This window comes from Curtobacterium pusillum (assembly GCF_007680845.1).
GTDB classification, from domain to species: Bacteria; Actinomycetota; Actinomycetes; order Actinomycetales; family Microbacteriaceae; genus Curtobacterium; species Curtobacterium pusillum_B.
In genome coordinates, this window is record NZ_VEIY01000003.1 from 169,010 (window position 1) to 399,695 (window position 230,686).

The 230,686-nt window shown below is 71.9% G+C and carries 202 protein-coding genes and 2 tRNA genes (1 of these 204 only partly in view); 60 read left to right on the forward strand and 144 right to left on the reverse strand.

What is annotated here, in order from left to right; genetic code table 11:
- The first annotated feature begins 142 nt into the window (after positions 1-142).
- Positions 143-1,117, forward strand: a complete 975-nt coding sequence (locus tag FS825_RS08475) for a COX15/CtaA family protein (RefSeq protein WP_144712103.1) — start codon at positions 143-145, stop codon at positions 1,115-1,117.
- Positions 1,118-1,641: 524 nt separating this feature from the next.
- On the opposite strand, the gene FS825_RS08480 is transcribed toward FS825_RS08475, so the two are convergent.
- Positions 1,642-2,568: a heme o synthase gene (locus tag FS825_RS08480; RefSeq protein WP_144712519.1), complete on the reverse strand. Its 927-nt coding sequence runs from the start codon at positions 2,566-2,568 to the stop codon at positions 1,642-1,644.
- A gap of 451 nt (positions 2,569-3,019) precedes the next feature.
- Here FS825_RS08480 and tkt point away from each other — a divergent pair, with 451 nt between their 5' ends.
- From tkt to pgl, 6 genes are all read left to right on the forward strand, one after another.
- Positions 3,020-5,113, forward strand: coding sequence for a transketolase (gene tkt / locus FS825_RS08485; protein WP_144712104.1), 2,094 nt, complete (start codon positions 3,020-3,022; stop codon positions 5,111-5,113).
- Positions 5,114-5,241: 128 nt separating this feature from the next.
- Entirely contained in the window at positions 5,242-6,354 is a 1,113-nt protein-coding gene (tal, locus tag FS825_RS08490) for a transaldolase (protein WP_144712105.1), read from the forward strand.
- Between the two features lies 1 nt (position 6,355).
- Positions 6,356-7,960 carry a glucose-6-phosphate isomerase gene (locus FS825_RS08495; protein ID WP_144712106.1) on the forward strand — a complete coding sequence of 535 codons (1,605 nt, stop codon included), beginning with the start codon at positions 6,356-6,358 and terminating at the stop codon, positions 7,958-7,960.
- 15 nt (positions 7,961-7,975) lie between these two features.
- Positions 7,976-9,514: a glucose-6-phosphate dehydrogenase gene (gene zwf / locus FS825_RS08500; protein WP_144712107.1), complete on the forward strand. Its 1,539-nt coding sequence runs from the start codon at positions 7,976-7,978 to the stop codon at positions 9,512-9,514.
- On the forward strand, positions 9,511-10,455 hold the full coding sequence (locus FS825_RS08505) for a glucose-6-phosphate dehydrogenase assembly protein OpcA (protein WP_144712108.1): 945 nt from the start codon (positions 9,511-9,513) through the stop codon (positions 10,453-10,455). Before zwf ends, FS825_RS08505 begins: the two co-directional genes overlap by 4 nt.
- A 96-nt stretch (positions 10,456-10,551) precedes the next feature.
- Positions 10,552-11,322: a 6-phosphogluconolactonase gene (pgl, locus tag FS825_RS08510; RefSeq protein ID WP_144712109.1), complete on the forward strand. Its 771-nt coding sequence runs from the start codon at positions 10,552-10,554 to the stop codon at positions 11,320-11,322.
- Between the two features lie 592 nt (positions 11,323-11,914).
- Here pgl and FS825_RS08515 read toward each other — a convergent pair.
- From FS825_RS08515 to uvrB, 11 genes are all read right to left on the reverse strand, one after another.
- Positions 11,915-12,274, reverse strand: coding sequence for an RNA polymerase-binding protein RbpA (locus FS825_RS08515; RefSeq protein WP_144712110.1), 360 nt, complete (start codon positions 12,272-12,274; stop codon positions 11,915-11,917).
- A gap of 3 nt (positions 12,275-12,277) precedes the next feature.
- Entirely contained in the window at positions 12,278-12,529 is a 252-nt protein-coding gene (gene secG / locus FS825_RS08520) for a preprotein translocase subunit SecG (protein WP_056124375.1), read from the reverse strand.
- A gap of 119 nt (positions 12,530-12,648) precedes the next feature.
- On the reverse strand, positions 12,649-13,428 hold the full coding sequence (gene tpiA / locus FS825_RS08525) for a triose-phosphate isomerase (RefSeq protein WP_144712111.1): 780 nt from the start codon (positions 13,426-13,428) through the stop codon (positions 12,649-12,651).
- Positions 13,425-14,642 carry a phosphoglycerate kinase gene (locus FS825_RS08530; RefSeq protein WP_144712112.1) on the reverse strand — a complete coding sequence of 406 codons (1,218 nt, stop codon included), beginning with the start codon at positions 14,640-14,642 and terminating at the stop codon, positions 13,425-13,427. Before FS825_RS08530 ends, tpiA begins: the two co-directional genes overlap by 4 nt.
- 4 nt (positions 14,643-14,646) lie before the next feature.
- Complete coding sequence (gene gap / locus FS825_RS08535) at positions 14,647-15,651, reverse strand: type I glyceraldehyde-3-phosphate dehydrogenase (protein ID WP_144712113.1); 1,005 nt, start codon at positions 15,649-15,651, stop codon at positions 14,647-14,649.
- A 257-nt stretch (positions 15,652-15,908) separates the two neighbouring features.
- Positions 15,909-16,889, reverse strand: a complete 981-nt coding sequence (whiA, locus tag FS825_RS08540; protein WP_144712114.1) for a DNA-binding protein WhiA — start codon at positions 16,887-16,889, stop codon at positions 15,909-15,911.
- 75 nt (positions 16,890-16,964) lie between these two features.
- Positions 16,965-17,867, reverse strand: coding sequence for an RNase adapter RapZ (gene rapZ, locus FS825_RS08545; RefSeq protein WP_144712115.1), 903 nt, complete (start codon positions 17,865-17,867; stop codon positions 16,965-16,967).
- 103 nt (positions 17,868-17,970) lie between these two features.
- Positions 17,971-19,995 (reverse strand): excinuclease ABC subunit UvrC, encoded by a 2,025-nt coding sequence (gene uvrC / locus FS825_RS08550; protein WP_144712116.1) that lies wholly within the window; start codon positions 19,993-19,995, stop codon positions 17,971-17,973.
- Positions 19,996-23,016, reverse strand: coding sequence for an excinuclease ABC subunit UvrA (gene uvrA, locus FS825_RS08555; RefSeq protein WP_144712117.1), 3,021 nt, complete (start codon positions 23,014-23,016; stop codon positions 19,996-19,998). It abuts the gene before it with no gap.
- A gap of 48 nt (positions 23,017-23,064) precedes the next feature.
- Complete coding sequence (locus FS825_RS08560) at positions 23,065-23,994, reverse strand: SDR family NAD(P)-dependent oxidoreductase (RefSeq protein WP_144712118.1); 930 nt, start codon at positions 23,992-23,994, stop codon at positions 23,065-23,067.
- Positions 23,984-26,056 carry an excinuclease ABC subunit UvrB gene (gene uvrB, locus FS825_RS08565; protein ID WP_144712521.1) on the reverse strand — a complete coding sequence of 691 codons (2,073 nt, stop codon included), beginning with the start codon at positions 26,054-26,056 and terminating at the stop codon, positions 23,984-23,986. The genes FS825_RS08560 and uvrB overlap by 11 nt, the downstream gene beginning before the upstream one ends.
- A gap of 170 nt (positions 26,057-26,226) precedes the next feature.
- Between uvrB and FS825_RS08570 the strand changes: the two genes are divergently transcribed.
- Entirely contained in the window at positions 26,227-27,555 is a 1,329-nt protein-coding gene (locus FS825_RS08570; protein WP_144712119.1) for an MFS transporter, read from the forward strand.
- A gap of 578 nt (positions 27,556-28,133) precedes the next feature.
- Here the strand turns inward: FS825_RS08570 and FS825_RS08575 are convergent.
- From FS825_RS08575 to FS825_RS08595, 6 genes are all read right to left on the reverse strand, one after another.
- A complete protein-coding gene (locus FS825_RS08575; protein ID WP_144712120.1) occupies positions 28,134-29,465 on the reverse strand; it encodes an acyltransferase in 1,332 nt (443 codons plus the stop codon).
- Entirely contained in the window at positions 29,462-30,967 is a 1,506-nt protein-coding gene (locus FS825_RS08580) for a class I adenylate-forming enzyme family protein (RefSeq protein WP_186377141.1), read from the reverse strand. The genes FS825_RS08575 and FS825_RS08580 overlap by 4 nt, the downstream gene beginning before the upstream one ends.
- Positions 30,968-30,989: 22 nt before the next feature.
- On the reverse strand, positions 30,990-32,021 hold the full coding sequence (locus FS825_RS18605) for a BPSS1187 family protein (protein ID WP_186377142.1): 1,032 nt from the start codon (positions 32,019-32,021) through the stop codon (positions 30,990-30,992).
- Positions 32,018-32,620 (reverse strand): dephospho-CoA kinase, encoded by a 603-nt coding sequence (coaE, locus tag FS825_RS08585; RefSeq protein WP_144712122.1) that lies wholly within the window; start codon positions 32,618-32,620, stop codon positions 32,018-32,020. Before coaE ends, FS825_RS18605 begins: the two co-directional genes overlap by 4 nt.
- A 94-nt stretch (positions 32,621-32,714) precedes the next feature.
- Positions 32,715-34,193, reverse strand: a complete 1,479-nt coding sequence (rpsA, locus tag FS825_RS08590; RefSeq protein ID WP_144712123.1) for a 30S ribosomal protein S1 — start codon at positions 34,191-34,193, stop codon at positions 32,715-32,717.
- 200 nt (positions 34,194-34,393) lie between these two features.
- Positions 34,394-36,073, reverse strand: a complete 1,680-nt coding sequence (locus tag FS825_RS08595; protein ID WP_144712124.1) for a DUF885 domain-containing protein — start codon at positions 36,071-36,073, stop codon at positions 34,394-34,396.
- Positions 36,074-36,106: 33 nt separating this feature from the next.
- Between FS825_RS08595 and FS825_RS08600 the strand changes: the two genes are divergently transcribed.
- Complete coding sequence (locus tag FS825_RS08600; RefSeq protein ID WP_144712125.1) at positions 36,107-36,898, forward strand: VOC family protein; 792 nt, start codon at positions 36,107-36,109, stop codon at positions 36,896-36,898.
- A 57-nt stretch (positions 36,899-36,955) separates the two neighbouring features.
- Here the strand turns inward: FS825_RS08600 and polA are convergent, their stop codons facing one another.
- A complete protein-coding gene (gene polA / locus FS825_RS08605) occupies positions 36,956-39,628 on the reverse strand; it encodes a DNA polymerase I (RefSeq protein WP_144712126.1) in 2,673 nt (890 codons plus the stop codon).
- A gap of 100 nt (positions 39,629-39,728) precedes the next feature.
- Between polA and FS825_RS08610 the strand changes: the two genes are divergently transcribed.
- The gene (locus FS825_RS08610) at positions 39,729-40,097 is read left to right on the forward strand and encodes a PaaI family thioesterase (RefSeq protein ID WP_144712523.1); all 369 of its coding nucleotides are present in this window, start codon (positions 39,729-39,731) and stop codon (positions 40,095-40,097) included.
- Positions 40,098-40,124: 27 nt separating this feature from the next.
- On the forward strand, positions 40,125-40,499 hold the full coding sequence (locus FS825_RS08615) for a VOC family protein (RefSeq protein WP_144712127.1): 375 nt from the start codon (positions 40,125-40,127) through the stop codon (positions 40,497-40,499).
- A gap of 28 nt (positions 40,500-40,527) precedes the next feature.
- Here FS825_RS08615 and FS825_RS08620 read toward each other — a convergent pair whose 3' ends face one another.
- The 6 genes from FS825_RS08620 to exaC form a co-directional block, all read right to left on the reverse strand.
- A complete protein-coding gene (locus tag FS825_RS08620; RefSeq protein ID WP_186377143.1) occupies positions 40,528-40,998 on the reverse strand; it encodes a GNAT family N-acetyltransferase in 471 nt (156 codons plus the stop codon).
- A 294-nt stretch (positions 40,999-41,292) separates the two neighbouring features.
- On the reverse strand, positions 41,293-41,898 hold the full coding sequence (locus tag FS825_RS08625; protein ID WP_022905562.1) for an ANTAR domain-containing response regulator: 606 nt from the start codon (positions 41,896-41,898) through the stop codon (positions 41,293-41,295).
- 61 nt (positions 41,899-41,959) lie between these two features.
- Positions 41,960-42,040 (reverse strand) — tRNA-Leu (locus FS825_RS08630).
- Between the two features lie 54 nt (positions 42,041-42,094).
- On the reverse strand, positions 42,095-43,261 hold the full coding sequence (locus tag FS825_RS08635; RefSeq protein ID WP_186377144.1) for a GAF domain-containing protein: 1,167 nt from the start codon (positions 43,259-43,261) through the stop codon (positions 42,095-42,097).
- 71 nt (positions 43,262-43,332) lie between these two features.
- A complete protein-coding gene (locus tag FS825_RS08640; RefSeq protein ID WP_144712130.1) occupies positions 43,333-43,749 on the reverse strand; it encodes a DUF779 domain-containing protein in 417 nt (138 codons plus the stop codon).
- Positions 43,749-45,290, reverse strand: a complete 1,542-nt coding sequence (gene exaC, locus FS825_RS08645; protein WP_144712131.1) for an acetaldehyde dehydrogenase ExaC — start codon at positions 45,288-45,290, stop codon at positions 43,749-43,751. Before exaC ends, FS825_RS08640 begins: the two co-directional genes overlap by 1 nt.
- A gap of 446 nt (positions 45,291-45,736) precedes the next feature.
- Between exaC and FS825_RS08650 the strand changes: the two genes are divergently transcribed.
- Positions 45,737-46,276 (forward strand): HdeD family acid-resistance protein, encoded by a 540-nt coding sequence (locus FS825_RS08650; protein WP_186377145.1) that lies wholly within the window; start codon positions 45,737-45,739, stop codon positions 46,274-46,276.
- A 15-nt stretch (positions 46,277-46,291) separates the two neighbouring features.
- Here the strand turns inward: FS825_RS08650 and FS825_RS08655 are convergent, their stop codons facing one another.
- The 25 genes from FS825_RS08655 to FS825_RS08775 form a co-directional block, all read right to left on the reverse strand.
- The gene (locus FS825_RS08655) at positions 46,292-47,371 is read right to left on the reverse strand and encodes a VIT1/CCC1 transporter family protein (protein ID WP_144712133.1); all 1,080 of its coding nucleotides are present in this window, start codon (positions 47,369-47,371) and stop codon (positions 46,292-46,294) included.
- Positions 47,372-47,540: 169 nt separating this feature from the next.
- Positions 47,541-48,986 (reverse strand): pyruvate kinase, encoded by a 1,446-nt coding sequence (gene pyk, locus FS825_RS08660; protein ID WP_144712134.1) that lies wholly within the window; start codon positions 48,984-48,986, stop codon positions 47,541-47,543.
- A gap of 106 nt (positions 48,987-49,092) precedes the next feature.
- A complete protein-coding gene (locus FS825_RS08665; RefSeq protein WP_144712135.1) occupies positions 49,093-50,550 on the reverse strand; it encodes a glutamate synthase subunit beta in 1,458 nt (485 codons plus the stop codon).
- 50 nt (positions 50,551-50,600) lie between these two features.
- The gene (gene gltB, locus FS825_RS08670) at positions 50,601-55,199 is read right to left on the reverse strand and encodes a glutamate synthase large subunit (protein ID WP_144712136.1); all 4,599 of its coding nucleotides are present in this window, start codon (positions 55,197-55,199) and stop codon (positions 50,601-50,603) included.
- A 206-nt stretch (positions 55,200-55,405) separates the two neighbouring features.
- The gene (gene lgt, locus FS825_RS08675; RefSeq protein ID WP_144712137.1) at positions 55,406-56,401 is read right to left on the reverse strand and encodes a prolipoprotein diacylglyceryl transferase; all 996 of its coding nucleotides are present in this window, start codon (positions 56,399-56,401) and stop codon (positions 55,406-55,408) included.
- A gap of 122 nt (positions 56,402-56,523) precedes the next feature.
- Complete coding sequence (gene trpA, locus FS825_RS08680; RefSeq protein WP_144712138.1) at positions 56,524-57,333, reverse strand: tryptophan synthase subunit alpha; 810 nt, start codon at positions 57,331-57,333, stop codon at positions 56,524-56,526.
- Positions 57,330-58,544 carry a tryptophan synthase subunit beta gene (gene trpB, locus FS825_RS08685; RefSeq protein ID WP_144712139.1) on the reverse strand — a complete coding sequence of 405 codons (1,215 nt, stop codon included), beginning with the start codon at positions 58,542-58,544 and terminating at the stop codon, positions 57,330-57,332. The genes trpA and trpB overlap by 4 nt, the downstream gene beginning before the upstream one ends.
- A 170-nt stretch (positions 58,545-58,714) precedes the next feature.
- Entirely contained in the window at positions 58,715-59,500 is a 786-nt protein-coding gene (gene trpC, locus FS825_RS08690) for an indole-3-glycerol phosphate synthase TrpC (RefSeq protein WP_144712525.1), read from the reverse strand.
- Positions 59,501-59,516: 16 nt separating this feature from the next.
- A complete protein-coding gene (locus FS825_RS18610; protein ID WP_186377146.1) occupies positions 59,517-59,756 on the reverse strand; it encodes a DUF6704 family protein in 240 nt (79 codons plus the stop codon).
- Positions 59,753-60,637, reverse strand: coding sequence for a Trp biosynthesis-associated membrane protein (locus tag FS825_RS08700; RefSeq protein WP_144712140.1), 885 nt, complete (start codon positions 60,635-60,637; stop codon positions 59,753-59,755). Before FS825_RS08700 ends, FS825_RS18610 begins: the two co-directional genes overlap by 4 nt.
- A complete protein-coding gene (locus tag FS825_RS08705; RefSeq protein WP_144712141.1) occupies positions 60,634-62,178 on the reverse strand; it encodes an anthranilate synthase component I in 1,545 nt (514 codons plus the stop codon). Before FS825_RS08705 ends, FS825_RS08700 begins: the two co-directional genes overlap by 4 nt.
- Positions 62,175-62,573: a phosphoribosyl-AMP cyclohydrolase gene (hisI, locus tag FS825_RS08710; RefSeq protein ID WP_144712142.1), complete on the reverse strand. Its 399-nt coding sequence runs from the start codon at positions 62,571-62,573 to the stop codon at positions 62,175-62,177. The genes FS825_RS08705 and hisI overlap by 4 nt, the downstream gene beginning before the upstream one ends.
- Before the next feature lie 61 nt (positions 62,574-62,634).
- On the reverse strand, positions 62,635-63,399 hold the full coding sequence (hisF, locus tag FS825_RS08715; RefSeq protein ID WP_186377147.1) for an imidazole glycerol phosphate synthase subunit HisF: 765 nt from the start codon (positions 63,397-63,399) through the stop codon (positions 62,635-62,637).
- Positions 63,396-64,235, reverse strand: coding sequence for an ATP phosphoribosyltransferase (gene hisG, locus FS825_RS08720; RefSeq protein WP_144712143.1), 840 nt, complete (start codon positions 64,233-64,235; stop codon positions 63,396-63,398). The genes hisF and hisG overlap by 4 nt, the downstream gene beginning before the upstream one ends.
- Before the next feature lie 46 nt (positions 64,236-64,281).
- The gene (locus tag FS825_RS08725) at positions 64,282-64,545 is read right to left on the reverse strand and encodes a phosphoribosyl-ATP diphosphatase (RefSeq protein ID WP_079238914.1); all 264 of its coding nucleotides are present in this window, start codon (positions 64,543-64,545) and stop codon (positions 64,282-64,284) included.
- A 101-nt stretch (positions 64,546-64,646) separates the two neighbouring features.
- Positions 64,647-65,309 (reverse strand): ribulose-phosphate 3-epimerase, encoded by a 663-nt coding sequence (rpe, locus tag FS825_RS08730; protein ID WP_144712144.1) that lies wholly within the window; start codon positions 65,307-65,309, stop codon positions 64,647-64,649.
- A gap of 124 nt (positions 65,310-65,433) precedes the next feature.
- Positions 65,434-67,005, reverse strand: coding sequence for an RsmB/NOP family class I SAM-dependent RNA methyltransferase (locus tag FS825_RS08735; RefSeq protein WP_144712145.1), 1,572 nt, complete (start codon positions 67,003-67,005; stop codon positions 65,434-65,436).
- Complete coding sequence (locus tag FS825_RS08740; protein WP_144712146.1) at positions 67,002-67,937, reverse strand: methionyl-tRNA formyltransferase; 936 nt, start codon at positions 67,935-67,937, stop codon at positions 67,002-67,004. Before FS825_RS08740 ends, FS825_RS08735 begins: the two co-directional genes overlap by 4 nt.
- Positions 67,938-67,995: 58 nt before the next feature.
- Positions 67,996-70,050 carry an immunoglobulin domain-containing family protein gene (locus FS825_RS08745; RefSeq protein ID WP_144712147.1) on the reverse strand — a complete coding sequence of 685 codons (2,055 nt, stop codon included), beginning with the start codon at positions 70,048-70,050 and terminating at the stop codon, positions 67,996-67,998.
- A gap of 100 nt (positions 70,051-70,150) precedes the next feature.
- A complete protein-coding gene (locus FS825_RS08750) occupies positions 70,151-71,206 on the reverse strand; it encodes a glycoside hydrolase family 130 protein (RefSeq protein WP_144712148.1) in 1,056 nt (351 codons plus the stop codon).
- The gene (locus FS825_RS08755) at positions 71,203-72,315 is read right to left on the reverse strand and encodes a glycoside hydrolase family protein (RefSeq protein WP_144712149.1); all 1,113 of its coding nucleotides are present in this window, start codon (positions 72,313-72,315) and stop codon (positions 71,203-71,205) included. Before FS825_RS08755 ends, FS825_RS08750 begins: the two co-directional genes overlap by 4 nt.
- On the reverse strand, positions 72,315-73,283 hold the full coding sequence (locus FS825_RS08760) for a carbohydrate ABC transporter permease (RefSeq protein WP_395885857.1): 969 nt from the start codon (positions 73,281-73,283) through the stop codon (positions 72,315-72,317). The genes FS825_RS08755 and FS825_RS08760 overlap by 1 nt, the downstream gene beginning before the upstream one ends.
- Positions 73,280-74,233, reverse strand: a complete 954-nt coding sequence (locus tag FS825_RS08765; RefSeq protein WP_144712150.1) for a carbohydrate ABC transporter permease — start codon at positions 74,231-74,233, stop codon at positions 73,280-73,282. Before FS825_RS08765 ends, FS825_RS08760 begins: the two co-directional genes overlap by 4 nt.
- A gap of 4 nt (positions 74,234-74,237) precedes the next feature.
- Complete coding sequence (locus tag FS825_RS08770; RefSeq protein WP_144712151.1) at positions 74,238-75,536, reverse strand: ABC transporter substrate-binding protein; 1,299 nt, start codon at positions 75,534-75,536, stop codon at positions 74,238-74,240.
- A gap of 54 nt (positions 75,537-75,590) precedes the next feature.
- Positions 75,591-76,619, reverse strand: coding sequence for a LacI family DNA-binding transcriptional regulator (locus FS825_RS08775; RefSeq protein WP_144712152.1), 1,029 nt, complete (start codon positions 76,617-76,619; stop codon positions 75,591-75,593).
- 172 nt (positions 76,620-76,791) lie between these two features.
- Here FS825_RS08775 and FS825_RS08780 point away from each other — a divergent pair, with 172 nt between their 5' ends.
- Positions 76,792-77,250, forward strand: coding sequence for a DUF4383 domain-containing protein (locus FS825_RS08780; protein ID WP_186377148.1), 459 nt, complete (start codon positions 76,792-76,794; stop codon positions 77,248-77,250).
- Here the strand turns inward: FS825_RS08780 and FS825_RS08785 are convergent.
- The 16 genes from FS825_RS08785 to FS825_RS08860 all read right to left on the reverse strand — a co-directional run bounded on the left by FS825_RS08785 (position 77,237) and on the right by FS825_RS08860 (position 96,024).
- Entirely contained in the window at positions 77,237-78,430 is a 1,194-nt protein-coding gene (locus FS825_RS08785; protein WP_144712153.1) for a glycine C-acetyltransferase, read from the reverse strand. The two genes, FS825_RS08780 and FS825_RS08785, sit on opposite strands and share 14 nt — an antisense overlap.
- Positions 78,430-79,485, reverse strand: a complete 1,056-nt coding sequence (gene tdh, locus FS825_RS08790; RefSeq protein WP_144712533.1) for an L-threonine 3-dehydrogenase — start codon at positions 79,483-79,485, stop codon at positions 78,430-78,432. Before tdh ends, FS825_RS08785 begins: the two co-directional genes overlap by 1 nt.
- A 371-nt stretch (positions 79,486-79,856) precedes the next feature.
- A complete protein-coding gene (locus FS825_RS08795) occupies positions 79,857-81,839 on the reverse strand; it encodes a primosomal protein N' family DNA-binding protein (RefSeq protein WP_144712154.1) in 1,983 nt (660 codons plus the stop codon).
- A gap of 8 nt (positions 81,840-81,847) precedes the next feature.
- Positions 81,848-83,062 (reverse strand): methionine adenosyltransferase, encoded by a 1,215-nt coding sequence (gene metK / locus FS825_RS08800; protein WP_144712155.1) that lies wholly within the window; start codon positions 83,060-83,062, stop codon positions 81,848-81,850.
- 5 nt (positions 83,063-83,067) lie between these two features.
- Positions 83,068-83,331, reverse strand: a complete 264-nt coding sequence (gene rpoZ / locus FS825_RS08805; RefSeq protein ID WP_022906709.1) for a DNA-directed RNA polymerase subunit omega — start codon at positions 83,329-83,331, stop codon at positions 83,068-83,070.
- 69 nt (positions 83,332-83,400) lie between these two features.
- Positions 83,401-84,315 (reverse strand): guanylate kinase, encoded by a 915-nt coding sequence (gmk, locus tag FS825_RS08810; RefSeq protein WP_395885862.1) that lies wholly within the window; start codon positions 84,313-84,315, stop codon positions 83,401-83,403.
- The gene (gene pyrF, locus FS825_RS08815) at positions 84,312-85,196 is read right to left on the reverse strand and encodes an orotidine-5'-phosphate decarboxylase (RefSeq protein WP_144712156.1); all 885 of its coding nucleotides are present in this window, start codon (positions 85,194-85,196) and stop codon (positions 84,312-84,314) included. Before pyrF ends, gmk begins: the two co-directional genes overlap by 4 nt.
- Complete coding sequence (carB, locus tag FS825_RS08820; RefSeq protein ID WP_144712157.1) at positions 85,193-88,471, reverse strand: carbamoyl-phosphate synthase large subunit; 3,279 nt, start codon at positions 88,469-88,471, stop codon at positions 85,193-85,195. The genes pyrF and carB overlap by 4 nt, the downstream gene beginning before the upstream one ends.
- Positions 88,471-89,670 (reverse strand): glutamine-hydrolyzing carbamoyl-phosphate synthase small subunit, encoded by a 1,200-nt coding sequence (carA, locus tag FS825_RS08825; RefSeq protein ID WP_144712158.1) that lies wholly within the window; start codon positions 89,668-89,670, stop codon positions 88,471-88,473. Before carA ends, carB begins: the two co-directional genes overlap by 1 nt.
- Positions 89,670-90,212, reverse strand: a complete 543-nt coding sequence (locus FS825_RS08830; RefSeq protein ID WP_144712159.1) for a PH-like domain-containing protein — start codon at positions 90,210-90,212, stop codon at positions 89,670-89,672. The genes carA and FS825_RS08830 overlap by 1 nt, the downstream gene beginning before the upstream one ends.
- A complete protein-coding gene (locus FS825_RS08835; protein ID WP_144712160.1) occupies positions 90,209-91,567 on the reverse strand; it encodes a dihydroorotase in 1,359 nt (452 codons plus the stop codon). Before FS825_RS08835 ends, FS825_RS08830 begins: the two co-directional genes overlap by 4 nt.
- On the reverse strand, positions 91,564-92,523 hold the full coding sequence (locus FS825_RS08840) for an aspartate carbamoyltransferase catalytic subunit (RefSeq protein WP_144712161.1): 960 nt from the start codon (positions 92,521-92,523) through the stop codon (positions 91,564-91,566). The genes FS825_RS08835 and FS825_RS08840 overlap by 4 nt, the downstream gene beginning before the upstream one ends.
- On the reverse strand, positions 92,520-93,116 hold the full coding sequence (gene pyrR, locus FS825_RS08845) for a bifunctional pyr operon transcriptional regulator/uracil phosphoribosyltransferase PyrR (protein WP_144712162.1): 597 nt from the start codon (positions 93,114-93,116) through the stop codon (positions 92,520-92,522). The genes FS825_RS08840 and pyrR overlap by 4 nt, the downstream gene beginning before the upstream one ends.
- A gap of 57 nt (positions 93,117-93,173) precedes the next feature.
- Positions 93,174-93,626 carry a transcription antitermination factor NusB gene (gene nusB, locus FS825_RS08850; protein ID WP_144712163.1) on the reverse strand — a complete coding sequence of 151 codons (453 nt, stop codon included), beginning with the start codon at positions 93,624-93,626 and terminating at the stop codon, positions 93,174-93,176.
- A gap of 11 nt (positions 93,627-93,637) precedes the next feature.
- Positions 93,638-94,201 carry an elongation factor P gene (gene efp, locus FS825_RS08855; protein ID WP_144712164.1) on the reverse strand — a complete coding sequence of 188 codons (564 nt, stop codon included), beginning with the start codon at positions 94,199-94,201 and terminating at the stop codon, positions 93,638-93,640.
- Between the two features lie 131 nt (positions 94,202-94,332).
- Complete coding sequence (locus tag FS825_RS08860) at positions 94,333-96,024, reverse strand: ABC1 kinase family protein (RefSeq protein ID WP_186377149.1); 1,692 nt, start codon at positions 96,022-96,024, stop codon at positions 94,333-94,335.
- Between the two features lie 122 nt (positions 96,025-96,146).
- On the opposite strand from FS825_RS08860, the gene FS825_RS08865 reads away from it, so the two are divergent.
- Complete coding sequence (locus FS825_RS08865) at positions 96,147-96,437, forward strand: hypothetical protein (RefSeq protein ID WP_144712166.1); 291 nt, start codon at positions 96,147-96,149, stop codon at positions 96,435-96,437.
- A complete protein-coding gene (locus tag FS825_RS08870) occupies positions 96,437-96,631 on the forward strand; it encodes a hypothetical protein (protein WP_144712167.1) in 195 nt (64 codons plus the stop codon). Before FS825_RS08865 ends, FS825_RS08870 begins: the two co-directional genes overlap by 1 nt.
- A 12-nt stretch (positions 96,632-96,643) precedes the next feature.
- Here FS825_RS08870 and aroB read toward each other — a convergent pair whose 3' ends face one another.
- The 9 genes from aroB to FS825_RS08915 form a co-directional block, all read right to left on the reverse strand.
- On the reverse strand, positions 96,644-97,741 hold the full coding sequence (gene aroB / locus FS825_RS08875; protein ID WP_395885868.1) for a 3-dehydroquinate synthase: 1,098 nt from the start codon (positions 97,739-97,741) through the stop codon (positions 96,644-96,646).
- A complete protein-coding gene (locus FS825_RS08880) occupies positions 97,738-98,289 on the reverse strand; it encodes a shikimate kinase (RefSeq protein ID WP_395885870.1) in 552 nt (183 codons plus the stop codon). Before FS825_RS08880 ends, aroB begins: the two co-directional genes overlap by 4 nt.
- Entirely contained in the window at positions 98,286-99,506 is a 1,221-nt protein-coding gene (gene aroC, locus FS825_RS08885) for a chorismate synthase (RefSeq protein WP_144712168.1), read from the reverse strand. Before aroC ends, FS825_RS08880 begins: the two co-directional genes overlap by 4 nt.
- 45 nt (positions 99,507-99,551) lie before the next feature.
- The gene (gene mltG / locus FS825_RS08890) at positions 99,552-101,180 is read right to left on the reverse strand and encodes an endolytic transglycosylase MltG (protein ID WP_260981097.1); all 1,629 of its coding nucleotides are present in this window, start codon (positions 101,178-101,180) and stop codon (positions 99,552-99,554) included.
- A gap of 114 nt (positions 101,181-101,294) precedes the next feature.
- On the reverse strand, positions 101,295-101,744 hold the full coding sequence (ruvX, locus tag FS825_RS08895; RefSeq protein ID WP_144712169.1) for a Holliday junction resolvase RuvX: 450 nt from the start codon (positions 101,742-101,744) through the stop codon (positions 101,295-101,297).
- A gap of 2 nt (positions 101,745-101,746) precedes the next feature.
- On the reverse strand, positions 101,747-104,404 hold the full coding sequence (alaS, locus tag FS825_RS08900) for an alanine--tRNA ligase (protein WP_144712170.1): 2,658 nt from the start codon (positions 104,402-104,404) through the stop codon (positions 101,747-101,749).
- 64 nt (positions 104,405-104,468) lie between these two features.
- A complete protein-coding gene (locus FS825_RS08905) occupies positions 104,469-104,651 on the reverse strand; it encodes a hypothetical protein (protein ID WP_144712171.1) in 183 nt (60 codons plus the stop codon).
- A 130-nt stretch (positions 104,652-104,781) separates the two neighbouring features.
- Entirely contained in the window at positions 104,782-105,411 is a 630-nt protein-coding gene (gene rpsD, locus FS825_RS08910; protein ID WP_022905490.1) for a 30S ribosomal protein S4, read from the reverse strand.
- 247 nt (positions 105,412-105,658) lie between these two features.
- Positions 105,659-107,032 (reverse strand): replication-associated recombination protein A, encoded by a 1,374-nt coding sequence (locus tag FS825_RS08915; RefSeq protein ID WP_144712543.1) that lies wholly within the window; start codon positions 107,030-107,032, stop codon positions 105,659-105,661.
- Between the two features lie 129 nt (positions 107,033-107,161).
- Between FS825_RS08915 and FS825_RS08920 the strand changes: the two genes are divergently transcribed.
- Both FS825_RS08920 and FS825_RS08925 read left to right on the forward strand, forming a co-directional pair.
- On the forward strand, positions 107,162-107,983 hold the full coding sequence (locus FS825_RS08920; RefSeq protein ID WP_144712172.1) for a peptidylprolyl isomerase: 822 nt from the start codon (positions 107,162-107,164) through the stop codon (positions 107,981-107,983).
- Positions 107,984-108,095: 112 nt separating this feature from the next.
- Complete coding sequence (locus FS825_RS08925; RefSeq protein WP_186377150.1) at positions 108,096-109,328, forward strand: DUF349 domain-containing protein; 1,233 nt, start codon at positions 108,096-108,098, stop codon at positions 109,326-109,328.
- A gap of 164 nt (positions 109,329-109,492) precedes the next feature.
- Here the strand turns inward: FS825_RS08925 and FS825_RS08930 are convergent, their stop codons facing one another.
- Genes FS825_RS08930 through FS825_RS08950 form a run of 5 tightly spaced genes read right to left on the reverse strand, consistent with a single transcriptional unit; the run spans position 109,493 to position 112,728 of the window.
- Positions 109,493-110,455: a bifunctional riboflavin kinase/FAD synthetase gene (locus FS825_RS08930; protein WP_144712173.1), complete on the reverse strand. Its 963-nt coding sequence runs from the start codon at positions 110,453-110,455 to the stop codon at positions 109,493-109,495.
- Positions 110,456-110,463: 8 nt separating this feature from the next.
- Complete coding sequence (locus tag FS825_RS08935) at positions 110,464-110,907, reverse strand: hypothetical protein (protein ID WP_144712174.1); 444 nt, start codon at positions 110,905-110,907, stop codon at positions 110,464-110,466.
- A gap of 45 nt (positions 110,908-110,952) precedes the next feature.
- Complete coding sequence (locus FS825_RS08940) at positions 110,953-111,318, reverse strand: hypothetical protein (protein ID WP_144712175.1); 366 nt, start codon at positions 111,316-111,318, stop codon at positions 110,953-110,955.
- Positions 111,315-112,253 carry a tRNA pseudouridine(55) synthase TruB gene (gene truB / locus FS825_RS08945; protein ID WP_144712176.1) on the reverse strand — a complete coding sequence of 313 codons (939 nt, stop codon included), beginning with the start codon at positions 112,251-112,253 and terminating at the stop codon, positions 111,315-111,317. Before truB ends, FS825_RS08940 begins: the two co-directional genes overlap by 4 nt.
- 28 nt (positions 112,254-112,281) lie before the next feature.
- A complete protein-coding gene (locus FS825_RS08950) occupies positions 112,282-112,728 on the reverse strand; it encodes a hypothetical protein (RefSeq protein WP_144712177.1) in 447 nt (148 codons plus the stop codon).
- A 79-nt stretch (positions 112,729-112,807) separates the two neighbouring features.
- Between FS825_RS08950 and FS825_RS08955 the strand changes: the two genes are divergently transcribed.
- Positions 112,808-113,698: an HhH-GPD family protein gene (locus FS825_RS08955; RefSeq protein ID WP_144712178.1), complete on the forward strand. Its 891-nt coding sequence runs from the start codon at positions 112,808-112,810 to the stop codon at positions 113,696-113,698.
- Here the strand turns inward: FS825_RS08955 and rbfA are convergent.
- The 12 genes from rbfA to FS825_RS09015 all read right to left on the reverse strand — a co-directional run bounded on the left by rbfA (position 113,695) and on the right by FS825_RS09015 (position 127,704).
- A complete protein-coding gene (gene rbfA, locus FS825_RS08960) occupies positions 113,695-114,150 on the reverse strand; it encodes a 30S ribosome-binding factor RbfA (protein WP_144712179.1) in 456 nt (151 codons plus the stop codon). The two genes, FS825_RS08955 and rbfA, sit on opposite strands and share 4 nt — an antisense overlap.
- 89 nt (positions 114,151-114,239) lie before the next feature.
- Positions 114,240-117,101 carry a translation initiation factor IF-2 gene (gene infB, locus FS825_RS08965; protein WP_144712180.1) on the reverse strand — a complete coding sequence of 954 codons (2,862 nt, stop codon included), beginning with the start codon at positions 117,099-117,101 and terminating at the stop codon, positions 114,240-114,242.
- A gap of 74 nt (positions 117,102-117,175) precedes the next feature.
- Positions 117,176-117,490 (reverse strand): YlxR family protein, encoded by a 315-nt coding sequence (locus FS825_RS08970; RefSeq protein WP_079236184.1) that lies wholly within the window; start codon positions 117,488-117,490, stop codon positions 117,176-117,178.
- Between the two features lie 66 nt (positions 117,491-117,556).
- Positions 117,557-118,552, reverse strand: coding sequence for a transcription termination factor NusA (gene nusA, locus FS825_RS08975; protein WP_144712181.1), 996 nt, complete (start codon positions 118,550-118,552; stop codon positions 117,557-117,559).
- A gap of 156 nt (positions 118,553-118,708) precedes the next feature.
- On the reverse strand, positions 118,709-120,460 hold the full coding sequence (locus tag FS825_RS08980) for a proline--tRNA ligase (protein ID WP_144712182.1): 1,752 nt from the start codon (positions 120,458-120,460) through the stop codon (positions 118,709-118,711).
- A 56-nt stretch (positions 120,461-120,516) separates the two neighbouring features.
- Positions 120,517-121,650 carry a flavodoxin-dependent (E)-4-hydroxy-3-methylbut-2-enyl-diphosphate synthase gene (ispG, locus tag FS825_RS08985; RefSeq protein WP_144712547.1) on the reverse strand — a complete coding sequence of 378 codons (1,134 nt, stop codon included), beginning with the start codon at positions 121,648-121,650 and terminating at the stop codon, positions 120,517-120,519.
- Positions 121,651-121,681: 31 nt separating this feature from the next.
- Positions 121,682-122,281: a cysteine hydrolase family protein gene (locus FS825_RS08990; protein WP_260981098.1), complete on the reverse strand. Its 600-nt coding sequence runs from the start codon at positions 122,279-122,281 to the stop codon at positions 121,682-121,684.
- Positions 122,278-123,717: a purine-cytosine permease family protein gene (locus FS825_RS08995; RefSeq protein ID WP_144712183.1), complete on the reverse strand. Its 1,440-nt coding sequence runs from the start codon at positions 123,715-123,717 to the stop codon at positions 122,278-122,280. Before FS825_RS08995 ends, FS825_RS08990 begins: the two co-directional genes overlap by 4 nt.
- Before the next feature lie 35 nt (positions 123,718-123,752).
- Positions 123,753-125,087, reverse strand: a complete 1,335-nt coding sequence (locus FS825_RS09000; RefSeq protein ID WP_186377151.1) for a M50 family metallopeptidase — start codon at positions 125,085-125,087, stop codon at positions 123,753-123,755.
- Positions 125,088-125,160: 73 nt separating this feature from the next.
- On the reverse strand, positions 125,161-126,246 hold the full coding sequence (gene dxr, locus FS825_RS09005; protein ID WP_144712185.1) for a 1-deoxy-D-xylulose-5-phosphate reductoisomerase: 1,086 nt from the start codon (positions 126,244-126,246) through the stop codon (positions 125,161-125,163).
- Between the two features lie 3 nt (positions 126,247-126,249).
- On the reverse strand, positions 126,250-127,221 hold the full coding sequence (locus FS825_RS09010; protein WP_144712186.1) for an FKBP-type peptidyl-prolyl cis-trans isomerase: 972 nt from the start codon (positions 127,219-127,221) through the stop codon (positions 126,250-126,252).
- Between the two features lie 6 nt (positions 127,222-127,227).
- Entirely contained in the window at positions 127,228-127,704 is a 477-nt protein-coding gene (locus FS825_RS09015) for an OsmC family protein (protein ID WP_144712187.1), read from the reverse strand.
- A gap of 41 nt (positions 127,705-127,745) precedes the next feature.
- Here FS825_RS09015 and FS825_RS09020 point away from each other — a divergent pair, with 41 nt between their 5' ends.
- A complete protein-coding gene (locus FS825_RS09020) occupies positions 127,746-128,738 on the forward strand; it encodes an asparaginase (protein ID WP_144712188.1) in 993 nt (330 codons plus the stop codon).
- Between the two features lie 2 nt (positions 128,739-128,740).
- On the opposite strand, the gene FS825_RS09025 is transcribed toward FS825_RS09020, so the two are convergent.
- The 22 genes from FS825_RS09025 to FS825_RS09130 all read right to left on the reverse strand — a co-directional run bounded on the left by FS825_RS09025 (position 128,741) and on the right by FS825_RS09130 (position 156,332).
- Positions 128,741-129,583 carry a hypothetical protein gene (locus FS825_RS09025; RefSeq protein WP_144712189.1) on the reverse strand — a complete coding sequence of 281 codons (843 nt, stop codon included), beginning with the start codon at positions 129,581-129,583 and terminating at the stop codon, positions 128,741-128,743.
- 101 nt (positions 129,584-129,684) lie between these two features.
- The gene (locus FS825_RS09030) at positions 129,685-131,628 is read right to left on the reverse strand and encodes a zinc-ribbon domain-containing protein (RefSeq protein WP_144712190.1); all 1,944 of its coding nucleotides are present in this window, start codon (positions 131,626-131,628) and stop codon (positions 129,685-129,687) included.
- Positions 131,625-134,099 carry a transglutaminase TgpA family protein gene (locus FS825_RS09035; RefSeq protein WP_144712191.1) on the reverse strand — a complete coding sequence of 825 codons (2,475 nt, stop codon included), beginning with the start codon at positions 134,097-134,099 and terminating at the stop codon, positions 131,625-131,627. The genes FS825_RS09030 and FS825_RS09035 overlap by 4 nt, the downstream gene beginning before the upstream one ends.
- Positions 134,096-135,511, reverse strand: coding sequence for a DUF58 domain-containing protein (locus tag FS825_RS09040; protein ID WP_144712192.1), 1,416 nt, complete (start codon positions 135,509-135,511; stop codon positions 134,096-134,098). The genes FS825_RS09035 and FS825_RS09040 overlap by 4 nt, the downstream gene beginning before the upstream one ends.
- Positions 135,508-136,479: an AAA family ATPase gene (locus tag FS825_RS09045; RefSeq protein ID WP_144712193.1), complete on the reverse strand. Its 972-nt coding sequence runs from the start codon at positions 136,477-136,479 to the stop codon at positions 135,508-135,510. Before FS825_RS09045 ends, FS825_RS09040 begins: the two co-directional genes overlap by 4 nt.
- A 78-nt stretch (positions 136,480-136,557) precedes the next feature.
- Positions 136,558-142,440 carry an Ig-like domain-containing protein gene (locus tag FS825_RS09050; protein ID WP_144712194.1) on the reverse strand — a complete coding sequence of 1,961 codons (5,883 nt, stop codon included), beginning with the start codon at positions 142,438-142,440 and terminating at the stop codon, positions 136,558-136,560.
- A complete protein-coding gene (locus tag FS825_RS09055) occupies positions 142,413-143,825 on the reverse strand; it encodes a serine/threonine-protein kinase (RefSeq protein ID WP_144712195.1) in 1,413 nt (470 codons plus the stop codon). Before FS825_RS09055 ends, FS825_RS09050 begins: the two co-directional genes overlap by 28 nt.
- Before the next feature lie 129 nt (positions 143,826-143,954).
- Positions 143,955-144,776, reverse strand: coding sequence for a PP2C family protein-serine/threonine phosphatase (locus FS825_RS09060; RefSeq protein WP_260981099.1), 822 nt, complete (start codon positions 144,774-144,776; stop codon positions 143,955-143,957).
- A 3-nt stretch (positions 144,777-144,779) separates the two neighbouring features.
- On the reverse strand, positions 144,780-145,430 hold the full coding sequence (locus FS825_RS09065; RefSeq protein ID WP_186377153.1) for an FHA domain-containing protein: 651 nt from the start codon (positions 145,428-145,430) through the stop codon (positions 144,780-144,782).
- Between the two features lie 54 nt (positions 145,431-145,484).
- Entirely contained in the window at positions 145,485-146,042 is a 558-nt protein-coding gene (locus FS825_RS09070) for a hypothetical protein (RefSeq protein ID WP_144712197.1), read from the reverse strand.
- A 101-nt stretch (positions 146,043-146,143) separates the two neighbouring features.
- The gene (locus tag FS825_RS09075) at positions 146,144-146,917 is read right to left on the reverse strand and encodes a YaaA family protein (RefSeq protein WP_313960538.1); all 774 of its coding nucleotides are present in this window, start codon (positions 146,915-146,917) and stop codon (positions 146,144-146,146) included.
- Positions 146,914-147,177 (reverse strand): F0F1 ATP synthase subunit epsilon, encoded by a 264-nt coding sequence (locus tag FS825_RS09080; protein ID WP_022905458.1) that lies wholly within the window; start codon positions 147,175-147,177, stop codon positions 146,914-146,916. Before FS825_RS09080 ends, FS825_RS09075 begins: the two co-directional genes overlap by 4 nt.
- 1 nt (position 147,178) lies before the next feature.
- Entirely contained in the window at positions 147,179-148,633 is a 1,455-nt protein-coding gene (atpD, locus tag FS825_RS09085) for a F0F1 ATP synthase subunit beta (RefSeq protein WP_065959250.1), read from the reverse strand.
- A gap of 46 nt (positions 148,634-148,679) precedes the next feature.
- On the reverse strand, positions 148,680-149,582 hold the full coding sequence (locus FS825_RS09090; protein ID WP_144712199.1) for a F0F1 ATP synthase subunit gamma: 903 nt from the start codon (positions 149,580-149,582) through the stop codon (positions 148,680-148,682).
- Positions 149,583-151,211, reverse strand: coding sequence for a F0F1 ATP synthase subunit alpha (atpA, locus tag FS825_RS09095; RefSeq protein ID WP_144712200.1), 1,629 nt, complete (start codon positions 151,209-151,211; stop codon positions 149,583-149,585).
- A gap of 107 nt (positions 151,212-151,318) precedes the next feature.
- Positions 151,319-152,113 (reverse strand): F0F1 ATP synthase subunit delta, encoded by a 795-nt coding sequence (locus tag FS825_RS09100; protein ID WP_144712201.1) that lies wholly within the window; start codon positions 152,111-152,113, stop codon positions 151,319-151,321.
- Positions 152,114-152,115: 2 nt separating this feature from the next.
- Positions 152,116-152,679, reverse strand: a complete 564-nt coding sequence (locus FS825_RS09105; protein ID WP_144712202.1) for a F0F1 ATP synthase subunit B — start codon at positions 152,677-152,679, stop codon at positions 152,116-152,118.
- A gap of 9 nt (positions 152,680-152,688) precedes the next feature.
- Positions 152,689-152,925 (reverse strand): ATP synthase F0 subunit C, encoded by a 237-nt coding sequence (gene atpE / locus FS825_RS09110; protein WP_070416292.1) that lies wholly within the window; start codon positions 152,923-152,925, stop codon positions 152,689-152,691.
- Between the two features lie 68 nt (positions 152,926-152,993).
- Positions 152,994-153,854, reverse strand: a complete 861-nt coding sequence (gene atpB / locus FS825_RS09115) for a F0F1 ATP synthase subunit A (RefSeq protein ID WP_144712203.1) — start codon at positions 153,852-153,854, stop codon at positions 152,994-152,996.
- 104 nt (positions 153,855-153,958) lie between these two features.
- Positions 153,959-154,438: a hypothetical protein gene (locus FS825_RS09120; RefSeq protein WP_144712204.1), complete on the reverse strand. Its 480-nt coding sequence runs from the start codon at positions 154,436-154,438 to the stop codon at positions 153,959-153,961.
- The gene (locus FS825_RS09125) at positions 154,435-155,661 is read right to left on the reverse strand and encodes an MraY family glycosyltransferase (protein ID WP_144712205.1); all 1,227 of its coding nucleotides are present in this window, start codon (positions 155,659-155,661) and stop codon (positions 154,435-154,437) included. Before FS825_RS09125 ends, FS825_RS09120 begins: the two co-directional genes overlap by 4 nt.
- Positions 155,658-156,332, reverse strand: a complete 675-nt coding sequence (locus FS825_RS09130) for an L-threonylcarbamoyladenylate synthase (RefSeq protein ID WP_144712206.1) — start codon at positions 156,330-156,332, stop codon at positions 155,658-155,660. The genes FS825_RS09125 and FS825_RS09130 overlap by 4 nt, the downstream gene beginning before the upstream one ends.
- Positions 156,333-156,369: 37 nt before the next feature.
- Here FS825_RS09130 and FS825_RS09135 point away from each other — a divergent pair, with 37 nt between their 5' ends.
- Positions 156,370-157,023: an HAD family hydrolase gene (locus FS825_RS09135; protein WP_186377154.1), complete on the forward strand. Its 654-nt coding sequence runs from the start codon at positions 156,370-156,372 to the stop codon at positions 157,021-157,023.
- 242 nt (positions 157,024-157,265) lie between these two features.
- Here the strand turns inward: FS825_RS09135 and prmC are convergent, their stop codons facing one another.
- The 9 genes from prmC to argS all read right to left on the reverse strand — a co-directional run bounded on the left by prmC (position 157,266) and on the right by argS (position 169,246).
- On the reverse strand, positions 157,266-158,135 hold the full coding sequence (prmC, locus tag FS825_RS09140; protein WP_144712208.1) for a peptide chain release factor N(5)-glutamine methyltransferase: 870 nt from the start codon (positions 158,133-158,135) through the stop codon (positions 157,266-157,268).
- Between the two features lie 20 nt (positions 158,136-158,155).
- Positions 158,156-159,238 (reverse strand): peptide chain release factor 1, encoded by a 1,083-nt coding sequence (prfA, locus tag FS825_RS09145; protein ID WP_144712209.1) that lies wholly within the window; start codon positions 159,236-159,238, stop codon positions 158,156-158,158.
- A gap of 3 nt (positions 159,239-159,241) precedes the next feature.
- The gene (gene rho, locus FS825_RS09150) at positions 159,242-161,485 is read right to left on the reverse strand and encodes a transcription termination factor Rho (RefSeq protein ID WP_144712210.1); all 2,244 of its coding nucleotides are present in this window, start codon (positions 161,483-161,485) and stop codon (positions 159,242-159,244) included.
- A gap of 162 nt (positions 161,486-161,647) precedes the next feature.
- Positions 161,648-162,562, reverse strand: coding sequence for a homoserine kinase (gene thrB / locus FS825_RS09155; protein WP_260981100.1), 915 nt, complete (start codon positions 162,560-162,562; stop codon positions 161,648-161,650).
- Positions 162,563-162,636: 74 nt separating this feature from the next.
- Complete coding sequence (gene thrC, locus FS825_RS09160; RefSeq protein ID WP_144712212.1) at positions 162,637-163,716, reverse strand: threonine synthase; 1,080 nt, start codon at positions 163,714-163,716, stop codon at positions 162,637-162,639.
- Between the two features lie 127 nt (positions 163,717-163,843).
- Positions 163,844-165,151, reverse strand: a complete 1,308-nt coding sequence (locus FS825_RS09165) for a homoserine dehydrogenase (RefSeq protein ID WP_144712213.1) — start codon at positions 165,149-165,151, stop codon at positions 163,844-163,846.
- Positions 165,152-165,217: 66 nt separating this feature from the next.
- A complete protein-coding gene (gene lysA / locus FS825_RS09170) occupies positions 165,218-166,621 on the reverse strand; it encodes a diaminopimelate decarboxylase (RefSeq protein ID WP_144712214.1) in 1,404 nt (467 codons plus the stop codon).
- Positions 166,622-166,679: 58 nt separating this feature from the next.
- Positions 166,680-167,435 carry an LmeA family phospholipid-binding protein gene (locus FS825_RS09175; RefSeq protein ID WP_144712215.1) on the reverse strand — a complete coding sequence of 252 codons (756 nt, stop codon included), beginning with the start codon at positions 167,433-167,435 and terminating at the stop codon, positions 166,680-166,682.
- A 140-nt stretch (positions 167,436-167,575) separates the two neighbouring features.
- On the reverse strand, positions 167,576-169,246 hold the full coding sequence (argS, locus tag FS825_RS09180) for an arginine--tRNA ligase (RefSeq protein WP_144712216.1): 1,671 nt from the start codon (positions 169,244-169,246) through the stop codon (positions 167,576-167,578).
- Between the two features lie 59 nt (positions 169,247-169,305).
- Here argS and FS825_RS09185 point away from each other — a divergent pair, with 59 nt between their 5' ends.
- The 5 genes from FS825_RS09185 to FS825_RS09205 all read left to right on the forward strand — a co-directional run bounded on the left by FS825_RS09185 (position 169,306) and on the right by FS825_RS09205 (position 176,578).
- The gene (locus FS825_RS09185) at positions 169,306-169,884 is read left to right on the forward strand and encodes a hypothetical protein (protein WP_144712217.1); all 579 of its coding nucleotides are present in this window, start codon (positions 169,306-169,308) and stop codon (positions 169,882-169,884) included.
- 251 nt (positions 169,885-170,135) lie between these two features.
- Positions 170,136-170,207 (forward strand) — tRNA-Arg (locus FS825_RS09190).
- 36 nt (positions 170,208-170,243) lie between these two features.
- Positions 170,244-171,311: a Gfo/Idh/MocA family protein gene (locus FS825_RS09195; RefSeq protein ID WP_144712218.1), complete on the forward strand. Its 1,068-nt coding sequence runs from the start codon at positions 170,244-170,246 to the stop codon at positions 171,309-171,311.
- A gap of 45 nt (positions 171,312-171,356) precedes the next feature.
- Positions 171,357-175,250, forward strand: a complete 3,894-nt coding sequence (locus tag FS825_RS09200; protein ID WP_144712219.1) for a Pls/PosA family non-ribosomal peptide synthetase — start codon at positions 171,357-171,359, stop codon at positions 175,248-175,250.
- A complete protein-coding gene (locus FS825_RS09205; RefSeq protein WP_144712220.1) occupies positions 175,247-176,578 on the forward strand; it encodes a M1 family metallopeptidase in 1,332 nt (443 codons plus the stop codon). Before FS825_RS09200 ends, FS825_RS09205 begins: the two co-directional genes overlap by 4 nt.
- 39 nt (positions 176,579-176,617) lie before the next feature.
- Here FS825_RS09205 and FS825_RS09210 read toward each other — a convergent pair whose 3' ends face one another.
- The gene (locus tag FS825_RS09210; protein ID WP_144712221.1) at positions 176,618-176,890 is read right to left on the reverse strand and encodes a helix-turn-helix transcriptional regulator; all 273 of its coding nucleotides are present in this window, start codon (positions 176,888-176,890) and stop codon (positions 176,618-176,620) included.
- A gap of 45 nt (positions 176,891-176,935) precedes the next feature.
- On the opposite strand from FS825_RS09210, the gene map reads away from it, so the two are divergent.
- Entirely contained in the window at positions 176,936-177,703 is a 768-nt protein-coding gene (gene map, locus FS825_RS09215; RefSeq protein WP_144712222.1) for a type I methionyl aminopeptidase, read from the forward strand.
- Here map and FS825_RS09220 read toward each other — a convergent pair.
- Together FS825_RS09220 and FS825_RS09225 are read right to left on the reverse strand one after the other, a co-directional pair.
- Positions 177,687-178,253 (reverse strand): 4'-phosphopantetheinyl transferase superfamily protein, encoded by a 567-nt coding sequence (locus tag FS825_RS09220; RefSeq protein WP_144712223.1) that lies wholly within the window; start codon positions 178,251-178,253, stop codon positions 177,687-177,689. The two genes, map and FS825_RS09220, sit on opposite strands and share 17 nt — an antisense overlap.
- 39 nt (positions 178,254-178,292) lie before the next feature.
- Positions 178,293-178,496, reverse strand: a complete 204-nt coding sequence (locus FS825_RS09225; RefSeq protein WP_144712224.1) for a hypothetical protein — start codon at positions 178,494-178,496, stop codon at positions 178,293-178,295.
- 215 nt (positions 178,497-178,711) lie between these two features.
- Between FS825_RS09225 and FS825_RS18615 the strand changes: the two genes are divergently transcribed.
- The 5 genes from FS825_RS18615 (at position 178,712) to FS825_RS09255 (ending at position 184,239) form a co-directional block, all read left to right on the forward strand.
- Positions 178,712-180,715: a TPM domain-containing protein gene (locus FS825_RS18615; protein WP_186377155.1), complete on the forward strand. Its 2,004-nt coding sequence runs from the start codon at positions 178,712-178,714 to the stop codon at positions 180,713-180,715.
- A gap of 54 nt (positions 180,716-180,769) precedes the next feature.
- Complete coding sequence (locus tag FS825_RS09240) at positions 180,770-181,495, forward strand: PspA/IM30 family protein (RefSeq protein WP_144712225.1); 726 nt, start codon at positions 180,770-180,772, stop codon at positions 181,493-181,495.
- Between the two features lie 59 nt (positions 181,496-181,554).
- Positions 181,555-182,376, forward strand: coding sequence for an arginase family protein (locus FS825_RS09245; RefSeq protein ID WP_144712226.1), 822 nt, complete (start codon positions 181,555-181,557; stop codon positions 182,374-182,376).
- Between the two features lie 100 nt (positions 182,377-182,476).
- The gene (locus FS825_RS09250) at positions 182,477-183,880 is read left to right on the forward strand and encodes a dihydrolipoyl dehydrogenase family protein (RefSeq protein WP_144712227.1); all 1,404 of its coding nucleotides are present in this window, start codon (positions 182,477-182,479) and stop codon (positions 183,878-183,880) included.
- Between the two features lie 2 nt (positions 183,881-183,882).
- Positions 183,883-184,239, forward strand: coding sequence for a Fe-S oxidoreductase (locus tag FS825_RS09255; RefSeq protein ID WP_186377156.1), 357 nt, complete (start codon positions 183,883-183,885; stop codon positions 184,237-184,239).
- A gap of 655 nt (positions 184,240-184,894) precedes the next feature.
- On the opposite strand, the gene FS825_RS09260 is transcribed toward FS825_RS09255, so the two are convergent.
- Positions 184,895-185,701, reverse strand: a complete 807-nt coding sequence (locus FS825_RS09260) for an ABC transporter ATP-binding protein (protein ID WP_144712228.1) — start codon at positions 185,699-185,701, stop codon at positions 184,895-184,897.
- Entirely contained in the window at positions 185,698-186,603 is a 906-nt protein-coding gene (locus tag FS825_RS09265; RefSeq protein WP_144712229.1) for a siderophore-interacting protein, read from the reverse strand. Before FS825_RS09265 ends, FS825_RS09260 begins: the two co-directional genes overlap by 4 nt.
- An 83-nt stretch (positions 186,604-186,686) precedes the next feature.
- On the opposite strand from FS825_RS09265, the gene FS825_RS09270 reads away from it, so the two are divergent.
- The 6 genes from FS825_RS09270 to FS825_RS09295 are packed head-to-tail and all read left to right on the forward strand — an operon-like array spanning position 186,687 to position 192,772.
- Positions 186,687-187,634, forward strand: a complete 948-nt coding sequence (locus FS825_RS09270; RefSeq protein WP_186377157.1) for an alpha/beta fold hydrolase — start codon at positions 186,687-186,689, stop codon at positions 187,632-187,634.
- A 58-nt stretch (positions 187,635-187,692) separates the two neighbouring features.
- Positions 187,693-189,243, forward strand: a complete 1,551-nt coding sequence (locus FS825_RS09275; RefSeq protein ID WP_144712231.1) for an ABC transporter substrate-binding protein — start codon at positions 187,693-187,695, stop codon at positions 189,241-189,243.
- A gap of 55 nt (positions 189,244-189,298) precedes the next feature.
- Entirely contained in the window at positions 189,299-190,252 is a 954-nt protein-coding gene (locus FS825_RS09280) for an ABC transporter permease (protein WP_144712232.1), read from the forward strand.
- Positions 190,249-191,124: an ABC transporter permease gene (locus FS825_RS09285; protein WP_144712233.1), complete on the forward strand. Its 876-nt coding sequence runs from the start codon at positions 190,249-190,251 to the stop codon at positions 191,122-191,124. Before FS825_RS09280 ends, FS825_RS09285 begins: the two co-directional genes overlap by 4 nt.
- Positions 191,121-191,993 (forward strand): ABC transporter ATP-binding protein, encoded by an 873-nt coding sequence (locus FS825_RS09290; RefSeq protein ID WP_260981101.1) that lies wholly within the window; start codon positions 191,121-191,123, stop codon positions 191,991-191,993. Before FS825_RS09285 ends, FS825_RS09290 begins: the two co-directional genes overlap by 4 nt.
- Positions 191,990-192,772 (forward strand): ABC transporter ATP-binding protein, encoded by a 783-nt coding sequence (locus tag FS825_RS09295; RefSeq protein ID WP_144712234.1) that lies wholly within the window; start codon positions 191,990-191,992, stop codon positions 192,770-192,772. The genes FS825_RS09290 and FS825_RS09295 overlap by 4 nt, the downstream gene beginning before the upstream one ends.
- A gap of 330 nt (positions 192,773-193,102) precedes the next feature.
- On the opposite strand, the gene FS825_RS09300 is transcribed toward FS825_RS09295, so the two are convergent.
- On the reverse strand, positions 193,103-194,542 hold the full coding sequence (locus tag FS825_RS09300; RefSeq protein ID WP_144712235.1) for an amidase: 1,440 nt from the start codon (positions 194,540-194,542) through the stop codon (positions 193,103-193,105).
- Between the two features lie 105 nt (positions 194,543-194,647).
- Between FS825_RS09300 and FS825_RS09305 the strand changes: the two genes are divergently transcribed.
- The 3 genes from FS825_RS09305 to FS825_RS09315 all read left to right on the forward strand — a co-directional run bounded on the left by FS825_RS09305 (position 194,648) and on the right by FS825_RS09315 (position 197,782).
- Positions 194,648-195,619, forward strand: a complete 972-nt coding sequence (locus FS825_RS09305; protein ID WP_144712236.1) for a CPBP family intramembrane glutamic endopeptidase — start codon at positions 194,648-194,650, stop codon at positions 195,617-195,619.
- Between the two features lie 112 nt (positions 195,620-195,731).
- A complete protein-coding gene (locus FS825_RS09310; protein ID WP_144712237.1) occupies positions 195,732-197,093 on the forward strand; it encodes a sensor histidine kinase in 1,362 nt (453 codons plus the stop codon).
- Positions 197,090-197,782, forward strand: coding sequence for a response regulator (locus FS825_RS09315; RefSeq protein ID WP_144712238.1), 693 nt, complete (start codon positions 197,090-197,092; stop codon positions 197,780-197,782). Before FS825_RS09310 ends, FS825_RS09315 begins: the two co-directional genes overlap by 4 nt.
- A 6-nt stretch (positions 197,783-197,788) precedes the next feature.
- Here the strand turns inward: FS825_RS09315 and FS825_RS09320 are convergent, their stop codons facing one another.
- The 3 genes from FS825_RS09320 to FS825_RS09330 are packed head-to-tail and all read right to left on the reverse strand — an operon-like array spanning position 197,789 to position 199,615.
- A complete protein-coding gene (locus tag FS825_RS09320; protein ID WP_144712239.1) occupies positions 197,789-198,397 on the reverse strand; it encodes a dihydrofolate reductase family protein in 609 nt (202 codons plus the stop codon).
- A 13-nt stretch (positions 198,398-198,410) separates the two neighbouring features.
- The gene (locus FS825_RS09325) at positions 198,411-199,313 is read right to left on the reverse strand and encodes an NmrA family NAD(P)-binding protein (RefSeq protein WP_144712241.1); all 903 of its coding nucleotides are present in this window, start codon (positions 199,311-199,313) and stop codon (positions 198,411-198,413) included.
- A complete protein-coding gene (locus FS825_RS09330) occupies positions 199,310-199,615 on the reverse strand; it encodes an EthD family reductase (protein ID WP_144712243.1) in 306 nt (101 codons plus the stop codon). Before FS825_RS09330 ends, FS825_RS09325 begins: the two co-directional genes overlap by 4 nt.
- An 84-nt stretch (positions 199,616-199,699) precedes the next feature.
- On the opposite strand from FS825_RS09330, the gene FS825_RS09335 reads away from it, so the two are divergent.
- The gene (locus tag FS825_RS09335; RefSeq protein ID WP_144712245.1) at positions 199,700-200,287 is read left to right on the forward strand and encodes a GNAT family N-acetyltransferase; all 588 of its coding nucleotides are present in this window, start codon (positions 199,700-199,702) and stop codon (positions 200,285-200,287) included.
- 112 nt (positions 200,288-200,399) lie between these two features.
- Here the strand turns inward: FS825_RS09335 and FS825_RS09340 are convergent, their stop codons facing one another.
- Together FS825_RS09340 and FS825_RS09345 are read right to left on the reverse strand one after the other, a co-directional pair.
- On the reverse strand, positions 200,400-200,711 hold the full coding sequence (locus tag FS825_RS09340; RefSeq protein WP_144712247.1) for a hypothetical protein: 312 nt from the start codon (positions 200,709-200,711) through the stop codon (positions 200,400-200,402).
- Positions 200,712-200,737: 26 nt separating this feature from the next.
- Positions 200,738-201,352 carry a DUF308 domain-containing protein gene (locus tag FS825_RS09345; protein ID WP_144712249.1) on the reverse strand — a complete coding sequence of 205 codons (615 nt, stop codon included), beginning with the start codon at positions 201,350-201,352 and terminating at the stop codon, positions 200,738-200,740.
- A gap of 168 nt (positions 201,353-201,520) precedes the next feature.
- On the opposite strand from FS825_RS09345, the gene FS825_RS09350 reads away from it, so the two are divergent.
- From FS825_RS09350 to FS825_RS09395, 11 genes are read left to right on the forward strand one after another with little or no spacing between them, the layout of a single operon-like run.
- The gene (locus FS825_RS09350; protein WP_144712251.1) at positions 201,521-202,120 is read left to right on the forward strand and encodes a DUF308 domain-containing protein; all 600 of its coding nucleotides are present in this window, start codon (positions 201,521-201,523) and stop codon (positions 202,118-202,120) included.
- Between the two features lie 53 nt (positions 202,121-202,173).
- The gene (locus FS825_RS09355; protein ID WP_144712253.1) at positions 202,174-203,625 is read left to right on the forward strand and encodes a basic amino acid/polyamine antiporter; all 1,452 of its coding nucleotides are present in this window, start codon (positions 202,174-202,176) and stop codon (positions 203,623-203,625) included.
- Positions 203,626-203,633: 8 nt separating this feature from the next.
- Positions 203,634-204,896 carry an arginine deiminase gene (locus FS825_RS09360; protein ID WP_144712255.1) on the forward strand — a complete coding sequence of 421 codons (1,263 nt, stop codon included), beginning with the start codon at positions 203,634-203,636 and terminating at the stop codon, positions 204,894-204,896.
- Complete coding sequence (locus FS825_RS09365) at positions 204,893-206,044, forward strand: S1C family serine protease (protein ID WP_144712257.1); 1,152 nt, start codon at positions 204,893-204,895, stop codon at positions 206,042-206,044. The genes FS825_RS09360 and FS825_RS09365 overlap by 4 nt, the downstream gene beginning before the upstream one ends.
- A gap of 47 nt (positions 206,045-206,091) precedes the next feature.
- Positions 206,092-206,955: a universal stress protein gene (locus FS825_RS09370; protein WP_144712259.1), complete on the forward strand. Its 864-nt coding sequence runs from the start codon at positions 206,092-206,094 to the stop codon at positions 206,953-206,955.
- A 25-nt stretch (positions 206,956-206,980) separates the two neighbouring features.
- Positions 206,981-207,739 carry a LamB/YcsF family protein gene (locus FS825_RS09375; RefSeq protein ID WP_144712261.1) on the forward strand — a complete coding sequence of 253 codons (759 nt, stop codon included), beginning with the start codon at positions 206,981-206,983 and terminating at the stop codon, positions 207,737-207,739.
- Positions 207,736-208,053 carry a carboxyltransferase domain-containing protein gene (locus FS825_RS18925; protein WP_260981102.1) on the forward strand — a complete coding sequence of 106 codons (318 nt, stop codon included), beginning with the start codon at positions 207,736-207,738 and terminating at the stop codon, positions 208,051-208,053. The genes FS825_RS09375 and FS825_RS18925 overlap by 4 nt, the downstream gene beginning before the upstream one ends.
- Positions 207,996-208,370 (forward strand): 5-oxoprolinase subunit B family protein, encoded by a 375-nt coding sequence (locus FS825_RS18930; protein WP_260981115.1) that lies wholly within the window; start codon positions 207,996-207,998, stop codon positions 208,368-208,370. The genes FS825_RS18925 and FS825_RS18930 overlap by 58 nt, the downstream gene beginning before the upstream one ends.
- 2 nt (positions 208,371-208,372) lie before the next feature.
- The gene (locus FS825_RS09385) at positions 208,373-209,245 is read left to right on the forward strand and encodes a 5-oxoprolinase subunit C family protein (protein WP_186377177.1); all 873 of its coding nucleotides are present in this window, start codon (positions 208,373-208,375) and stop codon (positions 209,243-209,245) included.
- Between the two features lie 52 nt (positions 209,246-209,297).
- A complete protein-coding gene (locus FS825_RS09390; RefSeq protein ID WP_144712265.1) occupies positions 209,298-210,962 on the forward strand; it encodes an ABC-F family ATP-binding cassette domain-containing protein in 1,665 nt (554 codons plus the stop codon).
- A gap of 21 nt (positions 210,963-210,983) precedes the next feature.
- Positions 210,984-211,925, forward strand: coding sequence for a L,D-transpeptidase (locus tag FS825_RS09395; RefSeq protein WP_144712267.1), 942 nt, complete (start codon positions 210,984-210,986; stop codon positions 211,923-211,925).
- A gap of 53 nt (positions 211,926-211,978) precedes the next feature.
- On the opposite strand, the gene FS825_RS09400 is transcribed toward FS825_RS09395, so the two are convergent.
- Genes FS825_RS09400 through FS825_RS09410 form a run of 3 tightly spaced genes read right to left on the reverse strand, consistent with a single transcriptional unit; the run spans position 211,979 to position 215,440 of the window.
- Positions 211,979-213,268 (reverse strand): cytochrome P450, encoded by a 1,290-nt coding sequence (locus FS825_RS09400; protein ID WP_144712558.1) that lies wholly within the window; start codon positions 213,266-213,268, stop codon positions 211,979-211,981.
- Between the two features lie 19 nt (positions 213,269-213,287).
- Positions 213,288-213,779: a gluconokinase gene (locus FS825_RS09405; RefSeq protein WP_144712556.1), complete on the reverse strand. Its 492-nt coding sequence runs from the start codon at positions 213,777-213,779 to the stop codon at positions 213,288-213,290.
- A gap of 50 nt (positions 213,780-213,829) precedes the next feature.
- Complete coding sequence (locus tag FS825_RS09410; RefSeq protein WP_260981104.1) at positions 213,830-215,440, reverse strand: GntP family permease; 1,611 nt, start codon at positions 215,438-215,440, stop codon at positions 213,830-213,832.
- Between the two features lie 205 nt (positions 215,441-215,645).
- Here FS825_RS09410 and FS825_RS09415 point away from each other — a divergent pair, with 205 nt between their 5' ends.
- Entirely contained in the window at positions 215,646-216,344 is a 699-nt protein-coding gene (locus tag FS825_RS09415) for a FadR/GntR family transcriptional regulator (RefSeq protein ID WP_144712269.1), read from the forward strand.
- Positions 216,345-216,678: 334 nt separating this feature from the next.
- On the opposite strand, the gene FS825_RS09420 is transcribed toward FS825_RS09415, so the two are convergent.
- The 5 genes from FS825_RS09420 to FS825_RS09440 all read right to left on the reverse strand — a co-directional run bounded on the left by FS825_RS09420 (position 216,679) and on the right by FS825_RS09440 (position 220,162).
- Entirely contained in the window at positions 216,679-217,305 is a 627-nt protein-coding gene (locus FS825_RS09420) for a GNAT family N-acetyltransferase (RefSeq protein ID WP_144712271.1), read from the reverse strand.
- 10 nt (positions 217,306-217,315) lie between these two features.
- Positions 217,316-217,999 (reverse strand): uracil-DNA glycosylase, encoded by a 684-nt coding sequence (locus FS825_RS09425; protein ID WP_144712273.1) that lies wholly within the window; start codon positions 217,997-217,999, stop codon positions 217,316-217,318.
- Between the two features lie 4 nt (positions 218,000-218,003).
- Complete coding sequence (locus FS825_RS09430; protein WP_144712275.1) at positions 218,004-218,726, reverse strand: Type 1 glutamine amidotransferase-like domain-containing protein; 723 nt, start codon at positions 218,724-218,726, stop codon at positions 218,004-218,006.
- A complete protein-coding gene (locus FS825_RS09435; protein ID WP_186377158.1) occupies positions 218,723-219,256 on the reverse strand; it encodes a phosphoribosyltransferase in 534 nt (177 codons plus the stop codon). The genes FS825_RS09430 and FS825_RS09435 overlap by 4 nt, the downstream gene beginning before the upstream one ends.
- Positions 219,257-219,349: 93 nt before the next feature.
- Entirely contained in the window at positions 219,350-220,162 is an 813-nt protein-coding gene (locus FS825_RS09440) for an SDR family oxidoreductase (protein WP_144712277.1), read from the reverse strand.
- Positions 220,163-220,243: 81 nt separating this feature from the next.
- Here FS825_RS09440 and FS825_RS09445 point away from each other — a divergent pair, with 81 nt between their 5' ends.
- The 6 genes from FS825_RS09445 (at position 220,244) to FS825_RS09470 (ending at position 227,857) form a co-directional block, all read left to right on the forward strand.
- Positions 220,244-221,335, forward strand: coding sequence for an acyltransferase family protein (locus FS825_RS09445; RefSeq protein ID WP_144712279.1), 1,092 nt, complete (start codon positions 220,244-220,246; stop codon positions 221,333-221,335).
- Positions 221,336-221,516: 181 nt separating this feature from the next.
- The gene (locus FS825_RS09450; protein ID WP_144712281.1) at positions 221,517-222,848 is read left to right on the forward strand and encodes a bifunctional o-acetylhomoserine/o-acetylserine sulfhydrylase; all 1,332 of its coding nucleotides are present in this window, start codon (positions 221,517-221,519) and stop codon (positions 222,846-222,848) included.
- Positions 222,849-223,105: 257 nt separating this feature from the next.
- The gene (gene metX, locus FS825_RS09455; protein WP_144712283.1) at positions 223,106-224,323 is read left to right on the forward strand and encodes a homoserine O-acetyltransferase MetX; all 1,218 of its coding nucleotides are present in this window, start codon (positions 223,106-223,108) and stop codon (positions 224,321-224,323) included.
- A 250-nt stretch (positions 224,324-224,573) separates the two neighbouring features.
- Complete coding sequence (locus FS825_RS09460) at positions 224,574-225,731, forward strand: sensor histidine kinase (protein ID WP_144712285.1); 1,158 nt, start codon at positions 224,574-224,576, stop codon at positions 225,729-225,731.
- A gap of 16 nt (positions 225,732-225,747) precedes the next feature.
- Positions 225,748-227,070 (forward strand): MHYT domain-containing protein, encoded by a 1,323-nt coding sequence (locus FS825_RS09465; RefSeq protein WP_144712286.1) that lies wholly within the window; start codon positions 225,748-225,750, stop codon positions 227,068-227,070.
- 115 nt (positions 227,071-227,185) lie between these two features.
- Positions 227,186-227,857 carry a response regulator transcription factor gene (locus tag FS825_RS09470; protein ID WP_144712288.1) on the forward strand — a complete coding sequence of 224 codons (672 nt, stop codon included), beginning with the start codon at positions 227,186-227,188 and terminating at the stop codon, positions 227,855-227,857.
- A 143-nt stretch (positions 227,858-228,000) separates the two neighbouring features.
- Here the strand turns inward: FS825_RS09470 and FS825_RS09475 are convergent, their stop codons facing one another.
- Both FS825_RS09475 and FS825_RS09480 read right to left on the reverse strand, forming a co-directional pair.
- A complete protein-coding gene (locus FS825_RS09475; RefSeq protein ID WP_144712290.1) occupies positions 228,001-229,266 on the reverse strand; it encodes an MFS transporter in 1,266 nt (421 codons plus the stop codon).
- A gap of 302 nt (positions 229,267-229,568) precedes the next feature.
- Positions 229,569-229,748, reverse strand: coding sequence for a hypothetical protein (locus FS825_RS09480; protein WP_144712292.1), 180 nt, complete (start codon positions 229,746-229,748; stop codon positions 229,569-229,571).
- Between the two features lie 275 nt (positions 229,749-230,023).
- On the opposite strand from FS825_RS09480, the gene FS825_RS09485 reads away from it, so the two are divergent.
- Positions 230,024-230,686: the 5' portion of a response regulator transcription factor gene (locus FS825_RS09485; protein ID WP_144712294.1), read on the forward strand. The gene runs 342 nt beyond the window's last position; the window shows 663 of its 1,005 coding nt (coding positions 1-663); its start codon is at positions 230,024-230,026; the stop codon falls past the right edge of the window.

Genomic DNA, 230,686 nt, shown 5'->3' on the forward strand with positions numbered 1-230,686 from the left:
CCACACAGCCCTGAGTGTCATCGTCCTGATCGGATCGGCGAACTCGGCCCGTTCGGAGCCGGCACCTGCCTAGACTTGACTGCTGCTGAACCCTCGAATCCTACAGGTTCACTGCACGGAACAACAGGAAGGCACCACCCTCGTGACTCGCGTCGGATCCCCCGTCGACCAGGACGTCCGGACCCCGCGGTGGTGGTCACTCCCCCGCGTCGTCGACCAGCGCGTCGTCGTCGTCGCCTGGGCGTCCTTCATCGTCGAGGTCGTGCTCATCGGCACCGGCGGCCTCGTCCGTCTCACGGCCTCCGGGCTCGGATGCCCGACGTGGCCCACGTGCACGGCGGACTCGCTCGTGTCGACACCCGAGATGGGCGTCCACGGGATCATCGAGTTCGGCAACCGACTGCTCACCTTCGTGCTCGTCGTCGTGGCGATCGCGATGTTCCTCCTGGTCGTCCGGATGCGCCGGACGCGCCCCGAACTGTTCTGGCTCGCGTTCGCCCAGGGCGCAGCGATCCCCGTCCAGGCCGTCATCGGCGGCGTGAGCGTGTGGACGAACCTCAACCCGTTCGTCGTCGGCCTCCACTTCGTCGTCTCGGCCGCGCTCACCTCGGTGACCGCCGCGCTCGTCTACCGCGCGATGCGGGGCCCCCGCACGGCGGAGCGACTCGTCCCCGGGTGGTACACGGGCGTCGTCCGCGGCACGATCGCAGCGGTCGTCGTCACCGTGCTCGTCGGCATCCTCACCACCGGCAGTGGTCCGCACGCCGGGGCTGATGAAGCCGTCGACGGCGGCCGACTCCACCGCACGGGCTTCGACCCCGCGGTCATGGAGCACCTGCACGCCGTCCCCGCCTATGTCCTCTTCGCGCTGACCCTCGTGCTCGTGGTCGGTGCCGTCCGCCTGCGCCTGTCGAGCAAGTGGGCGCTGCTGCTGCTCGTGGTCGAGTTCGTGCAGATCGCCGTCGGTCTCACCCAGGCGCGGACGGGTCTGCCGGTCGGGTTGGTCGGCACGCACATGGTCCTCGCCGGGCTCCTCGTGGGCGCGACGACGGTGCTGACGCTGTCCACGCGGGGCACGGCCGGCCGTCAGGCGATCCGGGAGCGCGTCCGCGCCTGACGCGCGGCGGCGGGGCGACGCGCCGGCTGCGGTGCGCGCTGGGCACGCCCGTTCCGACACCGCACCGGTCGATCGACGCGTGCCGTGTCGCTCCGTGCACACGCATCCGTTGCGTCCGCATGCGCCGACACCGCACCGGTGGATCGACGCGTGCGGTGTCGTCCAGCCCCTGACGGGAGGCGCGGCACACCCCCGCAACGCCGCCGCGCGCCCGATGGCGGGCCGGGTCCAGCGCGTCGGTCGCGTCGTCCGCGGGCCGGCTCCTCGCCGTGGTGGAAGCGTCGGTGGGCACGGCCCTGCGCTGGTCACGCCGAGGTCCGGGACGCGACGCCTGCCCGCGCACGCAACAGCACGCGCACGCAACCAACGACATCGCCGTTGTCGTACGACGTCGATGATGTCGCCACCCCGCGGACGCAATAGCCCGCCCGCGCAACGAACGACTTCCCCGCTGTCGTACGACGTCGACGATGTCGTACCGAGTCGGCCGCGCGCCTGTGCCCGAGAAGCCGCGCCCGCGCGCCCTAGAAGCTGAACACCTGCGGCAGCAGCGGGTCGATCCCCACGGCGATGAACAGCAGCGTCAGGTACGTGATCGAGCTGTGGAACACCCGCATCGGCTGGACGTGCTCCACGTGCTGGATCGCCCGCGAGTACAGCCGGTGCGACTCCACGACGAACCAGATGCCCCCGGCCAACGCCACGACCGTGTAGAGCGGCCCCATGTGTGCGACCGGGATGAGCAGGAGGGAGCAGACGAGCGTCGCCCACGCGTACAGGACGACCTGCAGCCCCACGACCGTCCGGCCACGGACGACCGCGAGCATCGGGACGCTCGCGGCGTCGTAGTCGTCGCGGTACTTCATCGACAGCGGCCAGTAGTGCGGCGGCGTCCAGAGGAAGATCACCATGAACAGGATCACCGGCGCCCAGCTGAGCGACCCGGTGACGCCGGCCCAGCCGATGAGGACGGGCATGCACCCGGCCGACCCGCCCCAGACGATGTTCTGCGGGGTGCGGCGCTTGAGCCAGAGCGTGTAGACGAACACGTAGATGAGGATCGCGACGACGCTGAGCGCCGCGGCGAGCCAGTTCACGAGGAAGCCGAGCACCGCGGTGGAGAGCACGCCGAGGACCCACGAGAAGACCAGGGCCTCACGGTCGGAGAGCTCGCCGGTGACGAGCGGGCGCGCGCTCGTCCGCTTCATCAGGCGGTCGATGTCACGGTCGATGTAGCAGTTGAACGCCGAAGCCGAGCCGGCGGACATCGCGCCGCCGAGCATCGTCCAGAAGACGAGCCAGAGGTCGGGGACCCCGCGCTCGGCGAGGAACATCGTCGGTGCCGTCGTGACGAGCAGCAGCTCCATGACCCGCGGCTTCGTCAGCGAGACGTACGCGCGGACCTTGCGGGACAGCGGCGATCGGGGTCGATCGGTGTCGGGCCGGGTCACGGTGGCAGTCGGCAAGGGAACCTCAGTCTGTTCGCGTCAGCTCGCACACTCGGTGAACGGCTCCGTCGTCGTCGGGGCGTGCGTCGACCCGGAATGTCCACGGGTCCCGATCAGTTTAGGCCATCGAGGCGCCGCGACGATGCCCGCCCCGCCATCCGGACCGAAGTGCCCCGACACCGCGACGAGCGGCGGACGGGCACCGACACGCCCGGCCGGTGTCCGGTCCCCCCGACGTCGAGTGAACAACCGACGTCACCTGAACCCCTTCTGAGTGCATGGTCACTATGCTGGAGTCGCCCTCCCGCAGTGCGCGCCCCGATGACGTCGGCCGCTTTGAGCCGGTCGGCCGCCGCGAGACGGCGACACGACGAACGGCCCCGGGACGGCGATCATGTCCGTGCGATGGCACGAGCCCTCGCACATGTCGCATCAATGAAGGGTCAACATCCAAGTGGCTGAATTCACCTGGGACGCCATCGACCGGAAGGCCGTCGACACGGCCCGCGTACTCGCCGCCGACTCGGTCGAGGCCGCCGGCAACGGTCACCCCGGCACCGCGATGAGCCTCGCTCCGCTCGCCCACCTCCTCTTCCAGAAGGTCATGCGTCGCGACCCGAGCGACTCCACCTGGATCGGCCGCGACCGCTTCATCCTCTCCGCCGGTCACGCCTCGATCCTGCAGTACGTGCAGTTCTACCTGCACGGCTACGGCCTCGAGATCGACGACCTCCAGCACCTCCGCAAGTGGGGCTCGAAGACCCCGGGTCACCCGGAGTACGGCCACACCGACGGCGTCGAGATCACCACCGGCCCGCTCGGCCAGGGCCTCGCCTCCGGCGTCGGCTTCGGCTACGCGCAGCGCTTCGAGCGCGGCCTGTTCGACCCGGAGACCGCCGACGGCGAGTCGCCCTTCGACCACTTCACCTACGTGATCGCCGGTGACGGCGACATGCAGGAAGGCGTGACGAACGAGGCCGCGAGCCTCGCCGGCCGCCAGCAGCTCGGTCGTCTGGTCGTCTTCTACGACTCGAACCAGATCTCGATCGAGGACGACACCGACATCGCCTTCTCCGAGGACGTCGCGGCTCGCTACGAGGCGCTCGGCTGGCACGTCCAGCACGTCGACTGGAAGAAGACCGGCGAGTACTCCGAGGACGTCGAGTCCCTGTACGCCGCCGTCGAAGCCGCCAAGGCCGAGACGACCAAGCCGTCCCTCATCGTCCTCAAGACGATCATCGGCTGGCCGTCGCCGACCAAGCAGAACTCCGGCAAGATCCACGGTTCGGCGCTCGGCGCCGACGAGCTGAAGGGCCTCAAGGAGGTCCTCGGCTTCGACCCCGAGAAGACCTTCGACGTCGACCCCGAGGTGCTCGAGTACACCCGCGGCGCGGTCGCCAAGGGCCAGGAGCAGCACGCCGAGTGGACCAAGACCTTCGACGCGTGGGCCGCGGCCAACCCGGAGAAGAAGACGCTCCTCGACCGGATCAACGCCGGCGAGCTGCCCGAGGGCCTCGAAGAAGCCCTCCCGGTCTTCCCGACCGAGAAGGCCGTCTCGACCCGTGCCGCCTCCGGCAAGGTCATCAACGCCATCGCGCCGCTCATGCCCGAGTTCTGGGGCGGCTCGGCCGACCTCGCCGAGTCGAACCTCACGACGATCGAGGGCGCGAAGTCCTTCGGTCCGGCCGAGGCCTCGACCAAGACGTGGAGCACCGACCCGTACGGCCGCGTGCTGCACTTCGGCATCCGCGAGCACGCGATGGGCTCGATCCTCAACGGCATCGTCCTGCACGGGAACACCCGCCCCTTCGGCGGCACCTTCCTCATCTTCAGCGACTACATGCGCCCGGCGGTCCGTCTCGCCGCGCTCATGAAGGCGCCGGCGATCTACGTGTGGACGCACGACTCCATCGCCCTCGGCGAGGACGGCCCGACGCACCAGCCGATCGAGCAGCTCACCGCCCTCCGCGCGATCCCGGGTCTGGACGTCGTCCGCCCCGCCGACGCCAACGAGGTCGCGTACGCCTGGCTCGAGATGCTCCGTCACAAGGACCGTCCGGCCGGCATCGCGCTGAGCCGCCAGAACCTGCCCGTCTTCGAGCGCGGTGAGGGTGACGCCTCCGGCGAGACGCTCGCCTCGGCGAAGAACGTCGCCAAGGGTGCGTACATCCTGGCCGAGGCGCCGAACGGCACCCCGGACGTGATCCTCATCGGCACCGGTTCCGAGGTCCAGATCGCGGTCGAGGCGCGCGAGCAGCTCAAGGCGGAGGGCATCAACGCCCGCGTCGTGAGCGCCCCGTCGCTCGAGTGGTTCTTCGAGCAGCCCGAGAGCTACCGCGAGCAGGTCCTCCCGAAGGCGGTCACGGCGCGCGTGTCGGTCGAGGCCGGCATCGCCATGAGCTGGCGCGACATCGTCGGCGACAAGGGCCGCAGCGTCTCGATCGAGCACTTCGGTGCCTCGGCCGACTACCAGACGCTGTTCAAGGAGTTCGGCTTCACGACGGAGCACGTCGTGGCCGCCGCCAAGGAATCGATCGCGGCTTCCTGACCCACCGGGGCCGGGTCCGGTTCGCCGGACCCGGCCCTTCTTCCGGGAGGCGCGGCTCGGCCCCGCCACGCGCCTCCCGGTCCCCCACACCACGGCCAGACGGCCGATGAAGGAAAGAAGAGAAACACATGGCTGAGAACACCCCCACCGCCGCCCTCTCCGCGGTCGGCGTGAGCATCTGGCTCGACGACCTCTCGCGCGAACTGCTCGAGACCGGCAAGCTCGAGCAGCTCATCGCCGAGAAGAACGTCGTCGGCGTCACCACGAACCCGACGATCTTCGCCTCGGCCCTCGCCAAGGGCGAGCGCTACGACGCGCAGGTCAAGGAGCTGGCCGCCGCCGACACCGAGCTGACCGACGCGATCTTCGAGATCACCACGCAGGACGTCGCCAACGCGTCGGACCTCTTCAAGCCGATCTACGACGCGACCAAGGGCTTCGACGGCCGCGTGTCGATCGAGGTCGAGCCGGGCCTCGCCCACGAGACCGCGAAGACCATCGAGCAGGCCAAGTTCCTCTTCGAGAAGGTCGGCCGCGAGAACGTCCTCATCAAGATCCCCGCGACGCTCGAGGGCCTCGAGGCCATCACCGAGGTCATCGCCGCCGGCGTCTCGGTCAACGTCACCCTGATCTTCTCGCTCGAGCGCTACCGCGCCGTCATCGACGCCTACCTCGGTGGCCTCGAGAAGGCCAAGGCCGCCGGTCACGACCTCTCGAAGATCCACTCGGTCGCGTCGTTCTTCGTGTCGCGCGTCGACTCCGAGATCGACAAGCGCCTCGACGCCGTCGGCACGGACGAGGCGAAGGCCCTCAAGTCGAAGGCCGGCATCGCCAACGCGCAGCTCGCCTACCAGGTCTGGACCGAGGCGTTCGCCACCGAGCGCGCCCTCGGCCTGCTCGAGTCGGGTGCGAACACGCAGCGCCCGCTCTGGGCCTCGACCGGTGTCAAGGACCCGTCGCTGCCCGACACGCTCTACGTGACCGAGCTCGCCGCCCCGAACACCGTCAACACGATGCCGGGCAAGACCCTCGACGCCACGTTCGACCACGCGGAGATCCACGGCGACGCCATCGCCGGCACCTTCGACGCCGCGCAGGACGTGCTCGACCAGCTCGCCGCGCAGGGCATCGACTACGACGACGTCGTGGCGCTGCTCGAGAAGGAAGGCGTCGACAAGTTCAACGTCTCGTGGGGCGAGCTCGTCGACACCGTCAAGACCGCACTCGAGGGCGCGAAGTAAGTTGACCGTCTCCATCGCCGCCAGCGGTGACGCGGCGCGGGCCATCGACACGGTGGTCCCGCGCCTCGTCACCGACCTGGTGGCCTCGGGCATCACCGCCCAGGACCCCGAACTCTGGGGCCCGGACGCCGAGGCCGAGGCGTCGAACCGCCTCGGGTGGGTGGAGGCCGTCTCGGTCTCCCGTCCGCTCGTCGCCGAGATCATCGCACTCCGCGAGCAGCTCGCCGCCGACGGGGTCGACCACGTCGTCCTCGCCGGCATGGGCGGCTCGTCCCTCGCGCCCGAGGTCATCACCCGGACCGCGGGGGTGCCGCTCACGGTCCTCGACTCGACCGACCCGGCCCAGGTCCGGGCGGCCGTCGAGCACCAGCTGGACCGCACCGTCCTCGTCGTCTCGTCGAAGTCGGGCTCGACCCTCGAGACCGACTCGCAGCGCCGGGTGTACGAGCAGGCCTTCCGTGACGCCGGCATCGATCCGGCGTCGCGCATCGTCGTCGTCACGGACCCGGGCTCCCCGCTCGAGGCCGAGGCGACCGCCGCCGGGTACCGCGTCTTCACCGCCGACCCGACCGTGGGCGGCCGCTACTCCGCGCTGACCGCGTTCGGCCTGGTGCCGTCCGGTCTCGCCGGCGCCGACATCGTCGAACTGCTCGACGAGGCCGACGCCATCTCCGCGCTCCTCGCGGTCGACACCGACGAGAACCCGGGCCTCGTGCTCGGTGCCGTCCTCGGTGGCACCGCGCCGTTGCGCGACAAGATCGGCATCGTCCCGGACGGCACCCACATCGTCGGGTTCGGCGACTGGGTCGAACAGCTGATCGCCGAGTCCACCGGGAAGGACGGCAGCGGCCTCCTCCCCGTCGTGCTCGACGTCGACTCGCCCGAGGTCACGGCCGGTCTGCCGGACCTGCAGGTCATCCGCCTCGTCGGCTCCCGCGAAGAAGAGCGGCACGTCGCCGAGGGCGAGGTCGAGATCACCGGGACGCTCGGCGGACAGCTCCTCACGTGGGAGTACGCCGTCGCCGTCGCCGGGCGGTTGCTCGGCATCAACCCGTTCGACCAGCCCGACGTCGAGGCGGCCAAGGTCGCCGCGCGCGCCCTGCTCGACGACCGACCCGAGCCGACGGAACCCGCCTTCACCGAGGACGGCACCGCCGTCCGCGCGACGGGGGGACTGACGGCCGGGACCACGCTCGCGGAAGCCGTGTCGCGCCTCCTGGACGAAGTGGACGCGACCGGCTACCTGGCTGTGCAGGCCTACGTGGACCGCACCGCGAACCAGGCCCTCGAACCGCTGCGCGACGCCCTGGCGGCGCGCACCGGACGACCCGTCACGTTCGGCTACGGCCCGCGGTTCCTGCACTCGACCGGCCAGTACCACAAGGGTGGTCCGGCCAACGGCGTGTTCCTGCAGATCGTCGCCGACGAACCCGACGACCTCGCCGTCCCCGGCCGGCCGTTCACGTTCGGCCAACTCATCCAGGCCCAGGCCGCCGGTGACGCGAGTGTCCTCGCGCAGCACGGCCGGCCGGTCCTGACCCTCACGACGACGGACGTCGCCGCTGCCACCGCAGCACTGACCGCCGCCGTCTCCACCGACTCGTAAGGAGTTCACCGACTCATGTCACCGGTGGCAATCACCCCGGAGCACAACCCGCTCCGGCTGCCGACGGACCGTCGACTGAACCGGATCGCGGGACCCAGCACCCTCATCATCTTCGGCGTGACGGGCGACCTGTCGCGCAAGAAGCTGATGCCCGCGGTCTACGACCTGGCGAACCGGGGGCTCCTGCCGCCCGGGTTCGCACTGGTCGGGTTCGCTCGGCGTGACTGGGAGAACCAAGACTTCTCCCAGCTCGTGCACGACGCGGTCCAGGAGCACTCCCGCACCCCGTTCGACGAGGACGTCTGGCGTCAGCTCGAACAGGGCATCCGCTTCGTGCAGGGCTCGTTCGACGACCCCGAAGCGTTCCGCGAACTCAAGCGCACCGTCGACGACCTCGACGCGGAGCGCGGCACGCTGGGCAACCACGCGTTCTACCTGTCCATCCCGCCGAAGATGTTCCCGGTCGTCACCGAGCAGCTCAAGCTGTCCGGCCTGACCGAGAAGCACGAGGACTCGTGGAGCCGGGTGGTCGTCGAGAAGCCGTTCGGCTCCGACCTCCGCACCGCGCGCGAGCTGAACGCCATCGTCGAGAGCGTCTTCGCCCCCGACGACGTGTTCCGCATCGACCACTACCTCGGCAAGGAGACCGTCCAGAACCTCCTGACGCTCCGGTTCGCGAACCAGATGTACGAACCCATCTGGAACTCGAACTACGTCGACCACGTGCAGATCACGATGGCCGAGGACATCGGCGTCGCCGGACGTGCCGCGTACTACGACGGCATCGGAGCGGCACGCGACGTCATCCAGAACCACCTGCTGCAGCTCCTCGCGCTCACCGCGATGGAGGAGCCCGTCTCGTTCAAGGCCGCGGACCTCCGTGCCGAGAAGGAGAAGGTGCTCTCTGCAGTCCGGCTCCCCGCGGACCTCGCCACGGCGACGGCGCGCGGGCAGTACGCCGGCGGCTGGCAGGGCGGCGAGAAGGTGCTCGGGTTCCTCGAGGAAGCCGGGATGAACCCGGAGTCCGGCACCGAGACGTTCGCGGCGATCAAGCTCGACATCGCCACGCGTCGCTGGCAGGGCGTCCCGTTCTACCTGCGAGCGGGCAAGCGCCTCGGCCGCCGGGTGACCGAGATCGCGATCGTCTTCAAGCGCGTCCCCGAGGACGTCTATGGCAACACGCAGTCGCCGCTCGGACAGAACGCCCTGGTGATCCGTGTCCAGCCGGACGAGGGCGTCACGCTCCGGTTCGGCTCGAAGGTCCCCGGCGTCGGCACCCAGGTGCGCGACGTGACGATGGACTTCGGCTACGGCCACGCGTTCACCGAGGCGTCCCCCGAGGCGTACGAGCGACTCATCCTCGACGTGCTCCTCGGCGACCCGCCCCTGTTCCCCCGTCACCAAGAGGTGGAACTGTCGTGGAAGATCCTCGACCCGATCGAGGAGTTCTGGGCCACGCAGGGCCAGCCCGAGCAGTACCGTCCCGGCACGTGGGGTCCGGCGTCCGCCGACGCCCTGCTCGCCCGCGACGGCCGGACCTGGAGGCGTCCATGAAGATCGACATGCCGAACACCACGGTCTCGAAGATCCAGAAGAAGCTCGTCCACATCCGTGAAGAGGGCGGCGCCGTCGCCCTCGGACGCGTCCTGACCCTCATCATCTCGACGGCCCTCGGCCACGAGGAAGAGGCGATCGAGGCCGCGAACGAGGCGTCGCGCGAGCACCCGATGCGCGTCATCATCGTGTCGAAGAACGACGGTGACACGAAGTCGCCCGGCCGCCTCGACGCGCAGATCCGCGTGGGCAGCGACGCTGGTGCGAGCGAGGTCATCGTCCTCCGTGCGTACGGCGAGACCGCGACCGACGAGGAGAGCCTCGTCACGGGGCTCCTCCTGCCGGACGCACCCGTCGTGGCCTGGTGGCCGCAGACCGCACCGGAGCAGCCGTCCGCGTCCGCCCTGGGCCGCATCGCCCAGCGCCGCATCACGGACGCCGCCGCGCAGAAGGACCCGAACGGGGCGATCGACGCGCTCGGCGCCTCGTACGTCCCGGGCGACACGGACTTCGCGTGGACCCGCCTCACCCTCTGGCGGAACCAGCTCGCCGCGGCGCTCGACCAGCCGCCGTACGAGCCGGTCATCGGCGTGGAGGTCTCGGGGGCGTACGACAGCCCGTCGACGATCCTGCTCGCCGCCTGGCTCGAGCTGCAGCTCGAGGTCCCGGTCGCCGTCGTCACGTCGCCGCGTGCGACGGGGTCGAGCGGCATCCACGGGGTGAAGCTCGTCCGCGAGTCCGGCACCATCGAGCTCGAACGGTCCCTCGTGGACGTCGCCACGCTCTCGATGCCCGGACAGCCGACGCACGACCTGTCGCTGCCGCGCCGCAACCTGCGCGACTGCCTGGCCGAGGAACTCCGTAGACTCGACCCGGACGTCCTCTTCGGAGACGTCGTCAAGCACGGGGTCCCCCGGCTGCGCGAGTCCATCGCCGGCTGAGCGGGTCCCACACGACCGGGCCCCGGCACACGCCGGGGCCCGGTCGGACCGAAGGCGGTCGGACGACCGCTCGGCCGCCATGAACACGGGAGTCACGTGACCAACGAACGGCGGGTGCTGGTGCACCCGGACAAGCAGGCCCTCGGCGCTTCGGTCGCCGCCCGCTTCATCACGAAGATCATCGACGTGCTCGACGAGCAGGAGCGCGCGGACATCGCCATCAGCGGTGGCTCCGTATCCTCGCTCGTCCTCGCCGCGATCGGTCAGTCGCAGGCGCGCGAGAGCGTCGACTGGTCGAAGGTGCACGTGTGGTGGGTCGACGAGCGCTGGGTGCCGGCCGGCGACGCCGATCGGAACATCACCGGGACGCAGACCGACTTCTTCGACCACGTCGACATCCCGTCGTCGAACATCCACCCTATGGCCGCCTCGGACGCCGGTCTCACGATCGACGAGGCTGCGTCGCAGTACGAGCGCGAACTGCAGGACGCCGCTCCGGACGGCGCCGTCGCCCCGCGGTTCGACATCACCCTGCTCGGCGTCGGCCCCGACGGCCACACCGCGTCGCTCTTCCCCGAGTTCCCGCAGCTCGCCGTGAAGGACCGCGCCGTCCTGTCCGTCGACGACTCCCCCAAGCCGCCGCCGCAGCGCCTGACCGTGACCTTCCCGGTGATCAACGCGTCGCAGCGGGTGTGGGTCATCCTGTCCGGTGCCGAGAAGGCTTCGGTGCTCGGGCTCGCCCTCGCCGGTGCCGCGGTGGACGAGGTCCCCGTCGGTGGCGTGCAGGGTCGCAAGCGCACGGTCTTCTTCGTGGACCAGGACGCGGCCCGTGACGTTCCCGAGAACCTGATCGCGTCGACGTACTAGACGTTCGCACGTCCTGACGGGAGGCGCGGTGCCGGCTGGCACCGCGCCTCCCGTCCGTGTGTGGGGCGCGTGCGCCCGCTCGCCCGAGCGGGCAATATACGTCTCGCTCGGCGTCGCCGCGCGGCCGCTTCCGCCCGCTCGGCGACCCGCCTGCGGCGTGTCCCGCCCGCTCGGCGACGGGCGCGGGCGCCCGCGCGGGCTCCCGCCCGCTCCGCCCGCGCCCGCCCTCCGCGCGCCGAGCGGGCAGTATCCGTCACGCTCGGCGGCGCGGCGCGGCGGCTTCCGCCCGCTCGGCGACGCGCCTGCGGCGTGTCTCGCCCGCTCGGCGAGCGGCGGCGCACGGCCGCCTGCGCCAGCGCGGGCTCCCGCCCGCTCGGCCGGTGGGCGCCCTCCGCGCTCCCCGAGCGGGCAGTATCCGTCACGCTCGGCGGCCCCGGCCGGCGGGTTCCGCCCGCTCGGCGACACGCCTGCGGCGTGTTGCGCCCGCTCGGCGGCGGCGCCGGCGCCGGCGCGCGCCGCGGCGCGGGCGCGGGCGCCGCACGACGAAGGCCCCCGCACCGGAGTGGTGTGGGGGCCTCGTGTCGAACGGGTACTACTTCGCGGTACCGCGGCGCTGCCGGAGCTGCTGCAGGGCGTCCTCGAGGAGCTGCGCTGCCTCTTCCTCGGTACGACGTTCCTTCACGTACGCCAGGTGCGTCTTGTACGGCTCGGTCTTCGCGACGACGGGAGGGTTCTCCTTGTCGCGGCCGGCCGGGAGCCCGCTCGTCGGCGAGTCCACCGTCTCGGGGATCTCTTCGTCGGGGAGGCCGGCGGCGAAGTACCGCACGACCTCGTTGCCGAGGGCGTCCCAGTAGGAGATCGCCACTCGTTCGGCCTGGACCCCGCGGTCCTGCTCCCCCATCGGGCCCGCACCGACGCGCGAACCCCGGATTGCACTGCCTCCGCTAGCCATGGATCAGCTCCCCGCCGTGAACTTGTTGATGAGACCGAGCACGATGATCGACACGATCCAGAGCAGACCGAGGATCACCGTGATGCGGTTGAGGTTGCGCTCGGCGACGCCGGACGCCCCGAGGTTGCTCGTCACGCCGCCGCCGAACATGTCGGAGAGGCCGCCACCGCGGCCCTTGTGCAGCAGGATGAGGAGCGTGAGCAGGAGGCTCGTGATTGCGAGCAGGACCTGCAGCACGACGGAGAGTATCGCCACGACGTACCTTTCGTGTCAGTCAGCCATGCGAGTATACCGGCCCGATCGACCGGACCGGGCCCGCGGGCTGGGCGTGGCTCAGGCCGGCCGTGCGGACACGACCGGCCTGAGCGGTTGGATCAGAGTCCGACGTGCTGGCGGAAGCGCGCGATGGCCGCGAACTCCTGCACGTCGAGCGACGCACCACCGACGAGCGCGCCGTCGACGTCGGGCTCGCGGAGGAAGCCGGCGATGTTGCCCGACTTCACCGACCCGCCGTAGAGCACGCGCGTCGCGGCAGCAGCCTCGTCGCCCCAGGCCGCGGCGATCCCGCGACGGAGCGCCGCGCATTCGTCCTGTGCCTGCTCGGCGGTCGCGGCCTGTCCGGAACCGATCGCCCAGACCGGCTCGTACGCGACGACGATCTCGGACGGCTTCACGGCGTCGAGGACGACCTGGAGCTGCTCCACCGGCACGACCCCGGCGCCGCGCTCCTCGCGCTGCGCACCGGTCTCGCCGACGCAGACCACCGGGACGAGCCCGTGCTTGACGGCGGCCGCGGTCTTGGCGGCCACGACCTCGTCGGTCTCACCGTGCAGCGTGCGCCGCTCGGAGTGCCCGACGATGACGTACTGGGCGTCGAGCGCGGCGAGGAAGGCGCCGGAGACGTCACCCGTGTACGCGCCCGAGTCGAACTGCGACAAGTCCTGCGCGCCGAAGCGGATCGGGAGCTTGTCGGCCGAGATGAGCGTCTGCACGCTGCGGAGGTCGGTGAAGGGCGGGAACACCGCGACCTCGACGTCGTCGAAGTCGTGGCGCGCGTCCTTCAGCGTCCACGCGAGCTTCTGGACCGTGGCGATGGCCTGGAGGTGGTCCAGGTTCATCTTCCAGTTGCCGGCGATCAGCGGCGTACGGCTCATGCGGACCACCCCAGCGCTTCGAGACCGGGGAGCGGCTTGCCCTCGAGGAACTCGAGGCTCGCACCACCACCGGTCGAGATGTGCCCGAACTGGTCGTCCGAGAACCCGAGGGACCGGACCGCGGCGGCCGAGTCGCCGCCACCGACGACCCCGAGGCCGTCGACCTCGGTGAGCGCCTGCGCGACGGTCTTGGTGCCGGCGGCGAAGGCCGGGAACTCGAACACGCCCATCGGGCCGTTCCAGAACACGGTCTTCGATGCGGACACGGCCGACGCGAACCGCGCTGCCGTCTCCGGACCGATGTCGAGCCCGATGCCGTCGGCGCCGAACGACGTCGACTCGATGGCGTCGGCGGCGACCGTCTCGTGCGCGGCGTCGGCCGCGAAGCCGGAGGCCACGACGACGTCGGTCGGCAGGTCGATCGTCACGCCGAGCTCGTCCGCCCGCGAGAGGTAGGACCGGACGGTGTCGAGCTGGTCGGCCTCGAGCAAGGACTTCGCGACCCCGTGGCCCTGGGCCGCGAGGAAGGTGAAGAGCATGCCGCCACCGATGCAGATCGTGTCCACCCGCGGCAGCAGGTGGTCGATCACGCCGAGCTTGTCGCTGACCTTCGAACCGCCGAGCACGACCGTGTACGGCCGCTCCGGCGAGGACGTCAGCCGCTCGAGCACACCCAGCTCGGTCTCGATGAGCGAGCCGGCAGCCGACGGCAGCGCCGACGCGAGCTCGTACACCGAGGCCTGCTTGCGGTGCACGACACCGAAGCCGTCGGAGACGAACGCGTCACCGAGCGCTGCGATGCGGTCCGCGAAGTCGCTGCGCGCGGCGGCGTCCTTCGAGGTCTCCTCCGGGTTGAAGCGGAGGTTCTCGAGCAGCAGGACGTCGCCGTCCTCGAGGTCCTCGGCGGCGGCGGTCGCTTCGTCGCCCACGGTCTCGCCGACGAACGTGACCTCTTTCCCGAGCAGCTCCGAGAGCCGCTGGCCGACGGGGGCGAGCGAGTACTCCGGAGCCGGCGAGCCGTCGGGGCGACCGAGGTGCGAGATCACGATGACCCGTGCGCCGGCGGTGATGAGGGTGTTCAGGGTCGTCAGCGACGCCCGGACGCGGCCGTCGTCCGTGATCGTGCCGTCCTTGAGCGGGACGTTCAGATCGCAGCGGACGACGACCCGCTTGCCGGCGAGGTCGCCGAGGTCCTCGAGGGTGCGGAGAGCCATGCGCTTAGAGTCGCTCGCCCACGTACTCGGTCAGGTCGACGAGGCGGTTCGAGTAGCCCCATTCGTTGTCGTACCACGAGGTGATCTTCACGAGGCCGCCGATGACCTTGGTCAGGCCGGAGTCGTAGATCGAGGAGTGCGGGTCCGTGGTGATGTCGGTCGACACCAGCGGGTCCTCGCTGTAGAGCAGGATGCCCTTGAGGGGGCCTTCCGCTGCTTCCTTGTACGCGGCGTTGATCTCGTCGACCGTGACCTCGGACTTGGTCTCGAGGGTGAGGTCCGTGATCGAGCCGGTCGGGACCGGGACGCGGAGCGCGAAGCCGTCGAGCTTGCCGGCGAGCTCGGGGAGCACGAGGCCGATGGCCTTCGCCGCACCCGTCGAGGTCGGGACGATGTTGAGGGCGGCGGCGCGGGCACGACGCGGGTCCTTGTGGGGGCCGTCCTGCAGGTTCTGGTCGGCGGTGTAGGCGTGCACCGTCGTCATGAGGCCACGCTCGATGCCGAACTTGTCGTGGAACACCTTGGCGAGCGGCGCGAGGCTGTTCGTGGTGCAGGACGCGTTCGAGATGATGTGGTGGTTCGCGGCGTCGTACTGGTCCTCGTTCACGCCGAGCACGATGGTGACGTCGTCACCCGTGGCCGGTGCGGAGATGATGACCTTCTTGGCGCCGGCGTCGATGTGCTTCTGCGCGTCGGCCGCCTTGGTGAAGAAGCCGGTCGACTCGATGACGATGTCGACGCCCAGCTCGCCCCAGGGGAGGTTGGCGGGGTCGCGCTCCGCGAGGACCTTGATCGCCTTGCCGTCGACGACGATGTTGTCGCCGTCGAGCTCGACCGTTGCCGGGAGCTTGCCGGTGATGGAGTCGAACTTCAGCAGGTTCGCGAGCGACGCGTTGTCGGTGAGGTCGTTCACCGCCACGATCTCGAGGTCGCTGCCCTTGGCCAGAGCGGCCCGGAAGAAGTTACGGCCGATGCGGCCGAAGCCGTTGATACCGATCTTGACGGTCAATGGATCTCCTGGTGGGTGTGGAGCGCCCGGAGGGGCGCTGCTTTTCGGAGTCGCCGGCCCTGCGGGCCCGCGTGTGGTGGACGATACGCCCCGTAACGTCGCCGTAACGACCCTAGCAGTCGGACACTGCCAGCCAGCGCCGGATGACGGTCCGTCCGGACGGACGGAAGACGGACGGTTGCAGGACGGGAAGACGGACGGGAGGCGCGGTGCCAGCTGGCACCGCACCTCCCGTCCGTCAGGTCGAACGCCCCGTCTCAGGCCCCTTCGAGCTCCTCGGGAACGCTCGCTTCCGTCCCCGGGATCCCGAGGTCGGACGCACGCTTGTCGGCCATCGCGAGCAGGCGGCGGATGCGGCCGGCGATGGCGTCCTTCGTCATCGGCGGCTCGGCGTGCTGCCCGAGCTCGTCGAGCGACGCGTCGCGGTGCTGCAGGCGCAGCGTGCCGGCGTACTGGAGGTGGTCGGGGACCTCGTCGCCGAGGATCTCGAGCGCCCGCTCGACCCGCGCGCACGCGGCCACGGCGGCCTGCGCGGACCGCCGGAGGTTCGCGTCGTCGAAGTTGACCAGGCGGTTGGCGGTGGCGCGGACCTCGCGGCGCTGGCGCATCTCCTCCCACTCGGCAGTGGTGCGGGCGGCACCCATCACGGTGAGCATCTGGCCGATGGCCTCGCCGTCGCGGATCACCACGCGGTGGACGCCACGGACCTCACGGCCCTTCGCGGCGACCCCGAGGCGGGACGCGGCACCGACGAGCGCCATCGCCGCTTCGTTCCCGGGGCACGTGACCTCGAGCGCGGCGGCACGGCCGGGGTCGGTCAGCGTGCCGGCGGCGAGGAAGGCCCCGCGCCAGATCGCGGCGAGGTCGTCGCGGTTGCCCGTGGTGAGCCGGTTCGGCAGTCCACGCACCGGACGGCGGCGGGCGTCCATCAGGCCGGTCTGGCGGGCGAGGGTCTCCCCCGCCTCGAGCACGCGGACGAGGTACCGGGTGCCGCGACGGGCGGACGCGGACGACCCCACCGACGCCTCGCTCCGCACGCCGTACAGCTCGGCGAGGTCCTTGCGCACACGGTGCACGATGATCCGGGTGTCGAGTTCGACCTCGACCGCGATCCTGCCCGAGATGACGTGCAGGCCACCCGCGAACCGCAGGATGGTCGCGAGTTCGGCAGCGCGGACCGTGTTGCGGTTCACGACGACCCGGGCCAGTTCGTCCTTGACCTCGGCAGTCAACGGCACAGCATCATTCCTAACGTTTCTTCTGGTGGGGCTCCGCAGCCCGGCGCACGTCGTGTGGAGCGGCCGGAGGGACGGTCACTCCCGGCCGAGATCTCGGTTCTTCACACGCACGGCGACGTCGGGCATCCCGCGGAGGAGGTTCGCCAGCTCGGCGACGATGGCGACCGAGCGGTGCTTGCCGCCGGTACAGCCGATGGCGATCGTAGCGTGTCTTTTGTTCTCGCGCTGGTACCCCTCGAACACCGGCTCGAGCACGGCGGCGTAGCGGTCGATGAACGACCGGGCGCCGGGCTGCGCCAGCACGTAGTCCGAGACGGGTCGGTCGAGACCGGTGTGGGGCCGGAGTTCCGGGACCCAGTACGGGTTCGGCAGGAACCGGACGTCCGCCACCATGTCGGCGTCGGCGGGCAGTCCGTACTTGAAGCCGAAGCTCATGAGCGTCACCTGGACGCCGACGAAGTGGTCGTCCGCGAAGCGCTCCGTGACCGCGTTCGCGAGCTGGTGGATGTTCAGGTCGGAGGTGTCGATCACGACGTCGGACGCCTCGCGCAGCGCCGCCAGGCGGGCTCGCTCGCGCCCGATGCCGTCGAGCAGGGTGTCCTCGCCCTGGAGCGGGTGCGGCCGCCGGACCTGCTCGAACCGCCGGACCAGCGCGGCGTCGGTGGCTTCGAGGAACAGCACCCGGACCCGGGCGGACGCACTCTTGCGCACCTGCTCGACCGCCTGTTCGGGTTCGGTGAAGAAGCGGCCACCGCGGACGTCGACGACGGTCGCGATCTTGGGGATCTTCTCACCCGCGCGGTCGGCGAGCTCGGTGAGCGGGCCGAGCATCTGCGTGGGCAGGTTGTCGACGACGTACCAGCCGAGGTCCTCCAGCGCCTTGCCGACCGTCGACCGGCCGGCTCCGGACATGCCGGTGACGATGAGGATGTCGTGCTGGTGCGGCGATCGGGTCGACGTCTGGGCGCTGTCGGTCATCTGGGAGTGGGCTCCGTCGTGGCGGCCCGGGCGCGTCGCCCGGGGAGGTCTCGGCTGCGGGTCAAGGCTATCGCTCGGGGTCCGTCTGGAGGCACGGGTTGGGTCACGACGGGAGGTGCGGACCGTCGTGGGTCACCTGTGGGACCCGCACCGCGCCTCCTGGACCGGTCGCGTCGTCCGCCGGACCGGCGGGGGTCGGCGCGCTGGCCGGGGTCGGCGCGCTCGGCGTGCTCGTGGGGGTCTGCGCGAGCTTCGCGACGACCGCCGCCGCCGTGGCCGGCCCGACCCCGTTGACCTCGGCGATCGCCTCGGCCGAAGCCTCCCGCAGTCGCGCGACCGAACCGAAGTGCTTGAGCAGCGCGTTCACGCGGCTCGGCCCGAGGCCCGGGATCTCGGACAGCTGCGACCGGACGTCGCGCTTCCGGCGGGTGCGCTGGTGCGTGATGGCGAACCGGTGCGCCTCGTCGCGGATGCGCTGGATGAGGAACAGCGCCTCGGAGTTGCGCGGCAGGATCACCGGGAAGTCGTCGTCGGGCAGCCAGAGTTCCTCGAGGCGCTTCGCGATCCCGACGAGGGCGATGTCGTGCACACCGGCCTCGTCCATCGCGCGCTTCGCGGCCTGCACCTGAGGTTGCCCGCCGTCCACGATGAGGAGCTGGGGGCGGTACGCGAAGCGCTTCGTCGGCTTCGACCCCTCGATCACCTCGTCGCTCGTGACGTCGGGGACGTCGGGCGCCGCGGCGTCCTCGTCCAGGCGCGCCAACCGACGGCTGAGCACCTGGTACATGCTGTCGGTGTCGTCGGTCGTCTCGGCGATCGTGTACCGGCGGTACTGGTCCTTGCGGGGCAACCCGTCCTCGAACACCACCATCGACGCAACGACGTTCGTGCCCTGCAGGTGCGAGATGTCGTAGCACTCCATCCGGAGCGGCGCCTCGGTCATGCCGAGGGCGTCCTGGATGTCCGCCAGTGCCGCCGACCGCGTCGTGTAGTCGGCGGAGCGCTTGGTCTTGTAGAGCATCAGTGCCTGGGCGGCGTTCTGCGCCGCGGTGCGGGCCAGTCCGGCACGATCGCCACGCTGGGCGGTGCTGAGCTTCGTGCCGCGACCACCGCGCCGTTCGCTGAGCCACTGCTCGAGCGCGTCGGCGTCCTCGGGCAGCTCCGGCACGACCACCTCGCGCGGGGGCTCCTCGGTCGTCGCGTACTGCCCCTGCACAATCTGCTCGACGAGGTCACCGGTGGAGATGTCGAGCTCCTTGTCGACCACCCACCCGCGCACACCGCGGATGCGGCCGCCGCGGACCGAGAAGAGCTGGACCGCGGCCGCGAGCTCGTCCTCCGCGACGCCGAACAGGTCGAGGTCGACCGAGTCGCGGAGCACCACGGCGGACTTCTCGAGCACGGCCTCGAGCGCCCCGACCTGGTCGCGGAACTTCGCCGCCTGCTCGTACTGCATCGCGTCGGCCGAGGCGGCCATGCGCTGCTTGAGCTGCGTGATCACGCGACGGTCGTAGCTGCCCATGAACCGGACGAACTCCTCGACCAGGGCGCGGTGCTCGGCGATGGTGACCTTCTGCGAGCAGGGTCCGCCGCACTTGCCGATCTGCCCCGGGAAGCAGGGCTTCCCGGTCTGCATCGCCTTCTTGTACGAGGAGTCCGAGCAGGTGCGGATCGGGAACACCTTGATCATCAGGTCGATGGTGTCGTGCACCGCCCAGATCTTCGGGTAGGGCCCGAAGTACTTCGCGCCCTTGATCTTCCGGTTCCGGGTGACCATCACCCGCGGGGACTCCTCGCCCAGGGTGATCGCCATGTACGGGTACGACTTGTCGTCCCGGAACTTGACGTTGAACGGCGGGTCGAACTCCTTGATCCACGTGTACTCGAGCTGGAGCGCCTCGATCTCAGAGCCGACCGTGGTCCACTCGACGCTCCGCGCCGTCAGGACCATCCGTCGGGTGCGCTCGTGGAGCGTCGGCAGCGGAGCGAAGTAGTTGCTCAGGCGAGCGCGGAGGTTCTTCGCCTTCCCGACGTAGAGCACCCGCCCGGCCTCGTCGCGCCAGCGGTACACGCCCGGGTCGGTCGGGATCTCACCGGCCTTCGGACGCCACGGGACGGTGTTCGCCACCTACCGTGCACCCGCCTGCTGCTTGCTGCGCTTCTGCGTGGCCTGCCGAGCGCCGACGGCCTGCTGCTTGCCGACCCGGGCGTCCTGCGCGTCGAAGATCTCCTTGAGGAAGACACCGGTGTGGCTCTCGGGCACGTTCGCCACGTGTTCCGGCGTCCCGGTCGCGAGGACCGTGCCACCGCCGGAACCGCCTTCCGGACCCATGTCGATGAGCCAGTCGGCCGACTTGATGACGTCGAGGTTGTGCTCGATCGTGATGACGGTGTTGCCCTTGTCGACCAGGCTCTGCAGCACGAGCAGCAGCTTCCGGACGTCCTCGAAGTGGAGGCCCGTCGTGGGCTCGTCGAGCACGTACACGGTGCGGCCGTTCGAGCGGCGCTGCAGCTCGGTCGCGAGCTTCACGCGCTGCGCCTCACCGCCGGACAGGGTCGTCGCGCTCTGCCCGAGTCGCACGTACCCGAGGCCCACGTCGACGAGCGTCGCCATGTACCGGTGGATCGCGGAGATCGGCTCGAAGAACTCGGCCGCCTCGCTGATCGGCATGTCGAGGACCTCGGAGATGTCCTTGCCCTTGTAGTGCACCTGCAGGGTCTCGCGGTTGTACCGGGCACCGCCGCAGACCTCGCACGCGACGTAGACGTCCGGCAGGAAGTTCATCTCGATCTTGATCGTGCCGTCGCCCGAGCAGTTCTCGCACCGCCCGCCCTTGACGTTGAAGCTGAAGCGACCGGGCTGGTAGCCCCGGGCCTTCGCCTCGGGCGTCTCGGCGAACAGCTGACGGATGCGGTCGAACACGCCGGTGTACGTCGCCGGGTTCGACCGCGGGGTGCGGCCGATCGGCGCCTGGTCGACGTGCACGACCTTGTCGAGCTGGTCGAGCCCCTTCACACGGGTGTGCTTGCCGGCGATGTGCCGCGCTCCGTTGAGCTGGTTGGCGAGCACCTTGTAGAGGATGTCGTTGACGAGCGTGGACTTGCCCGAGCCGCTCACCCCGGTGACGGCGGTGAAGACCCCGAGCGGGAAGTCGGCGTCGATCGACTTGAGGTTGTTCGCGCGGGCCCCCTGGACGCTGATCGTGCGCTTGAGGTTCACCTTCCGGCGCTCGGCCGGGACCTCGATCGCCCGACGGCCGGCGAGGTAGTCGCCGGTGATCGAGTCGTGGTTCGCGATGATCCCCTCGTACGACCCGGAGTGCACGACGTTGCCGCCGTTCACGCCCGCGCCGGGGCCGATGTCGACGACCCAGTCCGCGGTGCGGATGGTGTCTTCGTCGTGCTCGACCACGATGAGGGTGTTGCCGAGGTCCTTCAGCTTCACGAGGGTGTCGATCAGACGACGGTTGTCGCGCTGGTGCAGCCCGATGCTCGGCTCGTCGAGGACGTAGAGCACGCCCGTCAGGCCCGAGCCGATCTGGGTGGCCAGGCGGATGCGCTGGGCTTCACCGCCGGAGAGCCCGCCGGCACCGCGCGCGAGCGTCAGGTAGTTGAGGCCGACCTCGAGCAGGAACTCGAGCCGGGCCCGGATCTCGCGGAGGACCGCCGCGGCGATGTGCGCTTCGCGGTCGGTCAGGGTGAGGCTGTCCATGAACGCGTACGCGTTGTCGAGGGACAGGTCCGTGACGTCGGCGATGCTGCGGCCGTCGACCGTGACCGCGAGCACCTCGGGCTTGAGCCGCGTGCCGTCGCACACCGGGCACGGGACCTCGCGCAGGTAGCCCTGGAAACGCTGCCGCTGCGAGTCCGACTCGGCTTCGGCGAACTTGCGCTCGATGTAGGGCATGACCCCTTCGAACCCGCTCGTGTAGCGCATCTCGCGCCCGAACCGGTTGCGCCAGGAGACCGACACCTGGAAGTCCTTACCGGTCAGGATCGCGGCCTGCACCGACGGGTCGAGCCGGTTCCACGGGGTGTCCAGGTCGAACCCGAGCTCCTTGCCGAGACCGGCGAGGAGCTTCTCGAAGTAGGAGTACAGCCCGCTCGTCCCGGTCCACGGCAGCAGGACACCGGCGCGGAGGGACGCCTCGGGGTCGCCGAGGACGAGGTCGGGGTCGACCGACATCCGGGTCCCGAGGCCCGAGCACTCCGGGCAGGCACCGAACGGCGCGTTGAACGAGAACGTGCGGGGCTCGATCTCGGTGAGCGCCAGCGGGTGGTTGTTCGGGCAGGAGAGGTTCTCGGAGTACGTCCGGACCGCGCCGGGCCCCTCGGCGTCGACGAGGTCGATCGCCACCGTGCCGTCCGTCAGTCGCAGCGCCGTCTCGAGCGAGTCGGTCAGTCGGCCGAGGATGTCGTCGTTCGCCACGAGACGGTCGACGATGACGGAGATGTCGTGCTTGACCTGCTTCTTGAGCTTCGGCGGGTCGCTCAGCTGGATGCGTTCCCCGTCGACGATCGCACGGGCGTAGCCGGAGGCCGCGAGCTCCTGGAAGAGGTCGACGAACTCGCCCTTCTTCTTCGAGATGACGGGTGCGAGCACCTGGAAGCGCGTGCCGGACTCGAACTCCATGAGCTGGTCCGCGATCTGCTGCACGCTCTGCTTGCTGATCACTTCGCCGCAGACGGGGCAGTGCGGGATGCCGATGCGCGCCCAGAGGAGACGCATGTAGTCGTAGACCTCGGTGATCGTGCCCACCGTCGACCGCGGGTTGCGGTTCGTCGACTTCTGGTCGATCGACACCGCGGGCGAGAGGCCTTCGATGAAGTCGACGTCCGGACGGTCCACCTGCCCGAGGAACTGCCGCGCGTACGCGGACAGCGACTCGACGTAGCGGCGCTGCCCCTCGGCGAAGATCGTGTCGAACGCCAACGAGGACTTGCCGGACCCGGACAGCCCGGTGAAGACGACGAGGGAGTCGCGCGGGATCTCGAGGTCGACGTCGCGCAGGTTGTGCACGCGGGCGCCCCGGACGCTGAGCGTCGAGGTGCTGTGCGGTGCCGTGCCGCCCGGGAGGTGGAGGTCTGCGGGCTCGCCGAAGGCGTTCCGGCCCGATGTCGAGGTACCGCGGTCAGAGGTGATGGTCATCGCCGACAAGTCTACGAAGCGGCACCGACATTCGGGCGCGAGCGCGGGTCAGACGAGTGCGTCGAGAGCGAACGCCACCCCGGTCGCACGCTCACTGGCCGTCCAGAGCCGAGCGGCTTCGGTGCGGTCGTGCGCGTGCGGCTGGGCCCGGACGAGCGCCGGCTGCCCCGCGAGCTGCAGCGGGCCGCCGGGTCCCCAGTACTCCCCCGACCGGACGCCGGCGCCGACGGCCGCGTGCACGAGCGGCTGCGCGCCCACGTCCTTGCCCTGCGCGACCCACCCCGACCCGATGCGCATCCACACGGGCTCGGGACGGGTCGGCGCGATGTCCGGCCGGGGCGGCGCCGCGGCGTCGAGCGACAACCCGGGGTGCGCGACGACGCTCGCCACACGTGACCCGGCATCGCCCAACCGCTGGGCGAGCTCGAAGCCGAACAGCATGACCGCGAGCTTGCTCCGGGCGTACTGCCGGTGCCCGTCGTACCGGCCGGTCGCCAGCGGATCGTGCCGGTCGAGCGTCGCGAAGCGGTGAGCGATCGAGCCGAGGTGCACGACGCGGCCGGTGTCCTGGTCGAGCAGGGGCAGCGCGAGTGCCGTCCACGCGAAGTGCCCGAGGTGGTTCGTCCCGACCTGGAGCTCGTGCCCCTGCGCGGTGTCGTGCCGTTCGGCGGACCCGACCACACCCGCGTTGTTCACCAGCGCGTGGACCGGCCCGAGGTCCGCCAGGTCGTCGGCGGCCGCGCGGACGCTGTCGAGGTCCGCCAGGTCGAGGTGCAGGTGCGCGAGGTCGGCGTCGTCGACGTGCCGCCGGATGCTCCGTTCAGCGGCCGCCCCGCGCTCAGCGTTCCGGGTCGCGAGGACCACGCGGTGGCCGGCTGCCGCCAGCTGTTCGGCGGCGTGGTAGCCGAGACCCGCGCTCGCGCCGGTGACGACGACGGTCCGTCGGTGGTCGCCGGCGCCCGTGTCGTCAGCGGACATGGCCGGCGGACTCCATCTGCCGCAGAGCCTTCTTGAGGTCCTGCACCTCGTCGCGCAACCGGGCGGCGAGCTCGAACTTCAGCTCCGCTGCGGCGTTGAGCATCTGGCCGTTGAGGTCCGCGATGGTCGCTTCGAGCTGGGTCGCCCCTTCGCCGGCGATGCCCTCGCGCCGGAGGTTCGGCGTCGGGGAGCGTCGACCGTCGGCGGCCGGACGCCCTTCGAGCAGGGCCTTCGTGTCGTCGTTCTCGCGCGCGAGGATCTCGGTGATGTCGGCGATCTTCTTGCGGAGCGGCTGCGGGTCGATGCCGTGCTCGGTGTTGTACGCGACCTGCTTCTCCCGCCGTCGATCGGTCTCCTCGATCGCGTTGCGCATCGAGTCGGTCATCTTGTCGGCGTACATGAGCACCTGGCCCGACACGTTGCGCGCGGCACGACCGATGGTCTGGATGAGCGAGGTCGACGACCGGAGGAAGCCTTCCTTGTCGGCGTCGAGGATGGCGACGAGGGAGACCTCCGGCAGGTCGAGCCCCTCACGCAGCAGGTTGATACCGACGAGCACGTCGTACACGCCCTGCCGCAGCTCGGTGAGCAGTTCGACGCGCTTGAGGGTGTCGACGTCGGAGTGCAGGTAGCGCACGCGGACGCCGGCGTTGCCGAGGAAGTCCGTGAGTTCCTCGGCCATCCGCTTCGTCAGCGTCGTCACCAGGACACGCTCGTCCTTCTCGACGCGCTGCTTGATCTCCTCGAGCAGGTCGTCGATCTGGCCGTCGCTCGGCTTCACCACGATCTCGGGGTCGACCAGTCCGGTGGGCCGGATGATCTGCTCCACGACGCTGTCCGTCACCCCGAGCTCGTACCGACCCGGCGTCGCCGAGAGGTACACCTTCTGACCGACGCGCTCGAGGAACTCCTCCCACCGCAGCGGTCGGTTGTCGAGCGCGCTCGGCAGGCGGAACCCGTGGTCGACGAGCGTCCGCTTGCGGGAGGCGTCACCTTCGTACATCGCGCCGATCTGCGGCACGGTGACGTGAGACTCGTCGATCACGACGAGGAAGTCGTCCGGGAAGTAGTCGATGAGGCAGTGCGGCGCTTCCCCCGCGACGCGGCCGTCCATGTGCCGCGAGTAGTTCTCGATGCCCGAGCAGAAGCCGATCTGCTCCATCATCTCGATGTCGAACGTGGTCCGCATGCGGAGGCGCTGGGCTTCGAGCAGCTTGCCCTGGCCTTCGAGCTCGGCGAGGCGTTCCGCGAGTTCTTCCTTGATGGTGCCGATCGCCCGGTGCATCACGTCGGTGTCGGCGACGTAGTGCGAGGCGGGGAAGATCGACACGGCGGGCAGGTCGTCGATGACGTTGCCGGTCAGGGGGTGCAGGGACGACAGGGCTTCGACCTCGTCCCCGAACATCTCGATGCGGATCGCGTGCTCTTCGTACATCGGGATGATCTCGAGCGTGTCACCGCGCACCCGGAAGGTCCCGCGCGCGAAGTCGACGTCGTTGCGCTGGTACTGCATCGCGACGAACTTGCGGACGAGCTGGTCACGGGAGATCGTCTGCCCGACGTGCAGCGCGACCGAGGCGTTCATGTACTGCTCGGGCGTGCCGAGGCCGTAGATGCACGACACCGTCGAGACCACCACGACGTCGCGGCGGCTGAGCAGGGAGTTCGTCGTCGAGTGCCGGAGCCGCTCGACCTCGGCGTTGACCGAGGAGTCCTTCTCGATGAAGGTGTCCGTCTGTGGGACGTACGCCTCGGGCTGGTAGTAGTCGTAGTACGAGACGAAGTACTCGACCGCGTTCTCCGGCAGCAGGCTGCGGAACTCGTTGGCGAGCTGTGCGGCGAGCGTCTTGTTGTGGGCGAGCACGAGCGTCGGCCGCTGGACCTGCTCGATGAGCCACGCCGTGGTCGCCGACTTGCCCGTTCCGGTCGCCCCGAGCAGCACCACGTCGGTCTCGCCGGCGTTGATCCGACCCGCGAGTTCGGCGATGGCCGCGGGCTGGTCACCGCTCGGCGAGTACTCGCTGATGACCTCGAACGGGCGGACCGCGCGCGTGGGCTCGATTGACACTGCCATGGCTCCAACGCTAGTCGGGACCACTGACATGGTGCGGCGCTGCTCGCCGACGGCGTATCGTCCGCGGAAAGCAGGCTCCAAGTCGGCTGATAGACACCCGGAATAGCCTCCGATCCGTTCAGCAACCCGACACCTTCTCACTCCCCCGAAGAGGCCCCATGACGACGGCGACCCCCGCCGCACCGACGAAGGGCACCCCGCTCCGCGGCCGTGTCCGCGGACGAGTGCTCATCCTGCTCTGCGTCATGTACGCGATCTCGTACATCGACCGCACCAACATCTCGACGGCACTCCCCCACATCACCGAGGACTTCGGCTTCAACGAGACGACCGCCGGACTCATCGTCTCCGCGTTCGCGCTGCCGTACGCGCTCCTCCAGGTCTTCGGCGGCACGATCGCCGAGAAGTTCGGCCCGCGGAAGGCGCTCTTCGTCATCACGGTCCTGTGGGGTGTCGCCACCCTGTGGACCGGGTTCTCCGTCGGGTTCTGGACGCTGTTCGCCGCCCGGGCGCTCCTCGGTCTCAGCGAGGCAGCGGCCTTCCCCGCGGCCACGCAGGCGATGAGCCGCTGGATCCCGCGCGACCGCAACGGCTTCGCGCAAGGCGTCGTGCACTCCGCGGCCCGGCTCGGCAACGCGCTCGCACCGCTCCTCGTCGCCTGGGTGATCGGTGCGACCGGCAGCTGGCGCTGGGCGTTCTTCGCGACGGCGGTGCTCTCCATCGCGTGGGCGATCGTCTGGTTCGTCTGGTTCCGCGACAAGCCCGAGGACGCCGCCGGCATCAAGCGCGTCGAGCTCGACGAGCTCCCGCCCGTCGAGACCCGCGCCACCCGCCCGCCCGTCCCGTGGCGCACCCTCGCGCGGCAGATCCTGCCGGTGACCTTCGTGGACTTCGGGTACGGCTGGGTCCTCTGGGTGTTCCTCACTTGGATCCCGACGTTCCTCAGCGACACGTACGGGCTGCCGATCAGCAAGTTCGCGCTCTTCACGACCCTCGTCCTGCTCGCCGGCGTCGTCGGCGACACCGTCGGCGGCATGCTCAGCGACCGGATCATCCACCGCGGCGGCAACACCCGGAACGCCCGACGGATCGTGCTCGTGATCGGGCTCGGCGGTTCCCTGGTGTGCCTCCTCCCCCTCGTCATCGGCCAGGGGCTCGCGGTCGCGACGATCTCCCTCGCGCTCTCGTTCTTCTTCCTCGAGCTCTGCAACGCCAACCTGTGGGCCATCCCGATGGACGTCGCACCGCAGTGGTCGGGCACCGCCTCCGGCTTCATGAACACGGGCTTCGGGATCGCCGGCGTCGTCTCGCCGATCGTCTTCGGCGTGCTCATCGACGCCTCCGGGTGGCAGCTGCCGTTCGCGCTGTCGTGCGTGCTCCTCGCTGCCGCGGCCGTCGTCGCCTGGATCATGAAGCCCCAGCGGCTGACCATGACCGACGGTGTGCTCGAGATCGGCGTGCCGAAGGCCGAGCAGCACGCCGCCTGACCCGAGCGCCCCGCGCACGCCGCCCGCTCGCCGCCCCGCCCGCGCGAGCGGGCGACGTGCGTCCCCCTCGGCGCGCCGACCGCGCGCGTTCCGCCCGCTCGCAGCCCACCCCCGCGCGCGTTCCGTCCGCTCGCAGCCGCCCCGGCGCGAGCGGGCGAAGTGCGTCCCGCTCGGCGCGCCGACCGCGCGCGTTCCGCCCGCTCGCCACCCCGCGCGAGCGGGCGAAATGCGTCCCGCTCGGCGCGCCGACCCGGCGCGTTCCGCCCGCTCGCAGCCCACCCCCGCGCGCGTTCCGCCCGCTCGCGCACCCGCGGCAGTGGACGGCGGTGCGCCCGGCCGGCGGCGGCGAGGCGGGCGCGACCCGCGCCTCCCGTCCGTCGACAGGTCCCGGGCGGGTCCGCCGACCGGTCCACGAAGGCGACAGTTCCCGGCGCCCGCGCCGCATCCCCTCCACCGAAGCGACAGTCTGCCGCGGACCATCCGCAGCACACTGTCGCTTCCGCGGATCGGCGGGCGCCACGGCGGACGGGAGGCGCGGTGCCAGCCCGCACCGCGCCTCCCGTCCGCCAACCGCTCGCTCAGCGCGGGGCGCGCCGCCCCACGTCGTCCGTCTCGCCCACCAGGGCGTCGTCCGGCTCCACCGGCTCCGGCGACACCGCCGACACGACCGCGGTATCAGCCGAAGAAGCAACTCCGGCCCCGGCACCGGCCAGGGCAACATCAGCATCGGCCGCGGCACCGCCCCCGGCCGCCCCGCGCTTCCGAGCCCGCGCCTCCCGCTGCCCGCGCGACGCGAGCGACGGCCGCCCCGTCAGCGGCACGCTCAGCGGCGTCCACCGGAACAGCTCCGTCACCGCGACCGACAGCACGAGCACGAGCAGATACGTCACGAGCGTGAGCCACGGCTTCGGGACGAACCGTTCGAGCCAACTGTCGCCGTACAGCAGGATCCAGATCATGAACGGGTGGCTGAGGAAGATGCCGAACGACCGGTCGGACCCGTAGTCGACCACACGGGCGAGCGGGCTGCCGGGCCGACGCCGGTCCGCCCACCGCGCGCCGATGGCGAGGAACCCGACGAACACCGCGGTGCTCCAGACGACCTGGATCGGCTGCAACGGCGTCCCGGCGGCGTACAACGACTGCCCGAGGCCGACCTGCAGCGCCCAGACGCCGAGCGTGAGCACGCCCACGCCGACGAAGCCCCCCAGGACCGCGCGCCGGTGCACCCGGATGAACCGGAGGAAGGCGTCCGCGTGGTCCGCGGCGACCGCACCGGAGACGATAAAGAACACGTACGAGAAGAAGAACTGCTTCTGGTACCCGTGGAGCCAGGCGTCGCTCGCGGGGAAGTACTTGTACCCGGCGAACACGACGAGCTGGAGGACGAGCGAGACGACCAGCACCGCGACGTGGTGCCCACGCGTCCGCCGCACGAGCCACGCGATGACGGGCAGGAGCAGGTACACCTGCATCGTCACGAGCAGGAAGTACAGGTGGTACCAGGAGACGCCGGTGACGATCCCCTCGGCGTACGTGCGGACGAGGTCGGGGACGTCCCCGCGCCGGGTCGGGCTGATCAGCCACGACGACGCGACGTAGACGAACGACCACGCCAGGTACGGCACGCCGACGAGCAGGAAGCGCTTCGGCCAGAACTGCGCCATCGGTCTCGGCCGCAGGGTGTAGCTGTACACGAGGACGAACGCGGTCAGCGAGAAGAACACCAGCCGGGTGAAGTGCAGCAGGCCGAGGAGTGCGTTGAGGCCGACGTCGTCCGAGGCGACCGTGTGGCTGGTGGTGTGCACCCCGATGACGCAGGCGAACGTCAGGATACGGAGGACGTCGACCTCGTACAGGTGCCGGGGCTTGCCCTCGGCCGTGCGGGTCGGGGTCTGGACGCCGGTCACGGGTGCTCGGCCATCGTGCGCACCTTCGCCCGCTGGACCTTCCCGGTCGGCGCTCGAGGCAGGTCGGGGACGACCACGATCTCGACCGGGCGGCGGAACCGGGTGAGCCGCGCTTCGGCACGGGCGGTGAGGTCGGCGACGAGGGCCTCCGCGTCGACCGGCTCGTCGGAGTCGCTCACCTGCGGGATGACGTACGCCACCGGGACGGCGCCGAGCACGTCGTGGGGTCGACCGACCACGACCGCTTCGAGGACGCGGTCGTCGCCGAGCAGGACGTCCTCGACCTCGGACGGGTAGACCTTCTCGCCACCCCGGTTGATGACGTCGTCGGAGCGGCCGGCGAGCGACACCCAGCCATCGGCGGACACCGATCCGACGTCCCCCGTGCTGAGCCAGCCGTCGGCGTCGAACCGCTCGGACGCCCGGCCGAACAGGTACCGGCGCACGACGCCCGGGCCGCGGATCCACAGCGCGCCGACCTCGTCGGCCGGCAGGACCGATCCGTCCTCGCCGCGCACCTGGACCTCCGACCCGACGGGCACACCGACCGACCCGACGCGAGCGGGCTCGCCGAGCGGGGTCGCGGTGATCTGCGACGCCCCCTCGGTCATGCCCCAGCTCACGACGAGCGGGACGTCGCCCAACGCCTGGCGCACCGGGTCCGGCAACGGGGCGGAGGCGCTGCGGACGAAACGCAACCCCTCGGGGAAGTCGAGCGGACCGGTCTTCGCGAGCACCGCGAGGACGGCCGGCACCGCGTTGAGCCAGGTGATCCGGCGCTCGGCCAACAGTTCCCAGAAGCCCGTCCGACGGAACCGACGGTCGAGCACGAGGGTCGCGCCGGACACCAGCGTCGCGAGGAGCCCGACGACCTCCGCGTTCACGTGGAAGAGCGGCAAGGAGTTGAACCCGCGGTCCGCCGGCGTGAGGGCGTTGTGGTGCGCCACCGCGCGGGCGACGAACAGCAGCTGCGACTCGGGCAGCTCGACGCCCTTCGGCGTGCCGGTCGACCCGGAGGTGAAGAGCACGACCGAGCCCTCGCCCGGTGCGTCCGGGCTCTCCGACGGCAGGTCACCGTCGCGCACGCCGGACGGGAGGAACGTGGCCGCGTCGATCCCGCTGGCGGGTGCTCCGGGGACGGTCGCGTCCACCTCGCGGTCCGACACGACCATCGACGCACCGCCGATCAGGTCGGCGAGGCGACCGGGTTCGGTCACCGGCTGGCCGGTGTCGACGGGGATGGCGCGCCGCCCGGTCGCGAGCGCGGCGAGGTGCACGACGGCGAACGAGAGGGGGTCGCCGAGGTCGACGAGGACCGCGCCGGACGGCGGGACACCGATGGCGTCGAACGTGGACGACCACGCGTCGACGGCGTCCTCCAGCCCGCGGTAGGTGAGGACGCGCTCGCTCCGCGCGTCCTCGAGGTAGGCGCGCTCGCCGTCCTGCGCCGCACGGGCGCGGATCGTCGAACGCAGGTCGGGTTCTTCGCCTGCTTGCTGCACGGACTCAGAGTATTGCGGCTCCCTATGACCGTTCGGAGGGGAACCGGTGGAGCAGCCATTGCCACAGTGCGAGCAGTCGGGGTGTGCCGTCCGCACCGAGCGGCGTGGAGTCCTTGATGATGCGGGAGTGCGACTCCGCGGGCGACCCGACCCGGATGTCCGTGAGGATGGCATGCGGATCCGCCCCGGTGCCGGGTGGTGCGGTGTCCGTGCGGAAGGGGCCGTCCGCTCCGTCGAGGTGCATCACCCGCCACGAGCCGCGGATCCGCGGACCGAAGACGTCCCGCACGTCGTCGATCGCGTACATCCGGTCGACGGGGGTCCGGCCCGGACGGTCCATCCACGCGGCGTGCTCGGCGCCGAGCGACTCGACCGGCGACGAGAACATCAGCGCGCCCTGCACCGGCCGGATGTGCGCGATGTACGCCGCTTCCCCACCACCCTGCGAGTGCCCGGCGACCACGATGTCGCGCCAGGCGATGTCGGAGTCGCCCTGGACGAACCGCCCCCAGCCGCCGCCGGGGTCGTGGTCGTCCAGGTACCCGATGGCGTCGCGGAACCGGGACACGATCGAACCGGACGGCTGCACGTCGCTGAACTCGGAGGGACGGCTGCCGTCGAAGCGGTTCCGTTGCACCTTCCCGTAGCAGTGCGGGTCGGCCTGGCAGGTCCCGGACAGCGTCTTGCCGAGGTTCCAGTAGTCGAGGCCGAGCACGTGGTACCCGTCCTGGAGCGCCGTGCCGAGGAACCGCTGGTAGTCGGCGGGCCGCGCCCGGGTGGCCGGCAGGAACAGCAGCAGGGGCCCGGCGGCGTTCGTCCGTGCCGCGAAGTCGTCACGGTTCGGCTCGAGTCGCTGACCGTTGACCGTCCCGAGTCGGAACCGGTGGAACTCCCCGTCGGGGCCGCGACCGTTGCCGTGCGGTCGGTCCGCCGCGGCGACCCGGCCGTGCTGCTCGACCCGCTGGCCGCCGAGGACGTTCGCGGCGACGAGCGACGTGACGCCGATCGCGACGAGCACGACCGCCGCGAGCAGGAGGAGCAGCCGGTGCCTCATCGGGTGATGCGTGACCAGACCGCGTCGGCGGAGTGGATCGTGTCCGCCAGCGTGCCGGTCGCGTCGACGACGTGGTCGGCCAGCGCGAGCCGCTCGGCGTCGCTCGCCTGCGCCGACACGCGGCGCTCGGCTTCGTCACGAGCCATCGCGCGGTGTTCGACGAGCCGCTCGATCCGCTGCGCGGCCGGGGCGTCGACGACCACGACGGCGTCGAAGGAGAGGGGGCGGTCACGACGGGCCTCGGCGAGGAGGGGGACGTCGTACACCACGACCGCATCGGGGTCGGCGGACTCCGCGGCGTCGAACGCGGCCTGGGCGAGGCGCCACACCTCGGGGTGGGTGATCCCTTCGAGGTCCTTCCGGGCGGCCGGGTCGGCGAACACGATCGCGCCGAGGGCCGGACGGTCCAACGAGCCGTCGGCGGCGATCACCCCGGGCCCGAACCGCTCGGCCACCTGCGCGAGTCCGGGGCTGCCGGGGGCGACCGCGTCCCGCGCGAGCCGGTCGGCGTCGACCACGACGGCCCCGTGTTCCGCCCAGCGTCGGGAGACCGTCGACTTGCCCGCGGCGATGCCGCCCGTCAGACCGATGATGCGCACCGGAACAGCGTAGCGAGCACACCTGCCCGAACGGCCGGAAGCCCGGCACCCCTTCTCAGGGATGCCGGGCTTCCGGGACGGGCGAGCCGCTCGATCAGTTGGTCGAGCTGAGCTTCTCGCGGAGCGCCGCGAGCGAGGCGTCGTCGGCCAGGGTGCCCTGACCGTTCGACTCGCTCGAGAAGGTCGACGAGGAGGACGACGACGACGAGGACGCGCCGGCCGGGAGGTCGAAGCCACCCTGCGCCTCGTCGGCGATGGTCTTCGCGACCTGCGCCTTGTGGGCTTCCCAACGCGCCTGGGCGGCCGCGTACTGGCCTTCCCACTCGGTGCGCTGGGTGTCGTAGCCCTCGAGCCACTCGTTGGTCTCCGGGTCGAAGCCGTCCGGGTACTTGTAGTCACCCTTCTCGTCGTACTCCGTCGGCATGCCGTAGAGCGCCGGGTCGAACTCGGTGCCCTCGGGGTCCACGCCCTCGTTCGCCTGCTTGAGGCTGAGCGAGATGCGGCGACGGTCGAGGTCGATGTCGATGATCTTGACGAAGACCTCGTCGTTGACCGACACGACCTGCTCGGCGAGCTCGACGTGCTTGTTCGAGAGCTCCGAGATGTGCACGAGGCCCTCGATGCCGTCGGCGACGCGGACGAAGGCACCGAACGGCACGAGCTTCGTGACCTTGCCCGGTGCGATCTGACCGATCGCGTGGGTGCGGGCGAAGACCTGCCAGGGGTCTTCCTGCGTGGCCTTGAGCGAGAGCGACACGCGCTCGCGGTCCAGGTCCACCTCGAGGATCTCGACGGTGACTTCCTGACCGACCTCGACGACCTCGCTGGCGTGCTCGATGTGCTTCCAGCTGAGCTCGGAGACGTGGACGAGACCGTCGACGCCGCCGAGGTCGACGAACGCACCGAAGTTGACGATCGACGACACGATGCCCTTGCGGACCTGGCCCTTGTGGAGGTTGTTGAGGAACGTGGTGCGGGACTCGGACTGCGTCTGCTCGAGCAGGGCGCGGCGCGAGAGCACGACGTTGTTGCGGTTCTTGTCGAGCTCGAGGATCTTCGCCTCGAGCTCCTGGCCGAGGTACGGCGTGAGGTCGCGGACGCGACGCAGCTCGATGAGCGACGCCGGGAGGAAGCCGCGGAGACCGATGTCGACGATCAGGCCGCCCTTGACGACCTCGATGACCGTGCCGGTCACGACGCCGTCGGACTCCTTGATCTTCTCGACGTCGCCCCACGCACGCTCGTACTGCGCGCGCTTCTTCGACAGGATGAGGCGGCCTTCCTTGTCCTCCTTCTGGAGAACGAGGGCTTCGACCTCGTCGCCGACCTCGACGACCTCGTTGGGGTCGACGTCATGCTTGATCGAGAGCTCGCGCGAGGGGATGACACCCTCGGTCTTGTAACCGACGTCGAGGAGGACCTCGTCGCGGTCGATCTTCACGACGGTGCCGGAGATGAGGTCTCCGTCGTTGAAGAACTTCAGGGTCTTCTCGACCTCGGCCAGGAAGTCATCAGCCGAGCCGATGTCGTTGATGGCGACCTGCTTGGGAGCCTTGGTCGTGGTGGTTGTCATGTAGAGATTGCTCCGAACGGACATGAGTCGGGCCGTGGCAGCGAGGGAGCGACCCCCTGGTCCGTACCGGTTGCCGGCACGAGCCGCCGCGGCGGTGTTTGTGAGTGGCGCGGATTGCGCCGCACAAGTCTAACCGCACGGAGCGAAGGCCCACAACCGGGCGTGTCGGACGGACACGCCCGGTGGACACGGTGCAGGTGTCAGTCGAGCAGGGCGTTCCGCAGGGTGTCGAGGCCGATGCTGCCGAGGGCGAGCGCGCGGTGGTGGAAGGCCTTGAGGTCGAACGCCGAACCCTCGCGGGCGGCCACCTCGTCGCGGATCGACTCCCACACGCGCTGACCGACCTTGTACGACGGCGCCTGCCCCGGCCAGCCGAAGTACCGGGCCACCTCGAACTGCACGAACGCGTCGGACATGTTCACGTTCTGCCGCATGAAGTCGAGGGCGTACTCCCACGTCCAGGCGCCGCCGTCGGGGTTGGTCTTCTGCAGGTGCACGCCGATGTCGAGCACCACGCGCGCTGCCCGCATGCGCTGGCCGTCGAGCATGCCGAGCCGGTCGCCGTCGTCGTCCAGGAAGCCGAGCTGCTCCATGAGGCGCTCGGCGTACAGCGCCCAGCCCTCGACGTGCCCGGAGGAGCCGGACAGCTGCCGACGCCACGTGTTGAGTTCGCCCCGGTTGTAGACGCCCTGGCTGATCTGGAGGTGGTGCCCCGGGACGCCCTCGTGGTAGACGGTCGTCTTCTCACGCCAGGTGCCGAACTCGGTGACCCCCTGCGGCACGGACCACCACATGCGGCCGGCGCGGGAGAAGTCGTCGGATGGGCCGGTGTAGTAGATCCCGCCCTCCTGAGTGGGGGCGATCCGGCACTCCAGACGCTTGATCGGGTCGGCGATGTCGAAGTACTTGCCGTCCATCTCGCGGATCGACTCGTCGCTGGTGTCCTGCATCCACCGCTGCAGTGCGTCCGTGCCGTGCAGGACCCGCGACGGGTCGGTGTCGAGGACCTCGATCGCCCGGGCGACGCTCGCACCGGACTCGATCCGGTCGGCGATCCGCTCCTGCTCGTCGCGCATCCGGGCGAGCTCCTCGATGCCCCACGCGTAGGTCTCGTCGAGGTCCACGACGGCGCCGAGGAACCGGCGGGAGTGCAGCTCGTACGCCTCGCGCCCGACGGCGTCGACGGGGGTGGCGAGCGGCATGAGCTCGTGCTCGAGGAACTGGCCGAACGACCGGTACGCGGCGGCGGCGACCTCGGCCCCACGCGCCAGCTCGGCGCGGAGCGACTCCGGCACGGCCTCACCACCGTCGAAGGCAGCCCCGTCGGCGAGCTGCCGGAACGGACCGTCCGGCGCCCCGGTGCGGGCCGCCTGCTCCGCGATGAGCGCGACCTGCCGCTTGGCGGGCGTGACGTCCTCGCGCGTGCCCTCGAGCAGGGTCTCGCGGATGCCCTCGATGGCGTCCGGCAGGGCGTGCAGCCGGCTCGCGATGTCGTGCCAGTCCGACTCGGTCGCGGTCGGCATGAGGTCGAGGACCTCGCGCACCGACTGCGCCGGGCTGGCGATGACGTTGAGGTCGCGCAGGTGGAGCTTCCGGTCGTACGACTCCTGCACGAGGTCGAGCTCGGCGCCGAGGTCGGTCTTCGTCACGCGGTCGACCGGGTCCACGGGCTCGGCCGCGTCCAGCGTGCGCTTCGCGTTCCGGGCGGCCTCGGCCAGCGCTGCGGCTCCGGCGGGTGAGGTGTCGCCGTACTCCCCCGTGCGGCCCGGCACCCCGATGTACGTGGCGACGGTCGGGTCGAGGTCGACGAGGGTGGTCACCCAGTCCTCGGCGACGCGGTCGACGGCGGAGGGCTGGCGGACGGGGCGCTCTTCGGTCATGATCTCGACACTATCGATCCGGAGGTGGGACGCATGTCCGAACTCGAGGGTGTCCCCGCTGCGGGGACGCCGTGCTGGTCCGACCTCGGCGTCGACGACGTCGCCGCGGCCCGGTCCTTCTACGCCGCCGTGTTCGGCTGGGAGGTCCCGGACGGGCCGCCGGGAGCCGGCGGACACGTCGTCGCGCTGCTCGACGGACGCCCCGTCGCGGGCATCGGTCCGCGGATGGGCGGCGGCGGTGGGCCGGGCGCGTGGACGACCTCGCTCGCGACCGCCGACCTCGACGCCACCATCGGGGCCGTCACCGACGCCGGCGGCTCCGAGCTGACGCCCGCCCTCGACGTGCTCGACGACGGTCGGATGGCGATCGCCGCGGACCCGACCGGGGTCGTCTTCGGCCTCTGGCAGGGACGCGGGCTCAGCGGGTACGGGCGGGTGAACGAGCCGGGCGCTGCGTGCTGGAACGAGACGCACACCACCGATGCCGACGCCGCGACGGCCTTCTACGGTGCCGTGTTCGGGTACCGGTTCGACGTGTTCGGCGACCCGTCGGCGCCCTACGCGATCGCGAAGCTGCCTGGAGCGGAGGCCGGTTCCGACCCGGTCGCCGGGGTGTTCACGCCGCCGACCGGGTTGCCCGAGGGCAGCCCCGGGTACTGGGTGACGTGGTTCGGCGCCAACGACACCGACGCGACCGTCGCGGCCGTCGTCGAGCACGGCGGGACGGTCCTCGCGGGTCCCACGGACAGCCCGTTCGGGCGCTCGGCGCTCGTCCTCGGCGCGCAGGGCGAACGCTTCGGCGTCATCGCGGCGCCGGCCGCCTGACGGCCGGACGAGCGTGACGGACGGGAGGCGCGCCTCCTGTCCGCCACACGGCGCGCGTCAGTGCGCGGCGGCTTCCCAGTTCGGGCCGACACCCACGGACACGTCCAGCGGGACCGTCAGGTCGGCCGCCGATCCCATCCGGGTGCGGAGGATCTCCTCGACGCGCTCCTGCTCGCCTGGTGCCACTTCGAGGATGAGCTCGTCGTGCACCTGCAGCAGCAGGTGCGAGTCGAGCCCGCCGTCGCGGAGGTCGGCCGCGACGCCGAGCATCGCGATCTTCATGATGTCCGCCGCCGAGCCCTGGATCGGGGCGTTGAGCGCCGCACGCTCGGCGTTCTCGCGGAGCACGCGGTTCGGGCTCTTCAGGTCCGGGAACGGACGACGGCGGCCGAAGATCGTCTCGGTGTAGCCGTCCTCGCGAGCCTGCTCGACGACGCCGCGCAGGTAGTCGCGGACCGCGCCGAACCGGGCGAAGTACTCGTTCATGAGCGTCCGCGCCTCGGACTGCTCGATGCGCAGCTGCTTCGACAGGCCGAAGGGGCTGAGGCCGTACGCGAGGCCGTAGGACATGGCCTTGACCTTCGTGCGCATCTCCGGCGAGACGTCCGCCGGCTCGACCCCGAAGACGCGCGCGCCGACGAAGCGGTGCAGGTCTTCGCCCTCGTTGAAGGCCTGGATGAGGCCCGGGTCGCCGGAGAGGTGCGCCATGATCCGCATCTCGATCTGCGAGTAGTCCGCGGTGACGAGCGTCGTGTACGGCTCGGCGACCGCGAACGCCGAGCGGACACGACGGCCGACGGCGGTCTTCACCGGGATGTTCTGCAGGTTCGGGTCGGTGGAGGAGATCCGGCCGGTGCTGCTGCCGGTCTGCTCATAGCTGGTGTGGATGCGACCGTCGACCACCGCGGCGTCGAGGGTGTCGACGATCTGGCGGAGCTTCGTGGCGTCGCGGTGCTGGAGCAGGAGCCCGAGGAAGGGGTGCGGGTGCTGTTCCTGCAGGTCGGTGAGGCTCGCGGCGTCCGTCGAGAACCCGGTCTTCGTCTTCCGGGTCTTCGGCATCGCGAGCTCGGTGAAGAGCACTTCCTGCAGCTGCTTCGGGGAGCCGAGGTTGACCTCGTGCCCGATCTCGGCGAAGGCCTGCTGCGCGAGTTCGGCCGCCCGCTCCCCCAGGTCGTGCGACAACCCGGTGAGGACCGGCCGGTCGATGGCGACGCCGGTGGTCTCCATGCCGGCGAGGACGGGGACGAGCGGCAGCTCGATCGTGTCGAGGACCCGGAGCGAGGACTCGTCGACGCGGGCGCGCAGGGAGGTCACGACGCGGAGCACGTACCAGGCGTGCACGCCGACGTTCACCGGGTCGGTCTCGGGGACGAGCTGGTTCGGGTCGGCGGTGGGGAGCTCCTCGCCGAGTTCCTGGTACACGAGGTCGGCGAGGGGCTGCCCCTGCTTGCCGGGCTGCGCGAGCCACCCGGTGAGCCGGGCGTCGCCGGCGATGCCGTTCACCTCGAAGCCGACCGTCGCCAGGGCCTTGATCGCGGCCTTGGCGTCGTGGAAGTGCTTCGGGGTGTCCGACGCGAACCACGCCGCGAGCTGCTCGTAGTCCTTCGCGCCGCTGCCGCCGGGGACCAGGACGGCGTCGTCGTGGGTGGCGATGCCGATCGCGCTGAGACGGCCGTCGATGACCTCGACCGCGACGCCGAAGCCGTTCTCGGCGTCGTTCGCGGCCTTCCGCTCGAGCCAGTAGCCGAGCTCTTCGTCGATGATCGTCGTGACGGGCGGCGGGGTCGGAGCCCCGTCGTCCACGCCGCCGTCGACCGCGACGGCGTCGGACGGTTCGCCGTTGCCGGCGATCTTGAAGACGCGGTCGAGCAGGGTGCGGAACTGGAGCTTCGCGAAGAGGTCGCGCACGGCCTGCTCGTCGAGGGGGCGGAGCGAGACGTCCGCCGGGCCGACCGGCAGCTCGACGTCGTTCACCAGTCGGTTGAGCTTCCGGTTGCGGATCGCCCGGTCCTTCTGCTCGCGGAGGTTGTTGCCGACGACGCCCTTGATCTCGTCGGCGTGCTCGAGGACGGCGTCGAGCGACCCGTACGCGGTGACCCACTTCACCGCGGTCTTCTCGCCGACCTTGTCGATGCCGATCAGGTTGTCGCTGGTCTCGCCGACGAGGGCCGCGATGTCCGGGTACTGGTGCGGTTCGATGCCGTAGCGCTCGTACACCTTGTCGCGGTCGTACCGGGTGAGCTCGGAGACGCCGCGGACCGACGGGTACAGCAGCGTCACGTCGTCGTTGACGAGCTGGATCGCGTCGCGGTCGCCGGACACCACGTACACCTGGTACCCCTGCTCGGCCCCCTGCCGGGCGAAGGTGGCGAGGATGTCGTCGGCCTCGTAGTCCTCCTTCGTGACGGTCGTGATGCCCATCGCCTCGAGCGCCTGCTGGAGGAGGGGGATCTGGCCCTTGAACTCGGCCGGGGTCTCGGAGCGGGTGCCCTTGTACTCCTCGTACTCACGGGTGCGGAACGAGAAGCGGGAGATGTCGAACGCGACCGCGAGGTGGGTCGGCTTCTCGCGCTGGAGGAGCATGAGCAGCATCGAGATGAAGCCGTGGATGGCGTTCGTGTGCTGCCCCTCGCGGTTCACGAAACTGTCGACCGGGAGCGCGTAGAAGGCCCGGAAGGCGAGCGAGTGGCCGTCGATGACCATGAGGGTAGGCTTTGCGGAGTCCGACACCCGGACAGCCTACCGACGCCATCCGACACGGGAGTTCGAGCGCGTGACCGACGAAGCGACCATCACCGGCGGCGTCGACGAACGCCTCGCCGACCGCGGCATGGGCGAGCTCGCCGAGAAGATGGGCATGGTCATCACCGAGCTCAACGCCGAGCGCGCAGTGGGCACCATCCCGGTGGAGGGCAACCGCCAGCCGGTCGGGCTCCTGCACGGCGGCGCCTACGTCGTCCTCGCCGAGAGCCTCGGGTCGATGGCCGCGAACGTCCACGCCGGGCCCGGCCGCTACGCCGTCGGCATCGAGCTGAACGCCTCGCACTCCCGGAGCGCCACGAGCGGCCTGGTGACCGGCACCTGCACGGCGCTGCACCTCGGGAACACGCTCACCACGCACGAGATCGTCCTCACCGACGACCAGGGGCGGCGCTGCTCCACCGTGCGCATCACCAACATGATCCGCGAGGCTCGCTGAACCCTCGCACCGACGCAGGGAGTCCCCTTGGACTGGAAGATCGAACTCATCTTGGTCCCCGTCAGCGACGTCGACCGGTCCCGCGAGTTCTACGAACGCATCGGCTTCACGATCGACCACGACCAGCGCGTGTCCGACGAGCTGCGGTTCGTGCAGGCGACCCCGCCCGGGTCCGCCTGCTCCATCGCGTTCGGTCAGGGCATCATGTCGCCCGACGTCCTGCCCGGGTCGCTCAAGTCGATCCAGGTCGTCGTACCGGACGCCGACGAGGCACTCGCGCACCTGCAGGGCCTCGGCGTGAACGCGATCGGCGTGGACGAGATGGCCTGGGGTCGCTTCGTGTTCTTCACCGACCCCGACGAGAACGCCTGGACGCTGCAGCAGCTGCCGGCGCGGGGCTGACCCGCGGGTCGCTCCTGGTCCGCCCGGGTCAGTCCTCGGGCGGCCGCTGCAGCAGCAGCCGCGCGTCGCCGAACCCGAGGCGCCGGTACAGCGTCTCGCCGTCGACGCTCGAGTGCACAGACGTGCGCTCGACCCCGAGGGCGTCCGCCACGTCGAGCAGCGCGCTCACCAGGCGCTTCGCGACGCCTCGGCCGCGGAGCTCCGGGTGCACGTACACGGTCTGCACGTCGGCGGTCAGGCGTCGCCCCGGACGCTCCGGCGTCGGCGGGCGGGCGACGAGCCCCAGCCACGCCATGCCGAGGACCCGTCCGTCGTGCTCGGCGACGACGCACCGGTGCGAGTCCGGGTGCTGGTCGCCGAACGCCGTCATCGCGTCGCGGTAGGCATCGCGGTCCACGCCCGGCGTCGCGCCGCCCTCGTCCACGCTCCACCGCCACCGCAGGTCGGCCACCGCTGGCATGTCGTCCGGTCTGGAGGCACGGATCACCACGTCGTCCACCCGTCCAGTCAAGCAGGTGGTCGGGCTGGTGCGCGCCTGGGTGGGGCGCGTCGGGCTGGTGCGCGCGCGCATTCGTCCACGCGCCGATGTCGACGTTCCACGCGTCGATCGACGAGCGCGGAGTCGCACGATGCGCGTGCATCTTGTTCGCGCGCATGGGTCGACGTCCCACGCGTCGATCGACGAGCGCGGTGTCGAACCATGCACGAGGCGCAGAGCCCGCTGTGCACCCGGGAACGCAGCAGCGCCACCGGACACCGGGTCCGGCGGCGCTGCGTGAGCGTCGGTGAGCGACTACTTCTTCGCGCTGAGCTGCTCGATGATCGCCTTCGCGACGTCGTGCATGGTCAGGCGGCGGTCCATCGAGGCCTTCTGGATCCAGCGGAACGCCTCGGGCTCGGTGAGCCCCATCTTCTCGTTGAGCAGGCCCTTGGCGCGGTCGACGAGCTTGCGGGTCTCGAAGCGCTCGACGAGGTCGGCGACCTCGGCCTCGAGCGTGATGATCTGCTGGTGCCGCGAGAGGGCGATCTCGATCGCGGGCAGGAGGTCGTTCGGCGTGAACGGCTTGACGACGTAGGCGAGGGCACCGGCCTCGGTCGCGCGCTCGACGAGGTCCTTCTGGCTGAACGCCGTGAGGAGGACCACGGGGGCGATGTGGTTCTTCGAGAGCTTCTCGGCGGCGGAGATGCCGTCGAGCTGCGGCATCTTGACGTCCATCACGACGAGGTCGGGGCGGAGGTCGGTCGCGAGCTGCACGGCGGTCTCACCGTCACCCGCTTCGCCGACGACGTCGAACCCGTTGTCGCGGAGGATCTCCACGATGTCGAGGCGGATGAGCGACTCGTCCTCGGCGACGACGACGCGACGGGGTGCTGTTGCAGTTGCTTCTGTGTCACTCACGACATGCAGCCTACTAGACGACAGCCGTTTGTCCTGCCCCGCAGGCCGTGAGCAGTCCTTGTACGAGTGGCGGGACTCGAACCCGCACGCCGTGAGGCAGAGCATTTTGAGTGCCCCGTGTCTACCATTCCACCACACTCGCGAGGTGCCCCACAGTACCAGCCCGACCCGCGCCTCCAGTCCGTCCCGGACCGCCTCAGGAGCCCTCGAGCGCCTCGATCGCCGCCACGAGACCGGCCCGCCGCGGCGACCGACGGGGCAGCGCCCCGAGGAGCGCCCGGAGCACGCGTGCATCCGCCGCTCCGTCCGGGGTCCGGGCCCAAGCGAGGAGTGCGTCGACGCCGCCGTCGGCGACGACGGCCTCCCGGAAGCGGCCGCGCACGAGGTCCCGGAGTGCGTCCACGCCCGGGGCGGCCGAGCCGGGCAGCACCGGCCCGGCGTACCGGTCGACGGCCTGGAGGCGCGCCCCGCGATCAAGGGCGGCCAGCACGCCGTCGACGTCGGTGCGCAGGCCTCCGACACGGTACGGACGCGACGCCAGCGTCACGCACGGCGCGGCTCCGGCGAGGACCCGTCGGAGCCGGACGAGCTCGGCGCGGAGGGTGACGAGCGCGCCGGGGTCGCCGTACACCGCGTCGGCGAGGTCCTCGGCGGCGAGGCCCGCCGGGTTGGCGGCGAGCACGGCCAGGATCTCGGAGTGCCGTGCGGACAGGTGGAGGGCACGGTCGCCGACCCAGAGCGTGGCCACGTCGGTGCCGAGCAGGTGCAGGACAGCGGGCGGGGTCGCCGGGACGCGGGTCGGGCGGAGCCGGGCGAGGGCGATCTCGGCTTCCGCGGCGGCGACGGTCGCGGTGAGGAGCGGGAGCGTGTGCCGCTCCACCGCGCGATCGTCCCCGGTGACGTCGAGCACGCCCACGACGGCGCCCGTGTCGTCGTGCACGGGGACTGCGCTGCACGACCACCGTTTGACGGCGTTCGCGTAGTGCTCCTCGGAGCGGATCTGCACCGGTCCGTCGATGCGGAGCGCGGTCCCCGGCGCGCTCGTGCCGACGCGGTCCTCGGACCAGTCGGCACCCGGGACGAAGCCCATGTCCTCCGCGGCACGACGGGCACCGCGGGCACCGTCGACCCAGACCAGCCGACCGTCGGCGTCACCGACCGCGATGACGCAGTCCGAGGCGCGCGTCTCGTCGAGGAGCAGCCGACGGACGACGGGGAGCAGGACCGAGAGGGGCCCCTCGCGACGGGCGGCGTCGAGCTGGTCCGGACCGAGCGCGAGGGCCGGGACACCGTCCGGGTCGACGCGAGCGGAGCGCTGCCACGACTCGGCGACGAGCGGGCGGAGCGTCCGGGGTGCGCGCACGCGTCCTCCGTCCGGGTCCGCCCGCCGCGTCGGTGCGTCGGGGTCCAGCCGCGTCCTCGCGGCCGTCGCGGTCAGCCTACGTCCGGTGTGCCCCCGGGGCCAGGGCCTGCTGCGACCAGGCCGAGGTCGACCAGTTCGGCGTCGTCGAACATGCGCGACCGGGTGAGGAACCGCTTGCCCTCCGGGACCTCGAGGGAGAACCCGCCGCCCCGGCCGTCGACGACGTCGATCGTCAGCGCCGTGTACTTCCAGTACTCGAACTGTGACTTCGACATGTAGACCTCGACGGGTGCGATGCCGTCGACGTCGAGCGCGCCAAGGAGCACGTCGCCAGGACCGGTCATGAACATGCCGACGGGGTAGCACATCGGACTCGAGCCGTCGCAGCAGCCACCGGACTGGTGGAACATGAGCGGCCCGTGGCGGGCGGCGAGGGTGCGCAGGAGCTCCCTCGCCGCCGGCGTGGACGTCACCCGGGCGGTGCTCATCAGAAGAACCCCATCGGCCCTTCGGCGTACGACACCAGGAGGTTCTTCGTCTGCTGGTAGTGGTCGAGCATCATCTTGTGGTTCTCGCGCCCGACCCCGGACTGCTTGTAGCCGCCGAACGCCGCTCCCGCCGGGTACTGGTGGTAGGTGTTCTCCCACACACGACCCGCCTGGATGTCACGGCCCGCACGGTAGAGCGTCGTGGCCTCGCGGCTCCACACCCCGGCACCGAGCCCGTACAGCGTGTCGTTGGCGATCGAGATGGCGTCGTCGTAGCCGCTGAAGCTCGTCAGGGCGAGGACGGGTCCGAAGATCTCCTCCTGGAAGATCCGCATCGAGTTGTCACCCTCGAACACCGTCGGCGTGACGTAGTACCCGCCGGAGAGGTCGCCGCCGAGGTCCGCTCGTTCGCCGCCGGTGAGGAGCTTCGCCCCCTCCTGCTTCCCGATGTCGATGTAGCTCAGGATCTTCTCGAGCTGGTCGTTCGACGCCTGCGCCCCGATCATCGTCGACAGGTCCAGCGGATGGCCCTGCTTCACGGCGCGCACCCGGTCGAGACCGTCGGCGACGAACCCGTCGTAGATCTCCTTCGCGACGAGCGCGCGGGAGGGGCACGTGCAGACCTCGCCCTGGTTGAGGTTGAAGAAGGCGAAACCCTCGAGGGCCTTGTCGTAGAACGCGTCCTTCTCCTGCGCGACGTCGGCGAAGAACAGGTTCGGGCTCTTTCCGCCGAGTTCGAGCGTCACCGGGATGAGGTTCTGCGACGCGTACTGCATGATGAGCCGGCCGGTCGTCGTCTCGCCCGTGAACGCGACCTTGCGGACGTCGGGGTGCTGCGCGAGCGGCGCGCCGACCTCGAAGCCGAAGCCGTTCACGACGTTGAGCACCCCGGCCGGGACGAGGTCGCGGATGAGGTCGATGAGCACGTGGATCGACGCCGGGGTCTGCTCGGCCGGCTTGAGCACGACGCAGTTGCCCGCCGCCAGGGCCGGCGCGAGCTTCCAGACCGCCATGAGGATCGGGAAGTTCCACGGGATGATCTGGGCGACCACGCCGAGCGGCTCGTGGAAGTGGTAGGCCACCGTGTCGTGATCGATCTCCCCCGTCGATCCCTCCTGCGCGCGGATCGCGCCGGCGAAGTAGCGGAAGTGGTCGATCGCGAGCGGGATGTCGGCGCCGATGGTCTCGCGGATCGGCTTGCCGTTCTCCCACGTCTCGGCGACCGCGAGCAACTCGAGGTTCGCCTCCATCCGGTCGGCGATCTTGTTGAGGATGCCGGCACGCTCGGCGACGCTGGTCCTCCCCCAGGCCGGGAACGCCTTCCACGCGGCCTCGACCGCGCGGTCGACGTCGGTGGAGTCGCCGCGGGCGACCTCGGTGAAGGTCTTCCCGGTGACGGGGGTCGGGTTCTCGAAGTACTTGCCGCCGGTCGGTGGGACGTACTCACCCCCGATGAAGTGGTCGTACCGGGAACGGAAGGCGACGAGGGAGCCCTCCTCGCCGGGTGCGACGTAGCTGGTGGGAGACGGTGCGATGGTCATGGTGGACACCTTTCGACGACTCTGTCGGGCGCTGGGTCCGCGCCTGTCCGCACGGTACGTCCGGGGAGGTTGCATCCGGTTGCGCGGGTGCGGGTGCGGGTGCGGGTGCGGGTGCGGGTGCGCCGAGAGGGCACTATCGGTCACTCTCGGCGCTCGCGGGCGGCGACTTGCGCGATCTCGGCAGACGTGAGCGGCATGTCGTGCCCTCTCGGGGTGGGGGTGGGCCGGGCTGGCGGGCCGACCGGGCGGCGGGGTCTGTCGTCGAGAGGGCACTATCGGTCACTCTCGGCGCCGGCGGGCGACGACTTGTGCCACCTCGGCGGACGTGAGCGGCATGTTGTGCCCGCTCGGCGGACGGGGCAGGCGGGGAGGGCGGGCGGGGACGAACGAGGGGGCGCGCCGCGAGGTACCGTCGAGACGAGCAGTTCCGACAGGGAGGAGTGCTCGTGGATTCTCGTGCCGTCCGAACGTTCCGGGTGTTCGTGATCGTGACCGCCGTCGTCGCCATCGCCCTCGGCGTCGTGGCCATCGTCTGGCCGCGCCCGTCGCTGGTCGTCGTCGCGCTGCTGTTCGGCGTCTACCTCGTCGTCGCCGGGGCGCTGCGGGTGTTCGCGGCGGTCCGGGGCCACGGGACGCCGCCGGTGTGGCGCTGGACGTCGGGCATCGTCGGGGCCCTGGTCGGGTTGGCCGGGCTCGTGACCCTGCTCGACCCCGCCGTGCCGCTCCTGGTCTACGCGCTGCTCGCGGGCATCGGGTTCATCGTCGAGGGCGTCGCATCGCTCGTCGGTGGGTTCGTCGGGCACCCAGGGTCGTCGAGGATCCCGACGATCGTGAGCGCTGTGCTCTCGATCCTCGGCGGCGTGGTGGTCCTCGTCGCGCCCGGCCTGGCGCTGACGGTCTTCATGGTCTTCTCGGGCATCGCCCTCATCGTCGTCGGCGCCGCGGCGCTGCTGCTGCTGCCGCCGCGCGCCGCCGTCCGCCGGTAGCCGCGCAGGCGAGCGCTAGGCGTTACCCGTCCCGAACAGCAGGCCGAGCCCGTAGGTGACGGCCGCGGCGCCGAAGCCGATCGCCAGCTGCCGCAGTGCCCGACGCAGGGGCGAGGCCCCGCTCAGCACCCCGACGACCGCTCCGGTGCCGAGGAGCGCGACCCCGACGAGGGCGGCAGCGACCGTGATCGCCGCCCAACCGTCGAGCCCGAACAGGTACGGCAGGACCGGGATGATCGCGCCGGAGGCGAAGAAGCAGAAGCTCGAGATCGCCGCGCTCATCCCGTTGCCGATCGCTTCGTGGTCGTCCGTCGGTGCGGCCGTCGTGACGGCGGTGCCCCCGAGGACCTCGGCCGCGTGCTCGTGCGCGTCCGCCTCGGTCATCCCCCTCGCCCGGTACACGAGTGCGAGCTCGTTCGCGTCGACGTCGAGGTCGGCCACCGCCCGGCCCGCTTCGGGGTGCGGCGCCGACGCGGTGAGGAGTTCACGCTGGGACCGGACCGAGACGTACTCCCCCGCGCCCATCGACAGCGCCCCCGCGAGCAGTCCGGCGATGCCGCTCAGCAGCACGAAGTGGCGGTCCGCCCCGGACGCGCTGATGCCGATGATGAGTGCGAGGTTCGACACGAGGCCGTCGTTCGCCCCGAACACCGCCGCACGGAACGTCCCGGAGAGGCGCATCCGGCCGCGGTTCGCGAGTCCGCGAACCACCTCGCCGTGGATCCGCTCGTCGGCAGCCATGCTCGCCGTGGCGTCGGCGTCGTCGGCGTAGGGCGACCGGTCTTCGGCCCGCTGCATGAGCGCGAGGACGAACACCGACCCGAACCGCTTCGCGAGTGACGCCAGCACCCGGGTCCGGAGACTCCCCCGCTGCGGTCGCCCGACGTCGTCGCCGAGCAGGTCGAGCCAGTGCTGCTCGTGCCGGCCCTCGGCTTCGGCCAGGGCCGACAGGATCGCGCGCTCTTCACCGTCGCGGCGCGCGGCGAGGTTCCGGTAGACCGCCGCTTCCGCACGTTCGTCCGCGAGGTAGCGGCGCCAGCGGCGCACGTCGGTCCGGGGTGCGGTGGGGCGGGACTGGAGGCTCACAGCAGCCATCCTGCCGTGTCCCGACGACGGACGGTCGCCACCAGGGCCCGGTGTGGACGAGCGACGTCCGGTCGCGACCTGTGGAGGGGGGAACGCGACGGGGCGCGGACCGGAGGCGGCGTGCGCGTGGCGCACCGTGCCTCCAGTCCGCGCCCCGTCGGACGTCGGAACGCTCTGCTCAGTCGCGCACGTAGGCCGGCGCGGCCTCGGCGTGGGCGTCGCCCACGCGGTGCACCCGGAGGTCGTTCGTCGAGCCCTCGATGCCGGGAGGGGACCCGGCCGTCACGATGACGCGGTCACCGGGAGACGCGAGACCGTTCTCGAGGAGGACGTCGTCGACCTGCGAGAAGAGCTCGTCGGTGTGGGTCTTGCGCTCCACGAGGAACGAGCGGACGCCCCAGGTGAGCGCCATGCGGCGACGCGTGGCCTCGTTCGGGGTGAAGGCGATGATCGGCAGGCCGTGGCGCAGACGCGACATGCGCCGCGCCGAGTCGCCGGACTCGGTGAACACGCAGAGGTACGAGGCCTCGGTGAACTCCGCGATCTCGACCGCGGCGAGCGTGATGGCACCACCGAGCGTGCGGGGCTTCGTGCCGAGCGGCGCGATGCGCTCGAGGCCGTGGTCCTCGGTGGACTCGACGATGCGGGCCATCGTCCGGACGGTCTGCACCGGGTACTCGCCGACGCTGGTCTCGCCGGAGAGCATGACCGCGTCCGCGCCGTCGAGCACCGCGTTCGCGACGTCGGAGGTCTCGGCGCGGGTCGGGATCGGGGACGAGATCATCGACTCGAGCATCTGCGTCGCGACGATGACGGGCTTCGCCATGCGGCGGGAGAGCTCGACGGCGCGCTTCTGCACGATCGGGACGGCCTCGAGCGGGAGCTCGACGCCGAGGTCACCGCGGGCCACCATGATGCTGTCGAAGGCGTCGATGATCTCCTCGAGCGCGTCGACGGCCTGCGGCTTCTCGATCTTCGCGATGACGGGGAGGCGCTTGCCTTCCTCGTCCATGATCTCGTGCGCGCGGACGACGTCGGACGCGTTGCGCACGAACGACAGCGCGATGAGGTCGGCACCCTGACGGATGCCCCAGCGGAGGTCCGCCTCGTCCTTCTCGCTCAGCGCGGGGACGTTCACGGCGACGCCGGGCAGGTTGATGCCCTTGTTGTTCGACACGGTGCCGCCGACGACGACCTCGGTGCGGACGCGGACGCCGTCGGTGTCGAGGACGCGGAGCCGCACGCGGCCGTCGTCGATGAGCAGCGGGTCACCGGGCTTGACGTCCTGCGGGAGCCCCTTGAAGGTCGTGCCGCAGATCTCCTTCGAGCCGGGCACGTCCTCGGTGGTGATGGTGAAGACGTCGCCGACGGCGAGGTCGTGCGGGCCGTCGGCGAACCGGGCGAGGCGGATCTTCGGGCCCTGCAGGTCGACGAGGATCGCGACGGGCTTGCCGAGCTCCTCGGCCGCGCGACGCACGTTGTCGTAGTTGGCCTCGTGGACGCTGTAGTCACCGTGGCTGAGGTTGAGGCGGGCGACGTCGACGCCTGCCTCGATGATCTCCTTGACGGTCTCGTAGTCGGACGTTGCCGGTCCGAGGGTCGAAACGATCTTTGCGCGTCTCAATGGATTCCTTCGTGTGGTGGATGGTGCTTGGGTTTCCACGCTGTGGGGCCGCGTGGAACGAAGCGAGGCCACCAGCACCCTACCGAGTGCCGGTGTCCGGGAGTCGTCAGATCGAGATCGCGCGGTCGGTGGCCTTGACCGGGGCCGGCAGGATCGTCGAGCCCTCGAGGTACTCGTCGACCTTCGCCGCGGCGGCGCGGCCCTCGGCGATGGCCCAGACGATGAGCGACTGCCCACGACCGGCGTCACCGGCGACGAACACGCCCGGCTCGTTCGTGGTGTAGTCGGCCTGGCGCGCCACGGCGCCGGACACCGTCACCGGCAGGCCGAGCTGCGGCTCGAGCGTGTCGGTCTCCGGACCGGTGAACCCCATGGCGACGAGGACGAGGTCCGCGGGGATCTCGCGCTCGGTGCCGGCCTTCGGGACACGGCGGCCGTCGAGGTACTCGGTCTCCGCGACGCGGAGGGCACGGACCTCGCCGGCCTCGTTCGCGAGGAACTCGACGGTGGAGGCCAGGTAGTGCCGCTCGCCACCCTCTTCGTGGGCGCTCGTCACCTCGAACACGGTCGGGAACATCGGCCACGGCTGCTCGGACGGACGCTCGAGCGGCGGCTGCTGGCCGATCGCCAGGTTCGTGACGCTGAGCGCGCCCTGCCGGTGCGCGGTGCCGATGCAGTCCGCGCCCGTGTCGCCGCCACCGATGACGACGACGTGCTTGCCCTCGGCCGTGATCTGGTTGTCGACGGTCGTCCCGGCGTTCGCCTTGTTCTGCTGGACGAGGTACTCCATCGCGAAGTGCACGCCCTCGAGGTCGCGCCCCGGGATCGACAGGTCGCGCGGGACCGTCGCTCCGGTGGCGACGACGACCGCGTCGTAGCGGGACTTGAGGTCGTCCCACGTGATGTCGCGGCCGATCTCGACACCGGCGCGGAAGCGGGTGCCCTCGGCCTGCATCTGCGCGAGCCGGGCGTCGATCTGACGCTTCTCCATCTTGAAGTCCGGGATGCCGTAGCGGAGCAGTCCACCGATCCGGTCGTCCCGCTCGTAGACCGCGACGGTGTGACCGGCGCGGGTGAGCTGCTGCGCGGCCGCGAGTCCGGCGGGGCCGGAACCGACGACGGCGACGGTCTTGCCGGTGAGGCGCTCCGGCGGGTGCGGCGTGACCCAGCCGTTCTTGTACGCCTCGTCGATGATCGAGACCTCGACCTGCTTGATCGTCACCGGCGGCTGGTTGATGCCGAGGACGCACGACGCCTCGCACGGTGCCGGGCAGAGCTTGCCGGTGAACTCCGGGAAGTTGTTCGTCGCGTGCAGGCGCTCGATCGCCTGACGGCCCTCGCCGCGCCACGTGAGGTCGTTCCACTCCGGGATGAGGTTCCCGAGCGGGCAGCCCTGGTGGCAGAACGGGACGCCGCAGTCCATGCAGCGGCCGGCCTGACGCTTGAGCGCGCCGGACTCCTGCTGCTCGTAGACCTCTTTCCAGTCCATGAGCCGGACGGGTACGGGGCGTCGGGGCGGGAGCTCGCGCTCCTGCACCTTGAGGAAGCCCTTCGGGTCAGCCACCAGTCACCTCCGAGATGTTGATGCGCACTGTCGGTTCCGGACTCGTGGGGTCAACCACCGGTCACCTCCAGGATGCGGTTCCAGACCACGTCTCCGTCGGGGTCGAGCCCCTCGTCGACGGCCTGCTGTCGGGTCTCGAGGACCGCCGCGTAGTCCCGCGGCAGCACCTTCACGAAGTCGCTCAGGTCTCCGGACTCGAGCAGTTCGGCCGCGAGCGCGGACCCGGTCTCCGCCGCGTGACGGGCGAGCAGGTCGTTCACGATCTCGACGTCGGCACTGTCGAGCGGCTCGAGTCGGAGCTCACCCGAGGCGAGCGAGTCCGTGTTCACGTGCTCCTCGCGGAGTCCGCGGACGTAGGCCGTGCCACCGGACATGCCGGCGCCGAGGTTCCGACCCGTCTCGCCGAGGATGAGGGCGAGCCCGCCGGTCATGTACTCGAGCGCGTGGTCGCCCACGCCCTCGACGACCGCGGTCGCCCCGGAGTTGCGCACGAGGAACCGCTCCCCCACGATGCCGCGGATGAACATGCTCCCCTGCGTCGCCCCGTAGCCGATCACGTTACCGGCGATGACGTTCTGCGCCGGGTCGAAGCCGGAGCCCGCGTCCGGACGGACGATGATCTCGCCGCCGGAGAGGCCCTTGCCGACGTAGTCGTTGCTGTCGCCGACGAGCCGCAGGGTGATGCCGGACGGCAGGAAGGCGCCGAGCGACTGCCCGGCGGAACCACGCAGCGTGACGTCGATCGAACCGGCCGGCAGTCCGTTCTCGCCGTGCCGCAGCGTGACCTCGTGCCCGAGCATCGTGCCGACCGCGCGCTCCGTGTTGCGGATCGGCAGGTCGAGCGCGATGGAGCCACCGTGCTCGAGCACGTCGGCCGTCTGCTGGATGAGCTGCACGTCGAAGTGCTGCTCGAGCTCGTGGTCCTGATCACGGTGGTGCCGGCGCGGCTCGTCGGCGCCGAACCGCGGCCCCTTGAGCACGGGTTCGAGGTCGAGCCCGGAGGCCTTCCAGTGCTCGACCGCGCGGTCCACGTCGAGGGCGTCGGCGTGGCCGATCGCCTCTTCGAGGGACCGGAAGCCGAGCTCGGCGAGGAGCTCGCGGACCTCCTGCGCGATGAACTCGAAGAAGTTGACGACGAACTCGGGCTTGCCGCTGAAGCGCTTGCGGAGCTCCGGGTTCTGCGTGGCGACCCCGACCGGGCACGTGTCGAGGTGGCAGACGCGCATCAGGATGCAGCCCTCGACCACGAGTGGCGCGGTCGCGAAGCCGTACTCTTCCGCGCCGAGCAGCGCGGCCACGACGACGTCGCGTCCGGTCTTCATCTGGCCGTCGACCTGCACCACGACGCGGTCGCGCATGCCGTTCAGCATGAGCGTCTGCTGCGTCTCGGCGAGACCGATCTCCCACGGGGTCCCGGCGTGCTTGAGGGAGTTGAGCGGAGACGCTCCGGTCCCGCCGTCGTGACCGGAGACCAGCACCACGTCGGCCAGGGCCTTCGTGACGCCGGCGGCCACGGCCCCGATGCCGGACTGGCTGACCAGCTTGACGTGGACGCGCGCCGACGGGTTGGCCCGCTTCACGTCGAAGATGAGCTGCTTGAGGTCTTCGATCGAGTAGATGTCGTGGTGCGGCGGCGGCGAGATGAGGCCGACGCCCGCGGTGGCGTGGCGGGTCCGAGCGACCCACGGGTACACCTTCGTTGGGGGCAGCTGGCCGCCTTCGCCGGGCTTCGCACCCTGCGCCATCTTCAGCTGGATGTCCGTCGCGTGCGTCAGGTACATGCTCGTGACGCCGAACCGGCCGGAGGCGACCTGCTTGATGGCGCTCCGACGCTCGGGGTCGAGGAGCCGGTCGACGTCCTCGCCGCCCTCGCCCGTGTTCGACCGGCCGCCGAGACGGTTCATCGCGATCGCGAGGGTCTCGTGGGCTTCCTTCGAGATCGACCCGTACGACATCGCCCCGGTGTTGAACCGCTTGACGATCGACTCGATGGGCTCGACTTCGTCCAGGGGCACCGGCTTGCGGGCGCCCTTGGCGAAGCGGAAGAGCCCGCGGAGCGTCATCAGCTGCTCGGACTGGTCGTCGACGGCCTGCGAGTACTCGCGGAAGATGTCGTACCGGCGCGAGCGGGTGGCGTGCTGGAGCCGGAACACGGTGTCCGGGTTGAACAGGTGCGGCGGTCCTTCTCGACGCCACTGGTACTCACCGCCGGTCTGCAGCCGTTCGTGGGAGAGCACCGCGCCGTCCTGCGGGTACGCCTGCGCGTGCCGCTCGGCGTTCTCCTTCGCGATGACCTCGATCCCGACGCCGCCGAGGATCGACGACGTCCCGGTGAAGTACCGGTCGACGAACTCCTGGCTGAGCCCGACGGCCTCGAACGCCTGGGCGCCCGCGTAGCTCGACACCGTCGAGATGCCCATCTTGGACATGATCTTGAGCACGCCCTTGCCGAGCGCCTTGATCACGTTCTTGACGGCCTGCTCCGGCGTGACGCCGGTGATCATGCCCTGACGGACGAGGATCTCGCAGGTCTCCATCGCGAGGTACGGGTTGATCGCCGAGGCGCCGTAGCCGATGAGCGTCGCGACGTGGTGGACCTCGCGCACGTCGCCGGCCTCGACGATGAGACCGACCTTCATGCGCTGCTCGGTGCGGATGAGGTGGTGGTGCACGGCGGCGAGCAGCAGGAGGCTCGGGACCGGCGCCTGTTCGGCGTTGCCGTCACGGTCGGACAGCACGATGAACTGCTTGCCGGACTCGATCGCGGCGTCGACCTCGTCGCACACGGCGGCGATGCGCTTCTGCATCGCCTTCTTGCCCGCGTCGACCCGGTACAGGCCCTTGATCGTGACCGTCAGGTGACGACCGGACTCGGTCTCGAAGTGCTGGATCTTCGCGAGCTCGTCGTTGTCGATCACCGGGAAGTCGAGCGTGATCTGCCGCGCGTGCTCGGGCCCCGCGGTGAGGAGGTTGCGCTCCGGGCCGAGACCCATCCCCATCGACGTGATGACCTGCTCGCGGATCGAGTCCAGCGGCGGGTTCGTCACCTGCGCGAACTGCTGCGTGAAGTAGTCGAACAGCAGCCGGGGCCGGTCGGAGAGCACGGCGATCGGGGTGTCCGAACCCATCGCACCGAGCGGCTCCGCGCCGGTCTGCGCCATCGGGCGGAGGAGGATGCGGACCTCTTCCTCGGTGTAGCCGAACGCGCGCTGGCGGCGGGTCACCGAAGCGGGAGTGTGCACGATGTGCTCGCGGTCGGGCAGGTCGCCGAGGTTGATGCGGCCGGCGTCGAGCCACTCGCCCCAGGGGCCCGAGGTCGCGAGCTCGCGCTTGACCTCGTCGTCCTCGATGATCCGGCCGGCCTCGGTGTCCACGAGGAACATCCGTCCGGGACGCAGGCGGCCCTTGCGCACCACCTTCTCGGCGGGGACGTCGATGACGCCCGTCTCGGAGCCCATCACGATGAGGCCGTCGTCGGTGACCAGGAACCGGCCGGGACGGAGACCGTTGCGGTCGAGCGTGGCGCCGACGAGGGAACCGTCGGTGAACGTGATGGCGGCGGGGCCGTCCCACGGCTCCATGAGCATCGAGTGGTACTCGTAGAACGCCCGGAGTTCCGGGTCCATCCCGACCTGGTTCTCCCACGCCTCGGGGACCATCATCGACACGGCGTGCGGGAGCGACCGGCCGGTGAGCGTCAGGAGCTCGAGGACCTCGTCGAAGGACGCCGAGTCGCTCGCCCCGGGGCTGACGATTGGCAGCAGCGGTGCCATGTCGCCGAGGAGCTCGCTCTGCAACTGCGACTGGCGCGCGCGCATCCAGTTGCGGTTGCCGCGGACGGTGTTGATCTCGCCATTGTGCGCCAGCGTGCGGAACGGCTGTGCGAGCGGCCACGACGGGAAGGTGTTCGTGGAGTACCGCGAGTGCACGATCGCGAGCTTCGACGCGAAGCGCTCGTCGCTGAGGTCCGGGTAGAACGGCTCGAGCTGGAGCGTCGTGACCATGCCCTTGTAGACCATGGTCCGGCTCGACAGCGACATGAAGTAGACCTCGGAGTCGTGCTCGGCACGCTTCCGGAGTCGGAACGCCTGGCGGTCGAGCGCGATCCCGCTCCAGGACGCACCGTGCACGTCGTGCCGGATCGACGCGACGAAGAGCTGCTCGAACGCGGGCATCGCCGCGCGTGCCAGCGTGCCGAGGACGTCCGGCCGCACCGGGACCTCGCGCCAGCCGAGCACGCGCAGTCCTTCTTCGCGCGCGAGACGCTCGACGGCGCCCTTCACGGCGTGCCGCTCGTCGTCCGAGACGGGCAGGTAGGCAGTCCCGACGGCGTACTCGCCCGCCGCGGGCAGGTCGAAGGGGACCTCGCTGCGGAAGAACTCGTCCGGCACCTGGCAGAGGATGCCCGCGCCGTCACCGGTGCCCGCGTCGGACCCGACGGCGCCGCGGTGCTCGAGGTTCCGGAGCGCACCGAGCGCCGCGTCGACGATGTCGTGCCCGGCCGTCCCGCGGAGCGTCGCGACCATCGCGAGGCCGCAGGCGTCCTTCTCGTTCGCGGGGTCGTACAGACCGGCCGCGTCCGGGATCGCGGAGAACCGACGGTGCGGCGGCACGAGTGCCGCTGGGGACTGGGGTGGCTGGAGCGCCATGGGGAACCGTCCTCACGAGGAAGTGGAACAGGGACAGCGGTGGCCCGGTGGTGCGTTCCGCGACGCCCGGGCGGGATGGTGCCCGTGCCCGCCGACAGTGCGTTGCGCTGTCTGCGTGCGGTCTCGGTCCCGGTTCGTGACGGGCCCCGAGGGACGACTGGCTCGTGTGAACGATTCGGGATCGGTCACACCGGGAGGGGTGCTCCCTAGGCGCGGCCAGTCGCGGTGGTGACCGGATCGGGGGCCGTGACTGCCGCCGGAGCGTCGTCGTCGGTCTCCGACCAGGTGTCGTCCGAGTCTACATCGGACTTCGAGCGCGGCTCGCGACCCGGGAGGTACGGGCTGGGTTCCCGGCCGACGTGCCGCTTCGACTGCACCAGGAAGATGATGATCCCGAGCAGGATCGCGGCGAAGGACATCCACACGTTCGTCCGGATGCCGAAGAAGGTCTCGCTCGTGTCGACGCGGATCGACTCGAGGACGGACCGGCCGGCGCCGTACCAGATGAGGTAGAGCGCCAGGACCTTGCCCCACTGCAGGCGGAACTTCCGGTCGAGCAGCAGGATCAGGACCACGCCGAGGACGTTCCAGATGATCTCGTAGAGGAAGGTCGGGTGGAAGAGCGTGCCCTCGGGCAGGCCCTTCGGGTAGGCGGCGTTCGACGACTCGATCTGCAGGCCCCACGGCAGGCTGGTCGGCATGCCGAACAGCTCGTGGTTGAAGTAGTTGCCGAGCCGGCCGAAGGCCTGCGCGAGCAGCACGCCCGGCACGACCGCGTCGATGAACGCGGTGAAGCGCAGACCGACCTGGCGGCAGCCGATGTAGGCGCCGACCGAGCCGAGGATCAGCGCGCCGAAGATCGCGAGGCCGCCTTCCCAGATGTAGAGGAAGGACAGCGGGTCCCGTCCGGGACCGAAGTAGTCGCTGACGTGCGTGAACACGTGGAAGAGCCGACCGCCGATGATGCCGGCCGGGACCGCCCAGATCGCGATGTCGATGATGATCCAGCGCTCGACGCCCCGGGCGTTGAGCCGCCGGTTCGCGAGGATCACCGCGGCGACGATCCCGAGCAGGATGCAGATCGCGTAGGCGTGGATGCGGAAGTCGAGCGGCAGCGACCAGCCGAACACGTCGCGCAGCCAGGCCGTGAGGTCGAAGTACTGCCAGGCCGTGCTCGGGCTCGGGATGCTCAGGAGGGGCATGGAGGTGCTGTCGCCTTTCGGTGCTGGCTGGGCGGTGCCGACGTGTCGTCGGACCCGCTCACTGTAGCGCGGGACGTGGCCGCGTCAGGAACCGAGGGACCGGTCCTGTGGAAACCGTGATGTCAGCGGCGCGCGGCGCCGGTGGTGAGGTCGGCCGCGCGGTCGGCGACACCCTGGACGCCGAGGTCGGCCAGTGCGCGGACGAACGCCGACCCGATGATCGCGCCGTCGGCGTACTCGAGCACCTCGCCGACCTGTTCGGCCGTCGAGATGCCGAGGCCCACGCAGGTCCGCTCGACGCCCGCGTCACGCAGCCGGGACACGACCGTTCGCGCGGCGACGTCGACGCCGGCACGGGCACCGGTGACGCCCATGGTGGACACCGCGTAGACGAAGCCGCGGCTCGACTCGACCGCCTGGCGCATGCGCGCGTCGGTCGACGACGGAGCAGCGAGGAAGACGCGGTCGAGACCGGTGCGCTCGGAGGAGGCGATCCACTCCGCGCCCTCGTCCGGGACGAGGTCCGGCGTGATGAGGCCGGCGGCACCGGCGGCGACGAGGTCGTCGGCGAAGCGGTCCACGCCGTACCGGAGCACGGGGTTCCAGTAGGTCATCACCAGCACGGGGACGTCCGCGCGCTCGGTGATCTGGTGCACGGCGTCGAACACCTGCGCGACGCGGAACCCGTTCGCCAGGCTCTCCTCCGCCGCACGCTGGATGACCGGGCCGTCCATCACGGGGTCGGAGTAGGGCAGCCCGAGCTCGATGACGTCGACGCCGTTCTCGGCCAGCGCCACGGCGGCGTCCACGCTCGTCTGCACGTCGGGGTAGCCGGCGGGGAGGTACCCGACGACGGCGCCCGCGCGCTCGGCGTTGGCCGCGTCGATCGTCGCCGCGACCGTCCGGTTCGTGTTCGTCTGCTCAGTGGTCACAGCTGCACCGCGTTCTCGTCGAGGATGCCGAAGTAGCGACTCGCGGACGCGACGTCCTTGTCGCCGCGGCCGGACAGGGAGACGAGGACGACGCCCTCGGGGCCGAGCTCCTTGCCGAGCTTGATCGCACCGGCGAGGGCGTGCGACGACTCGATCGCCGGCAGGATGCCCTCGGTGCGGCTGAGCAGGCGGAACGCCTCCATCGCCTCGGCGTCGGTGATCGGCTCGTACTTCGCGCGCCCGATCGACGCCAGGTACGCGTGCTCCGGCCCGACGCTCGGGTAGTCCAGCCCGGCGGAGATGCTGTGGCTCTCGATCGTCTGACCGTCTTCGTCCTGCATGAGGTACGACTTCGTGCCCTGCAGCACGCCGGTCCGACCGAGGGAGATGCTTGCGGCGTGCCGACCGGTCTCGATGCCGTCGCCGCCGGCCTCGAAGCCGTGCAGTGCGACGGACTCGTCGTCGAGGAACGCCTCGAAGATCCCCATCGCGTTCGAGCCGCCGCCGACGCACGCGGCCACGGCGTCGGGCAGTCGACCGACCCGGTCGAGCACCTGCTGACGTGCCTCTTCGCCGATGACCTTGTGGAACTCGCGGACCATCTCCGGGAACGGGTGCGGTCCGGCGACGGTGCCGAGCAGGTAGTGCGTCGACTCGACGTTGGCGACCCAGTCGCGGAGGGCGTCGTTGATCGCGTCCTTCAGCGTGCGGGAACCGGTCTCGACGGGGATCACTTCCGCGCCGAGCAGCCGCATCCGAGCGACGTTGAGGGCCTGGCGCTCGGTGTCGACCGCGCCCATGTAGACGACGCAGTCCATGCCGAACAGCGCTGCGGCCGTGGCCGTCGCGACCCCGTGCTGGCCGGCACCGGTCTCGGCGATAAGGCGGGTCTTGCCGAGCCGCTTCGCCACGAGCGCCTGGCCGAGCACGTTGTTGATCTTGTGCGACCCGGTGTGGTTGAGGTCTTCGCGCTTCAGGATGATGCGGGCGCCGCCGGCGTGCTTGGCGAACCGGGGCGCTTCGGTGATGATCGACGGCCGACCGGTGTAGTCGCGCTGGAGCGTGTCGAGTTCCTCGCGGAAGGCCGGGTCGGCCCAGGCCTCGCGGAAGGCTGCCTCGAGTTCGTCGAGCGCGAGGACGAGCGACTCGGGGACGAAGCGTCCGCCGAAGTCGCCGAAGTACGGCCCGTGCAGGTCACGGAGTGAAGTCACGATGTGTCTCCCGGACGAGCCCGGCGAACCGAGCGGGACGAGCCCGGCGAACCGAGCGGGACGAGCCCGGCGAACCGAGCGGGACGAGCCCGGCGGACCGGGCGGGACGAGCCCGGCGGACCGGACTGGGACGAGCCCGGCGGACCGAGCGGGATGGGTGGACGCCGCCGTCAGCCGCGGTCGCCGGCCGCGATGAAGGACGCGAGCGTGGCGGCAGGGTCCTCGCCCGTCACGAGCGCCTCCCCCACCAGGACGACGTCCGCACCCGCAGCGCGGTAGTGGGCGACGTCGTCCGGACCGGCGACGGCGGACTCGGCCACGCGCACGACCCCGGCGGGGATGCGGTCGGCGAGGGAGCCGAACAGGTCGCGGTCGAGCGAGAAGTCGGTCAGGTCCCGGGCGTTGACCCCGAGGATCCGGGCGCCGGCGTCGATCCCGCGGGCGAGTTCGTCCGCCGAGTGCGCCTCGACCAGGACCCGCATGCCGAGCTCTTCCGCCAGCGTGTGCAGTTCGACGAGCTGCTGCTGTTCGAGCGCCGCCACGATGAGCAGCACCAGGTCGGCACCGGACGCCCGGGCCTCGATCACCTGGTACGGGTCGGCGATGAAGTCCTTGCGCAGGACCGGCACACCGACGCGCGCCTTGACGGCTTCGAGGTCGGCGAGGGTGCCGAGGAACTTGCGCCCCTCGGTGAGCACGCTGATCGTCGAGGCACCGCCGCGCTCGTACTCCCCCGCGAGGGCGGCGGGGTCCGCGATGGTGGCCATCGAGCCGCGGGACGGACTGGCGCGCTTGACCTCGGCGAGGATCTTCACGCGGTCGCCGGGGGCCAGGAACTCGAGCGCGTCCAACGGGGACGCCACACGGTCGAGGTCGCGTTCGACGTCCGAGTACGGACGGTCGATGCGACGGGCGGCGGCGTCCTCGAGCGCGCCCGCGACGAGGGTCTCGAGCACGTTCGGCATGTCGGACCTACTCGGCGTGGTGCTTGGGGACGAACTTCGGGCCGTCGACGCCGTAGCCGGCCTTCTTCATGACGGCACCGACGATGAGGCCGACGAGCACGACGGCTGCGGAGGCCCAGACGCCCGCTGCCACGTCGAACCAGAAGAACAGCGTGCCGGCCGCGAATCCGATCAACATGATCACGACGGCGGTCCAGGCTGCCGGCGAGTGGCCTTCGCCGAGTTCTGCGGGCTCAGTGTTGCTCACGGTGCTCCTCGTTCTGCTCCGGCGCCGTCGTTCGACCGGCGTCCCGTCGATCCTACCGGGTCATCCCCGGACACCCCGGCACCACCGGACGCCCCGGCACCACCGGACACCCCGGCACCACCGGACACCCCGGCACCACCGGACGCCCCGGCACCACCGGAGGCCCCGGCACCACCGGACACCCCCGCGTCGCCGGCCACCCCGGCACCGCCGGACACCCCGGCACCACCGGACGCGCCGGCCTCGCCGGCCTCGCCGGGCTCCACCGCCGGCCCCGCCGTCGGGTCCACGCCCGCGCTGAGGTCGTCCCAGTCCACGACCGCGTCCCGCACCACCGGCGCAGCCGCCCGCGCATCGGCAGCAGCACCGGCCGTCGCGGCCCCGTACTTGCGGCTCGGGCCCGGCCACGACCGCTGCACGACGAGCGCCACCACACCGAGCAGGACCGCGAGCACGCCGCCCACGATCCCGACGACCGGCCACGCCGACACGTCCACGCTCGACACGGCACGGCGCACCGCCGAGAGGTCGCTGACCCCCGCGACGTCGCCCACCGCGCCCTTCGCTGCGGCGACCGGGTCGGCCAGGGCCGTGATGCCGGACACGACCACGCCGAGGCCGAGCAGGACCTCGACGCACGCGAGCACGATGCGGACGACCCCGCCCGCGATCGTCATCGCCAGGAACAGCGCGAGGCTCGCGATCGCCAGGGCCGTGTACTGCGGCACCGCGGCCGCACCGTCCGCGTCGACCTTCGAGGTCACGGCGGCACCGGCGTGCAGGTGGACGGTGAACCACGTCTGGGTCCACGACAGCATGATGATGCCGGCGACGATCAGGCCAGCGACGACGACGAGGGGGCGGGAGCGGCGGGCGGTCACGAGCGCACCTCGCGCATGCGGTTCGCGGTCGCCACGGCCCGGAGCGGTGCCGCGGCCTTGTTGACCGCCTCGATGTGCTCGGTCTCCGGGTCGGAGTCGGCCACCAGCCCGGCGCCCGCCTGCACACGGGCGACGCCGTCCTTGATGAGCGCCGTCCGGATCGCGATGGCGAGGTCGGCGTCACCGGCGAAGTCGAAGTACCCGACCACGCCGGCGTAGGCCCCGCGCTTGGCGGGCTCGAGCTCGTCGATGATCTCCAGCGCGCGCGGCTTCGGCGCGCCCGAGAGCGTCCCCGCGGGGAAGGTGGCCCGGAAGACGTCGATCGCCGAGGCGTCCGGTCGGACCGCGCCCTCGACGCTCGACACCAGGTGCATGATGTGGCTGAAGCGCTCGACGGTCATGAACTCGGTCACTGCGACGGTCCCCGGCTCGCACACCTTCTGCAGGTCGTTGCGGGCGAGGTCGACGAGCATGAGGTGTTCCGCTCGCTCCTTCGGGTCCTCGAGCAGGTCGTCCCCGAACCGGACGTCCTCTTCCGGGGTGGCGCCGCGGGGACGGGACCCGGCGATCGGGTGCGTGATGGCCCGGCCGGCCTGCACCTTCACGAGGGCTTCCGGCGACGCGCCGACGATCCAGAAGCGCTCGTCGGCGGTGTCGGCCAGCGCGAGGAAGTACATGTACGGGCTGGGGTTCAGCGTCCGGAGGACCCGGTAGACGTCGAGCGGGTCGGCCGTGACCTCGTGGTCGAAGCGCTGCGAGATGACGACCTGGAACACGTCCCCGTCGCGGATGAAGTCCTTCGACCGCTCCACCGAGGCCTGGTACTCCGCCGGCGTCGAGCGGTGCGTCGGGGTGGGCTCGGCGATGTCGAACGCCTCGGCCACGGTCGCGATGCTCGGGGTCACGAGGTCCGCCTGCATCCGGTCGAGGCGCGTCTGCGCGTCCGACCAGAGCGTCTCGGGGTCGTCGGTGCCGTCGTTCAGCACGCTCGCCACGAGCAGGACGAGCCCGGTGCGGTGGTCGAGCGCGGCGAGTTCGGACACGAAGGCGAGCGCCTGCCCCGGCACGTCGAAGTCGGCCGGGGGCACGTTCGGCAGGTGCTCGAGCTGCCGCACGGCTTCCCACCCGATGAACCCGACGGTCCCGCCGACCAGCGGCGGGGTGCCCGGGATGCGCGGGGTCGCCCACCGTTCGTGCAGGCGGGCGAGCACCTCGAGCGGTTCACCATCGAGCGAGTCGACGGCGCGGGAGGCCGGGATGCCGGTGTCGATCCACGCGGCACGGTCGCCGTCCTGCGTGAGGACACCGAAGCTGCGCACGCCGACGAACGACCAGCGCGACCAGAGGCCGCCCTGTCCGGCCGACTCGAGCAGGAACGTGCCGGGACGGCCGTCCGCGAGCTTGCGGTACACGCCGACCGGCGTCTCGCTGTCCGCGTAGAGCGCGCGGACGACCGGGACGACACGGTGCGCGCCGAGCAGGCTGTCGAACTCCGGCCTGGAGGTCGTGTGCGGCTTGTCGGAGAGGGTCGCGGTGGTCATCGGGTCGCCCCCACAGCCGGATCGGTCGGCGCGGACGCCGTCACGGGATCGAGGGGGTCGACGTCGAAGCAGCGGTGCGCACCGGTGTGGCACGCGGCCCCGACCTGTTGCACGGTGACGAGGAGCGTGTCGGCGTCGCAGTCGAACGCCGCGGCACGCACGTACTGCGCGTGCCCGGAGGTGTCACCCTTGCGCCAGTACTCGTTCCGGGAGCGGGACCAGAAGGTCACCCGTCCCTCGGTGAGGGTGCGGCGGAGGGCTTCCCGGTCCATGTAGCCGAGCATGAGGACGTCCTTCGACGACTCCTCTTGCACGACGGCGGGGAGCAGCCCGTCCGCACCGAACCGCGCGCGGTCGAGGACCGCGTCCATGCTGGTGCTGGTGCTGTCGGTCATGAGGCTCCTAGCCTACGGCGGCGGACCGGCGGACGGCGCCGGATCCGCAGGAGGCGGTGGATCAGCGGACGGCGTGCCCGGACGCGCGCAGCGCGTCCTTGACGTCGCCCACCGTCATCTCGCCACGGTGGAAGACGGACGCGGCGAGGACGGCATCCGCACCCGCGTCGATGGCGGGGGCGAAGTGCTCGATCCGACCCGCGCCTCCCGACGCGATGACCGGCACCGAGGAGACCGCACGGACCGCGGCCACGAGCTCGAGGTCGAACCCGTTCTTCGTGCCGTCCGCGTCGATCGAGTTGACCAGGAGCTCCCCCGCGCCGCGTTCGACGGCTTCGTGCGCCCACGCGATCGCGTCGAGGTCGGACTCAGTCCGCCCCCCGTGCGTCGTGACGACGAAGCCGGACGGCATCCGGTCGGACCGCTTGACGTCGAGCGAGAGCACCACGGCCTGCGCGCCGAAGCGGTCCGCGATCTCGCCGACGAGCTCCGGGCGGGCGATCGCGGCGCTGTTCACGCCGATCTTGTCCGCGCCGCACTGCTGCAGGCGGGAGACGTCGTCGACGCTCCGCACCCCGCCGCCGACGGTGAGCGGGATGAAGACCTGCTCGGCGGTCCGGGTCACGGTGTCGTACATCGTGGAGCGGTTCTCGACCGTGGCGCCGACGTCGAGGAACGTGAGCTCGTCCGCACCCTGCTCGTAGTAGCGCGCCGCGAGCTCGACGGGGTCGCCGGCGTCCTGCAGGTCGAGGAAGTTCACGCCCTTGACGACGCGACCGCCCTTGACGTCGAGGCACGGGATGACCCGCACGGACACCCCGGTCACAGGCGTGCGGCGTGGATCGGGCTGACCAGGATCGCCCGGGCGCCGAGGTCGTAGAGCGCGTCCATGATGAGGTTCGCGTCGTCGCGCGGGATCATCACGCGGACCGCCGACCAGTCGCGGCCGTGGAGCGGCGACACCGTCGGGGACTCGATGCCCGACGCGATCGCCGTCGCCTGCTCGAGCAGGGCGGTCGGGATGTCGTAGTCGAGCATCACGTAGCCGCGGGCGACGAGCACGCCCTGCAGACGGCGGCGCAGGACGTCGATGCCGGGGATCGACTCGTCGGTCGAGACGAGGAGCGCGGTCGACTCGAGGATGACCGGGCCGAAGATCTCCAGCCCGGCCTGCCGCAGGGTGCTGCCGGTCGAGACCACGTCGGCGACGGCGTCCGCGACACCGAGGCGCACGGCGCTCTCGACCGCGCCGTCGAGCTTGACGAGCGTCGCGGTGACGCCGTGCTTCGCGAGGAAGTCCCCGACCAAACCGGGGTAGCTCGTCGCCACCCGCACGCCGTCGAGGTCCTGCAGGGAGCTGAACCGACCGGGGGTGCCGGCGAAGCGGAACGTCGAGTCCGCGAAGCCGAGCGCGTCGACCTCGTGCGCCGCGGACCCGGAGTCGAGGAGCAGGTCACGGCCGGTGATGCCGACGTCGAGGGCACCCGAGCCGACGTACGTGGCGATGTCGCGCGGACGGAGGAAGAAGAACTCCACCCCGTTCCGCTCGTCGAGCAGGTGGAGTGCCTTCGGGTCGCGACGACCGGCGTACCCGGCCTCCCGCAGCATCTCGGAGGCGGTCTCGGAGAGGGAGCCCTTGTTGGGCACGGCGATGCGGAGCATCAGGTGGTCTGCTTTCTGGTGGAGGGGTCGGCGACTGATCAGCGGATCAGAGATGTCGCCAGACGTCCGCCGGGGTGAGGCCCTTCGCGATCATGAGCACCTGCAGGTGGTACACGAGCTGCGAGATCTCCTCCGAGGTGCGCTCGTCGCCCTCGTACTCGGCCGCCATCCAGACCTCGGCTGCCTCTTCCACGATCTTCTTGCCGATCTGGTGCACGCCGGCGTCCAGCTCGGCGACGGTGCCGGAGCCCTCGGGGCGCGTGCGCGCCTTCTCGGTGAGCTCCTGGAACAGGTCGTCGAACGTCTTCACGCCGACCAGGCTACCGTCCGGCGCGTGCGCGGCGGACGTACCGTCCGGACGGGAGGCGCGGCTCGCCCCCGCACCGCCGGTCACGTCGGTCGTGTCGGTCGTCACGCGCGTGCTGCCGCGGCCGCCGCCTCGCGGAGGTCCGCGATCCGCGCGGCCGGCTCGCCGCCGTAGACCGCCGAGCCCGCCACGAGGGTGTCCGCGCCGCTCCGGACGGCCTCGGGCACGGTGTCGACCGCGATGCCGCCGTCGACCTCGAGCCACACGTCGAGACCGGAGGCATCGACGGCAGCGCGCGCGTCGGCCAGCTTCGGCATCACCGACGGCATGAACGACTGGCCACCGAACCCGGGCTCGACCGTCATGAGCAGGATCATGTCGTACGCGTCGAGGTGGTGCAGGACCTGGGTGATCGGGGTACCAGGCTTCACGGCGACCGCCGCGCGCGCACCGTTCGAGCGGATCGCCGCGGCCGTCGCCACCGGGTCGTCCGCCGCCTCGAAGTGGAAGGTCACGCTCGACGCGCCCGTCTCGGCGTACTTCGGGGCCTCGGTGTCGGCGTTCGTGATCATCAGGTGGACGTCGAGGGGCACCGGGGACACCTGCTGCAGGCGCTGCACGATCGGCAGGCCCAGGGTGAGGTTCGGCACGAAGTGGTTGTCCATCACGTCGACGTGCACCAGATCGGCGGTCTCGATGCGGTGGAGCTCGCGCTCGAGGTTCGCGAAGTCGGCGGACAGGATGCTCGGCGAGATGCGGATCGTCACCCACCAACCCTACCGGCGCGGGCGCCAGCGCTCCCCCGGTACTCGGGACCAGAAACCCGACATCGAACCACGAACCGGAGTCGGTTCGACGTCGTCTTCGTGGTTCGACGGGCGGCGCCGGGGCTCAGGCGACGCGGCGGAACAGCGCGATGAACATCGCGTCCGTGCCGATCCGGTGCGGCCAGAGCTGCACGGTGTTCCCGTCCGCCACCTGCGGGTCACGAGCGGCCACCGAACGCACGACCGACGCGGTGTCGAGCTGCTCGAGCGCACCCCCGTGACGCGCCATCAGCGCGTCCACCTGCCCGCGGGTCTCCGCCAGGTGCGGCGAGCACGTCACGTACGCCAGGGTCCCACCGACGGCGAGCACCCGGACCGCAGCGTCGAGCAGCTCCGCCTGGAGCGCCGCCAGCTCGGGCACGTCCTCCGGCTGCTTCCGCCACCGTGCCTCCGGGCGACGCCGGAGTGCCCCGAGCCCGGTGCACGGTGCGTCGAGCAGGACCCGGTCGAAGGTCACGCCCGCTCCGTCGCGCCCGAAGCGTCGACCGTCGCCCTCGACCACGGTCACGTCGTCGCCGAACCCCGCGAGGGCCTTCCGCACGAGCCCTGCCCGCGCCGGCACGAGTTCGTTGGCGACGAGTGCGGCTCCGCCCTGGGCGGCCTCGGCGGCGAGCAACGCGGCCTTGCCGCCGGGTCCGGCGCACAGGTCGAGCCAGCGCTCCCCCGGCCGGACCGCGGAGGACCGGCTCAGCGCGAGCGCCGCCAGCTGCGACCCCTCGTCCTGCACGCGGAGCCGCCCGGCGCTGACGCCGGGCACGCGGGCCGGGTCGCCGCTGATGCCGCGGATGCCGACGGGCGAGACCGGCAGGTCGGTCACGGTCTCCGGGTGGTCGGCGGTGCGGACGGGAGGCGCGGCTGCGGTCGCGTCGTCGGCGTCCGGGTGGTCGGCGGTGCGGACGGGAGGCGCGGCTGCGGTCGCGTCGTCGGCGTCCGGCCCGTCCTCGACGGCCGCCTCCGGATCGGGTCCGGCGGCGTGGGCGATCGCGGCCGCGACGTCCTCGTCGGTCGCGAGCCCCGGCAGCGCGGCGAGCTGCACGCGCGGCGCGACGTTGTCCGCCGCGAGAAGCGCCGCGAGTTCGTCACGGGAGCGCTCGGCCGCCAGGGCGTCACGGAGCGCCGACACCACCCACACCGGGTGCGACCACCGGGCGGCGAGCAGGGCGTCGCCACCGCGGCCCTCGGTGATCAGGGCGTCCCACTCGTCGTCGGTGCGCGCCGCGACCTTGCGGAGCACGGCGTTGACGAACCCGGTGGCCCGGTGGGCACCGATCTCGCGCGCGAGTTCGACCGTCGCCGCGACCGCCGCGTGGGTGGGTGTGCGCATGCCGAGGAGCTGGTGGGCCCCGAGCCGCATGACGTCGAGCACGTCCGACTCGATGTTGTCGAGGCGTCGACCGGAGGCGAGGGCGACGATCGCGTCGTAGCGACCGAGCATCCGGATCGACCCGTACGTCAGCTCGGTGGCGAACGCGGCGTCGCGCGCGGAGAGGCCGGCCCGACGGATGCGTGTCGGCAGGAGGAGGTTCGCGTACGCGTCGTCGACCTGCACGGCGCGGAGCACGTCGAACGCGACCCGCCGAGCGCTGGTCTGCCGCGGCCCGTGGTTGCGGCGCTGCCCCTTCGTCGCGGCGCTCATGCGAGGACCTTGCCGTCGAGCGTGCCGAGGCCCCTGGCCCAGGCGGCGGCGTCCATCGCCTGCTTGCCGGCGGGCTGCACCCGGGTGAGCACGAGCGGGTCGTCGGCGGTCCCGACGAAGAGCCGACCGCCCTGGACGGCCAGTGCGCCGGGGGTGAGGGACGGGGCGGGGTCTGCCGCGCCTCCAGGCAGTCGGTGGCTGCGGAGCAGCTTCACGCGGGTGTCTCCGAGGTGGGCGTACGCGCCGGGCTCTGGTGTGACGCCGCGGAGGCGGGCGTGGACGACGGCGGCCGGCGCGGCGAAGTCGATGCGGCCGTCCTCGATCGTGAGCTTGGGGGCGAGGGTCGGTTCGCCGGTCTGCTCGGTGGCGACGGCGGCGCCGGCGGCGATGTCGTCGACGACCCGCGCGACGGTCGACGCACCGGACTCGGCCATGGCGGCGAGGACCTCGCCGGAGGTCGCCTCCGGGTCGATGTCGAACGGGTCGCTCGCGTACACGGGGCCGGCATCGAGCGCCTCGACGAGGTGGAAGACGGTCGCGGCGGTGCGGGTGTCGCCGGCCATCACCGCGCGCTGCACGGGGGCGGCGCCGCGGTACTGCGGGAGGTCCGAGAAGTGCAGGTTGACCCAGCCGAGCCGCGGGGCGTCGAGCGCCGGACGACGGAGGAGCGCGCCGTACGCGACGATCACACCGAGGTCGACGTCGAGCTCGGCGATCCGCGCGGTGACCGCGTCATCGACCCGGGACGCCTCGATGACCGGGAGCCCGAGCTCGGACGCCACCTGCGCGACGGGGGTCGGCGTGAGGATGCGCTTCCGGCCCTGCGCGGTCGCCGGACGGGTGAGCACCGCGGCGATCTCGTGCTCGGACGCCGCGAGTCGGCGGAGGGTGGGGACGGCCGCAGCGGGGCTGCCGGCGACGACGAGACGCATGGGTTCGATCCTCCCACGTCCGCAGCCGCCGGTCGTGCCGGCGACTGCGGACGACGGGTCAGCGGACCACGGTGAAACCCGCGCGCGCGAGCGGTACTGCGTCGGAGCGGAGGTGGACGGTGCGGACGAGCCGCCCGTCGGCCGCGTACACCGAGGCCGTGCGTCCGGACGCGCCCGTGACGGTGCCGGCGCGCGCCGACCCGGTGCTGTCGACCACGAGGTCGAGCGGACGCGCTCCCGTCAGTCCGAGGTGGGCGACGACGGGCTGGACCAGCACGGCGTCGAGGTCGAGGGAGCCGGACGCCACGCGCGCCGTGACGGAGGTGACCTGCGCCGGGACGACCGCGCCGAGCGTGAGCGGTCGCAGCACCGTCGACGTGGGCGCCGTGCCCTGCTCCCCCGCCCCGCCGTTCGGCGTCCGCCCGAGCGTCGTCGGACGACCGGGACCGGAGGTCGTCCACGTCGTCGTGCCGGCCGGTCCGGCCTGACGCGACACGACCGGCGCGAGCACCACGGGACCGTGCCCGGCCGGCAGCGTGACGGTGATGCTGCCGCCGGCGGTCGCGTGCACCGACGCCGATCCCGACCAGTTGGCGGAGCCGGTCCAGGCGGTGGGGTGCTGCACGACCGCGGCGCCGCCGGCGAGGGTGCCGGACTCGGCCTCCACCGTCGTGATGCCGTGCACGGTCGAGCGCCCGTCGATGCCGGTCGCCGTCGCACGGATCGCCGGGTGCGCGTCGAGCGCGAGCATCGTCAGTGCCGTGTGGATCGCCGACTCGGCGCCGCAGCCCCGGTTGACGGTGCCGTCCGCCGCGATGCCGTCGACGCACGCTCCGGTGGTCCGGTCGTACACCGGGACGCCGGCCGGGTTCGCGCCGAAGAACCACGACGCTGCGATCCCGGCGAGCGCCTCCTGTCCGCGGTTGCCGGTGGCGTCGGCCGTCGCGGTGAACGACTGCACGAGCGAGTCCGCGCCGTAGGCGATCTGCGTCAGGTCGAACGGGGTCGGGGTCCAGCCGTTGTCGGGCCCGCCGGTCGTGAGCAGCTGCGTGCCGAACTGGGCGGTCGCCTGCTCGGCATCGCGTTCCCATGCCGTCCGGTGCAGGACGGACCCGGCGCGGGCGAGGGCGGCCGGAGCCATCCCGCCCCAGGCGTTCCAGGTGGACTGGGAGGTCGCGGACGGCAGGACGGCTCCGTAGGGCCAGGTGCCGGTCGCGCCGCGCTGCATGGCGGCGACGCCCTCGGTCTCGCGCTGCAGCACGGTTCGCACGTCGCGGTCGGTCGGGACTGCTGCGGTGTAGGCGCTGAGCCCGAGGACGGCCTCGGCGGTGGCGCTGGTGGAGTCGGCGATCAACCACGCGGGGACGCGCGAGCCGTTCACGGTGTCGTACCGGCCGTACTCGGCGAGGGAGCCGCGGTCGAGTGCTCCGACTGCCAGGTGCAGGCGGTCCTGCAGGAAGCGCGCGAACCCGGGGTCGGTGTGCCGGAACGCCGGGTACGCCTCGCCGAGTGCCCAGATCGTCCGGGCGGTCCAGAACGAGTCGGCGGAGTCCGAGGGGTCGGGGCTGTCCGGGGGCGTCGGGCTCGTGTTCAGGGTGCCGTCGGACTGCTGCCAGAGCACGACGTTGCCGGCGTCCGGGCCGGTGGCGGTCTGCAGGTAGGTCAAGGAGCGGAGGAGCTCGCGGGCGGTGTCGAGGCTCCCGGGCGTGCGTTGCTGCTGCCAGGCGCGGACGTACACGACGGCGGCGCGGCTGATGTCGTCCGCGTCGAAGGCCCCCTGGCCCCAGTGTCCGGTCGCGGGGTCGAGCGTGCCGCCGCCCACGCGTCGGTAGGTGCCGTCGGCGTCCCGGTCGGCGTACACCCAGGGCGCGCGGGCGGTGGGGTCGCCGGCCTGGTCGTAGGTCGTGTGGCCGGGGACGCCGGGCAGCAGCGGGACGTCGTCGAGCAGGAAGTCGAGGTGGTCCAGGTTCGTGAGGGTGCTGGTCGGGTGCCCGGCGGTGCCGGCTCCCTCGGCGGTCGGTGCCGCGAGTGCCGCGGCGGGGGTCGTCAGCACGCTCGCGGCGACGACGACGGCCGCGGTGAGCGCGGCGACGGTGGTGGTGCGATGCGACATTGCATGCTCCTCGGTCGGTGGTGCGGTGGTGGTGCGTGACGGTGCGGTGCGGTGCGGTGCGGTGCGGTGGTCAGCGTCAGCGTCAGCGTCAGCGTCAGCGTCAGCGTCGGACGAGCCGGGCGACGCCGATCTTCGAGTCGGCCATGCCGTAGAACACGTGGCGGACGCCGTCGATCTCCTCGATCGCGGTCGGGAAGACCACGTTCGGGACGATCCCGGACCGTTCGTCCTCGGTGTCGGCGGTCATCAGCGGTTCGCTCGTGCGCCGGACGACCTCCCAGGGACGGTCGGCGTCGAGGATCATCGCGCCGGCGGCGTAGTTGACACCCTGCTGCTGGGCGAGCGAGCCGACGAGTTCGCCGGTGACGCCGTGGTGCAGCAGGAGCCAGCCCTCGGGGACCCGGACCGGTGCGGGTCCGGCTCCGATCTTGAGTTCCTCGAAGGGCGCCTCGGGCGACGCGAGCACCCGGTGTCCGCGCCACTCGGCGAGCGCGCCGAGGTCCTCGCGGACGCGGTCGAGCGGGACGAACGAGATCCAGATGGAGGGTCGGGTGTCGGTGACCCAGGACGGCGGGTGCACGCCCTCGCCCGGGCGGATCTCGGAGAGGTCCCACGCGGGGCGGTGCAGGACGGCGAGGCTCGTGGTGCCATCGGGTGCGGTGACGGGTTCGGGCAGGAAGACGCAGTCCTTGTTGAAGTAGAGGGCGAGGTCGACGTCGAGTGCGTCGTCGTAGCCGAACCGGACGGGGCCGAGGCGTCGCCAGGACCGGAGGTCGGACGACACGGCGACCGCGGTGTGCGGTCCGAGCGGCCCGTACGCGACGTAGGTCATCACGTGCAGGTCGAGGGCGGGCACCCAGGTGGTGCGGGGGTCCTCGACGCCGGCGTTCACCGCGCCGACCTCCCACGAGCGTTCGGGCTCGAGCACGACCCCCTGCCGCTCGACGCCGGTCGGGACGCCGTCCTCGACGATCACGCGGGCGATCCCGATGCGGGAGACGTTGCCTGTGGCGACCAGGCGGGGCAGCAGGTACAGCGTGCCGTCGGGACCGCGTCCGCTGCCGGGGTTGAGCACGCCCTCGGCTTCGAGGGGTTCGTCGGCGAGGGGTTCCATGACGACGCCGATGCGTTCGAGTGCGTAGGGGAAGTCGGTCATCGTGCGGCCTCTCGGTACAGGTACATCGTGCGGCTGTCGGGCGGCGCGTCCCACCCCTGGGCGAAGACGCGCTCGCCGGGGTCGCCGGGTGCGGCGCCGGGCCCCGGCCAGCGGAGGAGACCGCCCCACGCGAGCGAACCGCCGGCGTGCACGTCGAGCTGCCTGGTGGGTTCGGCGACGTCGTAGAGGGCCTGGCCGGCGGCGAACGCTCCGGAGGGGTCGGCGTGGAAGAAGTCGAGGACGAGTCGGTCGCCGTCCACCACGGCGCAGGCGACCTCGTGCAGCTGTGGGCCGAGGGCGCTGACGTCGAGGTAGTCCTCGTGGGTGAAGGTCCAGTGCCGCATGTCGTCGGAGTGGCCGACGGTGAGGCGGCCACCGCACCCCTCGGACACGTACATGCGGTACTCGCCGCCGGTGCGGACGGCGTGGCCACGGTCGTCCCGTGGGATGACGGCACCCTTCGCCCACAGGTGGGAGACGTCGTACGGCACGACGATGCCGGTCTTCTCCCAGTGCTCGAGGTCGTCGGAGACGGCGAGCATGATGTCGCAGCCGACGTCACCGGCAGCCGGGTGGGTGGCCCGCTCGGGTGTGCCCCTGGTGTCCCAGATCGCGTTGTAGAAGCACCACCAGCGACCTTCGGCGCGGTAGAGCTTGGGGTCCTCGACCCCGAGCGCTTCGTTCGGCAGGGTGGGCCAGAGGGCCGGCGCGCCGTCGTCGACCCAGCCGTCCGCGGTCAGGACGGCGTGCCCGATCCGGGACGAGGTCGACTCCTTCCGCGGGGACGCCCGGTACAGCAGGTGCAGGGCGTGTCGCGCCTCCTGGCCCCGTTCGTCGGCGAGCACGGCGGTCCCCCGCTCGTCGGGGGCGATGCCCAGGGTGGGGTTGAAGATGCTCGACGCGGTCCAGCCGATGCCGGTCGGGTCGGCCCACTCCGGGGCGGTGAAGGTGAGCGTCGGGTCGCGGTGGAAGGGGCCGATCATCCAGGGCGGTGGATCGTCGTAGTGGGCGGAGAAGTCGTCGGTGGAGATCCGGTCGGTCAGGGCGTTCGTGTGTCGGAGCGCGCGGTCGAGGTCGGCGGCGAGCGCCGCCCGGGTCAGGGTCTCCATCAGCCCTTGACCCCCGATCCGATGTCCGTCGCGATGAAGTACCGCTGGAACACGATGAACAGGACGACGACCGGGGCGGCGAGGACGACGGCGCCGGCGAGGATGGCGCCGTACGGGTTGGCGGTCGACGACGCGACGTTCGAGATGTAGTTGGCGAGCGACACCGCGAGCGGCTGCATCGAGGCCTCCTTGGTGATGAGGAACGGCCAGAGGAAGTCGTTCCAGGGGCCGATGAACGTGACGAGGACGACGGTGACGAGCGCCGGGCGGACGAGCGGCAGGGCGACGTTCCAGAGCACCCGGAGTTCGCCGGCGCCGTCGATGCGGGCGGCGTCGAAGATCTCCTGCGGGATCTGCAGGAAGTACTGGCGGAAGATGACGACCGCCGCCGAGTTGATGGCGAACGGCAGGATCATGCCGAGGTAGTTGTCGCTGAGCCCGTAGTCGCGGGCGATGAGCACGTACAGCGGGATCATGAGCAGCTGGAACGGGACGACCTGGACGAGCAGCGCGAGGGCGAAGGTGACGCCCCGGCCCCGCCACTGCAGCACGGCGAGCGCGTACCCGGCGAGCAGGCCGAACACGACCGTGCAGAGCAGGACGCCGCCCGTGAAGATGCCCGAGTTGAGCAGTCCCTGCAGCAGGTTCACCCGGTCGTTGATGGTGCTGAAGTTGTGCAGGTCGATGTTCGCGGGGTTCGGGAACGCGCCGGCGAGCGACGTGTCCGGCTCCCGCTGCAGCGAGCCGATGACCATGTAGTAGAAGGGGAACAGGAACACGATCGCGCCGGCGAGAAGGACCGCGAAGCGGAGCGCGGCCTGCCCGCGGGTGAGGCTGACGCCGTCCATGCGTCGTGGTCGCTTCCGCCTCGGGGTGCCGGTGCTGGCCCTGGAGGCGCGGCTGGCGCCCGGCACGACGGTCGCGGTCGCGGGGGCGGTGGTGTCCGCCATCGGTGTGGTGTCGGTCATCGGTCTCGCCCTCCGGCGAATCGGTTCTGCAGCCAGGCGATGATGAGGACGCCCACCATGAGGACGATGCCGATGGCGGCCGCGTACCCGGGGTGTCCCTGCTGGATGCCCTGTTGGTAGATGAGGAGCACGGGGCTCGTCGAGGCCCCGTTCGGGCCGCCACCACCGGTGAGCAGGTAGGGCTCGGTGAAGAGGTTCGCGCCGATCACCGTGCTGAGCAGCAGCACGAGGACGGTCGCGGGCCGGACGCCGGGGACGGTCACCGAGAAGAACTGCCGGATGCGTCCGGCGCCGTCCGTGGCGGCGGACTCGTACAGCTCCTTCGGCACGTTCTGCAGTGCGGCGAGGTAGAGGAGGATGTAGAACCCGAGCTGCTTCCACGTGACGAAGACCGCGATCATCGGCATCGCGAGCGCGGAGTTGCTCAGCCAGGACGGGCTCGGGGCGAGGGGCCCGAGCAGACTGTTGACGACGCCGTTCTGGCTGAACAGGAACAGCCACACGCCGACGACCGCGACGCTCGCGGTGACGTACGGCACGTAGTAGCTCACCCGGAAGAACGTGGACCACCGGACGACGCTGTTGAGCGCGGCCGAGAGCACGAGGGCGAGCACGACCGTGAGCGGCACGTTGATGACGAGGAACACGGCGACGTTGCGGAAGGACTGCAGGACCTGCGGGTCCTGGAACACCTGCACGTAGTTCTGCAGGCCGACCCACGGTCGGTCGACGGAGACGCCGGGGGCGGCGAAGAAGTAGTCCTTGAAGGACATGTACACGGCGAAGCACACCGGCCAGGCGAAGATCGCGAGGACGAACACCAGGTAGGGGGCGCTGAAGAGCCACCCGAGCGGGTTGCGCCCGAGGACCTTCTGGAGGGCGGGGCGCGGGGCCCGGCCCGGCGTGGTGCCGGGCCGGGCGCCGCGTGGCGGAGCGGTCTGCGTGGTCACGGCGTCACTTCTGCTGTGCCTGTTGGGTGAACTTGGTCGCGGCCTGCTGCAGCTGCTTCTTGAGGTCGCCGTCACCGGAGATCACGGCCTTCGTGTAGAAGTCGCGGAACCCCTGGAGCGCGGCGATCGTGTTCGGTCCGGTGGGGTCGTCGACCGTGCGGGCGGCCTGCGAGCCGAACTCCTTGTACGTCGGGTTCTTCGCGAAGTAGTCGGCGTAGGTGGTGGCGAGGTCCTTACGGATCGGCATCTGGCCGGTCGTGTCGAGCAGTGCCCGGTCCTGGTCGCTGCTCGTCGTGTACTTCAGGAAGTCCCACGCGGTGCCCTGGTTCTTGCACGACGAGTACATGCCGACGTTCTTGGCGTCGGGGAACGTGTACGTCTGGTCGGCTGCGGTGCCGTCCTTGGTCGGGACGGGCACGCTGCCCCAGTTGACCTTGCCCTTGTACGACGCGATGGCCCAGGGGCCGACGATCGCCATCGCGGCCTTCCCGGTGGCGAAGGCGTCGCCCTGCACCTGCTCGGTGCCGGCGTAGCCCTTCTCGTAGACCGTCTTCCAGAAGTTCGCGACGTCGTAGCCGGCCTGGTCGTCGAAGGTCGCCTTGTTGTCCTTCGTCGCGATGCCCTTGCCACCGGTCTCGGCCGCGTACAGCGGCAGGAAGTCGAAGTTCGGCTGGAAGAACTCGCTCGTCGGCGTCGGGTAGATCGCGTAGGGCGCGGCGCCGGAGTCCTTGATCTTCTGCGCCGCGGCCAGGAACTCGTCGTAGGTGGCGAGCTTCGGGTCGGTGGTGCTCAGGCCGGCCTTGGCGAAGAGGTCCTTGTTGTAGAAGATCATCACGGGGTTCGACTTCCACGGCATCTGGTAGAAGTCACCGTCGGCGGACTTGTACTGGTCCGCCACGTCGCCGGACCGCTTCTCGATGTAGGCGTCGGCTCCGGGGAACTTCGACAGGTCCACCAGGCCGCCCTGCTTCTGGAACTGCCCGGTCGCGGCCGGCAGGTTGTTGTAGACCAGGCAGGGGGTGGTGCCGGCGGTGATGGCGGCGCCGATGACCTCTTCGGTGCTCTTGCCGGCCGGGACCTCCTGGCCCTTGACCTGCTCGTCCGGGTGGTCCTTGTTCCACGAGGCGACGGCGGCCTTGCCCCACTGCACCTCTTGCTCGTTGTTCGAGTACCAGATGGTGATCGGCCCCTTGGCCTTCATCGCGTCGCTCGAGGAGGCGTCGCTGCCTCCGGAGCATCCGGTGAGGACGAGAGCGGCGGTGGCGGCGACTGCCGTCCCGATGGCGATCATGCGACGTTGCATGGGTGACTCCTTCGTCGGGTGTGTTCAGGCCGGGTGTGTTCGGGCCGGGTGTGTTCAGGCCGGGTGGCGCGGTGCTGCTGTGGAACCCCGGACGATGAGCCGTGCCGGGGTGAGCGTGCGGTCGACGGGGTCCTCACCGTCGACGAGGTCGAGGAGCGTGGCCGCGACGACGCGACCCCACTCCGCCGGGTCGTTGTCGAGCGTGGTGAGCGCCGGGTACACGTGCCGACCGATCTGCGAGCCGTCGAGGCCCGAGATCGAGACGTCTTCCGGCACCCGGAACCCGAGCCGCTGGGCGACCGCCATGCCCGCGATCGCCATCGGGTCGTTCCCGTGGACGATCGCGGTCGGACGGTCCACCGGGTCGAGGGCGAGCAGGGACTCCGTGGCTGCGGCTCCGGCCTCGGGCGAGAAGTCCGTCGGGACGACGCGCCAGCGGAGGCCGAGCGCCTCGGCCGTCCGTTCGAACTGCTCGCGGCGGGCGTGCCCGTGCAGCATGTCGTCGTTGCCCGCGACGTGCGCGATCCGGGTGTGGCCCAGTCCGGCGAGGTACCGGACCAGGTCGTCGATGCCCTGTTCGTACTCGCGCCGCACGGCGGGGAACGGGCTCGCGACGTCCGGTTCGCCGAGCGTGACGGCGACCGAGCCGAGTTCGGCGACGAGGGCGACCCGGGGGTCCTGGCGGCGGAGGTCGGTGATGATGAAACCGTCCACCCGGCCGTCACCGGCGAGCGTGCGGTAGGTGCGTTCCTCGGCCGCGGCGTCGGGGACCACGCTGAGGACGAGGACCTGGCCGCGCTCGCTCAGGACGGCTTCGAGCCCGGCGATGAACGCGGCGAAGAACGGGTCGGTCTCGATGATGCTCGGGTCCCGCGTGACCACGAGCCCGAGTGCGGCGGTGCGGCGGCTGGTGAGGCTGCGGGCCGCCGCGTTCGGGCGCCACCCGATGTCCGCCGCCACGGTGCGGATCCGTGCACGGGTGTCGGCGTTCACGCCGGGCCGGTCGTTGAGCGCGAGGGACACGAGCCCCTTCGAGACCCCGGCGTGGCGGGCGACGTCCGTGATGGTGGGACGACGTTCCACGTCCGCCTCCTCCCGACGCTCCGCTGCGTCTGAACCGGTTTAATTGAACCGGTTTAGTGTCACACGGTCAGGGCCGCCGCGCAACCCCTCGACCACGTGGAACGGACGGTCTGCGGACGGCCGTGGCGAAGCTGCGTACCGTCGGCGGCACGGCAACCGAGGAGGAACCCCCATGACCGACGTCACCACCCCCACCGACCGCTACGCGGGCTCGAGCATCCAGAAGGCCGCGCTCGTGGTCGGCATCGTGTTCCTGCTCGTCGGGATCGCCGGGTTCGTCCCCGGCCTCACCACCGGCGACCTGGGCGGCGCGGGGCACGGTTCGATGGCGATGCTGCTCGGGCTCTTCCAGGTGTCGGTCCTGCACAACATCGTGCACCTGCTGTTCGGCGTCGTCGGGCTGCTGGCCGCCCGCTACGCGACCGGCTCGCGGATGTACCTGGTGATCGGCGGCGTCGTCTACTTCGTGCTCTGGGTCTACGGGCTGTTCACCGCGGGACACGACTTCGGGGCGAACTTCGTCCCGCTGAACTGGCCGGACAACTGGCTGCACCTCGTGCTCTCGATCGGGATGGTGGCGCTCGGCGTGGTCTTCCCGCGCGAGCGCCACCGGCCCGTCAGCGCGGCCTGACCGGCTCGGCCGCCGCCCGCGCTTCGCTGAAGGCGGCGACGCACCGCCCGACCTGCTCCTCGGTGTGCGCCGCTGACAGCTGGACGCGGATCCGCGCGCGCCCCTTCGGCACCACCGGGTAGCTGAACGCCGTGACGTAGATCCCGCGTGCCTGGATCTCGTCCGCGATCCGGGCCGTGAGCGCGGCGTCGTGGAACATCACCGGGACGATCGGGTGCTCCCCCGGCAGCAGCTCGAACCCGGCCTCGCTCATCAGGGAGCGGAACAGCGCGGCGTTCGCCCGGAGCCGTGCACGGGCGTCGTCCGAGCGCTCGATGAGGTCGAGGGCGGCGACCGTCCCCGCGGCGATCACGGGTGCGAGCGAGTTCGAGAACAGGTACGGACGGGACCGCTGGCGGAGCAGGTCGACGATCTCCCGCCGGCTCGCGACGTAGCCCCCGCTCGCACCGCCGAGCGCCTTGCCGAACGTCCCTGTGTACACGTCGACCCGGTCCGCGACGCCGCAGAGCTCCGGGGTGCCCCGGCCGTGCTCGCCGACGAAGCCGACGGCGTGCGAGTCGTCGACGATGACGAGCGCGTCGTACCGGTCGGCGAGGTCGCAGATCTCCGCCAGCGGCGCGATCGAGCCGTCCATCGAGAACACCCCGTCGGTGACGATCGCCCGGAACCTCGCGTCGCCGGCGGCGACCAGCTGGGCTTCGAGGTCCTGCACGTCGCGGTTCCGGTAGCGGTACCGCTGCGCCTTCGACAGCCGCACGCCGTCGATGATCGACGCGTGGTTGAGCTCGTCGGAGATGATCGCGTCCTCCGGCCCGAGGAGCACCTCGAACAGGCCGCCGTTCGCGTCGAAGCACGACGAGTACAGGATCGTCGCCTCGGTGCCGAGGAACGCCGAGACGCGACGCTCGAGGTCGAGGTGCAGGTCCTGCGTGCCGCAGATGAACCGCACGCTCGCCATCCCGTACCCCCAGCGGTCGAGGGCGTCCTTCGCGGCGTCCACGAGCACCGTGGAGTCGGCGAGCCCGAGGTAGTTGTTCGCGCAGAAGTTGAGCAGGTCGACGCCGTCCGCCTCGATCGCGGCGCGCTGCGGACCGGCGATCCCGCGCTCCCGCTTCGTCAGCCCGGCATCCTCGATCCCCGCGAGCTCCGCGGCCAGGTGGTCCTTGATCGCGCCGTACATCAGATCTCCGTCCAGTCGATGACGACCTTGCCGCCGTCCGCGGTCGCCGCCGTGGCGAACGCCTGCTCCCAGTCCCGTGCGGGGAACCGCGCCGAGACGATCGAGCCGATGCGCTCCCGCAGCACCGCGCTCGTCTGCAGCATCGAGCTCATGGTCTGCCACGTCTCGAACATCTCGCGCCCGTAGATGCCCTTCACGGTGAGCATGTGCGTGACGACCTTGCCCCAGTCCACCGCGATCTCGCCGGTCGGTAGCCCGAGCATCGCGATCCGGCCCCCGTGGTTCATGGTGTCGACCATCGTCGGCAGGGCCGTCGGCGCGCCGGACATCTCGAACCCGACGTCGAAGCCCTCGCGCATCCCGAGCCGCTGCTGGGCGTCCCGGAGGACCGCGGCGCCGTCGCCGCCCCCGACGTCGATGCCGAGGTCGGCGCCCATCGCCTCGGCCATGGCCAGCCGGGCCGCGCTGACGTCCGTGCCGACGACGAACCGTGCCCCGGCGTGCCGGGCGACGGCGATCGCCATCAGGCCGATCGGGCCGCAGCCGGTGACGAGCACGTCCTCGCCCACGACGGGGAACGCGAGCGCCGTGTGCACCGCGTTGCCGAGCGGGTCGAACAGGGCGCCGACGTCCGGGTCGACATCGCCGTGGTGCACCCAGACGTTCGCACCCGGGAGGGTCAGGTACTCCGCGAACGCCCCGTCGCGCTGCACCCCGAGGCCCCTCGTCCGGATGCACATCTGCCGCCGGCCGGCGCGGCAGTTCCGGCAGGTGCCGCAGACGATGTGTCCCTCGCCGGACACCCGGTCCCCCACGGCGACGTCGCGCACGGCGGAGCCGACCTCGACCACCTCGCCGAAGAACTCGTGTCCGGGGACCAGCGGGGCCGTGACCGCCGAGGCCGCCCAGTCGTCCCACCGCCGGATGTGCAGGTCGGTCCCGCAGATCCCGGTGCGGAGCACCCGGATGAGGACCTCGTCCTCGGTGGGGACCGGGACCGGCCGCTCGGTCATGGTCAGCCCCGGAGCAGCGTCCGGCTTGTACAGCGCCCTCATCGGCGTCATCCGCGTCACCTCGTCGTGCGTGATGTGTGGTGGTGGCGGCTCGTGACCGCCGTCGTCCACCCTGGCACAGGTGGCGCACGGCGGCCGCGCATGTCACGTGCACGGCGTGGTCCGCGGCGCGGGGGCGGCCTGGTGCGCGTGCATGATCCGACGGAGCACGCGTCGATCGACAGGTGCAACGTCGGACGATGCGCACGCAGACGGTGCGCGTGCATACTTCGACGGAGCACGCGTCGATCGACGGGCGCGGTGTCGGAACACGCGTGCGGGCAACACGCGGGGCGGGGCGCGGAGCGCGGCGCGGGCGGCCTGGAGGCGCGGCTCGGCCCCGCCACGCCAACTGCGGCACCACGGGCGGCGGGTCAGACCTCGTTGAACGGCTCCGCATCGTCGAGGCGCGCCCGGAGCGCCGGCGCCGCACGACGCCGGTTCCCCCCGGGGAGCACCCGACGCGTCGACGACCGCCGGATCACCTCGGCCTTGAGTGTCGCCGCCACCTCGGCCCCGTGCGCGTACGGGAAGCGCACGATCGCGCGGACCGCCCCGGGCAGTGCGGGGTCCTCGACCGGCACGGGCCCGAGCACGGTCCCGGCGGTCAACCCGTCCAGAGCCTCGACGGCGGCGCTGACGGCGTCGTCCGTGCCGGTCAGCGTCGCGACCCGGACCGCGGGCGGGAAGTGCAGCTCGCGGCGGTCCGCGAGCTCGTCGTGCGCGGGGCCGTCGAGGCGCCAGAGGGCCATCGCGGTCGCGAGCTTCCCGCCGATGCCGACGAGGTAGGCCTCGGCCCCGGGAGCGCCCTTCGCGGCCGCGTTCGTCCAGAAGCGCAGGACGTCCTCCTGCACGCGCAGCCCCTCGCGCGCGAGCATCCGCTCCCCGTCGAGGAGCAGCACGCACGCGTACCCGCCGGGCACGCTCGGTTCGGCGCCGCGGGTGGCGACGACGACCGAGGGTCGTGCGGGGACCTCGTCGAGCGGACGGGACCCGTCGGCGACCACGATCCGGGTGCCGGGGAAGGCGCGCCCGAGCTCCTCCGCGGTGCGCTGGGCCCCCTGCCCGACGGGCTTGACGGTGCCGTTGCCGCACGTCGGGCAACGGAACCCCACCGCGAGTGCACCGCAGAACCGGCACTGCGGCGTGGCACCGCGGTGCGGAGCCCCGAGCGGGCCGCCGCAGATCCGGCAGTGCGCTCGCTCGCCGCACTCGGCGCAGACCAGCCCCGTGCCGAAGCCCGGGCTCGCGACCTGCACGAGGACGGCGCCGTGCTGGCTGGCCTCCCGCGCGGCACGCCACGCCGAGCTCGGGATCCGGGCCTGCGCCGCGTACCCCTCGGCACCGGTCTGCTGCACAGTCGGGATGACCTTCGGGGTCTTCGCCCGGTAGGGGGTGACCTCCTGCAGCCAGTGCAGCTCGACGAGCCGCTGCACGTCGGTGCTCCGCGCGTGCGAGACGAACAGGAGCGCGGCACCCGACTGGGCGGCGCGGACGAGGGCGACGTCGCGGGTGTGCACGTACGGCGCCCGGGGCTCGGCGAACGAGGCGTCGCCGTCGTCCCACATCGCGATGAGCCCGAGCTCGGTCGCCGGCGCGTACACCGCCGTGCGGTTGCCGATCGCGACGACCGGGTGGGTCCGGGCCTGCAGCAACGCCTTCGCCCGCTGCCCGTTCGTCTGCTTCGCGTCGAACCGGACCACCCGCTCCGCCGGGAGCACCGCGAGGAGCGCCCGCTCGAGGTCGGTGACGTCGCGGAAGTCGGGCACGGCGATGACGGCGGACCGCTCGCCGGCGACGGTGTGCGCTGCCGTCTGGGCGAGCGTCGCGGCCCATCCGGGGACCCAGACCGGCGCGTCGGCGTCACCCAGCGCGACCGGGTGGGGGACGGCTGCGACCGCAGCCCGACCGTGGTCGGCGACCAGCGCCTCCAGGACGCCCTCGGTGTACCCGGTGACGGGCGGGGCCTCGACCGCGGGAGGCGACCACGAGGTGTCGCGTGCCAGCCACGCCTTCTCGGCCCGCACCTGCCGGGTGGGCACGGCGAGCCGGAGCACGTCGGACGCGACGCCGGCCGCCCGGTCGGCCACGGCGCGCGCGAGGGTCCAGATCTCCGGCGCGAGGACGGGGACGGGCGACAGGACCGCCTCGATCTGGCTGAGCTCCCCCGGGTACTCCCCTTCGGTGACGATCTCGACCACGTAGGCGTCGGACATCCGTGCGCCGGTGCGGAGCGGGACCTTCACGCGGACCCCGGGCACGCAGTCGTCCTCGAGCTCGGCCGGCACCCGGTAGTCGAACAGACGGTCCAACTGCGGGAGCGGCGAGTCGAGGACGACGCGCGCGACGGTGGTCACGCGGTGCCTCAGACGGTGGCGGCGACGAGTCCTGCGGCTGTGCGGAGTTCCTCGACGCGGTCGAGCTGCTCCCAGGTGAACCCGGGGAGCTCGCGGCCGAAGTGACCGTACGTCGCGGTCTTCGCGTAGATCGGGCGGAGCAGGTCGAGGTCGCGGATGATCGCGGCCGGACGCAGGTCGAACACCTCGGTGATCGCGGCTTCGATGGTGGCGTCGTCGACGTGACCGGTCCCGAAGGACTCCACGTACAGCCCGACGGGCTTCGCGCGGCCGATCGCGTAGGCGACCTGCACCTCGAGCCGGTCGGCGAGCCCCGCGGCGACCGCGTTCTTCGCGACCCAGCGGAGTGCGTACGCGGCCGAGCGGTCGACCTTCGACGGGTCCTTGCCGCTGAACGCACCGCCACCGTGACGGGAGGCCCCGCCGTAGGTGTCGACGATGACCTTGCGGCCGGTGAGCCCGGCGTCGCCCTGGGGGCCGCCGATCTCGAAGCGGCCGGTCGGGTTCACGATGACGTCGACGTGCGACGAGTCGAGGTCGACCTGGTCGAGCACGGGACGGATGACGTGCTCGGTGACGGCGGCGGTGAGTTCGTCGAGCGTCACGGACGGCGAGTGCTGCGTGGAGAGCACGACCGTCTCGACGGTCTTCGGGACGACGCCGTCGTACCCGACCGTGACCTGGGTCTTGCCGTCGGGGCGCAGGAAGGTCAGCTCGCCGGACTTGCGGACGGCGGCGAGACGCTCGGCCAGGCGGTGCGCCAACCAGATGGCCACCGGCATGTACTCGGGGGTCTCGTTCGTCGCGAAGCCGAACATGATGCCCTGGTCACCGGCCCCCTGGCGGTCGAGCGGGTCCACGCCGGCGCCGGAGCGCGCGTCGAGGGACTCGTCGACACCCTGGGCGATGTCGGGCGACTGCGCGCCGATCGACACCTCGACGCCGCAGGTGTGGCCGTCGAAGGACACCTCGGACGAGTTGTAGCCGATGCCCGTGATGACGTCACGGACGAGCTTCGGGATCTCGACGTAGCCGGAGGTCGTGACCTCACCCGCGACGTGCACGAGTCCGGTGGTGACCATCGTCTCGACGGCGACGCGCGCGTGCGGGTCCACCGTGAGCAGCGCGTCGAGGATCGTGTCCGAGATCTGGTCGCAGATCTTGTCGGGGTGCCCCTCGGTGACCGACTCGGACGTGAAGAGGCGCAGGTTGCTGCTCGTCACCGCGATCAGTCGGTGGGCTGCTGCTGCTTGGTGACGGTGAGCTTGTCCTCGTTGATCTCGTGCAGCGCGACGGACAGCGGCTTGTCGTCGATCGTCGAGTCGACGAGCGGGCCGACGTTGTCGAAGAGCGACCCCTCGTGCAGGTCGGCGTAGTAGTCGTTGATCTGCCGCGCGCGCTTCGAGGCGAAGATGACGAGCGCGTACTTCGACTCCACCTTGGCGAGCAGGTCGTCGATGGGCGGGTCGATGATGCCCTGGGGGTTGGCCATGGTGTCTCCTGACGACGGAACGGATCGGGGCGGGTGCCCGGACGGTGGCCCGGCACGCGCGTGCGCCCGTCAGGGCGCAGAGAACAAGTCTACGACCTCGCGCGCCGCGGTGCCGACATCGGAGTTCACGATCCGCACGTCGAACTCGTCCTGCGCGGCCAGTTCGACCTTGGCGGTGTCGAGTCGGCGTGCCTGTTCCTCGGCGGACTCGGTGCCGCGGCCGATGAGCCGCCGCACGAGTTCCTCCCACGAGGGCGGCAGCAGGAACACCAGGACCGCCTCGGGCATCGCGTCGCGCACCTGGCGGGCACCCTGCAGGTCGATCTCGAGCATCACCTTGTCGCCGGCGTCGAGCGCGCGGTCGATCGGCGGCCGCGGGGTGCCGTACCGGTACGAGTTGTGCACGGTCGCCCACTCGAGGAGTTCCCGGTCGCGGATCATCCGGTCGAACTCGTCGTCGTCCACGAAGAAGTAGTGCACGCCGTCGACCTCGCCGGGTCGCGGCTTCCGGGTCGTCGCCGAGACGCTGAGGTTGACGTCGGGGTACTGCTCGCGGATGAACGCACTCACGGTGCCCTTGCCGACCGCGGTGGGTCCGGCGAGCACGACGAGCTTCGAGGTCCCGCGCTTCCGACCGCGGGCGGCGAGCCAGTCCGCGAGTTCCGACCGCTGCCGGGTGCCGAGGCCGCCGAGCCGCTTCGACGGTGCGATCCGCAGCTCGCCCATGATCGACTCCGCACGCGCCGGACCGATGCCGGACAGGCTCGTGAGCAGGTCGCGGACGCGCAGGGACTTCTCGGCCGGTGCGTCGTCATCGCTCCACGCGAGGCGCGCGACCTCGAGCGCGGAGCGCTCCCCCGAGGCGACGGCGGCCTTCACCGCGGCCCGGGCGCGCCGCGCCGCCACTGCGGCCGCCGCAGCGGCGACACGGTCGACCTCCGGCGGGTTCCGGTGCGCGGGCAGGTCGTCGCGGTCCGCCGTCACGCGGCCGCCCCCAGCGCGCGGCGGATGCGGTCGGCGCGGTCGGCCACGAGCCCGGCGACGCCGTCCGGACCGTCGGTCAGCAGGCCGCGGGACTCGCTCACGAGCACCTGCTCGGCACGGGAGCCGTACAGCGCGCGGAGGTCCTCGATGCGCGCACCCTGGGCGCCGAAGCCCGGGGCGAGGACCGGCGCCGTGCCGATCGAGTCCCGGTCGATGCCGAAGTCGTCGAGGGCGAGCGTCGCGCCGAGCACGAGCCCGATGTCGCCGAGGGGCTGGTCGCCGCCGGCCCGGTTGTCGTCTGCCACGTCCAAGACGATACCGGCCGCGACGCTCCGCCCCGCACGCGGGCCCTCCGCGAGCACCGCGGTCTGCAGCACCCGGGCCTCGGGGTTGCTCGTCGCGGCGAGCACGAAGACCCCGGCGCCGTTCCGGCGCGCGACGTCGACGGTCCCGGCGAGCGAGCCGTACCCGAGGTACGGCGACACGGTCATCGCGTCGGCTGCGAACGGCCCGTCACGGTCCAGCCACGCCAGGGCGTAGTCGTCACCGGTCGATCCGATGTCGCCCCGCTTGACGTCGGCGACGACCAGGAGGCCCGCATCGCGTGCCCGTCGGATCGTCGCGTCGAGCGCACGGTAGCCGGCCACCCCCGCGGCCTCGAAGAAGGCGATCTGCGGCTTCACGATCGCGGCGCGGCCCGCGGCCGCGTCCACCAGGGTCGCGCCGAAGGCCGTCAGGCCCTCCTCGTCGCGACCGAGCCCCCACGCCGCCAGGGTGGCGGCGTGGGGGTCGATCCCGACGCAGAGGGCGGAACGCGACCCGATGGCGGCGGCGAGCCGGACGCCGAAGGAGGCCGCGCCTCCCGTGGTCCCGTCGGTCACCAGGTCGCGCGCTCGAGCGCGTAGTCCTGCAGGCTGCGGACGCTCATCGGCGACCCCATCGTCTCGATCGCCGCGACGGCCGCACCGAGCTCCGCGATGGTCGTGAAGATCGGCTTGTCCGCGGCGACCGTGGCCGCGCGGATCTCGTAGCCGTCCGCGCGTCCGGCGGCACCGGACGGCGTGTTCACGACGATGTCGACCGCACCGCGCGCGAGCAGGTCGACGACGCTCTCGCCGCCCTCGCTGTACTTGCCGACGATCGTGACGTCGATGCCGTTGCGCCGGAGGACCTCGGCGGTCCCCTCGGTGGCCGAGATCGAGAAGCCGAGCTGCTGCAGGCGGTGGATCGGCAGCACGATGGCGCGCTTGTCGGTGTCGGCGACGCTCACGAAGACGGTGCCGCCCGTCGGCAGGCCGCCGTACGCGGCCTCCTGCGACTTGAGGAACGCCCGCGGGAAGTCGCGGTCGATGCCCATGACCTCGCCGGTGGAGCGCATCTCCGGGCTGAGCACGGAGTCGACGACCTGGCCGTCGTGGGTCCGGAAGCGGCGGAAGGGCAGGACGGCCTCCTTCACGGCGACCGGCGCCTGCGGCGGCACCGAGGAGCCGTCCCGCTCGGGCAGGATGCCCTCGGCGACCAGCGCGTCGACGGATGTGCCGGTCATCACGCGCGAGGCGGCCTTCGCGAGCGGGATGCCGAGCGCCTTCGAGACGAACGGGACCGTGCGGCTGGCGCGCGGGTTCGCCTCGAGGACGTAGAGCACACCCGCGGCGATCGCGAACTGCACGTTGAGGAGCCCCCGGACGCCGATGCCACGCGCGATCTTCTCGGTCGCGGCGACCACGCCCTGGATCTCGGCGCGCCCGAGGCCGACCGGCGGCAGGGTGCAGGCCGAGTCGCCGGAGTGGATGCCGGCTTCCTCCAGGTGCTCCATGATGCCGCCGATGTAGAGCCGCTCACCGTCGAACAGGGCGTCGACGTCGATCTCCACGGCGTCGTCCAGGAACCGGTCCACGAGCAGCGGGAGCTCCGGACCGATGATCGCCTGGTCGGCCATCCGGTCGAAGTAGTCGGCCATGGCGGTCGAGTCGTAGACGATCTCCATGCCGCGGCCGCCGAGCACGAAGGACGGGCGGACGAGGACCGGGTAGCCGATCTCCTCCGCGACGGAGGTGGCGCTCGCGAGGTCGTGCGCCGTGCCGTTGCGCGGGGCGAGCAGCCCGGCCTGGTCGAGGATCGCCGAGAACTGGCCGCGCTCCTCGGCGGAGTCGATGGCCGACGGGGACGTGCCGAGGATCGGGATGCCGGCCGCCTCGAGCGGCTTCGCGAGCCCGAGGGCCGTCTGGCCACCGAGCTGCACGACGACGCCGACGAGCTCGCCGGAGGCAGCTTCGGCCTCGATGACCTCGAGGACGTCCTCGGTCGTGAGGGGCTCGAAGTACAGGCGGTCGGACGTGTCGTAGTCCGTGGACACCGTCTCCGGGTTGCAGTTGATCATGATCGTCTCGAACCCGGCGTCGCTCAGCGCGAAGGACGCGTGCACGCAGGAGTAGTCGAACTCGACGCCCTGGCCGATGCGGTTCGGGCCGGAACCGAGGATGACGACCTTCTTGCGGTCGCTCGGGACGACCTCGGTCTCGGCGTCGTACGACGAGTAGTGGTACGGCGTGAGGGCCGGGAACTCGCCGGCGCAGGTGTCGACCGTCTTGAAGACCGGGCGGATGCCTTCCTGGTGCCGGAGGTCACGGGCCTCCTGTTCTGAGATCCCGCGCAGCGACGCGATCTGGGCGTCGCTGAAGCCGTGCTCCTTCGCCCAGCGGAGGATGTCCGCGTCCAGCGTCTCGGCGTTCCTGACCTCCAGAGCGACCTCGTTGATGAGCACGATCTGGTCGATGAACCACGGGTCGATCTTCGTGGCCTCGAAGACCTCGTCCGCGGTGGCACCGGCGACGAGCGCCTGCTGCACCGTGACGATGCGGCCGTCCGTCGGGATCGCGGACTTCGCGAGGAGGGCGTCCTTGTCGAGCTCGCCCGCCGGGGTGTCCCAGTGGAAGCTCGACCCCCGCTTCTCGAGCGACCGGAGCGACTTCTGCAGCGCGGTGGCGTAGTTGCGGCCGATCGCCATCGCCTCGCCGACGCTCTTCATCGTCGTGGTGAGCGTCGCGTCCGCGGCGGGGAACTTCTCGAAGGCGAACCGCGGGGTCTTCACGACCACGTAGTCGAGCGTCGGCTCGAAGCTCGCCGGGGTGACGCGGGTGATGTCGTTCTCGATCTCGTCGAGCCGGTAGCCGATGGCGAGCTTCGCCGCGATCTTCGCGATCGGGAAGCCGGTGGCCTTCGACGCGAGCGCCGACGAGCGGGAGACGCGCGGGTTCATCTCGATGACGATGAGCCGGCCGTTGGACGGGTCGACGGCGAACTGGATGTTGCACCCGCCGGTGTCGACGCCGACGCGCCGGATGATGTCGATGCCGATGTTCCGCATGTTCTGGTACTCGCGGTCGGTCAGCGTCAGGGCGGGGGCGACGGTGATCGAGTCGCCGGTGTGGACGCCCACCGGGTCGACGTTCTCGATCGAGCAGATCACGACGGTGTTGTCGTAGTTGTCCCGCATGAGCTCGAGCTCGTACTCCTTCCAGCCGAGGATCGACTCCTCGAGGAGCACCTCGGTGGTCGGGCTCGACTGCAGGCCGTCGCCGACGAAGCGGACGAGCTCCTCCTCGTTGTACGCGAAGCCCGAACCGAGGCCACCCATCGTGAAGGACGGGCGGACGACGAGGGGGTAGCCGAGGTCCTGGGCGTACTCCTTCGCCTCGTCGAGGGTGTGCGCGATGTGGCTCCGGGCGACGTCCGCACCCGACTCGAGGACGAGCTCCTTGAAGAGCTGGCGGTCCTCGCCGCGCTGGATCGCGTCGACCTTGGCACCGATGAGCTCGACGTCGTACTTGGCGAGGATGCCCTCGGCGTCGAGCTTGATCGCGGCGTTCAGGGCGGTCTGGCCGCCGAGCGTCGGGAGCACGGCGTCCGGGCGCTCGATCTTGATGATCTCCTCGATCGACGCGCTGGTGATCGGCTCGATGTAGGTCGCGTCGGCGAAGTCCGGGTCCGTCATGATCGTCGCCGGGTTCGGGTTCACGAGGATCACCCGGACGCCCTCGGAGCGGAGGACGCGGCACGCCTGGGTGCCGGAGTAGTCGAACTCGGCGGCCTGCCCGATGACGATCGGGCCGGAGCCGATGACGAGCACGGAGTTGATGTCTTGGCGCTTCGGCATCAGTTGCCTTCCTTCGTGACGTCTGCTGCGGGGGTCGTGGCGTCGGCGGTCGCCGCGTCGAGCGGCTCTCCGTCGCGGCGCGCGCGGACCAGGTCGGCGAACCGGTCGAACAGGTACATGGAGTCGTGCGGTCCGGCGGCGGCCTCGGGGTGGTACTGCACGCTGAACGCGGGGACGTCGAGGGCGCGGAGCCCCTCGACGACCTGGTCGTTCAGGGAGTAGTGCGAGACCTCGACCCGACCGAACCCGGCCGGCGACTCGATGACCTCGCCGAGCGGAGCGTCGACCGCGAAGCCGTGGTTCTGGCTCGTGATCTCGACCTTGCCCGTCGTGGTGTCGAGCACGGGCTGGTTGATGCCGCGGTGACCGAAGGGCAGCTTGTAGGTGCCGAACCCGAGGGCACGACCGAGCAGCTGGTTGCCGAAGCAGATGCCGAAGAACGGGCGACCGGTCTTCAGGCTCTCCTGCAGCAGCGTCACCTGGGCGTCGCTCGCGGCCGGGTCGCCGGGGCCGTTCGAGTAGAACAGGGCGTCCGGCGCGAGTTCCTCGAGCGCCGCGGCGGAGATGTCCTGCGGCACGACGTGCACCTCGAACCCGCGCTCGGCGAGGTAGCGGGTCGTCGATGCCTTCACCCCGAGGTCGAGCACGGCCAGCCGGCCGATCTGCTCGCCCACCGCGGGGACGACGTAGGTCTCGGGCGTGGAGACGATCGCGGAGAAGCTCGCCCCGGCCATCGTCGCCTGCTCACTGACCAGACGCGCCTGCTCGGAAGGGTCCAGCGCCGCGTCGGCACCGCTGAACACGCCGCCCTTCATGGCACCGGCGTCGCGGATCCGCCGCGTGAGTGCCCGGGTGTCGATCCCGGAGATGCCGACGATGCCGTCCCGCACGAGGTGCTCGTCGAGCGACGCGTTGGCGCGGTGGTTCGACACCACGCGGCTGGGGTCGCGCACGACGTACCCGGCGACCCAGATGCGGCGGGACTCGGGGTCCTCGTCGTTCACACCCGTGTTGCCGATGTGCGGCGCGGTCTGCACCACGATCTGCCCGGCGTACGAGGGGTCGGTGAGCGTCTCCTGGTAGCCGGTCATGCCGGTCGCGAAGACCACCTCGCCGAGCGTGCGCCCGCGGGCGCCGTAGGCCCAGCCGTCGTACCGGGTGCCGTCCTCGAGGACCAGCACGGCCCGTTCGCGTGTCATCAGTTCGTCCCTTCGCCCGCGGTGTGCGGGTGTTCGTGCTTCGTCGACAGTCCCTGCAGGGCGACGAGTGCTGCTGCGTCGCCCTCCGGGAACCGGAAGTAGGTGTCGAGGTCCGTCGCACCTGCGGCGCCGGTCGCCGTCCATCGCAGACGGACCAGTCCCCCGGGCTCGACCACACGGTCGATGGCCCACGTGGCGCGGTCGGCGCCGCGGACCGCGTCGCGCGCGATCCAGCGGTCGGCGGTCCCGGCGTGGTGGAGCACCACTCCGGTCTCGTGGACGGTCACGCCGCCGCGGCCCCGGAACCCGAGGCCGCCCGCCGTGACCCGCTCGAGCGGCTGGTCGGCGCGGGTCGTCGCGACGGTGAAGCCGTCCCACGACCCGGCTGCCGGTGACAGGTCGGCCGGGACGGCGACGGGAGGCACGGCTTCCGTCTGCTTCCTGGTCCGCGTCCGCCAGGTGCGTGCCATGGCGACGAACAGCGCGGCGACCGCCAGCAGGATGATCCCGCCGAGGAGCCAGCGTGCGGCGTCACCACTCATGCGTCCGCTCCCGTCCGCTGCGCCGCGGCGTGCGCCGCGATCGTGGCGGCGTCGACGAGCTGGCCGTCGAGCACCGTCGCGTAGCCGTGGTGGAAGGTCGCCACGACGCGTCCGGGGAGCCGCATCCCCAGGTACGGCGAGTTCTGCGACTGCCCGGCGAGGTCGGTGACCGCGAAGTCCCGGCTGGCCGACGGGTCGTACAGCGTGATCTCGGCGGACGCACCCTCGGCGATCCGCTGCCCCTGACCCTCGACCTGCCCGATGCGGGCCGGCGCCTCGGAGAGCACGCGAGCGACGTCGGCCCAGTCGAGCTGACCGGACTCGACGACGGCCGCGTGCACGACACTGAGCGCCGATTCGAGGCCGACCATGCCGTTCGCGGCCGCGGGCCACTCGCAGCACTTCGCCTCGGCCGTGTGCGGCGCGTGGTCGGTCGCGACGATGTCGATCGTGCCGTCGGCCAGGGCCCCGCGGAGCGCGTCGACGTCCTCGCGGGAGCGCAGCGGCGGGTTGACCTTGTACCGCGCGTCGTAGCCGGCCGCTCCGTCGACCCCGGCGATGAGGTCCTCGGTGAGGATGAGGTGGTGCGGCGTGACCTCGGCCGTGACGTCGATCCCGCGGGACTTCGCCCAGCGGATCACCTCGACGCTGCCGGCGGTCGAGACGTGGCAGACGTGCAGCCGCGCACCGACGTGGTCGGCGAGCAGGACGTCGCGGGCGATGATCGCCTCTTCCGCGACGGCCGGCCAGCCCGCGAGCCCGAGCTCCGACGACAGCCGGCCCTCGTTCATCTGTGCGCCGATGGTCAGTCTCGGCTCCTGCGCGTGCTGCGCGAGCACCCCGCCGAAGCCCTTGATGTACTCGAGCGCCCGGCGCATGAGGAGCGGGTCCGACACGCACGAGCCGTCGTCGGAGAAGACCCGGACCTTCGCGCGGCTCGTCGCCATGGCACCGATCTCGGAGAGGTGCGTGCCCTGCAGTCCCTGCGAGACCGCACCGATCGGGCGCACCGTGACGTAGCCGGCGTCCTCCCCGAGCGCCTGGACCTGCTCGACCACCCCGGCGGTGTCGGCGACCGGCGACGAGTTCGCCATCGCGTTCACCGCGGTGAAGCCGCCCGCGGCCGCGGCACGCGAGCCGGTGAGGACCGTCTCCGACTCCTCGAAGCCGGGCTCGCGCAGGTGGGTGTGGAGGTCCACGAGACCGGGCAGGGCGATGAGGCCGTCCGCGTCGACGACCGTGGCGCCGGCCGCGTCGAGACCGGACCCGACCGCGGTGATGCGCCGCGCCTCCAGTCGGATGTCGGCACGCGAGCCGTCGACCAGCTGCGCGCCGCGGATGAGGTGGGCGGTCATGCGACGGTCTCCTTCGCTTCGTTCCCCGTGAGGGCCAGGTAGAGGACGGCCATCCGGACCGACACGCCGTTCTCGACCTGCTCGACGACGGTCGAGCGGGGGTCGTCGGCGGCGACGCCGGCGATCTCGAGGCCGCGGTTCATCGGCCCCGGGTGCATGATCAGCGTCCGCTGCGACAGCCGGTGGTACCGGCTCGCGGTGAGCCCCCAGTGCCGGGTGTACTCGCGCGGGTTCGGGAAGAACGCGTCGTTCATCCGTTCCTGCTGGATCCGGAGGGTCATCACGACGTCCGGGTCCTCGGCGAGGGCGGCGTCGAGGTCGTGGTGCACGGCGGCACCGAACGGGTTCGCCGACACCGGGAGCAGCGTCGGCGGAGCGGCGAAGGTGACGCTCGCGCCGAGGGTCCGCAGCAGCCACGCGTTGCTCCGGGCGACGCGGCTGTGCAGGACGTCGCCGACGATGAGGACGCGGACGCCGTCGAGCGCCTGCCCACGGCTGCCGGCGCCGTGCAGGCGACGGCGCATCGTGAAGGCGTCGAGGAGCGCCTGCGTGGGGTGCTCGTGGGTGCCGTCGCCCGCGTTGACCACGGGGACGTCGATCCAGTCGGCGTCGGCGAGGACCCGCGGCGCCCCGGACGCGCCGTGGCGGATCACGATGCCGTCGATGCCCATCGCGCCGAGGGTCTGCACGGTGTCCTTGAGGGACTCGCCCTTGGAGACGCTCGAGCCCTTCGCGGCGAAGTTGAGGACGTCGGCGGAGAGGCGCTTCGCGGCGGCCTCGAACGAGATCCGGGTGCGGGTGGAGTCCTCGAAGAAGAGGTTCACGACGGTCTTGCCCCGGAGTGCCGGGAGCTTCCGGACCTCGCGGGTGTTCACCTCGGCCATCTCCTCGGCGACGTCGAGGATGTGGATCGCCTCGGCGCGGGAGAGGTCGGCGGTGGAGAGGAGGTGCTTCACGCCGTCCCCCCATCGATCTGTGTCTCGCTCTGCGTCTCGTTCTGCGTCTCGCTCTGCTCGATGACGACCTCGTCGGTGCCGTCGGTCTCGGTCAGGCGGAGCGTCACGCGCTCGTCGGAGGCCGTCGGCAGGTTCTTGCCGACGTGGTCCGCGCGGATGGGGAGTTCGCGGTGCCCCCGGTCGACCAGGACGGCGAGCCGGACCGCCCGCGGACGGCCGATCCCCTGCAGCGCGTCGAGCGCCGCCCGGACCGTGCGGCCGGAGTACAGCACGTCGTCGACGAGCACGACGACCTTGCCGTCGATGCCGCTCGCCGGGATGGTCGTCCGGTGCGGCGCGCGGCCGATGCCGTGGCCGAGGTCGTCCCGGTGCATCGTCACGTCGAGGGTGCCGACGCGGCCGTCGCCGGTCGTCCACTCGGGTTCGATGTCGGCCAGGACCCGGTCGAGGCGTTCTGCGAGGACCGCCCCCCGGGTCGGGATGCCGAGGAGGACGAGGTCCGAGGCGCCGTGGTTGGCCTCGAGGATCTCGTGGGCGATGCGTGTCAGAGCACGCGTGATGTCGGGCTGCTGCAGGACCGTTCTGGTACCCACGCCGACCTCCTTCCCCGCCTCACCGGACGGACTTAAAGGATGCTGACGTGGTCAACCCTACCGGGACTCCTGGTCCCCTGCGACCGTCCGACCGGACGGTGCACGACCACCGGCGACGGCGCCGAGCACCCCGTTGACGAACCCGGCGGACTCCTCCGTCGAGAGCGACTGCGCGAGCTCGACCGCCTCGGCGATCGCGACCGCGTCGGGCACCTCGTCGTTGAACCGGAGCTCCCAGACGCCCATCCGCAGGATGCACCGGTCGAGCACCGGCATGCGGGCGATCGACCAGCCCTGCGCGTGCTCGACGATGATGTCGTCGAGCAGCGCGCGGTCGTCGTCCACGCCGGTGACGATCTGCCGCGCGTAGTCCCAGCTGGAGGCGCGCTCCGGCTGGTCCAGGTGGCGGACGGTCTCGGTGGCGAGGACGTCCGAGATCGACAGCTCGCGCACCTCCGCCACGTACAGCATGTCGAGGGCGCGCTTGCGGGCCTTGGAGCGAGCACTCATCCGGTCAGCGCCTAGGAGTTGACGCGGCCGAGGAAGCTGCCGTCGCGCGTGTCGATCTTCACCGTGGTGCCGTTCTCGAGGTACAGCGGGACCTGGATCCGGTGGCCGGTCGCGATGATGGTCGCGTCCTTGGTGCCGCCGGACGAGCGGTCGCCCTGCAGGCCCGGCTCGGTCTCCACCTCGGTGACGATCGAGGTGGGGAGCTCGACGTACAGCGGGTTGCCCTCGTTCATCGCGATGGTGACCATCGCCGACTCGAGCAGGTAGTTCTTGGCGTCGCCGACGACCGTCGCCGAGACCGGGATCTGGTCGTACGTGTCGGTGTCCATGAACACGTAGGAGTCGCCGTCCTCGTAGAGGAACTGGTAGTCGCGGCGGTCGACGACCGCGGTGTCGATCTTCGCACCGGCGTTGAAGGTGCGGTCGACGACCTTGCCCGACACGACGTTCTTGAGCTTGGTACGGACGAACGCGCCGCCCTTGCCCGGCTTGACGTGCTGGAACTCGACGACCGACCAGAGCTGCCCGTCGATGATGAGAACGGCGCCGTTCTTGATGTCAGTGGTACTGGCCATGAGTCTTCGATGTCCCGTTCGATCGTGTTGTGAAGGTCTGCGGACCGCGCTGGGTCCCGGACGAGTGTACCGGACGCGGTCGGTCGCGCTTCCGCGGGCTCGTCCTCACTCGCGCTTCCGCGCACTCGTCCTCAGTCGCGCTTCCGCGCCAGGGCGGAGTCGATCGCCGCCCAGGCGAGCAGCACCACCGCCGCTCCCCCGAGCAGCGCACCGGCCACCCCGGTGGAGAGCACGGCGGTCGGACGCGCCGGTGCCGCGAGGTAGACGATCGCGAGGATCCCGGCGCCGGAGCCGAGCAGCACGAGGAGGACCCGTCGGATGACACCGTTCAGCGTGCGTCGGTCGCGCCGGTCCGCGAACAACCGGATGTTGACCGAGAGCTTCCCGGTCTCGATGGCCTCGCCGATCCGGTCGACGCGGCGCGGGAGCCGGCGCGCCGCGGTGACGGCCCCGAACAGCTCCCGCACGGCGACGTCGCGGAGCTTCCCGGGCCGCAGCTGGTCACGGATCTGCTCGCGTGCGAGTCCGCGGGACTCCTCGAGGAGGTCGAAGGACGGCGTGAGCGTGCGGAGCGTGCCCTCGAAGATCGCGAGTGCCCGCGCCGCAGCGACGAAGTCCGGCGGCGCCGTCAGCCGGTAGCGGCCGAACACCTCGACCGCGTCGTCGACGGTCTCGACACCGATCCGGGCGCCCGGTCCGAGCTCGTCGGCCACGAAGCGCGCGATGTCCCGGCGGAAGTCCGCCTCGTCCTCGGCGTCCCGGACCGGCGCCATCCGCAGCACGGCGTCCGCGATGCGGGAGGTGTCGTCCTGGATGTACGCGGCGAGGAGCTCCTGCACGGTGTCCCGGAGCCCGGGGTCGAGCCGACCGACGGACCCGAAGTCGATGAGCGCCGGGCGGCCGTCCGGCTGGACGAGGACGTTCCCCGGGTGCAGGTCGGCGTGGTAGATCCCGTCGAACACCACCTGCCGGAGGAACGCGCGGAGGATCGCCCGCATCGGCTCGTCGAGGTCACGGTCGGACCGCTCGGCGCGGATCGCGCTCAGCGTGTCGCCCTCGAGGAACTCCATCACCAGGACCCGGCGCCCCGAGAGGTCGGGGTACGGGTCGGGGAACCGCACCTCGTCGGGGCGCGCGCTCCGGGCCTGTGCCGCGCGGAGCGTCGTGAGGTTCCGCAGCTCCGAACCGAAGTCCACCTGACGGACGAGGTCGTCGGCGTACTGCTGCGCGACCTCCTGCACGCCGACCTGCCGTGCCTCGGCCGACCACCGCGCCATGAACCGCACCACGCGGAGCGCGATGTCGACGTCCCGCCGGACGGCGACGTCGATCCCGGGTCGCTGCACCTTCACGGCGACGCTCGTGCCGTCGGCGAGCCGCGCGCGGTGCACCTGGGCGATCGACGCCGCCGCGACGGGCACCGGGTCGAAGGCTGCGAACACCTCGTCGACCGGGGCACCCAGCTCCCGTTCGAGCAGGGCGGCGACCTCGTCCGCGGGGGCCGGGGTCACGCTCCGCTGCAGGTGGGCGAGCCCGTCGGTCCACTCGTCGGGGAGCAGGTCGTCACGCGTCGAGAGCAGCTGGCCCATCTTCACGAAGCCGCCGCCGGCTTCCTCGAGGGCGAGGCGGAGGTGCTCGGCCTGGCTGCGTCGCAGGTCGGACGTCGCGGGATCGTGGGAGAAGTCCAGCCGACGGAAGGGCACGAGGCCGTGCCGGCGGGCGATCGAGAGCAGCTCGGTGAACCGGCGGCCGCGCGAACGGAGGGTGCCGGGGTCGGCTTCCTTCGGGGCGGACAGGTCGCTCAGGCGGGGCGGAGTGGGCACGCGTCCAGTGTGCTCCCCCGCCCTGCGTGGTCCGGTCCTCCACAGCCTGGAGGCGCGGCTCGTCATCCACAGGTCGGCGCTCGCCCGGCATGCGGTCGCGTCCGCCCCGTCAGGATCGGGTCATGGAGACAGCACTCATCGCCGCGAGCATCGCAGCGGCCGCGTCCGTGCTCGCCGCGGTGGTGAGCTGGTTCGGCGCGTTCCAGAACCGCCGGACCCCCGACCGAGACCACGCGTGGACGCGTCTGACCTGGGCGATGCGAGCGAAGAGTACGGAGGCGGAGTACGACATCTCGAGAAATGTGCTCGAGCGGATGATGACCGTACGGTGGGCCTCCAAAGCCGACCAGAACCTCGCGCTCCGAGCACTCCGTCGGCACGCTCCGCCCACGACCGAGAAGGACGACGACTGATGCACCTCTTCGCTCCGCTGCCGGATCGTCCGGAGTTCAAGATCGATGGGACCGACCACGACGATGCTGTACTCGTCGCGTGGGTCGAGGGCGCGACGGTCGAAGAATGGTTGGAGTCCGAGCGCACGGGCGTCGTCACCGTCTCGATGCGCGTGAAGTGGTGGTGGCGGCGGACCCGACGCGTCCTGCGCTGACGGGGGGGGCTGCTAGACCCCGACCTCCTGGTAGGCGGTGAAGAGCAGGTGGTCCTCGGGCCCCTCGAGCGTCACGGGCTTCCCCACCCCGTCGAGGATGATGAACCGCAGCATGCCGGCCCGCGCCTTCTTGTCCCGCCGCATCGTCGCGAGCAGTCCTTCCCACCGGCCGATGCCGTACGTGGTCGGCAGTTCGAGGGACTCCAGGATCGACCGGTGCCGGTCGACCGTCGCGTCGTCCAGGTGACCGGTCAGGCGTGCGAGCTCGGCCGCGAACACCATGCCGACCGACACCGCTGCGCCGTGCCGCCACTGGTAGCGCTCGGCGTGCTCGATCGCGTGTCCGAGCGTGTGCCCGTAGTTGAGGATCTCGCGGCGGCCCTGCTCGCGGAAGTCGTCGGACACGACCTCGGCCTTGAGCGCGACCGCCAGCTCGACGACCCGTCGGAACTCGGGCGTGGACGGGTCCGTCACGCGGGCGACGTCGGCTTCGACGATGTCGAGGATCTCGGGGACGGCGATGAACCCGGCCTTCACGATCTCCGCGAAACCGGTGAGGATCTCGTTGCGCGGCAGCGTCCGGACGAGGTCGAGGTCCGCCACTACCGCACGGGGCGGGTAGAAGGCACCGACGAGGTTCTTGCCCTCGTTCGTGTTGATCCCCGTCTTGCCACCGACGCTGGCGTCCACCATGCCGAGCACGCTCGTGGGGATCGCGACGTAGGGCACGCCACGCAGCCAGGTGGCCGCGACGAACCCGGCGAGGTCGGTCACGGCGCCGCCGCCGAGCCCGACGACCGCGTCGGTCCTGGTGAAGTCGGACTGCCCCATGATCTGCCAGCAGAACGCGGCGACCTCGATGCGCTTCGCGCCCTCGGCGTCGGGTACCTCGGCGATGAGCGCTTCGAGCCCGGCGTCGGCGAGCAGGTCGCGCAGGTCGTTCGCCCGCGCGCCGAGCGTCGGTGCGTGCACGATGAGGACCTTGGCGACGCGGGGGCCGAGGAGCGCCGGCAGCGACCCGAGCAGGCCGTTCCCGACGGCGACGACGTACCCGTCGTCCCCGCCGACGCGGATCTCGGTGGTGCCCTCCGGCAGGATCGACTCGGTCACGGTGCTCCTTCGGTGGTGGTGCGGGTCTCCGGGCGGGTGTCCGCACCGAGCCAGGCGACGACGTCGTCGACGACGTGGGACATCGGACGTCGGGAGGTGTCGAAGACGGCGTGGGCGAGTTCGGCGTAGGTGGCCGCGCGCTCGTCCATGATGGTCTGCCAGGCGTCGATGCCGCCGTTCGCGAGCAGGGGTCGGTCGCTGCCCGCGATGCGATCCGCCACCGCCTCCGGGGAGACGGTGAGGAGCACGACGCTCGCGCCGCGCATCGCTTCGCGCGTGGCGGCGTGCGTGACGGCACCGCCGCCGACGGCGATCACGCCGCCGGTCGCCATCGCCGAGCGGACCGCCTCGGCCTCGAGCGCGCGGAACGTCGGTTCGCCGCGGTCGGCGAAGATGCCCGGGATCGGCCCGTGCTCCCGCACGATGACGCGGTCGGTGTCGGTGAACGGGACGCCGAGCGCCTTCGCGACGCGTTTGCCCACGCTCGACTTGCCCGCGCCCATCGGTCCGATGATGACGACGGGTGCGGACAGCGCGGTGCCGCTCACCAGGCCGCGGTCGGCTCGGCGGTCTCGGTGCGACGGCTGCGCAGCGTCTCCGGGATCGACGCGAGGTACGCGTCGAGGTTCCGCTTCGTCTCGACGACGTTGTCGCCGCCGAACTTCTCGAGCACGGCGTCGGCGAGCACGAGCGCGACCATGGCCTCGGCGACCACGCCGGCCGCGGGGACGGCGCAGACGTCGGAACGCTGGTGGTGCGCGGAGGCGTCCTCGCCGGTGGTGACGTCGATGGTGTGCAGCGCGTGCGGCACCGTCGCGATCGGCTTCATGCCCGCGCGGACGCGCAGCACGGTGCCCGTGGACATGCCGCCCTCGGTGCCGCCGGCGCGGTCGGTCGTGCGGACGATCTCGCCGTCTTCGCGGTAGAGCTCGTCGTGCGCCTCGGACCCGCGGCGTGCTGCGGTCGCGAAGCCGTCGCCGACCTCGACGCCCTTGATGGCCTGGATCCCCATGATCGCCGCTGCGAGCCGGGCGTCGAGCCGGCGGTCCCACTGCACGTGGGAACCGAGCCCTGGCGGGACGCCGTAGAACAGGACCTCGACGACGCCGCCGAGGGTGTCGCCGTCCTTCTTGGCCGCCTCGACCTCGGTGACCATGCGCGCGGAGGTCTCGGCGTCGAAGCAGCGGAGCTGGTCGTCGTCGAGGCGGTCGACGTCGTCGGGCAGCGGGAGCGCCGTGCCGTCGGGGACGCGGACCGTCCCGACCTGCAGCGTGTGCGCCACCGAGCGGATGCCGAGCTCCGCCAGGAACGACTTCGCGACCGCGCCGAGGGCCACCCGGGCCGCGGTCTCGCGGGCCGAAGCGCGCTCGAGGATCGGACGGGCTTCGTCGAAGCCGTACTTCTGCATGCCGACGAGGTCGGCGTGGCCCGGACGCGGCCGGGTCAGCGGCGCCGAACGCCCGCGGGACATCTCGGTCGGTTCGACGGGCTCGGGGTTCATCACCTCGACCCACTTCGGCCACTCGGTGTTGCCGATCCGGATCGCGATCGGGCTGCCCATCGAGTAGCCGTGCCGGACACCGCCCGAGACGTGCAGCTCGTCCTGCTCGAACTTCATGCGGGAGCCGCGGCCGTACCCGAGCTTCCGGCGTGCGAGATCGGTACGGATGGACTCGAACGACACCGGGACACCCGCGGGCAGGCCCTCGAGCATCGCGATGAGTTCGGGTCCGTGGGACTCACCAGCAGTCAACCAACGAAGCATGGTGTCCATCCTCCCACAGCGCCGCCCCGTGCGACGCGCGCCCGACTACTGGTAGTCGGGGTGCGCGCGCAGCCACGCCTGGAACTGCTTGACCGCCACCAGGTGCTGGGCGTACGTGTCCGAGAACACCGTCTCGCCGGTCTGCAGGTTCACCGTCACGAAGTACTCCCAGTTGCCCGTCGCCATCTTCGTCACCGCGTTGATCGCGATGTCACCCGGGTTCGAGATCGGTGCCGGCGGCAGCCCGTCGTGCACGTAGGTGTTGTACTTGTTCGACGCGTCCGCGCGCTCGGCGTCGGTCGTGGTCACGGTGTGCGTGTTGCCCGTCCCGTACGCCACGGTGGCGTCCGACTGCAGCTTCATGCCCTTGTCGAGACGGTTCTGGAACACCCGCGCCACCTTCGGGTAGTCGGCGGCGAGACCGGCTTCCTTCTGCACGAGCGACGCGAAGACGATCACGTGCTCCTGGTCCGCTTCGGCGACACCCGCCGCGGCGAGGTGCTCCTTCATCGTGTCCACCATCGACTTGAAGTACTGCGTCGCGGTCCACCCGGGGTTGATCGGGTACGTCGCGGGGAAGAGCCAGCCCTCGAGCGTGGTGGCGTTCGACGGCAGCCCGTAGGCGGAGAGGTCCTTCGCCGCCGCGGAGACCTCGGCCGCGGTCAGTCCGGCCTTCGAGACCATGCCGGCTTCGATGTCCTTGAGCGCCGTCCCCTCCGGGATGACGATCGACGCCTGGACGCGGTTGTCCTTGTCCTGCAGCGCCGCGAGGGCGGACTTGGAGCTCATCTTCTTCTTGAGCGAGTACGAGCCCGGCTGGAACTGGACGTCGGGCGACGCGAGCAGGAGCTTGTAGAAGACCTTCGAGTCCTTCACGACGCCGCTGCGCTGCAGGGTCTTCGCGACGTCCTCGCCGATGTCGCCCTGCTTGATCGTGATCGTCACCTTGCTCGTCCCGCTGCCCGAGTAGTCGTCGGGCTCCTGCGAGCCGCTGATCGCCGACACGAGCTGCTGGACCTTCGGGGCGGCGAACGTGTACGCCGAGACCCCGACCGCGAGCACCACCGCGACGATGACGATCCCCGCGATGAGCGGGCCGCGTCGACGCTTCTGTCGCGGTCCGCGCGGCTCGCGGGGCGGTCTGGAGGCTCCCCCGCGTCCACCGCGCCCGCCGCGTCCGCCGTCTCCCGCGCCTCCAGTGCCGTCCGCACCGTGTCCGCGACCGGTCGCGTCGTCCGCCGACCGGACACCCGCGTCGTGCGGGGCGGTGCCCGCCCCGGCGCCGGATGCCGCCGCGGCACGGGCGTCGTCGTCGACGCGCAGTTCGCCGGTCAGGAGCGCGTGCACCTCGGGGTGGAGGTCCTCGGGAGCGGTCGCGATCGGCAGGTCCGCCGAGGCGCGCGGGGCCGTGGCGTCCGCGTCACGTCCGACTGCTGACGGTCCGGCGGCGTCTGCCGCGGCAGGGGCGGCTGCCGCTTCACGGGCGGCTGCTGCTTCGCGTGCGGCTCGGGCCTCGCGACGGGACATCGGCCGCCCCGCGGTGCTCTGGGCGTCCCGCGGGTCGATCGCGCCGCCACGCGCATCGGGGGTGGCCGTGCCGTCGGAAGTCGTGTTCCGACGCTCGGCGTCGTTGCCGGGCGCGATGATCGCGTTCCAGTCCAGGTCGTCTGCCAACGGTCCTCGGTCTCTCGGTCGGGAACTCCGCCTGGGCTACGGTGCTGGCGACCGTGTGGCAGCCGCGGTGGTGCGTGCACAGCTCTGTGGGAGCACTGTTCTGTACGAGCACTGTCAGGGAAGCGTGGCCCCCGGTGGGGCGCCGGACGCACGCTCGTGGTCGAGCGCGTGTTGCAGAATGATAACAGCGGCCGCTTGGTCGATCACGGCGCGGGACTTCTTCGTGTTCTTCCCCGCCTGGTGCAGGCCTCGCTGCGCCGTGACCGTGGAGAGCCGTTCGTCGACGAGCCGGACCGGTCGGTGCTCGGCGAGCAGCTCGGCGAAGGCGCGCGCGTCGGCGGTCGACGGGGTGTCCCCGCCGGACATCGACAGGGGCAGCCCGACGACGATCTCGAGGACGTCGTACTCGTCGGCGATCGCCGCGATCCGCCGGACGTCGTCGCCGTCCCGACGCGGGACCGTCTCGACCGGCGTGGCGAGGAGGCCGTCGCGGTCGCACACCGCCACACCGATCCGGGCCCGGCCGACGTCGACGCCGAGCCGGCGCCCGGATCGGACCGCCACGGTCAGGCCGCGAGCCGGTCGGTCACCGCACGGAGCGCGGCCGGCAGCGCCGAGGCGTCGGTGCCACCGCCCTGCGCGAGATCCGGCTTGCCGCCGCCACCGCCGCCGAGGACGCCGGCCGCCTCCTTCGCGAGGGGACCCGCCTGCACCCCGGCGCCGCGCGCGGCGTCGTTCGTCGCGACGATGACCACGGGCTTGTCGTTGATGACCGCGCCGAGCACCACGACGGCCGCCCCGTCGCCGAGCTGGGTCCGGACGCCGGTCGCGAGGGCTCGCAGGTCGTCGCCGGACTGCAGCCCCTGGACGGTCTCGGCCACCACGGTCGTCGCGCCGATGGTCCTCGCCTGGCGGGCGATCGTCGGCACGCGCTGCTGGAGGTTCGCGGACTCGAACTCGGCGATCCGCTTCTGCGCGGTCCGGAGGTCCTCCATCAGGGACTGCACCCGGGTCGGGAGCTCGGCCCGCGGCGCCTTCAGTGCGCTCGACAGCTGCGACACGATGGTCCGCTCGACGGCGAGGTCGCGGAACCCGTCGATCCCGACGAGTGCCTCGACACGACGGTTGGTCGAGCCGACGCTCGACTCGCCGACGAGGTTGACGAGGCCGACCTGCGCGCTGGACGCGACGTGCGTGCCACCGCAGAGCTCGCGGGACCAGGGGCCGCCGATGTCCACCATGCGGACCTCGGAACCGTACTTCTCGCCGAAGAGCGCCTGGGCACCGAGGGCCTTCGCCTCGTCCAGCGGGAGCACCCGGGTCGAGACCTCGAGGTCGGAGCGGATGGCGGTGTTCACGACGTCCTCGATCTCGGAGCGGGTCTCGAGCGACACCGGCTGCGACCACGAGAAGTCGAGGCGCATGTAGCCGGACTTGTTGTACGACCCGGCCTGGAGCGCCTCGGGACCGAGGATGTCGCGGAGCGCCGCGTTCACGAGGTGCGTGGCGGAGTGCGCCTGGGTCGCGCCGCGGCGGTACTCGGCGTCCACCACGGTCGTCGCGGGCGCGCCGACCCCGACCTCGCCGGACCGGACCTGGACCGTGTGGCTCCAGAGCCCGGCGACGGGCCGCTGCACGTCGAGGACCTCGAGGTCGAAGCCGTTGCCGATGATCGAGCCCTGGTCGGCGTCCTGCCCACCGGACTCCGCGTAGAGCGAGGTCTCGCCGAGGATGACCTCCGCGATGTCGCCCGCGACGGCACGGTCGACGCTCACGCCGCCGACGATGATGCCGAGGACGTTCGTCTCGGCCTCGAGCGCGTCGTAGCCGAGGAAGACCGTCTCGCCCTTCGCGCGGAAGGCGCTGTAGACGCTGAGGTCGGCGAGGGCCGTCTTCTTGCTCTTGGCGTCCGCCTTCGCGCGGGCACGCTGCTCGGACATGAGGGTCTCGAACGCGGAGCGGTCGACCTGCACGCCGGCTTCCTCCGCCATCTCCATCGTGAGGTCGATGGGGAAGCCGAAGGTGTCGTGCAGCAGGAACGCCGTGTCGCCGCCGATCGAGGGCGCGCCGTCCTGCTTCGCACGCTCGACCGCGACGTCGAGGATGGTCGTGCCCTGCGCGAGGGTGCGGAGGAAGGTCTCTTCCTCGGCGTAGGCGATCCGGGCGATCCGGTCGTAGTCGGACGCGACCTCCGGGTAGGCCTCCCGCATGGCGTCGCGGGACGCGGGGAACAGCTGCGGGAACGTCGCGCCGTCGACGCCGAGCAGACGCATCGCCCGGACGGTGCGACGGAGCAGCCGTCGGAGGATGTAGCCCCGGCCTTCGTTCGACGGGGAGACGCCGTCGGCGATGAGCATGAGCGCCGAGCGGACGTGGTCCGCGATGACGCGCATCCGGACGTCGTCCTCGTGGACGGCGCCGTACCGGCGGCCGGAGATCTCGGCGGCGCGGTCGAGGACCGGGCGGACCTGGTCGATCTCGTACATGTTGTCGACGCCCTGCTTGATGAAGGCGACCCGCTCGAGCCCCATGCCGGTGTCGATGTTCTTGTTCGGCAGCTCGCCGGTGATCTCGAAGTCGTACTTCGAGCGCACGTCCGCGATCTGGTACTGCATGAACACGAGGTTCCAGATCTCGACGTAGCGGTCGTCGTCGGTGGCCGGGCCGCCGTCGATGCCGTACTCGGGACCGCGGTCGAAGAAGATCTCCGAGCAGGGGCCCGCCGGACCCGGCTGACCGGTCGACCAGTAGTTGGTGTCCTTGCCGAGCCGCTGGATGCGTTCCTCGGGCAGGGAGGAGTGCTGCTTCCAGAACGCGATCGCCTCGTCGTCCTCTTCGTAGACGGTCACCCACAGGTCGTCCGCCGAGAAGCCGAGGCCGCCGTCCGCCTCGGGCTTGGTCAGAAACTCCCAGGCGTACTGGATCGCCTGTTCCTTGAAGTAGTCGCCGAACGAGAAGTTGCCGTTCATCTGGAAGAACGTGCCGTGCCGCGGGGTCTTGCCGACCTCTTCGATGTCGTTCGTGCGGATGCACTTCTGCACGCTCGTCGCGCGCGGGTACGGCGCCGGCACCAGCCCGGTGAGGTACGGGATGAACGGCACCATGCCGGCGACCGTGAACAGCAACGACGGGTCGTCCGACACGAGCGAGGCGGACGGGACGACGGTGTGGCCGCGGTCACCGAAGAACTGGAGCCAACGGCGGCGGATCTCTGCGGTCTGCATGGTGCTTCCTGTTTCAGGTCTGGCTGATGGGGTGCATCGGCTCGGTCGGGACGGCGAGGACGCGTCAGACGTCGGTGCGGAGCTCTGCTTCGCGGGAGCGGTAGCCGTCGGCGACGGCACCGGTGAAGGCCTTCGTGCGAGCGTTCACGTCGGCGAAGAACCGAGCGCCACCGGGGCTGTTCGCGACCCGGTGCGCGACGGCGAACCCGATGACGACGCCGACGGCGACGAAGAACAGCTGCTTCACGGTGCCCCTCCCTCAGTGCACGCGAGCGGGTGCGTGCCCAGACGATCCTACTGTCGGTGCCGGGCCGGAACGCCGAACGGCGGGCCGCCCTGTGGAGAGGGCGACCCGCCGGTCGGGGGTGATCAGGAGATCAGCGAGCTGCGTAGTACTCGACGACGAGCTGCACTTCACAGGTCACGGGGACCTCGGCGCGCTTCGGGCGACGGGCCAGGCGGGCCTGGAGCTTGTCGATCTCGACCTCGAGGTAGCCCGGGACCTTCGGGAGGACTTCCTGGTGGCCACCGGCTGCGGCGACCTGGAAGGGCTCGAGCGACTCGGAGCGCTGCTTCACGTGGATGAGCTGGCCCTCCTTGACGCGGAAGGAAGGACGGTCGACGAGCTTGCCGTCCACGAGGATGTGGCGGTGCACGATCAGCTGACGGGCCTGCGCGGTGGTGCGGGCGAAGCCGGCACGGAGCACGAGGGCGTCGAGGCGCTGCTCGAGGAGCTCGACCAGGTTCTCACCGGTCAGGCCCTTCGTCTTGCGGGCCTCTTCGAAGACGATGCGGAGCTGCTTCTCGCGGATGCCGTACTGGGCGCGCAGACGCTGCTTCTCACGGAGGCGGACGGCGTAGTCGCTGTCCGCACGACGGCGGGTGCGGCCGTGCTCACCGGGGCCGTAGGGGCGCTTCTCGAGGTAACGGGCCGCCTTCGGCGTCAGCGGGATGCCGAGCGCGCGCGAGAGGCGGGTCTTGCTGCGGGTGCGTGACTTGGTAGACACAGGGTCCTTTTCTCTGTCTGAACTGGGCACTCGACGGGCACCGGACGCGGACGCTCTGCGAGCGGACACGGTCGGTCCCGACGAAGGGATCCAGAGGGATGAGCCTGTGGGATCGGACGGCTACAGTCCGAACCTCTGCCCCCGTACCACTGCTGTGGCACTCTGTCCTCGACGCAGCCGCGCGCGAGGACCAGGACGTAGGCCCGTCAACGATAGCAGCATCGGGACGCCAGGTGAACCACCCGCGTCACTCGCCGCGCGTGATCTTCCGGAGTCGTTCGAGTCGCGGACCGACCTCGCGCTCGTAGCCGTTCGTCGTCGGGGTGTAGTACTCGGTGCCGTCGAGGGCGTCCGGGAGGTACTGCTGCTCGGCCACGCCGTGCTCGGCGTCGTGCGAGTAGACGTAGCCCTTGCCGTGCCCGAGTCGCTTCGCCCCGGGGTAGTGCGCGTCGCGGAGGTGCATCGGGACGACCCCGAGCCGGCCGGCCTTGACGTCGGCGATCGCCGCGTTCACCCCGTTGTACGCGGCGTTCGACTTCGGCGCGGTCGCGAGGTAGACCACGGCCTCGGCCAACGGGATGCGGCCCTCGGGCATGCCGATGAGCTGGACGGCCTGGGCCGCTGCGACCGCGATCGGCAACGCCTGCGGGTCGGCCATGCCGATGTCCTCCGACGCGGAGATGATGATCCGCCTGGCGATGAAGCGCGGGTCTTCGCCGGCTTCGATCATCCGTGCCAGGTAGTGGAGCGCGGCGTCGACGTCGCTCCCCCGCACGGACTTGATGAAGGCGCTGATGACGTCGTAGTGCTCGTCGCCCTGCCGGTCGTACCGCAGGAGGGCACGGTCGACGGCGGCCGCGACGGTGTCCGCGTCGATGACGGGGACGGTGTCCACGCCGTCGAGCGAGTCGTCGTCGGGGTCGTCCTGTGCGGCGACGGCCGAGGACGCCGCGGCTTCGAGTGCGGTGAGGGCGCGTCGGGCGTCGCCCGAGGACAGCCGCACGATCGCGCTCCGGGCTTCGTCCCCGAGCACGACCGAGCCACCGAGGCCGCGCGGGTCCTCGACCGCACGGTCGACGAGCATGCCGAGGTCGGCGTCGGTGAGCGGTTGCAGCGTGAGGAGCAGCGACCGGGAGAGCAGCGGGGAGATCACCGAGAACGAGGGGTTCTCGGTGGTGGCCGCGATGAGGATCACCCAACCGTTCTCGACGCCGGGGAGCAGGGCGTCCTGCTGCGCCTTGCTGAACCGGTGGATCTCGTCGAGGAACAGGACCGTCGTCGAGCCGTAGAGGTCCCGGTGGGTGAGGGCCTTCTCCATGACCTCGCGCACGTCCTTCACGCCGGCGGTCACCGCGGAGAGTTCGACGAACTCGCGGCCGGACTGCCGCGCGATCGCCTGCGCCAACGTGGTCTTCCCCGTGCCGGGCGGGCCCCAGAGGATGACCGACACGCCACCGGGGTTCTCCCGCGTGCCGGTGGCGAGCTGCACGAGCGGACTGCCGCGCCCGAGCAGGTGCTGCTGACCGGCGACCTCGTCGAGGCTGGTGGGTCGCATCCGGACGGCGAGCGGGACGGAACCCTGCGCGAGTCCGGCGCGACCACCGGTGGTGGGCGCGCGCATGCCCGAACGGTCCGCTGCCATGCGACCAATCGTAGGCCGACCCACCGACGTCGGGCGTGCCTCCAGGGCGGCGACCGTGGCGGTTACAGTACGCTCGTCGCACACTCGACGAGAGGGACGACCAGCACCGTGGCACCCAAGAACCAGGCGCGTGACAACCGGGAGGCGCGCGAGCGTCTCCGTCTCTACAAGGCGCGACAGGGTCTGCACGACCGGCAGCGACGCCGTCGTCGTCGGGACGACCTGGTCGGGGTCGGGGTGCTCGTCCTGGTCGCGGCGCTCGCGACCGGTTCGCAGCTCGCGTTCGCCGGCTCGCACGGCTCGGAGACGAAGGCCAGCGCGAGTGCCAGCGCCAGCGCCAGCGCCACGCCGACCCCGTCGGCCAGTGCCACGGCGGCGAACACCGGTGACGTGCCGAGCAAGTCGATCGCGAAGGGCGCCACCTGGACCGGGTCCCTCACGCTGAACAAGGACGTCAAGCTCGGCATCGAGCTCGACGGCGCGAAGGCCCCGCAGGCCGCGAGCGTCGAGATCAAGCTGATCCAGGAGCAGTTCTACGACGGCACCACGTGCCACCGCCTCGCCGACAGCGACGGGTTCCAGTTCCTGCAGTGCGGCTCCGCCAACGGCGACGGCACCGGCGACGCCGGGTTCGAGTACGGCCCGCTCGAGAACGTGCCGAGCGACGGCGAGTACACCAAGGGCACGATCGCGATCGCCCGCGGCTCGTCGGCGTACTCGCAGTCCACCCAGTTCTTCATCGTCTACGGCGACACCACGCTGGACGGCTCGACGGGCGGCTACACCGTGGTCGGGAAGGTCACGAGCGGGCTCGACGAACTCGTGTCGAAGATCACGTCGAAGGGCATCTCGTCGGCCGGCAGCGACGGCACCGGCGAGCCGAAGGTGGCGACGAAGATCACCGACGCGACCATCGCCGAGGAGAAGTAGTCCACAGGCCAAGGGCTGGTCGGGCCGCGGAGCCGGTCCGTGCAATAGGCTGACGACCTGACCGTGCCGACGGCGACGTCGGTGATGCACGACCACGATCGAGGCGAGACCTGTGGGATCTGACGAAGCAACGACCTGGGGGCGGGTCGACGAGAACGGGACCGTGTACGTCCGGTACGACGACGGCGAGAAGGCCGTCGGCGAGTACCCGGACGCGACGCCCGACGAAGCCCTCGCCTACTTCGCGCGGAAGTACGCCGACCTCGAGGGGCAGGTGAAGATCGCCGAGCAGCGCGTCCAGCGCGGCGCCTCGGCGAACGACGTCGCCCGGACGGTCGAGCACCTGCAGGCCCTCGTGGCCGACGCCCGCGTCGTGGGCGACCTGAAGGCGCTCGAGACCCGTGTCGGAGCGCTCTCCGAGCAGCTCGGCTCGCTCACCAAGGAACAGGCGGAGCAGGCGCAGGTCGCCCTCGCGGAAGCGCTCGCGCACCGGACGGCCCTGGTCGAGGAAGCCGAGGCCCTGGCAGCGGTCGACCCGGCCCGCGCGCAGTGGAAGCAGATCACCGCGCAGCTCGACGACGTCTTCGCCCGGTGGCAGGCGCACCAGCACGACGGCCCGCGCATCCCCAAGAACGAGGCGAACGAGCTCTGGAAGCGCTTCCGTGCAGCGCGATCGACGGTGGACCAGCACCGGCGCGCGTTCTACTCCGAGCTCGACTCGCAGCACCGCGACGCCCGCAACCGCAAGCAGGAGCTCGTGCAGCAGGCCGAGGCGCTCGCGCCCCGTGGCTCGGACGCCATCCCCGCGTACCGCGAGCTGCTCGACGACTGGAAGCAGGCGGGCCGCGCCGGCAAGCGCCACGACGACGCACTGTGGGCACGGTTCAAGGCCGCCGGCGACGTGCTGTTCGAGCAGCGCCACGCCGAGACCGCTGCCGAGAACGAGGAGTACTCCGAGAACCTCGCGGCGAAGCAGGCGCTGCTGACCGAAGCGGAACCGCTGCTCCAGGAGACCGACCGGGCCTCGGCACGCCGGACGCTCACGGGCATCCAGCGCCGGTGGGACGAGATCGGCAAGGTCCCCCGGGGCGACGTCCGACGCATCGAGGACCGCCTGCGCGCCGTGGAGGACCACGTCCGCAGCCTCGAGGACGCGCACTGGAAGGAGTCCAACCCGGAGCGCAAGGCCCGGCAGACCGGTCTCGCCAGCCAGCTCGAGGACGCCATCGGCAAGCTCGAGGCCGAGCTCGCGCAGGCGCAGGCCTCCGGTGACGCCCGCAAGATCAAGGACGCGCAGGAAGCGCTCGACGCCCGCAAGATCTGGCTCGACGCCCTCGGCGGCTGATCAAGTGACCGGCTGACCCGCCGACCGGCCGGCCGGCCGACCGACCGGCCCTGACGAGAACGCCCCGCGACCTGATCGGTCGCGGGGCGTTCTCGTGCGCGAGCGAGCGCCGTCGGGGAGCGAACGCCCGGACCGGGCGGGCCGGGCGGACCGGGCGGACCGCCTCAGACGACGGCGGGCAGCCCGAGCAGCAGCCGGATGTCGCGGTCGTCCTGGCGCATCTGGGCGGCCAGCTCGTCCATCGACTCGAACTTCACCATGCCCCGCACGTAGGACACGAACAACACGGCGATCGTCTCGCCGTACAGGTCGATGTCCACGTCGAGCAGGTGCGCCTCGATCTGCTTCGCCGGGACCCCTTCGAACGTCGGGTTGTTGCCGACCGACACGGCGGCCGGGTACACCGTGCCGTCGTGCAGGACCCGGGCGGCGTAGACGCCGTCGGCCGGGACGAAGCCTTCGCACTTCGGGTCGAGGTTCGCCGTCGGGTACCCCATCGCCCGGCCGCGTTCGTTCCCGTGCACCACGACGCTGCGCACGGCGTGTTCGCGTCCGAGGAGCCGCGCGGCCTCGGCGACCCGGCCGTCGCCGAGGAGCTCACGGATCCACGTGGACGACACGCGCCGCTCGCCATCGGGTCGGACGTCGTCGACGAGGTCGACGTCGTCGATGAGCTCGACCCGGAAGCCGTGCTGCTCGCCGAGCGTCCGGAGGAGGGCGACGTCCCCCGCGCCCTTGGCTCCGAAGCGGAAGTCGCTGCCGACGAAGACGAGCCGGGCGTGCAGGGTGTCGACGAGGATCTCGGACACGAACGCTTCGGGGGTCTTCGATTGCAGCTCGTGGTCGAACCGGAGGAGCAGGGTCGCGTCGACCCCGACGGCCTCGAGCAGCTCGCGCCGCTGGGCGATGCTCGTCAGCGCCGGCGGGACCCGTTGCGGATCGATGACGTCGAGGGGGTGGCGGTCGAACGTCACCACGGTCGAGACCAGGCCGTCCTCGTGCGCCGCGCGCTCGAGGTGGGCGATCACGGCGCGGTGCCCGACGTGGACGCCGTCGAACTTCCCGATCGTGACCGCGCTCGGACCGAAGCCCTGCGCCACGTCGGCGGTGTCGTCGTAGAACTGCACGTGGGTCCCTACTCGCCGGCCGGAACGGAGGACGGGGTGGTGTCGGCGGTGACGGCGGCCCGGTGGTGCTTGCGGAGCCACCAGAGGCCCGCGATCGGCAGCACGAGCGGCGCGAAGGCGTACCCGAGGCCGTAGTACGACCAGATGGTGTCGTCGGGGAACAGCTGGCGATCGACCAGGGAGAGCGTGCCGATGACGAGCACGCCCGTCATCTCGAACCCGATCGTGACGCACGCCACCCGGTACCAGGACCGACCGGGCACGATGAGGGCGATCATCGCGACGATGTAGACCACCGCCGCGACGGCGCTCAGCGTGTACGCGAACGGTGCGAACGAGAACTTCTCGATGATCTGCACGACGCTGCGTCCGGTCGCCGCCAGCGCGAGGATGCCGTAGACGGCGATGAGGACGCGGCCGATGCCGGTCGCGAGTGAGGATCTGGTCGCCATTGCACCGATCCTACCGACGGCGCAGCCGTCCCATGACGCCACGGGTCAGTTCAGCGCGAACCAGATCTGGTACATCCGGTAGACCATGACCGCGACGGTGAACGCGCCGGCGCCGAGGACGACCGTGCTCCACTTCGTCCGGTCGATGAGCGCCCAGACGATCGTCGCCGGCGGGACGAGGAGCACCGAGACGGCGTACACGCCGAACTCGAGCGCGTTGCCCACCGGCGGGCTGCCGACCGCGGGGAGCACGAGGGAGATGACGCCCTGGGCGATCAGCAGCAGCTCGACGAGCACGAGTGACCCGACCGTGTAGTCGTTCGGCTTCCAGCCGATGAACCCGACGACGACGGCGAAGAGTCCGGCGACGACGGCGATCACGAGCTGGACCCACATGAACCACTCGATCACGCGTTCGCTCCTGCCGTCGGGAAGTTGGTGATGACGCGGAGCAGCCCGCGTCGGACCGAGACGAGACCGACGAGGCGGTCCCCCTCGGTCGCGACGGCCGCCACGGGCCCGTCGGTGTCCGGGTGGTCCGCCGCCACGCGCTTGCCGTCCGCGAGGTCCTTCGCCGCGGCACGGTCGAGCGCCACGGCGGGGAAGAGCGTGCGGGCGACGTCGACCGGACGCGCCAGCGCCGCGCGGACGTCGACGCCGTCGTCCTCGAGGTCGATCGCGTCGTCGACGTGGAAGGGGCCGACCTCGGTCCGACGGAGGGCGGTGAGGTGGGCGCCGGTGCCGAGCGCTGCGCCGACGTCCCGGGCGAGGGCCCGGACGTAGGTGCCCGACGAACACGTCACCACGACGTCGAGGTCGACCACGGCCACGTCGCTGCCGTCGACCGACACGACGCGGTCGTTCCGGCCGGTCACGTCGAAGCGGGAGACGGTCACGACCCGCGACTGCAGGACGACGTCCTCGCCCTTGCGGGCGAGCTCGTACGCGCGTCGGCCGTCGACCTTGATCGCGCTCACCGTCGACGGGACCTGCGCGATCTCGCCACGCTGGGCGGCGACCGCTGCCTCGACGGCGGCGTCCGACACGTCGGCGTCGGCGGTGCCCACGGCGGCCGTGGGCGCGCCGTCCGCATCGTCCGAGTCGGTCGCCACACCGAGCCGGATGGTCGCGGTGTAGGTCTTCCCGAGCCCGACGAGGTGGGTCAGCAGCCGGGTCGACGGGCCGATGCCGAGGAGCAGCAGCCCCGTCGCCATCGGGTCGAGGGTGCCGGCGTGGCCGACCTTCTTGAGACCCAGCCGACGTCGGGCGATCGAGACGACCCGGTGGCTGGAGATCCCCTGCGGCTTGTCGACGAGGAGGATGCCGTCGGGCGCGGTTTCGAGCACCAGGCGAGATTACCAGCGCGCTGGCGGGTCAGCAGGCGTCGTTCCACTCCCGTCGGGGGTGGTCCGGGTCGGTGACGTCGAGCACGGCCGAGGCGGCGATCTTGACGTCCGCCCGGCGCTCGAGCCGCCCGGTCTCCTGCTCCACCCACAGCGACCAGCGCCACAGACCGCGCGCGCCCGGGGCGAGCGTGCCGTGCCCGTGCACCACGAGGACGCCCGCTCCGGCACCCGTCGTGCGGAACGGCGTGACGAGGTCGGCGCGGAGGACGTCGACGTCGCCGGAGGGTGCTGCAGCGGCCATCGCGGAGACGCCGTGCTGTTCGAAGCCGGCGACGAGCCCGGCGGCGACCCGCTCGAGGTCGGTGCCGTCCTGTCCGTCGACGCCGACGACCGTGCGGTTCGTGCCGACCTGCGCGATCACCTCGGCCGCGATCGCGGCCATCGTGTCCGTTTCCTGGGGTGCCCAACGTGCCATGCACCCACCGTAGGCTGTCGTGGTGAACGCGAGCCGCGCCTCCAGACCGATCGTGGACGACCCAACGGAGGCGAGCGCTGTGGAGGACCGATCCGTCCCGGACATCGCGACGCCGTTGATCGCCTGGTTCCGCGAGTCGGCTCGCGACCTCCCGTGGCGTCGCCCCGGCTTCCCCGCGTGGGGGACGCTGGTCAGCGAGATCATGCTGCAGCAGACGCAGGTCGCTCGCGTCGTGCCCCGACTGGAGGCGTGGCTCACCCGGTGGCCGACACCTGCGGACCTCGCGGCGTCACCTCCCGGCGACGCGGTCCGTGCGTGGGACCGGCTCGGCTACCCGAGACGCGCGCTCGCGCTGCACGCGGCGGCGACGGCGATCGCCGAGCAGCACGGCAACGTCGTGCCGCGGGACGTCGACGCGCTCCTGGCCCTGCCCGGCATCGGCGACTACACCGCCCGAGCCGTCGCGGTGTTCGCGTACGGGGACCGGCACCCCGTCGTCGATGTGAACGTCCGCCGGGTGTTGGCCCGCGCCGTCCTCGGCCGGGGCGAGCCGGGTCCGGCGAAGGCGAAGCAGGACCTCCCGCTCATGGAGTCGGTGCTGCCGGCGGAGCGCGACGCGGCCGCCACGACGAACGCCGCCGTGATGGAGCTCGGAGCGCTCGTGTGCGTCGCCCGCTCCCCCGCGTGCGACGCGTGTCCGATCGCCGACCGGTGCGCGTGGCGTGCCGCCGGGTACCCGGAGCACGAGGGACCCCGGGCACCGAAGCAGTCTCGCTTCGCCGGCAGTGACCGGCAGGTGCGGGGGCTCATCATGGCCGAGCTCCGCGCGAGCGACGTCCCGGTCACGCGCGACGAGATCGAGCCGGTGTGGCCGGACGCCGAGCAGCGCGACCGGGCGCTCGCGTCGCTCCTGGGCGACGGACTGGCCGTCGGGGACGACGCGAGCGGCTACCGGCTGCCGGAGGGCTAGGCGCGCGCCTCGTCCTCGTCGGCGTCGTCCTCGTCCTCGTCGTGCTTGTACGGGTCGGCGTCGCCGGCGTACTGCGCTCCGGCCGAGGCGGCCCGGACCTGCTCGTCGCGGAGCTGGGCCTGCACGAGCAGGTCCTCCATGTGCGCCGAGGTCTCCGGGAGGGCGTCGGCGATGAACTCGAGCGACGGCGTGAGCCGCGCGGTGATGTTCTTGCCGACCTCGGAGCGGAGCATGCCGGTCGCAGCCTTGAGTGCAGCGGCCGAGTCGGCGCGCTCCTCGTCGGTGCCGTACACCGTGTAGAAGACCGAGGCGTGCTGCAGGTCACCGGTGACCCGGACGTCGGTGATGGTCACGAAGCCAAGCCGGGGGTCGCGGAGCCCCTTGTCGAGCCGACGTGCGACGACTTCCTTGATGCGGTCCGCCATCTTGCGGGCGCGCTGCGGATCGGCCATGGGTGCCTCCTGTGGAGATGTCTGCTTCGTGGAACGGGGCAGGGCCCCGGCCTCCCGTGAAGGAGGCCGGGGCCCAGGGTACCGAGCGACTAGTCGCGCGGCTTCTCGACGAGCTCGGTGGTCTCGATCTCGTCGCCGATCTGGATGTCGTTGAACTTGCCCAGACCGATACCGGCTTCGAAGTCCGTGCGGACCTCGGTCACGTCGTCCTTGAAGCGACGCAGCGACTCGATGGCGAGACCATCGGCGAGCACCACGCCTTCGCGGATGACGCGCGCCTTGGCGTTGCGCGTGATCGTGCCGGACCGGACGATGACACCGGCGATGTTGCCGAACTTCGAGGAGCGGAACACCTCGCGGATCTCGGCGACACCCGACTGGACCTCTTCGTACTCGGGCTTGAGCATGCCCTTGAGGGACTGCTCGATGTCCTCGAGTGCGTTGTAGATGACCGAGTAGAAGCGCACGTCGATGCCTTCGCGCGCCGCACGTTCACGGGCCTTGACGTCCGGACGGACGTTGAAGCCGATGACGATGGCGTTGTCGATCGTGGCCAGGTCGATGTCCGACTCGGTGATCGCGCCCACACCGCGGTGCAGGATGCGGAGCTGGACGCTGTCGTCGACCTCGATGTCCAGGAGCGACTGCTCGAGTGCCTCGACGGCACCAGAGACGTCACCCTTGATGATGAGGTTGAGCGAGTCGACCTTGCCCTCTTCGAGCGCACGGGTGAAGTCCTCGAGCGAGATGCGCTTGCGGGCCTTGGCCAGCTGGGCGTTGCGCTCGGCGGCTTCACGCTTCTCAGCGATCTGACGGGCCGTACGGTCCTCTTCGGTGACGAGGAACGTGTCACCGGCGCGGGGCACCGAGGACAGACCCTGCACCTGGACCGGGCGGCTCGGCGTCGCGGCCTTGACCGCCACACCGTTCTCGTCGGTCATCGCACGGACGCGGCCGTAGGCCGTCCCCGCCACGATGGCGTCACCGACGTGCAGCGTCCCGGACTGGATGAGCACGGTCGCGACCGCACCGCGTCCCTTGTCGAGACGGGCTTCGATCGCCACACCGCGGGCGTCCTTGTCGGGGTTCGCACGCAGGTCGAGCCCGGCGTCGGCCGTGAGCAGCACGGCGTCCAGGAGGTCCTGGATGCCGATGTTCTGCCGCGCGGACACGTCGACGAACATGACGTCGCCGCCGTACTCCTCAGCCACCAGGTTGTACTCGGTGAGCTGCTGGCGGACCTTGGCCGGGTTCGCGCCTTCCTTGTCGATCTTGTTCACCGCGACCACGATCGGCACACCGGCCGACTGCGCGTGGTTCAGCGCCTCGATCGTCTGGGGCATGATGCCGTCGTCCGCCGCGACCACGAGGATCGCGATGTCCGTCACCTGGGCACCACGGGCACGCATGGCCGTGAAGGCCTCGTGACCCGGGGTGTCGATGAAGGTGATCGGGCGGTCGATGCCCTCGTGCTGCGCGACGATCTGGTAGGCACCGATGTGCTGGGTGATGCCACCGGCCTCGCCCTCGACGACCTTCGAGTTGCGGATCGCGTCGAGGAGGCGGGTCTTGCCGTGGTCGACGTGGCCCATGACGGTGACGACCGGCGGGCGCTGCTGCAGCACGTCGTCGTCCTCGTCCTCGAGCTCGGCTTCGAGGTCGATGTCGAAGCCCTCGAGGAGCTCCTTGTCCTCGTCCTCCGGCGAGACGATCTGGATCTTGTAGCCCAGTTCCTCGCCGAGGACCTCGAACGTGGCCTCGTCCAGCGACTCGGTCGCGGTCGCCATCTCACCGAGGTGGAACAGCACCGTCACCAGGTTGCCGGGGCTCGCGTCGATCTTGTCCGCGAAGTCCGAGATGCTCGCACCGCGACGGAGACGGACGATCGTGCTGCCGTCGCCGCGCGGGACCTGCACACCGCCGAGCGACGGCGCCTGCCGCATCTCGTACTCGGCGCGCTTCGTCCGCTTCGACTTGCGGGCACGGCTCTTGCCGCCACCGCGACCGAAGGCACCAGCGGTACCGCCGCCGGGTCCACGACCACGGCCGCCGCCACCGGCGGGACGCGGGCCGCTGAAGGCCGGACGCGGGAAGCCGCCACCGGCACCACCGGCACCACCCGGACGGCCACCGGGGCCGCCTCGGCCGCCACCCTGGCCCGGGCGCTGCCCGAAGCCGGGGGCGCGGTTCGCCTGACCGGGACCACCCGGACGCGGAGCGCCGGGACGCGGGACACCCGGACGCGGCGGAGCCGGACGCGGGATCCCGTTGCCACCACCGGCACCGGCCGCGGGACGCTGGCCCATGCCCTGGTTCGACGAGTACGGGTTGTTGCCGGGGCGCGGCGGGCGCGAGCCCATGCCCTGGCTGGACGCGTAGGGGTTGTTGCCGGGACGTGCGCCCGGCTTCGGGCCACCCGGCTTCGGGCCGGCTGCGGAACCCGGCTTCGGGGCGCCGCCGGGCTTGACGGCGTCGTCCTTCGACTCGGGCTGGGCACCGGCGGTCGGGGTCTGCTGGGACGCGGCCTTCTCGGCGGCGGCCTTCTCAGCAGCCGCGGCCTTCCGCGCAGCCTCGGCCTCGGCCTGGCGCTGCGCGACGGACTTCGGGGCGGCCGGGGTGGGCACGTCGGAAGCGGGTGCCTGCGCGGCGGGCTCCGGGGTCGGTTCCGGGGTGGGAGCCGGACGGGCGGGCCCGGGGCGGGGGCCGCCGGGCTTGGGTGCGCCGGACTTCGGCGCTGCCGTCCCTGCGGGGGCGCTCGGCGCGGCGGCCGCGGGCTTCGACGCCGAAGCGCCGTCCGCCTGCAGGGCAGCGCGGAGCTTGCGCGCGACGGGGGGTTCGACGGACGAGCTCGGGCCCTTGACGAATTCGCCGAGTTCCTTGAGCTTCTCCATTGCGGTCTTGCTGTCGACACCGAGTTCGGATGCGATCTCGTGTACGCGTGGTTTTGCCACTGTTCTCCTTCACGGGTCCCACCCCGTGAAGGGGCAGGACTCAATGGATGACGGGTCTCATTTCGAGCCGCTCATCAGTTGTCCATAAGCCGTTCAGCCTGTTCTGTCGTGTCCTGGTGTCCGCCCGACTGCGCGGCTTCGAGGCCGTGCAGGTGGTCGAGCACTGCGGACGTGTCGGGTTCGCGATCCAGCCGGAGCGCCCGGCGGAACGCCCGGCGCTTGACGGCCAGTTCGTAGGCTTCGACGGTCGGGGTGAGCCATGCCCCCCGGCCCGGCATGACTGCCTTCGGATCCGCCACGACTCGCCCATCGCTCAGGGCGACGACACGGAGGAGGGAGGATCGGGGAGCGCGACGACGACTGCCGATGCACGTTCTGACGGGGACCACCTTACTCCTTGCCTCGGATCGACGCGATCCGGCACGCCCGGACCGGACGTGCCGGCAGCGAAACCGTCAGTCCTCGCCGTCGAGGATCGAGTCTGGCTGGATGTCGATCCGCGCGCCCGTGAGCTTCGCGGCGAGGCGGGCGTTCTGCCCTTCCTTGCCGATCGCGAGCGACAGCTGGTAGTCCGGCACGAGGGCGCGGACGGCCTTCGTCGAGGCGTCGAGCACGAACGCGCTCGTCACCTTCGCCGGCGACAGCGCGCTGGCGACGAAGGACGCCAGGTCGGACGAGTAGTCGACGATGTCGATCTTCTCGGCGCCGAGTTCCGTCGTGACCGCACGCACACGGGCACCGAGCTCGCCGATGCACGCGCCCTTCGCGTTCACGCCGGGCTCGTTCGCCTTCACCGCGATCTTCGTGCGGTGACCGGCCTCGCGCGCGAGCGAGGTGATCTCGACGACACCGGACGCGATCTCCGGGACCTCGAGCGCGAACAGCTTCCGGACGAGACCGGGGTGCGTGCGCGAGACGATGATCTGCGGGCCCTTGGCGCCGCGACCGACGCTCGTCACGTACACGCGGATGCGCGAGCCGTGCTTGTAGTCCTCACCGGGCACCTGCTCCTCGGGCGGGAGGATCGCTTCCACCGTGCCGAGGTCGACGTGCACCATCTTCGGGTTCGGACCCTGCTGGATCACGCCCGCGACGATGTCGCCTTCCTTGCCGCGGAACTCGCCGAGGATCTTGTCGTCGCCGATGTCGCGCAGGCGCTGGTTGATGACCTGCTTCGCGGCGAACGCGGCGATGCGGCCGAAGTCGCTCGGCTGGTCGACGGCTTCGCCGACCACGGTGCCGTCTTCGTCGCGCTCGGGGACGAAGACCGAGACCTCGCCCGACTTGCGGTCGAGCTCGACACGCGTCTGGGCGTCGACCTCTTCCTCGTTCTCGGTGCGGTGCTTCTGGTACGCCGTGAGGATGGCCTGTTCGATGATCTGGACGAGTTCGTCGAACGGGATCTCCCGCTCACGCTCCATGAGTCGCAGGACTGCGAGATCGATCTTCACCGAGGGCCTCCGTATTCAGATGAGTCGCTCCCGCGGATGGAACTGCGCGGAAGTCGGCGACCAGACTACCGCACTGCGGGTCGCGGACCCGGCTGACGGATGGACGGGAGGGACGGTGCCAGCTGGCACCGCGCCTCCCGTCCGGGGTCCGTGCGTCTAGATCGCGCGCACCGCGTCGAGCAGCTCGGCGACCGGCACGTCGCGACGCTCTCCGCTCGCCCGGTTCCACAGCTCCACCACGCCGTCGGCCGCACCGCGGCCGGCGACCACGACGATCGGCATGCCGAGGAGCTCGGCGTCGCGGAGCTTCACCCCCGGCGAGACCTTCGGTCGGTCGTCGTAGACGACGTCGAAGCGCTCGCTCTCGAGCTGCGCGACGAGCTGCTCCGCCAGTTCGTAGGCGACCTGGTCCCGACCGGTCGCGACGACCTGCACGTCGAACGGTGCGACGTTCTTCGGCCAGGCGAGGCCCTTCTCGTCGTTGTGCGCCTCGGCCAGGATCGCCAGGATGCGCGTGACGCCGATGCCGTACGAGCCCATCGTCACGGTGACGAGCTTGCCGTTCTCGTCCTGCACCTTGAGGCCGAGCGCCTCGGCGTACTTGCGGCCGAGCTGGAAGACGTGCCCGATCTCCATGCCGCGCGCGGTCTCGAGCGGGCCGGACCCGTCGGGTGCCGGGTCCCCCGCGCGGACGTCGGAGACCTCGGCGACACCGTCCGCCACGAAGTCACGGCCGGCGACGAGGCCGGAGACGTGGACGCCACGTTCGTTCGCGCCGGTGATCCAGGCCGTGCCGTCGACCACACGCGGGTCGACGAAGTAGCGGATGCCGGTCGCGCTGTCGGCACCGAGGACCTGCGGGCCGATGTAGCCCTTCACGAGGCCCTTGTACTTCCGGAAGTCGTCGTCGCCGGCGGGCTCGACCTCGGCCGGGGCGAAGGCCACCTCGGCGCGCTTGAGGTCGACCTCGCGGTCACCGGGGAGCCCGACGACCACGACCTCGCGCGTGCCGTCGAGGTGGGTGAGGGCGAGCACGACGTTCTTCAGCGTGTCGGCGGCGGTCCAGGGCGCGCCGTCGCGCGGGGCGACCTCGTTCGCGTGCGCCACGAGCGTGTCGATCGTGGGGGTGTCCGACGCGGGCAACAGCACGGCGTCCGGCTGGCCGTCGATCGGGAGGGCGTCGGGGACCGGGGTGACGTAGGCCTCGACGTTGGCGGCGTACCCGTTCGCGCTCCGGACGAAGGTGTCCTCGCCGACGCCGATCGGGTGTAGGAACTCCTCGGACTTGGAGCCGCCCATCGCCCCGGCGTCCGCCTTGACGATCACGTACTCGAGGCCCAGTCGGGCGAAGATCTTCTCGTACGCGTCGCGCATCACCTGGTAGCTGCGCTCGAGCCCCTCGTCGGTGAGGTCGAACGAGTACGCGTCCTTCATGGTGAACTCGCGGCCGCGCAGGAGTCCGGCACGGGGACGTGCTTCGTCGCGGTACTTGTCCTGGATCTGGAACAGCGTGACCGGGAGGTCCTTGTACGAGCCGTACAGGTCCTTCACGAGGAGGGCGAACATCTCTTCGTGGGTCGGGGCGAGGAGGTAGTCGGCGCCCTTGCGGTCCTGCAGACGGAACATGCCGTCGCCGTACTCGGTCCAGCGGTTCGTGGCCTCGTACGGCTCGCGCGGCAGGAGCGCGGGCAGGAGGACCTCCTGCGCACCGGCGGCCACCATCTCGTCACGGATGATCCCCTCGATGCGCGCGCGGACGCGGAGCCCGAGCGGCAGCCAGGCGAAGATGCCCGGGGCCTGGCGACGGACGTAGCCGGCGCGGACGAGGAGCTTCGCGCTCGTCACCTCGGCGTCGGAGGGGTCGTCGCGGAGCGTACGGAGGAACAGATGCGAAAGCCGTGTGACCACGGGCCAAGCCTAGCGGCGCGCGTGGGACGGTCGCGGCACCCTGTGGACAGCCGGGGCTACGGCGCGGTGACGACCTGGACCGTGCCGGTCGCGGCCGCCGGGCCCATCTCGTCGGCGATGCGGTTCGCCTCGGTGATGAGCGTGGCGACGATCTCCGACTCGGGCACGGTGGCGATGACCTTGCCCTTCACGAAGATCTGCCCCTTGCCGTTGCCGGACGCGACGCCGAGGTCGGCTTCCCGGGCTTCACCGGGGCCGTTCACGACGCAGCCCATCACGGCGACGCGGAGCGGGACGGTCATGCCCTCGAGCCCCTTCGTGACATCGTTCGCGAGCTGGTAGACGTCCACCTGGGCGCGGCCGCAGCTCGGGCAGGAGACGATCTCGAGCTTCCGCTCGCGGAGGTTGAGCGACTGCAGGATCTGCAGGCCCACCTTCACCTCCTGAGCGGGCGGGGCGGAGAGGGACACGCGGATGGTGTCGCCGATGCCCTCGGCGAGCAGGATGCCGAACGCCGTGGCGCTCTTGATGGTGCCCTGGAACTCCGGGCCCGCCTCGGTCACGCCGAGGTGCAGCGGCCAGTCCCCCGCCGCGGCGAGCTGCCGGTACGCCTTCACCATGACGATCGGGTCGTTGTGCTTCACCGAGATCTTGAAGTCGTGGAAGTCGTGCTCCTCGAACAGCGAGGCTTCCCACACGGCGGACTCGACGAGCGCCTCCGGCGTCGCCTTGCCGTACTTCTGCAGCAGGCTCGGCTCGAGCGACCCCGCGTTCACGCCGATGCGCAGCGAGACGCCCGCGTCCTTCGCGGCCCGGGCGATGGCGCCGACCTGGTCGTCGAACTTGCGGATGTTGCCCGGGTTCACGCGCACCGCGGCGCACCCGGCGTCGATGGCCTGGAAGACGTACTTCGGCTGGAAGTGGATGTCGGCGATCACCGGGATCTGCGACTTCTTCGCGATGATCGGCAGCGCGTCCGCGTCGTCCTGGCTCGGCACGGCCACGCGCACGATGTCGCAGCCCGAGGCGGTGAGCTCCGCGATCTGCTGCAGCGTCGCGTTGATGTTCGTCGTCGGCGTCGTCGTCATCGACTGGACGGACACCGGCGCATCACCGCCCACGAGGACCTTGCCGACCCGGATCTGCCGGGACTTGCGGCGGGGGCTCAGGGTTTCGGGGACTTTCGGCAGACCGAGGTTCACTGCAGGCACGAGGTGCACTCTACGCGCTCGGTGTGACCGCCTCGGTGCTCGCTGACAGGTCCGCTGCGGAGCCGACGACCGTGATGAGCGGCGCGTACAGCCGCATCGCGGCGAGTGCCCGCTCGTGGTCCTCGTCGCTCGCACCGGCACAGGCCTCCGCCACGACGGTCACGGTCGCGCCGGCGTCCGCCGCCGCCAGCGCGGTCGACAGCACGCAGCAGTCGGTCGACACACCAGCGAGCACCAGGTGCGGGTGGTCGCCGACGACGGCCTGGAGGCTCGTCCCCCACTTGCCGAAGGTCGTCACGGTGACGACGGGGTCGCGTCGGTCCGCGGCGGCCGACGCGAAGGGCTCGGTCAGCGCCCAGAGCGGGTCGCCCTCCGGGCGCAGCGCGAAGGACCAGTCCCGGTAGTACGGCACCCAGGCACCCCGCGGGCGCTCCGGCGCGACGAAGCGGGTGAAGACCGTGCGTCCGGTGAACCGCGGCAGCAGACGCTCGATGCCCGCCGTGGCGTGGTCGAAGCGCGGCGTCGCCCACGGGCTGTCCCCCGTGAACACCTGCTGCATGTCGATGACGACGAGCCAGGCGTCGTCCGGGACGGTGACCGCGGCGCTCACACCCGCTCCTGGCGACGCACCGAGCCACGGGCGAGCAGCAGCGTGCCGAGGAACCCGACGACGAGCGCCACTAGGACCCCGAGGTTCGCGTACGCCCAGGGGCCGGCACGGCCGCCGAGACCGAACGGTCCGAGGAGGTACCCCTGCCAGGAGAGCCACGCCGGCGACGCCAGCGTCACGAGCCCCCAGCCGAGCGCGGTCCCGACGGCGACCAGCGCGATGGCACCCCAGCGGACGTCGCCGTACCGGCCGCGCCGGTCGTCGAGCTCGGTCTCGGCGTAGTCGCGACGGCGGAGCACGACGTCCGCGACGAACACGCCGGCCCACGCCGCGATCGGCACGCCGAGGGTGATGAGGAACGCCTGGAACGGGACGAGGAAGTCCTTCGCGAAGAACACCACGTACACCGCGCCGGCGACCATGAACACGCCGTCGACGCCGGCGGCGACCGGCCGCGGGATGCGGACACCAGCGCTGAGCAGCGCGAGGCCGGACGAGTAGATGTCGAGCACGGCCCCGCCGACGAGCCCGAGGATCGCCACGAGCGCGAACGGCACGAGGAACCAGACCGGGAGGATCGTCGTGAGCGCACCGATCGGGTCGGCCGAGATCGCGGCGCTGAGGTCCTTCGACGAACCGGCGAGCAGCACGCCGAACACCACGAGGATCGCGGGGGCGAGCGCACCGCCGAACGTCGTCCACCAGACGACCCCGCCCGTCGACGAGGCACGCGGCAGGTAGCGGGAGTAGTCGGCCGCCGCGTTCACCCAGCCGAGGCCGAACCCGGTCATGACGAGCACCAGGGCGCCGATCACCTGCTGGGTGCTCCCGGACGGCATCGCGGCGATCGTGTCGAAGTCGATCGACGGCACCGCCAGCACGATGTACACGACGGTCAGCACCGCGGTGATGACGGTGATCCACGTCTGCAGCCGCATGATGACGTCGAACCCGGCGACCCCGGCGCCCACGACGAGGGCGGCGACCACGACGAGGGCGACGAGCTTCGTCAGGACGCCGTCGTCCCACCCGAGCTCACGGAACACCGTCGACGTCGCCAGCACGGCCAGGGCGGCGAGGGCGGTCTCCCACCCGACCGTGAGGACCCAGCTGAGGAACGACGGCAGCCGGTTGCCCCGCACGCCGAAGGCCGCGCGACTGAGGACCATCGTCGGCGCCGACCCCCGCTTGCCGGCGATCGCGACGATCCCGCACAGCAGGAACGAGAACGCCACCCCGACCACGGTGACGATCGTCGCCTGCCAGAAGGAGATGCCGAAGCCGACGACGAAGGACCCGTACGCGATGCCGAGGACGGAGATGTTCGCCGCGAACCACGGCCAGAACAGCCCGCGAGGACGACCCTTCCGGTCGGACTCGGCGATGACGTCGATGCCCTGCCGCTCGACCGCGCGGACTTCCGGAGCTGTGCTCATGGATCAGAGCGTAGTGCGCCGTCCGAGCGCCGTCGCTACCCGAACAGGTTCACGGGCCGCACGATGTCCGCGTAGATGAGCAGCGCGCTCATGCCGGCGAGGAGCACCACGACCACCATCGTCAGCGGCATCGTCTTCGCGAGGTCGATCGGACCCGGGTCCGCCTTGCCGACCAGCGCGAACGAGCGCCGCTTCACCGCTTCCCAGATCGCCCCGGCGATGTGCCCGCCGTCGAGCGGCAGCAGCGGGACCATGTTGAGCACGAACAGGCCGATGTTGAGCGAGGCCAGCAGGCCGAGGATCGTGTACGCCTTGTCGATCACGGGGACGCCGCTCATCGACGACACCTCGCCGATCGCACGGCCCACGCCGACCACCGACACGGGGCTGTCCTGCGACCGCGCCTGGGAGCCGAACGCCGCGTTCCACACGGCGACGAGCCGCTGCGGCAGGTCGATGATGAGGTGCGCGGAGGCCGCGATCTGCGCGCCGGTCGCCGGGAGGACCGCTGCGGGCGACTGCCGCACGAGCGACTGCCCGATGCTCACGCCGACGACACCCACCTGCTGCGTCTTGGTGCTGCCGTCGTCGTTCTTCGCGACGGTCCCGTCCGCCTTGTACACGTCGCGCGTCGCGGTCGTCGGGGTGATGTGCAGCGTCTTCTCGGCGCCGTCGCGGGACACCACGACGGTCACGTCCTTGCCTGCGGACTCCTGGAAGACCTCGGAAACCTCGGCGATCGTCGGGTCCTGCTTGCCGTCCACCGACAGCACGACGTCGCCGGACCGGATGCCGGCCTGCTTCGCCGGGGACACCGCGTCACCAGAGGTGCAGGTCGTCGCCTGGCTCGTCGGCAGCACGCAGTCCACGCTCGACGTGAAGGTCGTCGTCGGCGCACCGAACCCGACGAGCAGCACGCCGAAGAGGACGATGCCGATCACGAGGTTCATCGCCGGACCCGCGACCATCACGATGATCCGCTTCCAGGGCGTCAAGCGGTAGAACGCCCGGGAGTCGTCGCCGCCCGAGTCCGCGATCTGCTCCGCGCTCGCCTGCCGGGCGTCCTGTACGAAGGCGCCGTACATGCCGGTGTTCGTGATCGCACTCGGCCGACCGGAAGCACGCGGCTTGAGCATGCCGACCATCGAGATGTACCCGCCGAGCAGGATCGGTCGGATGCCGTACTCGGTCTCGCCGCGACGGAACGACCACATCGCCTTGCCGAACCCCAGCGAGTACTGCGTCACCTTGACGTTGAACAGCTTCGCGAAGGACAGGTGCCCGAGCTCGTGCAGTCCGATCGAGACCAGCAGGCCGACGATGAAGACGACGACGCCGAGGACGAAGAGCAGGACGGATTCGACGGTCACCGGGAAAGGGTACGGGACGCATCCCATGACGGAGCCGAGGGCCCCCTGGGAGGTGCGCCGTGCCTCCCGTCCGTCAGCGCGACAGCGCTCGGTCCGCCGCGGTGCGCGCCCAGCGCTCCGCCGCCAGGACGCCCTCGAGGGACTGCTCCCCCGGCGTGTGCTCACCGACGACACGCTCGACCGTGTCGACGATGTCGAGGAACCCGATCGCGCCGGCGTGGAACGCCGCGACCGCCTGCTCGTTCGCCGCGTTGAAGACCGCCGGGAACGTCCCGCCGAGCTGCCCGACCTGCTTCGCGAGCGCGACCGCGCCGAACGCCTCGTCGTCGAGGGGCTCGAACGTCCACGTGCTCGCCGTCGTCCAGTCGAGCGGGACCCCGACGCCCGGCACCCGGTCCGGCCACGCCAGGCCGAGCGCGATCGGCAGGCGCATGTCCGGCGGCGACGCCTGCGCGATCGTCGACCCGTCCACGAACTCGACCATCGAGTGCACGATCGACTGCGCGTGCACCGTCACGTCGATCCGGTTGTACGGGACGCCGAACAACAGGTGGGCCTCGATGACCTCGAGCCCCTTGTTGACGAGCGTCGCGGAGTTCGTCGTCACCACCAGGCCCATGTCCCACGTGGGGTGCGCCAGCGCCTGCGCCGGCGTGACGTCGGTGAGCTCGGCGCGCGACCGTCCGCGGAACGGTCCACCGCTGGCGGTGAGGACCAGCCGGCGGACCTCCTCAGCCGTCCCGGACCGCAGCGCCTGGGCGATCGCGGAGTGCTCGCTGTCGACGGGGACGATCTGCCCGGGCGCGGCCGCGGCCTGCACGAGAGGGCCACCGACGATCAGGCTCTCCTTGTTGGCGAGGGCCAGGGTCGCACCGGACTCGAGTGCAGCGAGGGTCGGACCGAGCCCGACCGAGCCGGTGATGCCGTTGAGCACGACGTCCGCTTCGACCGTGCGGACCAGGCGTTCGGAGTCCTCGGCGCCGAACGCGGTGTGCTCGACGCCGAAACGTGCCGCCTGCTCGGCCACGAGATCGCGGTTGCTGCCGGCGGTGAGGCCGACCACCTCGAACCGGTCGGGGTTCCGGACGACGACGTCGAGGGCCTGGGTGCCGATCGAGCCGGTGCTGCCGAGGACGACGATGCGGCGCTTCGCCGGCACGGGTCAGCCCTTGGCGAGGATGTCGACCACGAACACGAGGGTCGCGTTCTTCGGGATGCCCGAACCCTCGGTCGGGTTCGCGCCGTAGCCGTCCTCCGGCGTGACGACGATGAGGACCTGCGAGCCGACCTTCTGGCCGACGAGCCCGGTCACGAAGCCCTTGATGAGGGACCCCTCGGAGATCGTGAACGTCGTCGGGGCACCCTTCGACCATGACGAGTCGAACTCCTTGCCGGTGGAGTAGACGACGCCCTTGTACTGCACCAGAGCCGTGTCTCCGTCGGCGATCGCCGCGCCCGTGCCCTGCTTGATGACCTCGGGGGTGGTCTTCGTCGGGGCCGCGACGCCCTTCGGGATCGTGATCTCCGGCTCGCCGTCGGCCTTGTGCTTGACGGTGGGGAGCTTCGGGTCCTGCTGCTGCGCGGCGCCGTTCGACTTCGTCGGGGTCTGCGCGACGACGTCCGCGACGACGACGATCTCGCCGCCGGTGTTGAACCCGAGCGCGGACGACTGGCCGATCGCGGCGATGCGGTCACCGACGTTCGCGCACGCGAGCAGCGCACCGAAGCCGGTGCCGCCGACCGAGAGGACCTGCGGGTTGCCCTGGTCGAAGCCGACCGTGCCGAGCTTCTTCGCGTCGGACGCCTGGTACACGCTGTACGAGACCTGCGCGTAGTCGCCGTCCTTCAGCGCCTTGCCCTTGCCCTGCACGACGGTGCTGGCCTGCGGCTTCGCAGCGTCGAGGCCCTTGTCGAACTTCACGGTGGGAGCGGTGGTGCCGCCGAACGAGCCGGTGACGGTGATCGCCTTCGACGCCTTGCCCGGGTCGGGGCAGGACGTGATCGCCGCGGCGGTCGCGCTCGAGGACGCGCTCGGGGTGGCGGACGAGTCGCTCGACCCGGATCCGGAGCACGCGGCGAGTCCCAGCACGACGGCGGGGACGAGGGCGATCGGGAGGAGACGCAGACGCTTCACGAGGCCCTAGTCTGCCGCACGCACCTTGGTGTGCGGGACGTGGTGCACGGGAAACGCGACCGAGCGGGCGATGAAGCAGAGTTCGTTGGCCGTCGCGTGGGCTGCCTCGGCGTCGGCGACGCGGTCCGCTTCGAGGATCGTGACGACCGGGTGGAGCGTCGTCTCGGTGAGCTCGCCCGACCCGTCCCGGTTGAGGTTCAGGCTGGCGGTCGCCCGGTCCTCGTAGTCGACGACCGTGAAGCCCTGGGTCACCGCGACGTGGAGGTAGCTGAGCATGTGGCACTGCGCGAGGGCCGCCACGACGAGCTCCTCGGGGTTCCAGCGGTCCCGGTCGCCGCGGAACGTCGGATCGGCCGAACCGGCGATGTCGGCCTTCCCGGACGCGAGGACGTCGTGGTCGCGGCCGTAGTCGCGGTAGCCGCTCGTCCCGGTGCCCCGGTCGCCGGTCCAGCGGACGGAGACCTCGTAGGAGTGATCGGTCACGGTGCGCCTTCCGGTCGGTGCGGTGTCGGTACGATTGCGGCATGACGGTGAGCCCCGACGTCCGCACTGATCGCCATCCTCTCACCGCGGACGGGTCGGTCGAACTCGCCGTCCTCGACCGCAACGGCTTCGACGAGAGCCGCCACGTCGGGGCCGGCGTCGTGGTCGCCGCGGACGGCACCATCATCGACTCGGTCGGCGACGTGCAGGCGAGCATCTACCCGCGCTCGACGATGAAGCCGTTCCAGGCACTCGCGGTCCGACGGGCAGGCGCCGTGTTCTCCGACGAGGAACTCGTCCTGAGCACCGCCAGCCACGCCGGCACCGCCGCGCACCAGGCGATCGCGCTGCACATGCTCGAGTCCTACGACCACGTCGAGGCCGACCTCGGGTGCCCGCCGGACATGCCGTTCGACCGCGCCACCGCCCGCACCATGGACGGGCCGCGTCGTCTCGCCATGAACTGCTCCGGCAAGCACGCCGGGATGCTCGCCGCCTGCCGGGTGAACGGGTGGGACGAAGCGACCTACCTCGAGATGACGCACCCGCTGCAGCAACAGGTCCGGACGACGGTCGAGGAGTTCACGCACGAGACCGTCGACGTCGTCGGGACCGACGGTTGCGGGGCACCGGTCTTCCCGCTCACCCTCGCCGGGCTCGCGCGCGGGTTCGCGGGCGTCGTCGCCCGTGCCGAATCGGACACCGCCGCGCTCACCGACGCGGTCCTCGACCACCCCTGGGCAATCGACGGCATCGGGCGCGCGAACACGGTCACGATCGAGCGGCTGCGTGTGCTCGCCAAGCTCGGTGCCGAGGGCGTCATGGTGATGGGGCTGCCCGGCGGTGCGGCCGTCGCGGTCAAGACGCTCGACGGGGCGCAGCGCGCCGGGACGCTCGCTGCACTGACACTGCTCGAACGGAACGGGATCGTGGACCCGGCGGGGGTGGCCGACGTGATGGCTGCCACGGGCGAGAAGGTCCTCGGCGGCGGCGTGCCCGTCGGAGCGCTCCGCCCGGGTTCCGGTCTGCGCTGAGGTCATCCGCGCTCCCCCAGCTGCGGGAGCACCGGGGCGATCGCGGTGGCACGGTCGTCGTCGGGTCGGCGGAGGGCGCACCCGTAGCGGGTGACCTCGACCACGGCGTCCCACCGGCACGGGATCGTCCCTGTTCCGGGGACGAGCACGACCGTGGTGGGCTCGGAGCCGTCCGGCGGGATCGCTGCGAGGACGGCGGTGCCGGGCGGCATCGGCGGGCGCGGTGTGGGTGGTGAGCCGGGGTCGGGCGCGGGCAGGGTCCCGGCGTCGGGCGCGGGCAGGGTCCCGGCGTCGGGCGCGGGCAGGGTCCCGGCGTCGGGCGCGGGCGGGCTCGCGACGTCGGGGGCGCCGGCTTCGCGGACGTCGGGAAGATCGGCGGTGGCAGTGGTGCGGCCGCGGGCGTGGGCGTGCGCGCCGGCCGGTGTCGCACGCGCCCGCAATTGCTCCCCGACCGCGTGGAACACCGCCACCGCCAGCGCGCCGCACCCGACCACGACGACGTGCACCGGACGGTCGAGCCCGAGCTCGGCGGGCCGGCCGTCGGGCGTCGCACCGAGTACGACGACCCCCGAAGCGCCCGGCCCCACCAGCGTGGGCACCGGCAGCAGTGGCCCCGTCAGTGGTGACCCCGGCAGCGGCGGCGGCCGGACGACCACCGCGACCCGCTCCGCGTCACCCCGGTCCTGCGCCCCGCCGCGCACGAGCAGGACGTCCAGCAGAGCGCAACACACCGCCGCGCCGAACACCACGGCCCGCGGAGCCCCAGCGACCGGCGCGAGGACACCGACCACGGCCAGCACGATCGCCGCCCCGACCAGCACACAGCGTGCGACGAGAGGACTCATGCCAACAGGACACCACCGAACCGCGCAGCGTCAGTGTTCCCGGAGCGACTCCGTGGACGAAGCACTCCGGAGATCCGGCTGTGGAGGACGAAGCGAGATCGTCACTGGACGAGGAAGAACTGCTCCCCGATGTCCACCCGAGCGCCACGCTCCACGCGGTATCGGCGACCCGGCTCGCACCGGCGGATCGACCCGTCGATGTGCCGGACGACCGTGCCGTTGCCGGAGAACCGGTCGGACACCCACAGATCGTCGCCGTCGCGCCCGAGCTCGAGGTGGGTCTTCGACACGGACTTCCCCGGGTCGTGGACGGTCAGCAGGTCGTCGAACCGCTCGCCGGGTTGCGGCCGCGGCAGGCGTCCGACCAGCCCCGTGCCGTGGACGCCGAACCGCTCGCCGGTGCTGAAGTGCAGGACGAACGGTGCGCGGGTCGGGGTCTTCGAGACGATGCGGGTCTCGTCGACGTCGTCCTCGAGGTCGCCGTCGTCGTCGAGGTCGGCGTCGGCGCTCGTGGGAGCACCGTCGGCCGGCGGGAGCGGCACGGCGGTCCGGCCCCCGTCGGGCAGCGGCGGGAGTGGAGCCGCGGTCGGGGTCACGTCGGGGAGCGGCGGGAGCGGAGCGGCGGTCGGGACCACGGACGCCGCGGAGCCCGTCGGAGTCGGCACGGACGGCGGCGCGGTCGCCGAACCGGGCACGGGCGGCACGGTCGGCTCGGGGCCGGAGGGCTGCTCCGAGGACGGCGCTGCGTGCACACCCCGGGGGCGCGAGGGCGTCCGCGGCGTGTCCTCGACCGGGTCACCGCCGCCGTTGATCCAGTCGGGCAGCGGGTCCGGTTCGTCAGCGGGTGTGGGGTCCGTGTCCGACTCGGCATCGTCCTGCGCGACCAGGTCGTCCTGCGCGACCGCATCGTCCTGTGCGTCCACATCGTCCGACCAGTCGTCGGCTGCCCAGTCCGGCCGGTCCATCGGGAGCGGCACGACCGGCCCGGTGAACGCGGCGGTGACCGCGGGGCGCACCGCACCGCACTCGGCGCAGAAGATGTCGTCGGGCTCGAGGCGGTGCCCGCACACGTGGCACGTCGACGCCTGCGACCCCGGGGTCACGAGCGGTGCCGGGCGGAACGGTCGACGGTCGACCAGGGGCTCCACCACCGCGGTGTCGCCGGGCCGGGCGGGCTCGGGCTCGGGTATCGCTGGTGCGACGTCCTCGTCCGTGGGCCGTGCCGATTCGCTACCGGCGGCACCGGGATCCGTGCTCGTCTTCCCGGCATCCGCGGTGTCCGCCGAGCCGTCGGCGTCGGCCGGAGCGGGCGGACCGGCGGGCGGAGCGACCGCAGGAGCATCGGACGCGACGTCCGTCTGGTCGTCCGACGCCTTGGAGCGACCGACCCACCACGAGGGTCCGGCGGGCGCTGCTGCGGGCTCCTGGGCGGCGGGCGGGGTCCACACCGGTGCCGGGGCCTCGGCAGAGGGAAGGTCTGGGGTGGCCGCGTCGGGGGTGGCAGTGTCAGGGACTGCGGCGGACGCCGGTCGCTCGGCGATCCGGGTGACCTCGGGGTCCTCGTACTCGTCGACGACCGACGGGTACGCCCCCGGGTCGAGCGGCGGCTCGGCGGCCGGATGCTGCCGCTGGGTGTCGGTGTCGGTATCGGTGTGGGACGCGTGCTCCGACGAACCGGACCGGCCGGTGACGCCGGACAGCCCGGACCCGCCACCGTGCACGTGCGTCGGCGCACTCCGCGGGGCCACGTCGGCGGGCCGCTGCACCGGGACGGGTGCCGGCGGCTGCTCGTCACGACGATCCGCGCCCGTCAGCCAGGCGCGGGTGGCGGGGTCGAGGGTCGCCTCCGGCAGCCAGGCCTCGGTCGCCGGGTCGTCACGGCGCCCGTGGACGTCGGGCTGTTGCAGCGGAGGCGGCGGCGCCTGCTCGACGGGGGTCGGCGCTGCCGGACGTCGGCCGGCCGCTGCGGTCACGGCTCGTCCGCACTCACCGCAGAAGATCGCCCCGTCGGGGAGCATCGATCCGCAGTGTTCGCATCTGATCACGAGTTCCGCCCGTCCTCACTCGGCCGTCCACGACGCTCGCCGGCCTGCAGGCCATCGTAGTCGCGCCCTCGACCGGGTCCCTCGCCGCCCGTGTCACGGCCACGGCGCGCACCGGACGCGCCGCCCACCTCGGCGCGGCGCAGCGACCGGAGGGACACCGCGGCGCGGATCCGCTCCTTGCGGGTCCGGCCGGCCCGCAGGCTCGAGATCGCGTCGTCCGTGGCGGACCACATCCGGTCCGCTGCGGTCACGTCCGCCTCACTCGGTCCGAACACCGAGCGGTCCGCGAGCGCGGCGAGGCCCGATCCGCCGTCGCCAGGAGCGCCGACGACCGCCTCGCGTCGGGTGGCGGCCCGGGCGACGTCGTGTCCGCGGTCCACGAGGGCGTCGCGGTACTCGTCCCAGGCGCCGACGATGCGACCCCGGGGCGTCGGAGCCCGTCGCCGACGCCGACGCCGGATGCGCTTGAGCAGCACGATGACGCCGAAGGGCAGGAGCACGAGCGCGACGAACCCGAGCGTCGCGAGCACCCACGGGAGCGCGGCGAGCAGGATCTGCAGCCAGAGCGGCTGCACCGGCGGCGTGTTCCGGTCGCTCTGCGGCGGCGCCTGCTGGGACTGGTCCTGCTGTTCGGCCGGCGGCGGCGGCACCACGGTCTCGGGCCGGGTCACGGGCTGTGGCGTCTGCTGCTGTTCGTCGGGGATCTCCCGGACCGCCGGGTTCGGGTCGATCATCACCCAGCCCCACTGCGCGGTGTCGACCTCGATCCGGGCGGTGACGTCGGACCCGCGGAACGTCGTCGTGGCGCCGGAGGTCGACCCGGAGTCCGCACTCCCCCCGGCGTCGCCCCCTGCGGTGAACCCCATCACGACACGAGCGGGGAACCCGAGCTGGTCCGCCATCAGCGCCGCGGCCGCCGCGTACTGCTCCTGGTCCCCGATCATGAGCGGCGACGTCAGGAGTTCCTCGATCCGGTCCGCGCCGTGCCCGGACCGGCTCGCCCGGTCGTCGCCGACGCCGTGGCTCACGTAGCCGTTGCGCTTGAGCGCCTGCACCATCGCGACGAGCTTCGCGCCGTCGGTGTCGGCGTCCGCCGTGTACGCGTCCACCGTGTCCCGCACCGCGTCCGGTACCGATCGTGGCGTCGGCACGGAGGCCGTTCCCGGGCGCGCGGACGCCAGTTGCTCGTCCGTCGGCTGCTCCGGGACGACGGCCGTCAGGTCGTACCGGGTCCCGTCGGCGACGCCGCCGACGACCGCGCCGGTCCCCGTCGAGGCGTTGTAGTAGAACGCCCCGCGCTGCTTCTCCGCGTCGCTGCCAGTGAAGTCGACGTGCTCGAGGTCGCCGACGGTCGGCAGCCAGACGCCGCTGTACCCGTCGACGGTCACGCCCACGCGGACCGTGGAGCCGGAGACGCCGCGCACGTCGACCGAGGTGGGGACGCGCTCGAACGTCCCCGACGACGTCGACCCGTCCGCCCCGCCGACGCGGTACACGACACCGTCGTAGGTGTCGAGCGTCGCGATCCGGAGGAACCCGTTGGTCGGCAGCCCCGTCACGCGCAGCTGCGCAGCGTCGGACTGCGTCTGCTCCTCGTAGGCGCGGAAGCCGCTCAGCGGGCTGACGTAGTCGCGCGGGTCGAACGGCCGGACGACGTCGGTCCGGGCCACCGTGCGACCCACCGAGGGCGGCGCGATGAGTCCGAGTCCCGTCGCGACGACCGCGGCAGCGACGATCGTCCCGGTCCCGACGAGCGCCGGCCGGAGCACCGACCGCGCGACGGGCACCCGGGTGCCGATCGTCGTCGCCACGGCGACCGCGCGCCGCGCGTGCCGCACCGTCAGTGCCCACACCAGCGCGACGCCGGTGAGCGCGACCGCCGTCACGATCGACGTGTCCAGCCGGCTCGGCCCGACCACGACACCGGCCGCGAAGACCACCAGCGCCGGGATGCTGGCCAGTTCCTGCCTGGAGGCGCGGGTCGCCACGCTCACGGCCGTCACCGTGGCGACGAGGAGCGTCGCGAAGTACGGGACCAAGAGCGATTCGTACGAACCGACCGGGAGACTGATCGTGACGAGCCGCTTCCACCCGAGCGCGACGCCCGCGAAGAGTTCGACGAGCCCCGGCCCGGTCGGGAGGAGCCCGGCGGCGGACCCCGGCACGGCCGCCGGGACCCCGGTCAGCGTGAAGACCGCGACGGTCGCGACCGCGACGACGGCCGTCGGGAGCCGGAGCACCGTGCCGACGAGTGCCACCAGGGTGCCGAAGACCACGGCGGTCACCGCGGCGACGATCATCGAGTCGTCGCGGTACACGGGCCACCAAGCGACGCTGGCGACCGCGAGGAGGAGCCACACGACGAGCGTCCCGCCGGCCAGCCGGAACGGTGAGAGACGGCGGGCGTCGCGGCGGGCGTCGCGACGGACGGTCTTCCGTGCCCGGGTGTCCGGGCTCGCTGCGACGCTCACGCGGCCGACGCCGATCGGTGCAGCGCGTGCCGGAGGTCGTCGAGGTAGCCGATCGTCATGACGGTCAGCCCAGCGACACGGAGGAACCGGGGCTGTGCCTCCGGCTCGCAGATGACGGCGACGACCTCGACCCCGACGGGGAACCGGGTCGCCGCGAGTCGGAGGGCGGGGAGCTCGACGCTCGACCCGACCACGAGGAACGCGACCGAGATGCCGGCCGTGTCCGTGCCCACGATGCGGGCGACCTCGGCGATCGGCAGGCACGCGTCCGCCAGGCCGACCGAGGCGAACTCGTCGAGCAACCGCGTCGGGGTGACCGTGGGCAGCGGGTGCACGGCGTAGACCGGCCGCTTGGCGAACTCCGGCGTCCGCTCGGACACCACCACCGAGACCTCGCGGCCGTCCCGGATCGCCCGGGCGCCGAGGGAGGCCGCCGCGCTGACCGCGAGCTCGAACTCCTCGTCGTCGGCGAACTCGGCCCGGGAGATCCCGAGCGCGACGACCAGGTGCGACCGACGGGTGTCCTCGAACTGGCGCACCATCAGCGCCCCGGACTTCGCCGTCGACTTCCAGTGGATCGTGCGCGGGTCGTCGCCCGGCATGTACTCCCGGATCGCGTGGAAGGCGATGTCCGCCGGGGACAGGTCGGTGGTGGCCTGACCCTCCAGGTCACGCACGAGTCCGGTGCTCGTCGACGGGATCGCGATCGTCCGCGGGTGCACGATGACCTGCTCACGGGCGGTCCAGACGACCTCGCGGCGGACCAGGCCGACCGGGTCCGCCCGCACACCGGTCACCGGACCCACGTCGAGCACGCCGCGGCGCACCGTCGGCACCGGCACCTCGCGCTCGAACGTGCCCCGCGGCCCGATCGACGGGATCGCCACGTCGACCAGACCAGCGCCGACCGGGACCTCGACGGTCGTCGGGACCGACGGCAGGCGCACCGGGTTCTCCGCCGTCACCACCACACCGGCGGCGTCGCCGACCGCCACGCGGTGTTGCGGCAGCCGCATCCGGATGAGCAGCCGCGACCGCCCGATGAGGGCGACCGCGGCGACGACGACCAGGACCGCTCCCGCGAACCCGACGACGACGACCTCCCGCAGGCCGAACCGGTAGCCGAGCGCGAACGCGACGACCGTGAGCGCCGCCACCGTCCAACCCAGTCCCGTGACGACGGACGAGACCTCCGCCCACCCACGCTTGACGAGCCTCCAGGCCGTCGCCCATGCGCGCGCGAGACCGACGACCGCGTCCGCGGCCACACCGTCCCGGTCCCCCACGAGACGGGTCCGGACGTTCGTCAGGCCGGCGACCGTCCCCGTGCGCTCGTACGCCGTCGCCCAGCGACGCGACCGCGTCGAGGACGGGCGGCGCGACCGCGTGGAGACGGGCCGGCGGTCGGTCACGACGCGGACCGGTCCGCCGGGGGCGGGGTCTCGACGAGCAGCTGGGCGATCACGCTGGTGGCGCTCACGCCGTCGAACTCGGCCTCGGCGTCGAGGACGAGCCGGTGCGCGAGGATCGGGACGGCGAGGGCCTTCACGTCGTCCGGCGTGACGTAGTGCCGGCCGCCGAGGGCAGCGAAGACCCGCGATGCGCGCATGAGCCCCATCGCGCCACGGACGCTGACGCCGAGGCGGACTTCGCTCGCCGCGCGCGTGGCGTCCACCAGACGAGCGACGTAGTCCGCGATCACGGGGTCGACGTGCACCGTGCGGGCGAGCGCCGCCATCTCCGTGATCGTCGCCGCGGGCACCACGCTGGCCAGCGGCACCGAACTCGACGGTGCCGACGATGTCTCGAGGATCTTCACCGTCGCCGCGTGGTCCGGGTAGCCGATCGACGCCTTCATGAGGAAGCGGTCGAGCTGCGCCTCCGGCAGGCGGTAGGTGCCGGCCTGCTCGACCGGGTTCTGGGTCGCGATCACCATGAACGGTGCGGCCAAGCGGTGGTTCACGCCGTCGACCGTGATCGCGGACTCCTCCATCGCCTCGAGCAGTGCGGACTGGGTCTTCGGGCTCGCGCGGTTGATCTCGTCGGCGAGGACGATGTTCGCGAACACCGGGCCGCGGTGGAAGTCGAACTCCTGCGTCTTCTGGTCGTAGACGCTGATGCCCGTGATGTCGCCCGGCAGCAGGTCCGGTGTGAACTGGATGCGGTTCGTCGATCCCTGCACGCTCTGCGCCATGGCCCGGGCGAGGCTGGTCTTGCCCGTGCCCGGGACGTCCTCGAGCAGCAGGTGGCCCTCGCTGAGCATCGCCGTGACCGCGAGACGGATCACGAAGGTCTTCCCGAGGAGCACCTGCTCGACGTTGGTCACGATGCGGCCTGCGACGTCGGCGAACCAGGTGGCCTGCTCCGGGGTCATGCTCATGCGGTGTCGTTCCTTCGGTGGTGCGTCGTTGGTCGTGGGCGCGCTACTCGGAAGCGTAGGGCGTGTCGGGCCCGTCGCTCAGTTGCCGGACGGTGGAGTCGCATCAGTGGGGGTCGGAGCGGGATCGAGTTCGACGGGATCCGTCCACGAGCCTTGCTGCGCGCCGGAGGAGTCGTTCGGAGCATCGACGCTCGCGCGGATCCGCACCCAGTAGCCGCCCGCGGGTGTCTGCAACGCGTCGTCGGGCGTCCACCCCGACTGCGAACCGACACGACCGATGCCGGTGTCGCCGACCACCGTGCCTGACGCGTACCACTCGATGTCGTACGTCACCGTCAACGTACCCGGGGGCGTCGACAGGTCGAGCGCCGAGGGTGTGGCTCCCTTGAGACCCACCACCGTCGAGATCGCCGCCGCGGTGATGTGCTTCCACTCGTCGGAGTCCTGGCAGAACGACCCGAGGGTCGGGCCGCCGCACGCTCGCACGACGACGTCGGTCTCGCTGTTGTAGCTTCCACCGGGCACGCCCTCCCACGAGCCGTTCAGCGTCTGGAAGCCGCTGCCGGGGTCGATCTCGTAGTGCAGGCCGGCGCCGGAGGCCCCGGAGGGTCGGCTGACGATCACCTGCCAGTGGTCCGCATCGGTGGAGTCGAGCCGCGTCTGGGCGTCGACCTGTCCGGACGGTGTCTCGTACGTTTGCGTGGTGGCGTAGTCGACGTTGCAGAACGTGCCGTTGCTGGAGACGACGGCGTACCTCGGGCTGCCGTAGCCGACCGCGTCGGAGACGCCGGATTGCGACCCGAGGTAGGTGCCGGACGGCGACTTGCAGTCGAACTGCCCGTCGACGCGGTACGCCGCGTAGGAGATCCCCGATCCGCCGGCGCTGTCAGCTCCGCTCCACGTGAGCGTCACGGAGGACTTGCCGCCGTTCGAACGGTCACCGACGGTCGCGGTGAGTCCTTGCACCTTGCCCGGCGTGCCGACCGCGGCACCCGTCGCCGACGCGGAGTTCCACTGCACCACCGTTCCGTTGCGGTCGGCACCGTTCCGGGCGGACACCGTCACCGTGTACTGCGCACCGCTCTGCGCGCCGGTGAAGGACGTGCTCGTGGCCGTCCCGACGTTCCGCGACGACGACAGGCCAGGGCCCTCGATCGTCACGACGTAGTTGCTGACCGGGGTCCCGTTGCTCGGCGCGCTCACCGCGTTCCAGGAGACGTCGAGCTGGTTCGGCGTGCTCTTGCTCGGCGAGACCGTGATGCCCTTGGGCGGCGCCGGCACGAAGTCGGCACTGACGGCGCTCGACTCGGCGGAGGCCTTCGAGTCGCCCACGGCGTTGGTCGCGACGACGCTGAACCGGTACGACCCCTTCGGGTCGAGACCGGTGATCGTGCAGACCGTCGCGGTGCCGCAGTCCTTCGAGACACCGTCGGTCCCCTGCAGGCGGTACCGCGTGATCGGCGAGTTGTTCGCCTGCGGGGTCGACCAGGTGAGCGTCGCCTGACCACCTTCGTAGGAACCGGTCCGGCTGGGCGCACCGGGTGCGTCCGGGACGTCCTGCACGGAGATCGTCACGTCGCCCCAGACGTACCGGTCGGGATCGTCGGTGGCGTCGGCGACCTGGTACTGCAGGTGCGCGTCGACCGGCTTGGCCTTGGCGGACACGCTGACCTGCAGGCGGGACTTGTCCGCGCTGGGCGTGACGGTGACGCCGCTGGGCAGCCCACCGCCGAGCCCGCGGATGTCGACGACGCGGAGCCGCTGCCCGGGGAACGGGTTCGTCGGCTCGTCGTTCTGGAGGACGTCGATCGTGGTGGTCTGGCCGCGCTTCGTCACCGACGAGTCGGCGCCGGGCTGCACGAGCGGTCGGGTCGAGGCGACGACGTCCACGGCGATCACACCGGAGCGCCCGGCGTTCGCGGAGTCCGCGACGCCGATTCCGATCGAGGCCGTGGTGTTCTTCTGCGCGGTGTCCGCCACCTTGATGACGACCGACTGGCCCGAGATCGTCGCGGTGGTGCCGTCGCTCGGCTTGCTGACGACCGAGTACCGGAGCTCCGGGAGGTCCTTCGGGTACGGGTAGTCGGTGAGCTTCGTCAGGTCGATCGTGCGCGACTCGCCGGGCTGCATGTCCACCGAGGAGCCGGTGAACGCCGGCGGCTGGTTGGACCGCGGCGTGACCTTCACCGGCAGGACGAGCGTGGCCACCCGCCCCTTGCCGCCGTTCGCGTTCGACCCGTCTGTGACCTCGAACGAGATCGAGGCGTTGCCGTAGTACAGCTTCGACGAGGTGAACTGCAGCGTCGAGGAGTCCACCACCAGGTCCTGGCCGTTCGCGTGTGTCGCCTTCACGGTGCCGTCGTCGGTGATCTTCGCGGTCTGCCCGTTCGCCGTCACGACGTACTTCGACAGCGGGATCCGCACGGTGGCCTCGCTCTTGACGGTGATGGCCCCGGCGGTGCGGTTGATCTGCGGCAGGGCGTCATCGAAGCCGGGCACGTGGATGAACCCGTAGGACACGATGTCGGGGTGGTCGATCCGGGCCACCGAGAACGGGATGACCTGCGAGTCGTCGGTCAGGCGGACGACGATCCGCTGGTCGTCCGTGGCGCGGGCGTTGTCGCCGTAGCCGTCGACGACGCCCACCTTCAGGTCGGCCGCCGTCCCCTCGGCGAAGAACACGTTCTTGAGCACGTCGACGGTGACGCTCTGCCGGTGCAGGATGTCCTGCAGGTCGAGGGTGGTGTCGTCGACCTCGGGACGGAGTGGCTCCGCGTCGGGGTCGACGGTGACGGTCAGGAACGCGGTGCTCGCACCACCGTTCTCGTTCGCGACCGTGTAGAGCACGGCGAAGTCGCCGCGCTCCGCCGTCTTGGGCGGGGTCACCCGGATCTGCTGCTTCTGCAGGACCTTCGCCGTGACGCCGTCCGCGGTGGGTTCGGCCTTCGTGACGGTCAGCTGCCCGCCCTCGGGGTCGGAGTCGTTCTGCAGGACGCGGACGGTGACCGATCCGCCGGGACGGATCGTGACGTGGTCGGCCTCGGCGACCGGGTTCGACGCCTGTTCGGCGCGCGGTGCGATGCCGACCCTGACGGTCCCGGTGGCGCGCGCACCGAGCGCGTCGACGACGGTGTAGGTGAACTCGTCGGTCCCGGCCGAGTAGTCGCCGGCCTCGTACGTGAGGGCGTCCGCCGCGACGTCGGTCACGGACCCCTTGTCGGGGTTCGAGGCCACGCCGACCAGCTGCACGGAGTCGCCGTCGGGGTCGATGCCGTTCAGCGGGACCGACACCCGGACCGACTGGCCGGCGACCACGCGGGCCGTGACGGTCTGGGGCACGGGCGGGTTGTTCGTCGCGGCGTCCCGCTCGCGCACCGAGATCGACACGGTGGCGTCCGCGTACTGGCCGTCCGGTCCGGCGACGCGGTACACGGCGGTGTAGTTGCCCGGTGTGTCCGGAGCGAGGTAGCGCAGGTGGTCACCGGAGACGAAGAGGAGGCCGCCGTCGCCCGGGACGTTCTGCACGAGGTCGGGCTGCAGGGTGAGCGGCTCCCCCTCGGGCTGGGTGTCGTTCGCGAGCACGTCGATGTTCGCGACGTCACCGACCCGGACCGTCGCGGTGTCGGGTTGCGCCACGGGCGGCTGGATCCGGTCCGGCTTGGGGATCTCGACGACCGTGACGGTGCCGACCGACGATGCCAGCCCGTTGGTCTCGGTGTACCGGAACGACACCGGGCCGTCGAGCGGCGCCGTCAGGGTCACCCGCACGGTGTGTTGGTCGAGGATGCTCGCCTGCACACCGGACCCGCGGTCCGGTCCGTCGAGCGCGGTCACGAGCAGCACACCGCCGGCGGGGTCGATGTCCGTCGCTGTGACGTCGGTGTCCTTCGTCGAGAGCGTGTTGACGAACACGGTCTTCGGCGTGGTGATCGGTGCGGTCGAGGCGTCGGGCGGGGCGAGGATCGTGATCCGCACGATGCCGCTCGTGGTCTTCGTGCCGTCGGTGACGGTGTACTCGAGCTGGTGGTCGCCGGCTCGGGCCCCCAGTACCCGGAAGGTGCCGGAGTCGTAGCTCGGTGTGACGGTCAGCTCGGAGGCCGAGGACACGCTCGTCAACGTGACCGTCCCGTTGCCGCCGCGCACGTGGTCGAGCGGATCGACGCTGAACGCCTTGCCCGCGTAGCCCTGCACCGGGAACGGGTCGGCGTAGAGGGGAACGCTCCCCTGCTTCGCGACGTGCACGGTGACGGAGCCGCGACCGTCGGCGCGGCCGTCGCTCACCACGAGCTGCACGGCACGGTCGCCGGTGCGCCCGCTCGCGTTGCGGTAGTCGAGGAGACCGTCCGGGGTGGTGGACACCCGGTCGCCGTCAGCGGCCGTCGCGGACTGCAGGTACACCGGATCGCCGTCGGGGTCGACCCAGTCGCCGAGCACGTTCGTCACGACGTGCCCGTTCTGCACGACGTCGGCCGAGGTGTCGCGCACCTGACGCGGCGGGTCGTTCGCCGAGTCCGGTCGGACGGTCACGGTCACCGTCGCGGTGTCCGATCCGCCGTTCCCGTCGGTGATCGTGTACGGGAAGGTGACGGTGCCCGTCGCGCGTGCGGCGAGGGTGATCTGGAGGCGCTGGCCGTCCGCCACGATGGCCACGTCGCCGACGGCGTCGGCGATGCTTCCGACCTCGCTCACGACGATCGGGTCGCCGTTCGGGTCGTAGTCGTTGAGCAGGACCGGGAGGCTCGTGGTGCGTCCCGGACGAGCGCCCAGGTCGTCGTCGACCGCCACCGGCGGCTTCTGGTCCTTCTCGATCTCCGGATCGTCGTCGGACACCTGCTCCTGCTGCTGGTCCTCGTCCTTCTTGATGAGGTCGGACCAGTTGTCGATCAGCTGTCCGCTGCGGTCGATCGCCCAGGAGCGTCCGCTCTGCGGGTCGTTGGCGACGACGGTGCGGCCGTTGTGCAGGATCTGCAGGTCCCCGGTACCGGCGGTGCTCGCGAGGCGCTGGAGGCCGCGGCCGGCGCAGGTGTCCATCGCTTGACCGCCCGCCCACGCGGCGTAGGTGCAGGACCCGACGACAGTGGGCCGTGCAGCCCGCCCGGACACCTGGAGCGCGGTGCGCTCGACCTGCCCGGACGCCGAGACGTGGACGATACCGGCGGTCCCGGCGACGACGACGTCCGACGAGTCGTCGGACGACCGCTGGAGCGCCGGCGACGCACCGACGCGGGCGCCGAGGTCGACGGTGTCGCCGTCGACCGAGATCTCCCCCGAGGTCCGGTCGAGCACGGCGAGGTGGTCCCCGAACGACGCCACCTGCACGTCGTCGCCGCGGTCCGTCTTGACCGTCCAGCGCTTCGCGACGGTGAGCGTGCTGCCGACGTCGACGAGCGCGGCCGTCCCCGTCTTCGGCGAGTACACGGCGACGTGGCTGTCCGACGCGTCGAAGACCGCGTCGGCGCCGAGCGTGAGGTCGGCCTTGGTCGACGCGTCGAACTCGCCGAGGTCCTTCGCGGGGGTCGCCCAGACCTCCCCGGTGTCGCCGTTGCCGATCACCGCGGTCGACCCCGCGAAGAAGACCTGGGGTGAACCGGCCGGCAGCGTGACGGGGTCGGCGACGGTGGCGTCGGCGACGTCGACCTTGGCCACCGTGCCCTTCGTCTCGTCGACGCTGTAGACGGTCGAGCCGCGCTGCAGGACGGACAGGCTGTCGCTCGCGGTCTCGACCGCGGTGTTGAGCTGCAGGACCCCGGTGTTGGCCCGGCCGACCGCGCCGTACTCGGCGGAGGGGACCCAGACGGTCCCGTCGCCCAGGTCGACGCGCTGGGTGTGGTACCCCGTCGAGGCCATCGCCGCGGCAGCGACGACCGCGCCGACCACCACGGAGGCACCGATCGTGACCGCTGCCGAGCGGTGCTTGGCGAGGAACGCCCGGATCACCCGCCGCTCCCGATCGTCGCGCACTTCTGTGCACTCGCGACGCCGGTCTTGCCATCACGGTTCACCGCGACGGCGATGCACTGTTCGTCGCCCTTCTTCCCGGAGACGACGAAGCTGGTGCCCGTCTGTTGGCTCGCGGCACCGTTCGACGAGATGACGTAGGTGTCCCCCGTCCGCAGTCCGGGGTCCGGCCAGGTGAACGTCACCGAGGCGGCGGACGACGACGCCCGGACGTCGGCGACCACGGGGATCGCCCCGGCGCCGAGGCGTCCGACCACGATGACCGTGGCGACGGCGAGGGCGGCGACGACCAGGACGGCGACCGAGCTCACCCACACCAGGGTGGACCGCGAGCGTCGTCGCGCTCGGGTGACGGAACCGGTCCGGTGAACGGTCCCGACGCTCTGCGCACCTGCTGCGGACGTTCCCCCCTGCAGGGTCTTCCGGGTCCGGCGGCGTGCACCGACGCGGGTCGGCGGCTGCAGTTCGCGGACCATCGTCCGGTCGCCGTCCGGGCTCGGGGTCGCGATGGCCCACGCCTCGACGGCCACGTCCGCCGTCGTCTGCGGGATGCCGAGCTCGGCCTCGACCTGCTGGAAGCCCCGGACGAGCTCCATCACGGTGGAGGGACGACCCGCGACCTTGCGGGACATCGCCGCGGCGAGCAGCCGTTCGAGCGAGGGCGGGACGTCCGTGCGGCCGGTCGGCTTCACGCCGCCCTTGTCGATGCGCCCCATCAGGTCCGCCGCGCCGTTCTTGCCGCCGCGCACCTCGAACGGACTCCGTCCGGCCAGGAGTGAGAAGACCGTCGCGGCGAGGGAGTACACCTCGGACTGGATCGTGCCGCGGGACTCGTCGATGAGGACCTCGGGCGCCGACCACGGGATCGACATCCCGATCGGTTCGTCGGGGTCCGCTTCGCCGATCGTCGCCGCGATGCCGAAGTCGGACAGGACCGGGTTGCCGTAGGCGGTGAGGAGGATGTTCGACGGCTTGATGTCGCGGTGGAGCACGCCTTCGCGGTGCGCCGTCTCGAGCGCGGAACCGATCCGGATCCCGATCGCCAGGACCTCGGAGACGGGGATCGGTTCGCGCCGGTACCGCTCGCTGAGCGACGAGGAGCAGAGTTCCATGACGAGGTAGGGCCGGCCGTCGGAGGCGACGCTCGCCTGGAACACCGTGAGGATCGACGGGTGCGTGCTGAGGCGTGCCATCAGGTTCGCCTCGGCCTGGAACATTTGCCGGACGCGGTCGTCGACCACCTCGTCGAGGAGCACCTTGACGGCGACCTGCCGACGCGGCATGTCCTGCTCGTAGAGGAAGACGTCCGCGAAGCCGCCGGAACCGAGGACGTGCACCGGGCTGAAGCCCGCGATGACGGGCGGGGTGGACGGCAGGCGTCGCGCCATCGTGCCCTCCTCCCCGGCCGAGCGGCCAGCTCTCTCGTCACGGCCATGCCATTGTACGAACCGCGTGTGACCGACATTCCGCCCGCGGTCCTGCCCCGGAGTCCGTCGGCGCCCCAGTTCGGGGGCCACTCAGTGGCGTGGGAGCGTGTCCTCCGCGTCGCCGTCGTCCGGAGCATCGTCCACCTGCAGCACGACGACGGTCACGTTGTCGCGTCCACCGGCCACCACGGCGTCGCCGACGAGACGCTCCGCGAGGCCCTGCGCCGACGGCACGCGCGCGGCGATCCGTCCGATGCCGGCGTCGCCCAGCTCCTTCGTCAGGCCGTCCGAGCAGATGATGTAGCGGTCCCCGGCACGGAGCGGCAGGGTCCACCAGTCCGGCTCCGGCGGCTCACCGAAGCCCACGGCACGCGTGATCACGTTGCTGTCCGGGTGCCGCTCGGCGTCTTCGGCACGGAGGAGGCCGGCGTCGACCATCTCCTGCACCACCGAGTGGTCGACGGTGACGCGACGGAGCACGCCGTCCTCGATCCGGTAGGTCCGGGAGTCGCCGACGTTGAACACGAGGGCCGCCGGCTGCCCGAGCGACGCGACCAGCGCGATCCCGGTGACGGTCGTCCCGGCGCCGATCGCGTTGCCGCCCGCGGCTCGCTCGATGTCCGCGGTGGCGAGCAGGAGCGCCCGCTGGATCGACTGGCGGGTGGTGAACGGGCTCTCGATCGCCTGCTCGAGCCGCCGGACCACCGCGTCGCTCGCGCGGTCACCCGCGAGGTGCCCGCCCATCCCGTCGGCGACGACGAAGAACGGTGCACCGACGATGTAGCTGTCCTCGTTGTGGTCGCGGCGGCGGCCGACGTCGGTCGCCGCTCCCCAGGACAGCGTCAGGGTGGTGCCGTCGGCACCGGGGACGTCGATGGCGTGCGCAGTCGCTGCTCGGCCGAGTTCGGTCACGTTTCAGGGTCGCTCTCTGGGGGTTCGGGGCGTGCCGGTCGGCGGGTCTGCCGGCCACGTGGGACGGGGTGGGAGGTCTCCCGACGCTGGTGCGATCCGCAGGTGCGGCGAGAGGATCTCGATCACGTTGCCGTCGCCGATCTCGACCACCGTACCCGTCAGCACCACGTTCGAGGCGCCCGCGGGCATCCGGAAGGGCGCGGCACCCGCCGGCCGGACGACCGTGCCGTTGGTCGACCGGAGGTCGTCCACGACTGCGGCTTCCCCCTCGGCGTGGAGGAGCACGTGCGACGAGGACACCTGACCGCTCGGCGAGGGCACGGTCACGAGTTCCGGCGTGGGCCCCTGCACGATCCGCGGGAGGCCGGGGCGACGGCCCACGATCACGGGGCGGTCGAGACGGAGGGTGCGGTCGCCGACCCGGATCGACGGCACTCTGGTCGTCGGGGCGGGGGCGCTGACCGCCGGGTCGTCGGCGGGAACGTGGAGCGCCCGCGGCGCGGCGGTCGGCCGGACGAGGGTGTCCTCCGACGCCGACGCGTCGGGCGGCACCGGACGGATGACCGTGTCACCGAGGACGTGGTCCGCGAGGTCGGCGGCCCGCGGCGCGCGCGCACGGCGGACGACGGTGTCGTCGATGTCGTCGTCGCGCAACCGAGCCCTCCAACCGTGGTCGACACCACCGTAGACGATCCGGTCCGCCGGTCGTCACCGCCGCTCCCACGCGGGGCCGGTCCCCGCTCGGACCGACCGCAGCACGAGGCCCGCGAGCGGGTCGTCGGCACGGGCCTCGAGCGCGTACTGCGCCCGCGTCTGGGCTCGGGCTACCGACCCGAGGGCCCACGAGCACCACGACGCGATCGCCAGGGCACCGGCGGCGCCCGACGCCGTGTCGGCCGACGGGTCCTCGGTCCGCCACCACCGCCAGGCATCGGCGCACCGGTCCCCGGCGATGCGGAGCCGCGCGCGGTCCGGTTCCGGCCCGAGCCCACGGAGCGCCGGTGGCGTCGGGTCGAGGAACGGATCGAACGCGGCGACCGCGCGGGGGTCGGGGCAGTCCCGAGCCGAGAGGAACGCGATGAGGGCGAACCGCGTCGCGAGCGCGGCGCAGGCGGTCAGCACGGCGATCGACGCCGTCCTGGGCATCGGCTCGTCGCCGGCGGCGACGAGCGCGCTGCAGGCCGCGGGGAGGGTGACTGCTGCCGCGATCTCGCGCGGGTAGTGCACTGGGGCGTCTGGCCGGGGGCGTGTCGTGACGGGGATCATGCACGACATCGAAACGCACGCCGCGCCTCCAGTCCGGGCCGACGCCACCATCTGTGGAACGGAGGCGACCAGTCGCTCCTGTGGAGGACGAAGCGCCGTCGTCAGACGGCGACGGGGTCGAGACTCTCCGCGACGAGGTCCCACGTGCCGTCGTGCTCCTCGAACACCACGCCGTGCGATGCTGCCCAAGCGAGCAGCTCGGGCATCGAGTCCACCTCGGCACCCGTGCGGGCGAGCAGTCCGACGAGTCGACCCTTCGCCGTCTTGTTCCAGTGGTTGAGCGCCTTCCGCCGTCCGGATCCGTCGACGCTCACCACACGCAGCACGACGGCGGCCGGAACAGGACCGAGCTGCCGGTACCCCTCGGAACGCAGGTCGAGCACCAGGCCGTCCGCCGTCAGCGCCGCGAGGACACGGGCGGACGCCGCGGGCCAGTGCGATGCGAGCCGGGGCGAACCGAGTCGCGAGTCGTGCGACAGACGGTAGGCGGGGATGCGGTCACCGCCGCGGATGGGTCCGAACATCGCGGACTGGACGACCACGTGGTCGAACCACCACGCGCGGGTCGCAGCGTCCGCGCCGAGCGTGGCGAGCGGGTCGTAGAGGACCCCCGTGTACCGGTCGATCGCCGGCAAGGTCGGTGACGTGTCGAGCGCGAGGTTGCGGAAGCGCTCCGCGATCGACTTCGGGCCGAGCTTCAGGGCCGTCCGCGCCGAGGACTCCTCGGAACTGACGGAGCGGGCCGCGGTGATCACCGCGGCCCGCTCGTCGGACAGTTCCGGGAACGACAGCGCACGCAGGTCGAGCGTGCGGTCCGTGTCCCCGCCCTCCCGCTTCGTCTCCGAAGGCGGGAGGAGGACGGTCAGTCCGGTCAGGACGCCAGCGCGGCCTGGCGCGCCACGATCGTGACCGTGTCGTGCTCGACCGACAGGAAGCCGTCTTCGGCATCCGCGGCCACCGTCGAGCCGTCGGCCCGGGTGATGCGGACCTGACCCTGCGCGAGGGTCGCGAGCAGCGGCTCGTGCCCCGCGAGGATGCCGATCTGGCCTTCGGTCGTGCGTGCGACGACCATGGTGGCGTCGCCCGACCAGACCTCACGGTCGGCCGAGACGACGCTCACGGTGAGTGCCGCCATGTCAGCGGTTCTCCTTCTGGATCTGCGCCCACTTCTCTTCGACGTCGTTGATGCCACCGACGTTGAAGAAGGCCTGCGTGGCCACGTGGTCGAACTCGCCGTCCGCGATCGCACGGAAGGACTCGATGGTGTCCTTCAGCGGAACGGTCGAACCCTCGACGCCCGTGAACTTCTTGGCCATGTAGGTGTTCTGCGAGAGGAACTGCTGGATGCGACGTGCGCGCTCCACCGTGATCTTGTCCTCTTCGGAGAGCTCGTCGACACCGAGGATGGCGATGATCTCCTGCAGCTCCTTGTTCTTCTGGAGGATCTGCTTGACGCGCGTGGCCGTCTCGTAGTGGTCAGCACCCAGGTACCGGGGGTCCATGATCCGCGAGGTCGACGTCAGCGGGTCGATCGCCGGGTACAGACCCTGCGACGCGATCTCACGCGACAGCTCCGTGGTGGCGTCGAGGTGCGCGAACGTGGTCGCCGGCGCCGGGTCGGTGTAGTCGTCGGCCGGCACGTAGATCGCCTGCAGCGAGGTGATCGAGTGACCACGCGTCGAGGTGATGCGCTCCTGGAGCACACCCATCTCGTCGGCGAGGTTCGGCTGGTAGCCCACCGCGGACGGCATGCGACCGAGCAGCGTCGAGACCTCGGAGCCGGCCTGCGTGAAGCGGAAGATGTTGTCGATGAAGAGGAGCACGTCCTGCTTCTGGACATCGCGGAAGTACTCCGCCATCGTCAGCGCCGACAGGGCCACGCGGAGGCGCGTCCCCGGCGGCTCGTCCATCTGGCCGAACACGAGGGCCGTCTTGTCGAAGACACCCGCCTCTTCCATCTCACCGATGAGGTCGTTGCCCTCACGGGTGCGCTCGCCGACACCGGCGAACACCGACACACCGCCGTGGTCCTGCGCGACGCGCTGGATCATCTCCTGGATGAGGACGGTCTTGCCGACGCCCGCACCACCGAAGAGGCCGATCTTGCCACCCTGCACGTACGGGGTGAGGAGGTCGATCGACTTGATGCCGGTCTCGAACATGGAGGTCTTCGACTCGAGCTGGTCGAAGGCCGGGGCCTTGCGGTGGATCGGCCAGCGCTCGGTGATCTCGAGCTTCTCGTCGGTGTTGAGCACGTTGCCCAGCACGTCGAAGACCTTGCCCTTGGTGACGTCGCCGACGGGGACCGAGATCGGAGCGCCCGAGTCACGGACCTCCTGGCCACGGACCAGACCGTCGGTCGGCTTCAGGGAGATGGCGCGGACGAGGTCGTCGCCGAGGTGCTGTGCGACCTCGAGGCCGATCTCCTGCGACGAGTCACCGATGGTGATGGTCGTGAACAGGAGGTTGTACATCTCGGGGATGGCGTCGTGCGGGAACTCGATGTCGACGACGGGACCCGTGACACGGGCGATCCGTCCGACACCGGGCGCCGACGACGTCTCGACCGCGGTGGTGGCGGTGTCGGTCATGGCTGGTGCCTTCCTGAGGGGTTCTGTCCGCGAGCTGCGCGGACGACTACTTCTTCTTCGACGAGAGGGCGTCGGCGCCGCCGACGATCTCGGAGATCTGCTGGGTGATCTCGGCCTGTCGAGCGTTGTTCGCGAGACGCGTGAAGTCGCGGATGAGCGAGTCGGCGTTGTCGCTCGCAGCCTTCATCGCCTTCTGCCGTGCGGCGTGCTCGGAAGCAGCCGACTGCAGCATGGCGTTGAAGATGCGGCTCTCGATGTACACCGGCAGCAGTGCGTCGAGCACTGCGTCGGCGTCCGGCTCGAACTCGTACAGCGGGAGCGGCTCGTCGTTCGACGGAGCCTCGACCCCGTCGACGACCTCGAGCGGGAGCAGCCGGACGACCTGCGGCTCCTGCGTGGCGAGGCTGAGGAACCGGTTGAAGACGATGTGGATCTCGTCCACGCCGCCCTCAGCGGTGTCCTGCAGGAACTTCGCCACGACGGCGTCCCCGATGGCCTTCGCCGTCGAGAACTCCGGCTGGTCGGTGTTGCCGACCCACTGCTGCTCGGACGCACGCTCACGGAAAGCGAAGTACCCGACGGACTTGCGCCCGACCAGGTAGAACACGACTTCCTTGCCCTCGCTGCGGAGCAGGGAGGCGAGCTCCTCGCCCTGCTTGAGGACGTTCGTGCTGAACGCGCCGTTCAGGCCGCGGTCCGACGTGAACAGCACGACGGCTGCCCGCGTCGAGGACTCCGGCTCGGTGGTCAGCACGTGGTCGACGTTCGAGAACGTCGCCACGGCCGACACCGCGCGCGTCACGGCCCGCGAGTACGGACCCGACGCGGCCATGCGGGCCTGCGCCTTCTGGATCCGCGACGCGGAGATCAGCTCCATGGCGCGGGTGACCTTCTTCGTGGTCTTCGCCGACTTGATCCGCTGTCGGTAGACCCGGACCTGCGCTGCCATCTAGCGACGACCCTTGACGATCTGCTCCTGGTCCACGTCGTCAGCCGAGGCGGCTTCGACGTTCTCGGACCCGAGCGTCTTGCCGTCGCCGGTCTGGAAGCTCTTCGTGAACTCGTCGATCTGCTTCGACATCTCGGCGACGGTGTCGTCGCTGAGCTGGTTCGTCTCGCGCAGGGTCGTGAGGACGTCGGAGTTGCGACGCAGGTGGTCGAGCAGCTCCGACTCGAAGCGCAGGACGTCGGACACGGGGACCGTGTCGAGCTTGCCGTTGGTCCCGGCCCAGATCGAGACGACCTGCTCCTCCACCGGGTACGGCGAGTACTGCGGCTGCTTGAGGAGCTCGGTCAGACGCGCACCGCGGTCGAGCTGGCGACGCGACGCCTGGTCGAGGTCGGACGCGAACATCGCGAACGCCTCGAGCGAGCGGTACTGCGCGAGCTCGAGCTTGAGCGTGCCGGAGACCTTCTTGATCGACTTGACCTGTGCGTCGCCGCCCACTCGCGAGACCGAGATGCCCACGTCGACCGCGGGACGCTGGTTCGCGTTGAAGAGGTCGGACTGCAGGAAGATCTGGCCGTCGGTGATCGAGATCACGTTGGTCGGGATGTACGCCGAGACGTCGTTCGCCTTGGTCTCGATGATCGGGAGACCCGTCATCGAGCCGGCGCCGAGCTCGTCGGACAGCTTCGCGCAACGCTCCAGCAGACGGGAGTGCAGGTAGAAGACGTCGCCCGGGTAGGCCTCGCGCCCCGGCGGACGACGCAGGAGGAGCGACACCGCACGGTAGGCCTCGGCCTGCTTCGACAGGTCGTCGAAGATGATCAGGACGTGCTTGCCGGCGTACATCCAGTGCTGGCCGATGGCCGAGCCGGTGTACGGGGCGAGGTACTTGAAGCCGGCCGGGTCGGAGGCCGGAGCGGCGACGATGGTGGTGTACTCCATCGCGCCGGCGTCCTCGAGCGCACCCTTGACGGAGGCGATCGTGGAGCCCTTCTGACCGATCGCGACGTAGATGCAGCGGACCTGCTTGTCCTCGTCGCCGGACTCCCAGTTGGCCTTCTGGTTGATGATCGTGTCGATCGCGATGGCCGTCTTGCCGGTCTGGCGGTCGCCGATGATCAGCTGACGCTGACCACGGCCGACGGGGATCATCGCGTCGATGGCCTTGATGCCGGTCTGGAGCGGCTCGTGGACCGACTTGCGGGCCATGACGCCGGGCGCCTGCAGCTCGAGGGCACGACGGCCTTCGGAGACGATCTCGCCGAGACCGTCGATCGGGGCGCCGAGCGGGTCGACGACGCGACCGAGGAAGCCGTCGCCGACGGGGACCGAGAGGACCTCGCCGGTGCGGGTGACTTCCTGGCCCTCTTCGACGCCGGCGAACTCGCCGAGCACGATGGCGCCGATCTCGTCTTCGTCCAGGTTCTGCGCGAGGCCGAGCGTGCCGTCCGCGAAGCGGATGAGCTCGTTCGCCATGACGCCGGGGAGGCCCTCGACGTGGGCGATGCCGTCGCCCGCGTCGGTGACGTGCCCGACCTCGGCCGTGGAGGCCTTCGTCGGCTCGTAGTTCGAGACGAAGTCCTTCAGGGCATCACGGATCTCATCGGGGCTGATGGTGATGTCTGCCATGGGATTTTCCTTGTTGGTTTCCGGGGCTGGTGGGCTCCGAGAGGGTGATGCTGCCTGACTCGGCAGTTCCCGTTGTGGACTTGGGAGGGGCGGCTTCGACCGTACGCTCAGCCGGCGAGCTGGAGCCGCAGCTCCGAGAGACGCGTGGAGACGGTGCCGTCGATGACGTCGCCGCCGATCTGCACCCGGACCCCGCCGACGACCGAGGGGTCGACCACGTGGTTGATGCTGATGTCCTTGCCGTACTTCGCGGACAGGCCACGAGCGACGCGCGCCGCCTGACCGTCCGAGAGCGGGGTGGCGGTGATGACGGTCGCGACGAGCTTGCCCGCCTCGTCGGCCACGATGCCCGAGGCGTCGCGGACGAGCTCACCGATGCGACGACCGCGCGGCTGCTGCACGAGGTGCGACAGGATCGCGATGGTCTGCGCCGAGGCCTTGCCCGCGAGCAGCCGCTCGACGAGCGCGGTCTTCTCGGCCGGGCTCCCGAGCTTGGTGCCGAGCGCGAGTTCGAGGTCGGCGTCCGAACGGACGGCGGTCTCGAAGGCGAAGAGCTCGGCTTCGATCGAGGTGTCCGACGAGGCCGAGGCAGCGATCGCGCGGATGCCCGCGTCCTCGATGCCGACGAGGAGGTCCTGGTGGGAGGACCAGCGCGAGCCGGCCACCGCGGTCAGGACCGCACGCGTCGCGACCGACTGGCCGGCGAAGACGCGGTCGATGACGACCTTCTTGCCGGCCGGGTCGGCCGTCGGGTCGGACAGCAGACCGAGCAGCTGCGGCGCACCGGCGATCGCACGCCCTGCGGCGAGGATCTCCACACCGACCCCGAGGTCGGCTGCACCGCCGAGGTCGGCGAGCACCCCCCTCGTGGAGGTCAGTGCGGTCCTGGTGGCACTGCGCATGCTCAGTGCTCCCCGGCCGGCGTCGCCGACGAACCCTGCGACGCCTCGAGGTCAGCGAGGAAACGGTCCACGACCGCGGCCGACTTCGCGTCGTCCTTGAGCGACTCCCCGATCACGCCGGACGCGAGGTCGAGGGCGAGGGTGCCCACCTCTGCCCGGAGCGACTGGACCGCGCTCTGACGCTCGGCCTCGATCTGCGCCTGCGCGTTGGCGGTGATGCGTGCGGCATCGGCCTGCGCCTGCTCGCGGAGCTCGTTGCCGATCGCGTTCGCGTCGGAGCGAGCCTGCTCACGGATGCGGGATGCCTCGGCGCGGGCCTCGGCGAGCTGCTTGTTGTACTCCTCGAGCGCGGCCGCGGCCTGCTCCTGAGCAGCCTCGGCCTTCTTGATGCCACCTTCGATGGCCTCGGTGCGCTCGTCGAGCATCTTCGTGATCCGCGGGATGATGACCCGCCAGAAGACCAACAGGATGACGACGAACGCCACCGCGGACCACACGATGTCGTACAGCGGCGGTACGAGGGGATTGTGCGTCTCCTCCGCCGCGATGATGAGTGCGTTCTGCATCGAGAGGCCTTAGTTGGTGAAGATGAAGTACGTCGCGATACCGATGAAGGCGAGGGCCTCGGTGAAGGCGATACCGATGTACATGAGCGTCGTCAGACGGCCCTGGAGCTCCGGCTGGCGAGCGACGGACTCGATCGTCTTGCCGACGACGATGCCCACGCCGATGGCCGGGCCGATCGCCGCGAGGCCGTAGCCCACCGTCGCGATGTTGCCAGAGATCTCCGCGAGAACGGTCGTTGCGTCCACGTGTTTTCCTTTCAGGATGCGGTGCGGCGGTGTGCCGTTCCGTATTGGGGGTCAGTACAGGTCGTTGGTCAGTGCTCGTCAGCCAGCGCGAGCTGGATGTACACAGCGGTCAGCAGCATGAAGACGTACGCCTGCAGCAGCGCGACCAGGATCTCGAAGAAGCTGAACGCGATGCCGAACGCGAGCGTCCCGACTCCGAACACCTTGAAACCGAGCGAGGCGTCGAAGAAGAAGAACTGCGTGGCAGCGAAGAACAGGACGAGCAGCAGGTGGCCGACGACCATGTTCATCAGGAGTCGCAGCGTCAGCGTCACCGGTCGGAGCACGAAGGTCGAGACGAGCTCGATCGGCGTCACGATGATGTACAGGTACCACGGCACTCCGGGCGGGAACAGCGAGTTCCGGAGGAAGGTGCCGGGGTGCTTGCGCAGACCCGCGTAGATGAAGGCCACGTAGGCGACGATCGCGAGGATCATCGGGTACGCGATGCGGCTGGTGCCCTGCAGGTTGAGCCCCGGGATGAGACCCGTCAGGTTCAGGAACAGCACGGAGAAGAAGATCGTGGCGAGGAGCGGGAGGAACCGCTTGCCGTCCTTCTCGCCCAGGTTGTCGAAGGTGTTCCGGCGGACGACGTCGAACGCGTACTCGATGAGCGCCTGGCCACGGCCGGGAACGAGCTTGAGCGAACGGGTCCCGATGATGCCGATCAGCAGCAGGACCGCGACGGCGATGAACCGGATGATGACGAGTCGGTCGATCTCGAAGGGCGTCCCCGCGAAGAAGATCGCATCCGGGAAGAACTCGTTGATCGACGGACCATGGAACTCGGCGGCCTGGCTGCTCCCCGCCGCGACGGGGTTACCCGCAGCGGTGAGGGACAGGGGAAGAGCGTGGGATAGCAGCGCTGTCTCCTGTGTCGGCGCGCGCACGCAAGGCACGCGATGGTGGACGTTGTGGAGGCTCGTCCGCTCCGAGCATTGCTCCGGACGCGGACTCCGAGAAGCCTATCAGGTGCTGGAGCCTTCCCGGGCTCTCAGTCCCGCGTGGGCGGATTCTCAGACTGCGCCGGGTCCCCCCGCAGCGACACCCCGATCGGGATCCGCGCCTTGGCCACGGCCACCACGTCGATCACGAGCGAGCCGACGACGCCCACGATGATGACGACGGCCAGCACCGGGAAGTCCACCCAGTCCCGGTCACGGAGCGCGAGGAGCACCACCAGGAACAGGATGAACTTGAGGATCCACGTGCCCATCACGATGCCGAAGAACGCGCCGGAGATCATCTGCCCCTTCGACACCCGCAGGGCGACGAGCACCGAGAGCGCGGTCAGCCCGAGGAACACGACGCTGAGCACCGCACCGAGCAGACCGGCGACGAGGCCCGGCGTGCCGGAGACCAGCAGGCCGACCAGGCCCCCGACGACGGCGAGCCCCACGGCGAACAGCGCCGCCCAGACGAGGATGCGGCGGAACACCGGCCGGACGTGGTCGAGCGCGTTCGGTGCGGTCACGTGATGTCTCCTGGGATGGTGCGGTCGTTGGCGGCCCGGTCGAGCGGGTCGAGGCTGGCGTCCACCACGGGGGTGGACCGAGTGGCGGCCTGGGCGGCGAACTCGGCGCGCTTACGGCCGAGCGGGGCGAAGGTCGCGACGGCGCAGACGGTGAAGCCGACCGCGACGAACACGACCACCCAGTACCAGTCCACGAAGAGGAACAGCAGGCAGCCGACGGCGACCGTGGCGGTCCACGCGTAGAAGATGAGCACCGCGTGGAAGTGCGAGTGCCCCATGTCGAGCAGGCGGTGGTGCAGGTGCTTCCGGTCGGCCGAGAACGGCGACTTCCCGGCGCTCAGGCGTCGGGTGACCGCCAGGCCGAAGTCCAGGATCGGCACGATGAGGATCGCGAACGGCAGCAGGATCGGGATGAACGCCGGCAGCAGCGCCTGGCGGGTCTGCACCGCGGCGGGGTCGATGTTGCCCGTGACGGACACGGCGCTCGTCGCCATCAGGAACCCGACGAGCAGCGCTCCGGCGTCCCCCATGAAGAGCTTCGCCGGGTGCCAGTTGAGGATGAGGAAGCCGAAGCACGCCCCGACGAGCACCGCCGTGAGCAGGGACGGCAGGTTGAAGAAGAACTCGGTCTGCACGACCACGCGGTTGATGAAGAACGTGTAGAGGAAGAACACGCCGCCCGCGATGATCGCGACGCCGGCCACGAGCCCGTCGAGCCCGTCGATGAAGTTCACGGCGTTCATCACGAGCACCACCGCCAGCACGGTGAAGATGAGGCTCATGTACGACGAGCCGACGCCGAGCGTGTTGCCGATCGGCAGCGACACGATCGCCACGCCCTGCCACGCGAGGATCCCCGCGGCGATGATCTGCCCCGCGAGCTTCGTCATCCAGTCGAGGTCCCAGATGTCGTCCGCGACCCCGAGGACGACGATGATGGTCGCTCCCCCGAGCACGGCGAGTACCCGGCCCGGCTCGGAGAACACCAGCCGGAAGTAGTCGGTCCCCGCGATCGACGGGAACAGGAACCACGCCGCCAGCAGCGAGACGATGACGCCGAGGTACATCGCGATGCCGCCGAGGCGGGGCGTCGGCGTGCGGTGCACGTCGCGCTCCCGGACCTTCGGGTACCACTTGTACTTCAGCCCCAGCTTCCACACGATCCAGCTGACGCAGAAGCTCACCACGGCGGCGATCGCCCCGGCGAGCAGGTAGTACTTCATCCGACGAGGTCGGCTCCGACGACCCTGGCGATCTCGTCGTCCGAGATCACGCCGTGGCGGACGATCAGGAGCTTCCCGCCGTCGGAGAGTCCGGTGGCGTCCACGATCGTCGAGCCGGTGGAGGCCTCGAACCCCTCGTGCGCCTCGATCGGGCCGCCGTCCAGGTACACGGCGACGCTGTCACCGAGCATCGCCTCGGCCTGGTCGGCGTCCATCGCGGCCGGGTCACCCGTCGAGTTCGCGGAGGACACCGCGAGCGGCCCGACCTCCTGCAGCAGCTCGAGCGCGATCCGGGAGTCCGGCATCCGGAGCGCGACGGTCCCGCGGGTCTCGCCGAGGTCCCAGTCGAGGGACGGCTGGGCACGCAGGATGACGGTCAGGCCGCCGGGCCAGAACTCGTCGACGAGGTCGCGCACCTGCTCCGGGATGTCGCTCGCGAGCGCCTCGAGCGTCGGCGGACCGGGGATGAGCACCGGCGGCGGTGACTGCCGCGTCCGGCCCTTCGCGTCGAGCAGGCGCTGGACGGCGGCCTGGCTGAAGGCGTCCGCGGCCACGCCGTAGACGGTGTCGGTGGGGACGACGACGAGCTCTCCGCGCCCGAGGGCGGCTCGTGCGAGCCGCATCCCGGTCAGGAGCCCGTCGGAGTCGGTGCAGTCGTATCGGGATGCCATGACTCGACGATGATAGTGCGACACAATGGAGGACATCGTGAACGAGACCTCCGCGCCCCCGCTCCTGTTCCTCTTCGACATGGACGACGTCCTGGTCCGCTACGACTGGAAGGTGCGGATGGCCGCCCTCTCCGAGTTCACCGGGCACGAGTTCGAGGAGCTCCGTCGGCGCTGGTGGGACTGCGGGAACGAGCAGCGGGCCGAGGCCGGCGGGTTCGCCGACGGCGACGAGTACCTCGCCGCGTTCGAGCAGGCGATGGGGTGCGACGTCCCCGAGGCCGAGTGGGCCCGGATCCGCGGGTCCGCGATGACCGAGCTGCCCGAACGGATCGAGGCGGTGCGGATCGCCAGCGAGCACGGCCGGGTCGGCCTCCTCACGAACAACGGTCCGCTCGCCGGCCGCTGGATCCACCGGTGGGCGCCGTCGCTCCCGCCGCTGTTCGGCGAGCACCTCGACACGTCGAGCAACTTCGGCGCGCGCAAGCCCGAGCCCGAGGTCTTCGAGCGTGCGCTCGAGCACCACGGCGTGCCGGCCGAGCGCACGTTCTTCGCCGACGACATGCCCGAGAACATCGCGGGTGCGAGGAGCGTCGGCATCCACGCGGTGCTGGTCGAGCACGACACGGACCTCCGTGACGAGGTGCGCGCGTTCGTCGCGGCGCAGGACCGCGCCGCGGCTCCCGCCGCGTAGGGAGCGGAACCGGGCGTACCGGGTCGGATGGAACCGCCGGGTACGCCCGGAAGGACCAGGTACGCCCGGAACCGCGCCTCCAGTCCCGCGCCCCCGCACGATCCTTCCCATCTCACGCGCGGTAGGGAGCGGAACCGGGCGTACCGGGTCGAATGGAACCGCCGGGTACGCCCGAAAGGACCAGGTACGCCCCCCCCCCCCCAATCCAGCGACCCCGGACGGGAGGCGCGGCGCGGCCGGGACTACCGGGTCGCGGTGGTCGTGCGGTCGCGTCCCGTCAGGTCCTGGTGCGTCTCCGGGGTCCGGAACCCCCGGCGCGCCAGGACCTCCCGGACGCCGGCGCCCTGCGACTCGGCGTGCTCGATGACGAGGACTCCCCCGGGCACGAGCAACCGCCACGCGGTCTCGGCGAGGGCCCGCACCGCGTCGAGGCCGTCCGGACCGCCGTACAGCGCCATCGCCGGGTCGTGGTCGCGGACCTCGGGGTCGATCGGCACCGCGTCGTCCGGCACGTACGGCGGGTTCGACACGACGACCGACACCGTGCCGTCCAGCTCGGGGAGCGCGTCGGCGAGGTCGCCCTCGACGAGTCGGACCGTCCCGCCGTGCGCGTCGACGTTGCGGCGGGTCCACGGCAGCGCTTCGGGCGACGCCTCGACCGCGTGGACCACGGCGTTCGGCACCTCGGTGTCCATGGCGATCGCGATCGCACCGCTGCCGGAACCGAGGTCGACCGCGATCGGCGACGGCACCGCCACCGCCCGGAGCGCGTCGATGCCGAACTGCACCACGCCCTCCGTCTCGGGGCGGGGCACGAAGACGCCGGGTCCGACGGCCAGGGTGAGGGAGCGGAAGTGCGCCTCCCCCGTGATGTGCTGCAGGGGCTCGCGGGTGATGCGGCGCGCGACGGCCTGCCGGAAGCGCTCGACGTGCTCGGCCGCGATCGCGCCACCGGTCAGCGCACGGGCCTGCACGGCACCGCGGGACGTGTCGGTCGCCCAGGCGAGCAGGAGCTCGGCGTCGACCTGCGGGCTGACGACGCCGGCAGCGTCGAGCGCCGCGGCCGCCTCGCGCAGGAGGCGATCAGCAGCGAACGTTCCGTCACCACCCACGGCGAGCCGCGCCTCCAGGCCTAGGCGTCCTGGTCACCGATGGCGGCCAGACGTGCCTCTTCGTCCGCGCTGATGGCGGACTGGATGACGGGCTCGAGCGCACCGTTCATCACGCGGTCCAGGTCGTACGCCTTGTACCCGGTGCGGTGGTCCGCGATGCGGTTCTCCGGGAAGTTGTACGTGCGGATGCGCTCCGAACGGTCCATGCCGCGGATCTGCGACTTGCGCGCGTCCGAGGCGATCGCGTCGAGCTCCTCCTGCTGGCGCGCGAGGATGCGGGCGCGCAGGACGCGCATGCCGGCCTCACGGTTCTGCAGCTGGGACTTCTCGTTCTGCATCGCCACCGTGATGCCCGTGGGCAGGTGGGTGATGCGGACCGCGGAGTCCGTGGTGTTCACCGACTGACCGCCGGGACCGGACGACCGGTACACGTCGATCTTGAGGTCGTTCTGGTTGATCTGGACCTCTTCGGGTTCGTCGACCTCGGGGAAGACCAGCACGCCGGTCGTCGAGGTGTGGATGCGCCCCTGCGACTCGGTCGCCGGCACACGCTGCACGCGGTGCACGCCGCCCTCGTACTTGAGGTGCGCCCAGACGCCCTGGGACGGGTCGGTCGCGTTCGACTTGATCGCGACCTGGACGTCCTTGTAGCCGCCGAGGTCGCTCTCGGTGCGCTCGAGGAGCTCGACCTTCCAGCCCTTGGTCTCGGCGTAGTGCGAGTACATCCGCAGGAGGTCCGCCGCGAAGAGCGCGGACTCCTCGCCGCCCTCACCGCCCTTGATCTCCATGATCACGTCGCGCCCGTCGTCGGGGTCGCGCGGGATGAGCAGCCGGCGGAGACGCTCCTGGCGCTCCGACAGCTGCTCCTCGAGCCCGGGGACCTCGTCCGCGAACGCCGAGTCCTCACGCGCGAGCTCCTGGGCGGCGGCGAGGTCGTCCCCCGCCGCCTTCCAGGCCTCGTACGCGGACTTGATCTGGTTGAGCTCGGCGTACCGCCGGTTCACCTTCTTCGCCCGGGCCGCATCGGCGTGGAGCGCGGGGTCCGACAGCTGCTGCGTCAGGTCCTCGTGTTCCGCCAGCAGCCCTGCTACCGACTCGAACACGCGTTACTCCTGGTGGCCGTTGTGGTGCCCACCGGTCGTGGGGACCGACTTCTGCACCTGGACCAGGAACTCGACGTTCGACTGCGTCTCCTTGAGGTTCCGCAGCACGATCTCGAGTGCCTGCTGCGGGTCGAGCCCGGCGAGGGCACGACGCAGACGCCACGTGATCTTGACCTCGTCGGCGGAGAGCAGCTGCTCCTCGCGACGGGTGCCGGAGGCGTTGACGTCGACGGCCGGGAAGATCCGCTTGTCGGCGAGGTGCCGGTTGAGGCGGAGCTCCATGTTGCCGGTGCCCTTGAACTCCTCGAAGATGACCTCGTCCATCTTGGAGCCGGTCTCGACGAGCGCCGTCGCGAGGATGGTCAGCGAGCCGCCGTCCTCGATGTTGCGCGCGGCGCCGAAGAAGCGCTTCGGCGGGTACAGGGCCGCCGAGTCGACGCCACCGGACAGCACGCGACCGGAGGCCGGCGTGGACAGGTTGTAGGCGCGGCCCAGGCGGGTGATCGAGTCGAGGAGCAGGACCACGTCGTGGCCGAGCTCGACGAGGCGCTTCGCACGCTCGATGGCCAGCTCGGCGACGGTCGTGTGGTCCTCGGCGGGTCGGTCGAAGGTCGAGGCGATGACCTCGCCCTTCACCGAGCGCTGCATGTCGGTGACCTCTTCGGGGCGCTCGTCGACGAGGACGACCATGAGGTGCGCCTCGGGGTTGTTCTTGGCGACGGCGTTCGCGATGGCCTGCAGCACGACGGTCTTGCCGGCCTTCGGCGGGGACACGATGAGGCCGCGCTGGCCCTTGCCGATCGGCGACACGAGGTCGATGATCCGCGTCGAGAGCTTCGACGGCTCGGTCTCGAGGCGCAGGCGCTCGTTCGGGTACAGCGGCGTGAGGTCCTGGAAGTCGACCCGCGCGGCCGCCTCGTCGGTGGTCTGCCCGTTCACCGAGTCGACCTTGACGAGCGCGTTGTACTTCTGGCGGCTCTGCTGCTCGCCACCCTGCGGCTGCTTGATCGCACCGACGACGGCGTCGCCCTTGCGCAGGTGGTACTTCTTCACCTGGCCGAGGGAGACGTAGACGTCGTTCGGGCCCGGGAGGTAGCCGGTCGTGCGGACGAAGGCGTAGTTGTCGAGGACGTCGAGGATGCCCGCGATGGGGATGAGGACGTCGTCCTCGGTGACCTCCGGCTCGAACTCGTCGTTCTGACCGCCACGGCCGCGCTTGCGGTCACGCTGGCGACGGCTGCGGCCGCCCTCGGTGTCGTCGACGTTCTGCTTCTGCTGCTGCTGACCCTGCTGGCCCTGCTGCTTCTGCTGGCCGTTCTGCTTCTGGTCGGCCTTGTCGTCCTGCTGGGCCTGCTTCTGCTCGCCCTGCTGGCCGTTCTTCTGACCGTTGTCGCGGCCGCCGTTGTCACGACCACCGTTCTGCTGGCCGCCGTTCGCCTGGGCCTGCGACGCGTTCTGGTCGCCGCCCTGCTCGCCGTTCTCGGCGTTCTGACCGCGGCCACGACCACGACCACGGCTGCGACGGCCGCGACGCGAACCGTTCTCGCCCTGCTGGTCGTTCTGGTCGCCCTGCTCGTTCTGGTCGCCGCGGTCGCCGCGGTCGTCCTGGTCCGACGACGAGGACGACGCCGACGACGCCGACGACGCCTCGGACGAGTCGGCCGACTCGGTGGACCGGTGCTGCTCCTGCTGGACGGCGCCGGCGGACTCGCCACGCGCCTCCTGGACGTCCTGCGCGGCACGACCGCCACGGCCGCGGCGCTGGCCACCGGCCTGGGCGGCTTCCTGGGCGTCCTTCTCGGCGCGGACCTGGTCGAGCCCGGCGAGGAGGTCCTCGGTGCCGGTGTGGCCGTGGTTGGTGTGCTCGGCGGCCGAGGTCGGCGCCGCGCTGACCGTGCCGCCGGACGAGGCACGGCGGGAGCGGCGGGCACGCGATGCGGGCTGCGCGTCGTCGGCGACGGGGGCTGCCGGCGCCTCGGCGGCAGCCGGGGCCGCGGCAGGGGTCTCGACGGGCGCTGCCGTCGGCTCGGGGAGCGTCGGCTGCGCGGCCGGCGCCTCGGCCGCGGGGGCCTCGGCCGCCGGGGCTTCGGGACGCTTGTCCTCGATGGAAGCGATGAGGTCGCCCTTGCGGAGCTTCGAGAGCCCCGTGATGCCGAGGGCGGAGGCGATGCGCTGGAGTTCCGGGAGCCGGAGGGCGCGCAGGTCGCTGGGGATCTCCACGGGAGTGGAGTCGTTGACGTTCGTCAAGGTCGGTGTTTCCTTTCGAACCGCAGAACGCGGAGAGTTTCCACCGTCCCGGATGCACGGGTATGCATCGACCGCCGTTCAGACGACGGACCGGGATTCGGTGATCAGAAAGAGATTGCCCCCGCGCACCGGACCCTGCGCGGCGAGGAACGTTCCTGCTGCCTACGCGGGTTCGGCTTGGAGCGCCGAGTGCGGCACCACTGTAGCACCACCCAGGTCGACGGCCAGCATGAGGGGCCGCCAGTCGGATTCGCCGTGTCGCTCGACCAGTTCCGCTGCGGTGAGGCGCTGCGCCGGGTCGCTGCCGAGGACCAGGAGGCTCGGACCGGCCCCCGAGACGACCGCCGCCAGCCCGTGCTGCCGCAGCAGACCGATGAGCGCGTCGGTCTCCGGCATGGCGCTGGCGCGGTACGCCTGGTGCAGGCGGTCCTCGGTCGCGGCGAGCAGCAGCTCCGGGCTCTGGATGAGCGCGGCGACGAGCAGGGCCGAACGGGAGACGTTGAACGCCGCGTCCGCGTGCGGGACGCTCGCCGGCTGCAGGGAGCGCGCGAGCTTCGTGGACAGGGTCGAGGTCGGCACGAAGACGACCGGCGAGACCCCGCGGTGCACGAGGAGCCGCTTGTAGGCGGGCCCCTCGGCGGTCATCCACGCGATCGTCAGGCCACCGAAGAGCGCGGGCGCCACGTTGTCCGGGTGCCCCTCCATCTCGGTCGCCAGCCGCAGGAGCGTCGACGCGTCGAGGTCCACGACGCCCTCGAGCAGGCCCCGCGCCGCCATCAACCCGGCGACGATCGCCGCCGCCGACGACCCCATGCCGCGGCCGTGCGGGATCGCGTTGACGGCGTGCAGGTCGAGTCCGGGCTGCGGCACGCCGGCGTGCTCGAAGCCGCGGCGGACGGCGCGGACGACCAGGTTCGTGTCGTCCGTCGCGACCTCGCCCGCACCGACGCCGTCGACCGTGACGGTCGCGCCGGGTTCCGGTCGGACGCGGACGACGACCTCGTCGTAGAGCGAGAGCGCGAGTCCGAGCGAGTCGAAGCCGGGTCCGAGGTTCGCCGACGTCGCGGGTACCCGCACGCGGACCGCCCGTCCGGCCGGTACAGCGTCGTGGGCGGTCGTGCCCTCCCCCGGTCCGGACGAACGGTCCTGGCTCACTCGGCGCCGACCAGTCCGAGCACGTCGGCGACCGACTTGGTGTCGACCGGGACGCTCGTCGGGGTGACCTCGCCGCCGTCCTGCGTGCGGAGGGCCCACTGCGGGTCCTTGAGGCCGTGGCCGGTCACCGTGATGACGACCGTCGCACCCTTCGGGATCACGCCCGCGTCGGCGCGCTCGAGCAGGCCGGCGACGCCGATCGCGGACGCGGGCTCGACGAAGACGCCGACCTCGGCCGAGAGGATCCGGTGGGCGGCGAGGATCGCCTCGTCCGTGATCGCGCCGAAGTAGCCGTCGGTCTCCTCGCGGGCCTCGAGCGCGAACTGCCACGAGGCCGGGTTGCCGATGCGGATCGCCGACGCGATGGTGTCCGGGTGACGGACGACCTCGCCGCGGACGATCGGCGCGGAACCGGCGGCCTGGAACCCGAACATGCGCGGGAGCTTCGAGGAGCGTCCGGCGGCGACGTCCTCGCGGTACCCGCGGGAGTACGCGGTGTAGTTGCCCGCGTTGCCGACCGGCAGGAAGTGGAAGTCCGGCGCGTCGCCGAGGACGTCGACGACCTCGAACGCGGCCGTCTTCTGCCCCTCGATGCGGTCGTTGTTCACGGAGTTGACGAGGTGCACCGGGTAGTTCGCCGCGAGGTCGCGCGCGATGTCCAGGCAGTCGTCGAAGTTGCCCTGCACCTGCAGCAGCTGGGCGTCGTGGGCGACGGCCTGGCTGAGCTTGCCCATCGCGATCTTGCCCTCCGGCACGAGCACGGCGGCGGTGATGCCCGCGTGCGTGGCGTACGCGGCAGCGGAGGCGCTCGTGTTGCCGGTCGACGCGCAGATCACGGCCTTCGCGCCGTGCTCGACGGCCTTCGAGATCGCCATCGTCATGCCGCGGTCCTTGAAGGAACCGGTCGGGTTCATGCCCTCGAACTTGACGTGGACGTTCGCACCGGTCCGCTCGGACAGGCGGCGCGCCGGGATGAGCGGGGTCCCGCCCTCACCGAGGGTGACGACGGGCGTCGCCTCGGTCACGTCGAGACGGTCGGCGTACTCGCGCAGGACTCCCTGCCACTGGTGGGCCATCAGGCTTCTCTCTCTGTCCGGGTCGGGCTGGTGGGTCGGTCTGGTGGGGTCGGCCGTCGGCCGGTGGTCGGCTGTCGGCCTGCGGTCGGCCGTCGGCCGGTGGTCGGCCTGGAGGCGCGGTGCCGGTTCACGCGCCGACGACGCGCAGGACGCTGGTGACGTCCAGGACGACGTCCTCGCCGCGGAGCGTCCGGACGGTGTCCGCCAGGTCGGCTTCGCGCGCCAGGTGCGTGCCGATGACGAGCGTGGCGGTCCCCGGGGTGGCCCCCGCGGTGGTCTGCTCCACGGTCTCGACGCTCACGCCGTGCTTGGCGAGGACGCCGGCGACGGTCGAGAGCACGCCGGGGGCGTCCGCGACGTGCAGCGTGATCTGGTAGCGGGTACGGACCGTGCCGATCGGGAAGACGGGCAGCTCGGACTGCGTCGACTCCGCGATGCCCGGGCCGCCGATGACGTGCCGGCGGGCGGCGGACACGAGGTCACCGAGGACCGCGGACGCCGTCTCGACACCGCCGGCTCCGGCGCCGTAGAACATGAGGTCGCCGGCGGCCTCGGCCTCGACGAACACGGCGTTCTTCGCACCGTGCACGCTCGCGAGCGGGTGCGACTCCGGGACGAGCGCTGGGTACACGCGGGCGCTGACGCCCTCGGTGCCGTTCTCGTCGGTCAGGCGTTCGGCCGTCGCGAGGATCTTCACGACGTACCCGGCCTTGCGCGCGGCCCGGACCTGCTCGATCGTGACCGAGGTGATGCCCTCCCGGTGCACGGCGGCGAGGGGCACCGAGGTGTGGAACGCGAGCGAGGCCAGGATCGCGGCCTTCTGCGCGGCGTCGTAGCCCTCGATGTCGGCCGTCGGGTCGGCTTCGGCGTACCCGAGCTCGGTGGCCGTCGCCAGGGCGTCCTCGAAGGTCGAGCCCTCGCGGTCCATGAGGTCGAGGATGAAGTTCGTCGTCCCGTTGACGATGCCCATGATGCGCTCGATGCGGTCCCCCGCGAGCGAGTCGTGCAGCGGACGGATGATCGGGATCGCGCCGGCGACCGCCGCCTCGTAGTAGAGCTGCGCACCGACCTGCTCGGCCGCCGCGAAGAGCTCGGGACCGTGGGTCGCCAGGAGCGCCTTGTTGCCCGTGACGACGTCGGCGCCGGACTGCAGCGCCTGCAGGACCAGCGTCCGTGCCGGCTCGATCCCGCCGATGAGCTCGACGACGATGTCCGCACCGAGGATGAGCGATTCCGCGTCCGTCGTGAAGAGGTCCGCCGGCAGGTCGACGTCCCGCGGGGCGTCGACGTCGCGCACGGCGATCCCCACGAGCTCGAGCCCGGCGCCGGCACGGGAGGCCAGCTCGTCGCCGTGTTCGAGGAGCAGCCGGGCGACCTGCGAACCGACCGAGCCGGCTCCGAGCAGCGCGACGCGGACGTTGCGGTATTCGATCATCTGGTTCTGGTTCCTGTCGGGTCGGGGGTCGGCCCTCGGCGTTCGCCGTGGGTGGTGGCCTCTGGGTCAGGCCCCGGGCACGACCCCGGTGTCGCGGGCGAGGAGGTCGTCGATCGACTCGCCACGCACGAGGATACGGGCTCGGCCGTCCGCCACCGCGACGACCGGCGGACGGCCGACGTGGTTGTAGTTGCTCGCGAGGCTCCAGCAGTACGCACCCGTCGCGGCCACCGCGAGCAGGTCCCCGCGCTGCACGTCTCCGGGCAGGTACTCGTCGTTCACCACGATGTCGCCGGACTCGCAGTGCTTCCCGACGACCCGGATGAGGACCGCCGCCGCGTCCGACGTGCGGGCGAGCCGCGCCGTGTAGTCCGCGCTGTACAGCGCCGGACGGACGTTGTCGCTCATGCCGCCGTCGACCGAGACGTACGTGCGGGTCGCGTGCTCGCCGCTGTCGGTCTCGAGCGCGACGGGCTTGATGGTGCCGACCCGGTAGAGGGTGATCCCGGGCGGACCGACGATGTACCGACCCGGCTCGACCGCGATCTCCGGCACCGGGATGTCCCGCTCGGCGCAGGCCTCGGCGACGATGGTCGCGAGCGCGTCGGCGACGTCCTCCGGCGCGAAGGCCGAGTCGGCCTCGGTGTAGTCGATGCCCCAGCCGCCGCCGAGGTTGAGCTCCGGGACGGGTCCGGACGCGACGAGCTCGGCGTGCACGTCCATGAGGCGCCGGGCGGCTTCCCGGAAGCCGAACTCGTCGAAGATCTGCGAACCGATGTGCGAGTGCAGGCCCACGAACGCGAGCGAGGGCTCGGCGCGGACGGCCTCGGCGACGGCGACCGCCTCGGTCAACGGGATGCCGAACTTCTGGTCTTCCCGCGCCGTGGCGAGGTACTCGTGCGTCGACGCGTGCACGCCGCTGTTGATGCGGATGCGGACCCGCTGGACCGCCCCGGCGTCCGCGGCGGCCCGGGCGACGCGGCCGACTTCTTCGAGGCTGTCGAGCACGATCGTCCCGACGCCGACCTCGACCGCGCGGGCGATCTCGCCGTCGGACTTGTTGTTGCCGTGGAAGCCCAGGAGGGCGGGGTCGACTCCCCCGGCCAGGGCCACCGCGAGCTCACCGCCGGTGCAGACGTCCACGCGGAGGTCGGCCTCGGCCATCCACGCCGCGACCTGGGTGGTGAGGAACGCCTTGCCCGCGTAGTAGACGTGCGCCCGGGTCCCGATGCGCTCGAACGCCTCGGTGAACGCGTTGCGCACGCGGACGGCGCGGGACTGCACGTCGCGCTCATCGACCACGTACAGCGGGGTGCCGAACTGCGCCGCCAAGTCCGACGCCGTCAGCCCACCGACGGCCAGCTCGCCGTCGTCGGTGCGGGTCGCCGAGGCGGGCCAGATGCGCGCGGACAGCGCGGACGCATCCGTCGGGAACCGCAGGCGCTGCGGGGCAAGGGGGTTCGCGCTCACGGGACCCGATCCTACCGAGCCGAGCCGCGCCTCCCGGCCGTGTGACGCGACCTGTGGACTACGCACACTTGCCGACCGTCTGCAGTCCCGCTTCGTTGAGCGGCAGGCTGTCGGCGGTGACGCGCACCGACGCCTGGGCCGCGGTGATGTCGAGCGACCGGACGCGGAGCTGCGACGGCAGGAACTGCGCCGTGCAGACCTGCACGGGCACGTTCGTGACCCCGGGGATCGAGTCGACCTTGAGCCCGAGTGCCGAGTTCGTGATGCGCACCGTCTTCGGCGTGATGGTGATGCCCTTCCCGTCGTCCTGCGCGACGACGGCACCCTTCGCCGCGTAGGTGATGTCGTAGCCGAGCACCGCGGTCTTGCCGGAGAGCTCCACTCCGCCGTCCGCGAGGCTCAGGCGGTCGAACAGCGGACTGTACTTCGACAGGTCCTTCACCGACGCTGCGGCGAGGGTCACGTGACCGTCGACGTCGTGCACGTCGCCCTTGCCGTTGATCGGCACGTCGTGCACGGTCACGTCGGCCGCGAGCGGGATGCCGTCGATCGTGAGCTTCGGCGACGAGATCTCCACCTGGTCGAGCCGGCCCGCGATGAGCTGCGGGATGACGATGCCCGTGGCGTGCGCGTCGACGTCGCCGGTGGCGCCGGACGGCAGGGACTGCTCGACCTGCTGGGCGATCATGCGGTCGACGACACCGCGGAGGACGAACTCGGCGATGACCACGAGCGCTGCGAGGACGACCACGACGACCACGAGGACGACGGGCCAGCGACGGCGCTTGCGGGGGGTGTCGGTGGCGGTGGGCATGGGTCCCAGCCTGCCAGGTGCGCCCGAGTGCTCCGACACTGTGGAACGGACACAGCACCGCGGGAGTTCGCGGTGCTGTGTCCGGAACCTGGTTCCGGCAGGGGGTGCTGGCGCTCCCGGCGCTCCCCGCGCGCCCCGCGCTACATGCGCTCGGGCGCGGTGACGCCGAGCAGGCCCAGGCCGTTGCGGACGACCTGCCCGGTGGCGTCGTTCACCCAGAGGCGCGTGCGGTGCAGGTCGGTCACGGGCTCGTCTCCGAGCGGCGTCACGCGGCAGGCGTCGTACCAGCGGTGGTAGAGCCCGGCGAGCTGCTCGATGTACCGGGCGATGCGGTGCGGCTCGCGGAGTTCGGCGGCCTGGCGCACCACGCGCGGGTACTCGGCGAGGGCGCCGAGCAGGGCCCCCTCGGTGTCGTGCGTGAGGAGCGAGGCGTCGAACGCCGACCGGTCCACCCCGGAGGCGGCGGCGTTGCGGGCGACCGACTGGGTGCGGGCGTGGGCGTACTGGACGTAGAAAACGGGGTTGTCGTTCGTGCGCTTGGTCAGCAGGTCGAGGTCGATGTCGATCGCGGTGTCGCTGGCGAAGCGGACGAGCGAGTACCGGCCGGCGTCCACGCCCACGGCGTCGACGAGGTCCTCCATCGTGACGATCGTCCCCGCGCGCTTCGACATGCGCATCGGTTCGCCGTCCTTGAGCAGGTTGACCAGCTGCCCGATGAGGATCTCGAGGTTCTTGCCCGGCTCGTCACCGAACGCCGCGCACATCGCCATCATCCGACCGACGTAGCCGTGGTGGTCCGCGCCGAGCATGATGAGGTTCCGCTCGAACCCGCGCTCGCGCTTGTCGAGGTAGTAGGCCAGGTCGCCCGCGATGTACGCCGGCTCACCGTCGGACTTGATGACCACGCGGTCGCGGTCGTCGCCGAAGTCGGTCGTGCGGAGCCAGAGCGCGCCCTCGGCCTCGTACATCACGCCGGCCGAACGCAGTCGGTCGATCGCGCGCTCGACGGCCTTCGACTCGTGCAGGGCGTTCTCGTGGAAGTACACGTCGAAGTCGACGCCGAAGTCGTGCAGCGAGGACTTGATGTCGGCGAACATGAAGTCGACGCCCTCGCGCCGGAAGACCTCCTGCGCTTCGTCGCGCGGCAGGTCCTTCACGTCGAGGTCCGCCGGCAGCGTCGCGATCACCCGCGCCGCGATGTCCGCGATGTACGCGCCGCCGTAGCCGTCCTCCGGGGTGGGGTCACCGAGCGCCGACGCGACGAGGGAGCGGGCGAACCGGTCGATCTGCGCGCCGTGGTCGTTGAAGTAGTACTCGCGGGTGACGAGCCCGCCCTGCGCCTGGAACACCCGGGCGAGGCTGTCGCCCACCGCGGCCCAGCGCACGCCGCCCATGTGGATCGGGCCGGTGGGGTTCGCGGACACGAACTCGAGGTTGATCCGGACGCCGTCGTACAGGTCGCCGTGGCCGAAAGCGGTGCCCTGGTCGACGATCGTGCGGGCGACCTCGCCGGCGGCCGCGGCCTCGAGCGTGATGTTGATGAACCCCGGACCGGCGATGTCGACCGAGGCCACGCCGTCCAGCTCGGTGAGCTCCCCGGCGATCTCCGTCGCGAGCTCGCGCGGATTCGTGCCGAGCCGCTTCGCGAGCTGCATCGCCGCGTTCGACGCCCAGTCGCCGTGCGCCCGGTTCTTCGGACGCTCGAGCGCCGCGTGCGACTCCTCGACGGTCACGGTGTCGGACGCGCCTCGTCGCTCGACGATCCCGGTCAGGATCGACAGGTACGCGGCGGAGAGTTCGGCAGGATTCACGAGGATCGAGTCTACCGGGACGCACAGGTCCTCCCCGGTCGATGCAGCATCATGTCCGGATGACCACCCGCAGCAGTGCCCGGGCGATCACCCTCGCCGTGCTCACAGCCTCCGCGTCCCTCGCCCTCGTGGCGTGTTCCGGCGGCTCGGACACCACGACACCGAGCGCGTCCGCCAGCGCCGCGCCGATCGGGAAGCGCGTCACGCAGACCTGCGCGGACCTCCTCCCCGTCGAGGCGTTGTCGGTCTACGGGAAGTCGTTCGAGCTGGTCCCGTCGTTCGAACCCGAGAAGGGCACGCCCGCCGCCCGGATCGCCGAGCAGCGCGGCCGCGTGTGCCGGTTCGCCGCGACCGACGACGCGTCGACGACGATCACGCTGGCCGTCGCCGACCTGCCTGAGAAGTCGCTCACGAACCTCAAGGACGCGCTCTACGACCGCGGCGGATCCGTCCCCACGTACCGCGTCGAGGGCTACTTCTCCCTCACCGACGGCGTCGGTCGCGCGGACGCGTTCGCCGACCCGTACTGGATCACCGCGTCCTCCACGCTTTTCACCGAGCCGGGCGGGGCGCAGCCGGTCATCGACGCGGTCCGGGCCGTCGTGCAGCCGAGCGCGTCCGCCACCCCGGCCGCCTGACACGCGCGCGGTCGGCCTGGAGGCGCGGCGCGGCACGGCTCCGGCGCGCGGGCGCGGCTCCGGCGCGGGCTTGGCGGCGGCCGGGCGCGGAGTGCCTGACGGAATCGGGCGTACCTGGTCGGTTCGTTCGACCCGGCACACCCGATTCCACTTTCCATCGCGCGCGTTCTGGGAAAGAACGGGCGTGCCGGGCACGACACGCGGTGGCCGAGAGGTGGCCGGTGACCTGCTACGGTTGGTTCCACCCCCGGGCCCCCATAGCTCAGGGGATAGAGCACTGCCCTCCGGAGGCAGGGGCGGAGGTTCGAATCCTCCTGGGGGCACTCTGCAAGCACCGTCAGCGGCGGTAGCGTCTCCGTATGACGACGGTGTTCCCTGAGGTCGAGGTCGAACCACTGCGCGGCGGCGCGACGCTCCGGTGGGGCGTGATCGGCCCCGGCGAGATCGCGAACGACTTCACCGCCACGCTCCACGCCCACTCCGACCAGCGCGTCGTCGCCGTCGGCTCCCGCTCCCCCGAACGCGCCGCCGCCTTCGCCGCCCGCCACGGCGTCCCGGGGGTGCACGGCTCGTACGAGGCCCTCGTCGCCGACCCCACTGTCGACGTCGTCTACGTCGCCTCCCCGCACCCGCAGCACCTCGAGCACGCCCTCCTCGCGATCGCGGCCGGCAAGCACGTCCTCGTCGAGAAGCCGATGACCACGTCCGCCGCCGACACCCGCACCCTCGCGACGGCGGCACGGCAGGCCGGGGTGTTCGCGATGGAAGCGCTGTGGACCCGGTACCTCCCCGGCACCACCGTCGTCGCCCGGCTCCTCGCGGACGGCGTGCTCGGGGACGTCCACCTCGTCACGGTCGACGTCGGCTGGCCGCACGAGCCCGACCCGACCGACCGCATGTTCGACCCCGCCGCAGGCGGGGGCGCGCTCCTCGACGCCGGCGTCTACGGGCACTGGTTCGCACGGTTCGCCACCGGCGCCCCGGTGACCAGTCGGACGACGGGGGTGGTCTCGGACCGCGGGGTGGACCTCCAGTCCGTCACCGTGTCGACGGCCGACGGCGGCGCGCAGTCCGTGGTGACCACGTCGATGACGGCGTGGACGCCGGGTCTGGCGGTGATCGCCGGCAGCCGCGCGACCGTCCGGTGGACCGACCACTTCGTGTTCCCGGCGTCGTTCGCCCTGCACCGCGGCCGGGACGTCGACCACTGGGCGGACCCGAGCGGCCTCCACGGTCGCGAGGGCCTCGTCTGGCAGGCGGCGGCGCTCGCCCGGTACGTCGCCGACGGCCACACCGAGTCACCGCTGCACACCCTGGACGACTCGATCGGGCTCGCGACCTCGCTCGACGCCGCACGAGCCGCGCTCGAGCCCGGACCCGGGCCCGCGGCACCGGGAGTTTCCGGACACGTCACGTCGACCCCCTAGGATCACGGGCCGGTCGACCACGCACGCGACCGGGAAGAGGACTCGATGACCAACGCCACCGGGAACCCGCAGCACGAACTCGCCCGCGGGGAGCACGCACCGGCGCCGCGGACCCTCCTCGACGTCCTCACCGCCACCGCGGAGGAACACCCCGACGCCCTCGCGCTCGAGGACCCGGCCGGCACGATCGACTACGCCACGCTCCTCCGCCTCGTGCACGAGCAGGCCGACGACCTGGCCCGACGGGGTGTCCGCCGGGGCGATCGGGTCGGCGTGCGGATCCCCTCCGGCGGCCGCGACCTGTACGTGTCGATCCTCGCCGTGCTCGCCGCGGGCGCCGCGTACGTGCCGGTGGACGCGGACGATCCCGAGGAGCGGGCGACCCTGGTGTTCGGCGAGGCACGCGTCGCCGGGGTGATCGGCGCCGGCGGCGTCCTCCGCGACCGCGACCGCGACCGCGACCGCGACGGGCAGGCGCTCCCGGTGACGGACCCGTCGGCGTCGGCCGAGGCACCCGGGCTGACGGACGACGCGTGGATCATCTTCACCTCGGGTTCGACCGGGGTCCCGAAGGGGGTCGCCGTCACGCACCGGAGCGCCGCGGCGTTCGTCGACGCCGAGGCGCGCATGTTCCTGCAGCGCGCACCGATCGGCCCCGGCGACCGGGTGCTCGCCGGGCTGAGCGTGGCGTTCGACGCGTCGTGCGAGGAGATGTGGCTGGCCTGGGGCCACGGTGCGTGCCTGGTGCCGGCGCCGCGCTCCCTCGTCCGGACCGGGGTCGACCTCGGCCCGTGGCTCATCGCGCACACCATCACGATCGTGTCGACGGTGCCGACCCTCGCGGCGCTCTGGCCGGACGACGCCCTCGAGCAGGTCCGGCTCGTCATCTTCGGCGGCGAGGCCTGCCCGCCCGAGCTCGCCGCCCGCATCGCCAGCCACGACCGCGAGCTGTGGAACACGTACGGGCCGACCGAGGCGACCGTCGTCGCGTGCGGGTCCCTGATGGACGGGTCGGTGCCGGTCCGGATCGGGCTGCCGCTCGACGGGTGGGACCTCGCGGTCGTCGACGAGGCGGGGCAGCGGGTCGCCCCCGGTGGCGTCGGCGAGCTCGTGATCGGCGGCGTCGGCCTCGGCCGCTACCTCGACCCCGCGAAGGACGCCGAGAAGTACGCTCCCTTCCCCGAGCTCGGCTGGGACCGCGCCTACCGCAGCGGCGACGTCGTCCGGTACGACCCCGAGGGGCTGGTGTTCCAGGGCCGGGCCGACGACCAGATCAAGCTCGGCGGACGGCGGATCGAACTCGGCGAGATCGACGCGGCGCTGCAGGCGCTCGACGGCGTCGCCGGTGGTGCCGCGGTCGTGCAGCGGACCCCCGCCGGCAACCAGGTGCTCGTCGGGTACGTCGCCCCGGTCGCCGGCGCGGCCATCGACCCCGCGGTCGCCAACGCCCGGTTGCGCGAGGAGCTGCCGGCCGCCCTCGTGCCGCTGCTCGCGGTGGTGGAGTCCCTCCCGACCAGGACGAGCGGCAAGGTCGACCGCGCTGCGCTGCCGTGGCCGCTCCCCGGCGCCACGGACTCCGCGCTCCTGCCCGACACCGTCGCCTGGATCGCCGAGCGGTGGTCGGCGATCCTCGGGGTCCCGGTGTCGAGCGTCGACGACGACTTCTTCGCGCACGGCGGCGGCTCGCTCACCGCGGCGCAGCTCGTGTCCGCGATCCGCGAGCGGTTCCCGACGACGACCGTCGCCGACGTGTACGACCACCCCAGGATCGGTGCGCTCGCGGACGCGCTCGACGACTCCGGCCCGGTGGTCTCCGTCCCGCGTGACGTCCGACCGGTGCCCCCGGCGACGGGTCTGGCGATGACGCTGCTCGGGCTGCCGGTGCAGGTCCTCCGCGGACTGCGGGTCCTCACCTGGACGGCCCTCGTCGCCAGCGTCCTGCACGCCACGACACTGCCGTTCCTGCCGGTCCTGTCCTGGCCGGCCCTCGTGGTCGCGCTCCTGCTGTTCGTGACGCCGATCGGCAAGATGGCCGTGACGGTCGTCCTCGCCCGCGTGCTCCTCGCCGGGGTCCGGCCGGGCGACCACCCACGGGGCGGATCCGTGCACCTGCGGGTGTGGCTCGCGGAGCGCATCGCCGACGCGGTCGACGGCCCCTCCACCGCCGGCGCCCCGTGGATCAGCTACTACGCCCGGGCACTCGGGGCGCGGATCGGCCGGGACGTCGACCTGCACACGCTGCCGCCGGTGACCGGGATGCTGACGATCGGCAAGCGCGCGTCGATCGAGCCCGAGGTCGACCTCGTCGGGCACTGGGTGGACGGCGACGTGTTCCGGCTCGGCCACGTCCGGGTCGACCAGGACGCCGTGGTGCACAGCCGGACGACGCTGCTGCCCGGTGCGCACGTCGGCGTCGGCAGCGAGGTCGAGGCCGGATCGGCGGTCGCCGACCGGGTCCCGGACGGCGAACGGTGGGCGGGTTCGCCGGCGGAACGCGTCGGGTCGGCCCGACACGACCGGGAGGCGCGGCCCGCCTCCCGACGTCGCTGGCTGCTGGCGTACGGGGCCGGGTCGGTGGCCGTGGCCGGGTTGCCGGTGATCGGTGTCGCAGCCGGGACGGCCCTGGTCTGGCTCGTGGTCGGCCCCGCGCCGACGCTCGGCAGCGCGCTGCTCAGCGCCTTGGCGTGGGTCCCCGTCGCCACGATCGTCGCCGGCAGCGTGTACGCGGGCCTGGTCGTGGCGTCCGTCCGGCTGCTCGGGACCGGCCTGCAGGAGGGCCGGCATCCCGTCCGTTCCCGGATCGGCTGGCAGGTGTGGACCACCGAGCGGATCCTCGACGCCGCGCGCACCCTCCTCTTCCCCCTGTACGCGTCGCTCGTCACCCCGGTGTGGCTCCGGCTGCTCGGGGCGAAGGTCGGCCGGAACACCGAGATCTCGACGGTGCTCCTCATCCCGGCGCTCACGCAGATCGCCTCCGGCGCGTTCCTCGCGGACGACACCATGGTCGCGACGTACGAACTCGGCGGCGGTCGGGTCCGGATCGGTCGCTCGAAGGTCGGCCGGCGGGCGTTCCTCGGCAACAGCGGCATGACCGGCGCCGGACGCTCGGTCCCGCGCGAGGCCCTGGTGGCGGTGCTGTCCGCGGTGCCGAAGAAGGCCAAGCGGGGGTCGTCCTGGTTGGGCTCGCCGCCCGTCCGGTTGCGCCGTGCCACGGCGCAGTTCGACGAGGAGCGCACCTTCCGTCCGCCGCGGTCCCTCAAGGTCGCCCGCGGGTGCTGGGAACTGCTGCGGCTCGTCGCCCCGATGGTGTCCGCCGGGATCGCCCTCGGTGTCGCCGGTGCCCTGCTCGCCCTGTGGTCGGCCGTCGGCATCGGCTGGACCGTGCTGCTGGCCGGGCCGGTGCTCATCGTCGCCGGTGCGGTCGCCGCGGTGGTGTCGACGATCGCCAAGTGGGCGTTCGTCGGCCGGATCGCCGCTCGGGAGCACCCGCTGTGGTCGTCCTTCGTGTGGCGGAACGAGGTGCAGGACACCTTCGTCGAGACCGTCGCGCGGCCCTGGTTCGCCGAGCAGGCGACCGGGACACCGGCCCTGGCGGCCTGGCTCCGGAGCCTCGGGGCCACCATCGGCCGCGGCACCTGGCTCGAGACGTACTGGCTCCCGGAGGCCGACCTCGTCACGATCGGCGCCGGCGCCTCGGTGGCACGCGGCACCGTCGTGCAGACGCACCTCTTCCACGACCGGGTGATGCAGCTCGACGAGGTCCGCCTCGACGCGGGTGCGACCCTCGGCCCGCACAGCGTCGTCCTGCCCGCGGCCGGCATCGGACCCGGGGCGACGGTCGGCCCGGCCTCCCTCGTGATGCGCGGCGAGCAAGTGCCCGGCGGGACGCACTGGGCGGGCAACCCGATCGCTCCGTGGCAGACTGACCGGCACCCATGACCGTGAAGGACTCCGTGCCGACGAACCGAGACGCCGACCCGTACACCCCGCACAGCGGCGACCGACGGTGGAGTGCCCACCACTACGACCTCCGGCTCGGGTACCGCGTCGCGACGAACCGCCTCGACGGCACCGCCACCGTCACCGGGCGCGCGGTGGAGGCGCTCGACCGCATCGTGCTCGACCTGCACGGCCTGACCGTCGACCGGGTGGACGTCGACGGGCGTCGGGCGAAGAAGACGTCCACGAGCACGCACAAGCTCACCGTCACGCCGGACGCCCCCGTGGCCGCCGGGTCGGACTTCACCGTGCACGTGCGGTACCGCGGCACGCCGCACCCGCTCCGGAGCCCGTGGGGGCAGATCGGGTGGGAGGAACTCACCGACGGCGTCATCGTCGCCGCGCAGCCGACCGGTGCGCCGTCGTGGTTCCCCTGCAACGACCGGCCGGACGACAAGGCCACCTACCGGATCGAGATCACCGCCGAGGCCGCGTACGACGTCGTCGCGAACGGCGAGCTGCTCGGCAAGGAGCGGGCCCGTTCCGGCACCGCGTGGACCTACGCGACGACCGAGCCGATGGCGACGTACCTGGCGACCGTGCAGATCGGGCGGTACCGCACGACGAAGCTCCGCGGCTCGGCCGTCCCCGTCACGCTGCACCACCCCGCCGACCTCGCCGCCGCCGCGCGCACGGACTTCGGCCGGGTGCCGGACATGCTCGCGCTCTACGCCGACCGGTTCGGCCCCTACCCGTTCCCCGCGTACGGCGTCGTGGTCACGGACGACGACCTCGAGATCCCGCTCGAGGCCCACGGCCTCGCGGTGTTCGGGCGCAACCACGTGGACGGCGAGCACGGAACCGACCGGCTCATCGCGCACGAGCTCGCACACCAGTGGTTCGGCAACTCGGTGACCGTCGCCCGCTGGCGGGACATCTGGCTGCACGAGGGCTTCGCCTGCTACGCCGAGTGGCTCTGGTCCGAGCACCGCGGTGGCGAGTCGGCCGACGTCCTCGCGAGGCAGTACCGCGACGGCGTGCTGGAGCAGCCGACCGACCTCGTCGTCGCCGATCCCGGCGCGGACGACATGTTCGACGACCGGGTCTACAAGCGCGGCGCACTGGCCCTGCACGCCGTCCGTCGGACCTTCGGGGACGACGCGTTCTTCGCGGGGCTCCGGACGATCACCGGTCGACACCGGCACGGTTCGGTCGCGCCGGAGGACGTCATCGCTGCGTTCGCCGGCAGCGCGCGCGTCGGACCGGAGGCGGTCCGCGCGGTCACCGGTCCGTGGATCGACGAGCCGGGCGTGCCCGGACTCCCCTGAGCCACCCCGGCGCCACGGCGGACCACGCCGGGCGCGGCGCTACGCGACGCCCGCGGCTGCGTCGTCGCCGACGCAGCTGACCTCGCGCCACACGGCGTCGAGGGACAGCCCGACCACCTCGGCGACGGCCGCGACCGTGCCGAAGGACGGCGTCGCGATCCGCCCCGTCTCGATCTTCCGGAGCGTCTCCGGCGACACCCCGGCCGCGAGGGCGACGTCGAGCATCGAGCGCTGCCCACGGGCGCCGCGGAGGAGGGCACCGAGGCGCCGTCCGCGTTCGACGTCGACGGGGGTGAGCGGGAGCCGGACCATGTGCCGATACTAATGCCGGTCAAGAAATACCGGTACTGTTGGCCCATGATCGAGATCCTCACCCCCGCCGAGGTCGACCGCGCCCGCGCGACCGGTGCCCTCGTCGGCACGATCCTGCACACCCTGCGCGAGCGGACCCGGGTCGGCACGAACCTGCTCGAGATCGACCGCTGGGCCGAGGCGATGATCGAGGACGCCGGCGCGGAGTCCTGCTACGTCGACTACGCACCCTCGTTCGGCCGCGGCCCGTTCGGCCACCACGTCTGCACCGCCGTGAACGACGCCGTCCTGCACGGACTCCCCCGCGACCAGGCGCTGGCCGACGGGGACCTCCTCACGCTCGACCTCGCGGTGTCGCTCGACGGCATCGCCGCGGACGCCGCGATCAGCTTCGTCGTCGGGACACCGGACCCGGCCGACCTCGCGCTCGTCGACGCCACCGAACGAGCCCTCGCCGCCGGGATCGCCGCAGCACGGCCTGGCGCGCGGACCGGCGACCTCTCGCACGCCATCGGCACCGTGCTGCAGGACGCCGGGTACCCGGTCAACGTCGAGTTCGGCGGCCACGGCATCGGCTCCACGATGCACCAGGACCCGCACGTGTCGAACACCGGTCGGCCCGGCCGTGGCTACACGCTGCGCCCCGGGCTCCTGCTCGCCCTCGAACCGTGGGTGATGGCCGACACCGACGAACTCGTCACCGACCCCGACGGGTGGACCCTCCGGAGCGCGACGGGAGCCCGGACGGCACACACCGAGCACACCATCGCCATCACCGAGGACGGGGCGGAGGTCCTCACGCTCCCCAGGTGACCGGCACGCCGCCGGCGGCGACCGCGACGACCACGTCGGGCTCGGGTCGGGCGACCACCACGGGCTCGGCGACGCCGTCCAGGACCGCCACGCCCGCTCCGAGGTCGACGTCGACGCGTGACGGATCCACGCGCAGCCCCCGGCCGTCGCGCTTCAGCACGGCCTCCTTCGCCGCCCAGCACGCCGCCAGCGCCGCGGGGTCCCCAGCGGCACGGTCGAGCTCCCCGGTCGTGAAGGCGTCGAGGGCGTGTGCCGTGACGCGCGAGACGCGCTCGACGTCCACGCCGACGAGCTCGGGGCTGACCGCCACGGCGAGCACGCCCGGGGTGCGGGCGAGGCTCACGCCGACCGCACGGTCGGCGACGCTCGCCCAGGGCCGACCGTGATCGGTGGCGGAGCAGTGCGGGCAGACGCGCCCCGCGCGCACGCTGGTCACGTCGACGGCCGCAGCCAGCGCGACGGCGGTGCGGAGCGCCTCCCGGTCGTCATCGCGGGTCGCGCCCGACGGACGCACCGTCACGACGACGGTCTGGAGGCGCGGCTCACCCACCCCCGCAGCCTACGGCGCGAAGGTGGCCGGTACGGGCCGTCAGGCGTGCGTCAGCGCGATCAGCGCGACGTTCATCGTGCTGTAGGCCCCCTCGGACCGCGTGGCCTGGCGGACACGTCCGCGCAGGACCTCGTACCGCCCGTCGTGCTCGCGCACGAACCCGATCACGCCGCTCGCCGGCGTCGACACGCGGTGGTAGCCGTCCTCGAGCGGGACGACCTCGGTGTTCAGCGTTCGTTCCATTGCTGTCCCCTTCCGTTCCTCCTCGAACAGTGCCGCCAGCATACCCCGGTCCGGGGGACAAACCACGCAGCGATCCGTGGATCCACGCCGTTCACGAGCGTTCGCCCGGAGTCTGGTTCCCGGGCTGCGTGCCCTGGATAGACTCCGGGCGACAGCGCTCCCGGGGCGCTGCGGCGGCCCGGTGAACGCGGGTCGCGGCGACGGATGGAGGACGGATGCGAACGGTCCACGGCGGATCGGACACCGACGGGTCGAGCAGGTCGAGCAGGTCCAGACGGCTGCTCGCTCACCTCGCGGCGGTGCTCCTCTCGGCGACCGTGGTGCTCGCACCCGCGGCGGCGGCCCACGCGACGGCCCCGATGGACCTCGGCGGCGCCTACGTCCTCGACGACGCCGACGCCCTGACCGCCTCGCAGCAGGCCGACGTCGAACAGGCCGTGCAGGACGTCTACGACAAGACCAAGACCCAGCTCTTCGTCGTGTTCGTCCCGACCTTCACCGACCCGAGCGACCACGCGGCCTGGGGCGACGCCCTCATGTCCGCGAACCAGATCGACTCCGACAGCATCGTGCTGTCCGTCGCGGTCGACGACAAGATCGCGGACATCCAGCAGACCAACGAGACGGCGCTGTCGTCGAGCGACGTCGAGCGCGCGTACCAGCAGGACGCCGTGCCGCAACTGCGCGACGGCAACTGGGCCGCCGCGGCGACCGGGTTCGCGAACGCACTCGTCGACTCGCAGGCGCCGGCGGACCTCACCTGGCTCTGGATCCTGCTGCTCGTCGTCGTGGTGGCCGTCATCGTGGTCGTCCTCGTCATCCGTACCCGGAACAAGCGCCGCACGGCCGCCGCCGCCCGCGCACAGGAAGCCTCGCTCGCCGAGCTCGAACGCCGCGCCGGTGGTGCCCTCGTCACGATCGACGACGAGCTGAAGACCGCCGAGCAGGAGGTCGGTTTCGCCGCCGCCCAGTTCGGCGACGACGCCGCGAAGCCGTTCGCCGAGGCCGTCGCCGCCGCCCAGAAGGCGGTGCGCCAGGCCTTCGCCCTGCAACAGCAGCTCGACGACGAGATCCCGGACACGCCGCAGCAGCGCGCCGACTGGTCGAACCAGATCATCGCGACGTGTGAACGGGCGCACGCCTCCATCGAGGAACAGACCGAGGCGTTCGACCAGCTCCGCTCGCTCGAGGACGGCGTCGAGGACGCCGCGACCGCACTCGCCGCCGCGGTGGCCGAAGCACCGGCGTCGATCGCCGCTGCGGAAGCCGCGCTCGTGCGGGTGCACGCCGGGTACACCGGCCGCACCCTCGCCACCGTGTCGGACAACGTCGACCAGGCCAAGCAGGTCCTGGCCTTCGCCAGCGAGCGGTCGGCTGCGGCGACCGCGGCCATCGCCTCGGGTGACAAGGGCGAGGCGGTCGTCGCCGTCCGTGACGCCCAGCACGCCCTGGCCCAGGTCCAGCAGCTCACCACGAGCGCGACGACCGCCGAGTCCGCCTTCGCCGAGGCGTCCGCGCGCGCGGACGCGATGCGGCTGGACATCCAGGGCGACGTCGCCGCTGCCCGATCGCTGACCACGGGCGGGCCGAACCTCGCCGCGGCCGTGACCCGGGCCGAGGGGGTGCTCCGCCAGGGGGTGGACCCGCGCGACCCGATCGCCGCGGTGGACGCGCTGACGAAGGTCAACACCGAGATCGACGCCGCGCTCGCGACCGCTCGGAGCGTCGACGAACAGAACCAGCGTGCGGCTCGTGCCCTCGACGCCGCCCTCCGCGACGCCCGCTCCCGGATCAGCCAGGCCCGGGACTACATCTCGCTCCGCCGCGGTGGGGTCGGGTCGACGGCGCGGACTCGGCTGTCGGAAGCCGAACGGGCGCTCGACGACGCCGTCCAGCTCGCCACGACCGACCCCGGTCAGGCGCTCCAGGCCGCCCGCGCTGCCGAGCAGTACGCGGCCGCGGCGATGGACGCCGCCAACGACGACATGGGCGGCTGGCCCGGTCAGGGCGGCGGTGGCGGCAACGGCGCGCAGCTCGGCGGCCTCGTCACGGGGCTCGTCCTCGGCGGGCTGCTCGGCGGTCGCGGCGGCAGCTACGGCGGCGGCTCGTTCGGAGGCGGCGGCTTCGGCGGGGGCGGCGGCTTCGGGGGCGGGGGCGGCTTCGGCGGTGGTGGCGGAGGCGGCGGAGGCGGCGGGTTCTCCGGCGGCGGCCGCTTCTGACCGCTCCCACGACCAGACGACCAGCAGACCACTCTCCACGAAAGGGAACAGCACATGGCAAAGCAGACGATCTTCGGGCGGATCTCGACCCTCGTCCGGGCGAACATCAACCAGCTCATCGACAACGCCGAGGATCCCCAGAAGATGCTCGACCAGCTCGTGCGCGACTACACGAACAACATCGCGGACGCGAAGACCGCGATCGCGCAGACCATCGGGAACCTGCGCCTCCTCGAGCAGGACCACGAGGAGGACAAGAAGGCCGCGGTCGAGTGGGGCCAGAAGGCCGCGAACGCGTCCGCTGCGGCGGACAAGTACCGCACGGAGGGCAAGACCGCCGAGGCGGACAAGTTCGACAACCTCGCGAAGATCGCGATCGGCAAGCAGATCGCCGCCGAACAAGAGGTCAAGGACGCCGAGCCGAGCCTCGCCTCGCAGAACGACGCGGTCGAGAAGCTGAAGACCGGCCTCGCCGGCATGGAGCAGAAGCTCGAGGAACTCCGCGCCAAGCGGGACAACCTCGTAGCCCGCTCGAAGACCGCCGAGGCGCAGTCGAAGGTCAACGACGCCCTCGGCAACATCGACGTGATGGACCCGACGAGCGACCTCGGCCGCTTCGAGGAGAAGGTCCGCCGCGAAGAGGCGAAGGTCCTCGGGCAGCAGGAACTCCAGTCGTCGAGCCTCGACGCGCAGTTCGAGAGCCTCGACGACGTCGGCAAGGACGCCGAGGTCGAGGCGCGTCTCGCGGCGCTGAAGTCCGGCGGCTCGTCGAGCCTCTGACCCGTCCCGCGCGACGCACTCCTCGGGCGACGCCGGACCCCAACTGACAGGATGGCAGGATGCAGTTCCTCGTGGTCGGTCAGTGGCAGGGTTCGGCGTCGTCCCGTGCGATGCGGCTCGGGGACGGCGCCGCGGCCATCGCGGCCGACCTCCCCCGGGCGTCCACCACGGTGATCGAGGTGCCGACCGGTGCCGGCGACCGGCTCGAGACGGCGCTCGCGCGCTACACCTCGGTCCTCTCGGTCGCCGACCGGGTGGCGGAGGAGACCGGCGTGTCGAGCGAACCGGTGCTCGTCGTCGGCGGCGACGGTGCGAGCGTCCTCGGAGCGACCGTCGGACTCGGCCCGGACACGGCGTTCGTGCGCATCGCCGGCTCGAGCGGGTTCCGCGCGCTCAACCGTGCCCAGCCCGTGGCCGCCGAGACCGCCGTGCTGCGGATCCTCGTCGACCGGCCGGACGACCTGTTCCCCGCACTCCCCACCCTCCCTGCCTCGTCCGTGGTGGTCGCCGGTGTCCGGGGCATCGAGGACGCCGAGACCAGCGCGCTCGACCGGGCGGGCATCGTGCACCTCGACGTCGACGCAGCGACCCCGGACGCGATCGCCCGGGCGGTCGACGCCACCGGGGCCGACGCGGTGTTCGTGCACGTCGACCTCGACGTCCTCGACCCGTCCGAGGTGGACGGCCTGCTCGAGCCGGTGCCGTTCGGGCTCGACGGGGCCGGCCTCGTCGAACGCATCCAGGCGGCCACCCGAGGGCGACGCTTGGCGGGCGCGGCGCTGACCGGGTTCGCCCCCGTGGACCCGGACCGCGCGGTCGACGACCTCGGGGTGATCCTGCGAGCGGTGGGCGCGCTCACGAGCGCCTCCAGGACCAGCTGACCCGCGCCTCCAGGCGTCTGCGACCGGGCCGTTCCGCAGGACGGCCACGAGCCGCACCGGGACCGACCTGCGCGCCGTCCGGTCGCGTACGCTCAGCGACATGACGGACTACGACCTCATCGTGATCGGCGCCGGCGCAGTCGGCGAGAACGTGGCGGACTACGCCAAGAAGCGCGGCCTCTCGGTCGCGATTGTGGAGGCCGAGCTCGTCGGCGGCGAGTGCTCCTACTGGGCGTGCATGCCGTCGAAGGCACTCCTCCGCAGCGGTCACGCGCTCGCCGCGGCGAAGCGGCTCGACGGCGCGAAGCAGGCCGTGACGGGCTCGCTCGACGCTGCCCGGGTCCTCGCCCGCCGGAACTCGTTCACGTCCGACTGGAAGGACGACGGGCAGGTCGCGTGGCTCGAGTCCGCCGACATCGCCCTGATCCGCGGCCACGCCCGGATCACGGGTGAGAAGACCATCGAGGTCGACGGCACCACGTACACCGCGGCCGCCGCGATCGCCCTCGTGACCGGTTCGCTGCACACGCTCCCGCCCGTGCCCGGCCTGGCCGAGGCGAAGCCGTGGGGCACGCGGGAAGCCACGAGCGCCCAGCACGTCCCCGAGAGCCTCCTGGTCATCGGCGGCGGTGTCTCCGGCTCGGAGCTCGCGACCGCGTGGGCGTCCCTCGGCGCGAAGGTCACCCTCGTCGCCCGGCACGGTCTGCTCGGGGGCATGGAGCCCTTCGCGGGCGAACTCGTCGCCGACTCCCTCCGCGAGCTCGGCGTCGACGTCCGCACCGGCGTGAACCCGACCCGCGTCGACCGCGACGAGCACGGGCTCGTCACCACAACCCTTGACGACGGCACGACCGTCGTCACGAGCGAGGTCCTCGCCGCCACCGGCCGCGCGGCCCACACGAAGGACCTCGGCCTCGAGTCCGTCGGGCTGACCGCCGGCGACTGGCTGCAGGTCGACGACACGATGCTCGTCCAGGGCACCGACTGGCTCTACGCCGTCGGCGACGTCAACCACCGCGTCCTCCTCACCCACCAGGGCAAGTACCAGGCCCGTGCCGCCGGCGAAGCGATCGCCGCCCGCCACCAGGGCACGCCGCTGCACACCGAGCCGTGGGGTGCGCACGTCGCCACCGCCGACCACGCCGCGGTCCCCCAGGTCACCTTCACCGACCCCGAGGTCGCGAGCGTCGGGCTCACCGAGTCCGCGGCGCGCCAGCAGGGGCTGAACGTGCGGGCGGTCGAGTACGAGCTCGGGAACGTGGCCGGAGCGTCACTGCAGGCCGACGGCTACACCGGTCGCGCGAAGATGGTCGTCGACGAGGACCGTCACGTCGTCGTGGGCGTCACCTTCGTCGGGCAGGACGTCGCCGAGATGCTGCACGCCGCGACGATCGCCGTCGTCGGCGAGGTCCCGGTCGACCGGCTGTGGCACGCGGTCCCCGCCTACCCGACGATGAACGAGATCTGGCTGCGACTGCTCGAGACCTACGGCCGACCGGAGTAGCGGTGCGGAACCCGCTGCTCGACTCCCCCGTCTCCCGGGCGGGGTGGCTGTTCGCGACGGCGGTCGGCCTCGCCGTGGGGGTGCCGCTGTCGACCGGGAAGGTGCGGGTGGTCGACGGGCTGATCGTGTGCACGGGGCTGCCGCGGTGGGTGTTCCGCCGTGGTGGCACGTGCGTCGGGTCGGTCTACCTCACGCGCGACAACGACGGGGAACGGGTGCTCCGGCACGAGCGGGTGCACGTCGAGCAGTGGCGGCGGTACGGCATGCTGATGCCCGTCGTGTACGCCCTGGCCGGGCGGGACCCGCTCCGGAACCGGTTCGAGGTCGAGGCCGGGCTCGAGGACGGCAACTACCGCTGACGCGCGCGGCGCGCGGCGCGGCCTGCCGAGCGGGCAGAACACGCCGCAGGCGTCCCACCGAGCGGGCGGAACCCGCCGCTCCGGCACCCCGAGCGTGACGGAAACCGCCCGCTCGGGGAGCCCCGGGCCGCCCGGACGGGAGGCGCGGCGCGGGCGGGCGCCGCGCCTCCCGTCCGCCGACCCCCGTCCTCCGTCCCCTCCCCGAGCGGGCAGAACACGCCGCAGGCGTCCCGCCGAGCGGGCGGAACCCGCCGCACCGGCGCGCCGAGCGGGACGGATATCGCCCGCTCGGGGAGCCGCCGTCGGCCCGGACGGGAGGCGCGGGGCGGGCTGGCGCCGCGCTTGCCGTCCGCCGAGCGGGCAGGACACGCCGCAGGCGTCCCGCCGAGCGGGCGGAACCCGCCGCCGCGGCGGGCCGAGCGGGACGCATATCGCCCGCCCGGGGAGCCGCCGCCGGCCCGGACGGGAGGCACGCGGCGGGCTGGCGCCGCGCCTCCCGTCCGCCGAGCGGGCAGAACCCGCCGCAGGCGTCCCGCCGAGCGGGCGGAACCCGCCGCCGCGGCGGGCCGAGCGGGACGGAAATCGCCCGCTCGGGGAGGGGGCGGGCCGGGCGGGCCGGGCCGCCCGGCCCGGCCGGCCCGCCCGGCCCGGCGGGTCAGGCGGCGCGGCGCCGCGGGACCACGAGGGGCGTGCCCGTCTCGGGGTCGGGGACGACCACGCACGGCAGGCCGAAGACCTCCTCGACGAGGTCGGCCGTCACCACCGAGGCCGGCGGCCCGGACGCCACGATCGACCCGGCCCGCATGGCGATCACGTGCGTGGCGTACCGCGCGGCCTGGTTGAGGTCGTGCAGCACGGCGACGACCGTCCGACCGGCCGCGTGCAACGCCGAGGCCAGCTCGAGCACGTCGTACTGGTGCGCGATGTCGAGGAACGTGGTGGGTTCGTCGAGCAGGACGATGTCGGTCTCCTGCGCGAGCACCATCGCGATCCACACCCGCTGCCGCTGCCCACCGGAGAGCTCGTCCACGCTGCGATCAGCGAGCGACACGGTCTCCGTCTGCTCGAGCGCCGCCTGCACCGCGATCCGGTCTGTGCCGGAGGACGGGTGCAGCAGGTCCTGGTGCGGGAACCGGCCGCGGGACACAAGGTCGCGCACGGTGATGCCGTCGGGAGCGATCGGCGTCTGCGGGAGCATGCCGACCCGCCGCGCGACGGCCTTGGGGCGGAGGGACGAGATCGGTGCACCGTCGAGGAACACGGTGCCCGCGGTCGGCTTGAGCGTCCTCGCGAAGGACTTCAGCAGCGTCGACTTCCCGCAGGCGTTGGGACCGACGATCACCGTCAGCTCGCCGTCGGGGATGTCGACGTCGAGGTCGGACACGACGACCCGGTCGTCGTACGCGAGCGTCAGCCCGCGGGCGCCGAGCGCGGTGGTGGGCGCACGACCGGGATCGGTCAATTCTCCGCCTTGCCGTGCCGCCAGTACCCCATGAACGCGACCTGCTTCCGGTCGAGGCCGACACCGCGCACGAGGTGGCGGCGGAGTTCCTTGACGCAGCCGGCCTCCCCCGCGATCCAGGCGTAGACGGGACGCGGGGCGTCGTGCGCGGGGATGTCCCACAGGACCTGCTCGTCCACGTCGACGTCGGCGAGCTCGACCGGGTCTCCGCAGGGAGACGTCACGACGGGAGCCGCCACGGTCGACGCCCACGCGTGCACCTGGTCGGTCATCCGGACCCCGTGCGAGGCGCCGTTCCGGGCGATCCACCGGACCTCGACCCCGGCCGGAGCCGTCACGGGCAGCCGGTCGGCATCGGTCGGGACCTCGATGAACACGTGCCCGACGGCGGTGACGTCCAGCGCCTCGAGGATGGCGCAGATGGCGGGCGCGGCGGTCTCGTCGCCGGCGAGCAGGATGCGGTTCGCCGCTCCCGGGTCGAACTCGGCGGCCCCGGACGGTAGCTCGGCGGGCGAGGACGGCACGGCGGGACCGACGATGCGGAGTTCGTCGCCGACGCGGCACGACGAGACCCAGCGTGAGGCGGGTCCGGTGTCGCCGTGCGCCACGAAGTCGATGTCGAGCTCGCGGGCGTCGGGACGGAACGACCGGACCGTGTAGGTGCGGAGCGGGTTGCGGACGGCGTCCGGCAGCGCCCGCCACGCGGCGTACCAGTCGTCGCCGTCGGGCAGGTCGGTGAACCCGTGCCCGGGGATCGGCAGGACGAGCTTGATGCGCTGGTCGAGGCCGACCGAGGAGAACTCGGCGAGGGCGTCGCCGGTGAGGGTCACCCGCACGAACGACGGGGTGAGCGGGATGACGGCAGCAACGCGAACGGAGAAGACACGGTACCGGGCTGCCACGGCCCAAGTATGGCATGCCTTACCTCACCTCTCCAAGGTTCCGGAGCCACTCCGAGGGTCCGGACGGTGCGAGGATCGTCCCCGTGCCCGATGCTCCTGACGACGAATTCGCTGACCTGCCCACCCTCGCCCGCGCGAGCGGCGTGACGGAGCCGCTCCGCGCCTCCAGACAGGTGGTCCGTACCACGGACGGACAGGAGATCGCTGCGATCCGGTGGGGTGGGACGAACCAGGAGGCGCGGATCACCTACCTGCACGGGCTCGGCATCGACGCCCACAGCTTCGACCAGACGGCCCTCGCCGTCGGCGAGCCGGCGGTCGCCGTCGACCTCCCGGGCCACGGCCGCTCCGGCTGGCGGGACGACGCCGACTACGCGGCCGACGCCACGGCGCCGAGCGTCCTCGCGGCACTCGACGCGCTCGACGTCCCACCGGGGATCGTGGTCGGGCACTCGCTCGGGGCGATCCTCGCCGCCCGGCTCGCGGCCCTCGTGCCCGAGCGGGTCACCGGGCTCGTGCTCGTGGACATGTCGCCGGACTTCGCGCAGCGGGCGGTGGACCGGATCGCGCGCGCTCTGGAGGCGGAGGAGCCGTTCGCGTCCCTCGAGCAGGTCGTCGACCGTGCGGTGGAGGCGCGCGTCGGCGACGACCGCGCGGTGCTCCTCCGGGAAGCCCGGCACACCACCCGACTCGGTGCCGACGGGCGACTCGTCCGCCGCCACCACTTCCCGCACCTGCCCGCCGGCCGGACGTCCTCGGTGGGGCGGTTCGCCGACGCGTGGCCGGACCTCGAGGCCCTCGACGTCCCGATCCTGCTCGTCCGCGGCGACCGCGGCTACGTCTCACCGAAGCTCCACGCGCAGTTCGCCGAGCGGCTGCCCGATGCCGAGATCGTCACGGTCGAGGCACGGCACGCGGTGCAGAACCAGGCGCCCCTCGAACTCGCTGCGGCGATCCGGGCATGGGCGGAACGTAACGGTTTGTTGCACCCCATCGAACAACCGTCGCCGGAGGACACCGGCCGCCGCTAACCTCGTCCAAGCGCGAGCACCGACCATCGCCCTCGCGCCCGGAAGGAACCCACAACCCATGAGTCCGCTCCTCCCCCGCCGCACCCCCCGCACCGGCCGATCGGCCCTGCGTCGATCGGTCCTGACCGCCACCGCGGTCGCCGTGGCCTCGGCGCTGGTGCTCACCGGCTGCTCCGGATCCTCGAACGAGGACGGCGGCGCCGACGCCACCGTCCGCGTCGGTCTCGTGCTCGAGCCGACCAGCCTCGACATCCGCACGCAGTCCGGCGCCGCACTCGACCAGGTGCTCATCGACAACGTGTACCAGGGGCTCGTCGGCCGCACAGCGGACGGCGACGTCCACGACGTGCTGGCGTCGGGGCACGAGGTCTCGTCCGACGGGCTGACCTACACGTTCACGCTCCGGAAGTGCACCACCTTCCAGGACGGCAAGGACGTCACCGCCGCCGACGTCGTGTGGTCGCTGCAGCAGGTGAAGTCGAACGCGACCTACGTCGACTCGGCGCAGCTCGCGAACGTGTCGTCGATCACGTCGCCGTCGTCGAGCACGGTCGTCCTCAAGCTCGCCAAGCCCGACTCGGACCTCCTCTGGAATCTCACCGGCCGCGCCGGCCTCGTGCTCGAGAAGGCCGCGAGCAACGATCTGTCCGACACCGCGAACGGCACCGGCCCGTACGAGGTCGCGAGCTGGAAGCAGGGCGACTCCCTGACCTTCAAGCGGAACGCCGACTACTGGGGCACCAAGGCGAAGGTGGCGAAGGTCGTCTTCCGCTACATCACCCAGCCGTCCACCGCCGTGAACGCGATGGCGAACGGTGACCTCGACGTGCAGACCGCCGTCGACGGCACCCTGAAGAGCCAGCTGCAGGGCAACTCGGACATCACGCTGCACACCGGCAAGACGACCGACAAGTACACGCTCGCGTTCAACGACCAGAAGGCGCCGTTCACCGACAAGCGCGTGCGCCAGGCGATCCGGCAGGCGATCGACGCGAAGGCGATCATCAAGGCGATCGGCGGCACCGGCGTCGAGCAGGGCGGCCCGATCCCGGAGCTCGACCCGGGCTACCAGGACCTCACCGACATCGACGCGTACGACCCGTCGAACGCCAAGAAGCTGCTCGCGGCCGCCGGCGCCACGAACCTCAAGCTGACGCTGACGTACGCGAACATCTACTCGGCGACGATCGGCGACGTCCTGAAGTCCCAGCTGGCCGACGTCGGCATCTCGCTCACGGTCAAGCGCGTCGACTTCGCCACGTGGCTATCGCAGGTGTTCGAGGCCCCGAAGAGCGGCAAGCGCGACTTCGACCTCTCGATGGTGAACCACGTCGAGTCGCGCGACTTCGGCAACTGGGCGAACCCGGACTACTACTTCGGCTACGACAACCCCGAGGTGCAGTCGCTGTACGCCGCCTCGGTGGCCGCGACGAGCGAGTCCGAGAAGGTCGCCGACCTGCAGAAGGCGGCGAAGATCGTCAGCGAGGACGCCGCCGGCGAGTGGCTGTACACCGCCACGTCGATCACGGCCGTGCGGAAGGGCGTCACGGGCGTCCCGTACAACGGCACGAACTCGCGCCTCGACCTGTCGAAGCTCGCGGTCAAGTGACCGGTGACCGGGCCGGCGCAGACCGCTGGCGTCCCGCGCCCGTAGCATCGCTGTCGTGACCCGGTTCCTGATCGGGCGGGTGCTCCTGCTCGTCGTCGGCCTGCTCGTGGCGAGCGTCATCATCTTCGCCACGCTCCAGGTGCTTCCCGGCGACGTGGCGCAGATCGTCGCCGGCACGCAGGCGTCCCCGGCGCAGGTGGACGAGCTCCGGCAGCAGCTCGGGCTCGACCGACCCGTCGTCGTGCAGTACCTCGACTGGATCGGTGGGCTGTTCCGCGGGGACCTCGGCCGCTCGCTCGTCACCGACGGGCAGGTGGCGCCGGAGATCGCCCAGAAGCTCAGCGTGACGCTGCCGCTCGCCGGGATGTCGCTCGCGGCCGCCCTGGTGATCGGGGTGCCGCTCGGGGTGCTCGCCGCGGTGCTCCGCCGTCGTCCGGGCGGCGTGGTGATCTCGTTCGTCGCGCAGGCAGTCGCGGCGATCCCGGTCGTCTGGGCCGGCATGCTCCTCGTCGCGCTGTTCGCCGTCACGCTGCACTGGCTGCCGACGCAGGGCTTCCCGCTCGACGGCTGGGACGAGCCCGGCCGGGCGTTCGCCGCGCTCGTGCTGCCCGCGCTGACGATCGGCGCGGTCGAGGGCGCCGTCATCCTCCGCTTCACCAGGTCGGCGACGCTCGGGGTGCTCGACGCCGACCACGTCCGGACCGCGGCGGCGATCGGGCTCACCCGGACGCAGGCCCTCGTCCGGCACGGCCTGCCGTCGGTGGCGCTCACCGTGCTGGCGGTGCTCGGCGTGCAGATCGCCGGACTCCTCGTCGGGGCGGTCGTCGTCGAACAGCTGTTCTCGCTCCCCGGGGTCGGCCGCATGCTCGTCACCGACGTCGGACGCCGCGACATCACGAAGGTGCAGTCCGAACTCCTCGTGCTGACCGGCCTGGTGCTGCTCGTCGGCTTCGCGGTCGACGTGGTGCACCGGACGCTCGACCCCCGCCAGCGGGAGGTGTCCGGGTGATCCGCCGACTCCTCGCCCGACCGACCGGGGTGTTCGCCGTCGTCGTGCTCGGCCTGCTCGTCGTCCTCGCCGTGGTGTCCCTGTTCTGGACGCCGGAGGACCCGTTCCGCACCGATCCGTTCCACCAGTGGGAGCCACCAAGTCCCGCGCACTGGTTCGGCACCGACGCCTCGGGTCGGGACATCGCGAGCTACCTGCTGGCCGGCACCCGGACGACGGTGCTCGTGGCCGTCGGCTCCGGGGTGATCGCGAGCGTGGTCGGCATCGTCCTCACCGCGATCGGCTCGCTCACCGCGCGCTGGGTCCGCGAGGGCACCGCCGTCCTCCTCGACATCCTCGTGGCGTTCCCGACGCTCCTCACCGCGATGCTCCTCACCGCGGTCGCCGGCGGATCGCTCGGCGTCGTGATCGTCAGCGTGGGGCTGTCGTTCGGCGTCACCATCGCCCGGGTCGCGCGCGGGGAGATCCGCCGCATCGCCCGGAGCGACTACGTGACGGCAGCGCGGGCGTCGGGCGTGGGCGGGGCCGGCGTGCTGTTCCGCCACCTGGTGCCGAACGCGGCGCCGCTGTTCACCGTGCAGCTGTCGCTCGCGATGGCGACGGCGGTCCTCGCCGAGGCCGGGCTCTCGTACCTGGGCTACGGCGCCGGGTCGAACACCGCGTCGTGGGGCAGCCTGCTCTCCGACCTGCAGACCTACATCGGGGTGCACCCGTGGAGTGCGACGTGGCCCGGGGCCGCGATCGCGCTCGTCGTGGCGGCGCTGTCGTTGCTCGGCGATGCCGTCCGGGACGCCACCGACCCGCGCCTGACGACGAGCGACCGCGCGGCGTCCGGCGCCCCGACCGAGACCACCACGGGGGTGACCGCATGACCGAACCCACGGACCGGACCGCACCCGCGGACCGGGCCGGACCCACGGACCGGACCGGAGCCTCCGGCACCGACCACGCGCCGACCGCAGCCTCCGGCCTCGAGGTGCGTGGCCTGACGGTCCGTATCGACCGCCGGACGATCCTCGACGACGTGACGTTCACCGTGCCTCCAGGCCATCGCGTTGGTGTGATCGGCGCCTCCGGATCCGGGAAGTCGATGACCTCGCTCGCCCTGATGGGACTGGAGCCGACCGGCGCGGAGGTGACCGGCAGCATCCGCCTCGACGGCACCGAACTCGTCGGCCTGCCCGACCGGGAGCGCGCCCGCCACCGGGGGGCCGGCATCGCCATCGTGTTCCAGGAGCCCGGGACCGCCCTCGACCCGCTCCGCCGCGTCGGCGCCCAGATCGCCGAGCCGCTGCGGCTGCACCGGGGGCTCGACCGGCGCGCGGCCGCCGCAGCCGCCACCGACCTCGCGATGTCCGTCGGGCTGCCCGACCCCGAGTCCCTGCTTCGGCAGTACCCGCACCAGTTGTCCGGCGGGCAGCGGCAGCGGATCTGCATCGCGATGGCGATGGCCGGCGAGCCGTCGTACCTCGTGGCCGACGAACCGACGACGGCGCTCGACGTGACGACCGAGGCCCGGATCCTGGAGCTCTTCGAGGGGCTGACGGCCGGGATGGTGTTCGTCACGCACGACCTCGCCGTGCTCGCCCGGATCGCCGACACCGCGGTCGTCCTCGACGCCGGGCGCGTCGTCGAGGAGGGCTCGGTGGCGCAACTCCTCGCCGCGCCGCAGCACCCCGCGACGGTGGCGCTCGTCGACGCCGCCCGCGCCACCGCGCGCCGGACCGGGGGTGCTTCGTGACCGCGATCCTGGACGGCAGCGGCCTGCACCGCACGTACCGGCTTCCCCGCCGCGGCCCGTTCGAGCCGGGCCCCGTCCGCACCGCGGTCGACGGCGTCGACCTGACGGTCGCACCAGGTGCGCGCCTCGGGATCGTCGGGGAGTCGGGATCGGGCAAGTCCACGTTGGTCCGGCTGCTCGCCGGCCTGGAGGCGCCTTCCGCCGGCACCGTCACCGCCTCCGGTCGTCCGGTGGTGACGTCCGGATCCGCGGGCGCGATGCGCTGGTTCCGTCGCGAGACCGGGGTGGTGTTCCAGGACCCGTACGCCTCGCTCGACCCGCGGATGCGCGTCGGGTCGATCGTCGCGGAGCCGCTCCGGGCGCTGCGGATCCCGGGGTCCCACGCCGAGCTGGTCCGTGACGTGCTGGAGCGCGTGGACCTCCCTGCGGACGTCGTCGACCGGTACCCGCACGAGTTCTCCGGCGGGCAGCGGCAGCGCATCGCGATCGCCCGGGCCGTCGTGCACTCGCCGCGGATCCTGTTCGGGGACGAGCCGATGAGCGCCCTCGACGTGGTGGTCCGTGCGCGCGTGATCGAGCTGTTCCGGTCGCTCGCCGACGACCTCGGGCTGACGCTCGTGCTCGTGTCGCACGACATCGGGGTGGTGCAGCGGCTGTGCGACACCGTGGCGGTGATGTCGGCGGGGCGGATCGTGGAGCACGGGCCGGTGTCGTTGCTCGACGCGCCGCAGCACCCGGTGACGCGGGCCTTGGTGGAGGCGGCGCCGACCCTGCCGTGAGCGCCGCGGGGGCCGGCCGGGGCGGGGCGTGGCCGGGCGGGGCGTGGTCGGGCGTGGCGCGGGGTGGCGTGGCCGGGCGCGGCGCGACCCCCGGTCTGCGACACCACACCCGTCGATCGACGCGTGCGGTGTCGACTCATGCGCCGGCATCGGGTGCGCGTGCATCGTGCGACATCGCACCTGTCGATCGACGCGTGGGAAGTCGCACGGTGCGCACGCATGGACCGCCGGCGCAACGCCGCGCGCACGCGGGCGCACGCAGCGCGCGACCCCGCGCCCGACGCGCAGCCAGCCCGCCCAGGCCGCGCCGCGCCTCCCGTCAGCCGGCGGTCACCACATCGGCGGGTGCCGCCGCTGCCACCGCACCCGCCGCTCGAGCTGCGCGCCGATCGCGAGGAGGACCCGCTCCCCGCCCGGCCGCCCGATGAGCTGCACACCCATCGGCAACCCCGCGCCGTCCGGGTGGCCCCCGTCCGTGACGCCCACGGGCAGCGTGATCGCCGGCAGCCCCGCGACGTTCGCCATCGAGGTCCACGGGGAGTAGGCGCACTGGCGGCGGAAGTCCTCCTCGGGGTCCTCGCCGTACCACCCGAGGGGCCGCGGCGTCAGCGCCAGGGTCGGTGTGAGCACCGCGTCGAACCGGCCGAACGCGCCGATGAGCGCGGCGGAGAACGTGTCGAGCGCCGTCATCGCGTCGAGCACCTGCATCCCGGTCAGCGCCCGACCACGTGCCACCAGCCAGGACACCAGCGGCGTCAACGACGACAGGTCGATCCCTGGCACGACCGGCAACCGGGCGGCGCTCGACTCCCACGCGACCCGGAACGCGTCGGCGTACGGGGTCCGGGGCATCGCGACGTCCTCGACGCCGTGGCCGACCTCGCCGAGCACCCGCACCGCGGTCTCGACGGCGGCCCGTGCGGCGGGGTCGACGACCACGTCGACGGTGTCGTCCCACGGTGAGCCGTCGAGGAGTCCGACGACGAAGCGCCCCTCGCCCCGGACGGCCGCGGCGGTGAACGGCCCCTCACCGACGTCCGGCGTGACGAGCGCGTACGGCGACGGTTCGGCGAGCCCGGTCGGCGCGACGAGGGCGTCGAGCAGCATCCCGGCGTCGGCGACGTTCCGGGTGATCGGTCCCGCGACCGAGAGCCCTCCGACGCCCGAGCGGCCGGGCATCGACGGCACCCGACCCCGGCTCGGCTTCAGCCCGACCAGCCCGGTCGCCGCGGCCGGGATCCGCACGGAGCCGCCGCCGTCCGACCCCACGGCTGCGGGGAGCAAGCCGGCCGCCACCGCCACCGCGGCGCCGCTCGACGACCCGCCCGGCGCCCGGGTGGCGTCGTAGGGGTTGCGGGTGGTGCCGAAGCGGGTCTCCGACGACGAGGACATCCCGAACTCCGGCGTCGCGGTCTTGCCGAGGCTCACCGCGCCGGCCGCGTCGAGCGCGGCCACGAGCGGGTGGTCGGCCGCCGCCGGCCGTGCTGGCAGCGCGGTCGACCCGTTCCGCGTCGACACACCGGCGCGGTCGTACAGGTCCTTGTCGGCGGACGGGAGGCCCCACAGCGGCCGCGACGTCGGCACCAGGTCGCCGAGGTGGTCGGCTCGGTCGCGCGCTGCGTCCGCCGTGACCGTCACGAACGCGCCGAGGTCCGGGTCGAGCCGGGCGATGCGGTCGGCGTAGTGGTCGGTCGCCTCGCGCGCGGTGACCTCGCCCCGGCGGATCCAGTCCCAGAGTTCCTGCGCGGCGAGGTGGTGGAGTTCGAACACGGTTCCCGAGCCTACGGCCGCCGGCTTGCACCTTTCGGATGCACCCCGCGGAGTGCGTCCGTTCGCCGGTCGTCCCGCGACGCCGCGGTTCCTAGCGTCGACGTCATGACGAACACCATCGAAGACCGGCGCACCGCCGGCACCGACCGAGCGGACCGGACGGGGGTGCGCGGGCTCGTCGCCCGGCACCCGCTCGTCTCGTTCGCCGCCCTCGCCCTCGGCCTCAGCTGGGCGGCCTGGATCCCGTACATCCTGTCGCCGCACGGCCTCGGCGTCTGGGACCTGCACTTCCCCGAGTTCCTCGGCACCGCCCAGTTCACCGGCATCCTGCCCGGCGCGCTCCTCGGTCCGCTCGGCGGCGCGTTCCTCGTGACCGCCCTCGCCGACGGTCGCCCGGGGCTCCGCCGCTGGGTCGGTCGGCTCTGGCGCTGGCGGGTCGCCTGGTACTGGTACGCCCTCGCACTGGTCGGCGTGCCCGCGATCATCGTGGCCACGGGGCTGCCGTTCTCCGGCGGTGTGGTGCAGGCACCGAGCATGCTCGCCCTGGTCGCCCTCGTCCCGGGACTCGTCGTCCAGCTGTTCACGACGGGGCTGTCGGAGGAGCCCGGCTGGCGCGACTTCGCCCTGCCCCGACTGCAGGAGCGGTTCGGACCGCTCGGCGCCGCCGCCGTGCTCGGCCCGCTGTGGGCGCTCTGGCACATGCCGCTCTACCTCAGCGACTGGGGCGGGTGGCCGGACGCGCACTGGACGGAGCCGCTCGTGTTCGCGGTGTTCACGATCACCTTCAACGTCGTGATGACGTGGGTGTTCAACCGCACCGGGGAGAGCCTGCCGGTCGTGCTCCTGCTGCACGTGGGCGTCAACAACACGATCTCGACACTGTGGGCCGACATGTACCCGGGGATGACCGCGGGCACGATGATGCACGGGCTCGCGATCGTCTCCACCGTGGCTGCTGCCGTGCTGCTCGTCGCGACCCGGGGGCGGCTCGGGTACACCGGGAGCACCCCGGCCACCACCACGGCTGCCGCCCGCGACCGCGACCGACTCGTAGGATCGAACGATGGCACCCGCTGACGCGCCCGCGCCGCGCCCCGCGCCCGGGGCCCGGAGCGACCGAAGCGACCGGAGCGACCGAAGCGACCGGAGGGTCCGGACGAGGACGAGGACGGTCGACCGCCTGGTCGCCGTGGGCACCGCCGTCGTCGCCCTCGGACTCCTCGTCGGCGTGCCCCCGCTCGACGCCCTCGACCCCGACGGCACGGGCCTCGGCACCGGCACGACAGCGCCGGCCGTCGGCGGACTCCCCTGGACGATCCTCGCCGTCGCCCTGCTCGCCCAGTCCGCCGTCCTCCTGGCCGCACGACGCGCACCCCGGGCCACGCTCGTCGTCGTCGCCGCGCTGCCGGTCCTGGTCGCCGCGACCTCGTGGAGCGCCCTGTACGGACTGACGGCCCTGCCGGTGGTCGTCGCCGTCGTCCTGGCAGCGCTGCGGCTCCCGCTCCCCCGGCTCTGGCCGGCCGTCACCGTGGCAGCCGCCCTGGTCGCCGTGGGCACGGCCGTCACGACCGCGGTCGGCTCCGGTGCGTTCCGCACCAGCATCGCGTCCGGCATCGCGACCTCGCTCGGACAAGGGGTCCTGCAGGCGGTCGGCGCGGTCGGGCTGCCGCTCGTGGTCACGCTGGTCGTCCGGTCGCGCCGGGAACTCCGCGCGGCGAGGACGGCCGAGGCCGCGGCACGAACCGCCGAGGCGGACGCCCGCACCGCCGCCGCCGACGCCCGCTCGGCCGAAGCCGACGCCCGCTCGGCGGAAGCGGACGCCCGCACCGCCGAGGCCGCCGCGGTCGGCCGCGAGCAGGACGCCCGCGTCGATGCCGCGGTGTCCCGCGAACGCGCCGCGATGGCCCGGGAGCTGCACGACATCGCCGCGCACCACCTGTCCGGCATCGCCCTGATGTCCGCCGTCGTCGACCGCCAGATCGACTCCGACCCGGACCGTGCCCACGAGGGCGTCCGTCAGGTGCGGGAGCAGAGCACCGCCGTGCTCGAGGACCTCCGCCGCCTGGTCGGACTCCTCCGCGAGGACGGCCCCGCCGAACGCGCCGTCGAGACGGTGACCGGGATCGTCGACCTCGTCGAGAGCGCCCGCACGCGGACCGCCGTCGCGCTGGACGTCCACGAGGGCGACCACCCCCTCGCGGACGGTATCGGCCCGCTCGCCCAGCTCGTCGCCTACCGCACCGTGCAGGAGGGGCTCGCCAACGTCGCGATGCACGCCGCCGGCGCGCCGTGCACCGTCACCGTCGACGACCGCGACCCCGCCCAGCTGACGGTGCGCGTCGAGAACGGGGTGCCCACCGCACCGTCCGTCGGGAGCACGCCCTCAGGCGGGAACGGACTCCGCGGCATGCGCGAGCGGGCAGAACTCGTCGGGGCGCGCCTCCAGATCGGCCCCACCGGTACCGGCGGGTGGACGGTCGAGCTGGTGCTCCGCCGGGAGGCGCGACCCGCCGCCGACCCGTCGGCCGACGATCCGGAGGTGGGCGCGTGATCCGCGTGCTGGTGGCGGACGACCAGCCGCTCGTCCGTGCGGGCGTCTCCGCCCTGCTGTCGGCGGAGCCGGACATCGAGGTCGTCGGCGTCGCCGCCGACGGCGGCGAGGCGCTCGCCCTCGCCCGGAGCACCCGGCCGGACGTGGCGTGCCTGGACATCCGGATGCCGGTGCGGAACGGCATCGAGGTCGCGCGGGAACTCTGCGCACCCGACGCCGACCCGGCGGTGCCGGTGCTCATGCTGACCACCTTCGACATGGACGACCTCGTCTTCGGCGCGCTCGAGGCCGGGGCGTCCGGCTTCCTGCTCAAGGACGCCGAGCCCGACGTCATCGTCGGCGCCGTCCGCCAGGTCGCCGCCGGGAACGGGACCATCGACCAGGCGCTCACCCGACGGGTCCTGCGGGAGTTCGTGTCCCGCCGGAGCCTGCAGCCGGTGTCGGGCGACCGGGCCGACGACGTGCTGACCGCCCGGGAGCGCGACGTGCTGCTGCTCCTCGCCGAGGGGATGTCGAACGAGGAGATCGCGGCCGCGCTCGTCGTCGAGGTCTCCACCGTGAAGTCGCACCTGGCCCGGATGTTGCCGAAGCTCGGGGTGCGGTCACGCCTGCAAGCCGTGGTCTGGGCGTACCAGAACCGGATCGTCACCGTCCCCGGCGCGGACGGCGTCGACGGCGTCGACGGCTGAAACCGCCTAGCTGCGGCGGCGGTACCGGACGTGCGTCGTCAGCGGGGAGTGCAGCACCTCGACCGGTTCGAAGTCGAACGTCTCGGAGCCGTCCGCGAAGATCCGCTCCCCGGAGCCGAGCAGGACGGGCGCGATGTCGAGCGTGAGCTCGTCGACCACCCCGGCGGCGAGGGCCTGCCGCACGGTCGAGGCCCCGCCCGCGATGTCGATACCCTCGTCACCGGCGACCTCGACCGCGCGCGCGTAGGCGGCGTCGAACCCGTCCGTGACGAAGTGGAACGTGGTGCCGCCCTCGAGCTCGATCGGCTCGTGCGCGTGGTGGGTGAGCACGAAGACGGGTGCGTGGTACGGCGGTTCCGAGCCCCACCAGCCCTGCCAGTCCTGGTCCCACTCGCCGCGGACCGGACCGAACATGTTGCGCCCCATCACGTAGGCGCCGCGCGGCCGCATGAGCCATCCCGCCGCCTGGAGGTCGGCCGCTCCGACGTCCGCACCGGGCATGTGCCACGTGTGGAGTTCACCGCCGCGGCGGCCGAGCGGCTGGTCCAGGCTCTGGTCCGGCCCGGCGACGAAGCCGTCGAGCGAGATGGACATGTGGCAGGTGGTGTCGGCCATGCGTGTCGGTTCCTCAGTTCCCCAGGTGCGCGGCGAGCACGTCGCGCACGGTCGTCCACTCGTGGTGCCCGTAGCGGTCGTCGTCGACGTGCCGGAGTTCGGCCTCGCCGCTGAACATGCTCACGAAGTACTGCATACCCTGCCACGCGGGGAACGGCTCGTCGTCGCCGGCCTTCGAGAGTCGCCGGCCGACCCGGGCCATCGCGGACAGCGTGCCGGCGGTCCCGGCCCACTGCAGGCGGAACGGGGTGCCGGTCAGCTGCGACATGGTGTCGGCGATGCTCCGCGAGGTGACGCGGTCACCGGCGACCTCGACCACACGGGGTGCGGCCGGGTCGAGCGCGACGCGTGCGGTGACCCACGCGACGTCGTCCTTCGTGGTGAAGTCGAGCACCTGGTCGGCGGACGACCAGTACAGGACGCGCTGCCGGTCGAACAGGATGAGCGGCGCCTGACCGGTGAGCATGTCCGTGAAGGCGCCGTTGAGGATCGAGGTCGCCCGGATCGGCGCGGCGTCGAGGTCGGCGGCGAACTCGCGGCGGAGCTCGAAGTTCCGGTTCGTCCCCGGGGTGATCGACCGGTAGTCGGCCGCGTAGTCGGACGGGATGAACCGGTCGACGCCGGCCTCGACCGCTGCCCGGAGCAGGGCGCGCTGGGTGTCGACGATCACCGAGCGGGTCCCGCTGACGGCGGACACCACCACGTCGACCCCGGCGAGCGCCGCGGTCAGTGCGGCGTGGTCGGAGTAGTCGGCGGTGACGACCTCGACGTGGTCGTCGTGGTCGGGCGTGCCGCCGCGGTTCGCGCTCGTGGAGCGGGTGAGCACCTTGACGTGGGTGTCGTGCTCCCGGAGCTCGCGGACGATGCGGCCGCCGAGGTCACCGGTGGCGCCGGCGACGAGGACGGTGGTGGTCACGCCTTCTCGACGTCGGAGAAGAGTCCGGTGAAGGTCGCTCCGGTGCCGCCGAGCTGCCCGAAGAACGCGCCGGCCTCGGCACCGGCGACCGCTGCGGAGGCGTCGTCGTAGGAGTCGAAGTACAGGTCGAGGGTGCGGTGGGCGGGGGTGGGGGTGCCGTCCTCCTTCGGCCAGACCTTGCCGGCTTCGAGGCGGCGGAGCTTCGGGAGGGCGCCGGCGGCTTCCTCGAGGGCGGGGTAGGCCGCTTCGAAGGCGGCGGGGTCGGCGGGGTTGTCGATGATGAGGGTGATCTTCGTGGTCATGGTGCCAGTGTTCTCCCGTTCGGCCACTTCGGTACGCCCGGCCCGGTCGACAGCGCCGACGAGCGCTGTGCCAGGATCGAGCGCATGGGGGAAACGATCGTGCTGCTGGCGACCGCTCCGGAGCGCGCCGCGCTCGAGGCACAGGGGTGGTCCGTGACGGCTCGGTCCTTCGGGGCGCAGCTCGACGCCGACCGCATCGACCGTCCGCGGTTGCGGGCGCTCGTCGACCGGGTCGCCGAGGTGGGCACGCCCCGCGCGCTGGACTCCGACGACGTCGCGGCGGTGCTCGAGCTCGACGCCCTGACGGCGCGGGACTACCCGGGCAGCGTGGCGACCCAGCACGAGCCGCTCGACCGCGGGACGGCGACCCCGTCCGCGTCGCGGCCCGCGTTCGGCCTCCTCACCGCGCAGGGCGAGCTGGTGGCCATGACGTACGTCGACGTCGACGGGCCGCTCGCCGAGACGGCCTTCACCGTCGTCCACCCGGCATGGCGTGGACGCGGGCTCGCCCCGGCGGTCAAGGCCTGGTCCGTGCTCGCACTCGCCGACGCGGGCACGACCCGCTTCCGGACCGGAGGGTCGGCCGAGAACGCCGCGATCCGGTCGGCGAACGCAGCCGTCGGCTACGTCGTTGACGAGGAGTGGGTCACGCTCGAACCCGGCCGCCCGTAGCCGGGGGCTGCGCCGCGACGGACGGGAGGCGCGGTGCGGGCCCGCACCGCGCCTCCCGTCCGTCAGCGGTGACCGCCCACCCCCGTGACCCGCGTCGGTCAGGTGCGCGCGTTCAGACCCGGGCGTGCTCGATGCGGCCGCCGCCGAAGGGCAGGAGCCCGGCGCGGTAGACGAACGGGACGCCGTCGTCGACGGACGTCGCCCGCGTGGTCGCCGATCCGAAGCGCCAGACGCGGTTGTACAGGTACACGCCGATGACGGTCCCACCGTCGTCGGGCACGGCCCACGTGCCGGTCCCCCACTGCGCGGGGTGTCCGACGCCGTCGATGGTGACGGTCGGCCGGGCGAACCACGTCACGGGCGGTCGGGTGATCCGGAGTTCCACCCGGCGCTTCGTCGTGCCGGAGGGCTGTGTCGATTCCACTCCCCGAGAATACGGGCCGCCGTCGATCAGGCCCGACGCGGTGGCGCCTCCACGACGACGTCCTCGTACCGGGGCGGCACCCACGTCAGGATCCCCTCGAACAGCTGGGCGGCGGAGAACAGGACGAGGAACACCGCGCTCGAGGCCGTCGCGGCACGGACGCCGATCGCCGGGTACAGGAGCAGGGCGACGCCGATGCAGATGCACAGCACGGCGGCGACGAGCGTGAGGGAACGCACGGCCGAGAACGTCGACCCGGTGAGGATGACCGCGGCTTCGAGGAACCAGGCGAGGGAGATCACGAACACCCAGATGCTCAGCTCGCCGGGCGGGTGGACGACGGCGATGACCCCGGCGACCAGGACGAGGGTGCCGAGCACCGCGTGGATCCCGCGCCGCAGGACCGACATGCGGTCACCGGCCTGCGCGCGTCCGATGCGCAGGAGCCCGGCGACGACCATGTAGGAGCCGAGGAGGTGGACCTCGGCGCCGAGTGCGGCCGCCGGCCGGGTGAGGATGAGCACGGCGACCAGGAAGCCGACGACGCCCGTGACGAGGAGCACCATCGCTTGGCGCGCTCGTCGTGCAGCGGGCCGGGGTGAGTGCACCGACCAGCTCGGCGTCCGCACTGCGTCGTCCATGGTGCTCCTCCGGTGTGGTCGTGGTCTGCGTCGTGCCGCACCGTCTACACCCCGGACGGGCCGCTGTCCGCTCGATGCCCACGCATCGATCCGGACAGGGGCTCACTTTCGGGTGTAGGCCTGGCCGAAGTGGGTTCCGGAGCCTTTCAGGGAAGGTCGGTGGACGTCATGGACGTCGAACACGCCACGGAGGGGTCGAGCGCCGTCGATCGTCGGTTGCGCACGGCCTTCGCCGTCCTCGGTGTCGTCGCGCTGCTCGCCGGCCTCGCCGCGCTCGTGCTCCCGCACGCGACGCTCATCGCGGTCGCGTGGGTGTTCGGCGTCTACCTGGTCGTCGCCGGCGCCACCCTGCTGGTCCGGGCGTTCTCCGCCGGACCGACGTCCTCGTGGCGACGGATCGGACTCGTCGTGGTCGGCGTGCTCATCGTCGTCGGCGGCGTCTTCGCCCTGTTCCACCCACCGGTCGGCATCCGGTGGCTCTCGCTCACGATCGGCTTCACCTGGCTGCTCGAGGGCATCACGCTGCTCTACGCGCCGACCACGGGCAACCGTGCCCTCGCGGTCGTCGGGGCGGTGCTGAGCTTCCTCAGCGGGCTCCTCCTCATCAACCTGCCGTACCTCGGCGCGGTGTTCGCCGTCGCCGCCGTCAGCAGCGTCCTCATCGTCTCGGGCATCGTCCAACTCGTCGTCGCCATCTCGTGGAACCGGGTCGGCGACGACGAGGACGATGCCGAGGCCGATCCCGATCGGGACGCTCCCACGGTCTGACCACGACCGCGCACCATCCGCACCACCCGTACGAGCACCGACAGGGGGCTCAGATGACGGTCGAGGAACAGCACGCCGCTCCGACCGAGGAGGGCGACCGCTCGCTCTCCGTGTTCGCGCTCGCGGCGATGGTCGTCGGCTCGATGGTCGGCGCCGGGGTGTTCTCCCTCCCCCGGAACTTCGCGAGCGGCGCCGGCGTCGTCGCGACGGTCATCGCGTGGGTCGTCGCCGGCGTCGGCATGCTCATGCTCGTCTTCGTCTTCCAGGCGCTCGCCACGCACCGGCCGGACCTCGACGCCGGCATCTTCGCGTACGCCAAGGCCGGGTTCGGCAACTACGTCGGCTTCTTCTCGGCGTTCGGGTACTGGGCGAGCGCGTGCGTCGGGAACGTCACGTACTGGGTGCTCATCGGGTCGACCCTCGGTTCGGTGCTGCCCGCGTTCGGCGAGGGCGACACGCTGCTCTCGGTGCTCGTGACCTCGGTGATGCTCTGGGCGTTCCACCTGTTCGTCCTCCGTGGCACGCGCGACGCGGCGGTGCTCAACACCATCGTCACGGTCGCGAAGCTCGTCCCGATCCTGCTGTTCCTCATCGTGGGCGCGATCGTCGGCACCCACTGGGACACCTTCCGCCTCAACCTCTGGGGCGGCGCGGAACCGAGCGCCGGCGAGCTGTTCGCGCAGGTCCGTTCGACGATGCTCATCACGGTGTTCGTGTTCCTCGGCGTCGAGGGCGCCACCGTGTACTCCCGGTACGCCCGCCGCCGCGAGGACATCGGACGCGCGACGATCAGCGGGTTCCTCGGCGTCCTCGCGGTGTTCGCCCTCGTGACCCTCGTGTCGTTCGCGGCGCTCCCCGCCGAGGACCTCCGCGGACTCCGACAGCCCTCGATGGCCGGCGTCTTCGGCGAGATCGTCGGGACGTGGGGCACCGTGCTCATCAACGTCGGACTCGTGGTCTCGGTCCTCGGCGCGTACCTGGCGTGGACGCTGATGTCGAGCGAGGTCCTGTACGAGGCCGCCCGGCAGGAGGACGCGCCGCGGTTCCTCACCGTCGTGAACCGGCACGGCACCCCGTGGATGGCGCTCCTGTTCACGAGCGGCCTCATCCAGGTGTTCCTCGTCGTGACGATGTTCTCGGACGACGCGCTGACGTCCATGCTCGAGCTCTGCAGCTCCCTGTCGCTCATCCCGTACTTCCTCACCGCGCTCTACGCGGTGCAGTACGGCCTCCGGCGGTCCGAGGGTGGGCGCCTCACCCGGGGGCAGCTGACCGCCGCGGTCGTCGCGGTGGTCTACACGGTCTTCCTCGTCATCGCCGCCGGCCCGAAGTACCTGCTGCTGTCCTTCCTCATCTACGCACCCGCGACGGTGCTGTACGTCATCGCGCGACGCGAGCGGCGCCTCCAGGTCTTCACCCGACCGGAGGTCGTCCTCTGCGTCATCGCCGTCGCCGGCGCGATCGTCGCCCTCGTCGGGCTCGTCACCGGATCCATCACGCTCTAGGAGGCACCATGCCCACCGAACCGACACCTGCTCCGACGGAGTTCGGCGCCTACTCCGAGGTGGGCCGGCTCCGGAAGGTGCTCGTCTGCGAGCCCGGCCTCGCGCACCGCCGGCTGACCCCGAGCAACAACGACGCGCTGCTCTTCGACGACGTGCTCTGGGTCGAGAACGCGCAGGAGGACCACCGTGCGTTCGTCGACAGCATGCGGTCCCGGGACGTGGAGGTGTTCGAGCTCCACCAGGTCCTCGCCGAGACGCTCGCCGTCCCCGGGGCCCGCGAGTGGCTGCTCGACCGCAAGGTCACCCCGAACGAGGTCGGGCCGCTGCTCGTCGACGCGACGCTCGACCACCTCGCCGGGTACGGGGACCGGGAACTCGCCGAGGTCCTCATCGGCGGGCTCAACGTCGAGGACCTCGATCCCGGCGAGCGCCCCGACCTCCTCCGGCTCCACGGGGACTCGTCGGCTTCCGACTACCTCATGCCCCCGCTGCCGAACATGCTGTACACGCGGGACACCACGTGCTGGATCAACGGCGCGTTCACGCTCAACCCGCTGTACTGGCCCGCTCGGCACGACGAGACGCTCCTCATGCAGGCCGTGTACACGTTCCACCCGACGTTCGCCCCGGCCCTGGACCGGCTCGCGTGGGGCGATCCGCAGCAGGACTGGGGGCTCGCGACGATCGAGGGCGGCGACGTGCTACCCGTCGGCGACGGCGTGGTGCTCATCGGCATGAGCGAGCGGACGTCGAGGCAGGCGATCACGCAGGTGGCGGCGGCGCTGTTCGCCCGCGGGGAGGCCGAGCGGGTGATCGTCGCGGGCATGCCGAGGCTCCGCGCGGCGATGCACCTCGACACGGTGCTGACCTTCGCGGACCGGGACGTCGTGACGGTCTACCGGGCGATCGTGGACCACATCCACCCGTTCACGCTGCGGCCGGGGACGGGCGCCGGGTCCGTGGACGTGACCGACGAGTCGTCGTCGTTCCTCGAGGTGGTCGCGGACGCACTCGGGATCGACGCGCTCCGGGTCGTCGACACCGGCGGCGACGAGTACGCGGCCGAACGGCAGCAGTGGGACAGCGCGAACAACGTCGTCGCGGTGGAGCCGGGGGTCGTGTACGCGTACGACCGGAACACGTTGACGAACGACCTGCTCGGTGCCGCCGGGATCGAGGTGCTGACGATCCGCGGTGCGGAGCTCGGGCGCGGCCGGGGCGGTGGGCACTGCATGACCTGTCCGCTCCTCCGTGATCCGCTGCCGGCATGAGCGGGGGCGTCGGGGAGGACGGCTCGGGGACACGACCCCGCGCCGCGGCCCGTCGTCGGACACCGCGATCGTGGGCGGCGCTCGGTGCGGCCGTGGTCGTGGTCGTGGGGGTCGGCGTGCTGGCCGGGTGGGTCGGGTCGCGCGGGGCAGCGGGCGGGGGCGGCGGTGCCGTCCCGGCGGCCGGGTCCGGGGCGGGGTCGTGCGACGCGGCCGCCGTCGCGCAGAGCGTCCTGCCGAGTGTCGTGACGATCGAGGTCGGATCCGGTGACGGCGGTTCCGGCGGCGGCGGATCCGGTTCGGGCGAGGTCATCGACGCGTCCGGGATCGTCCTGACCAACGACCACGTGATCGCGTCGGGAGCGGACGGCCCGGTGACCGTCCGGCTCGACGACGGCACCGAACTCGACGCGCGGGTGATCGGCCGCGACCCACGGACAGACCTCGCCGTGCTCCGGGCCGACACCGACCGTCGGCTGCCAGCACTGGCCTGGGGCGGGTCCGACGCACTCGACGTCGGCGAGCCCGTCGTCGCGCTCGGGGCACCCCTCGGGCTGTCCGGCACGGTCACCACGGGCGTCGTGAGCGCCCTCGGCCGGGACGTCCCGGTCCCGACCGGCGACGGCAGCGGGAGCACCGTCCTCACCGGGGCGATCCAGACCGACGCCTCGATCAACCCGGGCAACTCGGGCGGGGCGCTCGTCGACTGCTCGGGACGCCTCGTCGGCATCAACACGGCCATCGCCACCGTCCCGAGCGCCACGGGGGCGAGCAGCGGCAGCGTCGGGATCGGGTTCGCGGTGCCCTCGGTCGTCGCGCGCCCGATCGCCGAGGCGTTGCGCACCGACGGCAGCGTGGCGCACCCGGTCCTCGGGGTGACCACGCTGCCGGTCGCCCTGCACCACGCCGACGGGTCCGTCGCCGTCGGGCTCCAGCTCACCGCCGTCACCGACGGCGGGCCCGCCGATGACGCCGGACTCCGCCCGGGCGACGTGCTCACCGCGGTGCGGGGCCTCGACGCCCTGCACCCCGACTCGGTCGCGTTCCTCGAGGCCACCCGGTCCGTCGGCGACGACGTCCGGGTGACGTACCTGCGCGACGGCGAGCAACACGACGCCACGATCACCCTCCGCGCCGCCCCGTCGAGCTGACGAGCACGGCCCACACCACGAACAGCACCAACAGGACGGACACGCACATGAGCACGGAAGACCCCGGACGGATCGTCGTCGGCTTCGACGGATCGGAGCCGGCGAGCGCCGCGCTCGAACGCAGTCTCACCCTCGCCGAACGACTCGGCGCACCGATCGACGTCGTCACGTCCTGGCGGTGGCCCCTGACGTGGAGCACCCTCCCGGTGGCGAACACCTGGTCACCCCTGCACGACGCCGAGGAGATCCGGCAGCACGCCACCGAGCTGCTCGAGCGCCACGGCCCGGTGGACGTGGACGTCACCACCCGGAGCGTCGAGGGCGGTGCGGCCCAGGTGCTGCTCGACGCGTCGGCGGACGCGGGCCTGCTGGTGGTCGGCAGCCGCGGCCGCGGCGGGTTCCGCGGGCTCCTCCTCGGGTCCGTCAGCGCGGCGTGCATCCAGCACGCGACCTGCCCCGTGCTCGTCGACCGCGGCGGTGCTGCGGCTGCCGGGGACACGATCGTCGTCGGGGTGGACGGCTCGCCCGAGTCCGGCAGGGCCCTCCGCTTCGCGGTCACGCTCGCCCGCCGGCTCGGGCTGCCGGTGCGGACGATCACGACGTGGCAGTGGCCGGAGGCGCTCAACCGGGACGAGGCGCCGTTCGACCACTGGTCGCCGGAGCAGGACGCCCTCGCGACGGCCTCCTCGGCGCTCGACGCGGCGGAGGACGTCATCGACGACGACGTCAGCGTCACCTCTGAGCTCGTCGAGGGCCGTCCCGCCGAGGTGCTCCTCGAGGCCAGCGACGACGCGGCGTTCCTCGTGCTCGGCAGCCGGGGGCTCGGCGGGTTCCGGGGCCTGCTCGTCGGGTCGGTCACGCAGGAGTGCGCGCAGCACGCGGCCTGCCCGGTGATCGTGCACCGGTCCTGACGCGGTCGGCCGGTAGGTTGGGCCGATGACGACGATCGACCTCAACAGCGACCTCGGCGAGGGCTTCGGCGCCTGGACCGCGGGTGACGACGAGGCGGTGCTCGACGTCGTCTCCTCCGCCAACGTCGCGTGCGGCGCCCACGCCGGCGACCCGTCGATCATGCTCGCCACCTGCCGGGCCGCCGCCGAGCGCGGCGTCGCCGTCGGGGCACACGTCGCCTACCGGGACCTCGCCGGGTTCGGCCGTCGGCCGGTGCACGTCACCCCGGACGAGCTGTACGCCGACGTCGTCCACCAGCTCGGTGCCCTCGCCGCCGCCGCCCGGGTGGCCGGCACCACGGTGACCTACGTCAAGCCGCACGGTGCGCTCTACAACACGGCCTGCGCCGACCCGGTGCAGGCCGACGTCGTGACCCGCGCGGTCGCCGACGTGGACCCGTCGCTCGCCGTCCTGGCGCTCCCGGGCTCGGAGCTCCTCGTCGCCGCCGAGCGGCACGGGCTCCGCGCCGTCGCCGAGGCCTTCGCCGACCGCGCCTACGAACCGGACGGCTCGCTCGTCCCGCGGAGCCGGCCGGGGTCCGTGCTGCACGACCCCGACACCGTCGCGGAACGCGTGCTCCGGATGGTGACCGACGGCGTCGCCACCGCGGTCGACGGGTCGGAGGTCGCTGTCCGCGCGGACTCGGTGTGCGTGCACGGCGACTCCCCCGGGGCGGTGGCGATGGCCCGCGCGATCCGTGCGCTCCTCACGCGCCACGGGGTCACGATCCGATCGTTCGCGTGAACGGCGACGGCCTCGACGTCCGCCCGGCAGGCACGTCCGCGCTCCTGGTGACCGTCGCCTCCCTCACGGAGGTCGTCGCCTTCCGCGCCGGACTGGCCGCGGCACCCGTGCCGGGCGTGACCGAGGTCGTCTCCGGCGCCCGCACCCTGCTCGTCCGCTTCGACCCGCGACGCACCGACCCCGTCCGACTCCGCAGCGCGCTCGCGGCCGTCGACCCGCGCACCGTCGGCCCCTCGAGGACGCCGCCACGGTCACGATCCCGGTCGCCTACGACGGCGAGGACCTCGACGCCGTCGCCGTCACCGTCGGGATGACCCGCCCGGAACTCGTCGCGTGGCACACCGGTCAGGTCTGGACGAGCGCGTTCTGCGGCTTCGCCCCGGGGTTCAGCTACCTCACCGGCACGGCCGAGTCGCTGGACCTCCCCCGCCGCAGCACCGCGCGCACCGCCGTCCCGGCCGGCAGCGTCGCGCTCGCCGGCGAGTTCAGCGCCGTCTACCCCGGCACCTCGCCCGGTGGCTGGCAGCTCATCGGCCGCACGGACGTCCCGATGTGGTCGCTCGACCGCGACCCACCGGCCCTCTCCCCCGCCGGTACCCGCATCCGCTTCATCGACGTCGGTGCCGCGTGAGCATGCTCACCCTCGTCGAGGTCGGCCCCGGCACGTCGGTCCAGGACCGCGGCCGCCCCGGGTTCAGCGACGCGGGTCTCGGCGCCGCCGGCGCGGCCGACCGCGGGTCCGCCGCGCTGGCGAACCGCATGGTCGGCAACCGTCCGGAGGCGGCCGTCCTGGAGGCGCTGCTCGGCTCCGTCACGCTCCGCACCGACGCGCACGTGGTCGCGGCCATCACCGGTGCGGCCTGCCCGGTCGAGGTCGAGCAGGCGGACGGGCGGGTCCGCGGCGCGGCCCCGTACGAGGTGCTCTCGCTCGCGCCCGGGGACACCCTGCGCGTCGGCACCGCCACGGCAGGGCTCCGCGCCACCCTCGCGGTCCGCGGGGGGATCGCCGTCGAGCCGGTGCTCGGCAGCCGCTCGTGGGACTCGCTGGCGCGCCTCGGTCCGCCGCCCCTGGCCGCCGGCGACGTGCTCCCGATCGGCGACGACGCCGACGCCTGGCCCGTGGTGGACGCCGTCGCGCCGCCGCTGCTTTCGAGCGCCCCGCCCGTGCTGGACGTCGTCGCCGGTCCCCGCGACGACTGGTTCACCGCGGACTGGCGCGAGGTCCTGACCGACCAGGTGCACCGGGTGACCCCGGACAGCGACCGGGTCGGCGTCCGGACCACCGCCGACCGCCCGCTCGTCCGGACGATCACGCGCGAGCTCCCGAGCGAGGGCGTCGAGACCGGCTCGCTCCAGGTCCCGCCCGAGGGGCACCCCGTGCTCTTCCTCGCCGACCACCCCGTCACCGGCGGCTACCCGGTCGTCGCGGTGCTCACCCCCGCGTCCGTCGACCGCGCGGCGCAGCTCCGCCCGGGCGACGCGGTCCGATTCCGCATCGTCGGCTGAGCCGACGCCGCGGTGGTCCGCCGGCGCCTCCGCGGGATGGGACGATGGGCGCATGACCGCCACGCTCGTCGCCAAGGGGCTCGCCGGCGGGTACGCCGCTCGCACGCTGTTCGACAACCTCGACCTCACCGTCGCCCCCGGGGACGTGATCGGCGTCGTCGGCGTGAACGGTGCGGGCAAGTCGACGCTGCTGCGCCTCCTCGCCGGGGTCGACGAGCCCCTCGCCGGCACGGTGTCCCTCGCGCCGACCGACGCCTTCGTCGGCTGGCTGCCGCAGGAGCACGAGCGGGTCGCGGGTGAGACGGTCGGCGACTACATCGGCCGTCGGACCGGGTGCGCCGAGGCGACGGCCGTGATGGACGCGGCGGCCGCGGCACTGGGTGAACCGGACGCCGGCGACGCCGCAGCGGACCGGTACTCGGTGGCTCTCGACCGGTGGCTCGCCTCGGGCGCGGCCGACCTCGACGAGCGGATCCCCGTCGTCCTCGCCGACCTCGGGCTCGTCGTGTCCGCGGGCGACGAGGGCGTGGGCCCGGACTCCCTGATGACGGCACTCTCCGGCGGGCAGGCCGCCCGCGTCGGCCTCGCCGCACTGCTGCTGTCGCGGTTCGACATCGTGCTCCTCGACGAACCCACGAACGACCTCGACCTCGACGGTCTGGACCGGCTCGAAGGGTTCGTCCGGGGCCTCCGCGGCGGCGTCGTGCTCGTCAGCCACGACCGCGAGTTCCTGGCGCGCTCGGTGACCGCCGTGCTCGAGCTCGACCTCGCCCAGTCGTCCAACCGACTGTTCGGCGGCGGCTACGACGCGTACCTCGAGGAACGCGCGATCGCCCGGCAGCACAAGCGCGACGCGTACGACGAGTACGCCGCGACGAAGGCCGACCTCGTCTCCCGTGCACGGACCCAGCGGGAGTGGTCGAGCCAGGGCGTCCGCAACGCCATGAAGAAGGCGCCGGACAACGACAAGATCCGCCGCAAGGCAGCGTCCGAGTCGAGCGAGAAGCAGGCGCAGAAGGTCCGGCAGATGGAGTCCAGGATCGCCCGGCTCGACGAGGTCGAGGAGCCGCGCAAGGAGTGGCAGCTCGAGTTCACGATCGGCATCGCCCCGCGGTCGTCCGCCGTGGTCGCGACGCTCTCCGACGCCACGTTCACCCAGGGCGACTTCACGCTCGGTCCGGTGTCCCTGCAGGTCGACGGCGGCGACCGCATCGGCATCACCGGACCGAACGGCGCCGGCAAGTCCACGCTCCTCCGGGCGCTGCTCGGCGCGCAGACTCCCACCACCGGGACGGCGTCCCTCGGGTCGAGCGTCGCGATCGGCGAGATCGACCAGGCCCGAGCCGCCTTCACGGGCGACCAGCCGCTCGCCGACGCGTTCGAGGCGATCGTCCCCGAGTACACCACCGCCGACGTCCGGACCCTGCTCGCGAAGTTCGGGCTGAAGGCGGACCAAGTCGGACGATCCGCTGGTGCACTCTCGCCCGGGGAACGCACCCGCGCCGGCCTCGCGCTCCTGCAGGCCCGCGGCGTGAACGTGCTCGTGCTCGACGAACCGACGAACCACCTCGATCTCGCCGCCATCGAACAGCTCGAGCAGGCGCTCGAGTCCTACGACGGCACGCTGCTGCTCGTCACGCACGACCGTCGGATGCTCGAGACCGTCCGGCTCGACCGGCAGTGGCGCGTCGAGGGCGGCACCGTCACCGAGCAGTAGCGGACGCGCGTAGGGTCCGACGTGGACGAGCACCGAGATCCCGGGGGACGGACGATGCGTCGGAGGACCTGGACCGCGACCGCGGTGGCAGCAGCGTGCGTCGTCGCCGTCGGCGTGGGGGTGGCCGTCACCGTCGGGAACGCACCCGACGCGCCGGACCCGACCCGCGCCTCCGCGGCCGAGCCCACGCGGACACCGACACCGACGCCGACCCCCGCAGCGGTCCCTGCGGCCCCGTCGCAGGCGACCCTCGCCCGACTCCCGCTCGCGTACCACGACGCGGTCGTGCCGCAGCTGCTCGACGGCAGTCGAGTGCACCCGCAGGACACGTGGCAGATCGCGACGCCGACGGCCCCGCTCGTGGCGCTGTACGCCAGCCCGCGGGCGGACGCCCCGCCGGTCGCGACGCTGTCGCACCTGGTCTCGACCATCGACCGGCCGGCCGCGACGGCAGTCTGGGGCCGGTCCCCCGGGGCCGACGGCGGCATGCTGCTCGTCTCGACGCCGGCGCGCAACCGGACACCCGGCGGCGTCGGGGACCAGGCGCCGAGCGCGACCTTCGCCTGGGCCCGGGCCGCCGACTTCACCGTGGCGGACGTCGACCGGGCGATCCGGGTGGACGTCGCCACGAGCACCGTGTCCGTCGTCGACCGGGCGGGCCGGACCCTGGCGTCCGAGCGGGCGCGCCTCGGGACGCCGGACGACCCGACCCCGTCGGACACGGCGACCTACGTCGAGGCCTCGTACGTCGACACGCGGGTCACGTACACCGAAGGCAACCCGATCATCCTCACCGGGGCGCACTCCCCGTCGATCCCGTCCTACGGCGGGAACGCGGCGCTGACCGCGTTCCACTACTACCCCGACCCGACGGGCAGCTCGCACGGCTGCGTCCGGATCTCCGCCGAGATGACGCGGACACTCGCCGCCCTACCGGTCGGGACGGCCATCCGGTTCGTCTAGGGCGACGCCGGCGTCAGTGGGACGAGCCCAGCGTCAGCGGGACGAGCCCTGCGTCAGTGGAACGGGCAGCCGCCCGAGCCCGACGCGCGGACGCGACCACCGGACGCGGGCTTCGTGGGGAGTCGACGGCGGTCGACCTCGAGCCCCTCGTCGAGGATGCGGACCCCGGGGTCGCTCAGTGCGGCGACCGCGGTCGCGAGGGCGGCGATCGCGACCTTCTCCCCCGGGCAGCGGTGGCCGGTGGCGACGTCGGCCCCGCCGTGCGGCACGAAGGTCCGGAGCGATTCGTAGTCGTCGACGCCGAGGAACCGGCCCGGGTCGAAGCGGTCGGCGTCCGGCCAGGAGCGGTCGTCGGTGTCGGTGCCGAGGATGTCCAGCACCACCCGTCCGCCAGCCGGCAGCCGCTCACCGTCGAGTTCGACGTCGGTCGTGGCCCAGGCGGGCAGCATCGGGACGAACGGCGCGGTCCGACGGACCTCCTGCGCGAAGGCGACCGCGGCGGGTCCGTCCGTGAGACTGCGGCGGGTACGGGTCTCCTCAGCGATGCGGGCACGCCACTCGGGGTGGTCGTGCAGCTCCTTCGCCGCGAAGGCGACGAACCGCGCGACGGCGATGGCCGGGCGGAAGCTGTTCTGCAGCTCGATGCCGGCCGTCCGCGGCGGCAGCAGGGCACCCTCGGGGTCGCGGTGCCAGGCCCACTCGTACAGCGCGGACCCTTCCGCAGGCGTGAGCCGACCGCCGCGGACGGCCTCGACCAGGCGAGCGGCGTGCCGGTCCGACCAGTGCCGGTTGCGCACCGCCGGCAGGTACTCGGGCGAGTACGGGACGCCGAACCCGTCGACCACCTGGGCCAACCGGGCCGCCCACCGCGTCTTCGCGGCCGGTGTGCCCGGGAGTCCCGCCCAGCGCATCACCGCGCGGCCGATCGCCCCGACACCCGCGTCGTACGCGCTCCGGTGGCCACCGGCGGTCCAGGCCGCGAGCTCACGGCCCCACTCCTCGGCCAGCAGCGGGGTGAGTCGTCGCACGTGCTCGTCCTCGTACGCGACGTCGACGAACGTGGCCTTGCGGTGCCGGTGCTCGGCACCGTCGAGGGAGTGCACCGACCCGACGCCGAACAGCGTGCGCTGGACGAGCGCGGGCATCGCTCCGTGCCGGGCGGTGCGGTCGCCGTCGTAGAACAGCTCGACGCCCTCGGCGCCCCGCACGAACAGCGAGGGTTTCCCGAGCAGTCGGAACGGGACGGCGCGCGCCCCGGCCCGGGTCCGGCGCCAGAGGTGCGCGCCGAACCCGTACCCACGGGTGAGCAGTGCGAGGGAGTCGTCGATCGCCATGCGGCCCATGCTGCCGACGGCCACCCGATCAGCCTCTCGGGTTGGGCTGCAGTGCGAGCCGCTCGACGACCTCGGCGCTCTCCTCGTCCGGGGTGCGGTCGGCCGCCACCGTGATGTGCACCTCGTCGTCCTCGGGCAGCTCGAGCGTCGCGAGCTGGGACGCCAGCAGGGACGCCGGCATGAAGTGCCCGGAGCGCTGTGACATGCGGTCCCCGATGAGGTCGCTCGACCCCGCTACGTGCACGAACACCACCCCGGGAGCGCGGAGGACGTCACGGTAGGAGCGCTTGAGCGCCGAGCAGGTGACGACGCCCGGCGTCCCGTCGGCGAGGTGCCCGCGGATCCAGGACGCGACGACGTCGAGCCACGGCCAGCGGTCGTCGTCGGTCAGCGGGGTGCCGGCGTGCATCTTGTCGACGTTGGACTGCGGGTGCATGGAGTCGCCCTCGGCGAAGTCCCACCCGAGCTGCTCGGCGACCATCGCGGCGACCGTGGACTTGCCGGAGCCGGAGACGCCCATCACGACGAGGACGCGGGCGTCGAGCGCGGCGTCGGTCGGAGTCGACTCGCTCAATGGATGAACACCCCCGCGAGGAGCACCCCGAGCAGGCCGAACACCGAGATGAGGCACTCGAGCACGGTCCACGTCTTGAACGTCTGCCCGACCGTCGTGCCGAGGTAGCCCTTCACCAGCCAGAAACCGGCGTCGTTCACGTGCGACAGGAACACCGAGCCGGCACCGATCGCGAGGACGAGCAGCGAGGTCATCGGCGAGGACAGGTCGTGCGCGATCGGGGCCATGATGCCCGCCGCGGTCACGGTCGCGACCGTCGCCGAGCCCGTGGCGACCCGGACGAGCGCCGACACGACCCAAGCCACGAGGAGCACCGAGATCCCGGAGTCCTTCACGGCGTCGGCGATCACCCCGCCGATCCCGGTGTCGATGAGGACCTGCTTGAAGCCACCGCCGGCACCGACGATGAGCAGGACACCCGCGACCGGCGGCAGCGCGCTCTCGAGGGACTTCGAGACGGCCGCTCGGTCCATCCCGCCGCCGATGGCGAAGAAGACCATCGCGTAGACGGCGGCGATCCCGATCGCGATCATCGGCGACCCGAGGAAGTCGAGCAAGCTGACCCACGAGCCGGCCGCGTCGGGCGCCGACGCCTCGCGGATCGCCTGGGCGAGCATGAGCACGACGGGCAGCAGGATGCCGATGAGTGCGACCGCGAAGGAGGGACTGCGCGGCTCGCTGATGACGCGTGTGAAGTCGCTCTTGCCGTGGGGCAGGGAGGCGGTGTCCTGCGTGGCGGGGACGCGCCGCGCCTCCCGTCCGCCGGAAGCGGGGTCCTCCGGACCGGAACCCGTCCCGCGCGAGCCGAACATGTCGGGTGCGGGGATGTCGACCCAGCGCGCCGCGAAGCGGGCGAAGACCGGGCCGGCGAGGACGATCACGGGGATCGCGAGCACGATGCCGAAGGCGAGGGTGGTGCCGAGGTTCGCACCGACCGTCGAGATCGCCACGAGCGGTCCGGGGTGCGGCGGGACGAAGGCGTGCATCGTCGACAGGCCGACGAGGGCCGGCACGGCGATCTTCATGATCGGGACGGTGCTCCGCTTGGCGACGAGGACGATGATCGGGATGAGGAGCACGAGGCCGACCTCGAAGAACATGGGCAGGCCGATGAGCGCGCCGATGAGGGCCATCGTCCACGGCAGAGCCGCCTTCGAGGACCGCCGGACGAGCGTGTCCACCACGCGGTCCGCGGCGCCGGAGTCGACCAGCATCTTGCCGAACATCGATCCGAGGCCGACCAGGATGCCGACGCTCGTCATCGTCGCGCCGAAGCCGTTGCCGAAGCTCGTGACCGCCTTGTCCGGCGCGAGGCCGGCACCGATGCCGACGCCGAGCGCCCCGATCGTCAGCGCGATGAACGGGTGCACCTTGAGCCAGGTGATCAGCGCGATGATCACGACGATGCCGATGACGGCCGCGATGACCAGCTGTGCGACGGGGCCGGACGGGTCGACGGTCGGGGTCGCGCCGCCGTCAGCGGCAAGGACCGAGAGCGGGTGTGCCCCGTGGGCTGTGGCCGCATGGGCCGTGGCCGGGTGGGCCGTGGCCGCGTGGGCCGTGGCCGCGTGGGCCGTGGCCGCTCCGGCCGGGAGAGCGTGAGGCATCAGGGCCCCTTCCTGGAGCCGCAACTGCGCGGCTCCGTCGCCTTGGTGTCGAGGACGGTCTGGCGCCGGAGCGTCCGACCGTCAATAATCTGATTAATCAGACTATACGACGATCCACCGCGCGGCATCCGCCTTCCGGGGCAGTCTGCCGATTCGATGGGTCCGGCGTCACGTCCCCGCGTGACACGTACTGCATGGAGGAACGATGCCGACCGGACGCGGACTGCACGCCCACGTGCTCGACACCCTCGGGCAGCGGATCGTCGACGGGCAGCTCGCCGCGGGGTCGGTGCTCCGGCCCGAGACCGCCGCCGACGAGTTCGGCGTGTCGCGGTCGGTGGTGCGCGAGGCGCTGCGGGTCCTCCAGTCGCTCGGGCTCGTCGAACCGCGGCAGCGCGTGGGGACCCAGGTGCTCGGGATCGGGTCGTGGGAGTTGCTCGCGCCGACGGTGATCCGGTGGCGGGGTGCGTCGCCGTCGTACTTCGACCAGCAGCGGGAGCTCCTCGAGCTGCGCCTCGGCGTCGAACCCGTCGCCGCGTCCCTCGCGGCAGGGACGCCCGGTGCGGAGGCCGTGCTCGCCGCCGCCTCGGACATGACCGACGCGTGCGACCGGGACGACAGCCGTGCCTACCTCGAGGCCGACGTCCGCTTCCACCGGGCGCTCCTCGAGGCGTCCGGCAACGCCGTGTTCGCGCACTTCGCCGGCACGGTCGAGGCGCTCCTCCGCACCCGGACGTCGGAGTCGCGGGACACGATCACCCGGTGGACTCGGGACGCTGCGGCTCGGCACGTGGCGGTGGGGCGGGCGCTCGTCGCGGGCGATGCCGGCGGGGCCTCGGCGTCGGCCGGCGAGTTGGTGCGGGTGACGCGCGACGAGTTCATCGCGGAGGCGCCCCGGCCCTGACGCGGGTGCGGCGCGTGCGGGTGCGGCGGGGGTCGCCCGAGCGGGCACGACACGCCACGTGGCGGTCGCCGAGCGGGCACGACACGCGGTCCGCGCGCCGCGAGCGTGACAGATCGTGCCCGCTCGCGGCGCCGCGACCCGACCGGCCGACGGACTGGAGGCGCGGTGCGGGCTGGCACCGCGCCTCCAGTCCGACCACCGGACCGACGGACCGAGCGGGCACGACACGCCGCGTGGCGGTCGCCGAGCGGGCAGGACGTGCTGCCGGGGCGCCGCGAGCGTGACGGATAATGCCCGCTCGCGGGGCCGCGCGCCGAGCGCGGCGCGCCCCCGGTCAGGCGCGGGGCTCGCGCGGGGCCCGACCCCGCGCGAAGAGGCGCGGCCCACGCAGCCGCAACCGCATCGTCACCGTGCCGAGCCACCGGTCGTACTTGTACCCGACCTTCCCCATGCGGCCGATCTCCTCGAAGCCGAGCCGCTCGTGCAGCCGGATCGACGCCTCGGCCTGGCGGTCGGCGATGACGGCGACGACCTCCCGGACGCCGGCCGCCCGGCACTCGTCGAGGAGCGCCTCCATGAGGGCCCGGCCGAGCCCCTTGCCGCCGGACGCCGCTCCGAGGTAGATCGAGTCCTCGACGACGTGGTTCGACCGGTCCCTGGGGTTCCACGCGTCCACCAGGGCGTACCCGAGGACCTGCCCGGACGGGTTCACCGCGACGAGGAACGGCAGCTTCCGCTTCCGGATGTCGTCGTAGCGGCGCTTCCAGGCGGCGAACGTGAACGCCGACGGGTCGAAGGTCACCGACGAGTTGCGGACGTAGTGCGTGTGGATCTCGCGGATGTCCGGGAGGTCCGAGGGCTCGGCCGCGCGGATCGTGTACGCGAACGCGGGCTCCGTCGGCGCGGGGGCACGCAGGTGTCGCGGCAGGACCCGCCGTCGCTGGTATTCCTCCTCGAGCACGCGTCCGAGCCTATTCGGCGGGCAGCGCCCAGTCGACCGGTTCGGCGCCCTGCGCGGCGAGCAGTCCGTTCACCTGCGAGAACGGCCGGCTGCCGAAGAACCCCCGGGACGCACTGAGCGGACTCGGGTGCGGCGAGGCGACGACCGGGGTGTCACCGAGCAGTGGGCGCACCGATGCGGCCTGCGCACCCCAGAGCACGGCGACGAGCGGGGTCTCGCGGGCGACGAGCGCACGGACGGCCTGGTCGGTGACGGCTTCCCAGCCCTTGCCGCGGTGGCTGCCGGCGGCACCGGCCTCGACGGTGAGGACGCGGTTGAGCAGCAGGACGCCCTGCGCCGACCACGCGCGGAGGTCCCCGTGCGCGGGCGGCGCGATGCCGAGGTCGGACTGGAGCTCGCGGTAGATGTTCGCGAGGCTGCGCGGGACCGGTCGGACGTGCGGGTCGACCGCGAAGGACAGGCCGATCGGGTGCCCGGGGGTCGGGTACGGGTCCTGGCCGATGACGAGCACGCGGACGTCATCGAACGGGTCGGCGAACGCCCGGAGGACGTTGTCGCCCGCGGGCAGGTAGTGCCGTCCGGCGGTGACCTCGCCGCGGAGCCAGTCGCCCATCCGGTGGACGTCGTCCTCGACCGGGGCGAGCGCCCGAGCCCATCCGGGGTCGACCAGGTCGGCGAGCGGCCGGGGCTGCACGGTGCTAGGCGCCCATCGTCGCGACGGAGACCGACTCCTCGGCGGCGACGACGCGCCAGACGCTGCCGGTGCCACGGACCTCGAGCGCGCCCTCACCGACGACGAGGGTGGTGTCCTCGTCGATCGCGAGGCCGGCGGTGACGAACTCGGCCTCGGCGCTCGCGATCAGCCGGGCGAGCGTGCCAGCCTGCACCGCGTGCACGTCGATGGTCAGGTCGACGAGACCGAGTCCTTCGCGGAGCTCGACCTCGTCCAGTCCCTCGGCGGCTTCTTCCGGGCAGATCTCGACCCCGCCGATGCGCCAACCGCCGACGAGTGCCCGGTCCGCGGCGATCATCGCGCCGGCCGAGTAGCCGAGGTACGGCAGGCCGTCCGCCACGAGCAGGCGGATCTGGTCGACGAGGGGCGCGACGGCGTCGAGGTAGTCCGGGGTGACCCCGCCGCCGACGACGAGCGCGTCGACGTCGCTGAGGACGGTCGTGCTGAAGACGTCACCGGGGCCGATCTCGGTGACGAGGACCTCGGCCTGGCGCGCACCACCGAGCACCTCGGCGATGTCGCGGGTCGAGCCGGAGAACGGCGCACCGGGAGCGTCCGCCACGCTGAGCAGCGCGATCCGCGGCACGGTCCGGCCGACGGCGGCGGAGCGTGCGGTGGCCTCGGCGAGGAAGGGCGCAGCGGCGTCCGAGGCGGCGAAGGGTCCGCCGCCGACGAGGTGGATGCTCACGACTCGGCCGTCACCGGGGCCAGGGCGCTCCACGGGAAGGTGATCCACCCGTCGACACGACGCCAGACGTGGTCGGGCTCGAGCACGGTGCCGGGCTTCGAGTAGAGGCAGGCGCTGCGGACGTCGGCCCCGGCGTTCCGGATGATGTCGACCACGAGGCGCAGCGTGCGGCCGGAGTCGGACACGTCGTCCACGACGAGCACGCGCTTGCCGGCGAGGCTCGGTGCGTCCAGCGCGGGCGAGAGGATGACGGGCTCTTCCAGGCGCTGCTCGACGTCGGTGTAGAACTCGACGTTGATCGAGCCGCACTCTTTGGTGCCGAGCGCGTAGGCCACGGCACCGGCGATGATGAGGCCGCCGCGGGCCACGGCGACGACGACCTCGGGCTCGAAGCCGGACGACAGGACGTCCTTCGCGAGCAGGCGGGCCGCGTCCCCGAACTCGAGCCACCCGAGCACCTCGGGCCCGCTCGTCACGGTCACGGTCGAGGGAGCCTGGGCGGGTGACCCGGAGTCGCTGCTGATCGGCATCCGACCACGGTACCGGCACGGACCCCGCGCCCGCGACCCGCGATCACGCCCGGGCGCGTGCAGCACGCACCCCGGACTGCCGCGCCGCCGCCGTCAGCCCCGCGGCGTCAGCGGACCGCGCGCGAGCTTGTGCTGCGCCGACTGGGCCACCGGCCGGATCGTCACGAGGTCGAGGTTGACGTGCGCCGGGAGCTCGACCGCGTGCACGATCGCCTCGGCCACGTCCTCGGCGACGAGCGGCTCGGGCACGTTGTCGTACACCGCCGCCGCCTTCTGCTCGTCCCCGCGGAACCGGGTGAGCGCGAACTCGTCGGTCTTCACCAGTCCGGGGGCGATCTCGACGACCCGGAGCGGTTCGCCGTTCAGCTCGAGCCGGAGCGCGCCGACGAGGGCGTGCTCGGCGGCCTTCGCGGCGTTGTACCCGCCGCCGTTCTCGTAGGAGACGAACCCGGCCGTCGACGTGACCGTCACGATGTCGGCGCTCCCCGCCGCACCGGCACGACGCCGCAGCGACGGCAGCAGCGCCGCGATCACGCGCTTCGTGCCGATGACGTTGACCTCGAACATGGCGCGCCAGTCCTCGACGTCCGACTCCTCCACGGTCGCCGACCCGAGCGCTCCCCCGGCGTTGTTGACCAGCACGTCGACGCCGCCGAGCTCCTCGACACGGTCGGCGATCGCCTGGACGTCCGCGGCGTCGGTGATGTCCGCCACGAGGACCGCCGCACCCGTCGACGCGGCGAGCGCCTCCAGCTTGTCCGCACGCCTGGCGACCGCGAGCACCTCCCACCCGTGGTCGCGGAACAGCCGGACGGTGGCGGCTCCGATCCCCGAGCTCGCTCCGGTGACGACTGCGCGACGAGGCGCGGCTTCGCGACGAGGTGCGGCTTCGGCACGAGATGCCATGTGGTTCCTCCAGGGATCGGACGGGATGTCCCGACAACCGTACCGATCAGGGAAGGTCACGATCAGGTAACGTGACGGGCGATGACGACGGATGCCGCCCCTCCCGCGCCCTCGGCGCCCGCCACGCAGCTCGAGCCGGGTCGTGCGAAGCGTCGTATCCCGATGTGGGACACGGCGCGGTTCCTCGCGGTCACGCTCGTGGTCATCGGGCACGCGATCCAGCGGCAGACGACGGCGAGCGAGCACGCCCTCGCGCTGTACACGTTCATCTACGCGTTCCACATGCCCGCGTTCGGTGTGATCAGCGGGTACTTCTCCTCCGCGGACACCCCGACCGCCAAGCGGATGCGCCGGACCATCACCGACATCGTGGTGCCGTACATCATCATGCAGACGATCTGGACCGTCGTGCAGGGGCTGGTCGAGGGCGGGAAGAAGTTCAACCCGACGCAGCCGACCTGGACCCTCTGGTTCCTGCTCGCGCTCGGGATCTTCCGGCTGATCCTGCCGTACCTCGCGCAGCTGCGGTGGCCGTTGTTCTGGGCGGTCGTGTTCAGCATCGGTGTCGGCTACTTCGACAACGTCGACTCCACGCTCTCCCTGTCGCGGGCGATCAGCCTGCTGCCGTTCTTCCTCGTCGGCTGGCAGGTCAAGCAGTGGGGCCTCTTCGACCGATGGTACGAGGCACCACGGCGCCTGGTCGTCCGGGTGCGCATCGCGGCGGGGGCCGTCTTCGCGGCGTGGGCGGTGGCGTGCGCCATCTGGATCCCGCAGTTCAAGGAGTTCGACCTGCACCACTGGTTCTTCTACGACGACTCGTACTCCGGGCTCGGCGAGGACGCGTGGTGGGCGGGTGCCGTCCGGTTCGGACTGATGCTCTTCGCGGCGCTGCTGACGGCGTGCTTCCTGCTCCTCGTCCCCCGGCGGACGGTCTGGATCACCCGGTTCGGAGCGGCGACGATGTACGTCTACCTGCTGCACACGTTCCTGCTCTACCCGATCCGCGAGTCCGGGGTCCTCGCCGGGCCGCACTCCGCCTGGCCGTACGTGCTCCTCATGGTCGCGATCGCCTGCGCCGTGAGCCTGTTCCTGGCGCAGCCGTTCGTCCGGCGCGGGATGCACTGGCTGCTCGAACCGAACGTCGGCTGGCTGTTCCGCCGCGACCCGGCCTAGCGGCCCGACCCAGGAGGCGCGGCTCGTCCCCGGCGCCCGCGTTACGTCCCGAGGCGGGTGCGCTGGTCCCGACGCGCCCACCTGCGTACCGTGACGATCGACGCACAGCCGCGCCGCGCCTCCTGGGCGAAGCGCTGGACGACCCGACGACCCGACGCCCACCACCGGACAGGAGCACGACATGACCGAGAACGACGCAGCCGCCTGGCGGTTCGAGACCACGCAGGTCCACGCCGGCGCGCAGCCCGACCCGACCACCGGAGCCCGGGCCACGCCGATCTACAAGACGACGTCGTACGTCTTCGCGAACTCCGACGAGGCGCGCGACCTGTTCGCCCTCGCCAAGCCGGGCAACATCTACTCGCGCATCATGAACCCGACGAACGACGTCGTCGAGCAGCGGATCGCCGCGCTCGAGGGGGGCAGCGCCGCGCTCCTCGTCGCGAGCGGCCAGGCCGCTGAGACCTACGCGGTGCTCAACATCGCGGGCGCCGGGGACCACATCGTCTCGTCGTCGTCGATCTACGGCGGCACGTACAACTTGTTCAAGTACACGCTCGCGAAGCTCGGCATCGAGACGACCTTCGTCGAGGACCAGGACGACCTCGAGGAGTGGCGCCGCGCGATCCGCCCGAACACGAAGCTGTTCTTCGCGGAGACGATCGGCAACCCGAAGATCAACGTCCTCGACATCGCCGGCGTCAGCGACGTCGCGCACGAGGCGGGCGTCCCGCTCATCGTGGACAACACGATCGCGACGCCGTACCTCATCCGTCCGTTCGAGCACGGAGCGGACATCGTCGTGCACTCGGCGACGAAGTTCCTCGGCGGCCACGGCACGGTCATCGGCGGCATCATCGTCGACTCGGGCAAGTTCGCCTGGTCGCAGCACCCGGACAAGTTCCCGGAGTTCAACACCCCGGACCCCTCGTACCACGGGGCCGTCTTCGCCGAGGCGGTCGGCAACGAGCTCGCCTACATCGTCAAGGCGCGGGTGCAGCTGCTCCGCGACCTCGGTGCGTCGAACTCGGCGGACACGGCGTTCGCGCTCCTGCAGGGCATCGAGACGCTGTCCCTCCGCATCGAACGGCACGTGTCGAACGCGCAGGAGATCGCCGAGTGGCTCGACCGTCACCCCGACGTGGCGACGGTCGCCTACGCGGGGCTGCCGACCTCGCCGTGGTACGCCGCGGCGAACAAGTACGCGCCGAAGGGCGTCGGGGCGGTGCTGTCGTTCGAGCTCAAGGGCGGGGTGCCGGCCGGCAAGGCGTTCGTGGACAACCTGCAGCTGTTCTCGCACCTGGCGAACATCGGTGACGTGCGGTCGCTCGTGATCCACCCCGCATCGACCACGCACTCGCAGCTCACGCCCGAGCAGCAGCTGACGACCGGGGTCACGCCGGGGCTGGTGCGCCTGTCGGTGGGGATCGAGAACATCGAGGACCTGAAGGCCGACCTCGAGGCCGGGCTCGCCGCGGCGCGTGCGGTGTCGCAGGAGGGCCTGCGCGCGTAGGGGCCGCGCGGCGCCCGGGTGGGCGCTCGGCGTGTGCATGGTCCGACGTCCCACGTGTCGATCGACACGAGGGACGTCGCACGTCGCGAACGCATCCGGTGCGTGCACATGGTGCGACACCGCACTCGTCGAACGACGCGCACGATGTCGATGACCGCGCGCTCGCGCCGAGCCGACCACGCGCCGTGGACCCGCGCCACGCCGGACGTGACGTAACACGGCGGCCCCGCGCCGCGCCTCCCGGCAGACTGGACCAGATGGACTGGCAGACGACCCCCGAGGACTCCGTGCCGTCCACCCTCGTGCCCGGAACCGAACTCGGCACGCTCGGCAAGCCCCCGGTGACCGGGGCCTGGCGCCCGGGCGACCATCCCGGTGCCCGGCACTTCGAGGCCCTCGGCGAGCAGTGGGTCCGCGGCGGGCGGATCCCGGCGGTCCGTGTCGCCTACGAGACCTGGGGGACGCTGTCGCCGGAGCGCGACAACGCCGTCCTGGTCTTCCACGCGCTCACCGGCGACTCCCACGTCGCTGGCCTGCCCGGACCGGGCCACCGGACCGCCGGCTGGTGGGGCGACGTCGTCGGTCCGGGTCGCGCGATCGACACGGACCGCTGGTTCGTCGTCGCGCCGAACATGCTCGGCGGCTGCCAGGGCACGACCGGGCCGTCGTCCGTCGCTCCCGACGGGGTGGAGTGGGGGTCCCGGTTCCCGTTCGTGACCGTCCGCGACCAGGTCGCGGTGCAGGCGCAGCTCGCCGACCGCCTCGGGATCGACGTGTTCGCGGCCGTCGTCGGCGGCTCGATGGGCGGGATGCACGCGCTCGAGTTCGCGATCGCGCACCCGTCGCGGGTGCAGCGGTTGGCGGTGCTCGCCTCGACGGCACAGACCACGGCGGACCAGATCGCCGCGAACTCCCTGCAGCGCGCGGCCATCCAGATGGACCCCGCGTTCGCCGGCGGCGACTACTACGAGGCCGACGCCGGCGAGGGGCCGCACCGCGGGCTCGCGCTCGCACGGCGGATGGCACTGATGACCTACCGGGCGTCGGACGAGCTGAACGGCCGGTTCGCCCGGTCGTGGCAGAGTGACGTGTCCCCCCTCGGCGACGACGGACGGTTCTCGGTCGAGAGCTACCTCGACTTCCACGGCAACAAGTTCACCAGGCGGTTCGACGCGAGCTCCTACGTCACGCTGACGCACGCGATGGACTCGCACGACGTCGGTGCCGGGCGGGGCGGGGTCGCGGCGGCGCTCGGGCAGGTGACGGCGCGGACGCTCGTGGTCGGGGTGTCCAGCGACCGGCTGTTCCCGATCGAGGACCAGCACCGCATCGCCGCGGGGATCCCGGACACCCTCGACGGGGACCGCGCCGCGGTGATCGAGAGCGAGTTCGGCCACGACGGGTTCCTCATCGAGCACGAGGCGGTCGGGGCGCACCTCGGCCGACTGCTCGGTGCGGCTGTCCCGACCGCGTGACGGTGCGCTCGCTCGTCCGCGGGACGCGCGGCCGCGAGACGGCGTGAGCGCGCGACCGCGCGACCGCGCGACCGACCGCGTGACCGCGCGCTCGTCCGCGGGACGCGCCCGGTGACGATCCCGGGCCCATCCGACACGACCGGGCGCGCCGAACACCCCCCAACGGGTGTCGCGCGTGGAATGATGGCGTGGAGCCCGGACTGAACGAGGCTCGGTTTCCCAGACCACATCGTCACCAACCAGGACATCGATGGACTTCATCGCACAGGAACGCGACCGGCTGCTCCGGTCGACTACCCGTGTCGTGGGCATCGTCTGCGCACTGGTCTCGGTGATCGCCATCATCTGCGCGCTCGCCGTCCCGGTCACCCCGCTGATCGGCGGCCTGGCGTGCATCGCGGTCATGATCGGCGGGTTCCTGGCCTTCGGGTGGAACGGCTCGGTCTGGTGGACGGCACTCATCCTGGTCTCGGGGCTCGGCGCGCTCGCGCTCCTGCTCCTCGGCGCCGACGAGGCTGTCCGGCCGATCATCGCCAGCGCCGTGGTCCCCCTCGCCGCGGGGAGCATCTCCGCACCGCTGATGGCGCAGCGTGGTCACCCTGTCGGACTCGGGCTCACCATCGCCGCGGGCGCGTTCGTCGTCGTCGCGATCGTCTGGGCGAGCGGCAGCATCCTCGCCGCCCCGGTCACCGGCGCGCTGCTCGGCTGGGTCCTCATCGCGGTCGTGACGATCTGGATCTCCCGGAGCATCCCGCGGGTCGCGCGCCGGATCTACAGCATCGGCACCGCACACCGCGCCGAACGCCAGGCCAGCGAGACCGAAGCGCAGCGTCGCCAGGGCGCACGGCTCCTCCACGACACCGTGCTCGCCACCCTGACGCTGCTGGCACACTCCGGCGTCGGCGTCTCCGAGCAGGCGATGCGGGAGCAGGCCGCCGAGGACGCCCGACTCCTCCGCCACCTCCGCCTCGGCGCGACCCCGCAGCCGCAGCAGTCCGGCGACTACTCCCTCACCCGGGAGGAGGAGTCGCCGCTCGGCCAGACCCTCGAGTCCGTCAAGCAGCGCTTCGGCCGCATGGGCCTCGAGGTCAGCTGGCACGGCACCGGCCAGGTCCTGCTGCCGACGCACGTGCTCGACGCCTTCCTCCTCGCGCTCGGCGAGTGCCTCGAGAACGTGCGGCGCCACGCCGGCGTCGGCGAGGCGCACGTGACGATCGTGCACGACAACGAGATGGTCCGCGCCATGGTCACCGACTCGGGTGTCGGCTTCGACCTCACCCACGTCAGCGCCGAACGGCTCGGCTTCAAGGAGAGCGTCGTGAACCGTCTCCGCGAGGTCGGCGGCGACGCCAAGCTCTTCTCGGCGCCGGGGTCCGGCACCACGGTCGTGCTGGAGGCACCGCGATGACGCTGGAGGTGCGGCGATGACCCGCGTTCCCGAGGACACGATCAGCCGCGGACTCCCCGGCGAACCGGTCCAGCCCGCTCCGCGGACCCGACGGGAGGCGCGGGAGCGGTACCGGGGCAGCGAGCGTCGGCAGGCGCGTGGCCTCCCCTCGACGTCGACCGGTGCACGGTCGCTGCGGCAGGCCGCCAAGCCCGGCGCGTCGCTCGGCGCCGGCTACCTCGGTCTCGGCGCCGCCGTCCTCACCGGCATCCAGGCGGTCGCCGGCATCGTCTTCTTCCTCATCCGCTGGAACGAGTTCACCGACCCGTGGCTGCCGGCAGCTGCGTGGGGTCTGTACCTCATCGCGGCGGTCGGCGTCGGGCTGAGCCTCCTGACCTACGGGGAGCGGCTGACCGGACTGGCCTTCGCGCTCATCTGCGTGGTCCTCGGCTGCGTCGTCACGCTCGACTTCGTCGGGATCTGGCCCGAACACGACCTCGCCCACACCGCGTCCGCGTCGGTCGCCGCCGGCTTCGCCCTGCTGCCCGTGGCCACGCTCCGCCCCGCTCGCGAGGTCGCCGCCGCCATCGCCGTCCTCGGCCTGGCGTTCGTGGGCATGGCGATCGCGTCCACCCCGATCACCAGCGACACGCTCCCCGCCATCGTCTCGACGGTCTCACTCGTGACCGTCCCCCCGTCGATCGCGATCTTCGTCGTGCACCGGTTCCGCCAGCTCGTGCAGCGCGAGCTCGACCGCGTGCTCGTGCAGAGCAACGTCCAGGCGCCGCAGTTCGCGGTCGGCATGCTCGCCTCCGACGAGCTCGCCCGACTCGACCTCGCCGCCGAGAAGCTCCTCGATGCCGTCGCCAACGGCAGCGACCCGTTGCCGCTCTCCGACGCATCAGCATCGGTCGCCGCGTCGCTCGCCACCGAGCTCCGCCTCCACCTCATCGAGGGCCGCCGCGAGACCTGGCTGTACCACGCGATCACGGAGTCGGACAACCTCGGCCGGTCCGTCAGCGTGGCCGATCCCCAGTCCCTCGCCGGCCACCTCTCCCCCGCGCAGCGCGACGGCCTGCTGCAGGCGCTGTGGCAGATGGTCGGGGACGGCAAGCCGACGCAGGCCGGATCGCCGGTCGTCTCGGTGACCCTCGGCCCGGTCGGTTCGGACGGCCACCCGGTCACCGACGAGACCATGGACGTCCCGATCGTCTTCGAGTCGCGCGGGGTCCCCCGGCGCCGACTCGGCCCGACCGCCTGGAGCGCCCTCCAGCGCATCGGCCCGTACACCGACACCGTGCGGGACGGCGTCCTGCACGTCGTCGCGCACTGCGTCGTCGACCGACATCCGTCCATGTAGTCCGTCGCACGGACCCGGTTGGCCAACGGCTGCCGGACACCCTGACCAGCCTGCCCGTGCCCTGTGGTCCGTCCCCCTAGGATCGGCCACGACTCCCCCGAGAAAGGACGCCACCATGGCGACTCCAGAGGAACCGATCCGACTCGCACTCGTCGACGACCACAGGATGCTCCTCGGCGCGCTCACCGAGTGGATCCGGAACGCGGCCGACGACATCACGCTCGTCGCCGCGGTCACCACCTGGCCCGAGCTCCTCACCAGCCCGGCGTTCCCGGTCGACGTCGTGCTGCTCGACCTCGACCTCAAGGACTCGATCCCGGTGTCCCTGAAGATCTCGACGCTGAAGACCGCCGGCGTGAAGACCGTCGTGATGAGCACCTACTCGGAACCGAACGTCGTCCGCGAGGCCCTCGGCTCCGGCGCCCTCGGCTACCTCGTGAAGAGCGAGGACGCCGACATGATCGTCGAGGCGATCCGCTCCGCCCAGCGCGGCGAACAGTACGTGTCCGCCGAGCTCGACCTCGCGATCAACAGCGGGGACGTCGGTGGCGTGCCGAAGCTCAGCGCCCAGGAGCGTCGCGTCATGGCGCTGTACGGCGGCGGCGAGCCGGTGAAGAGCGTGGCGTACCAGCTCGGCATCTCGGAGGAGACGGCGAAGAGCTACCTCAAGCGCATCCGCGAGAAGTACCGGGTCGCCGGCTTCGACGTCGGCACGAAGGTGGCGCTGCGGAAGCGTGCGATCCAGGACGGCATCATCGTGCAGGACGGCAGCCCGCTGGGCCTGTAGGCCGCGCTCGGGCGCCCGGCCCGCTGGCCCCGCCGAGCCCGCCGAAGCGACACAGCCCGCGACGCCACCCCGTCCCGCCCGCGAAAGCGACAGTCTCCCGCGAACGTTCCGCGGCAGACTGTCGCTTTCACGACCGCACGCGGTCAGACCGTGGGGATCGGCGCAGTGATCGGACCGGTGCTCGGCGACGAGGACCGGAGCGACGCCCGCCGGCTGCTCCGCCGCTCGGCGCCGAAGCTCACCATCGTCATGCCGACCCCGAGCAGCGCGAGCACGATGCCGAGCCACCCCGGCGCCGTGAAGCCGAACCCGGCGGCGATCACCGCGCCACCGAGGGCCGCGCCGATCGAGTTGCCGATGTTGAACGCCGAGTGGTTGAGCGCTGCCGCGATGGTGCGGGCGTCCCCGGCGACGTCCATCAGCCGGGACTGCACTGCCGGCGGGATCGCGGACGAGGTCGCTCCGAGCAGGAACGCCCCGAGGAACATCCCCCACACCCACTGGGCGGTCAGCACGGTCACGAGCAGCGCGGCGATGAGGGCGAACATGCCGACGTAGATCGTCCGCTTCACGCTGTGGTCGGCGAGGTGTCCGCCGAGGACCCCACCGACGACCATGCCGATGCCGACGACCACGAGGACGAGCGGCACGAACGACTCGGGCAATCCCGTGACGTTCTGCACGAGCGGCGAGATGTACGAGTAGACCGCGAAGAACCCACCGAAGCCGACCGCGCCGAGGCCCATGACCATCCAGACCTGCGGGACGCGGAAGGCGCGGAGCTCGCGGCCGATCGTGGCGTGCTCGTCGCGGGCACTCCGCGGCACGAAGGCCCACACGGCGAGGAACGTCAGCGCGAACAGCACGGCGACGACGCCGTAGGCGATGCGCCAGTCGGCGACCTGTCCGACCCAGGTGATCGCGGGGACGCCGATGACGTTCGCGACAGACAGGCCGAGGAGCACCATGGCGATGCCCTTGCCCCGCTTGCCCGGACCCATGATGTCGCCCGCGACGATCGACGCGATGCCGAAGTACGCGCCGTGCGGCAGCCCGGCGACGAAGCGGGCCACGAGCACGAGGCCGAACGACGGCAGGACCGCGCTCGCGACCGTGGCGACGACGAACCCGACGAGCAGCACCAGGATGAGGCCCTTGCGCGGGAACTTCGCCGACATCGCGGCGATCGTGGGGGCACCGACGACGACACCCAGGGCGTACGCGCTGACGAGCCAGCCGGCGTGGGCGATCCCGGCGTCCGGGTCGAGGTCGTACTGGTGCGGCAGGAGCGCTTCCGCGATGTTCGGCAGGAGACCCATCGCGACGAACTCGGTCGAACCGATGGCGAACCCGCCGAGAGCGAGGGCGATGAGCGCGAGCGCGCGACGCGCAGGCGTGAGACGGGACATGGTGCCTGTTCTGGACGGGAGGAGCGGGGCGGGTTCCGGACGTCGACCCGCGCGGTGTGCCGGGTCGGCTGGGACCGTGGGTGCGCGTGGTGGCCGCACCGTGCCTCCGCGGCCCGTTGCCGTGTCGCTCACGCGACCCGGCGGTCGCACCGTGTCGCTCACGCGAGGGTAGGTACGGACGGAGGACGGCCCTGGTTCAGCGGCGAACGGGGACGACCGGTCGTACCAGACGACCGGTCTCAGCAGTGTAGACCGCTCCAAACCCCGAACGGAAGCCCGGGGACGAATCGATTCGACCGCCGTCAGGCGGCGCGACGCTCGGGCTGCGCGGCGGACGTGGCGACCAGCTCGGGGAGCTCGTCCCGGTGGACCCACCCGGCACCGCACTCGCTGCAGGTCGCCCAGGCGTTCTCGCCGTGTTCGTCGGTGTCGATGACGACCGTTCGCAGGTCGCAGTCGGGGCACCAGCCGTCGTGCATCATCACGCGCTCCTCGTCGTCCGGGTGCCACCCGGGGGTGGCGTCGAACCGCCCGGTGCGGCTCGATGGACACCATGAGACACCCGACCACCGACATCGCCGGGAGGCCTCCGGCGTGTCGCGCGGCGCCGTCCGGGCGCGTTCCGTGGACATCCTCGGTCCGAGGAGCAGCGCCTGCCGAGCAGTGTCGGACCCGGGCGGGGATTCGGACGACAGGACCACCGACCGGTGATCCCGACCCGCCGGTCGACACCGACGATGACGCCAGGAGGTGTCCGATGGCGGTCGAGATCCGACCGGAACTCGCCCGGCTGGCAGCTGCGGCGGGACCAGCCGACCAGCGGGCCCAGGAGATGCTGCGCGTGCTGCACCAGCTCGTGCCGTTCGACGGTGCGTGGGTCTCGGTGCTCGTCGGTTCGGAGTACCTCTCGCTCGCCAGCAGCGGGATCGGGGCGGACGTCGAGCGGTACCTGAGCGGGCCGGTCATGGCTCGTGACATCGAGCTCACGGGCACGGACCGCCACGCTCCTCCGCTGAGCCCGTCCGACCTGCCCTACCCGGCGGACGACCTGCGCACCTGGGCGGAGTGTCTGTACCCCTCGGGGCTCCACGAGGCGCTCGCCACCGCCCTGTTCGAACCCGGCGGTCGGCACGTCGGCTTCATCGCCGTGCTGTCCGCGGACCGGCGTCCACCCACCGCTGCCCGCCGGCGGGACCTCGCCCGTGCGACGGAGCTGCTCGCGCGGATCGTCGACCCGATGTCCTCGGTGACCGCGCTCATCCGCCTCGTCGACGGTGCCTTCGCCGGGGTCCTCCTGCGCGACGACGGCGGTGCCGAACCGCTGCCCGGCCTGCCCGGCAGCGACCTCCTCGACAAGCGGTCGGAGCTGCTCGACGTCATCCGCGCCCAACCACCGCTCGCGGGGTCGCCCACGTCGTTC

Excerpts from the sequence above, each read along its gene's own strand:
- FS825_RS08755 (WP_144712149.1), bottom strand. The coding sequence starts at position 72,315 with ATGGAGACCCTGACCCGGGCGGCGCTCGCCGCCGACCTCGACCGCGCG.
- FS825_RS09125 (WP_144712205.1), bottom strand. The coding sequence starts at position 155,661 with ATGAAGTACTACCTGCTCGCCGGGGCGATCGCCGCCGTGGTGAGCTTC.
- FS825_RS09290 (WP_260981101.1), top strand. The coding sequence starts at position 191,121 with ATGACCGAACCCACGGACCGGACCGCACCCGCGGACCGGGCCGGACCC.
- FS825_RS08655 (WP_144712133.1), bottom strand. The coding sequence starts at position 47,371 with ATGGCTGCTGTGAGCCTCCAGTCCCGCCCCACCGCACCCCGGACCGAC.
- FS825_RS09240 (WP_144712225.1), top strand. The coding sequence starts at position 180,770 with ATGGCAAAGCAGACGATCTTCGGGCGGATCTCGACCCTCGTCCGGGCG.
- FS825_RS08600 (WP_144712125.1), top strand. The coding sequence starts at position 36,107 with ATGTCCGAACTCGAGGGTGTCCCCGCTGCGGGGACGCCGTGCTGGTCC.
- FS825_RS09275 (WP_144712231.1), top strand. The coding sequence starts at position 187,693 with ATGAGTCCGCTCCTCCCCCGCCGCACCCCCCGCACCGGCCGATCGGCC.
- FS825_RS09175 (WP_144712215.1), bottom strand. The coding sequence starts at position 167,435 with ATGCCCACCGCCACCGACACCCCCCGCAAGCGCCGTCGCTGGCCCGTC.
- rapZ (WP_144712115.1), bottom strand. The coding sequence starts at position 17,867 with ATGACCGACAGCGCCCAGACGTCGACCCGATCGCCGCACCAGCACGAC.
- nusB (WP_144712163.1), bottom strand. The coding sequence starts at position 93,626 with ATGAGTGCTCGCTCCAAGGCCCGCAAGCGCGCCCTCGACATGCTGTAC.
- FS825_RS08760 (WP_395885857.1), bottom strand. The coding sequence starts at position 73,283 with ATGACCGACACCACACCGATGGCGGACACCACCGCCCCCGCGACCGCG.
- map (WP_144712222.1), top strand. The coding sequence starts at position 176,936 with ATGATCGAGATCCTCACCCCCGCCGAGGTCGACCGCGCCCGCGCGACC.
- rpsA (WP_144712123.1), bottom strand. The coding sequence starts at position 34,193 with ATGACAACCACCACGACCAAGGCTCCCAAGCAGGTCGCCATCAACGAC.
- FS825_RS08835 (WP_144712160.1), bottom strand. The coding sequence starts at position 91,567 with ATGACCGCCCACCTCATCCGCGGCGCGCAGCTGGTCGACGGCTCGCGT.
- FS825_RS08935 (WP_144712174.1), bottom strand. The coding sequence starts at position 110,907 with ATGGCGACCAGATCCTCACTCGCGACCGGCATCGGCCGCGTCCTCATC.
- FS825_RS09205 (WP_144712220.1), top strand. The coding sequence starts at position 175,247 with ATGACCGTGAAGGACTCCGTGCCGACGAACCGAGACGCCGACCCGTAC.
- FS825_RS09460 (WP_144712285.1), top strand. The coding sequence starts at position 224,574 with ATGGACTTCATCGCACAGGAACGCGACCGGCTGCTCCGGTCGACTACC.
- FS825_RS08610 (WP_144712523.1), top strand. The coding sequence starts at position 39,729 with ATGGGCGAGCTCGCCGAGAAGATGGGCATGGTCATCACCGAGCTCAAC.
- FS825_RS09080 (WP_022905458.1), bottom strand. The coding sequence starts at position 147,177 with ATGGCGGCACTCACCGTGAGCGTCGTCTCGGCCGACCGTGAGGTCTGG.
- hisI (WP_144712142.1), bottom strand. The coding sequence starts at position 62,573 with ATGACCGACAGCACCAGCACCAGCATGGACGCGGTCCTCGACCGCGCG.
- FS825_RS09370 (WP_144712259.1), top strand. The coding sequence starts at position 206,092 with ATGAGCACGGAAGACCCCGGACGGATCGTCGTCGGCTTCGACGGATCG.
- FS825_RS08505 (WP_144712108.1), top strand. The coding sequence starts at position 9,511 with ATGAAGATCGACATGCCGAACACCACGGTCTCGAAGATCCAGAAGAAG.
- FS825_RS08530 (WP_144712112.1), bottom strand. The coding sequence starts at position 14,642 with ATGGCTCTCCGCACCCTCGAGGACCTCGGCGACCTCGCCGGCAAGCGG.
- FS825_RS09475 (WP_144712290.1), bottom strand. The coding sequence starts at position 229,266 with ATGTCCCGTCTCACGCCTGCGCGTCGCGCGCTCGCGCTCATCGCCCTC.
- FS825_RS09130 (WP_144712206.1), bottom strand. The coding sequence starts at position 156,332 with ATGGCATCCCGATACGACTGCACCGACTCCGACGGGCTCCTGACCGGG.
- FS825_RS09470 (WP_144712288.1), top strand. The coding sequence starts at position 227,186 with ATGGCGACTCCAGAGGAACCGATCCGACTCGCACTCGTCGACGACCAC.
- atpA (WP_144712200.1), bottom strand. The coding sequence starts at position 151,211 with ATGGCAGACATCACCATCAGCCCCGATGAGATCCGTGATGCCCTGAAG.
- FS825_RS09200 (WP_144712219.1), top strand. The coding sequence starts at position 171,357 with ATGACCAACGCCACCGGGAACCCGCAGCACGAACTCGCCCGCGGGGAG.
- efp (WP_144712164.1), bottom strand. The coding sequence starts at position 94,201 with ATGGCCAGTACCACTGACATCAAGAACGGCGCCGTTCTCATCATCGAC.
- FS825_RS08735 (WP_144712145.1), bottom strand. The coding sequence starts at position 67,005 with ATGAGCGCCGCGACGAAGGGGCAGCGCCGCAACCACGGGCCGCGGCAG.
- FS825_RS18605 (WP_186377142.1), bottom strand. The coding sequence starts at position 32,021 with ATGAGGCACCGGCTGCTCCTCCTGCTCGCGGCGGTCGTGCTCGTCGCG.
- FS825_RS08640 (WP_144712130.1), bottom strand. The coding sequence starts at position 43,749 with ATGAGCACCGCCCGGGTGACGTCCACGCCGGCGGCGAGGGAGCTCCTG.
- zwf (WP_144712107.1), top strand. The coding sequence starts at position 7,976 with ATGTCACCGGTGGCAATCACCCCGGAGCACAACCCGCTCCGGCTGCCG.
- aroC (WP_144712168.1), bottom strand. The coding sequence starts at position 99,506 with ATGCTTCGTTGGTTGACTGCTGGTGAGTCCCACGGACCCGAACTCATC.
- FS825_RS09305 (WP_144712236.1), top strand. The coding sequence starts at position 194,648 with ATGACGAACACCATCGAAGACCGGCGCACCGCCGGCACCGACCGAGCG.
- FS825_RS09365 (WP_144712257.1), top strand. The coding sequence starts at position 204,893 with ATGAGCGGGGGCGTCGGGGAGGACGGCTCGGGGACACGACCCCGCGCC.
- FS825_RS09450 (WP_144712281.1), top strand. The coding sequence starts at position 221,517 with ATGACCGAGAACGACGCAGCCGCCTGGCGGTTCGAGACCACGCAGGTC.
- FS825_RS09445 (WP_144712279.1), top strand. The coding sequence starts at position 220,244 with ATGACGACGGATGCCGCCCCTCCCGCGCCCTCGGCGCCCGCCACGCAG.
- FS825_RS09355 (WP_144712253.1), top strand. The coding sequence starts at position 202,174 with ATGACGGTCGAGGAACAGCACGCCGCTCCGACCGAGGAGGGCGACCGC.
- FS825_RS08995 (WP_144712183.1), bottom strand. The coding sequence starts at position 123,717 with ATGAGCACAGCTCCGGAAGTCCGCGCGGTCGAGCGGCAGGGCATCGAC.
- FS825_RS08780 (WP_186377148.1), top strand. The coding sequence starts at position 76,792 with ATGACCGACGTCACCACCCCCACCGACCGCTACGCGGGCTCGAGCATC.
- FS825_RS09350 (WP_144712251.1), top strand. The coding sequence starts at position 201,521 with ATGGACGTCGAACACGCCACGGAGGGGTCGAGCGCCGTCGATCGTCGG.
- alaS (WP_144712170.1), bottom strand. The coding sequence starts at position 104,404 with ATGCAGACCGCAGAGATCCGCCGCCGTTGGCTCCAGTTCTTCGGTGAC.
- FS825_RS09400 (WP_144712558.1), bottom strand. The coding sequence starts at position 213,268 with ATGGGCCGCATGGCGATCGACGACTCCCTCGCACTGCTCACCCGTGGG.
- FS825_RS08915 (WP_144712543.1), bottom strand. The coding sequence starts at position 107,032 with ATGCGCGCGCCCACCACCGGTGGTCGCGCCGGACTCGCGCAGGGTTCC.
- FS825_RS08750 (WP_144712148.1), bottom strand. The coding sequence starts at position 71,206 with ATGACCGACTTCCCCTACGCACTCGAACGCATCGGCGTCGTCATGGAA.
- FS825_RS08515 (WP_144712110.1), bottom strand. The coding sequence starts at position 12,274 with ATGGCTAGCGGAGGCAGTGCAATCCGGGGTTCGCGCGTCGGTGCGGGC.
- FS825_RS09435 (WP_186377158.1), bottom strand. The coding sequence starts at position 219,256 with ATGCCGATCAGCAGCGACTCCGGGTCACCCGCCCAGGCTCCCTCGACC.
- hisG (WP_144712143.1), bottom strand. The coding sequence starts at position 64,235 with ATGCTCCGCATCGCCGTGCCCAACAAGGGCTCCCTCTCCGAGACCGCC.
- FS825_RS08740 (WP_144712146.1), bottom strand. The coding sequence starts at position 67,937 with ATGCGTCTCGTCGTCGCCGGCAGCCCCGCTGCGGCCGTCCCCACCCTC.
- FS825_RS08745 (WP_144712147.1), bottom strand. The coding sequence starts at position 70,050 with ATGTCGCATCGCACCACCACCGTCGCCGCGCTCACCGCGGCCGTCGTC.
- FS825_RS09375 (WP_144712261.1), top strand. The coding sequence starts at position 206,981 with ATGACGACGATCGACCTCAACAGCGACCTCGGCGAGGGCTTCGGCGCC.
- FS825_RS09055 (WP_144712195.1), bottom strand. The coding sequence starts at position 143,825 with ATGGCGCGACGCCTGCCGTCCACCCCGCCCGTCATCGCGGGCTTCAGC.
- FS825_RS08595 (WP_144712124.1), bottom strand. The coding sequence starts at position 36,073 with ATGACCGAAGAGCGCCCCGTCCGCCAGCCCTCCGCCGTCGACCGCGTC.
- FS825_RS09105 (WP_144712202.1), bottom strand. The coding sequence starts at position 152,679 with ATGCAGAACGCACTCATCATCGCGGCGGAGGAGACGCACAATCCCCTC.
- tpiA (WP_144712111.1), bottom strand. The coding sequence starts at position 13,428 with ATGAGCCGTACGCCGCTGATCGCCGGCAACTGGAAGATGAACCTGGAC.
- FS825_RS09385 (WP_186377177.1), top strand. The coding sequence starts at position 208,373 with ATGCTCACCCTCGTCGAGGTCGGCCCCGGCACGTCGGTCCAGGACCGC.
- FS825_RS09345 (WP_144712249.1), bottom strand. The coding sequence starts at position 201,352 with ATGGACGACGCAGTGCGGACGCCGAGCTGGTCGGTGCACTCACCCCGG.
- FS825_RS08770 (WP_144712151.1), bottom strand. The coding sequence starts at position 75,536 with ATGCAACGTCGCATGATCGCCATCGGGACGGCAGTCGCCGCCACCGCC.
- FS825_RS09045 (WP_144712193.1), bottom strand. The coding sequence starts at position 136,479 with ATGAGCATGACCCCGGAGCAGGCCACCTGGTTCGCCGACGTCGCAGGC.
- lgt (WP_144712137.1), bottom strand. The coding sequence starts at position 56,401 with ATGCCCCTCCTGAGCATCCCGAGCCCGAGCACGGCCTGGCAGTACTTC.
- carB (WP_144712157.1), bottom strand. The coding sequence starts at position 88,471 with ATGCCGAAGCGCCAAGACATCAACTCCGTGCTCGTCATCGGCTCCGGC.
- atpD (WP_065959250.1), bottom strand. The coding sequence starts at position 148,633 with ATGACCGACACCGCCACCACCGCGGTCGAGACGTCGTCGGCGCCCGGT.
- FS825_RS09185 (WP_144712217.1), top strand. The coding sequence starts at position 169,306 with ATGACCACCCGCAGCAGTGCCCGGGCGATCACCCTCGCCGTGCTCACA.
- FS825_RS08705 (WP_144712141.1), bottom strand. The coding sequence starts at position 62,178 with ATGACCACCGCGACCCTCTCCGACAAGCCGCACACGACCTCCAGGCCG.
- FS825_RS09165 (WP_144712213.1), bottom strand. The coding sequence starts at position 165,151 with ATGATCGAATACCGCAACGTCCGCGTCGCGCTGCTCGGAGCCGGCTCG.
- FS825_RS09070 (WP_144712197.1), bottom strand. The coding sequence starts at position 146,042 with ATGATCCCCGTCACGACACGCCCCCGGCCAGACGCCCCAGTGCACTAC.
- FS825_RS09410 (WP_260981104.1), bottom strand. The coding sequence starts at position 215,440 with ATGCCTCACGCTCTCCCGGCCGGAGCGGCCACGGCCCACGCGGCCACG.
- FS825_RS08870 (WP_144712167.1), top strand. The coding sequence starts at position 96,437 with ATGCACCTCTTCGCTCCGCTGCCGGATCGTCCGGAGTTCAAGATCGAT.
- FS825_RS09335 (WP_144712245.1), top strand. The coding sequence starts at position 199,700 with ATGGGGGAAACGATCGTGCTGCTGGCGACCGCTCCGGAGCGCGCCGCG.
- FS825_RS08570 (WP_144712119.1), top strand. The coding sequence starts at position 26,227 with ATGACGACGGCGACCCCCGCCGCACCGACGAAGGGCACCCCGCTCCGC.
- FS825_RS09440 (WP_144712277.1), bottom strand. The coding sequence starts at position 220,162 with ATGGCATCTCGTGCCGAAGCCGCACCTCGTCGCGAAGCCGCGCCTCGT.
- FS825_RS09330 (WP_144712243.1), bottom strand. The coding sequence starts at position 199,615 with ATGACCACGAAGATCACCCTCATCATCGACAACCCCGCCGACCCCGCC.
- tal (WP_144712105.1), top strand. The coding sequence starts at position 5,242 with ATGGCTGAGAACACCCCCACCGCCGCCCTCTCCGCGGTCGGCGTGAGC.
- uvrA (WP_144712117.1), bottom strand. The coding sequence starts at position 23,016 with ATGACCATCACCTCTGACCGCGGTACCTCGACATCGGGCCGGAACGCC.
- FS825_RS09210 (WP_144712221.1), bottom strand. The coding sequence starts at position 176,890 with ATGGTCCGGCTCCCGCTCACCCCCGTCGACGTCGAACGCGGACGGCGC.
- exaC (WP_144712131.1), bottom strand. The coding sequence starts at position 45,290 with ATGACCATCGCACCGTCTCCCACCAGCTACGTCGCACCCGGCGAGGAG.
- FS825_RS09225 (WP_144712224.1), bottom strand. The coding sequence starts at position 178,496 with ATGGAACGAACGCTGAACACCGAGGTCGTCCCGCTCGAGGACGGCTAC.
- thrC (WP_144712212.1), bottom strand. The coding sequence starts at position 163,716 with ATGGCCCACCAGTGGCAGGGAGTCCTGCGCGAGTACGCCGACCGTCTC.
- metX (WP_144712283.1), top strand. The coding sequence starts at position 223,106 with ATGGACTGGCAGACGACCCCCGAGGACTCCGTGCCGTCCACCCTCGTG.
- FS825_RS09405 (WP_144712556.1), bottom strand. The coding sequence starts at position 213,779 with ATGGGCGTCTCCGGCTCCGGCAAGTCCACGGTCGCCGCGATGGTCGCC.
- FS825_RS09245 (WP_144712226.1), top strand. The coding sequence starts at position 181,555 with ATGCAGTTCCTCGTGGTCGGTCAGTGGCAGGGTTCGGCGTCGTCCCGT.
- FS825_RS08785 (WP_144712153.1), bottom strand. The coding sequence starts at position 78,430 with ATGTACGGCGCGATCAAGGACCACCTGGCCGCGGAGCTCGCGGGGATC.
- rbfA (WP_144712179.1), bottom strand. The coding sequence starts at position 114,150 with ATGGCCGATCCGCAGCGCGCCCGCAAGATGGCGGACCGCATCAAGGAA.
- FS825_RS09100 (WP_144712201.1), bottom strand. The coding sequence starts at position 152,113 with ATGCGCAGTGCCACCAGGACCGCACTGACCTCCACGAGGGGGGTGCTC.
- FS825_RS09360 (WP_144712255.1), top strand. The coding sequence starts at position 203,634 with ATGCCCACCGAACCGACACCTGCTCCGACGGAGTTCGGCGCCTACTCC.
- FS825_RS09195 (WP_144712218.1), top strand. The coding sequence starts at position 170,244 with ATGACGACGGTGTTCCCTGAGGTCGAGGTCGAACCACTGCGCGGCGGC.
- FS825_RS08560 (WP_144712118.1), bottom strand. The coding sequence starts at position 23,994 with ATGTCCGCTGACGACACGGGCGCCGGCGACCACCGACGGACCGTCGTC.
- FS825_RS09025 (WP_144712189.1), bottom strand. The coding sequence starts at position 129,583 with ATGAGTCCTCTCGTCGCACGCTGTGTGCTGGTCGGGGCGGCGATCGTG.
- FS825_RS08950 (WP_144712177.1), bottom strand. The coding sequence starts at position 112,728 with ATGGCACGTTGGGCACCCCAGGAAACGGACACGATGGCCGCGATCGCG.
- gltB (WP_144712136.1), bottom strand. The coding sequence starts at position 55,199 with ATGGCGCTCCAGCCACCCCAGTCCCCAGCGGCACTCGTGCCGCCGCAC.
- FS825_RS08865 (WP_144712166.1), top strand. The coding sequence starts at position 96,147 with ATGGAGACAGCACTCATCGCCGCGAGCATCGCAGCGGCCGCGTCCGTG.
- FS825_RS18615 (WP_186377155.1), top strand. The coding sequence starts at position 178,712 with ATGCGAACGGTCCACGGCGGATCGGACACCGACGGGTCGAGCAGGTCG.
- FS825_RS08830 (WP_144712159.1), bottom strand. The coding sequence starts at position 90,212 with ATGAGTGGTGACGCCGCACGCTGGCTCCTCGGCGGGATCATCCTGCTG.
- carA (WP_144712158.1), bottom strand. The coding sequence starts at position 89,670 with ATGACACGCGAACGGGCCGTGCTGGTCCTCGAGGACGGCACCCGGTAC.
- tdh (WP_144712533.1), bottom strand. The coding sequence starts at position 79,485 with ATGAGGGCGCTGTACAAGCCGGACGCTGCTCCGGGGCTGACCATGACC.
- rpoZ (WP_022906709.1), bottom strand. The coding sequence starts at position 83,331 with ATGGCCAACCCCCAGGGCATCATCGACCCGCCCATCGACGACCTGCTC.
- FS825_RS09320 (WP_144712239.1), bottom strand. The coding sequence starts at position 198,397 with ATGGCCGACACCACCTGCCACATGTCCATCTCGCTCGACGGCTTCGTC.
- FS825_RS09250 (WP_144712227.1), top strand. The coding sequence starts at position 182,477 with ATGACGGACTACGACCTCATCGTGATCGGCGCCGGCGCAGTCGGCGAG.
- FS825_RS09020 (WP_144712188.1), top strand. The coding sequence starts at position 127,746 with ATGACGGTGAGCCCCGACGTCCGCACTGATCGCCATCCTCTCACCGCG.
- FS825_RS09465 (WP_144712286.1), top strand. The coding sequence starts at position 225,748 with ATGACCCGCGTTCCCGAGGACACGATCAGCCGCGGACTCCCCGGCGAA.
- FS825_RS09090 (WP_144712199.1), bottom strand. The coding sequence starts at position 149,582 with ATGGCAGCGCAGGTCCGGGTCTACCGACAGCGGATCAAGTCGGCGAAG.
- FS825_RS09480 (WP_144712292.1), bottom strand. The coding sequence starts at position 229,748 with ATGATGCACGACGGCTGGTGCCCCGACTGCGACCTGCGAACGGTCGTC.
- FS825_RS09415 (WP_144712269.1), top strand. The coding sequence starts at position 215,646 with ATGCCGACCGGACGCGGACTGCACGCCCACGTGCTCGACACCCTCGGG.
- FS825_RS09390 (WP_144712265.1), top strand. The coding sequence starts at position 209,298 with ATGACCGCCACGCTCGTCGCCAAGGGGCTCGCCGGCGGGTACGCCGCT.